Raw genomic sequence first — 230064 nt, 5'->3', positions numbered from 1 at the left:
AGGACGAGGCTGCCGTCGGGGGCGGCCAGAACCCGATGGGTACCCAGCCCCGGCAGGTCCAGGTCCGCCGGCCCGGTCCGGCCGTGCGCGGCCTTGCGGGCGACCTCGGCGAGCGCGGCGGTCTGGGCCTCGGCCAGGGGTCGGACGTGGTCCAGGGCGGGCCCTTCGGCGCGTGAGGTGAGGGCGGTGACGGCGACCTTGCCGTCGGAGTCGAGGCGGATCCCGGCGGTGCCCGTCGGGTTGCCGGGAGCCAGCACGAAGTCGGCCATGTTCTCGCGGGCCGCCTTCCCGGGGCGGGGCCGGCCGGCCATGTCCACCGAGGTGGTCAGCTGCTCGTCGAGCCGGCCGACCAGGTACGAGCGCAGCGCGAGGGTGGTGACGGCCCCGATGGCCGCGCCCACCACGGCGATCAGCGCCACGGCCGAGACGACCAGCCGGGTCCGCAGGGACCAGGGCCGGCGGGCCGGCAGCCGCCGGACCAGACCCGGCGGCAGCAGCCGGGCCGCACGCGGAGCCGGACGCCGGGCCGGGCGCCGCGGCGCATGCGGGGACGGACGCAGCGCCACTACTCGGCCGGCTTGATCAGGTAGCCCGCCCCGCGCCGGGTGTGGATCATCGGGGCCATACCGGGCCCGCTCTCCAGCTTCCGGCGCAGGTAGGAGATGTAGAGCTCCACGACATTGGCCTGGCCGCCGAAGTCGTACGACCACACCCGGTCCAGGATCTGCGCCTTGCTCAACACCCGCCGCGGGTTGCGCATCAGGTAGCGCAGCAGCTCGAACTCGGTCGCGGTCAGGTGGATCTCCCGGCCGCCCCGGACCACCTCGTGGCTGTCCTCGTCGAGCCGCAGGTCGCCGACGGCCAGCACCGAGCCGCCGCGCGCCGCCTGGGCGGCTCCCGAACGCCGGACCAGGCCGCGCAACCGGGCCACGACCTCCTCCAGGCTGAACGGCTTGGTGACGTAGTCGTCGCCGCCCGCCGTGAGGCCCGCGATACGGTCCTCGACGGAGTCCTTGGCCGTCAGGAACAGCACGGGGAGCTGGGGGATCTCCCGGCGCAGCTGCCCCAGGACGGCGAGCCCGTCCATGTCGGGGAGCATGATGTCGAGGACCACCACGTCCGGGCGGAACTCCCGCGCCGCCCGCACCGCGCCCGCCCCGTCGCCGGCGCTGCGGACCTCGCAGCCCTCGTAGCGCAGGGCCATGGACAGCAGCTCGGAGAGCGAGGCCTCGTCGTCGACGACGAGCACCCGGCAGGGGCCTCCGTCCGGCCGCACCAGGGCGGTGGGGTTGATGGTGGACGTGGACGCGTGGGAGGTGGTCGTCGCAGTCATGCAACCACGCTGACCCGCGCCTCTGAGAGCGTTCTTGCCCCTACCTGTGAATTCCCTGAGAAACGGAGCGGACCGCTCAGGCGGGGACGCGGAAGAGGCGGGCGCCGTTGTCGTGGCAGACGGCCCGCAGCCAGCCGTCCCCGAGGCCGAGCCGCTCCAGGGCGTCGAGCTGGTGCTCGTACGGGTAGGGGATGTTCGGGAAGTCGGTGCCGAGCAGGATCCGGTCGCCGAGGTCCGCGAGCCGGCCCAGGTCGCCCGGCGGGAAGGGGCTGACCTGCTCGGAGAAGTCGGTGAAGGCCATGGTGGTGTCCAGCCGCACCTCGCCGTACCGGTCGGCGAGGTCGAGGAAGTCCGCGTACTCGGGCATGCCCATGTGGGCGATGACCAGCGGCAGCCGCGGATGGCCGGCCAGCAGCCGGGCGATCGGCTCGGGCCCGGTGTGCTTGCCGGGGGCGGGTCCGGAGCCGCAGTGGATCACGATCGGGATCCCGGCCTCGGCCAGCAGCCCCCACACCGCGTCGAGCCGGTCGTCGTTCGGGTCGTAGCCACCGACCTGGAGGTGAGCCTTGAAGATCCGCGCCCCGGATTCGACGGCCTGCCGGACGTACGAGGCCACGCCCTCCTCCGGGAAGAAGGTCGCGGTGTGCAGGCAGTCGGGGGTCCGGGCGGCGAAGTCGGCGGACCAGGCGTTGAGCCAGGCGGCCATGGCCGGCTTGTGCGGGTAGAGCATCGCGGTGAAGGCCCGGACCCCGAACTCCCGCAGGAGCGCGATGCGCTGCTCCTCCTCGTGCCGGTAGGTGATGGGCCACTCGACACCGGTCATCGGGCCGACCGCGTCGAAGTAGTCCCATACCTTGTCCAGGACCCGCTCGGGCATGAAGTGCGTGTGGACGTCCACCAGTCCGGGTAGTCCGAGCCGTTCCCGGAAGGCGCGGACGGCCTCAGCCGTTGCGGACAAAGCCGTGACTCCGCTCGACGGTGGCGACGTGCAGGGTGTAGCTCTCGTACCAGTCGGCGCGGCCCTGCTTCATGGCCGCCCGGTGCTCCAGGTCCTCGCGCCACGCGCCGAGCGACTCGTGGTCGCGGAAGTAGGCGACCGTGATTCCGAGGCCTCCCGGGGTGCGGGCGGACTCGTAGCCGAGGAAGCCGGGATTCTCCGCGACGATCTCGTTCATCCGGGCGAGGGTCTCGGGATATCCGCTGTCGTCGGAGGTGCGGACGCTGCTGAAGACGGCCATGACATAAGGCGGTTCGAAGGCCGGTACCGGCTGAGTGGTCATGCCCACCACCCTCGGCGGCGGCCCCCAGCATGTCCACCGGAATTCGCCCCGGAAGCCCAAAGGGATCCAAGTTTTGACCTTGGTCGCGGTGGGCGGGACCACGAACCCCTCAGAACAACCCGTCCTGCTCGCCGGGAGCGGTGGCGGCGACCGGGACCTGGGCCACCGGGACGGTGGTCACGGCCTCGTCGGGCGGGCCGACGAGCTCCCAGCCCGCCAGCAGCCGGGTGTCCACCACCAGCCCGTCCGCGAGGTGCAGATCGGGACCGGCAGCCCCTGCCAGCAGGCCCACGACCGCCCCGCCGGGAACCATCTCGGTGATCACCCGCCCGGGCGCGGGCAGCCCTGCCAGCCCGAACACCCCGGCGTGGTCGACGACTTCGCAGCCCACCCGTTCGAGCGACTCCGGCCACCCGGGCAGCGCGGCCGCCCGCGCGTGCAGCTCGGCGACCTCCCGGGCCCGCTCGGGCGCGGCCGGCAGGTGCGCCCGTACGGCCCGCTTACGGACGTACGCGATCCGGTCGGGCACCCCGAGGGCCGCCCGCAGCAGCTCCTCGGTGCGCCGTGCGGCCATGAGCGGCCCGCGCCCCAGCCAGGCCCAGGCCACCGCCCCCTGCTCCAGCAGCCGGGCCGGGCCCCGCTCCTCGGCGGTGATGCCGACCTTGACCATCCCGGGCCCGAACCAGGCCAGGTAGACCCGATAGGTGCGCGGATCGGCCGCGTTGGTGTCGGCGGCCACCGAGAACGACCGGTCCAGGCGCGCGCATTCGGGGCACTGGGCATTCCCCGCGCGGCCGGGCACGCCGGCAGCGGTGGGGCAGGGCGTCCGCTTCCCCGCCCGCCGCACTCCGAGGCAGTGCCGCTCCCCGTGTGCGACGAAGGCCAGCCGCTGCCCGTAGGCGAGCACGCTCGCCCGCTCGCCGCGCCCCTGCCCGTACCACCCGATGGCGGGCCGCCCGTCGTTCCACCGGATCCCGGTGCACCACCAGGTCACAGCGGGAGCGGCCGCTCGAAGAAGGTGTCCAGGACGACGGTGGCGTGCGTACCGCTGACCCCGTCGATGGCGTAGAGGCGGCGCAGGACATCCTGCAGCTGCCCGGTCGAGGCCGTGCGCACCTTGACCAGCACCGAGGCGCTCCCCGCGATGATGTGCGCCTCCTGGATCTCGGGGATCGCGGCGAAGGCGGCGCCGGACTCACCCATCCAGGCGTTGGAGTCGACCATCACGTAGGCGAGCACTCCGCTGCCGACCGCGGCCGGGTCGACCTCGACGGTGGTCCGCCGGATCACCCCGCGCTCGCGGAGTTTGCGTACACGCTCGTGGGTGGCCCCGGCCGAGAGCCCGACGGCCGTGCCGAGAGCGGCGTACGACTGGCTGGCGTCCTCCTGCAGGCGCAGGACGAGCGCCCGGTCGATGTCGTCCACGCGATTTTCCTCCCATGGGCCCGTCGGCCCTTGCGAAGACGGTACCGGATCCTGCAATCTCGCCATCACACCGAACATAATTCGGCAATCTGCTCTCAATGGGAATCACGTCTGCCATAGCTGACCTCACCTTGTACGAGATCCTGGACGAGCGCTTCCAGACCGGCCGCTGCGCCAACGGCGACACCCGACTGGAGCGGCTCTACGACGACTGCCGCTGGGCGGAAGGCCCGCTGTACCTGCCGGCCTGGCGGCAACTGGTGTGGAGCGACATCCCCAACGACCGGATGCTGCGCTGGGACGAGGCGACCGGCGCCGTCTCCGTCTTCCGCTCCCCGGCCTGCCACTCCAACGGCAACACCCTCGACCGCGAAGGCCGCCTGATCACCTGTGAGCAGGGCAACCGCCGCGTCACCCGCACCGAACCCGACGGCACCCTCACCGTGATCGCCGACCGCTTCGACGGCAAGCGGCTCAACAGCCCGAACGACGTGGTCGTCCGCTCGGACGGATCGATCTGGTTCTCCGACCCCGACTTCGGCATCACGAGCGACTACGAGGGCCGACGCGCTCCCAGCGAGATCGGCGCCTGCAACCTCTACCGGGCCGACCCCGCCACCGGCGAGGTCCGGATGGTGGCCGACGGCTTCCTCGGCCCCAACGGAGTGGTCTTCTCCCCCGACGAGTGCGAGCTGTACGCCTCAAACACCCGGGCCGGACACATCCGCGCCTTCAAGGTGACCGACGACGGCACCCTGCTCGGCCGCCTCCGCGTCCTCTGAGGGCAGCCCCGCACCCTCCTACCGGGCGACGAACTGCGTCAGGATCGCCTGCACCTCGTAGATGTCGACCCCCTTGGTGAAGGTCTTCTCGATCGGCTCCGAGCTCCCGGATATCCAGATCTTGAGCTCGGCGTCGAGATCGAAGTGGCCGGCGGTCTCCACGGAGAAGTGCGTGATGCTCCGGTACGGGATGGAGTGGTACTCGACCTGCTTGCCCGTGAGTCCCTGCTTGTCCACGAGCACCAGCCGCCGGTCGGTGAACAGGATCGTGTCCCGGATCAGCAGATAGGCGGCGTGCACCTGCTCGCCCTGCCCCAGCAGTCGCGCGTAGTCCCGCTGCGCCGACGCGTGGTCGATGCTGTGCGCGTTTCCGAACAGTCCCATGAGAGCCCCCGCCCTTCAGGTTCGAACGATCATGCTCGAACGATCTGAAAAGACCGTACCGACGCCCGTCCGTAACCCGCGTCCCCCGTCAGAGCCATCCCACCCCTGACAACCTCCGGGGTACTCCCTCCCCATCAAGGAGGAGCAGAGGAGTACATACGACAGGACATACGCCAGAGGCCCCCAGGATTTCTCCCGGGGGCCTCTGGCCTGCTGTGCACTCGGCAGGATTCGAACCTGCAACCTTCTGATCCGTAGTCAGATGCTCTATCCGTTAAGCTACGAGTGCTTGGCTTCCTGGGGTTTTGCGCCCCGTTGGCCTTGCGAGAACAACAATACATGGACCTCGCCGGGACGCGAAATCCATTAGCCAAACCAGCTCTGACCTGCGGAAACGCCCTGGAAGAAGATCATCCGGTTGGAGCGGGGGGCTGTCCCGGAGGTTCACTCGCGAGCCGGAGCACCCTGCGGCGGGCGGCGGCTCCCGAGTTCGCACCCCGAACGCACCGAAGCCCCGGTCCGTACGGACCGGGGCTTCGTGAAGTGCGGAGGCGGAGGGATTTGAACCCTCGATGGGGTGTAAGCCCCAAACCGCATTAGCAGTGCGGCGCCATAGACCGGACTAGGCGACGCCTCCAGCACACCCCCGCGTACGAGGGTGCGTGCAGATGATGACACAGGCGCAGGGCCCCTCACCAATCCGCTCCCACGGTACTAGCAGGGACGGGCGGAGGGCAAAGCCTTAAAGCCCCGGCGGCACGCAACGTCGGCGCGCCCGTGTCGTTGGTCAGGCGTACGACGTACGGACGACCTGGAGTGCCCCATGCTGCGTCTCGCCGCCTTCGCCGTCACCTCCGCCCTGGCCGCCGCGGCCGCCGGGCCGCTGCCCCCGCTGCCCCTGGGGCGGCTGCTGGCCTCCCCCGACCGACTCGCCATCTCCATGACCGCCACGGGCAACCCCCAGTTGAAGCGGGAGTACCAGCTCGAGTGCGACCCTGTCGGCGGCGACCACCCCCAGAGGGAGCGGGCCTGCGCGCGGCTGGACCAGCTCGCCCGTGAGGGCAAGGACCCCTTTGCGGCCGTCGCCCCGGACCAGATCTGCACCACGCAGGACGGCGGCCCGGCCACCGCCCGGATCAGCGGGAGCTGGCGCGGGCGCACGGTGGACGCGACCTTCCGCCGGACGAACGGCTGCGAAATCAGCCGCTGGGACAAGTTGGAACCTCTCCTTCCGAGTGGGCGATCCTGACCTGGGAGGATGCGCGGAACGGGCGGTATCCACCCCACATCGGCCACCCCGCCGGGAGGCTGTGGCCTTAGACTCCTCCCGTGACATGCCGGTAGTTGTGGTCAGGGAGGAAGCTCGTCGTGAGCAGCAGGCCATCCCGAGGCGCTGCTCGCCTCGCAGCAATACTCGACGCTCTTCCCGACGCGCTGTTGCTCGTCAACGCCAACGGCACTGTCGTCAACGCCAATTCGATCGCTCTCGAGGTCATGGAAAGCCCGGGCACCGGCCTCGTCGGCCGGGGTGTGCTCGACCTTCTGCCCGAGTTCGACTCCAAGCTGATCCCCGGCTCCATGCGCCGGCCCGGCGAGGACGAAGGCGGCCGGTCCAAGCCCAAAAGGATGATCGCGCGCCGCACCGACGGCAGCGAGTTCCCCGTCGAGGTCACCAGCGCCCACCTCGACGGGCGCGACGCCTACCGCGAGCCGCAACCCGCCTACACCGGTGACGAGCTGCTGATGCTCGTCGTACGGGACCTCTCGCAAACCGTGGACACCGAGGCCGAGCTGGCCCGCTCCCAGCGGCAGACCGAGATGATCCTGCGGGCCGCGGCCGAGGGCGTCGTCGGCACCGACACCGAGGGACGGGTGGTGCTGGTCAATCCGGCCGCCGCGCAGATCCTCGGCTACCGCGCCACCGACCTCGGCAACCGCGAACTGCACGGGCTGGTCCTGCACTCGCGCGCCGACGGCTCCTCCTTCCCCTTCGACGAGTCCCCGCTCGCCGACACCCTGCGCAGCGGACGCAAGCACCGCGTGCGCGGGCAGGTGCTGTGGAACAAGGCCGGGCAGCCGGTCTCCGTCGACCTGACCACCTCTCCCGTACGGGACGGGGAGCAGCTCGTCGGCGCCGTCATGACCTTCACCGACCGGCGGCCCTACGACGCCCTCGCCGCGCGCCACGCACAGCTGCTGGCCGTCCTGGGCGAGTCGCTGCGCGGGCCGCTGGACGAGCTGCGCGGGGAGCTTGCGACGCTGGCCGCCGATGACGCGGGGCAGCTGTGGCCCGAGGCCAACCAGCTGCTGCACCACCTGGCCGCCGGGTACTCCCGGATGACCACGCTGGTGGACAACGTACTCGGCTTCCAGCGCCTGGATTCCGGCACCGAACGGCTCGGCAAGAAGAAGGTCCTGATCAACGGCGTCGTCGCGGCCGGGGTCGACGGAGCGGTCGAGCTGATCGGACCGGGCCGCGCGCAGTTCGCCGTCCACGCGCCCACGATCGAGGCCGAAGTGGACGCGGAGCGGATCTCGACCGCGCTCGCGCACCTGGTCGCGGACGTCGCCGGAGTGGACGCCACCGGCAAGACCCGCCAGGGCAGCGGGTACAGCGACTCGACGATCGTGGTGGCGGCCGCACAGCGCGGTGACGTCGTACGGATCGAGGTGCGCGGGCCGTACGAGGGTGGCAACCCGGTGCACGAGCCCATCGTGCGGGGGATCGTGGCCGCGCACGGGGGTGTGCTCCAGACCGTGGAGGTGCCGGGCGCGCCCGGCGGGGCGTACGTGCTGGAGCTGCCGCTGGGCGCGGGAGCCGGGACGGTGACCCTGCCGGAGCCGGCGGAGGAGCCCCCTACCGGTCCGGCCGGGGATGCCACAGGGACGTCCGGCGGCGCGGCCCCGGGCAAGGTCTCCGGCGGGCGCCGGGGCCGACGCGGTGTGGACGCCTTCCTGGACGACGAGGACTCGGGACGCGACGCCGCCCAGGGCGGGGGCGCGTTGGCGCTGCCGTCCGGGCGGCGGCGGGCGGGTGAGGCCGGTGCCCCCGACGCGGGCCTGGAGCTCGCGCAGTCCCCGGTGAATCCGGCAGGACTGGGCACCGGGCGCAGGCGCGGCCGGGCCGGCGACGGCAGCGGTGAGTCCGACGCGACCGGTGGGCCCGGCGGCAGCGGCGCGAGCGGGGGCCAGGACGGTCCCGGCCGGCCGGTACCCCCGCAGGGCACCGCCATGCCCGCGCTGCCGCCCGTGCCCGCGGTGCCCTCGGTTCCGGTGACGGAGCATCCCGCCGGGCGGCGGCGGGCCCTGGGTCCGGCCGGTCCTTCAGGCCCCACCGGTCCCGCTCAGTCCGGTGGTCCCGTCCCGGCGACCGGACTCGGGCCGACGCCAGTGCCCATCCCGGCTGCCCCGCGGCCCATCGCGCCCGAGGGCGGCTTCGCGCTGCCCGCCGGGCCGATCCCGGCTCCGGCTGCTCCGCAGACCCCCGCGATGGCAGGCTCGGCCCCCACTCCCGCCGAGGCCGATGCCGACGCCCAGGCCGGGCGGCGCGGGCGCCGGGTGCTGGGCGCGCCCGCAACCGGGGGCGAGGCGCCCGCCCTGCCGTCGGCCGGGGGCGCGGAGGAGCCCGCAGAGCCCGTGCAGCCCACCGGTCGGCGGCGTGCCCTGCCGGCGACCCCGGCTTGGCCCGTGCCCGCGGCCCGTACCGCTCCCGAGGACGACCGGGCTTCCGGCCAGGTCGCCCTTCCCGGGGCCAGGCAGCCGCAGGACACCCCGGCCGAGGGCCAGGCCGCGCAGCCGATCAGCGTGCGCGCCCTCGGCACCCTCGGTCAGGGCATCTCCGTGGACCCCGCCGGCTCGGGCTCCGGCCGCCGTCGGCGGCTCTCCGAGCCCGCGCCCCAGGGGCGGGCCTTCGCCATAGGAGCCCCCGAGGCGGGCGCCGACGAGGGTCCCGAGCCGCTGGACGGTCCGGGCGGCGCCGTGGAGGTCGTCAACCGTCCCGTGCCGCGGCCCGTCGACGACGAGCTGCCTCCGGAGCCCTTGGACAACCCGCGCCGGCTGCTGGTGTGGCCCGCGCCCGACGTACAGACGCAGCAGGCGCTCAGCGACCGCGGCTACCGCCCGGTGATCGTGCACTCCCGCGAGGAGGTGGACGCGCAGATCGCCGCGTTCCCCGCCGCACTGTTCGTGGACCCGCTGACCGGTCCGATCACCCGGACCGCCCTGCAGTCCCTGCGCCAGGCCGCGGTGGCCGCCGAGGTGCCCGTACTGGTCACGGCCGGGCTGGGGCACGCCACGCGCGAGGCCGGGTACGGCGCCGATCCGGCCGTCCTGCTGAAGGCGCTCGCGCCGCGCGACAGCGAGCAGCACCCCTCCCGGGTGCTGCTGATCGAGGAGCACGACGAGATCGCGACCGCGCTGACCGCCGCCCTGGAGCGGCGCGGGATGCAGGTCGCCCGCGCGGGCGCCGACACCGACGCCGTGGAACTGGCGACGCGGGTGCGGCCCAACCTGGTCGTCATGGACCTGATGCAGGTCCGGCGCCGACGGGCCGGGATCGTGGACTGGCTGCGCGCCAACGGGCAGCTGAACCGCACCCCGCTGGTCGTCTACACAACCAGCGGCATCGCCCCGGCCGACCTCCCCCGGCTGGCCTCCGGTGAGAGCGTGCTCTTCCTCGCGGAGCGGGCCACGACCGCCGACGTCCAGGGCCGCATCGTGGACCTGCTGGCCAAGATCGGCACCAACTAGTAATCCTGGCCCGATGGCCATCATCGACACGAGCGAGCACACCGTCCCCGCCGACAACGGGGAGGTGAACCTGCTCATCGCACGGCAGGTCGAACCGGGGCACGAGGAAACCTTCGAGGCCTGGGCCCACGGGATCCTGGAGACGGCCGCGAGTTTTCCCGACCACCTCGGCTACGGGCTCTTCCGCCCGGCGGCCGAAGGAGGGCCGTGGTTCCTGGTCCACCGTTTCCGCAACCAGGCGGCCTTCCAGCGCTGGCAGGACTCCGCGGAGCGGGCGCAGTGGTTCTCCAACTGCCTCGGCCACCACCACACGGAGATAGCCCGCCGGGAACTGCACGGCATGGAGACGTGGTTCGCCAAGCCGGGTACGACCCGGCCCGCGCCGCCGAGGTGGAAGATGGCGATCAGCTCGGGCCTGGCCATCTTCCCGATCTCGCTCGCCGGCAACGCGGTGCTCGGGCCGTACCTGGTGGACCTTCCCTTCGTGCTGCGGACGGCCGCCTTCGCCGTCGTCTTCAGCACCCTGATGACCTATGTGGCCATGCCCGCCGTCAGCAAGCTGCTGCGGCCATGGCTCACCAAGGGCTGAGAGCAGGTCAGTCCAGCTTCGTGACGTCCAGCGCGCCGTCCGCGTACTGCTTGCGGATCACCTTCTTGTCGAACTTGCCGACGCTGGTCTTCGGGACGGCTTCGATGATCGTCCAGCGCTCCGGCAGCTGCCATTTGGCGATGGACTGGCCGAGGAAGGCGCGCAGTCCCGTGTAGTCGACGCTCGCGCCCTCCTTGAGGACGACGGTGGCCAGCGGGCGCTCGCCCCACTTCTCGTCGGGGACGGCGACGACCGCGGCCTCGGCGACCTCGGGGTGCGCCATCAGCGCGTTCTCCAGCTCCACACTGGAGATCCACTCACCGCCCGACTTGATGACGTCCTTGGCGCGGTCGGTGAGCGTGAGGAAGCCCTCGGAGGTGATGACGCCGACATCGCCGGTCTTGAGCCAGCCGTCGGCGCTGAACTTGTCCTCGGGCCGGAAGGGTTCGCCGGACGCGCCGCCGTAGTAGGAATCCGCGATCCAGTTGCCGCGTACCTCCAGCTCGCCCGCCGACTCCCCGTCCCAGGGCAGGACGTCGCCACCCGGGCCGATCAGGCGGGCCTCGACGCCCGCCGGGAAACGGCCCTGGGTGATCCGGTAGGGCCACTCCTCCTCGGCGCTCAGGCCGGCCGGCGGGTGCGCCATGGTGCCCAGCGGGGAGGTCTCGGTCATGCCCCAGGCGTGGCAGAGGCGGACGCCGAGCTTGTCGTAGGCCTCCATCAGGGACGGCGGGCAGGCCGCTCCGCCGATGGTGACCTGCTTCATCGACGTGAGGTCGCGCGGATTGGCCGTGACCTCGGCCAGCAGCCCCTGCCAGATGGTGGGAACGGCAGCGGCGTGCGTGGGCTTCTCCCGCTCGATCATCTCGGCGAGCGGGGCGGGCTGCAGGAAGCGGTCCGGCATCAGCATGTTGATGCCGGTCATGAAGGTGGCGTGCGGAAGGCCCCAGGCGTTCACGTGGAACTGGGGCACCACGACGAGGCTGGTGTCCTTGTCGGTCAGCCCCATCGACTCCGTCATGTTGACCTGCATCGAGTGCAGGTAGATCGAGCGGTGCGAGTAGACGACGCCCTTGGGGTCCCCGGTGGTGCCGGAGGTGTAGCACATGGCCGCGGCCTGGCGCTCGTCCAGCTCGGGCCAGTCGTAGCTGTCGGGACGGCCCGCGAGGAGTTCCTCGTACTCGTGCACACGCACGTCGAGGCCTTCGAGTGCGGAGCGGTCGCCGATGCCGGAGACCACGACGTGCTCGATGGTCGGCAGGTGCGGCAGCAGCGGCGCGAGCAGCGGCAGCAGGGTGCCGTTGACCAGGACGACGCGGTCGGCGGCGTGGTTAACGATGAAGACCAGCTGCTCGGGAGGGAGCCGCAGGTTGAGGGTGTGCAGGACCGCGCCCATGGAGGGGATCGCGAAGTACGCCTCGACGTGCTCGGAGTTGTTCCACATGAGGGTGGCGACACGGTCGTCCTGCTGCACCCCGAGCTCATCGCGCAGGGCGTTCGCGAGGCGGGTGGCGCGGGTACCGATCTCGGCGAAGCTGCGGCGATGCGGCTCAGCCTCCCCGGTCCAGGTCGTGACCTGGGACTTCCCGTGGATCGTCATCCCGTGCTGGAGTATGCGGGTGACGAGGAGTGGTACGTCCTGCATGGTGCTCAGCAAAGCGTCCTCCCGGTGAGCGCTGCGGCGCTGCGGCGGCTACGGATGCTGCGATTCTGCGCACGTACCGCTCGGCATGTCACTACCCGAGGGTAGAAACCGGGCCGTGTTTCACGTGAAACATCCCTCGCGGTGAAGTGCGGAGCGGTGTTTCACGTGAAACATCCACCGGCTCAGGCTCACCTGACCGGAGTGAGCTCCGGGTCCTCACGGAGTTTGACCAGTGCGCGGGAGACGGCGCTCTTGACCGTGCCGACCGAGACCCCCAGCAGTTCGGCGGTCTGCACCTCGCTGAGGTCCTCGTAGTAGCGCAGGACGACCATGGCCCGCTGCCGGTCGGGCAGCCGGGTGACCGCGCGCCACATCGCGTCCCGCAGGGCCTGCGCCTCGGCCGGGTCCGCTGCGGGGGCCTCTTCAGGCTCCGGGAGCTCGTCGCAGGCGAACTCGTCGACCTTGCGCTTGCGCCACTGGGAGGTGCGGGTGTTGACCAGGGCCCGCCGCACGTAGCCGTCCAGGGCGCGATGGTCCTCGATGCGGTCCCAGGCCACGTACGTCTTGGCCAGGGCCGTCTGGAGGAGGTCCTCGGCATCGCAGGGGTTGGCGGTGAGGGAGCGCGCGGTGCGCATCAGGACCGTGCCCCGGGTCCGGACGTACGCCGAGAACGACGGGTACGGCGTCGGATTCGAGGCGAGTGTGCACACAGGCGTGGTCATGGCTCCACGCTAGGAGCGCGCGAACGCCCTGGGATCGGCCGCAAGTGCCGAAGGGGGGTCCACCTCAGGTTGTAGGGCCGGCAGGTGCTCCACCTCCTGAAGGTGGAGGAGAGGGAGCACCGGCGGCAGATGGATCTCATGTGGATCTCAGTGGTCGGCTCCGAGGATCAGCCCGGACGTCGGCACCCCGGTGCCTGCGGTGACCAGTACGTGCTCTGCCCCTGCGGCTTGGTTGACGGAAGTGCCGCGCAGCTGGCGGACGGCCTCGGCGATGCCGTTCATCCCGTGCAGGTACGCCTCCCCGAGCTGGCCGCCGTGGGTGTTGAGCGGCAGCGCGTCGGCGGCCACGAAATCGGCGGCCTCGCCCGGCTCGCAGAATCCGAACTCCTCCAGCTGCATGAGGACGAAGGGGGTGAAGTGGTCGTAGAGGATGCCGACGTCGATGTCGGAGGGCCGCAGCCCGCTGGTCCGCCACAGCTGGCGGGCGACCACGTCCATCTCCGGCAGCCCGGTGAGGTCGTCACGGTAGAAGGAGGTCATGCCTTCCTGGCGGCGGCCGGCGCCCTGGGCGGCCGCGGTGATCACGGCGGGCGAGTGCCGCAGGTCGCGCGCCCGCTCGGTCGTGGTGACGACGAGGGCCTGGCCTCCGTCGGTCTCCTGGCAGCAGTCGAGCAGCCGCAGAGGCTCCACGATCCAGCGCGAGGCGGCGTGGTCGGCGAGGGTGACGGGCTTGCCGTGGAAGTACGCGGCGGGGTTGTTCGCGGCGTGTCGGCGGTCCGTGACCGCGACGTGCCCGAAGGCCTCGGGGGTGAGGTTGTAGGTGTGCAGGTAGCGCTGGGCGGCCATGGCCACCCAGGAGGCGGGTGTCAGCAGCCCCCAGGGCAGCGACCAGCCGAGCGCCGCCCCCTCCGCCGAGGGCTCTCGCTGCTGCACGCCGGAGCCGAAGCGGCGCCCGGAGCGCTCGTTGAAGGCGCGGTAGCAGACCACGACCTCGGCGACCCCGGTGGCGACGGCGAGGGCGGCCTGCTGGACGGTGGCGCAGGCCGCGCCGCCGCCGTAGTGGATCCGGGAGAAGAAGGACAGGTCCCCGATGCCGGCGGCCTGGGCGACGGTGATCTCGGGGCTGGTGTCCATCGTGAAGGTGACCATGCCGTCGACGTCGGCGGGGGTGAGCCCGGCGTCGTCGAGGGCCGCGTGGACGGCCTCCACGGCGAGCTTGAGCTCGCTGCGGCCCGAGTCCTTGGAGAACTCGGTCGCGCCGATACCGACGATGGCGGCGCGACCGCCGAGTTCGTCCCGGTGGTGGACGCTCATGCCGCGCCTCCCTGGGCCAGGGTCACCGTGACCGTGCCGGTGACGTGGTGGCCGATGCCGTTGGCGCCGACGACGCGGATCTCGGCGGTGTCCCCGTCCAGGGCGGTGACGGTACCGGTGAGGGTCATGGTGTCGCCCGGATAGTTGGGGGCACCGAGACGGATGGCCACCTTGCGCAGAACGGCGTCGGGCCCGAGGTGGTCGGTGATGTAGCGGCCGACCAGACCGTTCGTGGTCAGGATGTTCATGAAGATGTCCGGGGAGCCCTTCTCGCTCGCGAGCGAGGCATCGTGGTGCACGTCCTGGTAGTCGCGGGAGGCGATCGCGCCCGCGACGATCAGGGTGCGGGTGACCGGGATCTCCAGCGGCGGCAGTTCCCCGCCGACTCTCAGCGCGCCGACCATGCCTCAGCCCTCCTGCGCCAGTACGGCGCCCAGTTCGGCCAACAGCTCGCTGCCGCAGCCCAGGTACGCGTCCAGCTGGCGCCCCCACAGGAAGTGCCGGTGGACGGGGTGATCGAGATCGGCGCCCATACCTCCGTGCAGGTGCTGGCCCGCGTGTACGACCCGTTTGCCCGCCTCCGAGGCCCACCAGGCGGCCGTCAGCGCGTGCTCGCGCGCCGGGAGCCCCTCGTCGATGCGCCAGGCCGCCTCGTAGGTCGTGACCCGGATCGCCTCGGTGTCCATGTACGCGTCCGCCGCGCGGAGCATGACGCCCTGGTTGGTCGAGAGGGGGCGGCCGAACTGCTCACGGGTGGAGGTGTACTCCACAGCCCGCGCGAGCGAGCCGGCGCAGACGCCCGCCTGCAGCCCGGCGAAGGCCGTGCGGGCGGCGGCGAGCGTGTCCTCGTACGCCTCCGGGCCCGCTCCGACGCGCTCCGCCTCGGCGCCGGCCAGGGTCAGCCGACCTGCCGACCAGGGTGCGGTGGTCTCCACCGGGGAGGTCAGTACGCCGGGTGCGTCGGTCCGTACGAGCCACAGGGCCCGGTCCGCGTCCGGGACCAGTACATGGGTGGCCTCGCGCAGCCAGGGCACGGCGGGGGCGGTGCCGGTGAGCCGGCCGTCCGGTGAGGCGGTGATCCGGCGGCCGCGGGCCGGGAAGGCTCCGGTGGCGACGGCCTCGCCCGTACCCAGGGCGGGCAGCAGGCGGGCGCGCTGGTCGGATGTGCCGTGCGCGGCAATCGGCAGCATCCCGTACGCGCAGGTGGCGGCGTAGGGGACCTGGGCTGTGGCACGGCCCTGTTCCTCCAGCAGCAGGACCAGGCCGAGCAGGCCGATGTCCGGGACGGCGGCGATCAGCCCGGAGGCGGCGAGGGCCTTCCAGAGCTCGGCGTCACTGCCGGTGCCCGCGGCGCCGAGGCGTTCGTGGGTGGCGAGGTCGCGGAAGATCTGGGCGGCGAGACCGGCCGCGGCGGCCTGTTCCTCGGTGGGGTGGAAGTCCATCAGGCCGCACTCCCGCGGAAGACGGGGAGTTCGAGTTCGTCGTCGACACACAGGAACTCCAGCTGGACGGGCAGGCCGATGCGCACCTTGTCGAACGGGACGCCGGTGATGTTGCTGATCATGCGGACGCCTTCGGCGAGCTCGACGAGCGCGACGGCGTAGGGAGGGTCGAAGGCCGGGAAGGGTGGGTGGTGCATGACGACGTAGCTGAAAACCGTGCCCGCTCCGGACGCCTCTACGGTGTCCCAGTCGGGGGAGCCGCAGGCGTTGCAGCCGGGGAGCCACGGGAAGCGGAGGGTGGCGCAGGCGGTGCAGCGCTGGATCAGCAGCTTGTGGTCGCGCACACCGTCCCAGAAGCCGTGGTTGTCGCGGTTGACCACCGGGCGGGGGCGCCGGGCCGCGGGCTTCTTCTCCCCCTTGGCTGCGGGGGTGAACTTGAGGATCCGGAAGCGGTGGGTCCCGGCGATCTCACCGTCGACCCGGACGTCCATGCGCGTGGTCACGAAGTGGCCGGTGCCCAGCTTGGTCGTCTTGCGGGGCGACACGGACTCGATGACGGCGTCGAAGGTGACCGCGTCGCCGGGGCGCAGCGGGCGCAGGTACTCCTGCTCGCAGTCGGTGGCGACGACGGAGGTGAAGCCCGCGCCGTCGAGGAGCGCGAAGAGCTCGTCGTAGGCGGAGGAGCGGTCCGTGTGGCCGGAGAGTCCGCCCATCGTCCAGGCCTGGAGCATGGTGGGCGGGGCGATGGCGTCCGGCCCGGTGTAGGCGGGGTTGGCATCGCCCATCGCCTCGCACCAGTGGCGGATCATCGGCTCGTTGACTGCGTCCTTTCCCCGGCCGGCGGTCGCGGCCGGCCGGCCCTCGAAGGCCGTCAGGAGTGCGTGGAACCCGGCCGCATCGTCGGGCCCGGTTGCCTCGGGCGCCTCGGCCGCCTGCCGGGTGGCCCCGGCCGCGTCTGCCGTCATCGCTTCCTTCCCTTCATGCCGAGCCGCATCATGGCGACGATCTCCCTCTGGACCTCGCTGACCCCGCCACCGAAGGTGTTGATCTGCGCGGCCCGGTTCATCCGCTCCAGTTCGCCGCCCTCGAAGGCTTCGGCCCCCGTCCCTCGGATCAGGGCCTGCTCGCCGACCACCTCCTGGCACATCCGGTACACCTCGACGGTGGATTCGGTGCCGAGGAACTTCACGCCGCTGGCGTCGCCGGGCGCCAGGGTGCCGCCGCCCACGTCCTGGACGAGGCGCCAGTTGAGGAGGCGTACGGCGGCCAGCCGTGCATGCGCCTCGGCGAGCCGGGACTGCACCCAGGGCAGGTCGGCGGGGCGCTCGCCGGTGTCCGGGTCGGGGGTGCGGGCGTGGGCGAGGGCGGCTTCGTAGAAGTCCTCGGCCTGCATTCCGATGGCGGCGAGGGCCACGCGCTCGTGGTTGAGCTGGTTGGTGATCAGCCCCCAGCCGCCGTGCTCGGGGCCGACGAGGTTGCCGGCGGGCACGCGGATGGAGTCGTAATACGTCGCTGTCGTGGTGAGGCCGCCGACGGTGTCGATCGGGGTCCAGGAGAAGCCCGGGGCGTCGGTGGGGACCAGGATGATCGATATGCCCTTGTGCTTGGGGGCCTCCGGGTCGGTGCGGCAGGCGAGCCAGATCCAGTCCGCGTTCTGGGCGTTGGAGGTGAAGATCTTCTGCCCGTCGATCACCCAGTCGCCGGTGCTCCCGCCCTCGCGGACGGCGCGGGTGCGCAGCGAGGCGAGGTCGGTGCCGGCCTCGGGTTCCGAGTAACCGATGGCGAAAACGATCTCACCCTTGAGGATCCGGGGCAGGAAGTAGTCCTTCTGCTCCTGGGTCCCGTACTTCATCAGGGTCGGGCCCACCGTGTTGAGCGTGACCATCGAGACGGGGGCGCCGGCCCGGTAGGCCTCGTCGAAGAAGACGAACTGCTCGTCGGGACCGCGGCCCTGGCCGCCGTACTCAACGGGCCAGCCGAGGCCGAGGAGTCCGTCGGCGCCTATGCGGCGCATTAGTTCGCGCTGGCGGACCGGGTCCTCGGGGACGCCGTCCGGCAGCAGTTCCTGGAAGTACTCCCGCAGTTCGGCGCGGAGCCGCAACTGGCCTTCGGTCGGGGCGAGGTGCACGGCGCTGGCCTCCCGGCATCACATCATCGAGTAAACCTGACTGTCCGTCAGATTCACCGGCGGTGTCAAGGTCGGGAAGGGCTCGGCCGGGCACAGGGTGGTGCCGGCATGCGCGAGGGCGCCTGCGCTACCGGACCCCAGCCGGTCCGGTCGCACAGGCGCCCTCAACAGTTCGGGCGGCTCAGGCCGCGCTTACCACCAGGGGTAGAAGTTGACCGCGACGCTCGAGTTGTCCTGGTCGATCGCGGTGAAGGCCGAGCCGTTCACCTGAGCGGTGTTGTTCTGGTTGGACGCGCCGGAGCCGGTGGCCACCTGCTGCGAGGTGGACGAGTTGCCGTGATTGTTCCCGCCCACACCACTGCCGATGATGCTGGCGACGCTCGCATTCGATCCGTCGTTCGCGAAGGAGCCGTTGTCTGCCGAGGCAACTCCGCCGAAGAGCGCGACGGCCAGGGGGAGTGCGGCGACGGCGGCGATGACGCGGGCGGTACGGATGCTTGCCATGTCTTTATCCTCCAGAAAACCGAAGTGGGACTTGCTCCAAGGCAGTTGGCCGACCGCCTCGGTCGTTCCGTGTGGTGACGACGTCGCGAGACCAGAGTTGCCCACCGAATCCCCGGCGAACCACCCCGGAGTCCCCGATTCCCCCGCAAGTATGACCAACATCGGATAAACCTCATTCGCGCCCCCGAAGCCCCAGCTCAGCACCCCCGAACCAGCTGAAACCCGCGCCCCACAAGGGATGAAGCGTTCCGCCAGATCGGCACCTCCGGACATGCCGAAAAGGGCCGCGCCGTCCGGGAACCCCACCGTCTCCCGGGCCTGCGGCCCTGCAGTACCAAGCTTCACGCCCCCTGCACGCCCCCGGCGTCCGCCGGGGCAATCCACCCGTGGCCCACTCCGGGGCTCCTCACGCGGCGAGCGCGAGCCCGTTCCGCGCGGCGCCGGCGGCGACTGCGGCGGTGGCTCCGACCGGGGCCGGCTCCCGTACGGCGGTTCGCGGTCCGGCACCCATGGCCGCGGCGGTGGTCGACCGGCGGACGGACGGGCTCTTGCCGTGCGCCTCGGCGCGGATCCGCTGCTTGATGGTCGGCGGGAGCGAACCGCCCCGCATCATCGCCCGCCAGGTCCGCCGGGGCGCGAAGGCCGGCCGGCGCACGGAGGCCGCAGGGGCCGGGACGGCGGAGGCACCGACGGAGGCGGCGGCAGGAGCGGCCTTCCCACCGAGACCGAGAGCGGCGAGCAGAGCCATGACTGCCGCGAGGACAGAGGTCCAGATCGAGGTGAGCGTGGTGCGCTGAGCCATGACGAATGCCTCGTTTCGCGATGTTCCGACGGGCGGATCTGAATACATTCGTCATGATGTATCCGCAACTGCACCGCTCCCACGACGCACGCCGATCTTCCGACAAACACCACTCGGATGAACCAACCACCCCGGACCGGATACGCGAGCGGCCCCTGACCGGAATACCGGTCAGGGGCCGTTCAACTGCGGTGGGTGTGGGATTTGAACCCACGGTGACTCGCGCCACGACGGTTTTCAAGACCGTTCCCTTAGGCCGCTCGGGCAACCCACCTGGCCGGTACAGAGTACCGGGCAGGCGGGGTCGGTGGGGCGGGTGTGGGGTCAGGCGGTCTGGGCCTTGTCGTAGGCCGCCTTCGCCTCGTTGCCGAAGTACGGGCCGTACATGCGGTTCGGCAGGAAGGTGTAGCCGAAGCTGTTCACCGAGACCTGGGTGCCGAGGCCGGTGGCCTCGTTGAAGTCCTGGAACCAGGGGCCGCCGCTGGAGCCGCCGGTCATGTTGCAGGCCAGGCTGTGGTCCTTGGTGAGCAGGAAGTCCTTGCCGCTGTTGCCGCTGCAGTAGACCAGCTTGGTCCCGTCGTACGGGGCCGCCGCGGGGAAGCCGAAGGAGTACATCTTCTTGTTGTAGCCGCCGTTGAAGAGGATGCCCTGGGCTCCGACGGCCTGGCTCAGCGTCTGGCCGTTCAGCGGGGCGACGACCGCGAGGCCGACGTCCATGTTCATGTCCTCGCTCGCGGCCCACTGGTCGGTGGCGAAGGTCTTGGTGGCCGACCACTGGCCGTAGGGCGCGTTGCCGTTGTTGTAGGCGGGGACGAAGACCCAGTTCGTGTGCCAGGCGCCCTGGTACTTCACGCAGTGGCCGGCCGTGATGACGGTGCTGCCGTTGGCGCTCGTGATCGAGTCGCCGGAGCAGGAGGCGGTCCGGTCTCCCATGGTGAAGAAGACCCGGCCGGAGGTCTTCACGACGGCTCCGCCGCCCGTCCAGGCGCCGCCTGCCTGCGGGAACGCCGTGGGGGAGGCGGCCGTGGAGGCCGTCGGGGGGATGCTGGTCGGCGCGGCCGGGGCGGCGGCCGGGGTCCGGGCCGTGCCGGGGGCCGCCGTGATGTCGAGCGGCGTGGCTTCCCGCATCCGCTCGGCGGTCCAGAAGCCCTGGGTGTGCTGCTGCCGGAAGGACGCGGGGGTGTCCGCCGCGCTCGAGGGGGTGGCCGCCGTCAGGACGCCCGTGATCAGGGCGCCTGCGGATAAGAGGGCCGACAAGGCTGTGCGATGACGATTCACGCATGACTCCTTCTGCCGTGCCCGGACCAGGGCAAGGTGGGGGGTGAAGAACGGTCGGTGCGGATCGGCTGTGCGGCTTGCCGGGGGCAGAGTGGCACGGCCGCGCGTCGATGTCAGCGGCCAGTCAGAACGTTCGGTCGGTTCCGGCCATGATTTGGCCAACTCCCTTCCGTGTGCGGCTCATACGGTGAGCAGTACGCCCGCGTACGAGACCCCCGCCACGACCACCCAGGCCCCGAGCCCGAGCGCCGAGGCCCGCCCGCCGGTGCGGGCCAGTGTCGGCAGGTGCACCGCGCTCCCGAGGCCGAAGAGGGCCGCCGCGAGCAGCGCCTCCTGTGCGGTGTGCGCCCATTCCAGCGCCACCTCGGGCAGTACGCCCGTGGCACGCAGCGCGGCCGCGGCCAGGAACCCGGCCACGAACAGCGGCACCGGTGCCGGGCGGCGTCCCGAGGGCGTGCGCACCCCGCGCCGCCGGGCCCGTACGGAGAAGGCGACCGCCGCGACCAGGGGTGCGAGCAGGGCCACCCGCATCAGCTTGACCAGAACCGCTTCGCCGAGCGCGTCCGGGCCCGCGGTCTGCGCGGTCGCCACCACCTGGCCGACATCGTGCACGCCGGCGCCGACCCACCGCCCGAAGGCCGGATCGGACAGCCCCAAAGGCCCCTGGAAGAGCGGGAGTACCGCGATGGCGAGCGTCCCGCACAGGGTGACCAGCGCCACCGAGGCGGCCACGTCCTCCTCGTCGCTGCCGGACACCTCGCTCACCGCGCCGATCGCCGAGGCCCCGCAGATCGAGTACCCGGTGGCGATCAACAGCGGCTGGTCGCCCGGCAGTCCGAGGCGGCGGCCCATCCACAGGGTGCCGAAGAAGGTGGCCACGACCACCCCGACCACCATGGCCACGGTCGCCCAGCCCAGTCGCAGGACCTGATCCAGCCCCAGTCCGAGCCCCAGCAGGACGATGCCGATCCGCATCAGCCGTCGGCCGGCCAGGGAAAGGCCCGGTCGCGCGGTTCCCCGTACGAAGGTCCGCAGGCCGGGGAGGTGTGCCACGGCGATGCCCAGCACCACCGACGCGGTCAGCATGGGAACGGCGGGCGCGACGCGGTGGATGCACCAGGCCGCCAGCGCGCCGCCCGCTGCCGCCGCCAACCCGGGCCAGGGAGTGGATGTTTCACGTGAAACATGCCGGCCCGCCGCACTGCGAGGGCGGTGGAGGAGGGCCATCAGTCGACAGGTTGGGTGTAGACGCGCCGGATGCTGGTGCCCAGCCGGGACACGTCCGCCCCGTACACGTGCACGGATATCGCCTTCGTACGACAGGAGTTGCGCACCTTGTGGATGTCACCGGGCGGCGCGAACCCGCAGACCTCGCCCTGGCCGTTGACCACGTCCTCGGTGGGCACCAGCCGGGCGGGGCCCGCGCCGGGCGCGAGCCGGTAGCGGCGCTCGCTCTCCTCCCCCTGGTGCACCCCCGCCACGCACCACGACACGTGGTCGTGGATACAGGTCTCCTGCCCGGGCAGCCATACCAGCGCCACCACCGAGAAGCTGCCGTCGGACTCGGCGTGCAGGATGTGCTGCCGGTACCGCTCCGGGTCACCCTCCTGCTGCGCGGCTGTCAGGAGGTCCGGTGCGCCCAGATGCGGGCCCAGCAGTTCACCCACCAGGTAGGCGGTCAGATCGGGGGCCAGCCCCCGATCCACAACCGTGCGGATCTCCCTGACGAGGGCGGCCATCCTCGTGGTCGTACGGGCCGGTGTCGTGGTGGTCATAACGGCAGCGTCCTGCCGTCATTCCATCACGTCCAACGACAGTTATGACCCGAAATCCCAAGCACCGCTTATGGATTGGCCACGGGGCGGTCAGCAGCCCACCCGGTTCGCCGCCACCCGCTTCAGCGCATCGAGCACCACGGCCGTCGCCGGGATCCGTAGGTGATCGCGGTAGACGTAGGCGGCGATGTGGCGGCGGGCGGCGGGTTGCAGAGCCCGCCCGCAGACCCGGGTCAGCGAGAGGGAGGGCAGCACCAGTGCGGGCATCATCGCCACGCCCAGGCCCTGGGCGACCAGGCTCTGCACCACCAGATTGTCGTCGGTGGCGAAGCGGATGTCGGGGACGAAGCCCAGCTCAGCGCACTCGTGCAGCAGGTTGGCCCGGCAGCGCGGACAGCCCGCGATCCAGCGCTCCTCGGCGAGGTCCGCCAGGTGCACGGCGCGGCGCCGGGCCAGTGGGTGCCCGGTCGGGAGCAGGACCGTCAGCTGGTCCTCCAGCAGCCTGACCTCGGCGACTTCCTCGGGAATCTCCTCGTGGAGCCCGGGATAGGTGAAGGCCAGGGTGATGTCGCACTCCCCTCGCTCCAGCCGGCGCAGGGAATCCGGGGGCTCTCCCTCCAGCAGCTCGACCTGGATGCCCGGATGGTCCTTGGCCAGGCCGCTCAGGGCCTCGGGGACGAGGGTGACATTGGCGCTGGGGAAGCCGCACAGCCGGACCCGGCCGGTGCGCAGCCGTGCGTAGGCCTTCAGCTGGGCCTCGGCGGCGGAGAGACTGCCGAGGATGGTTTCGGAGTGCCGGAAGAGGGACTCCCCGGCCTCGGTGGGCTGCATCTTTCTGCCCACACGGGTGAACAGCGGGGTTCCGACGGCGCGTTCGAGCGCCTTCATCTGCTGGGTGATCGCGGGCTGGGTGTACCCGAGCATGCGGGCGGCCGCCGAGTAGGACCCGGAGGCGACCACCGCGTGGAAGGTCCGTATGTGCCGGGAATCGAACACCCGTGAAGCATAAGCGGACGTTGGGAGGGGCCGTAGGCGGAATCCCGCCCACGGCCCCTCACCATCAAGACACCGGCTGCTACTTGTCGCCGATCCGCGAGCCGAGGGTGATGTCGACCGTGGTCGGCTTGCCGCCGCGCAGGTAGGTCAGCGGGACGGTGTCGCCCGGCTTGTAGGTCCAGATCAGGCTGATCAGGGTCGGGCCGCTGTCGACCGGCTTGCCGCCGAACTCGGTGATGACGTCGCCGGGCTTGAGGCCCGCCTTGCCGGCCGGGCCGTTCGGGTCGACCAGGTCGTTGGCGGGCGCGCCCTGCTCGGAGATCTTGGCGCCCTCGGCCTTGGCCTGGAGGTCCACGGAGACCGAGATGACCGGGTACACCGGCTTGCCCGTCTTGATCAGCTGCTCGGCGACGTTCTTCGCCTGGTTGATCGGGATGGCGAAGCCGAGGCCGATCGAACCGGCCTGGCCGCCGCCGAAGCCGCCGTTGCCGGCCGACTGGATCGCCGAGTTGATGCCGATGACGGCCCCGCGCCCGTCGAGCAGCGGGCCGCCGGAGTTGCCCGGATTGATCGAGGCGTCCGTCTGGAGCGCGCTCATGTACGAGTTCTTGCCGCCGGAGCCGTCGCCGGAGGCGACCGGGCGGTTCTTCGCGCTGACGATGCCGGTGGTGACCGTGTTGGACAGGCCGAAGGGAGCGCCGATCGCGATGGTCGGGTCGCCGACCGCGACCTTCTCGGAGTCGCCGAGCGGCAGCGGCTTGAGGCCGGCCGGCGGGTTCTTCAGCTTCAGTACGGCGACGTCGTAGCCCTGGGCGCGGCCCACCACCTCGGCCTCGTACTTCTTGCCGTCGGAGAAGGTGGCGGTGAGCTTGCCGCCGTTGGCGGCGGAGGCCACGACGTGGTTGTTGGTGAGGATGTGGCCCTGCTGGTCGTAGACGAACCCGGTGCCGGTGCCGCCCTCGCCGTCGCCGGCCGAGGCCTCGATGGTGACCACGCTGGGCAGTGCGCCCGCGGCCAGGCCGGCGATGGAGCCGGCCTCGCGCTTGAGCTCCTTGGGGGTGTTGCCCGCGCTGATCGTGGTCGAGCCGGTGCCGTTGTTGCTGCGGTCGGCGGCCCAGTAGCCGACGCCGCCGCCGATGCCGCCCGCGATGAGGGCCGCCACGAGCACGCCCGCGATGAGGCCGCCCTTGCCCTTCGGCTTGGGCTGCGGGACGCCGGTCGCGGTCAGGGGAGTACCCCAGGCACCACCACCGTGGCCGCCGCCGGCGCCGTACGCGGGCACCGTGGGCGGCGGGGGCGGCCAGCCCTCGGCTCCGTGGGCGGCCGGGGCGGGAGCGGCCGGAGCCGGAGCCGCGGCCGGGGGCTCCGGGGTGGGCGGGATCTGCTGGGTCGGTTCGGTGCCGGGGGCGGGCGTCGGCGGGAGCTGCTGGGTCACCGGCTCGGCGGCTCCGTCCGCGGGCGCGGGCTCCGGCGCCGGCGCGGCCGGGGCCTGAGCGGCGGCGGGCGCCGGGGCCTGGGGTGCGTCGGCCGGCTGCGGAGCAGGGGGTGCGGACGGGGCCGCGGGGGTTGCGGGGGCCGCGGTGCCCTCGTTCTCGGTGCTCACAGCGCTCTCTCCTCGTCACACACGGCTTCGGAAATCTCTGGCGATCGGTCCGGCTGAACGTTCGACGTGCCGCACAAGTTCCTGGGCAAAGCCTTTCCCATCACCCGTCAGAGCACTGTAAGCCGGACCTGTGCATCTCCCGTCATTCTTTATATCCGACATTTCGGACACATCCGCAGGAGGCGGCCTCGACGCCGAGGGGCCTCTCGGTGGCACCATGACCCGGTGACCCACGCAACGCCGCGCCCCATCCAGGTCGTCGCCCACCGCGGCGCCTCGGAGGATGCCCCCGAGCACACCCTGGCCGCCTACCGGAAGGCCATCGAGGACGGCGCCGACGCCCTCGAGTGCGACGTCCGGCTCACCGCCGACGGCCATCTGGTCCTGGTCCACGACCGCCGGGTGAACCGCACCTCCAACGGCCGCGGCGCCGTCTCCGCCCTGGAGCTCGCCGATCTCGCCGCCCTCGACTTCGGCTCCTGGAAGGACCGCGAGGAGTCCCCCGACTGGGACGCGGACCCCGAGCGGACCTCCGTCCTCACCCTGGAGCGCCTGCTGGAGCTGGTCTCCGACGCCGGGCGGCCGGTGCAGCTCGCCATCGAGACGAAGCACCCGACCCGCTGGGCCGGACAGGTGGAGGAACGCCTCCTCTTCCTCCTCAAGCGCTTCGGCCTCGACGCCCCGCCCGCCGAGGGCCCGCACCCCGTGCGGGTGATGAGCTTCTCCGCACGCTCCCTGCACCGGGTACGGGCGGCAGCCCCGACGATCCCGACCGTGTACCTCATGCAGTTCATCTCGCCCCGGATGCGCGACGGCCGGCTGCCCGCGGGGGTCCGGATCGCCGGTCCCGGGATGCGGATCGTGCGCAACCACCCCGGCTTCATCCGCAAGCTCCAGGCCGCGGGCCACTCCGTACACGTATGGACAGTGGACGATCCGGAAGACGTTCAGCTGTGCGCTGATCTCGGCGTGGAAGCAATCATCACGAACAGACCCCGTCAGGTTCTGTCCCAACTGGGGCGCTGACGCCCCCTTTTGCGCACCCCTCACCCACACCCCACCCGTCACAGGGTGTGCCCCGGCGCATCCGCTCCGCATTCGGCCGTCGCCAATGCGTCCAAGGGCTCCGCTTCGGCGGTTTCCGGTCCAGGCCATTGGGGCATCCAGACCATGCGTGGGGCTAAGGAGGTTCCGGGGGTGGCGTTGGTGGTGGCACAGGAAGTGCCCACGTCGTCGTGCATGGACGTACGCCATGGTCCTGCGGGCGTGGGCGAGGCGAGACACCGGATGCGCGAGCAATTGCGGATCAGCGGGGTTTCCGAATCGGTCGTGGACGATGCCGTACTGATCCTTTCCGAACTGCTCAGCAACGCCTGCCGACACGGCAGGCCACTGGGCACCAGGGAAGTCGGGGACGGGGAGATACGCGCCGCTTGGCGCGTCGACAATGCCGGGCGGCTGACGGTCGAGGTCACGGACGGGGGCGGGCCCACTCGCCCTGTTCCCGCGACGCCCTCGGTCACCGCACGCGGCGGCCGGGGGCTGAACATCATCAGCGCCCTGGCTCAGGACTGGGGTGTCCGGGATGGTGCGTCAGGCGAGGTCACCGTCTGGGTGATCGTCGCAGGTGGGGCCCGGCACGAGGATTTCGCTACGCGCGTTGCGCCCCCGGCGATCGACTTCGGTACGGCCTTCGACGATCTGGATCCGTGAATCCGGGATCCCCGACAACAGCACACAGCATGACCGGTCATCCGTACGAGCGGCCGTCCGGGAGCGCACGCCGACCGTGCTCCCGGCCGCACCCCACCGGTTCAGGCGGTACGAACGGCTAGGCTCGCGCCCAGACACGACGCCGTACCGCCGCAACCGGGAGACACGCACGATGGCCAAGAAGCGCCCCGCAGCCAAGACTGCAAAGCCGCAGCTCAAGAACGGTGAGATCCCGGTGGTGGGCGCCCGCGAGCCCTGCCCCTGCGGATCCGGGCGCCGTTACAAGGCCTGCCACGGCGCGGCCGCGGCGCACGCCGCCACCGAGCACGTGCAGCGCCCCTTCGAGGGCCTGCCCGGCGAGTGCGACTGGGTCGCGCTGCGCGAGCTCGTGCCCGCGGCCACGGTCCCCCTGACCCTCAAGGGCGGCCTGCCGGAGGGCGTCCCCTCCGTCACGCTGGTCACCGTGCTCCCCATGGCCTGGCCGGCGCTGCGCCGCGAGGACGGATCCGTCCTGCTCGGTCTGCAGAACGAGTCCTCCACCGGGGACCTCGGCCGCGACATGGCCGACACCCTGGAGCGTGCCCTCGTAGCGGAGCCTGGCACTCCTCTTCCGGCCCGCCGAGTTCCGGTCGAGGGGCCGCGACTTCAGGATCTCCTGGATGCCGACGGCGGTTTCGAGCCTGTTGTGCACAGCGGCTTCGAATTCTGGATTCCGGAAGCGGAGAGCGCCCAGAGCGCCTCCCCGGAGATCGCCGCCTCCCTCGAGCGCGCCAACGCGGCAGCCATCCCGACCGTCAAGCTGGCCGGCGTGGACGCGGCCTACTGGTGCGAGACGCCGGAGAAGAACCACCTGCGCTGGGTCATGCCGCACCCCGAGGAGAAGCTGCTCGACGCCCTCGCTCGGCTGCACGCGGCGGGCACGTCCTCGCTCGGCGAGGGCACGAAGCTCGTCGGTTCCTTCCGCGCGCACGGCCTCATGGTCCCGGTCTGGGACCTGCCCACCGGGGTCACGGCCGACGATGTCGAGAAGCCCGCCGCGGAGTTCGCGGAGCGGCTGGCCGGGGCTCTGGCCTCGGACGCACCGCTGACCACGGAGGAGCGCCGGGCGCGCGGCGGACTCACCAACCGCCAGGTGACCCTCAGCTGACCTGCGCCTCGCGCAGAGCCGGTGACAGGAGTCACAACTCCCGCTAATCGTCTGCAAATCGGTGTCTGAATATCAGAGATCGAATTTGCGAACAGGCGATCTCTTGTTACCGTTCTTGTAGCCCGGTCGCTGGTGCATCCCCCGTCGCCAGCGACCGGGCCCTTCCATTTCGGCGGTGCTCAACCGTCGCCCGGTGCCGGTGAGTTGCTCCCGGACCGCAGCAGCAGCTGCCCTTCGTCATCCGGAACTGCAAACTCCGCAACTGCCGAGTAGCTGTCCGGAGCCCCGGTCGACTCCTCGCGCGGCGTCTCGCACAGCCCCGGCTCGTCGCCCGGACCGACCGCGCAGCGGATCTGCACCGTCCGCCCGGCCGGCCCCATCACCGTCAGCACGGCGTCCAGCGCGCGCCCACTGGTGTTCCGGTAGTAACTCCGGCCCCACGTCCGGCCTTCGGCCACCAGGACGCAGGTCTGCGCCTCCACTCCGTGCGGCGAGGACACCTCGGGTCCGCAGGTGGAATCCGTACGCGGCTGCTCGGGCGGACCGGGCTGCTGGGGCCCGGCCGCCGCGGCCGGCGAGCGCGCGGGCTTCTCCGGGCCGGTGGGCGAAGAGTCCGAAAGCCCGAGCGCCGAGAACAGGCCGCCGCCTTTTCCGTCATCCTGACCGGCGAAATCCGGCCCGGCGATCGCTCCGGCCAGGGGGAGCGACAAGATGATCAGCACACCGGCGCCGATACCGATCAGGCGGAGATTCATTCGCCGAAGATAGCGATGCGGGAATGGGGCGCGGAGATCCCCGCGCCCAATTCCCTTGGAAACCCGTCCCGCTGGCACCCGTACGAGTGATCTGCCGGTGGCGGGTGGGTCAGTACGGGAGCTCGGGTGGATCAGTAAGCGAGCTCGGGTGGATCAGTACGCGAGCCTGCTGCCGCCGCCGGGCGCGCCGCTGCTCGCCTCGACCAGCGCGTCCACGACCGCCTCGACCTCGGGCAGCCACAGCCGTGCCGCGCCGGACCGCCCCGGCCCCGGCCGCGGTTCCCGCTCCCAGCGCACCTGGCCGCCGCTGGACGCGGCGGAGGGCGGCAGCAACAGATAGCCGCCCTCACCGTGGAAGCGCAGCGACGAGGGCACCTGGTCCTTGGCGTAGAGGAGTTCGCCGAGCCGCTCCAGCGAATACGGCGCCACCAGCAGTGACCAGCGGGTGGGCGAGGCCACGACCGGCCCGAGCCGCATGCCCTGCGCGTCCAGTCGTACGAGGGCCCGCGCGGCGGCACCGGCCGGGAGGCTCACCGCGCACGGGGCGGTCCCGCCGGTGGCCATCAGGACGGGGGCGGTGGGCCGGTTGGTCCACCACCAGGTCACCATCCGGGGGTCGGTGGTGGCCGCGAGCAGTCCGGGGTCGAAGGGGTGGGCGCCGGGGACGACGCAGTCGGGGTCGGGGCAGGCGCACCGCGAGCCGTCCGCGGCGGACCGGCCGACGCCGGGCAACACGGGCCACTGCCAGACGGTGGCGCAGGTGAGCGCCGCGTCGAGGAGAGCCGGCGTGGCGCCGCTCTGTCCCGGGGCGGGGCGCAGGGATTGAAAGCGATCGCGGAGCCGCTGGAGACGCCTTCCGAGGATCTCGCGCATGAGCGCTCGTTCCTTTCCGTTGAACGCCGAGGGCCACATCACACCACGTAAGCGGTGTCTCACCACACGTACACGTTTCGCGTCACTGTCCGCTATAAGCAGGTTCACACGGTTCGTGCAGTTTTCTTACGGGTCCATCAAACGTCCGGCGGGGGCGAAGCGCGACCCGCACCGGTGCCCAGACCGGCTGCCGCCGCTAAGGACGACGGCCCGCGCCGGACGGTTCCCGGGGCGGGGCAGGGGCCGGGCAAGGGTGGGGCCAACTGGCCCCGGGCACTACCGATTACGTACCCGAACCCCTTGTGGAGCCCGTCCAGTCGACCTCAAAAACCGTCGGCTTCCAGCTTTTTCCGGCCAAGTTCTAGCCTTGGCCGGACCGTGAGTTGCCGCCCCACGGACACCAGGATTCCCACCTGGGCAATGCTGGACATGCATCCATGTGTGCGTGTAGATGTGGATTCCTTGATGGCGGCGCAGCACGATCTGGGGGTTTGCGATGCTATATGGCGAATCGCACCAGGTGGAAAGGCGGACGCCATGAGCGCTCCGCATCTGCCGAAAGTGGCTGGAATCGATCCAACAGTTCCGGCGTCACCGCACACTGTGGCGCCCACGCCCGCACGGACTGCTCCCGCCCCGGCCCCCGCACCCGGCCCGGGCAGTCTCATCCAGGACCGGCTCGCGGGCATGGTCTCGGACCTCACCACCCTCCACGAACTCACCGAGCGGCTGGCCCGCACCGGCGACCTCGACTCCTCCCTCCACGAATTCCTCCGTGCCGGCGCGGCCCTCGTCGGAGCCCGCCGCGGCCTGATCGTCCTCGAGCCCTCGGACGGGCTCGGCCCCACCAGCACCATCGGCCTCGGCCTCGGCCACGCCGACCTCGGGCACATCGAGACCGTGCCGCGCAGCGCGACCTCGTACGGCCGCATCCTCGACGGGCTGCCCGATGCCCAAGGCGGCTCCGAGGTACTGCCCGAACCGGACGCCCCCGTCGGCACAGGCGGGTTCGCCGCCCCCGTCGATCCCCGCCACCGCGAGGTCGCCGCCCGTCTCGGCTACGCCGCCAGCTACGCGCTGCCGCTGACCGCGGAGGCCACCGGCCGACTCGGCGCCGCCGTCTGGCTCTACGACGAGCAGGCCGAGCCGAACGACCGCCAGCGCGACCTCGTCGGCCTGTACGTACGGCACGGCGCCGAGCACCTGGCCCGGATGCTGGAGGTGGAGCGCTCCCGCTCGCGCCTGGCCACCGTCGCCGAGGAACTGCTGCCCAGCCGGCTCCCCCGGGTCCCCGGGGTGCAGCTGGCCGCCCGCCACCACACGGGACCGCTGGGCGGGGGCGACTGGTACGACGCCCTGCCGCTGCCCGAGGGCGCCCTGGGACTGGCCGTCGGCTCCGTCACCGGCTCCGGGCCCAGTGCCGTCGCCGCCATGGGCCGCCTGCGCGCCTCCCTGCGCGCCTATGCCGTCATGGAGGGCGAGGACCCCGTCGCCGTCCTGTCCGACCTGGAGCTGCTGCTGCGCCTCACCGAGCCGGCGCGCTCGGCCACCGCGCTCTTCGCCTACTGCGAGCCCGCCCAGCGCAAGATCATCCTGGCCGGGGCGGGTCACACCCCGCCGCTGCTGATCGGCGAGCGGCGCACCGAGTACGTGGAGACCTCGCTCTCCGCGCCGCTGGGGATGCTGTCCTGCTGGGAGGCACCGAGCGTGGAGCTCGAGCCCGCATCCGGAGAAACGGTGCTGCTGTACACCGACGGGCTGCTGCGCCGTACCGGCGACCCGATGGACCGGGCCTACGCCCGGCTGCACGCGGCGGCCGCGGGGGTGCCCCGTACCGCCCGGGAGGACCCGGCCGCCCTCTGCGACCACATCCTGCGGACCGTGCTGCCCGAGGGGGAGCCGGCCGACCTCCCCGAGGACATCGTGCTGCTCGCCGCCCGGTTCGACTGATCTGTCATTGCTTGTGGTGTTTGTCGCTGTTTGTGTGATAGGGCACACGGCCCGCCGGGGGCTGTCCGGTCGCACATACGATGGATGAGGTCCACACCCAGGTCCGTGTCTGTCGTAGCTGAGGAGAAGACGTGGCTGACGAGCTCACCCCGGAGACCCCGGAAGAAGAGCAGCCCAAGAAGACGCACAAGCAGCGCAAGAACGGGCTGTACCCGGGCGTCAGCGACGAGCTCGCCGAGAACATGCGCTCCGGCTGGGCGGACACCGAACTGCACGGACTGGAGCCCATCGCCCAGGCCTCGCACACCGCCGCCCGCCGCGCCGCGCTGTCCGCGCGCTTCCCCGGCGAGCGCCTCGTCGTCCCCGCGGGCCGCCTGAAGACCCGCTCGAACGACACCGAGTACCCCTTCCGCGCCTCCACCGAGTACGCGTACCTCACCGGTGACCAGACCGAGAACGGCGTCCTGGTCCTGGAGCCCACCGGGGAGACCGGCCACAGCGCCACCATCTACCTGCTGCCGCGCTCCAACCGCGAGAACGGCGAGTTCTGGCTGTCCGGCCAGGGCGAGCTGTGGGTCGGCCGCCGCCACTCCCTCGCCGAGGCCGAGCAGCTGCTGGGCATCCCCGCCAAGGACGTCCGCGAGCTCGCCGAGTCCCTGACCGAGGCCGAGGGTCCGGTGCGGAACGTCCGCGGCCACGACCCGGTCATCGAGGCCGCCCTCACCGACAAGGTGACCAAGGAGCGCGACGAGGAACTGCGCGTCTACCTCTCCGAGGCCCGCGCCGTGAAGGACGACTTCGAGATCGGTGAGCTGCAGAAGGCCGTCGACTCCACCGTCCGCGGCTTCGAGGACGTCGTGAAGGTCCTCGACAAGGCCGAGGCCACCTCCGAGCGCTACATCGAGGGCACCTTCTTCCTGCGCGCCCGCGTCGAGGGCAACGACGTCGGCTACGGCTCGATCTGCGCCGCCGGCCCGCACGCCTGCACCCTGCACTGGGTCCGCAACGACGGCGACGTCCGCTCCGGCGACCTGCTGCTGCTCGACGCCGGCGTGGAGACCCATGCCCTCTACACCGCCGACGTCACGCGCACGCTGCCGATCAACGGCACGTACACCGACATCCAGCGCAAGATCTACGACGCGGTCTACGAGTCCCAGGAAGCCGGCATCGCAGCCGTCAAGCCGGGGGCGAAGTTCCGCGACTTCCACGACGCCTCCCAGCACGTGCTGGCCGAGAAGCTCGTCGAGTGGGGCCTGCTGGAGGGCCCGGTCGAGCGCGTCCTGGAGCTCGGCCTGCAGCGCCGCTGGACCCTGCACGGCACGGGCCACATGCTCGGCATGGACGTCCACGACTGCGCCGCCGCGCGCACCGAGGCGTACGTCGACGGCACGCTGGAGCCGGGCATGTGCCTCACCGTCGAGCCGGGTCTGTACTTCCAGGCCGACGACCTGACCGTGCCCGAGGAGTACCGCGGCATCGGCGTCCGTATCGAGGACGACATCCTGGTCACCGAGGACGGCAACCGGAACCTGTCGGCCGGGCTGCCCCGCACCTCGGTCGAGGTCGAGGCCTGGATGGCGCGCCTCAAGGGCTGACACAGGGCCGACCGCACGGATCATGCGTGACGAGGGCGGGCTTCCCGGTACGGGGGCCCGCCCTCGGCGTTCCTACGACACCTTCAGCAGCGCGTCGTCACGCCACTTCAGCACCTTGTCGAAGCTCACCACGGCGCCGCGGCCCGGCCTGTTGCGGAAGCGGACGTGATCGGCGAGTTCCGCGATCAGGTGCAGGCCCCGGCCGTGCTCCGCAAGCGAGGGTCTGAGGCGGGCCACCGTCGCGGGCGGGAACCCCGGACCCGAATCGGTCACCTCGATGCGGCAGCAGTCCCCGTCCAGATAGGCCGTGACGTGGTACGCCTCGGCCTCGTCCGGGATGCCGTCGCCCCCGCCGTGCTCCACCGCGTTCGCGCACGCCTCGCTCAGGGCCACCGAGAGGTCGAAGGAGATGTCCGGGTCCACCCCCGCGGTCTCCATCGTCCCCAGCAGCAGTCGCCTGGCGAGCGGCACGCTCGCGGCTTCGCGCCTCAAGTGGAGAGACCACCAGATGCTCATACGGTTACCTATTGCCGCCCGCGGGGGGCCGTAAGCGCCCCGGCGGCCGTGGGAGCCCTCATTGCCCTCGTTCGGCCGATGCGACTCTCCCGGGCACCGGTGTATGCGGGCCGGCAGATCGCTGCGGGTGCGTGCGGCCGTGCCGGAGGAGGCGCCCGGGGGCCTTGCGAGGGGGCGTTCGAGGGGTGTTCCAGGGGGACTCAAGGGACCTTCCGGACCTGCCGTATGAAAGGCCTAAGCGCAGTGCGATGATGGCCCGGCCATGACTGCCCCCCACGCGACGCACGCCGGAGCCGGCCTCCGACTGATCCGGGCCGCGGTGTTCACCGCGGTCTGCGTCGTGCTGTCCGCGGCCGGGCACGCCCTGGCGTCCTGCGCCACCGTGCCCTGGTGGTCACTGTGCCTCGGCTTCCTCGCCGTCTTCGCGGTCGCGGCCCCGCTCGCGGGGCGCCGGCGCACGCTGCCCGGCATCGCCGCCGGGCTCGCGGCCGGACAGCTCACCCTGCACGTGCTGTTCGGCCTCGGCCAGCACGACGCGGTGACGGCCCAGGCCCAGGACCCGGCCGGGACCGCCGACGGCTCGCTCGCGGCGCTCGCGGCGCGGCTGGTGTGCGGGGGCAACTCCGTACCGCTCAGCCCGGCCGACGCGCGGCAGATCCTGGAGACCGCCGGCCTGGACCCGGCCGCCCTGGCCGCACAGGCCGGAGAGCTCGGCCAGGCGGGACACATCGCGGCACAGGGCCACGGCGCACACGCCCACCTGGCCCAGGCCGCCACCGCGGCCATGCCCGCGACCGGCCTCTTCAGCCCGGCCATGCTGCTCGGCCACCTGCTGGCCGCGCTCGCCGCCGGCTGGCTGCTCGGCCGCGGCGACGCCGCGCTCTTCCGCCTCGTCGAACTGTCCCGGCTCTCCGCCGAAGCCGATCCCGTACGACCGCTGCGCGCCGCGCTGGCCTTCGTACGGGCCCTCGGCGCAGGTCTCCCGGGGGCGCCCGCCCGTACGCCGAGGGGCCCGCGCACCGAAGCGGCATCCCCGGCCGCGACCGGCCGGGAGTCGCTCCAGCACACCGTGATCAGGCGCGGGCCGCCCGCGGCACTCGCCCTCGCAGCCTGACGCGGCACCCTCCTCCCCGGGACACACGGTGGGAGCACCGGTGCCGCGAACTCCGCGCGCGCCCGTGCGCGGAGCCACCGTCACCCCTGCTTCCGTGGAGTGTTTCGCCATGAAGACCTCTCGCATCCCCTTCGCCGCCGCGCTCGCCGCCGGTGCCGTCCTCGCCTTGTCCGGCACCGCCTTCGCGCACGTGAGCGTGCAGCCCGGCGAGGCCACCAAGGGCGGCTACGCGACGATCAACTTCAAGGTCCCCAACGAGCGTGACAACGCCTCGACCACGCAGCTCGAGGTCAACTTCCCGATCGACCAGCCGCTCACGTCCGTCATGCCGCAGGACATCCCCGGCTGGACCGTGACGGTCGAGAAGAGCAAGCTCGACAAGCCGCTCACCGTCCACGGCAAGCAGGTCAACGAGGCCGTCACCAAGGTGACCTGGAGCGGCGGCAAGATCGAGCCCGGCAGGTTCCAGCAGTTCCCGGTCTCCGTCGGCAAGCTCCCCGACAACGCCGACCAGATGGTCTTCAAGGCGATCCAGACGTACGACAACAACGAGGTCGTCCGCTGGATCGAGGAGGCCAAGGAAGGCGCGCCGGAGCCGCAGACCCCCGCTCCCGTCCTCAAGCTGACCGCAGCCAAGGGCGCCGACGACCACCACGACGCCGGTGGCAAGCAGGCCGACGGCAAGAACTCCGGCAAGGACGAGAACGACGGGCACGGCCACGACGAGGCCGCCGACAAGCACGGCTCGGACACGACCGCGCGCGCCCTCGGCATCGCCGGCATCGTCATCGGGCTCGGCGGGGTCGCCTTCGGCGTCGCCTCGCGCCGCCGCTCCGCCTGATCCACCGGAACACCATCCGTTCAACATCCGTTCAACATCCCCGATCCCAGGGACATCTCCATGCGCACCACACGTGCGACGGTCGCCGCTCTCCTCGCGGCGGCCGCGCTCACCCTCACCGCCTGCGGCGGTGAACCCGTCAAGACCGACTCGGTGACCCAGATCAGCGGTGGCCAGAACAAGGCCAAGCCCGCGACCGTCCTGGACCGCCCCTTCACCAAGCCGGAGCTGGTCCTGATGGACACCACCGGCAAGCCGTGGAACCTGCGCGAGCAGACCAAGGGCAAGCCGACGCTCATCTACTTCGGCTACACCAACTGCCCCGACGTGTGCCCGCTGACGATGAGCAACATCGCCGTCGCCAAGAAGGCACTCCCCAAGGCGGACCAGGACAACCTCCAGGTCGTCTTCGTCACCACCGACCCCGAACGGGACACCCCCGCCTCCCTCGGCGCGTGGCTCAAGGCCCAGGACCCGTCCTTCATCGGACTGACCGGGGACTTCGCCACCATCCAGGCCGCCGCGCGCTCGCTCGGCATCGGTATCGAGGCCGCCAAGAAGGAGGCCGACGGCAGCGTCGTCTCCATGCACGGCGCCCAGGTCATCGCGTTCTCGCCCAAGACCGACGAGGGCTACGTCCTCTACGGCGAGGGCACCACCGTCGACGACTACACCAAGGACCTGCCGAAGATCATCAAGGGAGAGAACCCGTGAACACCCGCACCACCCGCACCCTGGCCGCCGCCCTCTCCCTGACGGCAGCCCTCGGCATATCCGGCTGCTCCGCCTCCTCGGACGACGCGGCCAAGCCCTCGATGAGGGTCAGCGGCGCCTTCATGCCCCAGCCGGTCAACGACAAGATGGCCGGCGCGTTCATGGTCATCAAGAACGAGTCCAAGACCGCCGACAAGCTCACCGGCGTCACCTCCACGCTCTCGGACGATCTCCAGATCCACGAGACCAAGGACCAGAAGATGCAGCAGGTCCCGTCCCTGGACGTGCCTGCCAACGGTGAGCTCAAGCTGGAGCGCGGCGGCAACCACGTCATGTTCATGGGGCTCAAGAGCACCCCGAAGGTCGGCGACAAGGTGACCGTCGAGCTGCGCTTCGAGAAGGCCGACCCCGTGAAGGTCGAGCTCGACGTGAAGGAACGGACGTACAACGCCCAAAGCTCCACCGCCCACTGACGGACCGAGGTACCGACACGCCATGACGGCCACCGCCCCCGCCTCCTCCCTGGCCCGCGCCCGCACCACGGCACTCCTGCCGCGGCTCGCGCTGGTCCTCGCAGCCCTGCTGGCAACCCTGTTCACCGCGGCCTCCCCGGCCGCGGCGCACGCCGCACTCACCGCGAGCGACCCCAAGGACGGGGCGGTGGTCGCCACGGCGCCCGCCCAGGTCACGCTCTCCTTCTCGGAGCAGGTCGCCATGGGCGACGACTCCATCCGCGTCCTGGACCCCAAGGGCAAGCGCGTGGACACCGGTGAACTGCGCGACATGTGCAGCGGGAACACCATCCGCTACGGCACCGCCCTCCATGCCGGCCTGCCCAACGGCACCTACACCGTCGCCTGGCAGGCCGTCTCCGCGGACAGCCACCCGATCTCCGGTGCCTTCACCTTCTCCGTCGGCGCGCCCTCGGCCACCGAGGTCGCCCTCCCCACCCGGCAGGCGGGCGGTGGTCCGGTCGGCGTCGCCTACGGGATCGCCCGCTACGCCGCCTACGCCGGCTTCACCGTGCTCGTCGGCGGCGCCGCCTTCATCCTGCTGTGCTGGCGCCGGGGGGCCGCCGAGCGGCCGCTCCAGAAGCTGGTCGTGCGCGCCTGGGTCACCCTGACCGCCGCCACCCTGGCGATGCTGGTGCTCCGCGGGCCGTACACCGGGTCGGGGAAGTTCAGCGACGCCTTCGACCTCGACGCCCTGAAGGCCGTCCTGGAGACCAAGGCCGGTGCCTCACTGGTCTCCAGGCTGCTCCTGCTCGGCGCCGCGGCCCTCTTCATCGCGGTCCTCTTCGGGGTCTACGCCCGCCGCGTGCAGGGCACCGAGGAGGAAGGCGAGGGGGGCGAGGAGTCCAAGGACACCAGCGACCTCACCTTCGGCCTGGCCATCGGCGGCGCCGTCGTGTCCGGCGGTATCGCCGCCACCTGGGCCCTGTCCGAGCACGCCTCGACCGGTATCCAGCCCGGCATCGCCATGCCCGCCGACATCCTGCACCTGCTGGCCGTCGCCACCTGGCTGGGCGGGCTCGCCGCGCTGCTCGTCGCCCTGTACAAGGTCCCCGGTATCGAGCGGGCGGCAGTCCGGCGCTTCTCCCGGGTCGCCTTCGTCAGCGTCCTGGTGCTCGCCGTCACCGGCGTCTACCAGTCCTGGCGTCAGATCGGCAGCTGGTCCGCCCTCACCGGCACCGACTACGGACGGCTGCTGCTCCTGAAGGTCGGCCTGGTCGCCGTCCTCGTCGGGATCGCCTCCGTGTCCCGGCGGTGGACCGCACGGCTCGCCGACGCCCGAGAGGCCGACACAGCAAAGGCAGCGAACGCGGTCGACGAGGCCGGCGCAGGACGGGCGGCGAAGGTCGTCGCGCAGCGCGATGTTTCACGTGAAACACAGCCCGTCACCGTGCCGGCCGACCCCAAGCGCGCCGCGCAGCTCGCCCGGCAGCAGGCCGCCCGCGAGAACGCCCGCGAGAAGCAGGTCCGGGACGCCGACCCGGACCGCGCCGGCCTGCGCCGCTCCGTCCTGGCCGAGGCGGCCGTCGCCGTGGTCCTGCTCGCCGTCACCACGGTCCTCACCAGCACCGAGCCCGGGCGCACCGTGGAGCGGGAGACCGGCCGCAGCGGGGCTGCCACCGCCGTTCCCGACCGGGCCGTCAAGATCACCCTGCCCTTCGACACGGGTGGCCAGAACGGCAAGGGGAACATCCGGCTGGAGCTCGACCCGGGTCGGGTCGGAGCCAACACCCTGCACCTGTGGGCCGAGTCCGGCGAGGGCAAGCCCTTCGACCTCCCCGAGGTCAAGGTGGCCTTCACCCTCCCCGCGAAGGACATCGGTCCCCTGCCTCTCGTCCCCGAGCAGGCCGCCCCCGGACACTGGACCGCGTCCGGGGTACAGCTGCCGCTCGCCGGCGAATGGCGCATCGACGTGACCCTCCGTACCTCCGACATCGACCAGACGACCGTCCAGAAGACAGTGAAGATCGGCTGAACAGCGTGACCGAGAGCAACCCCGACATCGAGATCTCCCGGCGCCGTCTGCTGGGCACCGTCGGCGCCGCGGGCGCCGCCGGGCTCGCGCTCGGCGCCACGGGCGGCGCCCTGGCGCACTCCGCGCTCGCCGACTCCGGGAGCGGCTCGGCCCCGGGCGCCGCCGGGAGCCTGAGCTCCCTCGGCGCCACCCAGGTCGCCTTCCACGGCGACCACCAGGCCGGCATCACCACGCCGCTCCAGGCCAAGGGTCATGTGGTCGCCTTCGACCTCGCGGCCGGCGCGGGCCGCACGGAGGCCGCCGCGCTGATGCGGCGCTGGTCGGAGACGGCCCGCCGGCTCATGGCGGGCGAGACCTCCGGGTCCGCGGACACCGGTATCGCCCTCGACGCCGGCCCGTCCTCCCTCACGGTCACCTTCGGCTTCGGCCACTCCTTCTTCGAACGCACCGGCCTCACCAGCCGCCGCCCCGTCGCCTTGGACCCGTTGCCGGACTTCTCCTCCGACCGGCTCGACGCCCAGCGCAGCAACGGCGACCTGTGGGTCCAGATCGGCGCGAACGACGGGCTCGTCGCCTTCCACGCGCTGCGCGCTCTCCAGAAGGACGCCGGGGACGCCGCACGCGTCCGCTGGCAGATGAACGGCTTCAACCGGTCCCCCGGCGCCACCGGAACCCCGATGACCGCCCGCAACCTCATGGGCCAGATCGACGGCACCGGCAATCCGAAGCCCTCGGATCCCGACTTCGACAAGCGGATCTTCGTCCCCGGCGCGGGCCCCGGTCCGGCCGAGCACTCCTGGATGGCCGGGGGCTCGTACGCGGTGGTCCGACGGATCCGCATGCTCCTCGACGACTGGGACAGGCAGTCGCTCGCGCAGCAGGAGCAGGTCATCGGCCGTACCAAGGCCACGGGCGCGCCGCTGACCGGCGGCAGCGAGACCACGAAGATGGCACTCGACAAGATCGGCCCCGACGGCAAGCCGGTCATCCCGTCCAACGCGCACGCCCGGATCTCCGCCCCCGAGCAGAACGGCGGGGCCGCGATGCTGCGGCGCCCCTTCTCCTTCCACGACGGGATCGGGGCGGACGGGACCCCCGACGCCGGGCTCCTCTTCATCTGCTGGCAGGCCGACCCGCTGCGGGGATTCGTCCCCGTCCAGCGCAAGCTCGACCGCGGGGACGCGCTGTCGCAGTTCATCCGGCACGAGTCCAGCGGCCTGTACGCGGTTCCGCCCGGCCCCCGCACCGGCGAGTACGTGGGGCAACGCCTGCTCGAAGGGTGAACAAGCGCCCCGACGGGCACCGCCCCGGCATTACGCTGATCGCATGTCGGCCACCCGCTTCACGTATCTCGGTCCCGAGGGCACTTTCACCGAAGCCGCCCTGCGCACGCTGCCGGAAGCCGCCACCCGGGAACTCATCCCGATGGTGTCGGTGCCGGCCGCCCTGGACGCCGTGCGCAACGGCGAGGCCGCGGCCGCCCTGGTGCCGATCGAGAACTCGGTGGAGGGCGGGGTCACCGCCACTCTCGACGAGCTGGCCTCCGGCGAACCGTTGATGATCTACCGCGAGGTGCTGCTGCCCATCGCCTTCGCGCTGCTCGTCCGGCCCGGTACCGCCCTGTCCGACGTCAAGACCGTCACCGGGCACCCGGTGGCCCAGCCCCAGGTGCGCAACTGGCTGCGGGCCCATCTGCCCGACGCGGTGTGGGAGTCGGCCGCCTCGAACGCCGACGGTGCCCGGCTGGTCCAGGAGGGCCGCTTCGACGCCGCCTTCGCGGGCGAGTTCGCCGCCGCCACCTACGGGCTGGTCCCGCTGGTCACCGAGATCCACGACGCGGAGAACGCCGAGACCCGGTTCGTGCTCGTCGGGCGGCCGGCCCGGCCCGCGGCACCGACCGGCGCCGACAAGACCTCGGTCGTGCTGTGGCTCGGCGACGACCACCCCGGTGCGCTGCTGGAGCTCCTCCAGGAGTTCGCCGTGCGCGGGGTCAACCTGATGCTGATCCAGTCCCGCCCGACGGGTCAGGGCATCGGCAACTACTGCTTCGCGGTCGACGCCGAGGGCCATGTCTCCGACCGTCGGGTCAGCGAGGCCCTGATGGGCCTCAAGCGCACGTGCCCGCAGGTCCGCTTCCTCGGCTCCTACCCGCGGGCAGGCGTCGCTCAGAGTGACGTGCGCTCTCCGCGGCCCGGAACCTCCGACGGCGATTTCACGGCCGCCTCGGACTGGCTGACACGCTGCCTCGACGGTCGGCCGTAGGACTTCGTCCACTGTCCACACAGTTATCCACAGGCCGAGATGGGGACCTGGGGACAAGTCGACAGAGCGGCATGACAAGGTCGACAAATCGGTCGGGTGGCCCAGGTTTCGCGTTGGGGAGCGGAAGGTGAACGGCGTCACCCCCGTATCACCGATCAACTCTTTGGAGCGAGTCATTCCCACCCGAATGAGTGTGTGAGGGTGGTTTGAACCCTGATTCGCCTCGGCGGGCCGCCGATCACGAATGATCTATTTCCGTGTCCACAGATGCGGCGCACAGCCTGTGGATAAGGTGGAGGCGGCGGGAATTCCTGTGGACGAGGAACGCCTTCCGGCCCTGCTCAGGGCCTCCCCGCCCGCGGAGTTGTGCCCCTTTTCGGGGAATGGGCCGCTTTTATTGACGACCCGAGAAGGATCACTTCCGGCCAGCCGTCAAGACTTATACATCCGCGGCAATTGGGACATAGCGACACGCAGCGTGATATCGGTGTGATCCCAGGAACCCCGGCCCGGTAGCCTGGAGGGGTGATTGACCTCCGGCTGCTCCGTGAAGACCCTGACCGTGTCCGCGCCTCGCAGCGCGCCCGTGGAGAGGACGTCGACCTCGTCGACGCACTGCTCTCCGCCGACGAGCGCCGCAGGTCCTCAGGCATGCGCTTCGACGAACTGCGCAATGAGCAGAAGTCGCTCGGCAAGCTCGTCTCCAAGGCCTCTCCGGAGGAGCGGGCGGAGCTGCTGAAGCGGGCGGAGCAGCTCAAGCAGGACGTCAAGGCGGCCGAGGCCGAGCAGAACGAGGCCGACGAGGCCGCCAAGCAGCTCCTGCTCCAGCTGGGCAACATCGTCCACGAGGACGTCCCGGTCGGCGGCGAGGAGGACTTCACCGTCCTGGAGACGCACGGCGCCATCCGCGACTTCGCCGCCGAGGGCTTCGAGCCCAAGGACCACCTGGAGCTCGGCGAGTCGCTGGGCGCCATCGACGTCGAGCGCGGCGCCAAGGTGTCGGGCTCGCGCTTCTACTACCTGACCGGTGTGGGCGCACTGCTGGAGCTGGCCCTGGTCAACGCGGCCATCGCGCAGGCCACCGAGGCCGGCTTCATCCCGATGCTCACCCCCGCGCTGGTCCGCCCGCGCGCCATGGAGGGCACCGGCTTCCTCGGCCAGGCCGCGGAGAACGTGTACCACCTGGAGAAGGACGACTACTACCTCGTCGGCACCTCCGAGGTCCCGCTCGCCGCGTACCACATGGACGAGATCATCGACGCCGACAAGCTGCCGCTGCGGTACGCCGGCTTCTCGCCGTGCTTCCGCCGCGAGGCCGGTACGTACGGCAAGGACACCCGCGGCATCTTCCGTGTCCACCAGTTCGACAAGGTCGAGATGTTCTCGTACGTCGCGCCGGAGGAGGCCGAGGCCGAGCACAAGCGCCTCCTGGAGTGGGAGAAGCAGTGGCTTACCAGCCTGGAGCTGCCGTTCCAGGTGATCGACGTCGCCACCGGTGACCTGGGCGCCTCCGCCTCGCGCAAGTTCGACTGCGAGGCCTGGATCCCGACCCAGGGCAAGTACCGCGAGCTGACCTCCGCCTCGAACTGCGACAGCTTCCAGGCCCGCCGCCTGTCGATCCGCTACCGCGACGGCAAGAAGACCCAGCCGCTGTCCACGCTGAACGGCACCCTGTGCGCCGTACCGCGCACGATCGTCGCGATCCTGGAGAACCACCAGCAGGCCGACGGTTCGGTACGGGTGCCCCAGGTGCTCCGTCCGTACCTCGGTGGCCGCGAGGTCCTGGAGCCGATCACCAAGTGAGCACGGCCCCCTTCCCGTACAAACTCGTCGCCACCGATCTCGACGGCACGCTGCTGCGTGGCGACGACACGGTCTCGGAACGCACCCGTGAGGCGCTCGTCGCGGCCACTGCGGCGGGCGCGGCGCACATCATCGTCACCGGCCGCGCCGTGCCGTGGACCCGGAGTGTGCTGGACGATCTCGGCTACCAGGGGATCGCCGTGTGCGGGCAGGGCGCGCAGGTCTACGACGCGGGCGCGCACCGGCTGCTGACCTCGGTGACGCTGGACCGGCAGCTCGCCGGCCTGGCGCTGTCGAAGATCGAGGCCGAGGTCGGGCCGCTGGCCCTGGCGGCCAGCCGGGACGGGGTGGACGGCGAGGTCCTCTTCGGGCCCGGCTACCAGGTGCAGGAGGGCCTCCCTGCCGTCTACCTGGAGGACACCGCCGCGGTGTGGACGGCTCCGCTGAACAAGCTGTACATCCAGCACCCCGAGCTGGACGACGACACGCTGGTCAAGGTGGCCCGGGAGACCGTGGGCAGCCTCGTCGACATCGTGATGGCCGGTCCCGGGATAGTGGAGATCCTCCCGCTGGGGCTGACCAAGGCCACGGGCCTGTCCCTGGCCGCGCGTCGGCTCGGTGTGAAGGCCGCGGAGACCATCGCCTTCGGGGACATGCCCAATGACATCCCGATGTTCGGCTGGGCCGCGCACGGGGTGGCGATGGCCAACGCCCACGCGGAGCTGAAGGCAGTGGCCGACGAGGTGACGACCTCCAACGAGGAGGACGGCATCGCGGTGGTGCTGGAGCGCCTGCTGGGCGCCGCCTAGCCAAACGAGACGCGTCGCACGACGTACGAGAGGTCCGGGACAGCCCGCGCCGCGAGGCGCGCTCGAAGTGGCTGTCCCGGACCTTTTGTTGCTCCCCGCACGACTCACTCTGCCCCCGGCGCACTCCCCGTACCAGCGATTTTCCGTGCGTCAGCCGTGGAGTCGGCGCCGGCGCCAGTACGCCACGGTCACGATGGCCAGGAGCGGGCCCCACAGGAGCAGCGGAGCGTAGGAGAGGGTGAAGAACCAGTAGCCGAAGCCTTCTTCGGGGGAGTCCGGGCTGGCCGCGACCGCTGGTCGCCTGCGCGTTCGGGGACCGTCGCGGGTGTCCTGGGCGTGGTGGCCGTGGCGCTGTGGCCGGTCCCGCTGGTGGTGGACCAGGGGTCGTGGCTGGAGGCCGGCGGGGCGGCGGCGTTCTGGGCACTGCCCGCCGCCCTCGGCGCGGTGGCCCTCGGCGGCCACCTGCGCCGTCAGGTGGGCCTGATGCGGCGGGCCGTACGGGATGCGCGGCGCGACCAGCAGCTGGAACTGGCGCGGGATCTGCACGACTTCGTCTCGCCCGACGTGAGCGCGATCGTGGTGCAGGCGCAGGCGGCCCGGTTCGTGGCCGAGCAGGATCCCGGGCAGGCGGTCCGCGCGCGAGGTGACCACTTCGATCTGGACGAGTACGTGCACACCGCCCTGCGCAACGGTGCCTGCGGCTTCCTGCTGAAGCGGTCGGGCCGGCACTGCTGATCGAGGGCGTGCGGGCGGCGATGGCCGGGGACACGCTGATCAGTCCGCAGATCACGGTGCGGCTGCTGAGCCGGCTGACGCAGGCGGGTCCGGTGGCCCGGCCCGCGGCGCATCCGCTGACGGAGCGGGAGCTGGACATCGTGCGCCTGGTCGCACGGGGGCTGACCAACGCCGAGATCGGCGCGGAGCTGTTCATCAGCGCGGGGACGGCGAAGACCCACATCGCGAACGTCCAGGCGAAGCTCGAGGGGCGGAACCGGGTGGGGATCGCCGCGTGGGCGTGGGAGCACGGCGTGGCGAAAGCGGAGGACGGCTAACGAGGTTTCACGTGAAACAGGGACGGTGTTTCACGTGAAACAACGTGGCGGGTGAGCGGCCAGGCCAGCAGGCCGACCGCCAGCGAGATGGCGTGGCCGAGGTCGGTGAAGGTGCCGCCGGTGGCCAGGGGGATACCGAAGAAGGCGACCGCCCCGGCCAGGTAGAGCCATCTCCAGGGGCTGGGGAGCCGGTAGGTGAGGACGCCCACGGCGGCCGCGAGACCGTAGCTGACGCCGATGTCGACGACGTGGGTCATGCTGCGCGGGGCGCGGTGGTCCTGGATGGCAGTCAGCAGGACCTTCTGGCTGACCAGGGTGGCCACGATGTGGGCGGTCGCGACGATCACGAGCCAGCGCAGGGTGCCGAGCCAGCGTTCGACGGGGGCGTGGAAGACCTCGAAGAGGACGGCGTACAGGGCGAGCGAGGCCGGGTTCTCGATCCAGAACGCGCTGCTGAGGAGCGCACGGACGGGGTATTTGACGAGCTGGTGGATGTTGCTGCTGTTGCGGTGGAGCAGTACGCGCTCGAGCTGGTCGGGCGCGATCGCGACGATGATGCTCGTGACGGCGATGATCAGCAGCCATATGTGCGTTCCGGGCGTGGAGCGTATCCAGGACCGCAGGGGCCTGGACGGCTCGGGCTCGGGGTGCTCGATCATGCCCCGATGATGCCCCGTAAAGCTGTGCCCCGCCTGGCCGAATGGGCCGGGCGGGGCACGGTGCACGAAGCGGTCCCGCAGGCCTACTCCTCACCCGCCAGGGTGAGGCGGCGCAGCTTCTGGCCCGCGTAAACGGTGGCGCCGACGGTGACCGCGGAGAGCAGGACCACGGCGGTGGGCAGGCCGACGCTGGCGTCGACGTATCCGTCGCCCGCGATCTTCTCGGCGAGGGAGAGGGCCCACTGCTGGACGCTGAGGGTCTTGGCACCGGAGACCAGGCTGCCGAAGAGCGATTCCCAGATCAGGGCGTAGACCAGGCCGAAGACGACCGCGTGCCGGCTGACGGTGCCCAGCAGCAGGAACAGCGCGCTGTAGGCGATCGAGGCGACGAGGGCGGCGACGGTGTAGGCGATGGCGATCTGCTGGCCGTTGCCGTTGAGGATGAAGCCGGCGATCAGGGTGGGGATCGCGGAGAAGGCCATGGTGACGGCGATCGCGACGATCAGCTTGGTCATGATGATCGTCGGTCGCTTCACCGGCTTGGAGAGCAGGTAGACGATGGATCCGTCGTCGATCTCGGGGCCGATGGCGCCCGTGCCGGCGATGACACCGATCAGCGGGACCATCGTCGCGAGGGCGAAACCGCCGAGCAGGTCGGCTGCGACCTTGTCGTCCACACCCGTGAGCGCGCGGACGGCGGCGGAGATGAGGATCAGCAGGGCGGGCAGCAGGAAGAGGATCAGCGCCCGGCGGCGGCCGAGCAGGGCCCGGTAGGTGAGCCGGGCGACGGTGGGGTTGTACATGGGTGCCAGCTCCTTCAGGCCGCGACGAGGTAGGAGAAGACCGACTCGAGGGACTCGTCGGAGGGCGAGACCGTCAGCAGCCGGATGCCGTGCGCGCGGGCGACCCGCGGCAGCAGCTCGGTGAAGCGCCCGAAGTCGACGGCCTGGATGCGCAGGGCGCCTTCCTTGAGGTCGACCTCGATACCGGCCGTGGACGGGTCGGCGATCAGGGCCGCGGCGAGGGCCCGGTCGTCGGAGGAGCGGATGAGGTAGCGGTGCGGGCGGTCCGTCATCAGGCGGCGGATCTTGCGGAAGTCGCCGGAGGCGGCGTGCCGGCCGGCGACGACCACCTCGATGTGGGAGGCGAGCTGCTCGACCTCCTCCAGGATGTGCGAGGAGAACAGGACGGTGCGGCCCTCATCACCCATGCGGCGCAGCAAGTCCATCAGCTGCATGCGCTGGCGCGGGTCCATGCCGTTGAAGGGCTCGTCGAGGAGCAGCACGGACGGTTCGTGGACCAGCGCGGAGGCCATCTTCACGCGCTGGCGCATGCCCTTGGAGTAGGTGGAGATCTTGCGGTCCTGGGCGTACTCCATCTCGACGGTGGCGAGCGCCCGCTGGGCCGCCGCGTCGTCGAGCCCGTGCAGCTCGGCGTTGGCGACGACGAACTCCCGGCCGGTGAGGAAGTCGTACATGGCCTCGCGCTCGGGCACGACGCCGATCTGCTTGTAGACCTCCTCGTTGCGCCAGATCGGCGCGCCGTCGAGGGTGACGGTGCCCGTGGAGGGGGCCAGGAAGCCGCCCATCATGTTGATGAGCGTGGACTTGCCCGCGCCGTTGGGGCCGAGGAGTCCGGTGACGCCGGGGCCGATGCGCATGGTCACGTCGTTGACGGCAACGACGTTCCCGAACCAGCGGGAGGTGTGGTCGATGTCGATGATGCTCACAGCCCGGCCTTCCGGTAGCGGGCCATCAGGGCGGCGTAGGAGCCGGCGATGAGGCCGAGGACGACGAGCAGGTAGACGAAGCCGGTGCCGGCCGAGGGACCCTCGCCGCCGGGGAAGGCGGAGGTCGCGCCGAGGAAGGCCGTCTGGAAGCCGTCGATCAGGGTGATCGGGGAGAACAGGCCCAGCCAGTCGATGGCCCCGGCGTTCCCGGTGTTGTAGGCGATGCCCTGGACCGCGGTCACGGCGCCGTACGGGATGAGCAGCACGGCGATGATCGCGGCGACGCCGAACCCGCGGCGCGGGGTGAGGGCGGCCATGACCAGGCCCAGGCCCGCGAAGAGCAGCGACAGCAGCAGTACCGACACGAGTCCCTGCCCGAATCCCTTGGTCTGGTCACCGAAGTCGAACTTCGCCAGCAGCGAGCCGATCCACATGATCAGCAGCGGCGTGGCGGTGAGGATGAACAGGGCCGAGGCCATGGCCGCGTACTTGGCCACGACGTAGTCGACCCGCTCGATGGGCCGCGAGAAGTAGAGCGGCACCGTCTTGAAGCGCAGGTCGCGGGAGACCGACTGGGGCGCCTGGGAGGCGAGGTAGAGGCCGATGACCACCTGGGTGGTCAGGGCGTACGTCGTGTACTTGATCGGCAGATCGGTGGAGCCGGGGACCGCGATGGCCACCGCGACGATGATCAGCGCGGGAACGCACATCACCGCGAAGAGGATCATCGGCAGGACCTTGGACTTGGCGGAGCGGCCGAGGCCGTAGGCGCCGCGCAGGGACTGCGAGAACAGCGACTTGCGGGCGTAGGCGCGGCCGAGCCGGGGGCCGTCGTAGGACCGGTAGCCGATGTTGTGGATCTGGGTCGAGGTGTCAGGCGCCATCGGAACCGGCTCCCTTCTGCTGGATGGGCCACGAGGGCTGGTCGTTGTCGCGGAAGACCTCCGCGATGTGGTGGCGGCGCTGCTCCATGCGGACCAGGCCGATGCCCAGGTCGGCGACGGTGTCGCGGACCGTGTCGTACGTGTCCTCGCCCGTGGCCTCGACGAGGAGGATGTGCCCGGCGCCCGGCAGGCCCTGCTCCTCGGCCGTGTGGAGGGCGATGCCCGCCGCGGTGAGCGCCTTGCGCAGGGCGGCGGTGCCGTCCGGGTGGGCGTCGGAGTCGGTGACCTCGACGGCGAGGGTCGTGGTGATCTGGGTGAAGTCGCTGGTGGAGCTGGAGCGCAGCAGCTTGCCGCCGTCGACGACCACCACGTGGTCGCAGGTCCGCTCCAGCTCGCCGAGGAGGTGGGAGGTGACCAGGACGGAGATGCCGAAGTCCGTGTGGATACGGCGGATCAGGTCGAGCATCTCGTCGCGGCCGACGGGGTCCAGACCGTTGGTCGGCTCGTCGAGGAGGACCAGCTGGGGGTCGTGGACGAGGGCCTGGGCGAGCTTGACGCGCTGCTTCATGCCCGTGGAGTAGCCGCCGATGGGGCGGTAGCGCTCCTCGTACAGCCCCACGTGGCGCAGGGTGTCGGCGGTGCGCTCACGGGCCGCGGTCGGCGGGAGGCCGGACATGCGCGCCATGTGGACGACGAACTCGGTGGCCGAGACGTCGGGCGGCAGGCAGTCGTGCTCGGGCATGTACCCGACGCGTTCACGGATGGCGCTGCCATGCGTGGCGACGTCGAGGCCGAGCACGGCGGCACTGCCCTCGGTGGCGGGGGACAGTCCCAGCAGAATCTTGATCAGCGTGGACTTGCCGGCTCCGTTGGCACCCACGAGGCCGGTCACACCAGGCCCGATGTCCAGGGAGAGCCGGTCGAGGGCGGTCACTCGGGGGTACCGCTTGCTCAGGCTTTCGGTCGCGATGACAGTCACGGGTTCGACGGTAGTGGTGAAGGGCTCGAGGATCGTCAGACCTGGAGCGGGATCCCGTCTCCGCCTTCAGGACTACAGACCCTGACGTGAGGCTGATGCGGACCGGACAAGTTTGTCCACAGGTCTGTGCACGGGCCTTGACGTGATCTCCAGTCATTGTCACATTCATCAATGTCAAGTTACGGGCGCGTACGGCTACAGGGACGGGACGGCTGGCATGGCTGGGGACACCAAGCAACGCACCGCGCAACTCACGGCCGACCTGCGCGGGTTCAGGGAAGTACAACGGCTCGCCTACGAGTGCGCGGAGACCGTCGCCGCGCAGCTGCGCCCCGGCGTGACCGAGCGTGAGGCGGCCCGGATGCAGCGGGAGTGGCTGCGGGAGCGCGGGGTGCGCGACTGGTTCCACCTGCCCTTCGCCTGGTTCGGGGACCGGACCGCCTTCGTGAACTTCAAGATCCCGCTGCAGTTCTTCCCGACCAACCGGAAGCTGGAGCCGGGGATGCCGTTCATCCTCGACATGGCTCCGGTCTACAAGGGGTTCGCGGCCGACATCGGATACTCGGGCAGCCTCGGGCTCAATCCGGTGCAGGACCGTCTCATGTCCGATCTGCAGGCCCACCGCGCGCTGATCCTGGACCAGGTGCGCGAGCGGCGTTCGCTGCGCGAGATCTACGAGAACGTCGAGCGGCTGATGAACCGGCAGGGGTATGCCAACCGGCACCGCGCCTACCCCTTCGGCGTGATCGCGCACAAGATCGACCGCGTCAAGGAGCGGCGCTGGTCCCCGACCGCGTTCGGCTTCGGCACCCAGTCCCTGAAGGGGCTGGCCTCCGACGCCCTGCACGGTCACCGCGAGGGCTGGTCGCCGCTGTGGAGCCCGTACCACTTCTCCGACCACCCGCCGCAGCCCGGCCTGTGGGCGGTGGAGCCACATCTGGGCTTCCGCGGTACCGGCGCCAAGTTCGAGGAGATCCTGGTGGTCACCGACTCCCGGGATCCTCGGGAGAGCGCATTCTGGCTGGACGACGATCTGCCGCACGTGCGGCGCTGGGCTGAGGAGAAGGCGGCATGACCGGCATGAGCGGGGCGGGGACGACGGGCACGGCGCGACCGGCGGGCGCGCGCGAGCGCTGGGTGAGCACCGGCGGGGTCGAGCTGTGCGTCGTCGAACTGGGCGAGGCGGACCGGCCGACGGTGCTGCTGGTGCACGGCTACCCGGACAGCAAGGAGGTCTGGTCGGAGGTCGCCGAGCGGCTGGCGGAGCGCTTCCACGTGGTGTTCTACGACGTACGCGGACACGGGCGGTCGACCGCTCCGCAGCCGCTGCGCGGCGGCTTCACCCTGGAGAAGCTGACCGACGACTTCCTGGCCGTGGCGGACGCGGTCAGCCCGGACCGCCCGGTGCACCTGGTCGGGCACGACTGGGGCTCCGTACAGGGCTGGGAGTTCGCCACCGTCGCCCGCACCGAGGGCCGGATCGCCTCCTTCACCTCGATGTCGGGGCCCTCCCTGGACCACTTCGGGCACTGGATCAAGAAGCGGATGTCGCGGCCCACCCCGCGCCGGGCCGCGCAGCTGCTGAGCCAGGGGGCCAAGTCCTGGTACGTCTACATGCTGCACACGCCCGTGCTGCCCGAGCTCGCCTGGCGCGGCCCGCTCGGCAAGCGGTGGCCCAAGATCCTCCAGCGCTTCGAGAAGGTTCCGGCCGGCTCCTACCCGACGGCCTCCCTGCCGTCGGACGCGGCGCACGGTGCCTGGCTCTACCGGGACAACGTGCGGCCCCGCCTGCGCCGGCCGCGCGCCGACGCGTACGCCCATGTGCCCGTGCAGCTGATCACCCCGACCGGGGACGCCTTCCTGTCCGAGCGGCTCTACGACGAGCTGGAACTGTGGGCCCCCGATCTCGTACGCCGCACCCTGCCCGCCAAGCACTGGGTGCCCAGGACCCGGCCCGACCAGCTGGCCGCCTGGATCGGCGAGTTCGTCACCGCCCGGGAGGAGCCGGCCACGCGGGCACCGGAGCAGAAGGCTCCGGGCCGGTACGCCGACCGCTTCGGAGGCCAGCTGGTGCTGGTCACCGGCGCGGCCAGCGGCATCGGCCGGGCCACCGCCTTCGCGTTCGCCGAGGCCGGGGCCCGGGTGGTGGTCGTGGACCGGGACGCCGAGGGCGCGGCGCGCACGGCCGAGATGGCGCGCCTGGTCGGCGCCCCCGAGGCCTGGGGCGAGTGCGTGGACGTCAGCGACGAGCAGGCGATGGAGAAGCTCGCCGCGAAGGTCGCCTCCGAGTACGGGATCGTGGACGTCCTGGTCAACAACGCCGGCATCGGCCTGTCCGGGGCCTTCCTCGACACCAGCGCCGAGGACTGGAAGAAGGTCCTCGACGTCAACCTGTGGGGCGTCATCCACGGCTGCCGGATCTTCGGGAAGCAGATGGCCGAGCGCGGACAGGGCGGGCACATCGTCAACACCGCCTCCGCCGCCGCCTACCTGCCCTCCAGGACCCTGCCCGCCTACAGCACCTCGAAGGCCGCGGTGCTGATGCTGTCGGAGTGCCTGCGCGCGGAACTGGCGTCGAAGTCGATCGGCGTCTCGGCGATCTGCCCCGGCATCGTGAACACCAACATCACCGCCACCTCGCGCTTCGCCGGAGTGGACGAGGCCGAGGAGAAGCGCCGCCAGGAGCGCTCCTCGCGGCTGTACGGGCTGCGCAACTTCCCGCCGGAGAAGGTCGCCGACGCGATCCTGCGGGCCGTGGTGCGCAACGAGGCCGTGGTGCCGGTGACTCCCGAGTCCAAGGGCGCCCTGTGGATGTCCCGCTTCGCGCCGCGCACCCTGCGGCGCTTCGCGAAGCTGGAGCCCAAGCTGTGACCGGGACCGGGACCGGGACCGGGACCAGTGCCGGCACGGGGAGCCCCTATGTGATCAGCCCGCGCCGGGTGGCTTTCGACTGGAAGACCACCCCGCTGCACTGGATACCCGACGAGCCGACCGCCACCCACGTCATCAACGTGCTGCACCTGCTGCTGCCCGCCGGGGAGCGGTGGTTCGTGAAGGTCTTCAAGGAGGGCCTGCCCCTGGTCACCGACCCCGAGCTGCGGGCGGACGTCAAGGGGTTCATGGGCCAGGAGGCCACCCACAGCGTGCAGCACTCCTACGTACTGGACCACCTGGCCGAACAGCGGCTGCCGACGGAGGCGTACACGAAGTACGTGGACTTCCTCTTCGAGAAGCTGCTCGGGGAGACCCCGCCCTTCGGGGCGCCCGTCACCGCCCAGGAGTGGCTGCGCTTCCGGCTCGCGCTGGTCGCCGCCATCGAGCAGTTCACGGCGGTCCTCGGGGACTGGGTGCTGCGCGCCGAGGGGCTCGACCGGGCCGGCTCGGACGAGGTCATGCTGGACCTGCTGCGCTGGCACGGCGCGGAGGAGGTGGAGCACCGCTCCGTCGCCTTCGACATGTACCAGCACTGCGGGGGAGCGGGCCTGCCCCGGTACGCGCGGCGCATCGAGGGGATGGTCGTGGTCGCGCCCGTGCTGGCCTGGCTGTGGGTGTGGGGGGCCTCGTACCTCATACGCAACGATCCGCAACTGGGCGGCCGGCTGCGCTATACGCTCCGCGGGCACAACCGGGCGGTGGCCAAGGGCCTACTGCCCACGTGGAGAGAGCTCGGCATGGCCATACCCCGCTACTTCCGGCGGTCGTACCATCCCTCGCAGGAGGGCTCGCTGCGCAGGGCGGTCGAGTACCTTGCGGCTTCACCTGCCGCCCGGGCCGCGGCGGGCGCGGTCGGCCGAGCCGCGATGTCGTAGGGAGCCGGGATTGTCCGATCAGGCGGTAGCCGAGTACCGGATCGAGGATCTGGCGCACCACAGCGGGGCGACGGTGCGCACGATCCGTGCGTACCAGGACCGCGGGCTGCTGCCGAAGCCGGAGCGGCGCGGCCGCTCCAACGTCTACCGGGACACGCATCTGGCGCGGCTGCGCCAGATCGCCGACCTGCTGGACCGCGGCTACACCCTGGCCTCCATCAAGGAGCTGCTGGAGGCCTGGGACGCGGGGCGTGGGCTGGGCGGCGTACTCGGGCTGGTCGCCGAGGTGCACGGGCCGTGGACCGACGAGGAGGCGGCCCGGATCACGCGGGAGGAGCTGAACGACCGGTTCGGCGGCCTTCCCGACGACGAAGCGGTGAGTGAGGCGTGCGAGCTGGGGGTGCTGGAGCGGATCCCGGACCGTCCGGACCAGTTCCTCGTGCCCTCGCCGCAGGAGCTGGCCGTGGCCGCCGAGCTGTACGCGGCCGGGGTGCCGCTGTCGGCGATCACCGGCCATCTGCGCGAGCTGCGCGCGCAGGTGGAGCACATCGCCTCGCGCTTCCTGGAGTTCACCACCGAGCACGTCTTCGCGCGCTACCTCGGGCACGTGCCGCCGACCGACGCGGACGCGGCGGAGGCGGCGACGATGGTGCGCAGGCTCCGGCCGCTGGCCCAGCAGACCGTGGACGCGGAGCTGGCGCGGGCGATGCGGCTGTTCGCGACCCGGCATCTGCAGCGGCACCTGGGGGCCGCCGGGGCGCCCCAGCCGTCAGGGCCCTCCCCGGTGGCGCTGCCGGCCGGGACGGTACGGGCGGTGCAGGACCTCGTCGGCGCCGATCATGTGGCGGAGTTCGTCCGGGCCGCGACGGAACGGGAGCTCCAGGCCCGGACCATGAACGATCTGGCGCGCCGAGGCGAGCGGTAGTCCGGAGCGGTAGTCCGGAGCAGCAGTCCGAGCCGTAGTCCACAGGGCGGATCACGCGTTTGCCGTCAAAACCCGCCCAAACGGCTGTGGACAAGTCCCGTCTGCCTGTGGGCAACCCTGTGGGCAACGGGCTCGGCGTCTCAGCCTATGGTCTCGTACGCCTCCTTGTCGGGCCCGGCCAGCGCCTCCGAGGAAGACTCCGGCAGGGCCGTCGGCAGCACGTCCGCGGGCACCGCCTTCGAGGAGCGGGCGGTCCCGTACAGCACGCCGGCGAGGACCAGGCCGAGGATTCCGCCGATCAGCTGGGCGGCGACGAAGCCGGGCAGGGACTCGGGGGCGATGCCGGTGAACGAGTCGCTGAAGCTGCGCCCGATGGTCCCGGCCGGGTTGGCGAAGGAGCCGGACGAGGTGAACCAGATCGCTGCGGCGATGTAGGCGGCGACCGCGGCCGGGATCAGCCGCGGGCGCCCGATCCGGTCGAGGCCCTGGATGACGAGGACGAGTCCGGCGGTGGCCACGACCTCGCCGATGAGCAGGTGGCCACCGTCGCGGACCTGCGTGGCGAAGGTGCCCGGGGCCCGGCCGAACATGGCCTCCGCGAGCACGGCGCCGCCGATGGCCCCGGCCGTCTGTGCCGCCGTGTAGACCAGCGCCTCCCGGCCGCCCAGCCCGTCGCCGCCGGTGCGCCGGGACCACCAGGCGGTCAGGGTGACGACCGGGTTGAGGTGGGCGCCGGACAGCGGCCCGAAGAGGGTGATGATCAGCCCGAGACCGATGGCCGAGGCGAGCGAGTTGGCGATCAGGGCGACGCCGGTGTCGGGAGTGAGTTCGGCGGCCTGGATTCCGGAGCCGATCACGACCACGAGGAGGCCGGCGGTCCCGATCAGTTCGGCAGCCGCACGGCGTGGCAGAGAGGTATGGGCTGTCATGGTTTCTCCCCCTGGGCAGAAGCGTCAGCGGAAAATCTATTCCGTATCTTGGAATAGTGACATTGGATGTCCACCCGATGTCCAGCCCGGCCCACAGGCGGAAAATCCCTGCCGGAGATCCCTCCGACGCGGCACGCTGGGGCCATGAACGACAGGCGCACCGTGAAGGTGTCCAAATACGTCTCGAAACACCTCCGGCATCAGCCGGAAAGGATCGGACTGGTGCTCGACTCCCACGGCTGGGTGGAGATCGACGATCTCCTCCGGGCGGCCGCCGCCCACGGCTTCCCCTTCACCCGCGCCGAGCTCGACCACGTCGTGGCCACCAACGACAAGCAGCGCTTCGCCGTCGACGGCACCCGCATCCGGGCCAGCCAGGGGCACACCGTCGCTGTGGACCTGGATCTCCCGGAGGCCGAACCGCCCGCGTACCTCTACCACGGCACCGTCGCCACCGCCCTGGACGCGATCCGCGCCGAGGGGCTGCGCCCGATGGCCCGCCACCACGTGCACCTGTCCCCCGACCGGGAGACCGCGACCCGGGTCGGCGCGCGGCGCGGCCGGCCCGTGGTGCTCGCCGTGGACGCCGGGGCGATGCGGACCGCCGGGCACGTCTTCCGGATCAGCGCCAACGGGGTGTGGCTGGTGGATGCCGTACCGCCGGAGTTCCTCCGCTTCCAGTAGCCGCTCGGGCGCGGGAATTCACTCAGGAATTGTCGGACCATCCCCCTAATCTGTTCCCACTCCGGGATCTGTGAGGGGGGGACCTCGCGATCGCCGAACCATCCCCGTACGTACGCGAGGTGACGCCCCATGACGTCCACACCCCACAGTTTTCAGGTCGATCTGCGCGGTCTGGTCGACCTGCTCTCCCACCACCTCTATTCCAGCCCGCGCGTCTACGTCCGCGAGCTGCTCCAGAACGCGGTGGACGCCGTCACCGCCCGCCAGAGCCTCGACCCCGACGCGGAGATCCGCATCCGGTTGTCCGCCACCGCCGGCCGGGTGACCATCGAGGACAGCGGCATCGGCCTGACCGCCGCCGAGGCCCACTCCCTCCTCGCCACCATCGGCCGCAGCTCCAAGCGCGGTGACGAGCACGGCCTGGAGGCCACCCGCCGCGAATTCCTCGGCCAGTTCGGCATCGGACTGCTCGCGTGCTTCGTCGTGGCCCGCCAGATCCGCGTCGTCACCCGCTCCGCCCGCGACCCGCAGGCCGCGCCCGTCGAATGGCTGGCCACGGACGACGGTTCGTACACCGTGCGCGAACTGCCCCACGAGGCACGCCCGGAGCCCGGCACCACCGTCGTCCTCGAAGCCCGCCCGGGCGCCGCCGAATGGACCCTCCCGGCCAAGGTCGAGGAACTGGCCCGCGATTACGGCTCCCTGCTGCCCTACGACATCACCTTCGACGACGGCGAAGGCGGCGTGCCGCGCCCCGTCACCGACCGGCCCGCCGTATGGGACCGGCCCTTCCCCACGCCCACCGCCCGCCGCGTCGCCCTCGCCGCACACTGCTCCGGACTCTTCGGTTTCACCCCGCTCGACAGCATCGACCTCGACCTGCCGGTCGCCGGGGTGCGCGGGGTCGCGTACGTCCTCCCCGAGCCGACCAGCCCCGCCCACCGGGCCGGACACCGCGTCCACCTCAAGGGCATGCTGCTGACCGACCGGGCCGACAACCTGCTGCCCGACTGGGCGTTCTTCGTCCGCGCCGTCCTCGACACGGACACCCTGCGGCCCACCGCCTCCCGCGAGAACCTCTACGACGACGAGACCCTGTCCGCCGTACGCGAGGCCCTCGGCGCCCGTGTCCGGAGCTGGCTCGCCGAGCTCGCGGCGAGCGACCCGGAGCGGCTGGCCGCCTTCCTGCGCGTCCACCACCTCGGCGTGAAGTCCATGGCCCGGCACGACTCCGAGCTGCTCGGACTGATGCTGCCGTGGCTGCCGTTCGAGACCAGCGACGGCCCGATGAGCCTGGAGGAGTTCACGGCCGCCCACACGGACGTCCACTTCACGCGCACGGTGGAGGAGTTCCGCCAGATCGCGCCGATCGCCGCCGCCCACGGTCTCGGCGTCATCAACGCCGGCTACACCTACGACGCCGACCTGCTGGCCCTGCTGCCCTCCGTACGGCCCGACCTGAAGGTCACCGAACTCGATGCCGGAGCCGTCACCGAGCGGCTCGACCCGGTGCCCACCGCCGCGGAACTGGAACTCGCGCCCTTCCTCTCCACCGCACGCACCCGCCTGGAACCCCAGGGGTGCGACGTGGTGCTGCGCGCCTTCCAGCCCGTCACCGTGCCCGCGCTCTACCTCGACGACCGCCAGGCCCGGCAGGAGCGGGACCGGACCGCCGCGCTGGAGAGCGCCGACTCCCTGTGGAGCGGCATCCTCGGCGCGCTGCGCGGCTCCGCGCCGCGCGCCCGCCTGGTCCTCAACCACAACAACCCGCTGATCCGCCGGATCGCCGCGCTCCCGGACGCTGCCCTGACCGGCACCGCCGTCGAATCGCTGTACGGGCAGGCCCTGCTGATGTCCCAGCGGCCGCTGCGCCCCGCCGACTCCACCCTGCTCAACCGGGCCTTCCTCGGACTCCTGGAATGGGCGACCCACCCCACCGAGGCCCAGGAGGACCGCACGTGACGATGTTGACGCGCCAGGAGATCGAGCTCGGACTGGCGGAGAACCGCGAGTCGCCGAACGGAGCGGCGCGCAACGCGCATGCCGAGGCTCTGGTCGGCGCCGCCGAGGCGAGCGGCGACCGTGCCCTGTTCCGCGCGGCACTGGACAACCTCGTCGGCGCCTACCTGTTCAGCTCGGAGTCGTCGAAGCTGCTCGTGCCCTTCGCCCGGCTGCTCCAGGAGTACGACAAGGACCCCGGCGCCTTCTCCGCAGGGGACGCGCACTCTCTGTTCTGGCAGTTCAAGTGGGTCACCACGGCCATATCCGACTCCCCCGGCATTCCGCTGGAGTCGGCCACCGGCTGGCTGGACGAAATGGAGCGCCGCTACCGGCTCGCGGGCTACAGCGAACGCCCCGTACGCGAGGCCGAGCTGTGGCTCGCCGACGCGATGGGCGACGACGAGCGGGCCGACCGGGCCTTCAAGCGCTGGCTGGCGGCCGAGCGCGACGACATGAGCGACTGCCGTGCCTGTGAGCTCAACAGCCAGGGCCAGTACGCCGTCCTGCGCGGAGACGACGCCCGCGCCCTGAACATCTGGACCTCGGTACTGGCGGGCGAGAAGACCTGCGCCGAGGAGCCGCACCGGGTGCTGGCCACCTCCCTGCTGCCGCTGCTGCGGCTCGGCCGGGCCGACGAGGCCCGTTCGCACCACCTGCGCGGCTACCGCCTGGCCCGCGGCAACGACAGCCTGCTGCCGTCGATCGGCAAGCACATCGAGTTCTGCGCGCTCACCGGAAACGAGTCGCGGGGGCTGGAGATCCTGGCCGAGCACGCCGCCCACGTCGGCCCGCTCGCCAATGTCGACGACCAACTCGCCTTCCACGGCGGCATCCTCGTCCTCCTGCGCCGGTTGACGGAGCTGGGGCACGGCGGGAGCCCGGCCGTCTCCTACGAGGGCACGCCGCGCACCGTCTCCGAGCTGCACGAGGTGCTGTACGCGGGGGCGCTCGAGATCGCCCGGCAGTTCGACGCGCGCAACGGAACCACCCGGGTCTCGGAGCGGTTCCTGGAGCGGATCGGGCGCGAGCCGCTGATCGGCCGACTGCCGCTCGGGGTGCGCAGTGCGGCGCTCGCCCCGGCGACGCCCGCCGTCTCCGCGCCGGTGGTGGAGCCGGCCGGGTCGACCGGTTTCGCCGAGCTGGTGGAGCGGGCCCGTCGGGCGCGCGACCTCGGCCATCCGGGTGCGGACGCGCTGTGGGCCGAGGTGGCCGTACGGACGGACGCGCAGCCGGAGCCCGATCCGCTGGTCGCGGCCGATGTGGCGGACCACCGGGCCCTGGCGGCCGCGCGCCGCGGGGCCGGGGAGGCTTCCGAGCTGCTGACGGCGGTGCGGGACGGCTACCGGGCGCTCGGGCAGGAACAGCGCGCGGCGCTCGCCGAGCTGCGGCTGGCGACCCTGGCCGCGCAGTCCGGGGCCTCGCCCGCCGAGGTCAGGCGGCTGCTGGGGGTGGCCGTGCGGGCCGCCGAGGGACTCGACGCCGCCGAACCGCTGCGGACCCGGCGGATCGCGCTCGCGGAACTGTCGGCGATCCGGATGGAGTCGTACCTGCGCTCGGTCGAGGCGGCCGCCGACACCGATCGGCACCACGACCACGCCCAGGGGCACGGTCACGATGAGCTGGCCGCCGAGTTGGTCGCGTTCGTCACCGCCTACGCGCAGGCGCTGCCGGATCTCGCGGCGGAAGCCGAGGAGATGCTGGGTCGGGTCTCCCTGTCGCAGGGCGACCAGGAGCGGGCCGTGACGCTGCTGGCCGGAGCCGCCGTACGGGCGGTCGCGGCGGGCCGGCCCTGGCAGGCGGTGGACCCGCTGGTGCTGCGGGCGGGGGTGCTGATGTCCCTGGACCGGCCCGAAGAGGCGGAGCGGGACGCGCGTTCCGCGCTGGAGCACGCCGCCGAGGTGACCGACTCCGAGACGCAGGGCATCGTACGGCTGACCCTCGCGGACATCCTGCTGAGGCGGGGCGACGCGGCCGCGGAGGCGGCCGGGCACGCGCTGGAGGGAGCCCACTGGTTCGACCTGGCCGGTCTGACGGCGGACGGCGGGGCGCAGGCCCGGCTGGTACTCGCCCGGGCCCACGTCCAGGACGACCGTGCGGCCGAGGCGGCGGAAGTGCTCCAGTCGGCGCTGCCCGACCTGCTGGAGCACGGTGACGGGCAGGCCGTGTTCGTACGGGAGTTCCTGGGCGATCTGCTGCGCCGGTTGAACGAGCCCCGCCAGGCGGCCGAGCAGTACCTGCTGGCGGCGGAGACGGCCAAGGGCTGGGAGGATCCGCGGCCGCAGGCGAACCTCGCGCAGTCGGCGGCGGACACCCTCTCCGACGCCGGGCTGGCCGTGGAGGCGGTCGCCGCCTACGAGAGAGCTCTGGAGCTGCGCCGCCTGACGGGTGAGGCGCCGGTCGCCGAGGTGCGCATCCTGCGCTCCCTGGCCTGGCTGGGGCTGCGCGAGCGGGTCGACGACGATGCGGTGACCCGGGCCCGGGCCCTGATGGGTGAGGCCGCCGGGGTCCTGGAGACCGCCCTGGCAGCGGAGCCCGGCTCCGTCGAACTGCGCTCCGAGCTCGCCCAGACCTGGCACCAGCTGGCGCAGGTGCTCGACCGGCGCGTCAGCGCGCAGGAGCAGCACGACGAGGAAGAGGAGGACGGCTCGGCCCCGACGGACGGGTGGCTGGGCGAGGCGGAGATCGAGGCGCTGCGGCTGGAGGAGATCGAACTCTGGGACCGGGCTGCCGCGATCTACGCGGAACTCGGCGCCGGCCATCTCCAGGACCGGTTCCAGTGCCTGAACAACGCCGCCTGGACCGAGCAGGAGCGGGGCCGCGCGGAAGCGGGTGCCGCACGGATCTCCGCACTGGTCGACGAGCTTCGGGAACTGCCCGAGGACGCCGTGCCCGAATGGATGCTGCCGAACGCCGAGCGTCTGATCAAGCAGCTCACGGCCTGATCCCTCGGCCGCCCGCCGTCGCCGCCCTCCCACCGGGAGGGCGGCGACGGCGGGAGCGGATCAGTCGTCCAGCTGGGCGAGGGCCTCGGTGGCGATCTTCTCGAAGACCGATTCGTCCGCGGCGAAGTCGGAGTCCGGGATCGGCGCGTGGATCACCAGCTCGGTGAACCCGAGCTCGCGGTGACGACCCGCGAAGTCGACGAAGGCGTCCACGGACTCCAGCAGGGTGCTGCGCTCGGGGGTGAAGCCGGTGAGCAGGACCTTCTCCAGCTCGCCGGAGTCCCGCCCGATCTCCGCGCAGGCCGCCTCCAGCCGGCCGAGCTGCCCGCGCATGGCCTCGAGCGACTGCTCGGGCGTGCCCTCCTCGAACAGCTTCGGGTCACCCGTCGTCACCCAGGCCTGGCCGTGCCGCGCGGCGAGCTTCAGGCCGCGCGGCCCGGTCGCGGCCACCGCGAACGGCAGTCGCGGACGCTGCACGCAGCCGGGGATGTTGCGGGCCTCCTCGGCGGAGTAGAAGGTGCCGCGGTGACTCACCGCGCCCTCGGTGAGCAGCTCGTCCAGCAGCGGCACGAACTCGGCGAAGCGGTCCGCCCGCTCGCGCGGGGTCCAGGGCTCCTGGCCCAGTGCGGTCGCGTCGAAGCCGTTGCCGCCCGCGCCGATGCCGAGGGTGAGGCGCCCGCCGGAGATGTCGTCCAGGGTGATGAGCTCCTTGGCGAGCGTCACCGGGTGGCGGAAGTTCGGCGAGGTGACGAGCGTCCCCAGGCGCAGCCGCTCGGTGGCCGCGGCCGCCGCGGTCAGGGTGGGCAGCGCACCGAACCAGGGCCCGTCGCGGAAGCTCCGCCAGGACAGGTGGTCGTAGGTGTAGGCCGTGTGGAAGCCGAGCAGCTCGGCCCGCAGCCACTGATCGCGACCTCCCTCACTCCATCGACGTACCGGAAGTATCACCGTGCTCAGACGCAGACTCATGTCTTCGAGCGTACGGGGGTCCGTCGATGTTTCACGTGAAACATCGCCAGCGCCCGTGGTCCGGCCACCTGGGGGCCATGGGCGAAGATGGAGCCGTGACCTCGGCTCCCCAGTGCCCGGACGGGCCAACCCCCATGCCCCGGCTCATCGCCACCGACCTCGACGGCACCCTGCTGCGCGACGACAAGTCCGTCTCGCTGCGCACCGTCGCCGCACTCGCCGCCGCCGAGGAGGCCGGCATCGAGGTCTTCTTCGTCACGGGCCGCCCGGCCCGCTGGATGGACGTGGTCAGCGACCACGTCCACGGCCACGGCCTGGCGATCTGCGCGAATGGCGCGGCGGTCGTCGACCTGCATGCCGGAAGGGAATTCGTGCAGGTCAGAGCCCTTCCGCGGACGGCCGCCCTGGCCGTCGTCGATGCCCTGCGGGCCGCGGCACCCGGCACGTCCTTCGCGGTCGAGCTGACGACCGGCATCAACTACGAGCCCACGTACCCGCCGTTCTTCCAGGACCCGGGCGCCAACGTCGCCACCGCCGAGAAGCTGCTGGCGGAGCACACGGACGAGGGCGCCGCGCCTGTGCTCAAGCTCCTCGCGCACCACGCCGAGCTGGCCCCGGACGAGTTCCTGGCCCTCGCCCGGTCCGCTGCCGGTGCTCACGCCTCGATCACGCGCTCCAGCCCGACGGCCCTGCTGGAGATCAGCGGGCATGGTGTCTCCAAGGCGAGCACCCTGGCGGTGTGCTGCGCCGAGCGGGGCATCTCCCCCGCCGAGGTGGTCGCCTTCGGGGACATGCCGAACGACGTGGAGATGCTCCGCTGGGCGGGCACCTCCTACGCGATGGGCAACGCCCACCCGGATGTGATCGCGGCCGCGTCCGGCCGTACGACCGCCAACAACGAGGACGGGGTCGCCGTCGTCATCGAGCGCATCGTGGCCGAACGCCTTGCCCGCCGGCAGGCCGACCGGTCCTAGAGGGCGATCAGCGCCGGCTCGGAGCGGGGGCTCGGAGCGACCTCAGAGCGGGGCCTCCCACACCAGGGTGGTCCCGCCGCCGTCCTCGCCGAGGCCCGGGCCGTAGAAGCTGGAGCCGCCCAGGGACTCGGCTCGCCGGCGCAGGTTCCGCAGCCCGCTTCGCCGTCCGTTCTCGGGGATGCCCACCCCGTCGTCGGCGACCTCCAGCCGGACCCCGGGGCGCCCGTCCGCCAGCGTGACGGTGGAGTCCAGGACCACCTCGATCCGCGACGCGTCGGCGTGCCGGAACGCGTTGGACAGGGCCTCGCGCAGCGCGGCGATCAGGTTCTTTCCCACCAGTTCGCCGACGACCGCGTCGATCGGGCCGAGGAAGCGGTGTGCGGGCTTGAATCCCAACGGCACGGCGGCCATGTTGATCTCCCGCAGCACCCGGGTGCGCAGCCCCGACGGGGCCTCCGCCGGACCCTGCTGGAGGGCGAAGATCGCGGTGCGGATCTCCTGGATCGTCACGTCCAGCTCGTCCACGGCCTTGCCGACCCCGTCGCGGACCTCGGGCACGACGGACCGGCGCTGCGCGCCCTCCAGCATCATCCCGGTGGCGAACAGCCGTTGGATGACCAGGTCGTGCAGGTCCCGGGCGATCCGGTCGCGGTCCTCGAACACGGCGAGCCGCTCCCGGTCGCGCTGTGCCTCGGCCATCATCAGGGCGAGCGCCGCCTGGGAGGCGAACTGCGTGGCCAGGGTCCGCTCGGACTCGCTGAACGGGCGCTCGCCGCGGGCCCGGGGAGTGACCAGCGCGCCCAGCACCCGCCCGCCGCTGTGCAGCGGGAGCATCATGCAGGGCCCGTACTGGCTGGTGAGCTTGCTGATCATGCGGGGGTCCGTGGCGGCGTCGTCGACGAAGACCGCCTCGCCCTGGAGCAGCTTGTCCACGACCGGGCTCTCTGCGGGGATCACCACACCGAGAGAGGCCGCCGCGCTCTCGGCGGAGACGGCGACGACCTCCATCCCGCCCTCCTCGGCGGGGAGCATCACGATCCCGGCGGCCGAGTCGGCCAGGTGGCGGGCCTGTTCGGCCACCACCGTCAGGGCGTCGTCCGCGTCCCCGCCGGAGAGCAGGGCGGTGGTGACGGCCACCGAGCCGTCGATCCAGCGCTCGCGCTGGGTGGCCGCCTCGTACAGGCGGGCGTTGCCGATGGCGATGCCCGCCTCGGTGGCCAGCACGCGGACCATGTGGACGTCGTAGTCGTTGAACTCGCCGCCGCCGTGTTTCTCGGCGAGGTACAGATTGCCGAAGATCTCCCCCTGCACCCGGATCGGGACTCCGAGGAAGGTCTTCATGGGCGGGTGGTGCGGCGGGAATCCGGCCGAGCGCGGATCCTTCGTCAGATCGGCGAGCCGCACGGTGTCGGGGTGCGAGATCAGCGCGCCGAGCAGGCCCCGCTTGCCGTCCGGACGGTGCCCGATCCAGCGGGCCAGCTCGGCGCTGATCCCGTAGGTGACGAAGTCCGAGAGCCCGCGCCCCTCCGTGTCGACGACGCCGATCGCCGCGTACCGGGCGTCCGCGAGTTCGGCGGCGGTCTCGCAGATGCGGTCCAGTGTGGAGTGCAGTTCAAGGCCGGTCCCGACCGACCTCATGGCCTCCAGCAGTTGCGGTACCCGGGCCGTGAGCTCGGTGGACAGGCCTTGCAGACTCCTGGTGGCCTGGGTGGCGGCCTCCAGTGCGTCCGGCGTTCCCGATGACGGATCCGGCGATTCCCGCGATTCCTGCGACTCCTGCGCTGACATGCCCTTGAGACTAGTTAGTCCGCTTTAGTGGGGAAAGTTACGGCAGGGAGAGTCGCGGCTCGGGGAAGCCGGCCGAAGCCGTCCGCTTCCCTCTCCCGCTCCAGCAGTCGGCGCAGAGGTCCTTCGGCCGCCGCCAGCTCCGCGTAGGCACCGCGCTGTACGAGCTCTCCGCGGTCCAGCACCAGTACCTCGTCGACCGCCTCCAGCCCGGCCAGCCGGTGCGTGATCAGCACGGTGGTCCGGCCCTCGGTCGCGGCCAGCAGGTCCGCCGTCAGCGCGTCCGCCGTGGCGAGGTCGAGATGCTCGGCCGGCTCGTCCAGGACCAGGACGGGGAAGTCGGCCAGCAGGGCGCGGGCCAGGGCCAGGCGCTGTCGCTGACCGCCGGAGATCCGCTCGCCGTGCTCGCCGACCAGCGTGTCCAGCCCGTCCGGAAGCCCGTCGGCCCACTCCAGCAGCCGGGCCGCGGCCAGCGCCGCCCGCAGTTCCTCCTCGCTCGCCCCGGTCCGGGCCAGCCGCAGGTTCTCCCGTACCGAGCTGTCGAAGAGGTGCGCGTCCTGGGCGCACAGGCCCACGAACGCCCGGACGTAGTCGCCGTCGAGGGTGCGGGCGTCGGTTCCGCCCAAGGCGTACGTGCCTTCGCGCGGGTCCAGGAATCGGAGCAGGACCTGGGCGAGGGTGGTCTTGCCGGAGCCCGAGGGGCCTACGACCGCGATGCGCCGGCCGGCTTCGAGGGTGAGGTCGAGGCCGCGCAGTGCGTCGCGCTCCTGACCGGGGTGGCGGGCGGTGAGCCCCGTCAGCCGCAGCGGGAAGGGCGAGGCGGGGGCCGCGGCGGGCCGCTCCGGCTCGACCACGGGAACCGGTGCGTCGATGACCTCGTAGACCCGCTCGGCGCTGCGACGCACCCGCTGGCGGTACTGGACGGCGAGCGGAAGGCCGGTGACCGCCTCGAAGGCGGCGAGGGGGGTCAGCACGGCGACCGCCATGGCCACCCCGGACAGCCGTCCGTCGTGGACGGCGTTCGCGGCGGCGGCCGCGGCCGCCACGACCGTCAGCCCGCACACCAGGGCGGACAGTCCGCTGCCCAGGCCGTTCGCGGCCGCGCCCCGGGCGGCGATGCCCGTCAGCAGGCCGTCGCTCTCCCGCGTACGGCGCTTGCGGTCCTCCAGGGCGCCGGCGACGGTCAGCTCCGCGGTACCGGTGAGCAGATCGGCCACCCGGGTGGCGAGCTCGCCCCGGGCGGGGGCGAGCCGTCGCTCGGCACGCCGTGCGCACGCACCGCTGACCAGCGGGACGCCGACGCCGGCGGCGAGCAGGCCGACGGCCAGCACGGCTCCGGCCTCGGGCAACAGCCAGGCGGTGAAGGCGACCGAACCGGTGCCGACCAGGACCGCGGTGCCGACCGGCAGCAGCCAGCGCAGCCAGTAGTCCTGGAGCGCGTCGGCATCGGCCACGAGGCGGGCCAGCAGGTCCCCGCGCCGGTGCTCGCGCAGGCCGGCCGGGGCGATGCGCTCCAACCTCCGGTACACGGAAACCCGCAGGTCGGCGAGCATCCGCAGGACGGCGTCGTGGGAGACGAGCCGCTCGGCGTAGCGGAAGACGGCCCGCCCCATGCCGAAGGCCCGGGTGGCGGTGACGGCCACCATCAGATAGAGCACGGGCGGCTGTTCGGAGGCCCGCGAGATCAGCCAGCCGGACACCGCCATCAGCCCGACGCTGGACCCGACGGCGAGGGCCCCGAGGAACAGCCCGAGCCTGAACCGCCCTTGCCAGGCCCGGGCGGCGGCCCGTACCCGCGCGAGGGGGTGCTGCCCCGCGGCGCCCCTCCACGAGGCCGGGGGCCGCGCCGCTCCCGGCTCTCCTTCCGGCGCACGCTCCGCGCCCGCCGCGGCGTCGGCGTCCGGCCGGGGATCACCCGGGCGAAGCGCGACGGCTTCGGGAAGCGGCGCGCTCGGGGACGGCTCCGCGGGGCGTACCTCCACCACCCGGTCGGCGATGGCCAGGAGCGCCGGGCGGTGCACCACCAGCAGCACGGTGCGGCCCGCCGCCAGCCGTCGTACGGCCTCGACCACGGCCGCCTCGGTCTCGCCGTCCAGCGCCGCCGTCGGCTCGTCCAGCAGCAGGACGGGCCGGTCGGCCAGGAAGGCCCGCGCCAGGGCCAGCCGCTGCCGCTGCCCGGCGGACAGTCCCACGCCGCCCTCGCCCAGCGGGGTCTCCACCCCGCGCGGCAGGGCGGACACGAACTCCCAGGCCCCCGCGTCCCGGAGTGCGGCGGCCACCTCCGCCTCGGAGGCACCCGGCCGGGCCAGCCGTACGTTCTCGGCGATCGTCCCGGCGAACAGGTGCGGCCGCTGCGGCACCCACGCGATCCGTTCCCGCCACTGCGCCGCCGACAGCCCGGCCAGATCGACACCCGCGATCCGTACCCGGCCCGCGGTCGGTGTGACGAACGCCAGCAGCACCTGGAGCAGGGTGGACTTGCCCGCTCCGCTCGGGCCGGTGAGGGCCACGCACTCCCCCGGGTCGACGGTCAGCGAGACGGGCGCGGGCGAGTCCTCGCCCCGGCCCTCGTACCGCACGGCGACCCCGTCGATCTCGATCCGCAGGGGAGTACCGGCGGGCAGAGCGGCCCCGGCCGCCGGGTCCCCGGCAGGGGTCTCCAGTACGTCGAAGATCTCCTCCGCGGCCGCCAGCCCCTCGGCGGCCGCGTGGTACTGCGCGCCTACCTGCCGCAGCGGCAGGTAGGCCTCGGGCGCCAGGATCAGGATGACCAGCCCCGTGTAGAGGTCGAGGCCTCCGTGGACCAGCCGCATGCCGATGGTCACCGCCACCAGCGCCACCGACAGGGTGGCCAGCAGTTCCAGCGCGAAGGAGGAGAGGAAGGCGATGCGCAGGGTCCGCATCGTCGCGCGCCGGTAGTCATCGGTGATCTTGCGGATGGACTCGGCCTGCGCCTTGGCCCGCCCGAAGACCTTCAGTGTGGGAAGTCCGGCCACCACGTCGAGGAAGTGCCCCGACAACCGGGACAGCAGCCGCCACTGGCGTTCCATCCGGGACTGGGTGGCCATGCCGATCAGGACCATGAACAGCGGGATCAAGGGCAGGGTGACCACGATGATGGACGCCGAGACCCAGTCCTCGGTGACGATCCGGGCGAGCACCGCCACGGGTACGACCACCGCGAGGCCGAGCTGGGGCAGGTAGCGGGAGAAGTAGTCGTCGAGCGCGTCCACGCCCCGGGTGGCCAGCGCCACCAGGGATCCCGTCCGCTGCCCGGTGAGCCAGCCGGGCCCCAGGTCCGCGGCCCGTTCCAGCAGCCGGCCGCGCAGTTCCGACTTGACCGCCGCGCCGGCCCGGTGTGCGGCCAGCTCGGTCAGCCAGGCCAGCAGGCCGCGCCCGAGCGCCACTGCCGCGAGCAGCAGCAGTGGCGTCCGGAGCGCTTCGCCGTCCAGCCCCTCCTCGAAGGCGCCGACCACGATCTCGGCGATGAGCATCGCCTGACCGACGACCAGCCCCGCCCCGGCAAGGCCGAGGGCCACCACCGCCCCGAGGAAGAGGCGGGTGGAGCGGGCGTACCGAAGCAGGCGCGGGTCGATCGGTTTCACGTGAAACATCCCCCAGGGCAGGGTCCGGGCGAACGGTCGGGCGTCAGTGCGCGTCGACGATGTGCTGCGTGCCGATGCGCTTGCGGAACACCCAGTACGTCCAGCCCTGGTAGAGCAGGACGAGCGGGGTGGCCACGGCCGCACACCAGGTCATGATCTTCAAGGTGTACGGGCTGGACGAGGCATTGGTGACGGTGAGGCTCCACGCGTCGTCCAGCGAGGACGGCATGACGTTCGGGAAGAGCGTCAGGAAGAGCATCGCGACGGCCGCCGCGATGGTGACCCCGGACAGGGCGAAGGACCAGCCCTCGCGGCCCGCCCGGATGCATCCGAGGGCCCCGACCAGAGCGATCACCGCGATGGCCATCGCGACCAGGCTCTTGGCGTCGCCGCGCGTGAACTGGGTCCAGGTCAGGAAGACCAGGGCCAGTACGGCGGTGGCCACGCCCAGCTGGGTCGCCAGCGTGCGCGAGCGGTCCCGGATGTCACCGACCGTCTTGAGCGAGGTGAAGACCGCGCCGTGGAAGGTGAACAGGGTGAGGGTGACCAGGCCGCCGAGGATCGAATAGGCGTTGAGCAGGTCGAAGAAGGTGCCGACGTACTCCTTGTTCTGGTCGATCTTCACACCGCGCACGATGTTGGCGAAGGCCACGCCCCAGAGGAACGCCGGGATCAGCGAGGTCCAGAAGATCGCGTGTTCCCAGTTGGTCTGCCACGCCTCCTCGTCCCGCTTGTGCCGGTACTCGAAGGCGACACCCCGGATGATCAGGCAGACCAGGATGAGCAGCAGAGGCAGGTAGAAGCCGGAGAAGAGGGTGGCGTACCAGTCGGGGAAGGCGGCGAAGGTCGCCCCGCCCGCGGTGAGCAGCCAGACCTCGTTGCCGTCCCACACGGGCCCGATCGTGTTGATCAGGACCCGCTTCTCCGTGCGGTCGCGGGCGAGCAGCTTGGTCAGTACGCCGACTCCGAAGTCGAAGCCCTCCAGGAAGAAGTAGCCGATCCACAGGACGGCGATGAGTACGAACCAGACGTCGTGAAGTTGCATGGTGTGGTCTCCCCAGCCTCAGTACGAGAAGGCCATCGGCCGGTCGGGGTTCTTGTCGTCCCCGCCGATCTTGGTGGGCGGGTTGAGGTCGGCCTCGGTGAGCTCGGGCGGACCGGCCTTGACGTACTTGACGAGGAGCTTGACCTCGATCACGGCGAGCACGGCGTAGAGCAGCGTGAAGCCGATCATCGAGGTGAGGACCTCGCCCTGGGAGACGTTCGGGGAGACAGCGTCCCGGGTGCGCAGGACTCCGTAGACCACCCAGGGCTGGCGGCCCATCTCGGTGAAGATCCAGCCCCAGGAGTTGGCGATGAGCGGGAAGCCCATCGTCCACAGGGCGACGATCCAGTACAGCTGTCCGAACTTCGGGCTCAGGGCCTTCTTGAAGAGGACCAGGTTCGGCACCTCGTCCTCCGAGGTCCGCAGCCCCGGCGGCAGCATGAACTTCTTGCGGGTCAGCCAGAGCCCCAGCACGCCGACGCCCAGCGAGGCCATGCCGAAGCCGATCATCCAGCGGAAGCCCCAGTAGGCGACCGGGATGTTGGGCCGGTAGTCGCCGGGCCCGAACTTCTCCTGCTCGGACTTGTTGACGTCGTTGATACCCGGGACGAAGGAGGTGAAGTCGTCGTTGGCCAGGAAGGACAGCAGGCCCGGAATCTCTATGGCGACCTTGTTGTGGCCCTTCTCGACGTCGCCGTAGGCGAAGACGGAGAACGGAGCCGGCGCCTCGCCGTCCCAGAGCGCCTCGGCGGCGGCCATCTTCATCGGCTGCTGCTTGAACATGACCTTGCCGAGCAGGTCACCGCTGATGGCGGTGCCCAGCCCCGCGATGATCATGACGACCAGGCCCAGCCGCAGCGAGCTGCGCATCACGGGGATGTGCTTCTTGCGCGCCAGGTGGAAGGCGGCGATGCCGACCATGAAGGCGCCGCCGACCAGGAAGGCGGCCGTGATCGTGTGGAAGAACTGGGTCAGCGCGGTGTTCTGGGTGAGCACGTGCCAGAAGTCGGTGAGCTCGGCCCGGCCCCGCTCCTCGTTGATCCGGTAGCCGACCGGGTGCTGCATCCAGGAATTGGCCGCCAGGATGAAGTAGGCGGACAGGACGGTACCGAGGGAGACCATCCAGATGCAGGCGAGGTGGATCTTCTTCGGGAGCTTGTCCCAGCCGAAGATCCACAGACCGATGAAGGTCGACTCGAAGAAGAAGGCGATCAGCGCTTCGAAGGCCAGCGGGGCCCCGAAGATGTCACCGACGAATCGCGAGTAGTCGGACCAGTTCATGCCGAACTGGAACTCCTGGACGATGCCGGTGACGACACCCATCGCGATATTGATCAAGAAAAGCTTTCCCCAGAACTTTGTGGCCCTGAGGTACTTCTCCTTCTCCGTCCGCACCCACGCGGTCTGCAGGCCGGCGGTGAGCGCAGCCAGCGAGATCGTCAGGGGGACGAAGAGGAAGTGGTAGACGGTGGTAATGCCGAACTGCCAGCGCGCCAATGTCTCAGGCGCCAAAGCTAGGTCCACGTCGTCTTCTCCTTGTCGTCGCCGTGGTCACAGCGGGCAGTCTGCCTGGCGGGTTCCCTCCATAACGGGAGGAAGCAGGACACGCTTGTGAACGCGTTCACATTCACAAGCATTATGGCGCACTCGTTTTCGATCCCTGCAGGCGGGGTCCCCTCTAGCCAAGAAATTCAACAGATTGTTGAATATGGCTCATGAAGATTCGAATCTCCTGGCCCGCGGGCCTGCTCACCGCAACCCTCGACGAGACCCCGACCAGCAAGGCGCTGGCCGCGGCCCTTCCGATCTCCGCATCCGCCAACACCTGGGGTGAGGAGGTCTACTTCGACACCGGCGTTTCCGTGGCCCTGGAGCACGACGCCCAGCAGGTCGTCGAACCCGGCACGGTCGCGTTCTGGACCGAGGGCGACGCGCTCGCGCTGCCCTACGGCCCCACGCCCATCTCGCGCGGAGGCGAGAGCCGCCTGGCGAGCCCCTGCAACGTGCTCGGCTCGTTCGACGGCGACCCCCGCCTGCTGGCCACCGTCCGTGACGGCGACCCCATCCGCGTAGAACTGGTCTGACGACCTACAGCTCCTTGAAGAAGGCCTCCGCCGTGTGCAGGAAGAGGTCGTTCGCCTCGGGCTCACCGATCGTGACCCGCAGGCCCTCACCCGCGAAGGGCCGGACCACCACACCGGCCTTCTCGCAGGCCGCCGCGAACTCGGCGGTCCGCTCCCCCAGCCGCATCCACACGAAGTTCGCCTGGGTGTCCGGAACCGTCCAGCCCTGTGCCAGCAGCGTGTCGTGGACCCGCGCACGCTCGCCTACCAGCGCCCCGACGCGCCCCATCAGCTCGTCCTCGGCCCGCAGCGAGGCCACCGCCGCGTCCTGGGCGAGCTGGCTGACGCCGAAGGGCACCGCCGTCTTGCGCAGCGCCGCGGCCACCGGCTCGTGCGCCACCGCGAAGCCCACGCGCAGACCGGCGAGCCCGTACGCCTTGGAAAACGTACGCAGCACCGCGACGTTCGGGCGCTTGCGGTAGAGCTCGATGCCGTCCGGTACGTCCGTGTCGCGCACGAACTCGCGGTACGCCTCGTCCAGTACCACCAGGACGTCCGAGGGCACCCGGTCCAGGAACCGCTCCAGCTCGGCGCGGCGCACGGCGGTGCCGGTGGGGTTGTTGGGGTTGCAGACGAAGATCAGCCGGGTCCGGTCGGTGATCGCCGCGGCCATGGCGTCCAGGTCGTGCACGTCGCCCTCGGTGAGCGGGACCTGCACGGAGGTCGCACCCGAGATCTGGGTGATGATCGGGTACGCCTCGAAGGAGCGCCAGGCGTAGATCACCTCGTCGCCCGGGCCGGCCGTCGACTGGATCAGCGACTGGGCCACGCCCACCGAGCCGGTGCCGGTGGCGATGTGCTCGACCGGCACTCCGAACCGCTCCGCGAGCTCGTTCACCAGGCCGGTGCAGGCCATGTCCGGGTACCGGTTGAAGGACCCGGCCGCCGAGACTGCGGTCTCCAGCACCCCCGGGAGCGGCGGGTACGGGTTCTCGTTCGAGGACAGCTTGTACGCGACGGGCCCGCCCGCGGCCGCCGGCTTGCCGGGCTTGTATGTGGGAATGCCGTCCAGCTCGGCGCGCAGCTTCGGGCTCTTCTCGGTCACCGCAGGTCCTCCTCGACCATCCCGTCCGACGTCGCCGTCGACTCAATACTGCTCACCTTATGAGGATTCCGCCTTCCCGAGAATGGGGGCGCCTGGAATGCGGGGGAGCGCGCGCATATATGCGCGCGCCGGTGGCCTGCGCCGTGGCGCGCATCCCTCGTGCAGGTGAGTTGAGATCGGTCCGAGACCAGACCGCTTTGGCATGCTTGTACCCGCCGACAAGCGTCCAGACAGCCCCAAGAGCTGAAATTCCTTTGGTTCCAAGGTCATTGGGGGTGGCGAACCATGCAGAATCGTGCCTGTCAACGCGTGCATATGCACACGGACCACCCACCCCGCCGAGCCCTACTATCGGCTCGCCATGACAGCAGCAGGGAAGCATCAGGTGAGCCGGACCGAGACCACCCGGCGGGCCGCCGGCCGACAGGGCCGGGCCGGCATCAGGGACGTGGCCGCCGCGGCGGGCGTCTCCATCACAACCGTCTCCGACGCGCTCAATGGCAAGGGACGGCTGCCCGACGCCACCCGCCGCCACGTTCGCGAGGTCGCCGACCGGCTGGGCTACCGCCCGTCCGCCGCCGCCCGCACCCTCCGTACCGGCAAGTCGGGCCTCATCGGCCTGACCGTGACGACGTACGGGGATGAACCTTTCACCTTCACCGAATTCGCCTACTTCGCCGAGATGGCCAGAGCCGCCACCTCCGCCGCGCTCGCCCGCGGCTACGCCCTCGTCATCCTCCCCGCCACCTCCCGACACGACGTGTGGTCCAACGTCGCCCTCGACGGCACCGTCGTCATCGACCCCTCCGACCACGATCCCGTCGTCACCGAACTGGTCCGCCAGGGCCTGCCCGTGGTCTCCGACGGCCGCCCCGCGGGCTCCCTCCCCGTCACCGCCTGGGTCGACAACGACCACGAGGCCGCCGTACTGGGCCTCCTCGACCACCTCGCGGCCGCCGGCGCCCGCCGCATCGGGCTGCTGACCGGCACCACCACCGACACCTACACCCGGCTCTCCACCACCGCCTACCTCAGCTGGTGCGAGCGCGTCGGCCAGGACCCCGTCTACGAGTCCTACCCCGCCCACGACCCCTGCGCGGGCGCCGTCGCCGCAGACCGGCTCCTCGCCCGCCCCGACCGGCCCGACGCCGTCTACGGACTCTTCGACCCCAACGGCACCGACCTGCTCGCCGCCGCCCGGCGCTACGGCCTGCGCGTCCCCGAGGACCTGCTGCTCGTGTGCTGCAGCGAGTCCACCGTCTACGCCAACACCGAACCGCCCATCACCACGCTCTCCCTCAAACCGCGCCGCATCGGGACCGCCGTGGTCCAGCTGCTCATCGACGCGATCGAGGGCGTGGACACCGGCCGCCCCGTCGAACAGGTGGTCCCGACCGAGCTCATCATCCGCACCTCGTCCCAGCGCAGGCAGCCCCGTACGACCGTCAGTCCGCCCCGGTCCCCGGCACAGGACTGACGCGCCACACCGCCCCACCGGCGGGGCCGTCGGCCCCACCGAGGATTTCAGCAACGCCGATATCGGGAGAAAGCGGCAGGAACGATCGGCTCCGCACAGGATTCACCACCCCTGGTGCGTCACAGAGCGCGAGCCGCATTCCTATGATGGGCGCACGACATCACGGACCCTCCTCCCCGGAGGTCAGGAGGGTCCGCAGGTGTACGGCAGCGCGACGGTGGTGGAGGGGTCGATGACTCAGGGGGCCGGTCAGGGACCCGCGATGCGGACGGACACGCTGCGGGACTTCCGGGTTCCGGTCACCGAACCCGCCCCGCACTCCGTATCCGCCGGGCTTCCCGGTGACGCCCCCGTCTACGGCGAGTACCCCGCGTACTACGAGGAGGGGGCGCCGGCCGTGCCCCCGCAGCCGGGCTACGCGCCGCCCCTGGCGAGTACGGCGCCGCCGACCGAGCCCGGCCTCGGCGAGCCCGAGGACGACCTCGACGGCTACACCCCGACCCAGCGCGACCTGCCCGTCATCGTGCGCGGCGCCCTGGGCGGCCCCGGCGACACCGTCCAGGTCCAGTACGTCCCCCAGGACCCCGCGCCCGGCGGCCCCGGCCCGCTCTACGTGGTCGGCGACGTGCACGGCTACCTCGACGAGCTCGTCACCGAACTCCACGCCCAGGGCCTGATCGACGCGGAGCGCCGCTGGTCCGCCGGGAACGCCCGGCTCTGGTTCCTCGGCGACTTCACCGACCGCGGCCCCGACGGCATCGGCGTCATCGACCTCGTCATGCGGCTCTCCGCCGAGGCCGCCGCCGCCGGCGGCTACTGCAAGGCGCTCATGGGCAACCACGAGCTGCTGCTCATCGGCGCCAAGCGGTTCGGCGACACCCCCGTCTCCTCCGGCGCCGGCACCGCCACCTTCCAGGCCGCCTGGCTCCTCAACGGCGGTCAGCGCACCGACATGGAGCGGCTCCAGGACGTCCACCTCCAGTGGATGTCGCGCCTGGACGCGGCCGTCCTGGAGGAGGGCCACCTGCTGCTCCACTCCGACACCACGGCGTACCTCGACTACGGCGACTCCATCGAGGACGTCAACGACACCATCCACGAGCTGCTCAACCGCAACGACGCCGACATCACCTGGGACCTCTTCCGCAAGTTCACCAAGCGGTTCGCCTTCCGCGACGAGGAGACCGGCCCGCAGGCCGTACGCGAACTGCTCGGCACCTACGGCGGCAGCCGCGTCGTGCACGGACACAGCCCCATCCCGTACCTGCTCGGCGAAGTGGGCACCGAGGACGGCGACGAGGCCCGCGGCCCGGAGGCCGTGGACGGCCCCCACGTCTACGCGGACGGGCTCGCCATCGCGATGGACGGCGGGGTCACGATGGCGGGCAAGCTGCTCGTCGTGCAACTTCCGTTGAACGACTGAGGATTGTCACCAGGGGGGTATTTCCGCAAAGCCCCTGTCAACCTGTGGTGTGGTCGCTCTACCATCGCTCTATCCGTAGCAGGCTCTCCTCCGTTTGTGCCGGCGCCCGGGTCTACGCGGGCAAACCGGCTTCTACGGAGCATCGGGGGATGCACATGACCAGCGCTCCGCACCTGCTGACCGAAGACCGACCCGAGTTCGACCGGCTCCTCGACGAGGCGCTGCGCACCGCACACGAACGGCCGGAACTCGCCGCCCTCGGCGAACGACTGAACTCCGAACAACTGCGCACCATGGCCCTGGGCGCCAGCGCCCTGCTGACGGCCGCGGCCGCCACCGAGTACGACCGCTACGTGAAGCTCCGCGAGGAGCGGCGCGACGAGGCCCTGTCCACACCCGGGACCGCGGCGGTGGAGGGCTACGGCGGTCAGGGCAGCGCCGCCGGCGCCGGAGTCAGCGCCGTGGTCGCGGTCCTCGCGCCCGTCCTGGCGGGCACCGCCATGCTGATCTTCCTGCTGGTGGGCTACATCCTGAAGATGATCGAGCCCGAACCGGCCTTCGCCGAGACCATGCTGACGGCGGGCTGGCTCTTCGGCGGGCTCACCGCGGCCGCCCTGCTCTGCGCGGTGGTGGGGCTGCTGGTGACGGCCGTACGCAACAGCGCGACCGAGGTGGTGGCCGCGGACGAGGACGGGGCGATACCCGACGACGTCGCACAGGCCCGGGAGGCCTGGCGGCACGCCCTGCTGGAGCGCGGGATCATGCCGTTCCTGCGGGACGCCCTCGCCGATCCGAACGCGGGTCCGGCCCTGCCGCCCCCGCGCGGACGCGGGGGCCGGATGCCCCACCTGGGGTACACCCCACCGGATTTCACCAGCCCGGGATCCCCCTCCGGACCCCGGCCCGGCTACACGCCGCCGGACTTCACGAGCCCGGACTTCGGCGGCCCGGAACACCGGCCGGACTGACGGACCGGGAACGGCGGTCCGCCGGGTCCGACCGGCTGTCGTACTCCGTGCGTCAGTCGGCCAGCGGCAGGTAGACGCGGTTGCCGGAGGCGGCGAACTCGGCGGACTTCTCCGCCATGCCCGCCTGGATCTCCTCGGCCTTCAGGTCACCGCCGTGCTCACGGCGGATGTCCTGCGAGATCTTCATCGAGCAGAACTTCGGACCGCACATGGAGCAGAAGTGCGCGGTCTTGGCCGGCTCGGCGGGCAGGGTCTCGTCGTGGAACTCACGGGCCGTGTCCGGGTCGAGGGCCAGGTTGAACTGGTCCTCCCAGCGGAACTCGAACCGCGCGTCCGACAGCGCGTCGTCCCACTCCTGGGCGCCGGGGTGCCCCTTGGCCAGGTCCGCGGCGTGCGCCGAGATCTTGTACGTGATGACGCCGGTCTTGACGTCGTCCTTGTTCGGCAGGCCCAGGTGCTCCTTGGGCGTGACGTAGCAGAGCATCGCGGTGCCCCACCAGGCGATCATCGCGGCGCCGATGCCCGAGGTGATGTGGTCGTACGCGGGAGCGACGTCCGTGGTGAGCGGTCCGAGCGTGTAGAACGGCGCCTCCTCGCAGATCTCCTGCTGGAGGTCGATGTTCTCCTTGATCTTGTGCATCGGGACGTGGCCCGGGCCCTCGATCATGGTCTGGACGTTGTGGCGCTTGGCGATCGTGTTCAGCTCGCCCAGCGTCTTGAGCTCGGCGAACTGAGCCGCGTCGTTGGCGTCCGCGATGGAGCCGGGGCGCAGGCCGTCACCCAGCGAGTACGTGACGTCGTACGTCGCCAGGATCTCGCAGAGCTCCTCGAAGTTCGTGTAGAGGAAGTTCTCCTTGTGGTGCGCGAGGCACCACGCGGCCATGATCGACCCGCCGCGCGAGACGATGCCGGTCTTGCGGCGGGCGGTGAGCGGGACGTACGGCAGCAGCACGCCGGCGTGGACCGTCATGTAGTCGACGCCCTGCTCGGCCTGCTCGATGACCGTGTCCTTGTAGATCTCCCAGGTCAGGTCCTCGGCCTTGCCGTCGACCTTCTCCAGCGCCTGGTAGAGCGGGACGGTGCCGATCGGGACGGGGGAGTTGCGCAGCACCCACTCACGGGTGGTGTGGATGTTGCGGCCGGTGGAGAGGTCCATGACCGTGTCCGCGCCCCAGCGGGTCGCCCAGGTCATCTTCTCCACCTCCTCCTCGATGGAGGAGGTGACGGCGGAGTTGCCGATGTTGGCGTTGACCTTCACCAGGAACTTCTTGCCGATGATCATCGGCTCGATCTCCGGGTGGTTCACGTTCGCCGGGAGCACCGCGCGGCCCGCGGCGATCTCCTCGCGGACGACCTCGGGGGAGACGTTCTCGCGGATCGCGACGTACTCCATCTCCGGGGTGATCTCGCCCCGGCGGGCGTACGCGAGCTGCGTGACGGCGGCGCCGCCACGGCCCCGGCGGGGCTGGCGGGGACGGCCCGGGAAGACCGCGTCGAGGTTCTTGAGCCCACCGCGCGGCGAGGTGTGCTTGATCCCGTCGTCCTCGGGGCGCACGGGACGGCCCGCGTACTCCTCGGTGTCGCCGCGACCGATGATCCAGTTCTCGCGCAGCGGCGCGAGGCCACGGCGGACGTCGGTCTCGATCTGGGGGTCGGTGTACGGCCCGGACGTGTCGTAGAGCGTGACGTCCTTGCCGTTGGTGAGGTGGACCTGGCGGACCGGCACCCGGATGTCGGGGCGGGAGCCCGCCACGTACCCCTTGTGCCAGCCCGGCTGGCGCTCGGTCTGGCCGTCGGCGTTCTGGCTGACGGCAGGCGTGCGTGCGTCCTGAATGGTCATGAGACCTGATCTCCCTACGCCGGCATTACCCGGTAACAGGTTCGGCGGTCGACGCAGCCTCTTCCCGTACGCATTACTTGCGCGTACGGTGATCAGCGCCCTCTCAGCCCGGTGCTCCGAGCTCCCGCGTTGTGCAAAGGTGCCCCCACGCTAGCGTCATCTATGGCGTGCTGAACAGTGGGCCCCCTCAACTCTTGCGATGATCTGCCGGTGACGCCCTCGCCGCAGCCCCCCACCGAGCCCGATGACCACACCGGCCACACAGGCCACGAGCACCCAGGTCACGGGCACAGCCACGCGCACGGACACGGACACGGCCATGGCCCGGCGGCCCCCGTCTCGAAGCACCTGCGCAAGGTCATCGCGGCCGTACTGATCCCCTTCGCCGCCGCCGTCTTCATCGGCATGGCGGTGCTCTGGCCGGGCGGCGCCCCCGCCCACGAGCGCACGGGGGTCGGCTTCGACCGGCAGACACAGCAGGGGACGGTCGTCTCGCTGGAACGTGTCGATTGCAAATCTGTGAACGTCTCGCAGGTACCGCCCACCGGCGACACGTCCACTCCCGAGGGGCGCGAGGCCCTGGCCGCGCAGACCGGCGAGTGCAAGAAGGCCACCGTCAAGGTCGGCACCGGACCGGACAAGGGCCGCACCTTCGTGGAGATCGTCCAACCCGGCGCGCCACGGCAGTTGGCGAAGGACCAGGAGGTGGTGGTCGCGTACGCGCCGGACGCCCCCCGGGACCTCCAGTACTCGGTGATCGACGTGAACCGCAAGTTCCCGATGGCGCTCCTGGCCGGCATCTTCGCCGTCGCGGTCGTCGTCGTCGGCCGGATGCGGGGGCTGTTCGCACTGATCGCACTGGTCGTCAGCTTCGGCGTACTGACGCTCTTCATCCTCCCGGCCATCCTGCAGGGTTCGAACCCGCTGGTCGTGGCGGTCATCGGCGCGAGCGCCATCATGCTCATCGCCCTGTACATGTGCCACGGCCTGACCGCCCGCACCTCGGTCGCCGTCCTCGGCACGCTCGTCTCGCTGCTGCTGATCGGGCTGCTGGGCTCGCTGTTCATCGGCTGGGCTTTCCTCAGCGGCAACACTGACGACAACACCGGGCTGATCCACGGGCTGTACCCGGACATCGACATGAGCGGTTTGCTGCTCGCGGGTGTGATCATCGGTTCGCTGGGCGTGCTCGACGATGTGACGGTCACCCAGACGTCGGCGGTCTGGGAACTCCACCAGGCCGACCCCTCGATGGGGCCGCGCGGGCTCTACAGGGCGGCCATCCGGATCGGCCGCGACCACATCGCGTCGGTGGTCAACACGCTGGTACTGGCCTACGCGGGTGCGGCACTGCCCCTGCTTCTGCTGTTCTCGATCGCGAACAGCAGCATGGGTTCCGTGGCCAACAGCGAGCTGGTGGCGGAGGAGATCGTACGGACGCTCGTGGGCTCGATCGGGCTGGTCGCCTCGGTTCCGGTGACGACGGCGCTGGCCGCGCTGGTCGTGTCCGCCGACCGGCCGGGATCCCCGGCCGCAGCTCCGGCCTCGGGACCGGTCCGCGGCGGCCGGGGCCGGCGGCGCAAGCGCTGAAGGACGTTCCGAAGGGTGGGGACGGCGGGGCGCTGCTGGTCAGATCGTGCGCGGTGCCGGCCCGTGAGGGGGCGGGACGTGGCGCTCAGCGCGTCGGCACGCTGAGCCGGTCGTCCGTGGTGCGGTGGTGCTGCGGTGCTGTGGTGCTGTGGTGCTGTGGTGCTGTGGTGTCGCGGTACTTCAGCCCGCGTTCTGCTCGTTCTGCCGGGATTCGGCCAGGATCTTGCCGAGCGCCTCGTCGAGGTTCTCCTCGAAGTCGCCGAGGTTGCGCTCCTGGCCGAGCGGAACGAGCCGGTCGGTCCGGTCGAGGAACGCGACGAGCGGAGCCGCACTGGCGCGGAACAGGGCCCGGTCGCCACCGACCTGGAGACGGATGTGGACATCGGACAGTTCCTCGGGATCGGTGGGGGCGATGTGCACATCGCCGTCACCGCACGGCTTGTTGATGCCGTCGAGGAGGAGTTCCCGGCCGAACGCCCAGGTCACGGGCGCGTCTCCGGGAAGGTGGAAGGTCAGGCGGACTGCGTAGGGGTCACGAGCGTCGTACCGGAGTTCCACCGGAATCCGGAACGAGAGCTCCTCGGAAACGAGGAAGCTCATCATGACCTCTGCCTGTACCGACTCGCGCATTGCCTACCCCGCTGTAGTGGAAGTGGCCAGGAATGATCCCCCAAGGCCCTCTTGACAAGAGTGGTGGAAGCGCTAGCAGATCACAAGGAGTGAGTTTTCAGATACTGATAGAGAACGAGAGGGTGCTCAACAGCGCGCCTACTTCACTCCGTAGCCGATCGACCGCATACAGCAATCGGTCTTCCTGGTGCGCGGGAAGAGAAATCGCCATGGTTGCGGCGGTATCACCTGCGGTGATGGGGATGGCGGCGCAGACTGTGCCAAGGGCATATTCCTGGCGTTCGGTTACTGGCTGCATCCGCTCGAGGGATCCGATCCGCTGCTCCAGGGCCCGCATGTCCCGCACGGTATAAGGGGTGATGGCCTCGACCGGATGACGGTCGTAGTATTCCCTGCGCGCCTTCTCGTCGAGCTGGCCCAGCAGGCACTGCCCGATGGCGTGCGCGTGACCGGTCTCGCGGAAGTCGGCCCACTCCTCGCAGGCCGGGTTGGCCGGGGTGTCCGAGACGCCCACGACCTCGATCTCACCCTCGCGGTAGACCGCGAAGTAGACGGGGGCCCCGACCGCGTCGCGGAAGTGCGCGAGAGAGTCGAGAATCATGCTGCGACGTTTCTGCTGGAGTCCTCCGCCGGCGAGCCGACCGGCTGCGTCACCCAGCACGAACACTCCGCTCTCCCGACGCAGATAGCCCTCGTGCGTCAGAGTGCGCAGCAGGTGGTACGCGGTGGGGAGCGGGAGCCCGGCCTCTCGTGCCAGCTGTTTCGCCGGGGCTCCCTCGCTATGGGACCCCACGGCTTCGAGCAGCCTCAGCGCCCGCTGCACCGATCCGATCAGAGTCGGCACACCGGCGTTGTGAACCGATGACAAAGCTCACCCCCAGGCGTGGCGGCAGACCTTGCGGGGCCCGCCCTGCGGGGGCCGCCCCCGCGTGTGCCGTCGCTCCTGGGGGTCGTGTTCGGCGGCTGGTGTGCGTGACCGCGGGTCAGAGCGGTCCGAAACCGACTTTCGGTGCCCAGGGAACGGCACAGATTGCCACTCTATCCGCCGATTCCCGGGCTGTGAGCGGTTTCGGGCGTCACGTTCCCCCGCCTGGCCCAATCACGGAACCACCCGGTCCGAATCCTCTACCACTCACCGGAGGAGGACTTCGAAGCCCCGCCGGCCACCTTCTTCACGACGAAGATCAGGCCGCCGACGAGTCCGACGAAGAGCAGCACCTTGAAGACGAACCCGATCAGGGCGCCCAGGATGCTGGTGATCACACCGCCGAAGACGAACAGTGCCAGCAGCGGAACGGCCACCCACTTCACCCACCAGGGCATGCCCGCGAATATCTCTCGGATGCCGTCCATGTCCTCGACCTCTTCCTGGTCATCGTCGTCGTCAGCTCTGTGACTTCCTGCTCTCGATGCTAGGAGTCCGCGGTCTCGGACGGGGACCCGCGAGCCCCCGGAGTCCCCTGATCCACCCCCTAGGGGGATCAGGGGACCGACCCTCAGCCGGCCGGGCCGCTCAGCCCTCCGGCGGGGAGAACACCACCAGCACCCGCAGGTCCTCGCTGATGTGGTGGAACCTGTGCGGCACCCCCGCCGGTACGTAGACCACGCTGCCCCGCGCCACCGTGGTCGTCTCCTCCCCGACCGTGATCGAGGCCCGGCCGCTCACGACGAAGTACACCTCGTCCTGGCGGTGCGGCTGCTGGGGATCGCTCTGGCCGGCGTCGAGCGCGTACAGCCCCACCGACATGTTCCGCTCTCGCAGGAACTGCAGATAGGCGCCCTCATTGGCGGCCCGCTCCGCTTCGAGCTCGTCAAGCCGGAAGGCTTTCATCGTCCTTGTGCCCCTTGTACTCGATCGTGCCCTCGCATCCGCTGATCTGCGGATGTCCCACCGGGATCTTCTCTGCCACGATCAGACACATGACGAATTTCGTAGTCAAGACGCTCGCCAACGCGGCAGCCCTCGCCGTCGCCATCTGGTTGCTCGCCGGCATCACCCTGGACGACGGCAGCAGCATGGGCCGCCGGACGCTGACCCTGATCCTGGTCGCCCTGGTGTTCGGCCTGGTCAACTTCATCGTCAAGCCCGTGGTGAAGCTGCTCTCGCTGCCGCTGTTCATCCTCACCCTCGGCCTGTTCACGCTCGTCGTGAACGCCCTGATGCTGCTGCTGACCTCGTGGCTGGCCAAGCAGCTCGACCTCAGCTTCCACGTCGACGGCTTCTGGACCGCGGTCGTCGGCGGCCTGATCATCTCCATCGTCTCCTGGGCCGTGAACATGGTCCTGCCCGACAAGAACTGAACGGCCCGCCCATGTACCGCGTGTGCTTCGTCTGCACGGGCAACATATGCCGCTCCCCCATGGCCGAGTCCGTCTTCCGCGCCCACGTCACCGAGGCCGGGCTCGACGGCCTGGTCGAGGTGGACAGCGCGGGAACCGGAGGCTGGCACGAGGGCGACGGCGCCGACCCGCGCACCGTCTCCGTCCTGGAGGCCGCGGGATACGAGCAGGACCACCGGGCCCGGCAGTTCAAGGCCTCCTGGTTCGCCGGCCTCGACCTCGTCATCGCGCTCGACGCCGGGCACCAGCGCGACCTCAAGGCACTCGCGCCCACCCCGCAGGACGCCGGCAAGGTCCGGCTGCTGCGGTCCTACGATCCGGCGGCCACGACCGCGGAGAGCGACGTACCGGATCCCTACTACGGCTCCCTCGACGGGTTCGAGGAATGCCTCGAACTGGTCGAGGCGGCAAGTCCCGGCCTGCTGGCCGCCGTACGCGACGCCATCAAGGAGCACACCGCGTGAACCACGACGACGAAGCCCCCGGCGACGGCGGGGGAGACGCACAGCGGCTCGGCGACGGCACCCGGGCCGTCCGCGCCGGGCTGCCCGAGCCCGTCAAGAACGAGCCGCCGCTGCCCGGACCGGTGTTCGCCGCCCACTTCCACCTCCCCGGCGAGGTCGAGGGCCCGTACACCTACGGCCGCGACACCAACCCCACCTGGACCCTGCTCGAACAGGCCATCGGCGAACTGGAAGCGCCCGGCCAGGACGTGCACACCGTCGTCTTCGCCTCCGGCATGGCGGCGATCTCCGCCGTCCTGCTCTCCCTGGCGGGCACCGGCGACACCGTCGTCCTGCCCGATGACGGCTACCAGGCGCTGCCGCTGCTGCGGGAGCAGCTCCAGGCGTACGGGATCCACGTACGCACCGCCCCGACCGGGAACGACGCCCAGCTCACGGTGCTCGGGGGAGCCCGGCTGCTGTGGATCGAGACCCCCTCCAACCCCGGGCTGGACGTGTGCGACGTACGGCGCCTCGTGGACGCCGCGCACGCCGACGGGACCCTGGTCGCCGTCGACAACACCCTCGCCACCCCGCTCGGCCAGCGCCCCCTCGAGCTCGGCGCGGACTTCTCCGTCGCCAGCGGCACCAAGGGCCTCACCGGCCACGGCGACCTGCTGCTCGGGTACGTCGTCTGCCGCGACGCCGAACTCGCCGCCCGCGTCAGGCAGTGGCGCAAGATCGTCGGAGCCATCCCCGGCCCGATGGAGGCCTGGCTCGCCCACCGCTCGCTGGCCACCATCCAGCTGCGCGCACAGCGTCAGTGGGCCAACGCGCTGGCCGTCGCCGAGGCGCTGGCCGATCGCGCCGAGGTGACCGGGCTGCGCTATCCGGGCCTGGCCTCGGATCCGTCGCACAAGACGGCCGCCCGCCAGATGCGGGGCTTCGGGTCGGTGGTCTCCTTCACGCTGCCCGACCGCGCGTACGCCGAGCGCTTCATGACGGCCCTGCGGCTGGTCGAGGACGCCACGAGCTTCGGTGGAGTACGGTCCACGGCCGAGCGGCGCGGGCGCTGGGGCGGCGACGCCGTGCCGGAGGGGTTCATCCGCTTCTCCGCGGGGGCCGAGGACACCGAGGACCTCGTGGCAGACGTCCTGCGGGCGCTCGACCACGCTGGTGTCGGCCGCTGAGAACACTGTGGAAAGCGGTCCGAGCCTCCCCCCTCGTGGCTCGGACCGCCCCGGGTTCCGCGCGCGAAGAACCACGCGACAAGGCTAGTTGACTCTGCGTCAGAGTCCAATCACGGTAACGACAGGGGGGTATCGGCATATTTATAGTTGAAGGCCCCCACCGAGAGGTGCCTCCATGGACCTGGCCCTGCTGCGCACCTTCGTCGCCGTTCACCGGGCGGGCTCCTTCACCCGGGCCGCCGCGCTCCTGGGGCTCTCCCAGCCAGCCGTGACCTCGCAGATCCGCACCCTCGAACGCCAGTTGGGCAGGCCGCTCTTCCTCCGCCGGGCCCGGGGGGTCACCCCCACCGCCGTGGGCGACGAACTCGCCCACCAGGCCGCCCCGCACCTCGACGCCCTGCTGCGGATCACCGAGGCCGGGCGGGAGGCCGCCGGTGCCGTCCGCACGCTCCACCTCGCCGGGCCCCCCGAATTTCTGTGCCTGCGCGTGCTCCCCGCCCTCGCGCCCCTCGTCGGACAGGGCCACACCCTGCGCGTGGCCCTCCAGGCCGACGCCGAGGAAACCCTCGACGGGCTCGCCGCCGGCCACCACGACCTCGTCGTCACCACCGCACGCCCGCGGGGCGGCCTGTTCAGCGCCGCCGTGCTGTGCGACGAGGAGCACGTCCTGGTCGCCGCGCCCTACTGGGCCGCCCTCGTCGACCAGGAGCACCTGCGCGAGGAGGGGCCCGCCGCGCTGGACGGCATCCCCCTCGTCGAGGTCCACGAAACCCTCCCGCTCGTCACCCGCTACTGGGCCACCGTCTTCGACACCCGGCCCGATGCCGGGCGCGCCACCGCCAGCGTCGTCGCCCCCGACCTGCGGGCGGTCCTGGAATCCGTCCAGGCCGGTGCCGGCCTCGCCGTCCTGCCCCGCTACCTCTGCCAGGAGGCCCTCGCCGAAGGCCGCGTCGTGGCCCTCGCCGATCCCCCCGTACCGCCGCTGCGCACCTGGTTCGCGGTCGTGCGGACCGGCAGCCTCGCCCTCGCCCACCTCGCCCGGGCCCATGACCGGCTGCTGCACGCCGCCACGCTCTGGTGAACCACCGTTTCCGGCCCGTCTTTCCGGCCCGTGGCGCGTTTCAGAAGCGGAGCGGCGGGCCACTCTTCTCCCATGACCGAACGTCCCGTGGTCAAACGCACCGCCCGCGCGATCCTGCTCGACGGTGACGACCTGATCCTCATCAAGCGCACCAAGCCCGGCGTCGATCCCTACTGGCTCACCCCCGGAGGGGGAGTGGAGGCCTCGGACGCCACCGTCGTCGATGCCCTCCACCGGGAGATCCACGAAGAACTCGGCGCGAAGATCACCGATGTGGTCCCCTGTTTCGTCGACACCGTCGAACACATCGCGGACGGGGGAGTGACCGGCGTGAAGGTGCAGCACTTCTTCGTCTGCCACCTCGAATCGATGGACCCCAGCCAACGTCACGGCCCCGAGGTCGACCAGCCCGAAGGGGAGTACGAGATCGTCCGCGTGCCCTTCAGCCGCGTCGGCATCGCCGCCGTCCACCTCGTCCCACTGTCCCTGCGGCACTACCTCGACGGGAACATCGAGGGCGTCCGCGCCATGCACGCCCCCGACCTGGGCTGAGGATCCCGGCCGAGATCCCGGCTGGAACCGGTGGCACGCCCGCCGGTCTCAGCCGGCCACGCCCGCCAGCTCCTCCACCGCGTCGTGGCGGATCCGCTCGCCGGGGATCCCGATCCTCTTGAGCTCGTCGATCCCGCTGCGGATCATCGCGGGCGGCCCGGAGATGAACGCGTCGTACGAACTCCACGGCCCGTGCTCGCCGATCGCCTGCGGCAGCTGCCCGGCCAGCCCGTCGCCGACCACCGGGCGCACCGACAGCCACGGGTGGGAGCGCTGGAGACCGAGCAGGGTGTCCTTGTCGTAGAGGTCGTTGTCGCTGCGCGCCCCGAAGAACACCTCCACCGGCCGCCGCTCACCGTGCTCGGCCACGTCCTCGATCAGCGCCTTGATCGGGGCGATTCCCGTCCCCCCGCCCAGGCACAGCATCCCGTTGTCCGTCGTGTGGTCCACCACCATCGAGCCGGCCGGCGGGCCGAGGCGCAGCACGTCTCCCGGGCGGGCGTGGCGCACCAGCGCGTTGGAGACCCAACCGGCGGGGACGGCCTTGACGTGGAAGGACAGCAGCCCGTCGGCGCGCGGGGCCGAGGCGAAGGAATAGTGGCGCCACACACGCGGCCACCACGGGGTCTCCAGGCTGGCGTACTGGCCGGCCAGGAAGGGGTATGGCTGGTCGGGGCGGACCGTCAGCACCGCGATGTCCGAGGTGCGCAGATCGTGGGAGACCACCTCCGCCTGCCACCAGGCCGGGGCCTTCACCCCGTCCTCGGCCGCCGCGTCGATCATGATCTGGGAGATCGCGGTGTAGGCCCGTACCCATGCGGCCTCGGTCTCCGGCCCCCAGGTCTGCTCCGCGTAGCGGGCCAGCGCGCCGATGAGGGCCTCGCCCACCACCGGATAGTGCCCGGCCAGCGTGCCGTACTTGCGGTGCCCGGTGCCCAGCCGGCGCAGGTACGGGGTGAGCACCTCGGGATTGTCGATGTGCTCGGCGGCGGTCAGCAGCGCCTTCAGCAGCCGGTCGCGCTGCGCGTCCATGGCGGCGGGGAACATGCCCCGGACATCCGGGTGCCCGGTGAACACCAGGGCGTAGAAGTACGAGGTCACCTTGTCGGCGATCGGTGCGATCTCCCCCAGGGTCCGGCGGATGAGCACGGCATCCAGCGAAGGCTCGGTCGTGCCGCCCTCGGCGGGTATCCGGGTCGTATCCCGTCTGGCCGATCTGATGGGCGGAGCGTCCATGCGGTGCCTCGCTTCGAGCAACTCGGTCGGTCTGCACACGCCACGGCCTGTGAATCCGTGGTTCCGGGTTCCATAGCGTGCCAGCCCGCCCAGAGGCCTGTGGGGAAATGCGGAAAAACCGCGTTTCGAACCCACTTTCCTCTTAAGATGCCTCAACTCCCGGGCGTGCCACCCCTACGAGCTGGTATGCCTCCCGCAGGTCCCGGCCCTCGTAGACGTGGGTCGCACGCTCGGCCAGGTGCGGCCGCGCGTTGACCGCCACCGAGACCGGCACCGCCTCGAAGAGCACCGCGTCAGTGCTCGAATCCCCGTACGCGACACAGTCGGCCCGGGTCACCCCGAACCGCGCGCAGAGCCGGTCCGCCACCGTGACCTTGCCCTCGGGCGTCAGGATCCCTGACACGTCCACGGGCCGCGTGAAGGGGACCTCCGGGAAGACCGACCCGTGCGCGGCGTGCGCGCCCCACTCCAGCAGCAGTTCCACGAAGAAGGACGGCGACAGGGAGATCACCGCGCAGTAGTCGCCGCGCTCGCGGATCTCCCGCCACACCTCCTGGATGCCCGCGAGCCACGGTGATCCGTCGAACGCCGCCCGTACGTGCGCGGGCGTCAGATCCGCCCACAGGGCGTGCGCGGCCACCGAGAACTCCTGCGGGCCGATCTCCCGCGCACCGAAGGACCGCTCCAGCTCGGCGATCTCGGCGCTCAGCCCGAGCTGTCGGGAGATTTCGACCGGCGCCGCCGAGCCGTACATCAGTGTCCCGTCGAGGTCGAAGAGGTGCAGGAGAGTCATAACCGTCGAGGCTAGCTCCTATGTTTCACGTGAAACACCGTGTTTCACGTGAAACACCGCTTGCTTCGCGTGGAGCGTCGCCTCGATGTTTCACGTGAAACATCGACTCCACCCAAATCCTCTGGACGGTCCTGATCTGATGATCCAGTCTGGGCCGGTGACACCACCACGCCTCCATGATCTGCCGATCCGGGCGCTGACCGCGGACGATCTCCGCCACTGCGCCGACCTGTCCGAGGACCGCGGCTGGCCCCGCGAGGACCACAAGTGGGGTCTGCTCCTGGCCGCCGGAAAGGGGTACGGGATCGATGCTCCGGACGGAGCGGGACTCGCCGCCTCCTGCGTCGTCACCCGCTACGGCTATGCCCCGGCCGAGCCGGACCTCGCGGCCATCGGAATGGTCCTCGTCGCCGGCCGCTACGCCCGCCAGGGCCTGGGGCGCCGTCTGATGACGTACATCTGCGACGAGGTGCTCAAGAACATCCCCCTCACCCTGCACGCCACCCCCTACGGCCGCCCCCTCTACGAGGAGCTCGGCTTCGAGACCACGGGCCGGGCGGAGATGGTCAAGGGCACTTTCCTCCCGGACCCTTCCGAAGCCACCGGCGAGACCCCTGCCGGCACGGGCCGCGTCCGACCGGCCACCGCCGAGGACCTCCCGCGGATCGTCCGCCTGGACAACGAGGTCTTCGGCGTCGACCGGACACACATGATCACCAGGCTCCCCGCCTTCACCGACCGGCTGCTCGTCGCCGAGGACCGCGCGGGCGACCTCACCGGCTACGCCGCTCTCTGGCCCAACATGGACACCCATGTCATCGGCCCGCTGATCGCCCGCGACACGGCCGACGCCCAGGCCCTCGTCACCGCACTCGCCGCCACCACCGACCGGCCGCTGCGCACCGACGTCGACGTACGCCACGAGGCGCTCCTGGCCTGGCTCAAGGACCGCGGTCTGGCCTCCGTGGCCTTCAACGCCGTGATGACCCGGAACACCCCCGGTCTACCCGGCGACTGGACCCGCCGCTGGGCACCGCTCACCCTGGCCGCGGGCTGAAGAGGAGAACCGAACCGTGACCGACACCCCCGCCCTGGCCATCCGCCCGGCCACCGAGGCGGATCTGCCCGCCATCGTCGCGATGCTGGCCGACGACCCCCTCGGGGCCACCCGGGAATCCCCCGACGACCTCACCCCGTACCTCGCGGCTCTCAAGCGCCTGACCGAAGACCCGAACCAGCACCTGGTCGTGGCCGTCCGCGCGGACCGCGTCGTGGGCACCCTCCAGCTCACGATCGTCCCGGGCCTCTCCCGCAAGGGATCCACCCGCTCCATCATCGAAGGGGTCCGCGTCCACGCCGACGAACGCGGCAGCGGCCTGGGCACCCGATTCGTCGAATGGGCCATCGAGAAGTCCCGCGAAGAGAACTGCGACCTGGTCCAGCTGACCTCGGACGCGACCCGGACCGACGCCCACCGCTTCTACGAGCGCCTCGGCTTCGCCCCGTCCCACGTCGGGTTCAAGCTGCAACTCTGAGCGGCCGCGCCACGGGCCGGGTCGCCGTGTCGGCGGCCCGGCCTACGATCGGGAAGATGAGCACCGGCCTTCCCCTCATCAGCACCGCCGAGCGCCGCCACCGGCTCGGCCGTCGCCACCGCCTGGCTCCCTCGACCCGCGCCGCCACCGTCCCCCAGGCGGCGGACGCCGTCGTCGCCCTGCACGCCACGGACGCCGCGACCGTCTTCCTCTCCACCCGCGCCCGGCTCACCGAAGGCGGCCCCGGAGCGATCGAGCAGGCGCTGTACGAGGACGTCAGCCTCGTCCGGCTGCTCAGCATGCGCAACACGCTCTTCGCGGTCTCGACCGACCTCGCCCCGTACGTCGACTCCTCCACCGCGCGGGGCATCGCGCTCAAGGAGCGGCGCACCCTCCTCAAGCACCTCGATGAGGACGGACAGGGTCTGGACGCGGACTGGCTGGGCCGGGCCGAGAGCGCGGCGCTCGAGGCCCTCGACCACCGCGGCCCCTGCACCGGCAGCCAACTGTCCGCCGCCGTACCGGCCTTGCGCCAGAAGATCACCATCGGCCGGGGCAAGAAGTACGAGACGGAGACCGGTGTCGCGACCCGCGTCATCCGACTGCTGGCCGCCGACGGCCGGATCCGGCGGGACCGGCCGCGCGGGTCGTGGACCTCCAGCCAGTACCGCTGGGTCCACACCGAGCCCTGGCCGGCCGTACCCGCGGCCGAGGCCCGCGTCGAGATCGCCCGTCGCTGGCTGCACGCATACGGCCCGGCCACCGAGGCCGACCTCAAGTGGTGGACCGGCTGGACCCTCACCGACGCCCGCAAGGCCCTCGCGGCCGTGGGCCCCGACCAGGTGCGCCTCGACGACGGGACCACGGCCCTCGTGAGCCCCGGCGACACCGAGCCCGAACCGGCCCCGGAGCCCTGGGCCGCCCTGCTGCCCGGGCTCGACCCCAGCGGCATGGGCTGGGCCGATCGCACCTTCCACCTCGATCCCGCCCACCGGCCCGCCCTGTTCGACTACGCCGGCAACATCGGCCCCACCGTGTGGTGGAACGGAGAGATCGTCGGCGGCTGGGCCCAGCGCGGCGACGGCGAGATCGTCTGGCGGCTGCTGGGCAGCCCCGGCCGCGCCGCCGAGGAGGCGATCACCGCCGAGGCCGGCCGCCTCGCCGCATGGGTGGGCGACGCCCGCATCACCCCGCGCTTCCGCACCCCGCTCGAGCGCGAACTCGTCGCCTGAGCGAGGGAGTCAGCCGATGCCCCGCCAGCCCTGCGGGTCCACCCCGCCGGGTACCGGGGCCTGGGCGTCGTACGGCTCCCGCGTGAACACGAACGACGCCAGGTCGAGGTGGCTCAGCGAGCCGTCGGCCTTGCGCACCAACCTCAGCGTCTCTCCCGCGTAGTAGCCGGTCAGGCCCGTCCACGTGCCGTCGGGCTCCCCCCGGAAGCGGGCGGAGCGCCCGGTCGCGCCGACCGGACCCAGCTCCAGCGAGCCGTCCGCCTTCAGTCGCACCACGTAAGGCGTCGTGCCCCAGTACCAGGGACCGCACATCTCCAGCGGGACCTGCTCGGTTTCCCGGAAGGGCCGCCACGGCTGGGGGAACCGCGGCTCGGCGTCGGCCACGATCGCCACCAGGTCCGTGGCCACCGAGGAGGCCGGCAGTCCCGAGGTGCAGTTCGCGAGCACCACCGCCGCCACGTCGTCCGCCTCGCTCAGCCACAGCCCCGCGAGGAACCCCGGAAGCGATCCGCTGTGCCCGGCGAGCCGACGCTCGCCCTGGGCCATCAGCTGCATCCCCAGCCCGTAGCCGAGCTCGGCGAGGCCCGGCTCCGGCGGCGCCGCCGAGGTGCGCATCTCCCGTACGGACTCGGCGCTCAGCACCCGCTCGTCCCCGCGCAGCAGGAAGTCCGCGAACCGCGCCAAGTCCCTGGTCGTGGACCACAGCTGACCGGCCGCCGCCATCAGCCCCAGGTCCTCCAGCGGCTCGGGCAGCAGTACGTCCGCCCAGGGGTGCACCGCCCAGCCGTCCGCGTACGGGGCCTGCGGCAGCCCGCTCGTACGGTCCAGGCCCAGCGGCTCCAGCACCTCGGCCCGCAGCACCTCTTCCCACGGCTTGCCGCGCAGCGCCTCGACGAGCGAACCCAGCAGCGTGTAACCCGGGTTGGAGTAGTGGTGCCGGCTTCCCGGCGTGTGCCGGAACGGCTCGTCACCCAGGACGTCGGCGAGCTCGGGCCGCAGTGCGCCGGGCGTGCGCTCCCACCACTCGCCCGGCGTCTCCGCCGCCAGACCGCCGGTGTGGGCCAGCAACTGAGCGATGGTCACCTCGCCGGCGCCGGTGCCCGGCAGGTGCTTCTCCAGCGGATCCGCGAGCCCCAGCAGCCCTTCGTCCCGCAGCCGCATCACGAGAACGGCGGTGAAGGTCTTGCTGATCGAGCCGATCCGGTACTGGACGTTGCCGTCCGGAGCGTGCCCCTCCAGGGAGGTCCGGGCGCCCTCCCAGACCACGTCCCCGCCGCGCACGACGGCCGCCACCACGGACGGCGCCCGCCCTTCACTCTGCGCGACGGCGATCCGGTGCCTCAGCGCACGGCGGGTCGAGGCAAGAAGTTCCAGGTCCTCAGCAAGGTCGTCCATGGGGCGGATGCTACGTGTTGGCCATGTCCACGAACCGCGAATAGTGGCCCTGGAAGGCCACGGTGATCGTCGCCGTCGGGCCGTTACGGTGCTTCGCCACGATCAGGTCGGCCTCACCCGCGCGGGGCGACTCCTTCTCGTAGGCGTCCTCACGGTGCAGCAGGATCACCATGTCGGCGTCCTGCTCGATCGAGCCCGACTCACGCAGGTCGGAGACCATCGGCTTCTTGTCGGTGCGCTGTTCCGGGCCACGGTTCAGCTGGGAGAGCGCGATCACCGGGACCTCTAGCTCCTTCGCCAGCAGCTTGAGGTTTCGGGACATGTCCGAGACCTCCTGCTGGCGGCTCTCGGGACGGCGGGAACCGCCCGACTGCATCAGCTGGAGGTAGTCGATGACCACGAGCGAGAGGTCGTTGCGCTGTTTGAGCCGACGGCACTTGGCCCGGATCTCCATCATCGACAGGTTGGGGGAGTCGTCGATGTACAGGGGGGCCGCGGAGACGTCCGGCATCCGGCGGGCCAGCCGGGTCCAGTCGTCGTCCGTCATCGTCCCGGAGCGCATGTGGTGCAGCGCCACCCGGGCCTCCGCCGACAGCAGGCGCATCGCGATCTCGTTGCGCCCCATTTCGAGGGAGAAGATCACGCTCGGCAGGTTGCTCTTGATGGAGCATGCCCGGGCGAAGTCCAGCGCCAGCGTGGACTTGCCCATCGCGGGACGGGCGGCGATGACGATCATCTGGCCGGGGTGCAGGCCGTTGGTCAGCGAGTCGAGGTCAGTGAAGCCGGTCGGAACACCCGACATCTGGCCGCTGCGCGATCCGATCGCCTCGATCTCGTCGAGAGCGCCCTCCATGATGTCGCCCAGCGGCAGGTAGTCCTCGGAGGTCCGCTGCTCGGTGACGGCGTAGATCTCGGCCTGGGCGCTGTTGACGATCTCGTCGACGTCACCGTCGGCGGCGTAGCCCATCTGCGTGATCTTCGTACCAGCGGCGACGAGGCGGCGCAGCACGGCCCGCTCGTGGACGATCTCCGCGTAGTACTCGGCGTTCGCCGCGGTCGGGACGGACTGCACCAGCGTGTGCAGGTAGGAGGCCCCGCCGACCTTGCCGATCTCCCCGCGCCGGGTCAGTTCGGCACCGATGGTGATCGGGTCAGCCGGCTCGCCCTTGGCGTACAGGTCGAGGATGGCCTGGTAGATCGTCTCGTGCGAGGGCCGGTAGAAGTCGTGCCCCTTGAGGACCTCGACCACGTCGGCGATGGCGTCCTTGGACAGCAGCATGCCGCCGAGGACCGACTGCTCGGCGTCGAGGTCCTGCGGGGGGACCCGCTCGAAGCCGCCGCCACCACCGTCCCAGGAGCCGCCCTCGCGCCCCCGGTCGTGCTGTTCGTCCCCGCGGCCACGGCCCTCGCTGTTGCGGCGGGTACGGGCGGGCAGACGGTCGCCCGGACCACTGTCGGCCCAGGGGTCGTCCATGGGCTCGGGCATGCTCACCGGGCCGCCTCCTCCCGTCCGCAACGCGGACCTCGCCGTGTCACTCTTTCTACGACACGGCTCTGACATTTGGGGCACCCGAATCCGCCGTCGGCGAGTCGGGCAACGCACCACGGTAGGGCCGCGAGCGGCGTCAGCCAATCTTGTTATCCACAGGCTGTGTGGATGAGATGTGGATGACGGCGCCAATGCTGTGGGTAAGTCGCCGGAAGCTGTGCACGGACCGGGGGACGACGCTGTGGACAAAATCACCCGACCCACCTCAGCACCCCACCTGACCTGGCATTTTCCCGTCCGGAGCCAGAGTGGCGGAAAAATCTTGGGACCCATCTCAAGATCACCTCCAAAGGGTCGGGAGGAACGCGCAAGTCAGGGCATCAGTAAGGACCCAAAGGCCCTTGCATCTATTACCTGTGGAAGATTAGATTGAGCACATGACACAGGCCCCCGCAGCACCGAAGGCTGCGCCGAGACGGCACGACCGCGAGATATTCGCACTCGCCGTCCCCGCCTTCGGCGCACTCGTCGCCGAACCCCTCTTCGTGATGGCCGACAGCGCCATCGTGGGACACCTCGGCACCCCTCAGCTGGCGGGCCTCGGCATCGCGGCCGCTCTGCTCACCACCGCCGTCAGCGTCTTCGTCTTCCTCGCCTACGCCACCACCGCGGCCGTTTCCCGCCGGGTAGGAGCGGGCGACCTCCAGGCCGCGATCCGGCAGGGCATGGACGGCATCTGGCTCGCCCTGCTGCTCGGTGCGGCCGTGATCGCCGTGGTCCTGCCCGCCGCCCCGTGGCTGATCTCCCTCTTCGGAGCCTCCGACACCGTCGCCCCGTACGCGATCACCTATCTGCGGATCTCCGCACTCGGCATCCCGGCCATGCTCATGGTCCTGGCCGCCACCGGTGTCATCCGCGGCCTCCAGGACACCCGCACCCCGCTGTACGTCGCCGTCGGGGGCTTCGGCCTCAACGCGGGCCTGAACGCCCTCCTCGTCTACGGCGCCGGTCTCGGGATCGCCGGCTCCGCCTGGGGCACGGTCATCGCCCAGTGCGCCATGGCCGCCGCCTACCTGGTCGTCGTCGTACGCGGGGCCCGGCGACACGGTGCTTCGCTACGGCCCGACCTCGCGGGGATCCGGGCCTGCGCACAGGCCGGCGCACCTCTGCTGGTCCGCACCCTGTCCCTGCGCGCCATCCTGATGATCGCGACCGCCGTGGCGGCCCGGCTCGGCGACGCCGACATCGCGGCCCACCAGATCCTGCTCTCGCTGTGGAGCCTGCTCGCCTTCGCCCTGGACGCCATCGCGATCGCCGGGCAGGCCATCATCGGCCGCTATCTGGGTGCGGGCGACACCAACGGCGCCAAGGCGGTCTGCCGCCGCATGGTGCAGTGGGGGATCGCCACGGGCATCGTCCTCGGCCTGCTGGTCGTCCTGACCCGCCCCGTGTTCATTCCGCTGTTCACCAGCGATCCGGTGGTGAAGGACGCCCTGCTGCCCGCCCTGCTCGTGGTGGCCCTCTCCCAGCCCGTCTCCGGCATCGTCTTCGTACTGGACGGGGTCCTGATGGGCGCGGGAGACGGCGGCTACCTGGCCTGGGCGATGCTGGTGACGCTGGCCGTGTTCACCCCGGCGGCGTTCCTCGTCCCGACCGTGGGAGGCGGCCTGACGACGCTCTGGTGGGCGATGACCCTGATGATGCTGGTCCGTATGGTCACCCTCCAGCTGCGGGCCCGCTCGGGCCGCTGGCTGGTCGCGGGAGCCACCCGTTGAACCGGGGGATGTTTCACGTGAAACATCCCCTCCATCGCCGACGCAGCCGTGTTTCACGTGAAACACAGCTGCGTCCGACAACGACGAAGGGCCGCACCCCAGAGGGGTGCGGCCCTTCACGTGCAGCCCTTAGGCGGCGACGACCTCGATGCCCACGTTCGCGGCCACGTCGGCGTGCAGACGCACGGAGACCTGGTACGAACCGAGGGTCTTGATCGGGGAGCCCAGCTCAACGCGGCGCTTGTCGACCTTCGGGCCACCGGAAGCCTCGATCGCCGTGGCGATGTCGGCCGGGGTCACGGAGCCGAAGAGACGACCGGCGTCACCCGCGCGGGTGGCCAGACGGACCTTCACACCCTCGAGCTTGGCCTTGACCTCGTTGGCCTGCTCGATGGTCGCGATCTCGTGGATCTTGCGGGCGCGGCGGATCTGCGCCACGTCCTTCTCGCCACCCTTGGTCCAGCGGATCGCGAAACCACGCGGGACCAGGTAGTTGCGAGCGTAACCGTCCTTGACGTCGACGACATCGCCGGCGGCACCGAGGCCAGAGACCTCGTGGGTCAGGATGATCTTCATTAGTCGGTCACCCTTTCCTTATCGCGCGGTGGACGTGTAGGGCAGCAGCGCCATCTCACGGCTGTTCTTGACGGCCGTGGCGACGTCACGCTGGTGCTGCGTGCAGTTGCCGGTAACGCGGCGGGCACGGATCTTGCCGCGGTCGGAAATGAACTTCCGCAGCATGTTCGTGTCCTTGTAGTCCACGTACGCGGTCTTGTCCTTGCAGAACGCGCAGACCTTCTTCTTAGGCTTGCGCACAGGCGGCTTCGCCATTGTGTCTCTCCTGTGTGATCAAGAAGTTTGGATGCGAGCTGCCCTAGAAGGGCGGCTCGTCCGAGTAGCCACCACCGGAGCCGCCGGAGCTTCCGCCCCAACCGCCCCCGTTGCCGCCCTGCTGCTGGCCGCCGGCCGGCGCGCTGGACGCCCACGGGTCGTCGGAGGGAGCTCCGCCGCCCTGAGGTGCGCCGCCGCTGGGGGCTCCGCCCCAGCCACCGCCGCCGCCCTGCTGCTGACCGCCGCCGTATCCACCCTGGCCACCGCGACCGGTGGTCTTGGCGACCTTGGCCGTGGCGTTCTTCAGGCTGGGGCCGACTTCCTCGACGTCCAGCTCGTAGACCGTGCGCTTGACACCCTCACGGTCCTCGTACGACCGCTGCCTCAGCCGGCCCTGCACGATGACGCGCATGCCTCGCTGAAGGGACTCGGCGACGTTCTCCGCCGCCTGCCGCCACACCGAGCAGGTCAGGAACAGGCTCTCGCCGTCCTTCCACTCATTGGTCTGACGGTCGAAGGTGCGGGGGGTGGACGCGACACGGAACTTCGCGACCGCCGCACCCGAGGGGGTGAAGCGCAGCTCGGGGTCGTCGACGAGATTGCCGACGACCGTGATGACGGTCTCGCCTGCCATGGATGAACCTCTCGGCGGGGATTGCTTCTGGGCTGCTGTGCTACTCGATCCCGATTACCGCTGAACCGAAGTTCAGTGGGTCTCGGGGCGAAGGACCTTGGTCCGGAGAACCGACTCGTTCAGGTTCATCTGTCGGTCAAGCTCCTTGACGACCGCAGGCTCGGCCTGGAGGTCGATGACCGAGTAGATGCCCTCGGGCTTCTTCTTGATCTCGTAAGCGAGACGACGACGGCCCCAGGTGTCGACCTTCTCGACCTTTCCGTTGCCCTCACGGACGACGGAGAGGAAGTTCTCGATCAGCGGGGAGACAGCGCGCTCCTCGAGATCGGGGTCGAGGATGACCATCACTTCGTAGTGACGCATGTGGAACCCACCTCCTTTGGACTCAGCGGCCACGGTCGTTCCGTGGCAGGAGGGTCGTGATGCGTGCGCACGGCGTCCACAGAGCAGACACCGCGCAGCTGTACAGACTACCTGCTCGGCTCCTTCCGGTTGAAATCCGACGGCAGGGGGACACAATCTGTATCCATCGGGTGTGCTCGGTGCTATGCCCCCCGGCCCCTCGGGAGGCGGCCCCCGCAGCACCGCTCTAGCCAGGAGGTGCCTCCGATGGCACAGGCAATGCGACCGCAGTCCCAGATCTCGCTGCTCGCGACCGACGGCAAGCCCCATCCGCTGCAGGACACCCTGATGGCGGTCACGCTGGTCCTCGGTGCCGTGGCGTTCATCACGGCGTTCTTCCACAACCTGCACCTGCTCAGCTCGTGGACAGGGCTCATCGGAATCCTGACCGGTGCGTACGGACAGTTCATCTCCGTCACGACACGCGAGCGCTTCGCGCTGATCATCGGCCTTGGCGCAGCTGCCATCGGCTTCTTCCTCGGAATGGCACACGGCGGCCTCTTCGGCGGCTGGCTCGGCTGACCGGGGGAACCTCCGCGACGGGGCGCCGGCCGGCCACGGCTCAGGCACCGGCCTGTCCCCCAGATGGGTGGCGCCCCCGTCGCAGTAGGCTTCGCGCCATAGCCAGCGAAGCCGCCGGAGGAGACACCCCGCATGAGCCTGTCCCTGAGCACCATCAGCCGAGAGCAGCATCTGGCGTACCTCCAGAGCCTGCCGTCGGCTAGCCACTGCCAGGTCCCGGCATGGGCCGACGTCAAGAACGAGTGGCGCTCGGAGAACCTCGGTTGGTTCGACAAGTCCGGTGAACTCGTCGGTGTCGCGCTCGTGTTGTACCGCCAGCTGCCCAAGGTGAAGCGATACCTCGCGTACCTGCCCGAGGGCCCGGTCATCAACTGGTACGCCCCGAACCTGGAGGAGTGGATCCAGCCGATGCTGGCCCACCTCAAGAACCAGGGCGCCTTCACCGTGAAGATGGGCCCGCCGGTCGTCATCCGCCGGTGGAACTCGGCCGCCATCAAGGCCGGCATCCAGGACCCGGAGGTCAAGCGCCTGCGCGACGTGGAGGCCTCGGTCATCGAGCCCCGCGCCTTCGAGGTGTCCGACAAGCTGCGCCGCATGGGCTGGCAGCAGGCGGAGGACGGCGGTGCCGGGTTCGGCGACGTCCAGCCCCGCTACGTCTTCCAGGTACCGCTGGCGAACCGCTCGCTGGACGACGTCCTCAAGGGCTTCAACCAGCTGTGGCGCCGCAACATCAAGAAGGCCGAGAAGGCCGGCGTCGAGGTCGTCCAGGGCGGCTACGACGACCTGCCGACCTGGCAGCACCTGTACGAGATCACGGCCGAGCGCGACAAGTTCCGCCCGCGCCCGCTCAGCTACTTCCAGCGCCAGTGGACGGCCCTCAACTCCGAGGACCCCAACCGGATGCGCCTCTACATCGCCAAGCACGAGGGGGAGCCGCTGGCCGCCGCCACGATGCTCACCGTCGGCCAGCACGTCTGGTACTCGTACGGCGCCTCCGCCAACCACAAGCGCGAGGTGCGCCCCTCGAACGCCATGCAGTGGCGCATGCTGCGCGATTCCTACGCGCTGGGCGCCAGCGTCTACGACCTGCGCGGCATCTCTGACACGCTGGACGAGAACGACCACCTGTTCGGTCTGATCCAGTTCAAGGTCGGCACGGGCGGCGAGGCCGTCGAGTACGTCGGCGAGTGGGACTTCCCGCTCAACAAGGTGCTGCACAAGGCGCTCGACATCTACATGTCGCGTCGCTGACTCCACCCCCACCCCACACGAAAGGCTCCGGACGGGCATGGCGCTCACGCTCTACGTCGACACCGCGCGCTGGCGTGCGCACCAGAAGCAGGTCCAGGACCAGTTCCCCGGACTGATCCCGGTCTGCAAGGGCAACGGCTACGGCTTCGGCCACGAGCGGCTGTGCGAGGAAGCGACCCGGATGGGCTCCGACATCCTCGCCGTCGGCACCACGTACGAGGCCGCGAGCATCAAGGACCTGTTCGGCGGCGACCTGCTGGTCCTGACCCCCTTCCGGAGGGGCGAGGAGCCGGTGCCGCTGCCCGACCGGGTCATCCGCTCGGTGGCCTCGCTGGACGGGGTCCGCGGCCTGGTGGGCGCCCGGGTGGTCATCGAGTGCATGAGCTCGATGCGCCGCCACGGCATCTCCGAGCAGGACCTGGGGCAGCTCCACGCGGCGATCGAGGACGTCCGGCTGGAGGGCTTCGCCCTGCACCTGCCGCTGGACCGCCCCGACGGCTCGGACGCCGTCGAGGAGGTCATCGGCTGGATGGACCGGCTGCGTGCGGCCCGGCTGCCCCTGCACACCATGTTCGTCAGCCACCTGCGGGCCGAGGAACTGGCCAGGCTCCAGCAGCAGTTCCCGCAGACCCGCTTCCGTGCCCGCATCGGCACGCGACTGTGGCTGGGCGACCACGAGGCCACCGAGTACCGCGGCGCGGTCCTCGACGTCACGCGCGTGGCCAAGGGCGACCGCTTCGGCTACCGCCAGCAGAAGGCCGCGTCCGACGGCTGGCTGGTCGTCGTGGCCGGCGGTACCTCCCACGGCGTGGGGCTGGAGGCGCCCAAGGCCCTCCACGGCGTGATGCCGCGGGCCAAGGGCGTCGCCCGGGCGGGCCTGGCCACGGTCAACCGGAACCTGTCGCCGTTCGTGTGGGCGGGCAAGCAGCGCTGGTTCGCGGAGCCGCCGCACATGCAGGTGTCGATCCTGTTCGTGCCGTCGGACTCGCCCGAGCCGAAGGTCGGCGACGAGCTCGTGGCGCACCTGCGCCACACCACGACGCAGTTCGACCGGGTGCTCGACGCCTGACCGTCAGTCCTTGACGGGCACGCCCCAGTCGACCCGCTGTCCCTCCGAGGGCGCCGCGTACCGCGGCGCCCTCGCCGCGTCCGACAGCACGAACACGTCCTCGGCCCCGTCCAGGACACCGCCGGACGGGTCGTCCGAGCCGTCCCGGCGTACGACGTCCCGCTCGGGCATCAGGATGTCGCGGACGACGACCGCGCACAGGTAGACGGTGGCCAGCAGGTGGGCGGCGATCGCCAGCTGGTAGCCCTCCACGGGCAGTCCCTGGTGCTTGTCCCCGCTGGTCGTGTAGGCCAGGTAGAACCAGATCCCGAGGAAATACAGGACCTCGCCGGCCTGCCAGATCAGGAAGTCCCGCCAGCGCGGCCGGGCCAGCGCGGCGAGCGGGATGAGCCACAGCACGTACTGCGGCGAGTAGACCTTGTTCGCCAGGATGAAGACGGCGACGACCAGGAAGGCCAGCTGCGCGAAGCGGGGCCGCCGGGGGGCCGTCAGGGCGAGCAGCCCGATCGCCCCGCACAGCAGGAGCGTCAGCCCCGTCGCGTACGTGTTGGCGTCTTCCAGGGGGTTGCCCGAGCGCTGGGAGATCAGCAGCCACACGGAGCCGAAGTCGATGGGACGTTCCTGGCTGAAGGTGTAGAACTTCGACCAGCCCTCCCAGGCGAAGATCATGACGGGCAGGTCCACCACCAGCCAGGCCCCGGCCGCGCCGAGGACGGCGCCTCCGAAGGCCCGCCACTTGCCGGCCCGCCAGCAGAGCACGAACAGCGCCCCGAGCAGCAGGACGGGGTAGAGCTTCGCCGCGGTGGCCAGGCCGATGAAGACGCCGAAGAGGACCGTGCGGCCGCGCGACCACATGAGCATCCCCACGGCGGTCAGCGCGATGGCCAGCAGGTCCCAGTTGATCGTCGCGGTGAGCGCGAAGGCCGGAGCGAGGGCGAAGAGCAGGGCGTCCCAGGGGCGCCGGCGGTGGGTGCGGGCCACGCACACGGCGATGACCGCCGTGCAGGCCATCAGCATGCCCGCGTTGACCATCCAGTACATCTGTTCGCGGTGCTGCATGGAGCCGCTGCTCGGGGTCAGCCAGGAGGCGATCTCCATGAAGAGACCGGTGAGCACCGGGTACTCCAGGTACTCCATGTCGCCGGGCAGCCGGTCGAAGTAGGGCGTGAGGTTGTCGGCGAAGCCGCGGACCGCGTACAGGTGCGGGATGTCGGAGTAGCAGGCGTGGGTGTACTGCGAGCCCGCTCCGCGGAACCACGCCCAGTCGTAGCAGGGCAGCTTCTGCACCATGCCCAGGGCGAACATGCCGATGGCGAGGAGGGCCACGACGCGGACGGGCCCCAGCCAGTGGCCGCCCAGCCGGGCGTAGCGGCCGAGCGGGCCGCCGATGAACTCACTGCCGGCCGCCGCGACCTCGTCCTGCCGGGTGGGCAGTACGGGGCGGTCCTCGTGCACCTTGGTCATGGGCTCATCCTGCCGTACCGGGCCGGACATGGGGGAAGGCCGTCGCACCTCGTGCGACGGCCTTCCCCCAGCGGTTGACGATCCGGCTACGGGCTCGATCCGAACGTGGGCCAGCCGGTCGGGCGGCCCGGTTTCCCGCTGGGCGTCGGAGACGGCGATCCGCTGGGTCCGCCGTTGCTGCCTCCCTGGCTGGTCCCGGACGTGGGGGTGGGGTCGCAGTACAGCTCCCACGGCTTGCACGGCTTGCCGCCGCCCTTGGACGGGCTCGGGGACACCGGCGGGGCGGAGCTGGTCGGGGGCATCGAGGGCGTGACGGACTGCGACGGGACGGCCGAGGGGGTGGGGGAGGGAGCCCCGGCGGAGTCGGCGGTGACGCCGTAGGTCTCGGCCTCCGGGAACTGCTTGACCGGAGAGTCCTTGAGCGCCTCGCGCATGTACTCGGTCCAGATCACGGCCGGGATGTCACCACCGTGGATGGAGTCGGTGCCGCCCACGCCGTTCATGGAGATCAGCTTCTTGTCCGCCGAGTTGGGGTCGTTGCGGAAGAGGGTGACGGACGTGGCGAGCTCGGGGGTGTAGCCGACGAACCAGGCCGACTTGTTCTGGTCGGTGGTACCGGTCTTGCCCGCGGCGGGCCGGCCCAGCTTCTTGACCTTGGTACCGGTTCCGTTCTGGACCACGTTCTGCAGGACCTTGGTGACGTTGTCGGCGACGGCGCTGTCCATGGCGCGCTGGTCCTTGGGCGCCTCGAAGCCGCTCAGCGCCTCGCCGTCCTTCTCGACCTTGGTCACGGAGAAGGGCTCGCGGTGCGTACCGGAGGCCGCGAAGGTGGCGTACGAGTCGGCCATGCGGATGGCACTCGGGGTCGAGGTGCCCAGTGCGAACGAGGCGGTGTTGTCCTTGTCCATCGAGTCCTCGAGGATCCCGGTGGACTTGGCCACGTCACGCACCTTGGCGTGACCGACGTCGAAGACGAGCTGGGCGAACGGGACGTTGATGGACTTCTCCATCGCCTCGTTGAGGGTCACGAAGCCGTAGGCCGTGGGGCTCTCGTTCTTCTGCCGGAACGGCTTGCCGTCGGGGCCCATCAGGGGATTGCCCTGACGGTTCTTGATCACGGTCAGGTCGTCGGCCATGTACTTGCTGTCGATCGAGATGCCCTGGCCTTTGGAGTTCTGGGTGCCGTACTGCATCGCCGCCGCCAGGACGTACGGCTTCCAGGTCGAGCCGACCGGGACGCCGATGGTGTTGGCGTTGTTGCTGAAGTGCTTCTGGTCCCAGCCGGGCCCGCCGTACAGGGCCACGATCGCGCCGGTCTTCACATCGACGGAGGCGGCGCCGAACTGTACGAAGGTGTCGTACTCGGGGCGCTTCTTCTCGTCGAGGAAGTCGTTGCGGGTGTCCTCGACGGCCTTGGCCAGCGCGTCCACCCTCGGCTTCTGGAAGGTGGTGTGGATCTGGTAGCCGCCCAGGGCCATCTGCTCGGCGGTGATGTTCCTGGTCTTCATCACGTACTGCTTGGCCGTCTCGACCAGGTAGCCGATCTGGCCGGACATGCCGCGGGCCTGCTCGGACTCCACCCGGGCGGGGAAGTCGGTGGGCTTGTACTTGGCCCGGTCCTCCTTGGACATGCGGCCGACCTCGACCTCGCGGTCCAGCACCCAGGCCCAGCGCTTCCTGGCCCGGTCCTCGTTGAGGGTGGGGGTGGCCGCGGCGCCGATGCCGCCGTCCGGGTTGTACAGGTTGGGGCCCTTGAGCACGGAGGCCAGGAAGGCGCACTCGGAGGGGTTCAGGTCCTGGGAGTCCTTGCCGAAGTAGGCGCGGGCCGCGGCTTGGATGCCGTAGGCGTCCCGGCCGTAGTAGGCGGTGTTCAGGTAGCCCGCGAGGACCGTGTCCTTCTCTTCCGAGACGCCCAGCTTTATCGCGATGAAGAGCTCGGTGACCTTGCGCTTGAGCGTCTGGTCCGAGTCCAGGAAGTTGTTCTTCACATACTGCTGGGTGATCGTCGAGCCGCCCTGGGTGGAACCACCCGTGGCCATGTTCCACACGGCGCGGGCGATGCCCATCGGATCGACGCCCTTGTCCGTCTCGAAGGACTCGTTCTCCGCGGAGATCACGGCGTCCCGCATGGACCGGGGGATCTTGTCGATGGTCACGATCTGCCGGTTCATCGAACCGCCGGTCGCGACCATCTGGCTGCCGTCCTGCCAGAAGAAGACGTTGTTCTGCGCCTGGGCCGCCTTGTTCGGGTCGGGCGTGCCCACCATGGCGATGCCGACGCCGGCACCGGCGACGATGATCGCGAAGAAGCCCAGGGCGGTACCGCCGACGAACTTCCAGGACGGCACGAAACGCTTCCAGCCGTCCCTGTCGGACCGCGGGTAGTTGATCAGCCGCCTGTCCTGGCGGCCCGCGCCGCGCGCGGCCTTCGCGGATCCGCGTCCGCGGCCCGTGGAACCTCTCTGGGCAGCCCGGCGGGCCCCGGCTCTGCTGCCCCGTGCGGAGGGTTCCGCATGCGGTCCGCTGGACGACGCGGTGGGGACGTCACGTCCGGCCCCGGCACCCCGGCCGGGGCGCTGCTGGGCGGCCCGGCGGGCCGAGGCTCGCCCGCCACCTTGGGGCTGCGGCGGTTTACGGCGGTGCTCGCTCATCGAACGACTACTCCTCGGGCAGGCGAGTGGCCTGGAAGCGGCAGATGAATTCCGGTTCCCCCGGTGTCATGGCGCACAGACTACGCACGGTCAAAACCCGAACAGTGCCGAAGTTCACCCCAAATCAGGCAACCTGCCTCGTACGAATTGGTGATGTGACGCCGGTCACCAGATCACCACTTGTCGCCGGACCCGGCCCGTTCTATCGTCTGGATGTATCGAGTCGATACATCAGCTCGGTATAAAGACACAGAGTCGGAGGAGAGGCAGGCGGATGAGCAGACGCTCAGGCATCCTCGAATTCGCCGTCCTCGGCCTGCTCCGCGAATCCCCCATGCACGGCTACGAGCTGCGCAAGCGGCTCAACACGTCACTGGGGGTGTTCAGGGCCTTCAGCTACGGGACGCTCTATCCCTGCCTCAAGACGCTGGTCGCCAACGGCTGGTTGATCGAAGAGCCGGGCAATGCCCCGGAGGACGCGCTCGCCGCTTCACTCGCAGGGCGCCGCGCCAAGATCGTCTACCGGTTGACGGCCGCGGGCAAGGAGCACTTCGAGGAGCTCCTCTCCCACACGGGCCCCGAAACCTGGGAGGACGAGTCCTTCGCCGCCCGCTTCGCCTTCTTCGGCCAGACCGAGCGAGAAGTGCGCATGCGGGTACTGGAGGGCCGCCGCAGCCGGCTGGAGGAGCGCCTCGAGAAGATGCGCGCCTCACTGGCCCGCACACGGGAGCGCCTCGACGACTACACGCTCGAGCTGCAGCGACACGGCATGGAGTCCGTGGAGCGCGAGGTGCGCTGGCTGAACGAGCTCATCGAGAGCGAGCGGGCGGGACGGGATCAGAGACGACCCGGTCCGTCCGACGAAACCGCAAGATGAGGCCTGCATCTCGCAGACCTCGTACGAGAACAAACAGGGAGCAACCGGAATGGGTTCGGTTCGCGTAGCCATCGTCGGCGTGGGCAACTGCGCCGCCTCGCTGGTGCAGGGCGTCGAGTACTACAAGGACGCCGACCCGGCGGCCAAGGTCCCCGGTCTGATGCACGTCCAGTTCGGCGACTACCACGTGCGTGACATCGAGTTCGTCGCCGCGTTCGACGTCGACGCGAAGAAGGTCGGCCTCGACCTTTCGGACGCCATCGGCGCCAGCGAGAACAACACCATCAAGATCTGCGACGTCCCGAACGCCGGCGTGACCGTCCAGCGCGGCCACACTCTGGACGGCCTGGGCAAGTACTACCGCCAGACCATCGAGGAGTCCGCCGAGGCCCCGGTCGACGTGGTGCAGGTCCTCAAGGACCGCCAGGTCGACGTCCTGATCTGCTACCTGCCCGTCGGCTCCGAGGACGCGGCGAAGTTCTACGCCCAGTGCGCCATCGACGCCAAGGTCGCCTTCGTCAACGCCCTCCCGGTCTTCATCGCGGGCACCAAGGAGTGGGCGGACAAGTTCACCGAGGCCGGTGTCCCGATCGTCGGCGACGACATCAAGTCGCAGGTCGGCGCGACCATCACGCACCGCGTGATGGCGAAGCTGTTCGAGGACCGCGGTGTCCGTCTTGAGCGCACCATGCAGCTCAACGTCGGCGGCAACATGGACTTCAAGAACATGCTCGAGCGCGACCGCCTCGAGTCGAAGAAGATCTCCAAGACGCAGGCCGTCACCTCGCAGATCCCCGACCGTGAGCTCGGCGAGAAGAACGTCCACATCGGCCCGTCCGACTACGTCGCGTGGCTCGACGACCGCAAGTGGGCCTACGTCCGCCTCGAAGGCCGCGCCTTCGGCGACGTCCCGCTGAACCTCGAGTACAAGCTCGAGGTGTGGGACTCCCCGAACTCCGCCGGTGTCATCATCGACGCCCTGCGCGCTGCGAAGATCGCCAAGGACCGCGGTATCGGCGGCCCGATCCTGTCGGCGTCCAGCTACTTCATGAAGTCCCCGCCGGTGCAGTACTTCGACGACGAGGCCCTCGACAACGTCGAGAAGTTCATCAAGGGCGAGGTCGAGCGCTAGTCGGACTCCGGGAGTCCTGTCGACACCTGGACTTCGGCTGTTCTTCCGCGGAGGGTCCCCGGGCAATGTGCCCGGGGACCCTCCGCGTATGTGACCCTTGCCCACATGCCTGTCGTACGTGATCTGCGCGTACTCCTGCGCCTGCGGGACTTTCGCAACCTGCTCGCCGTACGGCTGCTCTCGCAGGCGGCGGACGGCGTCTACCAGGTCGCGCTCGCCACCTACGTCGTCTTCTCCCCGGAAAAGCAGACCTCGCCCGCGGCCGTCGCCTCGGCCATGGCGGTCCTGCTCCTTCCGTACTCGGCCATCGGCCCGTTCGCCGGTGTGCTGCTCGACCGGTGGCGCCGCCGCCAGGTCTTCCTCTACGGCAACCTGCTGCGGGCCTTCCTCGCCTGCGTCACCGGCATGCTGATCGTCGCGCAGGTCCCCGACTGGCTCTTCTACGCCTCGGCGCTGTCAGTGACCGCCGTCAACCGCTTCGTCCTGGCCGGACTCGCCGCGTCCCTGCCCCGCGTCGTCGACCCCGGGCAGTTGGTCACCGCGAACGCGCTGTCCCCCACCGCCGGCACCCTCGCGGCGACGGCCGGCGGGGGGCTGGCCTTCCTCGTCCGACTGCTGGCCTCCGACTCCGACGCCCTCGTCGTCCTGCTCGGAGCCGGGCTCTACCTGTGCGCGGCCCTGGTGTCGCTGCGCCTGGCTCTCGGCCTCCTCGGGCCCGACCATCCACCCGGCGTACTCCACCCCTCGGTCGGCGAGGGGATCGCCCTCACCGTCCGCGGCATGGCCGAAGGGCTGCGGCACCTGGCCGCCCGCCGGGAGGCCGCGCAGGCGCTGAGCGCCATGACCGCCATGCGCTTCTGCTACGGGGCCCTCTTCGTCACCCTGCTCATGCTCTGCCGCTATGCCTGGTCGAACAACGAGTCCGACGGGCTGGCTCTCCTGGGCGTCGCAGTCGGCGTCTCCGGGGCCGGGTTCTTCACGGCCGCCGTCATCACGCCCTGGATGGTGGGACGACTGGGCAGGCTGGGCTGGATCACCGCCTGCTCCGCGGGCGCCGCGGTCCTGGTCCCGGCCCTCGGCCTGTCCTTCGCCCCCGGACCGATGCTGGTCGCCGCCTTCGTCCTCGGCCTCGCCACCCAGGGCGCCAAGATCGCCACCGACACCGTCGTGCAGTCCCGCGTGGACGACGACTACCGCGGCCGCGTCTTCTCCGTCTACGACGTGCTGTTCAACGTCGCGTTCGTCAGTGCGGCGGCGGTGGCCTCTCTCATGCTCCCCGCAGACGGGCGGTCCGTGATCCTGATCCTCTGTGTCGCGGCCCTCTACGCCGCGACCGCGGCGCTACTGGGGCGGCAAGGGCGTCGTTTCACGTGAAACGACGTTTCACGTGAAACATTGCGTCCGACCGATCCGCCCGTGGCGATGTTTCACGTGAAACATCGCCACCTGGGTCCGTGCGTCAGGCCTGTGCGGCCCACCACTCCTTGAGGGCCGCGACGGCCGCATCGTGGCCCATCGGACCGTTCTCCAGCCGCAGCTCCAGCAGGAAGGCATACGCCTTCCCGATCACCGGACCGGGACCGACGTCCAGGACCCGCATGATCTCGTTGCCGTCCAGGTCGGGCCGGATCGCGTCCAGCTCCTCCTGCTGCTGAAGCTGGCCGATGCGCTCCTCCAGACCGTCATAGGTGCGGGAGAGGGCATTGGCCTTGCGCTTGTTGCGCGTGGTGCAGTCGGACCGGGTCAGCTTGTGCAGGCGCTCCAGCAGCGGACCGGCGTCGCGGACATAGCGCCGCACCGCGGAGTCGGTCCATTCCCCGTCGCCGTACCCGTGGAAGCGCAGGTGCAGCTCCACCAGCCGGGACACGTCCTTGATCATGTCGTTGGAGTACTTCAGGGCCGTCAGCCGCTTCTTGGTCATCTTCGCGCCCACCACCTCGTGGTGGTGGAAGGAGACGCGGCCGTCGGTCTCGAAGCGGCGGGTGCGCGGCTTGCCGATGTCGTGCAGCAGGGCCGCGAGGCGGAGCACCAGGTCGGGGCCGTCCTCCTCCAGGGCAATGGCCTGCTCCAGCACGATCAGCGAGTGGTCGTAGACGTCCTTGTGGCGGTGGTGCTCGTCACTCTCCAGCCGGAGCGCGGGGAGCTCGGGCAGCACCCGGTCGGCCAGCCCGGTGTCCACGAGCAGGCCCAGGCCCTTGCGCGGGTTGATCGAGAGGATCAGCTTGTTCAGCTCACCCTGGATCCGCTCCGCCGAGACGATCTCGATCCGGTCGGACATGGCCTTCATGGCCGCCACGACCTCCGGGGCGACCTCGAAGTCCAGCTGCGCGGCGAACCGCGCAGCCCGCAGCATGCGCAGGGGATCGTCGGAGAACGAGTCCTCCGGGGTGCCGGGAGTGCGCAGGACGCCGGCGTCCAGGTCCTCCAGACCGCCGTGCGGGTCGATGAACTCCTGCTCCGGCAGGGCCAGCGCCATGGCGTTGACCGTGAAGTCACGCCGAACCAGGTCCTCCTCGATCGAGTCGCCGTAGGAGACCTCGGGCTTGCGCGACGTACGGTCGTAGGCCTCAGATCGGTACGTCGTCACCTCGATCTGGAAGTTTCGATCAGCGTCTCCGACACGGGCGTCTTTCTGCGCCCCGACCGTGCCGAAGGCGATCCCCACGTCCCACACCGAGTCCGCCCAGGGCCGGAGGATCTTCAGGACCTCCTCGGGCCGGGCGTCGGTGGTGAAGTCGAGGTCGTTGCCGAGACGCCCGAGCAGCGCGTCGCGGACGGACCCACCGACCAGGGCGAGGCGGAAGCCCGCCTCCTGGAACCGGCGGCCGAGCTCGTCGGCGACAGGGGCGACCCGCAGCAGTTCACTGACCGCGCGGAGCTGCACCTGACTCAGGGCACTGGGGTTGTCTTCATTGGCGTTCGGCACAACAGAAAAGGGTACGTGCCCCGCCCGGCCGGAGCTTCCCCGTTTCACGGCGACCCCGGTACACCGGAGCCCCGGGGCTGAGCCGATCATGTGGAGCAAGGCGCGGCACTCGCGCACAGCGGGCCTCGTTACCATGCCAGGACGCACAGACGACGAGCACTGACACTTCGAGGGACGGGCTAGCGCGTGGCCGAGGCGGCAGACATCCTGGGGGCGTCGCCCGCCCCTGTCCGACGCCGATGGCTGCGGAGGGCGGTGGTCCTGCTGGCCGGGACGCCCGTACTCGCCGCTCTGGTCTACTCTCCCGCCCCCAAGGCCCAGGCCGCGCAGGCGACCGCCGTGGACGTCCAGCTGACCTCCCTGGCCCCCGCCGCCCCGGTCAAGGGCGACACCCTGACCATCTCCGGGACCGTGGTGAACACCGGCTCCGAGACGATCAACGACGCACACGTGGGACTGCGGGTCGGTCCCGCGCTCGCGGACCGGTCCTCCATCGACGAGGTGGCGGAGCGCAGCGGCTTCCGGGCCGGCGCCGACCCCGGCGAGATCGATCCGGCCTACGCCGTGAAGATCGCCTCGCTGCCGTCGAAGGTCCGCCAGGAGTTCACCCTCACCGTCCCCGTGAACAAGCTGGAGCTGGACAAGGACGGCGTCTACCAGCTCGGCGTCTCCCTGTCCGGGGTGACCGAGAGCCGCCCCTCGGAACAGGTGCTCGGCATCGAGCGGACCTTCCTGCCCTGGCAACCGGAAGCCGCCTCCAAGCGTGCCCAGCTCACCTACGTGTGGCCGCTGGTCTCCACCACCCACGTGACCGCGGAGACGGGCTCGGACGAGACCCAGACCCCGGTCTTCCTCGACGACGCCCTCGCCGAGGAGCTCAAGCCGCAGGGCCGCCTGGGACAGATGGTCTCGCTCGGCAAGGAACTGCCGGTCACCTGGGTCATCGACCCCGATCTGCTCTACACGGTCGACGCCATGACCAAGGGCTACCGGGTCCGCACTCCCGACGGGAAGTCCACCCAGGGCAGGAACAAGGCAGTCGCGGAGCAGTGGCTGAGCTCCCTCGAAACGGCCGTCCAGGCCAAGAAGGTCGTCGCGCTGCCCTTCGCCGACCCCGATCTCGCCTCCCTCGCCCACCACGGCAAGGACGTCTCGGGCACCCTCGGCCAGCTGCGGCCCGCCACCGACAAGGCGAAGCAAGCTGTCGAGACGGTCTTGCACGTCCCCGCGTCCACCGATTTCTCCTGGCCCGTGGACGGCGCCATCGACCCCTCGATCGTCAACGTCGCCACCTCGGCCGGTGCGCACAACGTCCTCACCCGGAGCGACAGCCTGGGCGAGACCGGAAGCCTCGGCTACACCCCCTCGGCCGCCCGGCCCATCGGCGCGGGCACCACGGCCGTGGTCGCGGACGCGGAGCTCTCCACCGCCTTCGAAGGCGACATGCTGAGCGCCGGGAACTCCACCCTCGCCGTCCAGCAGTTCCTCGCGCACAGCCTCGCCCTGAACCTGCAGAAGACAGACGAGCAGCGCAGCTTCGTCGTGACCCCGCAGCGGATGCCCTCCCTCAGCCAGGTCAACAGCATGGCCGTCGCCCTGCGCGCCCTCCAGGCCGGTCGCTGGACCCAGCCCGGTGACCTCGAAGCCGCGGCCGCGGCCAAGCCCGACCCGCGCGCCGCCACCCAGGTCCCCGGAGCCGGGCAGTACCCGGAGGCCCTGCGCAAGCACGAGCTGCCGGTGTCCGCCTTCGAGAAGATCCGCACCACGCAGAACACCCTCGACCACTTCAAGGTGATCCTCGCCGCACCCGACCGCGTCGAGATCCCCTTTGGGAACACCACCAACCGGGAGATGTCCACCTCCTGGCGCGGCCGCCCGGAAGAGGCCCGGGTCTACCGGGACCAGGTCCAGAACTACCTGATCGACCTCACCGAGAAGGTCAAGATCATCCCCAAGTCGGACGCCACACTGTCGGGACACAGCGCCACCATCCCGGTCAGCGTCCAGAACAGCCTCGTCCAGGACGTCCACGACCTGGTCCTGCGGGTGCAGTCGGCCAACCCGACCCGCCTGATGTTCGGCGACAGCGGGCAGGCCGAGCAGCAGGTGACCGTCCAGGGCGACCACACGCAGACGGTGAAGTTCCCCGCGAACGCCACCGCGAGCGGCCCCGTCGAGGTCACCGCGCAGCTCTTCACCAAGGACGGCGTCGCCTACGGCAAGCCCCGTAAGTTCACCGTCGAGGCCACCGAGATCACCCCCACCGTCATGCTCGTCATCGCCGGCGGTGTGCTCCTCCTGGTCCTGGCCGGCATCAAGATGTACGCCAGCCGCAAGCGCGTCGCGGCTCGCGCGGCAGCCGAGGACGGCACGCAGCAGAGTGACGAGACCCCGGACACCGGACCGCAAAGCACCGGCGGGTCCGGCACGGGTGAGACAGTGGACCGTTGAGCGATGCCGTGGCCGGTCGGCCTGGGGACGATGAGGTGGGGTTTCGATGAACGCGCCGTACGACGGTGACCGCGCGCAGGGCACTGGTGGGCCCGCGCCCTCCCAGGGCACTGCCCCGGGCACTCCGGTGCCCGGGCAGGTCCCCGCGCCTGCGCCCGCGGACCGCGACCCGTATGTCCAGGACGCCTACGACCACGACCCCTACCGGTCGCAGGACCTGTCCGCCCAGGATCCCGTCGCCGAGGTCCTCTACGACCGGGCCTCACACCCCCCGCCGCCGCCCGGGACCTACCAGGAGCCCGGCCCGCTCTACGCCGCGCCGACCTCGCCCTCCTACGCGCCCGACCCCCGCGTATGGGCGCAGACCCCGCCGCCGGAGCCGGACGGCCCTTCCCGCCACCTCCCGTACGGCGACCACGCCACCACCACCGAGTTCGTCGGCGTGGACTCCCTCGTCACCAAGGCCGCGGACGAGCAGCCGGAACCCGACGCCTTCGCCCACCTCTACCGGGACCAGGAGGCGGCACCCCGCACCCCCGCCGAGGACGTCCCCGTCGCCGCCCCGGCGCCGGCCAAGCCCGCCGGACGCGCCGCCAGCCTCCTGAAGTCCAGCGCGCTCATGGCCGCCGGCACGATCGTCTCCCGCATCACCGGCTTCCTGCGGACCCTCGTCATCGCCGGTGCCATCGGCGTCGGCACCTTCAACGACACGTACCAGATCGCCAACACTCTCCCCACGATGATCTACGTGCTGGTCGGAGGCGGCGCCCTCAACGCCGTCTTCATCCCGCAGCTGGTCCGGGCGATGAAGAACGACAGCGACGGGGGAGAGGCCTACGCCAACCGGCTGCTGACCCTCGTCGTGGTGCTGCTGGCCGCCATCACCACCATCTGCGTGCTCGCCGCACCGGTGTTCATCACGATGATGTCGCCGAAGATCGCCTCCGACCCGCACCAGATGGACGTCGCGGTCGCCTTCGCCCGCTACTGCCTGCCCACGATGTTCTTCATGGGCGTCCATGTGGTCCTCGGTCAGATCCTCAACGCCCGCGGCCGGTTCGGCGCGATGATGTGGACCCCCGTCCTCAACAACATCGTCGTCATCGCCACCTTCGGCGCCTTCATCTGGGCCTTCGGGGGCTTCACCACCTCCGGTGTCAACGCCACCACGGTCACCGCCGACGGCATCCGCCTGCTGGGCGTCGGCACCCTGCTGGGCCTGACCGTCCAGGCCCTCGCGATGCTGCCCTACCTGCGCGACGCCGGCTTCACTCCCCGCCTGCGCTTCGACTGGAAGGGCCACGGCCTCGGCAAGGCCGCCCGCCTGGCCAAGTGGACGTTCTTCTTCGTCCTGGCCAACCAGATCGGGCTCGTCGTCGTCACCCAGTTCGCCACCTGGGCGGGCTCCATCGCCGAGAAGCAGGGCCACCCCGGCACCGGCATCACCGCCTACAACTACGCGCTGCTGCTCTGGCAGATGCCGCAGGCGATCATCACCGTCTCGGTCATGACGGCCGTCCTGCCGCGCATCTCCCGCTCCGCCCACGACGGGGACGCGGCCGCCGTCCGCGACGACATCTCCTACGGCCTGCGCACCTCGGCCGTGGCGATCGTGCCCTGCGCCTTCGCGTTCCTCGCCCTCGGCGTCCCCATGGCGACCCTGCTCTACGCGGGCTCCGGCGCCGGCGCCCAGAACATCGGCTACGTCCTGATGGCCTTCGGCCTCGGACTCATCCCGTACTCGGTGCAGTACGTCGTCCTGCGCGGCTTCTACGCCTACGAGGACACCCGCACGCCGTTCTACAACACCGTCATCGTCGCCGCCGTCAACGCGGCGGTCTCCGCGGCCTCCTTCTTCGTGCTCCCCGCCCGCTGGGCCGTCGTCGGCATGGCCGCCGCCTACGGACTCGGCTACACCGTGGGCGTCGGCGTCGCCTGGCGTCGCCTCAAGACCCGCCTCGGCGGCGACCTCGACGGCGCGCACGTGATGCGCACCTACGCCCGCCTCACCGGCGCCTGCGTCCCCGCGGCCGCCGTGGGCGGCGGCGCCGCCTACGGGGTCACCCAGTGGCTGGGCAGCGGAGTCGTCGGCTCCGCCGCCGCCCTCGTGGCCGGCGGCATCGCTCTGGCCGCCGTGTTCCTCATCGCCGCCAAGCGCATGCGGATCGAGGAGCTCAACTCGATGGTCGGAATGGTTCGCGGACGACTGGGGCGCTGATGCGCACAACCGTCACCCCCCTCCGTGTGTCGTGCATAGCGACGGACTGTGGGCACAATTGGCATGGCTTCGCAGACTGGCCGACAGCGCGCAACGGATGGGGAGGCGGGAACGACGGTGGCGGAACGTAGCACGGCTGCCGTCGACGTGGCCGACAACAGCGGCGACGAGCCGCTGGCCGCAGCAGCGGACAAGGTCACGGCCGACGGGGTGGACACCCAGAACGGACGAGCCGCGGACGGACCCATGCCCGACAAGGACGGCGAGCGCACGACCGCGGCCTCCGCGGCCGCACCCGAGCTCCACAGCGGCCACAAACTCGCCAGACGCTACCGGCTCGAAGAGTGCGTCACCCGTGTGGACGGATTCAGCAGCTGGCGCGCGATGGACGAGAAACTGCGCCGGGCCGTGGGCGTTCACCTGCTGCCCGCCGACCACCCGCGGGCCCGTTCCGTCCTGGCCGCGGCCCGCTCCTCCGCCCTGCTCGGCGACCCCCGGTTCGTCCAGGTCCTCGACGCCGTGGAGGAGAACGACCTCGTCTACGTCGTCCACGAGTGGCTGCCCGACGCCACCGAGCTCACCGCGCTGCTCGCGGCGGGCCCGCTGGAGGCCCACGAGGCCTACCAGCTCGTCAGCCAGGTCTCCCAGGCCATGACCGCCGCACACCGCGAAGGCCTCGCCCACCTGCGGCTGACGCCCAGCGCGATACTGCGCACCTCCACGGGCCAGTACCGGATCCGCGGGCTCGCCGTGAACGCCGCGCTGCGGGGGATCACCAGCGAGACTCCCCAGCGGGCCGACACCGAGGCCATCGGCGCGCTCCTGTACGCCGCCCTCACGCAACGCTGGCCGTACGAGACCGACGCGTACGGCCTCACCGGCCTGCCCAAGGGCGTGGGCCTGATCGCCCCCGACCAGGTCCGCGCCGGGGTCCACCGGGGCCTGGGCGAGCTCGCCATGCGCGCACTCGCCAACGACGGGGCCACCGCCTCCCGTCAGGAGCCCGCCTGCACGACCCCCGAGGAGCTGGCCAAGGCCGTCGCCGCGATGCCGCGCATCCGGCCGCCGGAGCCCGCCTTCACGGCCCCGCCGGAGTACCAGCACACCACCTACCAGCAGGGCAACTACGGCCGCCCCACGCCCCCCGGCATGCCCGCCACCCAGACCGCCCCGGCGGTGCCGCCGCCCCCGCTCCAGAGCCGGACCGGCCGGGCCCTGAAGTGGGGCGTCGCAGCCCTGCTCATCGCCGCCCTCGGCCTCGGCAGCTGGCAGCTGGCCGACGCCCTCCTGGACCACGGCACCAAGGGTGACAGCGGCCCCAACCACTCCCAGCCGACGGACTCGGAAGACGACCCGAAGAAGGACGATCCGGGCAAGCCGCTGCATATCAAGGGCGCTTCCGAATTCACCCCCCGCGGGGAGCCGACGAAGGCGAAGGACGTCCCCAAGGCCGTGGACGGCAATCCGTCGACTGCCTGGATCACGCCCCAGTACCTGGGCTACGCCAACTTCGGCAACCTGGACGAGCGCGCGGACGGCAGCGGCATCATCGTCGACCTGGGCAAGGTCCAGAACGTGTCCGGGATCGACCTGGACCTCAACGTGCCCGGGCAGACGATCGAGGTGCGCGCGGCGGTCCCCGAGGCTTCCTCGCCCCACGCCCTGTCCGACTTCTCCCAGCCCATCACCAAGCTGGAGCGCACCGACAAGAAGCTCCAGGGCACCGTTGAGACCCCGGTTCGCACCCGTTACGTACTGATTCACATCACCGAGCTGCCCGCCGACGGCGCGGGCGGCTACCGGGGCGGAATCAACGAGATCAAGGTGCTCGGCCCGGACTCTTGAACGCCCCCGCACACCCGGGAAGCCGCACCGTGGCGGCCTTCCCCACACGGCTGCCGGAGCCCTAGTCTCCATCCCGGGAGGAAGCGGGCGTGATGCAAGAAGCAACCGGCGAGAACAGCAGTGACCAGGAGCTGCTGGCCCTGCATGTCGCCGGAGACCCCGAGGCATTCGGGGAGCTCGTGCGGCGGCATCGGGATCGGTTGTGGGCCGTGGCGCTGCGGACCCTCGGCGATCGCGAGGAAGCCGCCGATGCCGTGCAGGACGCCCTGGTTTCCGCCTACCGGGCCGCCCACACCTTCCGCGGGGACTCCGCCGTCACCACCTGGCTCCACCGCATCACCGTCAACGCCTGCCTCGACCGGGCCCGGAAGGCCGCCTCCCGCAAAACCGCGCCCCTCGACGACACGGACCGCCTGGAGCGCCTCCTGGAGCCCCACGAGTCCGCCGAGGCCCCCGCGGAGCGCCAGGACCTCCACCGCCAGCTCCTGGCCGCCCTCGGCACGCTCCCGGCCGAACAGCGGGCCGCCCTCGTCCTCGTCGACATGCAGGGTTACCCCGTCGCCGAAGCAGCCCGCATCCTCGACGTCCCCACCGGCACCGTGAAGAGCCGGTGCGCGCGCGGCCGGGCGAAGCTCCTCCCGATGCTCACTCATCTGCGCACGAATGCCGGGGATAACACCAGCTCCGAGCGGGGAAGGAACCGGACGCCGGGGACAGCCGTCCCACCAGCGGCAGAACCGAGTCATCCAGACCCAGACGCAGTGAAGGGCGGAGGTGGACGACCATGACCCCGGCGACTGGCATGCCCGGCACGACCGGCACGATCCGGCACCCGGACGTCTCGGAGATCTCCGACCTGACCGAAGGGCTGCTCTCCCCGTCCCGTACCGCCGAAATCCGCCGCCACCTCGGCGACTGTCCGCTGTGCGCCGACGTCCGCGCCTCCCTGGAGGAGATCCGCTCCCTGCTGGGCACCCTCCCCGGACCGGCCCGGATGCCCGCCGACATCGCGGGCCGCATCGACGCCGCCCTCGCCGCGGAAGCGCTCCTCGACGCCACCACGCCCCGGGCCCGCCCGGCCGACGGCGATGTTTCACGTGAAACGTCGTCCCCGATCGCCGCGGGAGGATCCTCCCGGCCCTCCGTTGCCGGCGGATCCGGCATCCCTCGGCCCTCCGGTCACCCGACCGGCCCAAGCGGACCCGGCCGTCGCCGTGCCCGTCGGCGGATCGCCGTTCTCGCGGGCCTGGCCGGGGCCGCCGCCTGCGCACTCGGCATCTTCCTGTTCAGCGACCTGTCGGGCACGCCCACCCGCACCACGGCCCGCAGCGAGACCCCGAGCTCCGCGGCCCAGCCCTCCGCAGAAGCCGGCGCCTACACCGCACAGGGCCTCCAGAAGAACGTGCGGCAGCTCCTGGCCTCCGCGGAGATCACCGGGACCGGCTCCGGGGAGCAGAACAACACCTACGGGTTGGAGAACACCCCTCCCGCCCAGGGAGTCGCCCCCGGCGACCGTCGGGCAGCCACCGTTCCGACCTGCGTCCAGGCCGCCACCGGACGCCCCGAAGCGCCGTTCGCCACCGAGCGCGGCCGCTACCAGGGCGCGGACGTGTACCTCCTCGTCCTGCCCCATCCGGGCGACTCCTCCCGCGTGGACGCCTATCTGGTCGGCACCGACTGCGAGAACGACCCCTCGGGAGCCCCGGGGAAGCCCCTGCTGATGAGCACCTATCCCAGAAGCTGACGCGTTGGGACCCGCACGGGGACAGGTGGGGAATGCATGCGCCGTAGGATCCGTTGGGTGGGGTGAGAGTCCGCACCGGCCCCCGGTAGGCAGCACGCAGTCCGCAGAGACGAGGAAGAAACCCGTGAGCGACGTCCGAAACGTGATCATCATCGGCTCCGGGCCGGCCGGTTACACCGCCGCCCTGTACACCGCACGCGCTTCGCTCAAGCCGCTGGTCTTCGAAGGTGCCGTCACCGCCGGTGGCGCCCTGATGAACACCACCGATGTGGAGAACTTCCCCGGGTTCCAGGACGGCATCATGGGCCCGGACCTCATGGACAACATGCGCGGCCAGGCCGAGCGCTTCGGCGCCGAGCTCGTCCCCGACGACGTCGTCGCCGTCGACCTCACCGGTGAGATCAAGACCGTCACCGACACCGCCGGCACGGTCCACCGTGCCAAGGCCGTCATCGTCACGACCGGCTCCCAGCACCGCAAGCTCGGCCTGCCCAACGAGGACGCCCTGTCCGGCCGTGGTGTCTCCTGGTGCGCCACCTGCGACGGGTTCTTCTTCAAGGACCACGACATCGCCGTCGTCGGCGGCGGCGACACCGCGATCGAGGAGGCCACCTTCCTCTCCCGGTTCGCCAAGTCCGTCACGATCGTCCACCGCCGTGACAGCCTGCGTGCCTCGAAGGCCATGCAGGACCGCGCGTTCGCCGACCCGAAGATCAAGTTCGCCTGGGACAGCGAGGTCGCCTCGATCCACGGCGACCAGAAGCTCTCCGGCCTCACCCTGCGCAACACCAAGACCGGTGAGACCTCCGAGCTGCCCGTGACCGGCCTCTTCATCGCCGTCGGCCACGACCCGCGCACCGAGCTGTTCAAGGACCAGTTGGACCTCGACGCCGAGGGCTACCTCAAGGTCGACGCCCCCTCCACCCGGACCAGCGTGACCGGCGTGTTCGGCGCCGGCGACGTCGTGGACCACACCTACCGTCAGGCCATCACCGCCGCGGGCACCGGCTGCTCGGCCGCCCTCGACGCCGAGCGCTTCCTCGCCGCCCTCGCGGACGCCGAGAAGGCCGCCGCCGCGGCCACGGTCTGACCCACCCAACCACCCCCACCCCACACCCCGCAGGAAGAAGAAGGAGGCCGCTGTGGCCGGCACCCTCAAGAACGTGACCGACGCTGACTTCGACGCCGAGGTCCTCAAGAGCGACAAGCCCGTACTGGTGGACTTCTGGGCCGCCTGGTGCGGACCGTGCCGCCAGATCGCGCCGTCCCTCGAGGCCATCGCCGCCGAGTACGGCGACCAGATCGAGATCGTCAAGCTGAACATCGACGAGAACCCGGCCACGGCCGCCAAGTACGGCGTCATGTCCATCCCGACCCTGAACGTCTACAAGGACGGCGAGGTCGCCAAGACCATCGTGGGCGCCAAGCCGAAGGCCGCCATCCTGCGCGACCTCGAGGGCTTCGTCGAGGTCAAGACCGCCTGACCGGTTCGATGTTTCACGTGAAACGGGCCGCCCCTTCGAGGGGGCGGCCCGTTTCGCGTTGTCAGACGCATCGGGGTTCCGGCTCACAGGGGCCGCAGTGCGGGCTCCTTGCGCGCCGCGCCCAGCAGCCGGTCCAGTGCCAGCTCCACGTCTTCCTTCCACGACAGCGTCGACCTCAGCTCCAGCCGCAGCCGCGGGTGCACCGGGTGCGGACGCACCGTCTTGAAGCCCACCGCCAGCAGATGGTCCGCCGGCAACAGGCACGCCGGACCCTCCCACCGCGCGTCCCCGAACGCCTCGATGGCACGGAAGCCGCGCCGCAGCAGATCCTTCGCCACCGTCTGGACCATCACCCGCCCCAGACCCTGCCCCTGATACCCCGGCATGATCCACGCGGTGATGAGCTGTACGGCGTCCGGTGAGACGGGGCTGGTCGGAAACGCGGTGGACCGCGGCACGTACGCCGGCGGTGCGTACAGGACGAACCCCACCGGAACCTCGTCCACATAGACCACGCGGCCGCACGATCCCCACTCCAGGAGGACCGCGGAGATCCAGGCTTCCTTCTCCAGCGCGGGCGTACCCGCCTTCACCGCGGCCTCACCGCTGACCGGATCCAGTTCCCAGAAGACACAGGACCGGCAACGACGGGGCAGGTCCTGGAGGTTGTCCAGCGTGAGCGGTACCAGCCGACGACCCATGAACGAATCGTATCCACTGACCCTCACTCTTTCGACAGCAAAAGGGCGGACCGTACCGGTTCACACCGGCACGATCCGCCCTTTGGCGGCCGGGGGTCACTCCCCGGAAAGACCCTGCTCCAGCACTCGGCCCTCGCCCGGCGCCAGCGTCCCCAGAATCCGCTCCAGGTCCTCCATCGACGCGAACTCGACGGTGATCTTGCCCTTCTTCTGGCCCAGATCCACCTTCACCCGCGTCTCGAAGCGGTCCGACAGCCGCGTCGCCAGCTCACTGAGCGCCGGAGACACCCGGGCACCCGCGCGCGGACCCTTCGGACGCACCGCGCTCGTGGGCTCCGAGGCCATCAGCGTCACGATCTCCTCGACCGCGCGCACGGACAGCCCCTCGGCCACGATCCGGTGCGCCAGCCGGTCCTGCTCCTCGGAGTCCTCGACCGCCAGCAGCGCCCGCGCATGGCCCGCCGACAGCACCCCCGCGGCCACGCGGCGCTGAACCGAAGGCGACAGCTTGAGCAGCCGCAGCGTGTTCGACACCTGGGGACGCGACCGGCCGATGCGGTCCGCCAGCTGGTCGTGCGTGCAGTTGAAGTCCTGCAGCAGCTGGTCGTACGCCGCGGCCTCTTCCAGCGGATTCAGCTGGGCCCGGTGCAGGTTCTCCAGCAGCGCGTCCAGCAGAAGCTTCTCGTCGTCCGTGGCCCGGATGATCGCCGGAATGGTCTCCAGACCGGCTTCCCGGCAGGCCCGCCAGCGCCGCTCGCCCATGATGAGCTCGTAGCGGCCGGGGGTCGACTGGCGCACCACGACCGGCTGGAGCAGACCCACCTCCTGAATGGACGTCACCAGCTCGGCGAGCGCGTCCTCGTCGAACACATCGCGCGGCTGCCGCGGGTTCGGCGTGATCGCGTCCATCGGAAGCTCCGCGAAGGTCGCTCCCGCCACCACGTTGGCCTCCGGCGCCGCCGGCACCGGCTCTTCCACCGGCGCGACGAACGATGTTTCACGTGAAACATCCGCCTGCGCCAGCGAAGCGAGCTTCGCAGCGGCGATCCCACGCTCCGACGTCAACACCGGCACCGCCGACGGAGACGTCGACCCGGCACCGATCACCGGCGGCGTCTGCTCTTGCGGAGCCGCGGGAATCAGCGCACCGAGCCCTCGCCCCAAACCTCTACGTCGCTCGCTCACTGGATCCCCTCCGCCACATTCTGCGTGCTGTTCATACCCGCGCCCAGATGGGCGTGCTGGGCGTCGTACTGCATTCCGACCCCTCGATACGCGATCTCCCGCGCAGCCTCCAGATAGGAGAGGGAACCACTGGAACCCGGGTCGTACGTGAGCACCGTCTGCCCGTAGCTCGGCGCCTCCGAGATGCGCACCGACCGCGGGATGCTCGTCCGCAGCACCTCCTTGCCGAAGTGGCTGCGCACCTCCTCCGCCACCTGCGAGGCGAGGCGGGTCCTGCCGTCGTACATCGTCAGCAGGATCGTCGACACGTGCAGGCTCGGGTTCAGGTGGGCCCGCACCAGGTCGACGTTGCGCAGCAGCTGACCCAGACCCTCCAGCGCGTAGTACTCGCACTGGATCGGGATCAGCACCTCCGCGCCGGCCACCAGGGCGTTCACGGTCAGGAGCCCGAGCGAGGGCGGACAGTCGATCAGGATGTAGTCGAGCGGCTGCTCGTACGCCTGGATCGCCCGCTGGAGGCGGCTCTCGCGGGCCACCAGCGACACCAGCTCGATCTCCGCGCCGGCCAGGTCGATCGTGGCCGGGGCACAGAAGAGTCCCTCCACGTCCACCACCGGCTGGACGACCTCCAGCAGGGGCCGGCTGTCCACGAGGACGTCGTAGATCGAGGGCACATCCGCGTGGTGATCGATACCCAGAGCCGTGGAGGCATTGCCCTGCGGGTCGAGGTCGACCACCAGGACCCGTGCCCCGTGCAGTGCCAGCGAGGCCGCCAGGTTCACGGTCGTCGTGGTCTTGCCCACGCCGCCCTTCTGGTTGGCGACCACGATGACCCGGGTCTGCTCCGGTCGGGGCAGCCCCTCGCCGGCGCGCCCCAGCGCCTCGACCGCCAGCTGGGCGGCTCGGCCGATGGGGGTGTCGTTGTCTACAAGGGGCGCCGATGTTTCACGTGAAACATCCTCGCCCGCCGATTCAGAGCGGGGACCGGGGACCGGATCGGCCATCGGCCCCGCGAGGTTGGCGTCGGACCGCACGGTGTCACTCTCCTCGACATCAGGCTCGCGATGAACAGAGCCTGCCATGTCATCGGGGTCGCGAACCAGCGGGGCCCGTACTCCTGTGGATGAATCCACCGATGTGGACAACTCCGTCCCCCTCGCGTCCTTGCGGTGGCGGGGGGACGCAGCCGCACGACCGCGGCTGATGATTCCGTGCAGCAGAGAGCGACGTTTCACGTGAAACACGATGCCCGGAGGGAGTCTCCGGGCCGCTACGACACTCCGAAATCCATACCTATAGGGCCCAACCCAGGCCAAATCTCCCCGGGAGCCCCGAGAATTCGGAGACTCAGCGCCGGCGGCGCGTGCGTCCCACCCGAGCTGCCTTAGCCCGCTTGGCCGCGAATCTCACTCCACCGGGGCTCTCTCCGACCTCGACCCGCACCACCGTCGACATGGGATCCACCACACCCTCGCCCACGTGGAGCACCGAGGTCTTCACCACACCGAGCTTGGCCAGCGCCGTCTTGGCCGACACCAGCTCTTCCTCCGCGGTGTCACCCTTCAGCGCCAGCATCTCGCCATAGGGACGCAGCAGGGGCACACCCCAGCCGGCCAGCCGGTCCAGCGGAGCCACCGCGCGCGCCGTCACCACGTGCACCGGCTGGAGCTTGCCGAGGACCTCCTCGGCCCGGCCCCGCACCACGGTGACGTGGTCCAGGCCCAGCAGCTCCACGGCCTCCTGGAGGAAGTTCGTCCTCCGCAGCAGCGGCTCCAGCAGCGTGATCTTGAGATCGCGGCGCACCAGCGCCAGCGGGATACCGGGCAGTCCCGCGCCCGAACCCACGTCGCACACGGTGACGCCCTGGGGCACCACCTCCGAGAGCACGGCGCAGTTCAGCAGGTGCCGCTCCCACAGCCGCGGCACCTCACGCGGCCCGATCAGGCCCCGCTTGACTCCCGCGTCCGCCAGCAGCTCCGCGTACCGCACAGCTTCCGGGAAAAACTCACCGAACACCGCGCGCGCCTCTTCAGGCGCCGGGGGAAGCTCAGCTGCTTCCGTCACGGGGACCGTCCTTCCGTACCGCATGGTTGTTCACATGCCAGGCTGACAAACATCGGCCCCGTCTGCGACACAGACGGGGCCGAACACTCGCGCTACCGATCAGGCCGGAAGCACAACGACGAAGCGCTGCGGCTCCTCGCCCTCGGACTCGCTCCGCAGGCCGGCGGCCGCCACGGCGTCGTGGACGACCTTCCGCTCGAACGGCGTCATCGGGGCCAGCTTCAGCGGCTCGCCGGACGCCTTCACGTCCGCCGCCGCCTTGGCGCCCAGCGCCGCCAGCTCCTCGCGCTTCTTCGCACGGAACCCGGCGATGTCCAGCATCAGCCGGCTGCGGTCGCCGGTCTCCCGGTGCACGGCGAGGCGGGTCAGCTCCTGCAGAGCCTCCAGAACCTCACCGTCGCGGCCCACGAGCTTCTGCAGGTCGCGGCTGGCCGAGTCGCTGACGATCGACACCGCGGCCCGGTCGGCCTCGACGTCCATGTCGATGTCGCCGTCCAGGTCGGCGATGTCCAGCAGACCCTCGAGGTAGTCGGCCGCGATCTCACCCTCCTGCTCGAGGCGGGTCAGGGTGTCGCCGCCCTCAGCGGCGGCGGTGGTGGTGCCTTCCGTCACGGGAGGGACTCCTTCTTACTTCTTGGGAGAGGGCTTGCTGGGCGTCTGGCGCTTCGACTTCGTCTGCCGCTTCGGCTGCTGCCGCTTCGCGGCACCGCCGCTCGCCGCGTCCGCGTCGGCCGTGGCCTCAGAAGTCTTGATCACGGTGCCGTCCGCCTGGGCTGCCATGCCCTGCTTGGTCAGGGCCGTGATGAACTTGCGCTCGTTGTCGTTGCGGTCCGGGCCCTTGGCCACGATCGCGGCAACGATCTTCTTCTTGCTGCGGCCCCGGACCTCGCCGTGCGAGGTCACGTGCTTCAGCAGGCGGGTCAGGTACTGGTCCTGCGCCTTGCTGCCCGGCGTCGGGTTCTGGTTGATCACGTACATCTGCTGGCCCATGGTCCACACGTTCGTGGTCAGCCAGTAGACGAGAACACCCACGGGGAAGTTGATGCCCATGAAGGCGAAGATCAGCGGGAAGATGTACATCAGCATCTTCTGCTGCTGCATGAACGGCGTCTTGACCGAGAGGTCCACGTTCTTCTGCATCAGCTGACGCTGGGTGTAGAACTGCGACAGCGACATCAGGACGATCATGACGGCGGTCACGATGCGCACATCGGTGAGCGAGGCGTTGAGGCTCGCGACCTTCTCGCTGCTGTCCATGAACTTGGCAGCCAGCGGGGCGCCGAAGATGTGCGCCTGACGCGCGCTCTCCAGCAGCGACTTGTCGATGACGCCGATCGTCTTGCCGTTGGCGATGCTCGCGAGCACGTGGTAGAGCGCGAAGAAGAACGGGGACTGCGCCAGGATGGGAAGGCACGAGGAGAGCGGGTTGGTACCCGTGTCCTTGTACAGCTTCATCATCTCTTCGGACTGACGCTGCTTGTCGTTCTTGTAGCGCTCCTGGATCACCTTCATCTTCGGCTGGAGCGCCTGCATGCCACGCGTCGCCTTGATCTGCTTCACGAAGAGCGGGATCAGGCAGATACGGATCAAGATCACCAGGGACACGATGGACAGGCCCCAGGCCCACCCACTGTCCGCACCGAAGATCGCTCCGTACAGCGTGTGGAACTGGACGATGATCCACGAGACGGGTGTGGTGATAAAGCTGAACAGACTGGCAATCGTGTCCACTAATCAGGCTCCTTGAGCATTGCGAGATCTACGCAACGCACTGCGCAGCTGCTCGTGCCAACGCGGGCGTTTACGAGGTGGGACATGGTCCACACCACCCGGGGACCACGGATTGCACCGCAGGATCCGCCAGGCGGTCAGATACGTCCCCTTCACCGCACCATGCCGGTCGATGGCCGTGTACCCGTAGCGCGAACACGACGGGTAGTAGCGGCACACCGGCCCGAGCAGCGGACTGATCGTCCACTGGTACAGCTTGATCAAAGCGAGCAGCGGGTACTTCATCGAGCCACGCCTCCCAGGAGCCGCACCAGAGCGGCATCCAGGTCCCGGGCCAGTTCGTCGTGGCCGGCGTCACCCGCTCCGGGCAACGCACGTACCACCACCAGGCTACCGGCGGGCAGCTGGGACAGCCGCTCTCGGACAAGATGGCGCAGACGGCGCTTCACCCGGTTACGGACGACGGCACCGCCGACAGCCTTGCTGACGACGAAACCCGCACGCGTCGAGGGATCGATCTCCCCCGACTCGTGCGGGTCCGTTGCACCGCTTGTACGTAGGTGGACGACGAGGAGCGGGCGACCAGCCCGACGCCCCCGGCGTACCGCGCTCGCGAAGTCCTCGCGCCGCCTCAGCCGATTTTCGGGAGACAGCACGACGTCACGACCTGCGTGTTGTTACGCGGAAAGGGCGGCGCGGCCCTTGCTACGACGGTTCGCGAGGATCGCGCGACCGGCACGGGTACGCATCCGCAGGCGGAAGCCGTGGGTCTTGGCACGACGGCGGTTGTTCGGCTGGAAGGTGCGCTTGCTCACTCGGGGGCTCCAGAGAATAAATCGTTGTGGCGGGACATCGCCTGGCTGTCACCGTGCGCCCACGAGGAGAAACTCGCGTGTTCGCCCGAGTGGCACCGCTAAACGATCACAACCAGTGATCTTCGCCCATCGGTAGGCAGGCGGCAGCAGCCATCGACAACTCGACCTCGTTACGGTACGCGCGGCTACGCCATCCGGTCAAACCGAGCCGAGGCCGCCCCCCACTGTGCACAGCCTGTGGACAACGACTTGAACCGCACCCGCTGGCCTGACTACCGTTGCCTGATCCCGGATTTTTTTGTCCCGACCGTCCCAAAGAACCACACATTCGTGGGACCCCTGTGAGAGAGCGTGCCCTGTGGCTGACGTACCTGCCGATCTTGCCGCAGTGTGGCCAAGGGTGCTCGAAAAGCTCCTCGGGGAGGGACAGCCCGGGATCGAGCCCAAGGACAAGCAGTGGGTGGAGCGGTGCCAGCCCCTGGCACTCGTCGCCGACACCGCGCTCCTGGCCGTCCCCAATGAATGGGGCAAGCGCGTCCTCGAAGGCCGCCTCGCCCCCCTCATCAGCGACGCGCTGAGCCGGGAGTGCGGCCGGCCCATCCGGATCGCCATCACCGTCGACGACTCCGCCGGCGAGCCCGCACCCCCCGCCCCGCCCGTCCAGCAGCGCGAGGCCTACGAGCCCTACGCCGGCCAGCGCCCCGGCGGCGGACCCGGCGGACCGTCCGACGACCAGCTCCCCACGGCCCGCCCCGCCTACCCGGACTACCAGCAGCAGCGCCCCGAGCCCGGCGCCTGGCCCCGCGGCGGCCAGCAGGAGGACTACGGCTGGCAGCAGCCCCGCCTCGGCGGCTTCCCCGAGCGCGACCCGTACGCCTCCCCGCAGCCGGGCTACCTCCAGCAGCCCGAGCCCGCCGGCTACGAGCAGGGCTCCTTCGAGCAGCAGCAGTACGAGCAGTCCCCCTTCGACCAGTCCCCCTTCGACCAGTCCCCGTACGAGCCGCAGCCGTCGCACCCGCAGCACCAGTACGAGCAGCAGCAGTACGAGCAGCCCGCTCCGCGCCAGGCCCCCGGGCGGCCCGCGGCGCCCCCGGCCCCGTCGGGCGGTTCCACCTCGGGCCCGCTCGAGCCGACCGCCCGGCTGAACCCCAAGTACCTCTTCGACACCTTCGTGATCGGCGCCTCCAACCGCTTCGCGCACGCCGCCGCGGTGGCCGTCGCCGAGGCGCCCGCGAAGGCGTACAACCCCCTCTTCATCTACGGGGAGTCGGGCCTCGGCAAGACGCACCTGCTGCACGCCATCGGGCACTACGCACGGAGCCTCTACCCCGGCACCCGCGTGCGGTACGTGAGCTCAGAGGAGTTCACCAACGAGTTCATCAACTCCATCCGCGACGGCAAGGGCGACGCCTTCCGCAAGCGCTACCGCGAGATGGACATCCTGCTCGTCGACGACATCCAGTTCCTCGCGAGCAAGGAGTCGACGCAGGAGGAGTTCTTCCACACCTTCAATACGCTCCACAACGCCAACAAGCAGATCGTCCTCTCCTCCGACCGGCCGCCCAAGCAGCTCGTCACCCTGGAGGACCGGCTCCGCAACCGCTTCGAGTGGGGCCTGATCACGGACGTCCAGCCTCCCGAGCTGGAGACCCGTATCGCGATCCTGCGCAAGAAGGCCGTCCAGGAGCAGCTCAACGCCCCGCCGGAGGTACTGGAGTTCATCGCCTCCCGCATCTCGCGCAACATCCGCGAGCTGGAGGGGGCGCTGATCCGGGTCACGGCCTTCGCGAGCCTGAACCGGCAGCCGGTCGACCTGGGCCTCACCGAGGACGTCCTCAAGAACCTCATCCCGGGCGGCGAGGACAGCGCGCCCGAGATCACGGCCGGCGACATCATGGCGGCCACCGCCGACTACTTCGGCCTCACGGTGGACGACCTGTGCGGCTCCTCGCGCAGCCGCGTGCTGGTGACCGCACGGCAGATCGCCATGTACCTGTGCCGGGAGCTCACCGACCTCTCGCTGCCCAAGATCGGGGCGCAGTTCGGCGGCCGCGACCACACCACCGTCATGCACGCGGACCGCAAGATCCGGGCGCTGATGGCCGAGCGGCGCTCCATCTACAACCAGGTCACCGAGCTCACCAACCGCATCAAGAACGGCTGAGCCGGAGGCTCGGCGGCTGCGGCAGACCACCGATAAACGCGTACAGAGGGCGCTCCCGGGTCACTACGGGGGCGCCCTTCGTCGTCCGCGCGCCCCTGACCTGTTCGAATACGCCCCCTGCGGAGCAACTCATCCACAGATTCGCGGACTTTCTTCCGTCCACACCCTGGGGACGGGTTCCGTCACCCACAATCTGTCCACAGGGGTGCGGGATGATGGCCCATCAGGGCAGGTCAGAACCCTGTGGAATTGTGCGCAAGCATCATCCACAGCCTGTGGACAGAGAATTCGTCCACAGCGCTGTCCACCACGTTGTCCACCGGTCACCCACAGGTTCCCCGATCCTGTGCACAGGATCTGATCTCTTCTCCACACCGTTGTCCACTGTTCGGCAACCAGCCACCCCTTCTCACCGCCCCGAGTGAAAGCCGTCACACCGAGGTGGACGTTTGGGTTGTGGAGTACCGGGGGAAAGCTGGGGACACACCTGTGGAGTAGTCGGGGTCCCCTGGGGACGGCCTGTGCAGAAGTTTTTGTTCTCCACAGAGACACCGTGTTGTCCACCGGTGCCACCCACAGGGTGTGGGGATAAAAAACGCGGGCTGACCTGCGAGGACCGGGTTATCCACCGTTTCCACAGGCCCTACTACTACCCCCATGGAGAGTTAGGCCGGTTTCGGTTTTCAAGCAGGTCCTGTGCACAACTCGGTGGGCAGGCCTCCCCGACACCTCGCTCCCGACTTGACCGCCGGCGGGGACGACTGTCGGCGCCGTACGTCAGACTGGTCCCCGGCATCGGTCGAGGCATCGACGAGCCGACGACGAAGGCCGGCAGACGAGCGAGCAACAGCAGGAGGCGGTTCCGGTGAAGATCCGGGTGGAGCGCGACGTACTCGCGGAGGCAGTGGCGTGGGCCGCCCGTAGCCTCCCGGCCCGGCCGCCGGTGCCCGTTCTCGCGGGCCTGCTGCTGAAGGCCGAGGAGGGCACCCTGTCCCTCTCCGGCTTCGACTACGAGGTCTCGGCCCGCGTCTCCGTTGAGGCGGACGTCGAGGAGGACGGCACCGTCCTGGTCTCCGGCCGGCTGCTCGCCGACATCTGCCGCGCCCTCCCCAACCGCCCGGTGGAGATTTCCACAGACGGTGTACGGGCGACCGTGGTCTGTGGATCCTCGCGATTCACACTCCACACCCTGCCTGTGGAGGAATACCCGGCACTGCCGCAGATGCCGACCGCGACCGGCACCGTGCCCGGTGAGGTCTTCGCCTCCGCCGCCGCCCAGGTGGCCATCGCCGCCGGCCGTGACGACACGCTGCCCGTCCTGACCGGTGTCCGCATCGAGATCGAGGGCGACCGCGTCACCCTGGCCTCCACCGACCGCTACCGCTTCGCGGTCCGCGAGTTCCTGTGGAAGCCGGAGAACCCGGATGCCTCCGCCGTGGCCCTGGTGCCCGCGAAGACGCTCCTGGACACCGCCAAGTCCCTGACCAGCGGTGACACCGTCACCCTGGCGCTGTCGGGCTCCGGCGCCGGTGAGGGTCTCATCGGCTTCGAGGGCGCCGGCCGCCGCACCACCACCCGCCTCCTCGAGGGCGACCTGCCGAAGTACCGCACGCTCTTCCCGACGGAGTTCAACTCCATCGCCGTGATCGAGACGGCCCCGTTCGTCGAGGCCGTCAAGCGCGTGGCCCTCGTCGCCGAGCGCAACACCCCGGTCCGCCTGAGCTTCGAGCAGGGCGTGCTGATCCTGGAAGCCGGTTCCAGCGACGACGCACAGGCTGTGGAGCGTGTGGACGCCAAGCTGGAGGGCGACGACATCTCGATCGCCTTCAACCCGACCTTCCTGCTCGACGGCCTCAGCGCGATCGACTCGCCCGCCGCGCAGCTCAGCTTCACCACGTCCACCAAGCCGGCGCTGCTCAGCGGCCGCCCGGCCGTCGACGCCGAAGCCGACGAGGCGTACAAGTACCTGATCATGCCGGTGCGCCTGTCCGGCTGACGCTCTTGTGCGTCGGGCCCGGTCTCGCAGGCTGCGGACCGGGCCCGACGGCTTTTCCCCAGGGTGTGGAGGGGATTCCGTACGCCCGTCCCGGGAGCGCCCGTGGGGCCGGCCGGTGCCGCCCGGCGTAGGCTCGGAGCCTGGGTGCCCCCGGAGCGGGGGAATCCGGTTCAGACGGTCACAACGCTTAAGGAACCACCTGATGGAGCTTGGTCTCGTCGGTCTCGGCAAGATGGGCGGCAACATGCGCGAGCGCATCCGCCGCGCAGGCCACACCGTCATCGGATACGACCGCAACCCGGACCTCGCCGATGTCCACAGCCTGCAGGAACTTGTGGACAGCCTGCAGGCCCCCCGCGTGGTGTGGGTGATGGTCCCGGCGGGCGCGGCGACGCAGTCCACCGTCGACGAGCTGGCGGAGCTGCTCTCGCCCGGCGACATCGTCGTCGACGGCGGCAACTCCCGCTGGACCGACGACGAGAAGCACGCCGAGGAGCTGAAGGCCAAGGGCATCGGCTTCGTCGACTGCGGTGTCTCCGGCGGCGTGTGGGGCCTGGAGAACGGCTACGCCCTCATGTACGGCGGGGACAAGGAGCACGTCGCCGCGGTCCAGCCCGTCTTCGACGCCCTCAAGCCCGAGGGTGAGTTCGGCGCCGTACACGCCGGCAAGGTCGGCGCGGGCCACTTCGCGAAGATGGTCCACAACGGCATCGAGTACGCCATGATGCAGGCCTACGCCGAGGGCTGGGAGCTCCTGGAGAAGGTGGACTCGGTCACCGACGTCCGCGAGGTCTTCCGCTCCTGGCAGGAGGGCACGGTCATCCGTTCCTGGCTGCTGGACCTGGCCGTGAACGCCCTCGACGAGGACGAGCACCTGGAGCAGCTCAAGGGCTTCGCGCAGGACTCGGGCGAGGGCCGCTGGACGGTGGAGGCGGCGATCGACAACGCCGTGCCGCTGCCCGCGATCACGGCCTCGCTCTTCGCGCGGTTCGCGTCCCGCCAGGACGACTCGCCGCAGATGAAGATGATCGCCGCGCTGCGCAACCAGTTCGGCGGCCACGCGGTCGAGAAGAAGTAGCTCCACCACAGCACCACAGAGCAGAGCAGCAGGAAGCCGGGGGAGGTCGGCGCCGTATGCATGTTTCGCATCTCTCGTTGGCCGACTTCCGCTCGTACGCCCGGGCCGAGGTTCCCCTCGACCCGGGCGTCACGGCTTTCGTGGGCCCCAACGGCCAGGGCAAGACGAACCTCGTCGAGGCGATCGGCTACCTGGCGACGCTGGGCAGCCACCGGGTCTCCTCGGACGCCCCCCTGGTACGGATGGGCGCGGACCGGGCGATCATCCGCGCGGCCGTCACCCAGGGCGAGCGGCAGCAGCTGGTCGAGCTGGAGCTGAACCCGGGGCGGGCGAACCGGGCCCGGATCAACCGGTCCTCGCAGGTCAGGCCGCGTGACGTGCTGGGGATCATACGGACGGTGCTGTTCGCGCCGGAGGACCTCGCCCTGGTGAAGGGCGACCCGGGGGAGCGGCGGCGGTTCCTGGACGAGCTCGTGACGGCGCGCTCCCCGCGGATGGCGGGTGTCCGGTCGGATTACGAGCGGGTGCTCAAGCAGCGGAACACGCTGCTGAAGTCGGCGGCGATGGCGCGCCGGCACGGGGGGAGGTCGATGGACCTGTCCACGCTCGACGTGTGGGACCAGCACCTCGCGCGCGCGGGCGCGGAGCTGCTGGCGCAGCGGCTGGACCTGATCACGACGCTGCTGCCGCTGGCGGACAAGGCGTACGAGCAGCTCGCGCCCGGGGGCGGCCCGCTGGGGCTCTCGTACAAGTCCTCGGCGGGCGAGCCGGTGGACAGCGGTGCGGCGCGGAGCCGCGAGGCGATCTACGAGGTGCTGCTGGCGGCCCTGTCGGAGGTGCGCAAGCAGGAGATCGAGCGGGGCGTGACCCTGGTCGGTCCGCACCGTGACGACGTGCTGCTGCGGCTGGGGGAGCTGCCGGCGAAGGGGTACGCGAGCCACGGGGAGTCGTGGTCGTACGCGCTGGCCCTGCGGCTGGCCTCGTACGAGCTGCTGCGCTCGGAGGGCAGCGAGCCGGTGCTGATCCTGGACGACGTGTTCGCGGAGCTGGACGCGCGGCGCCGGGAGCGGCTGGCCGAGCTGGTGGCGCCGGGCGAGCAGGTGCTGGTGACGGCGGCGGTGGACGATGACGTTCCGGGAGTGCTGGTGGGGGCGCGGTTCGGGGTGTCCGGCGGTGAGGTGACCCGGCTGTGAGCGACCAGGAGAAGCAGCCTCCGCGGAAGACCCCCGAGGCCTCCGGGGTGGATCTGGCGCGCCAGGCGCTGGCGGCCGCGCGGGAGCAGGCGCGGGCGCGGGGGAACGCGGCGGGCGGCCGGAAGCGGCAGCAGCAGCCAGGACTGCGGTCGGGGGCGCGGGCGGACGGCCGGGACCCGATGCCGTTGATGGCGGCGCTGGACCGGCTGCGCACGGAGCGCGGCTGGGAGATGCCGATGGCGGTGGCGGGCGTGATGGAGCGCTGGCCGGAGATCGTCGGGCCGGAGATCGCGGCGCACTGTGAACCGGAGCGGTACGAGGACCGTGAACTGGTCGTGCGGTGCGATTCCTCGGCGTGGGCGGCGCAGCTGAAGCTGCTGGCTCCGCAGCTGGTGGCGCGGCTGAACGCGGATCTGGGGCAGGGCACGGTGCGGATGATCGTCGTGCGGGGCCCCGGCGGGCGGCCCAAGCCGTACGGGCCGTGGCGGGCGCCGGGGAGCTCCGGTCCGGGGGACACGTACGGGTAGCCCCGGCGGGGCTCGATGCGGGTGGTGTCCCTCACGGTAGTCGGAGGTTGACAGGCCGAAGGGCTGGGTGCCCGTGTGAGCCTCTTTGAGCCCCTTCCCGGATATGGGGAGTCGGAGAGTGGCGGTTCAGGGCGGCACATGCGGACTCAGGTACCGGCAAACCCCCATTCATGTCCGTGGTACCGGTAGACTGGAGGAAATCCCGCCCGTTCGCGGGATCACGCAGACAACGCAGATCGACGCGGCCGCTCCTCCGGCGCACACGCTGGTCCGGAGTACGGGCTGCGCTGTGCCAGAAAGGGCGCTTCGTGGCCGATTCCGGCGACTCCAACGAGAAGAATTACGACGCCAGTGCGATCCAGGTCCTCGAGGGCCTGGACGCGGTCCGCAAGCGGCCCGGCATGTACATCGGCTCGACCGGTGAGCGAGGTCTGCACCACCTCGTCCAGGAAGTCGTCGACAACTCCGTCGACGAGGCCATGGCCGGGCACGCGGACACGATCGACGTCACGATCCTCGCCGACGGCGGCGTCAGGGTGGTCGACAACGGTCGAGGCATCCCGGTCGGCATCGTGCCGTCCGAGGGCAAGCCGGCCGTCGAGGTCGTCCTGACCGTCCTGCACGCGGGCGGCAAGTTCGGCGGCGGCGGCTACGCCGTCTCCGGCGGTCTGCACGGCGTCGGCGTGTCCGTCGTGAACGCCCTGTCGACCAAGGTCGCGGTCGAGGTCAAGACGGACGGCCACCGCTGGACCCAGGACTACAAGCTGGGCGTGCCGACGGCCCCGCTGGCCAAGAACGAGGAGACCGACGAGCACGGCACGTCGGTGACGTTCTGGGCCGACGGCGACGTCTTCGAGACCACCGAGTACTCCTTCGAGACGCTCTCGCGGCGCTTCCAGGAGATGGCCTTCCTCAACAAGGGCCTGACGATCTCGCTGACCGACGAGCGCGAGTCGGCGAAGGCCACCGTGGGTGCGGACTCCGCCGAGGAGGCCGAAGAGGCCCAGGCGCGCACGGTCAAGTACTACTACGAGGGCGGCATCGTCGACTTCGTGAAGTACCTCAACTCGCGCAAGGGCGAGATGATCCACCCGACCGTCATCGACGTCGAGGCCGAGGACAAGGAGCGCATGCTCTCGGTCGAGATCGCGATGCAGTGGAACTCGCAGTACACGGAGGGTGTCTACTCCTTCGCGAACACGATCCACACGCACGAGGGCGGTACCCACGAGGAGGGCTTCCGCGCGGCGCTGACCGGTCTGGTCAACCGCTACGCGCGCGACAAGAAGCTGCTCCGCGAGAAGGACGACAACCTCGCGGGCGAGGACATCCGCGAGGGTCTGACGGCGATCATCTCGATCAAGCTGGGCGAGCCGCAGTTCGAGGGCCAGACGAAGACCAAGCTGGGCAACACGGAGGCGAAGACCTTCGTGCAGAAGGTCGTCCACGAGCACCTCAGCGACTGGTTCGACCGGAACCCGGTCGAGGCCGCGGACATCGTCCGCAAGGCGATCCAGGCGGCCACGGCGCGCGTCGCGGCCCGCAAGGCCCGCGACCTGACGCGTCGCAAGGGTCTGCTGGAGAGCGCCTCGCTGCCGGGCAAGCTGTCCGACTGCCAGTCGAACGACCCGACCAAGTGCGAGATCTTCATCGTCGAGGGTGACTCCGCCGGCGGCTCCGCGAAGTCCGGCCGCAACCCGATGTACCAGGCCATCCTGCCAATCCGCGGCAAGATCCTGAACGTCGAGAAGGCCCGTATCGACAAGATCCTCCAGAACACCGAGGTCCAGGCGCTGATCAGCGCCTTCGGCACCGGCGTCCACGAGGACTTCGACATCGAGAAGCTCCGCTATCACAAGATCATCCTGATGGCGGACGCCGACGTCGACGGCCAGCACATCAACACCCTGCTGCTGACCTTCCTCTTCCGCTTCATGCGGCCGCTGGTCGAGGCCGGTCACGTGTACCTCTCGCGTCCGCCGCTCTACAAGATCAAGTGGGGTCGGGACGACTTCGAGTACGCGTACTCGGACCGCGAGCGCGACGCCCTGGTCGAGCTCGGCAAGCAGAACGGCAAGCGGATCAAGGAAGACTCGATCCAGCGCTTCAAGGGTCTGGGCGAGATGAACGCCGAGGAGCTGCGCGTCACCACCATGGACGTGGACCACCGTGTCCTCGGCCAGGTCACGCTGGACGACGCGGCGCAGGCCGACGACCTGTTCTCGGTGCTGATGGGCGAGGACGTCGAGGCACGGCGCTCCTTCATCCAGCGCAACGCCAAGGACGTTCGGTTCCTCGACATCTGAGTCGGTCTCCGCTGACCGCCTGAAAGGACTTCTGACCAGCAATGGCCGACGAAACCACCCCCACCGCAGAGAATCCCGCGGAGGAGCAGCCCGTGCTGCGCATCGAGCCCGTCGGGCTCGAGACGGAGATGCAGCGCTCCTACCTCGACTACGCGATGTCCGTCATCGTCTCGCGTGCGCTGCCCGACGTGCGGGACGGCCTCAAGCCGGTGCACCGCCGCGTGCTGTACGCGATGTACGACGGCGGCTACCGGCCCGAGAAGGGCTTCTACAAGTGCGCCCGCGTCGTCGGCGACGTCATGGGCACCTACCACCCGCACGGTGACACCTCGATCTACGACGCGCTGGTCCGCCTGGCCCAGCCGTGGTCGATGCGGATGCCGCTGGTGGACTCGAACGGCAACTTCGGCTCCCCGGGCAACGACCCGGCGGCCGCGATGCGCTACACCGAGTGCAAGCTGATGCCGCTGGCCATGGAGATGCTCCGGGACATCGACGAGGAGACCGTCGACTTCCAGGACAACTACGACGGCCGCAACCAGGAGCCGACGGTCCTGCCGGCGCGCTTCCCGAACCTGCTGATCAACGGTTCCGCCGGTATCGCCGTCGGTATGGCCACCAACATCCCGCCGCACAACCTGCGCGAGGTCGCGGCCGGCGCCCAGTGGGCGCTGGAGCACCCGGAGGCCACGCACGAGGAGCTGCTCGACGCGCTCATCGAGCGGATCAAGGGCCCGGACTTCCCGACCGGCGCGCTGGTCGTGGGCCGCAAGGGCATCGAGGAGGCGTACCGGACCGGGCGCGGCTCCATCACGATGCGCGCGGTGGTCGAGGTCGAGGAGATCCAGAACCGCCAGTGCCTGGTGGTCACGGAACTCCCGTACCAGACCAACCCGGACAACCTCGCGCAGAAGATCGCCGACCTGGTGAAGGACGGCAAGATCGGCGGCATCGCCGACGTCCGCGACGAGACCTCGTCCCGGACCGGCCAGCGCCTGGTGATCGTCCTCAAGCGCGACGCCGTCGCCAAGGTCGTGCTGAACAACCTGTACAAGCACACCGATCTGCAGACCAACTTCGGTGCCAACATGCTGGCGCTGGTCGACGGCGTGCCGCGCACCCTGTCGATCGACGCCTTCATCCGCCACTGGGTGCAGCACCAGATCGAGGTCATCGTCCGGCGCACGCGCTTCCGCCTGCGCAAGGCGGAGGAGCGCGCCCACATCCTGCGCGGTCTGCTCAAGGCCCTGGACGCGATCGACGAGGTCATCGCCCTCATCCGGCGCAGCAACACCGTCGAGATCGCGCGCGAGGGCCTGATGGGCCTGCTGGAGATCGACGAGATCCAGGCGAACGCGATCCTCGAGATGCAGCTCCGCCGCCTGGCGGCCCTGGAGCGGCAGAAGATCGTCGCCGAGCACGACGAGCTCCAGGCCAAGATCAACGAGTACAACGCGATCCTGGCCTCGGAGGACCGTCAGCGCTCCATCGTCAGCGAGGAACTGACCGCGATCGTCGAGAAGTACGGCGACGACCGGCGCTCCAAGCTGGTGCCCTTCGACGGCGACATGTCCATGGAGGACCTGATCGCCGAAGAGGACATCGTCGTCACCATCACGCACGGCGGCTACGTCAAGCGCACCAAGACCGAGGACTACCGCTCGCAGAAGCGCGGCGGCAAGGGCGTGCGCGGCACGAAGCTGAAGCAGGACGACCTGGTCGACCACTTCTTCGTCTCCACCACGCACCACTGGCTGCTGTTCTTCACGAACAAGGGCCGCGTCTACCGGTCCAAGGCGTACGAGCTCCCGGACGCCGGCCGTGACGCGCGCGGTCAGCACGTGGCGAACCTGATGGCCTTCCAGCCGGACGAGAAGATCGCCCAGATCCTCGCGATCCGCGACTACGAGGCGGCGCCCTACCTGATCCTGGCCACCAAGGGCGGCCTGGTGAAGAAGACGGCGCTCAAGGACTACGACTCGCCCCGTTCGGGTGGCGTCATCGCGATCAACCTCCGGGAGACCGAGGACGGCAGCGACGACGAGCTGATCGGCGCGGAGCTCGTGTCCGCCGAGGACGACCTGCTGCTGATCAGCAAGAAGGCGCAGTCGATCCGCTTCACGGCGACCGACGACGCGCTGCGTCCGATGGGCCGCGCCACCTCGGGCGTGAAGGGCATGAGTTTCCGCGAGGGTGACGAACTGCTCTCCATGAGCGTTGTCCGGCCGGGTACGTTCGTCTTCACCGCGACCGACGGCGGCTACGCCAAGCGGACGCCGGTCGACGAGTACCGCGTCCAGGGTCGCGGCGGTCTGGGCATCAAGGCCGCGAAGATCGTGGAGGACCGCGGTTCTCTCGTCGGAGCGCTCGTGGTGGACGAATCGGACGAGATTCTCGCCATCACGCTCGGCGGTGGTGTGATTCGTACGCGCGTCAACGAAGTCAGGGAGACCGGCCGTGACACCATGGGCGTCCAGCTGATCAACCTGGGCAAGCGCGATGCCGTGGTGGGCATCGCCCGCAACGCCGAGGCCGGTCAGGAAGCTGACGAGGTCGACGGGACCGAGGCAGCCGAAGGACAGGCCGCCGAGGCCGCCGAGGGCACCGAGCCCTCGGCTGGGGAGCACGAGGAGTAAGTCGTGAGTGGAGCCACGGGCGCCGGACCGGCCATGACTGGAGACAACGGTGCCCGTGGCCCCGCCGCGGACTCCCAAGGTGGGGGCACCCCCGCCGAAGGCAGGGGGAGGATCGTGACGGACACCCGGGGACAGCAGCCGGAGGCACAGCCGGCGCAGCCCTACCACCCGCCGCAGGCCTACTCGGCGCCCTCGGGCCCCGGTGCGCCGCGGGGCGGCGGGGCGGGCGCCGGGCAGCGCAAGCCGCGTACGGGGGCCCGCATGGCGCCCAGGACGCGCAAGGCGCGGCTGCGGGTGGCCAAGGCCGACCCGTGGTCGGTGATGAAGGTCAGCTTCCTGCTGTCGATCGCGCTGGGCATCTGCACGATCGTCGCGGCCGTGGTGCTGTGGATGGTCATGGACGCGATGGGCGTCTTCTCCACCGTCGGCGGCACGATCAGCGAGGCGACCGGCTCGAACGAGAGCAACGGCTTCGACCTCCAGTCGTTCCTGTCGCTGCCGCGGGTTCTGATCTTCACGTCGGTCATCGCGGTCATCGACGTGGTGCTGGCGACGGCTCTGGCCACGCTCGGCGCGTTCATCTACAACCTGTCGGCGGGCTTCGTCGGCGGTGTGGAGCTCACGCTCGCCGAGGACGAGTGACCTGCGCAGACGCTGCGTCGGAACCGATTTTGGAGCTACCGCCTCCGTGCGCTAATCTTCAGGAGTCAGCGCGGGAGCGCGGAGGGGCTATAGCTCAGTTGGTTAGAGCGCATCCCTGATAAGGATGAGGCCACAGGTTCAAATCCTGTTAGCCCCACAGTGTCGAAGACCCCCAGGCCCAAGGCCTGGGGGTCTTCGACGTTGGGCCATTTGGTGGGCCGACAGGTCACCGAACGGTATCGGTCCGTGTGTATTGTTGGGCGTCAGAAGTCCCCTACGTCAACGAAAGACGAGGTCGCGCGGTGAAGAAGCTGCTCCTGGTCGCACTGGCCGCCATCGGCGGGCTCCTCGTGTACCGCCAGATCCAGGCGGACCGCGCCGAGCAGGACCTGTGGACGGAGGCAACCGACTCCGTGCCCTCTGGTTCCGGCGTGTGAGACCCGAAGGCTGATCCCATGAAGCCCCGGCTGCCGCTGCGGTCGGGGCTTTGTGCTGTTCTGTGACAAAAACTTACGTTATGCAAAGATTTGGCTTGCGCTAGCAAACTCGGGGTGGGCGTGATGGGTCGGGTACGGAGAACTGCGCTCGCGGGGGCGGCCCTCGGGCTGGTGGCCGCCTCGCTGCCCGCGGCGGCGCACGCCGAGGGGCAGGCGCCGCAGCCGCTGCCGACGTACCGCGCGGCGGACGGCGCGAAGAAGGTCGAGGGCAAGCCCTCCACGGCGGACGCCCCGCTGATCGAGGCCGGGAACGTCTACGAGGACACGCTCGGCCCCGGGGAGCGTGTGTACCGGCTCGTCCTGAAGAAGGACCAGTCGAACGTCTACGTCTCCGCCGTGGCCCGCCCCGGGCCCGACGCCAAGGTCTCGTACAGCGACGGCATCGAGGTGGAGATCATGACCACCGCCGGCCGGTCCTGCCCGGGCAGCACCGGCCGCGCGAGCCTCAACTACGACCCGGCGCCCCTCAGCGCCGCCGGCGTCCGCTCGGGGGCGGAGGACGACGACTGCGCCCCGGCCGGCGTCTACTACGCCAAGGTGACCCGTACGTCGGCCAAGGGCTCCGACCAGAGCCCCTGGCCGCTCGAACTCCGCGTCCAGCGCGAGCCCGGCCGCGGCTCCGGCGGCCCGACCGCCGCGCCCAGCGCCTGGCCCTCGGGGACCCCGGCCGCGCTGCCCGGCACCGAGGCGGTGCCCCGGACCGGCGGGACCGGCTTCAACGACGCACGGGCGCTGGGCTCCGGAGTGTGGCGGGACGAGCTGCGCCCCGGACAGACCCGGTACTACCGCGTGCCGCTGGACTGGGGACAGCAGCTGGGGTTCAGCGCGGAGCTGGCCAAGGCCAGGATGACCAAGACGTACGGTTCCGCCTCGGGCGGGCTCGTCGTCTCCCTCTACAGCCCCTACCGGGGCCTGGTCGCGGCCAAGGACACCTCCTACGACGGGCAGCAGGCCGGGGTCACCCTGGAGAAGACCCCGCCGGTGGCCTACGAGAACCGCTACGCGAGCGACCGCGAGGTGCAGCCCGTGAGGATCGCCGGCTGGTACTACATCGCCGTGACCATGGGCGGGAAGGTCGCCGAGTTCACCGAGGACGCGACCCCCGTGCCGCTGACCCTGCGCATGGACGTCACCGGCACCCCGGCCAAGGCGCCCGCGTACACGGAGGGCCTGGCCGCCGGCGGCTTCGGGGTCGGGGACGGGGAGCGGACCGCCGCCAAGGAGGGGCTCACCGCCCCGGAGGCCGCGGAGGCCGCCGGGAAGCACTCCGTGATGCGGGTGGTGGCGGGCGCCGGCTTCGGCACCGGGGCGCTGCTGCTGCTCGTGCTGGGCGGGTGGATCCTGCTGGCCCGCCGGGGCCGCGGGGCTACAGCTGGGTGAGGGCCCAGACCCCGACCGCGAAGCAGAGCAGTGCGGCGGCGAGGATTCCGGCCGTGACCTTCGGGCTCGGCGGGGCCAGGCCGTCGCCCCGGTTCGCCGGGGGAGCCGCGGTGTGCGCGACGGGCGGGGGCAGGTGGAAACTCCCCGTCTCCGAGGGGCCGTACGAGGGCACCCGGTCCGGGACGGCCGGGTACGGGACGGTCGCGCCGGACCCGGTCGGCACACCGGCGGAGGCGGTCGGGGCGCCGTAGCCCGGGGCCGCCGTCGTGGCGGTGGCGCGGGGATCGGTACGGGTGGGTTCCGCCGCCACCGTCACGGACGCGGAACCGCCCGGCGGGGTCGCGGAGGCCGCGGGCGCCGGGGCGCCGCCGGGCAGGGTCGCGGAGGCCGTCAGGGGTCCCTCCGGGCCGAAGCCGGGCGGGAGCGGGCCGAGTTGGTCGAACACCTCCACCGGATCCGCGTCCGGCGCGGGCGGCGGCAGCAGCTCCACGGCTTCGGCAAGGGCCTTGCGCGCCCCTGTGGCCGTCTTGAACCGGCTCTGGGGATCCGGCTGCAGGAGACCGGCGATGACGTCCCAGAGGGGCGTGGGGACGCCTTCCGGGGCTCCCGGAGTGCCGTGGGCGAGGAAGTGCTCGACGAGGCCCTGGGAGTCGGGCTTGCGGCCCTTGAGGAGGTACAGGGCGACCAGCCCGACGGCGAAGAGGTCGGCGGGGAAGTCGGGCTCGGCGCCCAGCAGTTGCTCGGGGGCGAAGTAACCGGGCGTACCGACCACGTAGTTGGTCTCGGTCAGCCGGGGCTCGCCCTTGCGCATGGAGATCCCGAAGTCGGACAGGCGCAGGTGCGGCCGCCCGGTTCCGGTGGCCTCCATCAGGATGTTGGCCGGTTTGATGTCGCGGTGGACGACGCCTTCCGCGTGCACCGCCGCCAGCCCCGACAGGAGCTGGTCGAGCAGCGTGCAGACGAAGCGGGGCGGGAGGGGACCGTAGTCCCCGATCACGTGGCCGAGGGAGCCGCCGCCGACCAGGTCCATGGTGAACAGGACCTTGTCGTCGTCGGCCGCCCAGCTGGCGGGGGCCAGTACGTGCGGGTGGTCGATCCGCAGCGCCTGCTCCCGTACGAACCGCAGGAGCGTGTGGGCGTCGCTCTGCAAGAGGACCTTCGCTGCCACGTAACGGCGGCGCCGGTGGTCCCAGGCACGCCATACGGCGCCGGCGCCACCGCGCCCGATCGGATCGATCAACTCGTACCGACCGGCGAAAACCTCACCCATCGCTGTGCCCGTCCCCCGTCACCCGTACCCGTGATCCGTCGTCCGCCGTCGTGCGTGTCAGTTCTGGTGGGCCTCGTAATGGGCGACCGCCTCGGCGGTGCGGCCCGCGCCGTACACCCGGAGGAACTCTGCCAGTTCGGGGTGGGTGGGGGCGAGGGTGTCCGCCGCGTCGATGATGTCGCCGGCCGCGGCGACCGAGCGCAGCAGCGACTGGATCTCGCGGACGACCCGCTTGACGGTGGGAGCGCCCGAGCCCGAGGCGGTCTGGCCGCTGTTGCTGAGGACGGAGCCCCCCTGGGTCTTCTTGATCTCGTCCATCCGGTCGGTGGCCTCCGCCGCGCTGACGCTCCCGTCGGCCACCTGGCCGGCGAGGTCCTGGAGGGCCTGGACCCGCTGCACCACGGCCGGGTTCCCGATCTTGGCGCGCTGGCCGCTCATCAGCTGGGACAGCATGGGCGCCGACAGTCCGAGGACGGCAGCGAGGCGGGCCTGGTTCAAACCGAGGTCATCTATGAGCCGGCGGAAGAGCGCGCCCAGCGGCTCCCCGTACCAGCTGCGCTGAAGCTCTCTCGCTCTGGCCGTGGCCTCTTGTTGTACTGCGTCCACTCTTCCTACTCCCCTTCGCTGGTGCGAACCTCGCGAGCATCTTACGGAGAGTGGTCGCGGGGCGGGAGTCCCTATCATTTTGCGAGATGAGGGGGTACACCCGGTACTCTGTTCTGCGGAACGGCCGCTCCTCGCAAGGGGGACAGGCGTGCCCGGATCCACGGGGCCTTAGCTCAGTTGGTAGAGCGCTGCCTTTGCAAGGCAGATGTCAGGAGTTCGAATCTCCTAGGCTCCACAGACGAACCCCTCTGAACTGCGGAAACGCAGGGCGGAGGGGTTCTTTGCGTGCGGCGGGCGGGTGGCCCGACGGGTCTCAGAGGTCGATCCAGTAGCGACGCTTGGGGCCGATCAGGGTGTCGCGGACGTCTTCGAGGACGCCGCCGTTGCGCTCGATCGTGCGTACCGAGGCGGCGTTGTCCGGGTCGCAGGTCAGCAGGACCCGGTCCATCCCCATGACGCGTGCCTCGTGGAGCACCGCGCCCAGCGCCCAGGTGGCGAGGCCCCGTCCACGGGCCGAGGGGCGCACGCTGTAGCCGATGTGGCCGCCGGCGTCGAGGAGGAAGGCGTTCAGGTGGTGGCGCAGGTCGATGGCGCCGAGGTAGGTGTCGCCCTCCGCGATCCACCAGTACGTGGCGTGCACCCGGCCCGGCTCGACCGGCACCGTGCGGTCGGCGTACCGGTGCAGGCGCTCCACCCAGGCCGCGAATCCCTCCGGGCTCTCCACGTCGTCGTCGGAGCCGAGGCCGGCGCCGTCCATGTGCGCGTCGTCGCCCCATTCGGCACGGGCGGCGAGCCAGGAGGTGTGCAGGCGTGGGGTGGGCGTGATGAGCTCGGGCATGGTCCGGACGATAACCCGGCCGGCGATCGGCGCCCGCGCCTACATGGCGGCCAGCAGCTCCCGAAGCAGCTCGTTGAGCTGCTCGATCCGCTCCGGCTCCATCCCGGCGAAGACCTTGGCCTGCTCCTCAAGGCCGGTGCCGACCGCCTGGTCGATCACCGACAGTCCCTCGGGCGTGAGCGTGACGCGCAGGCCGCGCCGGTCCGCCGGGTCCGGTGAGCGCTGGACCAGGCCGGCCCGCTCCAGCTTGTCCAGCCGCCCGGTCATCCCGCCGGTGGTCAGCATCAGCGTGGCCGTCAGCTCGCGCGGGGAAACCGTGTACGGCTCGCCCGCCCGGCGCAGCACGGCCAGCACGTCGAACTCTCCACGGCCGATGCCGAACCGTTGGTACGTCTTCTCCATCCGGTCGCCCATTTCCCGGGACAGCCGATAGATCCGGCCGAAGACCTCCATCGGGGCAGTCTGCAGGTCGGGCCTGGCCCGCTGCCACTGGCTGATGATCGCGTCCACGGCGTCCTGCTTCGCATGCGGCTCGCCCTGGCGTGCGACTCTGTGCGTCTCCATGGGACCAGCCTTTCACAACTGCTTGCTCCGAAGTAGCTTAGCGGCAAGGTACTTGTGTGGGGAAGCCCGGGTGGCGGCCGCCACCCCTGCCTGCCCGAGACCGCGGAGCGGGCGTGGATAAACGATCCGGCAAACGCCGCGAATCCACCCCGTAAACCCCATAGCGCCGTGATCGTTTTTATTGGACTTGAAATGTCTCGGGGAGCCGCGCAGGCTGTGAACAGTTGCTAACCTGACGCCATGCGGATAGGCGTGAACGTCCCGAACTTCGGGCCCGGAACCACCCCGGAAAACCTTGCGCGTTGGGCTGAAGTCGTGGAGGGTCTCGGCTTCGATTTGTTGATGGTCTCCGACCATGTCGCAGTGACGCCCGACGTCGCCAGACAGTATCCGGCGCCGTTCTTCGAGCCCTTTACCACACTCTCCTGGCTTGCTGCCAAAACCACCAGGATTACGCTGGGGACAACGGTTCTCATCGTTCCCTACCGTCATCCTCTGGTGACGGCAAGAATGGCGGCCAACCTTCATCAACTCAGCGGCGGGCGGCTGGTTCTCGGCCTCGGCGTCGGTTGGGCCCAGCAGGAATTCGAGGCGCTGGACGTACCCTTCCGCCGGCGTGGCGCACTGACCGATGAACACATTCAAGTCATGCGCGCCGCATGGGACGACGAAGCCGACTATGGCTGCGGACAGATTCCGCTTTGGATCGGCGGCAACAGCGATGCCGCATTGCGCCGCGCGGTGCGCCTTGGTTCGCCATGGCATCCGCTGCGGTTCACGATGTCCTGGTTCCGGGAATCCCTTGGCCGGCTCAAGGAAATTGCCGACGAACTTCAGCAGCCGGTCCCGGATCTGGCACCGCGAATCGTTCTCCGCCTGACGGAAAAGCCGATCGACGATCCGGAGCGCCGTGCCGGCGAAGGCACGATCGACCAGGTACTCGACGACATCGAGCAGCTGCGCCTCCTCGGCGCCGGCACTGTGCTGCTCGACCCGTACCTCGGTGACCCGAACGAGACCCTCCGGCCCGAGGTGGCGTGGCAGGCACTCGCCACCGTCGCCGCGCACCGGGCATAGCCAACCCCACACAGAGACGGAACAGCCGTGACCCTCGACCATCACGACCTTCCTGAGAGCGGCGCCGACCGCGCCCCCTCCTTCAGCGAGGCCGACCTGCGGCATCTGCGCCGCTGCATCGAACTGGCGGCTGAGGCGGTGGACGCCGGCGACTGGCCGTTCGGGTCGGTCCTCGTCGACGCGGACAACAAGGTCCGGGCCGAAGAGCGCAACCGTGAGTCCACCACCGGGGACCCGACCGCGCACCCGGAATTCGAACTGGCCCGCTGGGCCGCGACGCATCTGACCGCCGAGGAGCGGGCCGCGGCGACCGTGTACACGTCGGGCGAACACTGCCCGATGTGCGCGGCCGCGCACGGGTGGGTCGGACTGGGCCGCATCGTGTACGTGAGCTCGTCCCAGCAGGCCCGGGACTGGAAGGCCGAGTGGGGCGTGCCCGTGACCTCGCCCTTGTCCCCGCTGACCATCCAGGACGTCGTCCCCGGCCTTGAGGTGGCCGGGCCGGTGCCCGAACTCGTCGACCAGGTCCGCGAGTTGCAGCTCCGTTTCCGCGCGAAGCTGGGCGCGGCGGGCTGATCGCACAACGCGACCGGGCCTGGCAGCGGAATCTGCTGCCAGGCCCGGTCGCGTTTCGGCAGGTGGCGGATCAGACCATGACCTGGTCGTACTTCGCCATGTGCTCCTGCAGCTCTTCCATGCTGGGGTTGCGGCCGTTGGCCGTAAGGCGCTCCAGACCGCGGAAGTACTCCTCGCGGTGGAAGACCGGCATGAACATGATCAGCAGGATCGCGTTCTCCTTGCCGCGGTTGGTGAAGCCGTGCGGTGCGCCCTTGGGCACGTAGGCGAAGGCGCCCGGCTCACCCACCACCTTCTCATCACCGATGGTGAATTCGATCTCGCCCTTGACCACGTAGAACATCTCCGTGGACTTGTCGTGCACGTGCGGGCTGGCACCGTTCGCCTCGGGGGCCATGTGGTGTTCGTAGAAGCCGAACTCACCGTCGGACTGCTCGTGGGTGAGCTTGATGAACGTCTTCTTCGTATCCCGGATCCTGACGAACTCGCCCTCGCCCGCCGGCACGTACAGAGGCAGAGACATGTGCTTCTCCTTATGTGTTGACAACGACCGACCCGCCAACCGGGCCGAAATGTAAGGGTGTTACCTGGCCTCGACGAGGCTCGGGTCATCGGCCCTGCGGTCCATCTGGGCCTGTGCCCAGCGGCCGATGGCCGGCGCCGCGAGGCCGCTGGCGGCGAACAGCGCGGCCAGCGCGATCCAGCCGGTGGCGCCGACCGTGACGACCAGGCTGATCAGGAGCGGCGCCGCGATCTGCTGGATGGCCACGCCGAGCCAGAAGACCGAGAGGTAGACGCCCTCCTGCCCGGGCACCGCGAGCAGATAGGACCCGCCCCAGCCTCCGGCGGACTGCCACAGCTCGCCGCCGGTCAGCGCGATGATCGCCAGCAGCAGCACGCCGACGGCCAGGACGACCGGCAGCTTCGGAGCCGCGGTGAGGAGCAGGCTGCAGACCGCGAGCGAGGCGCCGGCCCAGAGCAGTGCCCGTGCCGCGCCGGCGATGGTGTCGGTTCCCCGGCTGGCCCGCATCTGCAGGACGACCGCGAGCACGGTGTTGACCGCCACCAGGGGGGAGATCACCGCGGGTGAGACCTTCGTGTGTCCGACGATCCACAGCGGGATGCCGATGCTGAGCAGGGTCATGTGCATGGTGAGCACCGCGTTGATCCCGGTGAACGCCAGGAACGATCCGTCCTTCAGCACCTTGGCCGAGAAGCGCTTGCGCAGGCTCTTCCCGACCTCGTTGAGCAGTGGCAGCCGGGAGGCCAGCGTCGCGGAGACGGCGAACGCGGCGGCGTTGACCAGCAGGATCGCCGCGTACCCCGGCCTGGTGTCGATCATCAGCCCCAAGCCGCCCACCAGGGCGCCGACGGTGAAGCCGACGTTGCGTATCGACCGGAGGAGCGCGATGACCCTGACCCGCTCCTCGGTCGCCACCGCTTGCCCGACCAGGGCCTGTTCCATCGGAGAGGCCGCCTTGTCGGCGACGCCGAGCACGCAGAGCAGCGTAAGGAACTGCCACAGGTTCTGGACGAACGGATAGACCAGGAAGCACGCGCAGCGCCACAGGTTCACCCCGACCAGGACCTTCTTCGGGCCGATCCGGTCGGCCAGGTGCCCGATCGGAATCGCCGTTCCCAGGGAGATGACGGCGGACAGGGTGAGGCCGAGACCGAGGTTGCCCGCCGTCAGGCCGACGGACCGGGTGACGAAGGGAACGGAGACGGCCAGGAAGGCACCGGTGCCCACCGCGTTGGTGATCGCCATCACGGCCAGCCGGGCTCCGACCGAGCCTCCCGGCATGGAACCGCGCAGACCGCGGACGCGCTGCAACAGAGCAGACATGTGTTTCCTCAGCCCGTCGTGATGCGGATGGCAGCGTCCGCGTCCAGGACGCGCCGGCTCGTGGCGGCCGCGTCCGGTCCGGTCGCGATGACGTGTCCGGCGCGGTCCCAGGACGATGCCCACGGCCGGACTTGCGCGCCGACCTCGACGTCCACCTCCGCGTCCCGGACGCCGGGCAGTGCCTTCGCCGTGTCCACACCGCTCACCTCGGTCACGGTGCCCGGTTCGGCGGCCAGGAACCGGATCGCCGAGGTCCGCTCCGACGAGCGCGGCAGCGTGACCGGACGGCCGGCCAGCAGATCGATCAGGGTCACCCGGATCCGCGTGTCGTAGGCCAGGTCGATCAGGTCGATCAGGTAGTCACCGGGGCAGCGGCCGGCACATTCGACCAGCGTCGGACCGTTCTCGGTCAGGATCCACTCGGCGTGCAGGATGCCGGTCTGGAAACCGACCGCGGCGACCAGTGCCCGGGATGCCTCCTCGAACGCGGTCTGCGTGCCGGCATCGAGCGGAGCGGGCAGCAGGTGGCCGAGTTCCACCGGGTACGGACCCTCGATCACCGTCTTCGCGGTGATGTTGTGGAAGATGATCTCGCCCTGCCGTACCAGCGCCTCGACACTGAACTCGGGGCCCTGCAGGCGTTCCTCGGCCAGGAAGCGCCAGTCCAGCGGCCGGTCGGGCACCTGCTCGTACTCGGCGGCCGTCGAGGTCCGCTCCCACGCCTGTGCTGCGGTGGCGGCGTCGACCGAGTCCAGCAGTTGCACGCCGACGCTCGCCTGCCGGTTCGCCGGCTTGACCACCACCGGACCGTCGCCGGCGAACTCGAGGATGTCCTCGGGCCCGAACACCTCCCGCCAGCGCGGATTGCGGACGCCGCCGGCGCCGGTGACCTCGCGCAGCCGGACCTTGTCCCGGAGCGCCTGCGCGGCCGCTTCGGTCGCGCCCGGCAGCCCGAGCTTCTCGGCCAGTGCGGCCGTTGCCGGTACCGCGTACTCCAGGCCGGGCACGACGGCGGCGATCGGCCGCACGGCCGACAGTTCGACCACCAGGTCGAGGACCTCCGTCGACTGCTGGTAGCTCGCCGGGACGATCCGGTCGAGGCAGTCGAAGCGCGATGCCGCGTCCTGCAGCTTCCGCTTGCGGATGATGTCGGGTTCCTCGATCACCACGACGGATCCGGCGGGGACCCGCCTGTCGATCGCGCGGAGGTAGGCCGCGTTGTAGCCGACGAACAACACCTGTGCGTCCGTGTCGTGGGCGGTCACGACGACCTCCTGGTTGATGGTGCGGACCACTGCTTGGTCACTGCCTTTCCGTGATGGGGGACCTCGCGGCCGACGGCGCTCATGCGGGGGCTCCGAGCGCCTCGGTCCGGCCGTCCGCCCGCACGGGCACTCCGTCGATGACGACCTCGATGGCGGCGAGCACTTCCTCGTAGCGGGCCTGCGCCTCCTCGGGGGTGGCCCCGGAGACGATGACGTGCCCGTGCCGGCTCTTGGAGTCACGGACGTCCGACGCGGTGTCGCCGGGCCGCAGCCGGACGTTCAGCTCGTCGACGAAGTCGAGTCGGCGGGCTGCTTCCAGGCCGCGGATCTCGTCGACGCGGCCGGGCGGGAAGGTGAAGAACCGCACCGTCGCCGACGCCGTCGGCGCGGACAGCTCGGCCGGAGGGCCGGCGATGCCGGCGAAGATCGCCCGTTCGATGTCCAGCCCGTTGGCCAACTGCACGAGTCTCGGTATCCGGTCGCCGCCGAGCCGTGCCTGCGACTCGACGATGCGCGGGCCGCGCTGCGTCCAGATCACCTCGGTGTGCGCGGGACCGAACCGGTAGCCGCACGCCGTGAGGAACTCCGTGGTCAGGTCCTCGATGGCCTGCGCGCGGTCACGGGGCAGCGGCGCCGGATGAACGTGCCCGACCTCCACGAACAGAGGCGGCGCCCCCAGCAGCTTCTCGGTGATGCCGACGACCTGGTGCCGGCCGTCCTTGCTCAGTGTCTCCACGCTGTACTCGGGGCCGACCAGGTACTCCTCGACCAGGAACGGGCCGTCGTAGCCGTACTGGTCGACCAGCGCGGTCCAGGCCGCCAGGTCCTCCGGCTCCTGCCACAGGAACACGCCCCTGCTGCCCGCGAGCGCGGTCGGCTTGACCACGGCCGGGCAGCCGACGCGCCGGACCGCGTCCGGTACCTCGTCGCGGGTCGCCGCCGCCTCGAAGGACACGGGAGACAGTCCCCGCTCCGCCAGCAGTCCCCGCATCGCGTGCTTGTCGGCGAGGAAGCGGATCGCCGCAGCCGGATTGAGCTCCGCGTGCAGTTCCTCGGCGGCCTCGTAGGCGGCGACCATGCTCTCTTCGCGGCCTATGTGGTAGATCACCGAGGCGCTGTGCTCCCGTGCCACCTCGAGGATGGTGCGCCGCAGCAGCTCCTGGTCCCGGAAGTCGGTCAGGACGAACACGTCCGCCAGATCGCGCACCTCGTCGAGGTACTCCGGCGACTCGAGCCGGGTGTCCCAGATCGCAGCGACCCAGAACCCTTCCGCCTGTGCCTTCTGGACGAACTGCCGGTACGGCATCACCATCAGCAGGCGGGGCCGGCCGTCGGGGGGAACGGTGGTGCTCAACGGGCACCGCCGCTGTCGGTCACGCGGCTCAGCAGGCTCAGGTACCGCTCACCGGTGTCGGGCAGCAGGGTCACGATGCGCTTGCCCCGGTACTCCGGACGGGCGGCCAGGACACCGGCCGCGTGCACGACCGCGCCCGCCGAGACACCGACCGTGAGGCCGATGCGCCGCGCCAGCCGCCGCGTGGTGTCGAGCGCGTCGGCGTCCGAGACGGGGACCACCAGGTCGATGAGGTCCTGGTCGGTCGTGGGTGCGATGAAGCCGCCGTTGAACCCGGGGATGCAGTGCGTGCCGGGCTCACCGCCGGAGAGCAGCGGGGACCCGGCCGGCTCCACCGCCACGAGACGGACCGAGGGGTTCCGCTCGCGGAGGAAGCGGCCGACACCGCTGAGCGTGCCACCCGTACCGACCCCGCCGACGAACACGTCGATCCGGCCGTCGCAGTCGGACCAGATCTCCGGGCCGGTCGACTCGTAGTGGGCCCGTACGTTGTCCGCGTTGTCGTGCTGGCAGCAGAACCACGAACCGGGGGTCGCCCGGTGGAGTTCCTCGGCCTTGTCGACGGCGGCCTGGTAGCCACCCGTGTGCGGTGTCCGCACCACCTCGGCGCCGAGGTGCTCCAGGATGGCCACCCGCTCCGGGGTCGCGTTGTCGGGCAGCACGATGACGCAGCGGTAGCCGCGGTCCGCCGCCAGCGCGGCGAGCGAGATCCCGGTGTTGCCCGAGGTCGCCTCGATCACGGTGCCGTTGCCCGGGGTGAGTTGCCCGCGCTCCTCGGCGGCGCGCAGCATCCAGAGCGCCGCCCGGTCCTTGCTGCTGGACCACGGGTTGAACAGCTCCAGCTTCGCCAGCACGTCGGCGTCGGCCGGCACGCCGTCCTGGATCCGGTCCATCGGCAGCCGGAGCAGCGGCGTACCGCCGATCAGGTCGGCGAGGGAGTCCGCGACCGGACGCCGGTTCACCGGCTCGGTCCGGATGTTGATCTCGTTCGCGGCGGCCTCCGCGGTCCGCGCCGCGAGCTGGGCGGTCTCGGCCACCACGAGCACGTGCCCGGACCGGTCGCCGTTGCGGCGCGGCTCCCGCAGTACGTCGCCCGGCTTCGGCTTGAGGGTGACCTCCAGCACGCCCGGCAGCGCGGCGGCGCGGTCCTCACCGGTGATCGACACGACACGGCCGGGCGGCGCGATCAGGTAGCGGATGGCGGCGCCGGCGACCGGCTCCTTCGGCACCACCTCGGCCGGCAGCGGCTGACCGAGGTACTGCCGGGTCACCAGCTCCAGGGAGCGGATGCCGAGGGCGCGGTCGACCAGGTAGGTGATCTTGCCCCCGGCGGGCCGCGGGTTGATCTCGATGAGCTTGGGCCCCGACGCGGTCACCTTGATCTCGACATGGGCCATGCCCATGTCGAATCCGACCGCGCGCAGCGCTTCCACGGCCAGGTCGCCGCAGGCGCGGACCGTCGACTCGGGCAGGGCGGACGGGAAGCTGTGGCCCAGCTCGACGAAGTAGCCCTGGCCGCCGACCGACTTGTCGGTCACCCCGAGCACCTCGTACCGGTCGCCCTCGGCCAGCACCTCCACGCTGACCTCGGGACCGCTCAGGTACTCCTCGACCATCAGCTCGTGGTAGCGGCTCTGGCCGCGGGTGTTCTCCACCCGGGACCGGATCAGCGCGACGTGCTCGCCGGCCTGCCCCGGAGTGTCGACCAGCCGGACGTCGGCGCTGCTGGTCTCGTCGGCCGGCTTCACCACGACGGGCAGGCCGATCTCCGCAGCGGCCGCCTCCGCCTCGGCCGCGGTCTGCACCGTGCGGAACGCCGGCATCGCCACCCCGAGCTCGGCGCAGCGCCGGCGCATCAGCGCCTTGTTGCGTGCCACGGCGACCCCGTCGACGCTGACCGTGGGAAGCCCGAGCAGGACCGCCACCTCCGCGGCCACGACCACGTCGTACTCGGCCAGGGTCAGGAACGCGTCGAAGGGGTGCTCGGCCCCGGCCGCGTGCACGTGCGGAAGGAGCTCTTCGAGGATGTTCGTCTCACAGTGCACGATCTCGTCGACGTACTTGTCGAAGTAGGCCGGGCCGCCCGGCACTTCCAGGTATCGGTCCAGATCGCGGGTGAAGAAGGTGACCCGGCAGTCGAGTTCCTTGATGATCTGCAGGCCTTCGAACCCGGAACCGGAGAGGTTGCTCTCCAGGACACCGACGTGAATCATTTATGCCTCCGATGGCATGCCGACTCGTGGTCGGCTGGGATGCGGGGAACAGGGGCGGGAGGGGTGTCACCAGCACCCGGATGTGGCCAGGGCGCGCAGCAATTGCGCTGACTGCTCGCGGTCCGCGGCGGACAGCCGTGTCGCGATCTCGGCGGCGGGGGCCATCACCCGGGCGCCGGCCGGCACGTCGGCCAGCACGAGGGAGCCGGCACCGATCAGCGCCTCGTCGCCGATGGTGACCGGACCGAGCACGATCGCGTTGGTGCCGATCACCACCCGGTTGCCGACGACCGGGTGCCGGCGGGCACCGGGCTCGCGCCGGTCGTCCCGCCACCAGCCGACCGCACCGAGCGTGACCTGGTGGAAGATCGTGACGTCGTCGCCGATCTCGGCGGTCTCCCCGATCACCACCGCGGCCCCGTGATCGATGAACACACGCCGGCCGAGCCGCGCACCGGGATGGATCTCGATGCCGCCGGTCGCGGCGCGCGCCAGGTAGGCCAGGATCCGCGAGGCGTGACGGTGCCCGCGGGAGTACAGGACATGTGCCACCCGGTGGGTCCACAGCGCCGGCAGGGCGGGATGCAGCAGCGCCTCCGCACGGGTGCGTATCGACGGGTCTCGCGAGACGATCATGGAAAGGTCTTCCTTCGCCCGGGCGATCGTCCTACGCATGCGGTCCTCCGTATCTCATGGCCTGGTCTCTCGGCGGCGCCGTCGGGTTCGGCGGCCGGACTCAGTAGTTCGGGACCTTGACCAGGTTTCCGGTCCCTTCGACGATCTCCGGGATGTACACCCGCTCGTTCCAGACGTCCTGGGCCACCGGTTCGAGGGCTATCGACACGGCACCTTCCTCGACGGAGAACGCGGCCTGGACAGCGCTGGTGATCGCGTCGACCAGGGCCGTGATCCGGTGCGTGTCGAGGCTGTTCGGGAAGTGTTTGATGTTGACGTGCGGCACTCCGATGACCTTCCTGGTGAGCAGTGCGGACTGGATGGCGGTGACGAGTTCGTCTATGCCGGCGGCGCGGAGCAGGCCGTAGTGGTCGGCCCTCAGCTGGATGACCTTGGGGGGCGTGCTCGAAGGCACCTGGCCGGAGTCGATGAACGAGTCCTGGTCCCCCGTGGCCTTGAACACGGTGATCGGCGCCGAGATGCTGCGTTCGGCCAGTTCGTGGGGGGCGTACTCGAAGAGGAACGTCCGCCACACCACGCCGACGATCCGGCGTACCAGCTCGCGGTCCAGGTGCTCGAACCGGCCGCAGACGAAGTCGATGAACGAGTCCTCGTCATGCGCGGCCGCCAGGCAGTCCTCGAGCGCCGACCGCTCGAGGTTTCCCGCGAACACCGAGTACAGGATCGAGACGAACGTGGTGTCGGCGAAGCTGACCGCCGCACGGGAGTTCCCCTCTCCGCCCGCTTCCACCGGAGGCTTGCCCGGCGCGATGAGGATCAGGTCCTCGACCTGCTCGCCGGCGCACTCCAGTTGGTACGACACCTCGAACGCGACCCGGGCGCCGAAGGAGTACCCCCACAGCACGTACGGGCCGACCGGCTGGACCTGTCTGATGAGTTCGATGTCCCGGGCGACCATCTCGTCGAACGTGGCGTACGCGGTCTCGCCCGCGTTGATGCCGTAGGCCTGGACACCGAAGAACGGGTGGTCCGGCTCCACCCGGCTGGCCAGCAGGCGCAGGCTCATCGGGTAGCCGCCCAGCCCCGGCCAGCAGAAGATCGGCCGGCGGTCGTCCTTGCCGCCGCGCAGGCGTACCAGCCTGGACAGCGAGGTCGCGGGCTCGCGGTCGACGCGTCGGGCCAGCCCGGCGATGGTCGGCGACTCGAACAGCACCTGGAAGGGCAGGGAACTGCCCAGCTCCCGGTTGATCCGGCTGATCAGGTTGACCGCGGTCAGCGAGTGGCCCCCGGCTGCGAAGAAGTCGTCCCGGATCGAGACGCGCGAGCGCCGCAGCACCTTGCGCCAGATCGCGGCGATCGCTTCCTCGGTGGGCGTGCGCGGCGCGACGATCGGTGCTTCCGTGTCGTCCACGGTGGCCTCGTCCATGGCGCGCAGCGCCTGGTGGTCGACCTTGCCGTTGGGGGTGAGCGGGAAGGAGTCCAGCACGGTGACCCGGTTGGGCACCATGTAGGGGGGCAGGGATTCGGCCAGGTCGTCCTTGATGATCTCGGCCGGCCCCCGCATGTGGACGGAGTCCTCCTTCATGCCTTCGCTCAGCCGCTGCTCCGCACTGATGCGGCCGCCGACGGCGAAGTAGGAGGCCACGTCCGGGCCGAGATCGACGATGTCCGCGATGCGCCGGGCCGAAGGCAGGTCGTTGCCGGTCTCCGAGCTGTAGCCGGAGGACATCAGGCCCAGACCGTCGTCGTTCATCTGGAGGCGCTGCAGCTCCCGGCCGAGGTCGACGTAGCGCTGCCAGGGCTCGGACGAACCGCCGATCAGGCTGACCCCGAAGCTCGCGCGCTGGTAGACCTCCTGGTTGATGGCGATGACGTGCTGCTTGCGCACCAGTTCGTCGGACACCCGCACCAGATCGCCGTCGGCGTACCGGTACTGGCCGCCGTCCAGATCGGCGATCCGGCCGGGGTGGGCCTGCACGTACACGTCGACCGGGCCGGGGACGGCGGGGGCGGCGGAAGTCTCCACCTCGAAGGTGGCCAGGTAGTAGTCCTCGTCCGGGCACCCCAGGACGTCCTTGACCGCCGGCTCCTGCTCGCGGGCGTTGATCCGCAGGCCGTACTCGGGCAGCACCATGTCGAACAGGCCGACCATGTGCCCGGCTTCGAACTGGAGCACTTCCTGGATGTTGTTGCGGTAGACGGGCTCGATGGCCGACCGGCGCCCGATGAAGTGGACCCGCAACCTCGGCGCACCGGCCGGGGCGGGAGCGATCAGTGAGAGCCGGTGGCCGATCGGGTGGTAGTAGTAGTAGCCGGGTTCGAGGCCCGCGACGCCCGACAGCTCCAGGTACAGCTGCGTGGCGTACAGCGAACCGGGCGAGGCGTACCCGTACTTGGGCAGCAGGCGTTCGGGGCTGGGGAACTGGCCGAAATAGCGCAGCAGACCGCCGAGTTCGGACAGCGTCAGCCCCTCCGGGGACCGGGGCGTGGCCGGGTTCTGCGCCTGGGGGGCGAGCAGGCCCAGGATGTCGTCCCTGGTGACCTCGCCGCCTTCGAAGAAGCGATACGTCTTGCGGGCGAACACCGTGCGACGCTGCTGTTCCGTCGGCGAATGTCCGGGCAGTTCGACGGCCGGGAACTCGGCGTCCTCGCGCACTCCCAGGTCGGCGAGCTGCGCACGGAGCTGCAGTTTGCTCTGCTTCGACTGGTGGTGGGCGCCGTGGTTGCCCTGGTCCATCAGCGCGGCCTGGTTCGGGTCGAGCTCGATGAACGCGATGAGATTGGCGCCGAACCGCGGGTCGTCCCGGACCACGGCGGCGGCGCGCTTCACCCAGTCCTGTGCCTCGATGGCCACCTTGATCTCGTCCAGCTCGACCCGGAAGCCACGCAACTTGACCTGGCTGTCCGTGCGGCCGAGGAACTGCACGGTGCCGTCGTCGTTCCAGCGCGCCAGGTCACCGGTGCGGTAGAGGCGGTCGAACCGTGGATCTGTGGAGAACGGGTTGGCGAGGAACCGTTCGGCGGTCAGCTCGGGGCGGTTCAGGTACCCGCGGGCGAGCTGGGGCCCCGCGACATAGAGCTCACCCGATTCACCCTCCGCGACGGGCTGCCGGGCGGCGTCGAGGATGTGGAAGGTGACGTCCCGCACCGGTCGGCCGATGGAGATGTGCTCCGGGCCGTGCTGGACGGTCTTGCGGTCGACGGTGTGGGACGACGCGTTGATCGTGCACTCGCTCGGCCCGTACAGGTTGACCAGGTCGCAGTCCGGCAGCGCGTCGAGCAGCTCGATCGCCAGGCTCTTGGTGAGCGCCTCACCGCCACTGAAGATCTGGGTGAGTGACTTGCAGTGGGGCAGCTGTCCGGAGTCGACGAGCGCCTGCAGGAGGGTCGGCACGCCCTGGAACGTGGTCACCTGGTTCGTCGTGATCAGGTCCAGGAGCCGGTTGGGGTCGCGGTAGGCCCCCGGTTCGCCCATCACGACGGTGCTGCCGACGGCCGGCGCCAGGATCTCCCACTGGGCCGCGTCGAAGCTCAGGGGTGTCTTCTGCAGCACGATCCTGTGCTGGTCCAGACCCTGCTCGTCGGCCAGCCAGCGCATCTGGCTGACGATGCTGTGGTGCTCGATGCCGATGCCCTTGGGGTTGCCCGTGCTCCCAGAGGTGTAGATGACGTACGCGAGGCTGTCCCCGTGCGCGTGCGCCGACGGGCCGGCGGCGGCCTGGGCGTCCGGCGCGGCTCCCCGGTGCGATCGCGCCCGGGCGAAGGTGACGATCTCGGTTTCCGGCGGCGCCAGCGCGGCCAGCCGGGACACGAGCGACTCGTCGGCCAGAATGACCTTCGCCTGTGAGTCCACCACCATGTAGCGGACGCGTTCATCCGGGTACTCCGGCGACAGCGGCAGGTAGGCGGCGCCCGCGTGCAGGACGCCCCAGACGCTCACCATGAGGTCGACGGACGGCTCCATGAAGATGCCGACCGGTTCATCCGCTGCCACACCGAGTTGCCGCAGGTAGGCGGCCATGTTCTCGCTGCGCTCGCTGAGCTCCTGAAAGGTCAGTCGTTCTGTCCCATAGGAGACGGCGGTCCGGTCGGGGTGGACCAGCGTGGTCGCGCGCAGCATGTCCGAAAGGCTGTAGCCATCGGACACCGTCGATTTCGCCATCATTCCTCGAATTCATCCATTTCGAGTGCATCGCCGATAAAAGGGCAGCACGGAACTAGCCGACGTCAAAGACGGCGAGCGTGATTGGCCACCTGTTGTCGTGCCGTGAGCCCCGAGCGGTAGGCATGGGCGAATGGGGCAACAGGACTATATTCAGGCTTTCATGTGGAACGGTGGGTTCCGTGCGACGTTTACATGAACGGCCGCGGCGCATATGGAGTCGACATGCCCGAAAATTGCCCTACCAGCCCTTATGCCGCCCCCGTGGCTTGACAGGGAGCCTCTGTCGGCATCCCCTGCGGGCAATCCTGCGGTTACACGCCCCCACTTCATCCAGCCGGTTCCGTTGCGTCCGGAAATGGCCTAGCAGTCCCTCCTTGAGCGCGACTATATCCCCGGGGTCATTGCAAGATCAAGATCTTTTCTGGCGAGATATCGACGCGGCGGAGAATACGTACCTCGTGAGCCGTATGTGCGGGATTTTTCCGGCCGGTCGGCCTACGGCGGGTGGGGTGTCGACTGGAATGGAAATGGAATTCCACATACCGTTATGGCGGATTCTTTTTCCTTTGCGGCTTGAAATCTACCCTCCCCCCGGTGGGGCGGCACCCACCGCCGCGCCCCGTCACGGGCCGCCGGGTCACCGGTGGCCGACAGTGCCCCGGTGGCCGACAGTGGGGACAGGCACCGAGCCGAGGGGGGCCACATCACGCCGGAGGCGTACACACATGGGACTCTTCGACTTCCTGAAGTCCGACAAGAAGAAGGCGCACGACGCCGCCGCGAAGGCGAAGGAGCAGGTCGAGCAGCAGGCGTCCGCCGCGAGCCCGGCCGCCGACGCCGCCTCGGCCACCCGCATGGCAGCCGAGCGCATGGCGGCGGCCGCCCCGCCCAGGCCCGCGACGCCGACCCCGACCTCGGCCGCCCACAAGGCCGTTCCGGCGCCGCCCAACCCCGCGGCGATGCCGAAGCCGGGTGCGGCCGCCTCCGCGGCGCCCGGCGCGCACCACACCCCGACCCCCACCTCGGCCGCGCACAAGGCCGTACCCGCCGCCCCCAAGCCGGCGCCCACCGCCAAGCGGCGTACGTACACGGTCAAGCCCGGCGACTCGCTGTCCGCCATCGCGCGCCGCGAGCTCGGCAACGAGGCCCGCTGGCGCGAGCTCTACGCCATGAACAAGGGCGTCGTCGGCTCCAACCCCGACCTCATCCGCCCGGGCATGGTCCTCACCCTCCCCTGAACACCGGAGTGCGGGGAGCATGCCGAAGGGCCCGGATCCCGAGGGATCCGGGCCCTTCGGCCATCCGGCATCGGGGAATCAGAACTGCTTGTCGTCCGCGGCCGATCCCGCCTCGCGCTCCTTCGCCGCCAGCTCGTCGTCGAAGCTCGCCGGCGCGGCGTCCTGCGCCGAGAGCTCGGTGGCCGCCGGCGGCTCGACGAGCCAGTCCGGGTTCGACTGCTGGTCCCACCACTTCCACGCGGCGAACGCGCCACCGGCCAGTACGCCGACCACGGCGAGGCCCTTGAACAGCCGGCCCGTGCGCGCCCGCCGCTCGTGGCGCCGCACCAGCCGCTGGATCTCCTTGGGCGTCACCTGCCCGCGCAGCGCGGCGAGCGCCGCCGTCGAGCGCGACGCGGCCTCGTTGGCCACCGGTGTGGCCGCCGCGATCGCGCTCTCGATGCGCGGTTGCGTGTAGTCGGCCGCCTGGCGCGCCGCCCGGCGGGTCTGCTTCACCGCGTTGCTCGCCGCCCGGTCCACGTTCGGCGGCACGTGGGCGCGCGCCGCCCTCATCCGGGGATGCAGATGGGTGTCGTAGGCAGTACGGGCTTGTCGCGTGGCCTCGTTGGCCGCGTGCGACACCTTCGGCGCGAGTACCAGGTTCGCCTCATGCGCGTAGTGCGCCATGGCGTCCTTGGCGGTCCCTGCGTACGGTGCCACCACTTCCGACGCGTGCCGCACGGCTTCCTTGGCGCTTTCCGCTGCCGCGAGCACGCTGTCCTTGCGGGTCACAGGATTCCTCCTTCTCGGTGGCGGACACAGTTCACCTTTCCACCCTTTGTCGGATCATGCCTGCCATACCGCCGACCGGCATGCGTGACAGGGCATACGGGTGGAGGATTTCTGTGCCGCGGAGCGCTCCGTGCGACTATCTGGACCGACAGTGATGACTATGGAAGGCAGATCCGTGGCCGAGAAGCTCTACGCCACCCTGAAGACCAACAAAGGCGACATCGAGATCGAGCTGCTGCCGAACTTCGCCCCGAAGACCGTCCGGAACTTCGTGGAGCTCGCCACGGGTGACCGTGAGTGGACCCGCCCCACCGACGGCCAGAAGACCACGGACCCGCTCTACGACGGCACCGTCTTCCACCGCGTCATCAGCGGTTTCATGATCCAGGGCGGCGACCCGCTGGGCAACGGCACCGGCGGCCCCGGCTACCAGTTCGCCGACGAGTTCCACCCCGACCTGGCCTTCACCAAGCCCTACCTGCTCGCCATGGCCAACGCGGGCCCGGGCACCAACGGCTCGCAGTTCTTCATCACCGTCGCGCCCACCGCCTGGCTGACCCGCAAGCACACCATCTTCGGCGAGGTCACCGACCCGGGCAGCCAGAAGATCGTGGACTCCATCGCCGGCCTGGCAACCAACCCGCGCACCGAGCGCCCGCTGGACGACGTGATCATCGAGTCGGTCGTCATCGAGAAGCGCTGACGCGCCCCGGGCGCCCGGAACCGCGCCCGGGAACCTTTCCGCCCCGCCCGTCCGTCCTGCATGCATACCGGACCGGCGGGGCGCTCCCCTGCCTCGCCGCTGATCGAGGGAACCGATGGACACCGACCGTCTGCCGGGCTGCTACCGCCACCCGGACCGTGACACGGGGATCCGCTGCACCCGCTGCGAGCGCCCCATCTGCCCCGAGTGCATGATCAGCGCCTCGGTCGGCTTCCAGTGCCCCGAATGCGTCCGCGAGGGCTCCGGCACCGGACACCGCCCGGGCGCGAACGCCCCGCGCACCCTCGCGGGCGGGATGGTCGCCGCCGATCCCCAGCTGGTCACCAAGACCCTGATCGGCATCAACGTCGCCGTGTTCCTGGCGGGCCTCGCCGCTCCGGCGCTCGTGATCCAGCTGGAGCTGCTCGGGCGGTACGTGGAATTCTTCGGCGCCCCCGTCGAAGGAGTCTCCACCGGTCAGTACCACCGCCTGCTGACCTCGGTGTTCCTGCACGTCGAGTGGTGGCACATCATCGGCAACATGATCGGCCTGTGGGTGATCGGCGGCCCGCTGGAAGCGGCGCTGGGCCGCGCCCGCTATCTCGCCGTCTACCTGCTCTCGGGGCTGGGCGCCAGCGCCCTCGTCTATCTGCTGACCCCGCCGAACACCCCGACGCTCGGCGCGTCGGGCGCCGTCTTCGGCCTGCTCGGCGCCACCGTCGTCCTGGTGCGCCGGCTGCGCTACGAGATGCGGCCGGTGATCGTCATGGTCGTGCTGATGCTGGTGCTGACCTTCGTACCGTTCGGCGGCAGCCTGAACGTCTCCTGGCAGGCGCACGTGGGCGGCCTGGTCACCGGGGCCCTGGTGGGGCTGGGGCTCTTCCGGCCCACCTCAGGCCGCCATCGCGCACTCATCCAATGGAGTACCTGTGTGGCGGTATTCCTGCTGGTGACAGCCGTGATCCTGCTCCGGACCGCAGAACTCACCTGATCACACCGGCGTCAACTCTCCACAGAGTTATCCACAGATCTTCTGTCTTTTCCTCAGGTGTGGATGACGCTGTGGATAACTCATGGGGAGAGCTTCCGTCAGAGGGCGATCGGTGCTACTTCCACTGCGTGGATACGCCGAATCCCGCCGCAATGAAGCCGAAACCGACCACAATGTTCCAATTGCCCAGCGCCTCGATCGGCAGCTGGGTCTCGGTCACGTAGAAGACGACGATCCACGCGAGCCCGATCAGGAAGAACGCCAGCATGACCGGGGCGACCCAGCTGCGGTTCGTCAGCCTGATGTTCTGGGGCTGCCGGGTCGGCGGCGGCGTGTAGTCGTCCTTCTTGCGGATACGTGACTTCGGCACGAGGGGCTCTCCTGTCGATGCGGCTGGGGACCTTGCCTGCCCCGGGCGTCCGTTAGCGTAGTGGACCTGTGGCGTTGAAGGAGAAGGGTACGTTGAGCGATTCCGACGACTCCTCCGCGGGTCCCCGTCGCCGGGCCAGGCCGGTCCGGCTGTTGACCGCCGCCGTTTTCGCCCTCGCCGGGCTGCTCTTCGTCACCAGTTTCAACACCTCCAAGGGTACGAACATCCGGACCGACGCCTCGCTCCTCAAGCTGTCGGACCTCATCGAGGAGCGCAGCCAGAACAACGCGGAGCTGGAGGCGAGCACCGCCGCGGTCCGCCATCGGGTGGACGCCCTCGCCGAGCGTGACGACGGCAGCACCAAGGCGGAGGACGCCAAGCTGGCCGCCCTGCGCGCGGCGTCCGGCACCGAGGAGCTGACCGGCAAGGGCCTGACCGTCACCCTCAATGACGCACCGCCCAACGCCACCGCCCGCATCCCCAACGTGCCCGAGCCCCAGCCCAACGACCTGGTGATCCACCAGCAGGACCTCCAGGCCGTCGTGAACGCCCTCTGGCAGGGCGGCGCCCAGGGCATCCAGGTCATGGACCAGCGGCTCATCTCCACCAGCGCGGTGCGCTGCGTGGGCAACACCCTGATCCTCCAGGGCCGGGTCTACTCGCCGCCGTACAAGGTCTCGGCGGTCGGCGACCCGGGCGCGCTGCGCAAGGCCATGGCGGCTTCCCCGGCCCTGCAGAACTACCAGCTGTACGTCAACGCGTACGGGCTCGGCTGGAAAGTGGACGAGCACAAGACGCTGACACTTCCCGGCTACTCCGGCACAGTGGACCTCCACTATGCGAAGCCGGTGGAATCCCCGTCCTCCTCGTCGTGACGTCGTACTGCGCCTGGTCGTACGGACGTTCAGCGAGGTGTGCCTGACGGCGGGCACCCTGATCGTGCTCTTCGTCGCGTACGTACTGCTGTGGACCGGCGTCAAGGCCGACCGGGCCATGGACGCCGAGATGGCCCGGATGCGCGACACCTGGGTGGCCGCCCCGGCGGCCCCGGCGGCCGCCCCCGAAGCGCCCCAGGCCCCGAAGGCACCGCAGGACCGGGAGACCCCGCCCCCCTACCCGGCCGGCCAGGCCTTCGCCGAGATGTACATCCCGCGCTTCGGCCCGGAGTGGAACAAGCCCGTCCTGGAGGGCACGGACCCCGAGCTGCTGAAGAAGGGCCTGGGCCACTACGCGGGCACCGCCCGACTCGGCGCCACCGGGAACTTCTCGGTGGCGGGCCACCGCCGTACGTACGGAGACCCCTTCAAGGACTTCCCGGAGCTGCGCCCGGGGGACGCCGTGATCCTCAAGGACGCGACCACCTGGTACACGTACACGGTCCGCGGCGGGCCGCTGCGCACCCTGCCCACCGACGTCCGGGTGGTCGACCCGGTCCCGGCGAGGTCGCCGTTCACGACGCCCGGCCGGTACCTGACGCTGACGACCTGCGACCCGGAATGGGGCCACAGCCACCGGCTGGTCGTCTGGGCGGAGCTGACGGAGACCCGCGCCGTGGGGCAGGGCAGACCGGAGGGATTGCCGAGGTGACCCACCCGGTCGGGCCACTGCCTTTAGTCTGTTCGCGTACCGCCCCCGCGGTGCGTTGAACGAATGAGGACGAAAAGGAAACAGAAGCCATGTACGGCTGGATCTGGCGGCATCTGCCGGGCAATGCGTGGGTGCGCGCGCTGATCTCGCTCGTACTGGTCCTCGCGGTGGTGTTCGTGCTGTTCCAGTACGTCTTCCCGTGGGCCGAGCCGCTCCTGCCGTTCAACGATGTGACAGTGGACGAGGGATCGGGAGCCACTCCGTGAGCGCGCGCATTCTGGTTGTCGACAACTACGACAGCTTTGTCTTCAACCTGGTCCAGTACCTCTACCAGCTCGGCGCCGAATGCGAGGTGCTGCGCAACGACGAGGTCGAGCTCTCCCACGCGCAGGACGGCTTCGACGGCGTGCTGCTCTCCCCGGGGCCGGGGACGCCGGAGGAGGCCGGTGTCTGCGTCGACATGGTCCGCCACTGTGCGGACACGGGTGTTCCGGTCTTCGGCGTCTGCCTCGGCATGCAGTCGATGGCGGTGGCCTACGGCGGGGTCGTGGACCGGGCTCCGGAGCTGCTGCACGGCAAGACCTCGCCGGTGGTGCACGAGGGCCTCGGAGTCTTCGCCGGCCTGCCGTCGCCGTTCACCGCGACCCGCTACCACTCGCTCGCCGCCGAGCCCCTGACCCTGCCGGACACGCTGGAGGTCACGGCGCGCACCGAGGACGGGATCATCATGGGCCTGCGCCACCGGGAGCACGACGTCGAGGGCGTGCAGTTCCACCCCGAGTCGGTGCTGACCGAGTGGGGGCACCGGATGCTCGCCAACTGGCTGGTGCGGTGCGGTGACGCGGGTGCCGTGGAGCGCTCGGTGGGGCTGGCCCCGGTGGTGGGCAAGGCCGTCGCGTGACGGCGGTCGCGCCGTCCGCGCCCACGGAGGGCCGGGCCGCGCGACGCAGGGCAGCTCAGGAGGCCGCGAAGCGGGCCGCCCGGCAGTCCCGAAGGCGGGGCGGCCGGCGGCGCAAGCGGCCGGCCTCGGGCGGCCCGGTGGTCATCGCGAGCCGGCTGGGCGGGGAGCTGTTCATCACACTGGGCCTGGTGATGCTGCTGTTCGTCGCCTACCAGCTCTGGTACACGAACCTGCTGGCCGAGCGGACGGCGAACGGGGCCGCGGGCTCGCTCCAGCAGACCTGGCGCAAGGACCCCGGCCCCCGCGGGACCGCCGCGCCGCCGGTGACCGCCTTCGAGCCCGGCCAGGGCTTCGCGATCCTCCACATCCCGAAGCTGGACGTGAAGGTCCCGGTGGCGGAGGGCATCAGCAAGCCGAAGGTGCTCGACAAGGGGATGGTCGGGCACTACGGCGAGGGCGCGCTGAAGACGGCCATGCCCGCGGACCCGCAGGGGAACTTCGCGCTGGCGGGCCACCGCAACACCCACGGGGAGCCGTTCCGCTACATCAACCGGCTGGTGCCGGGGGATCCGGTGGTGGTCGAGACCCGGGACGCGTACTACACGTACGAGACGACCTCGTCGCTGCCGCAGACGCCGCCGACGAACGTCTCCGTGATCAAGCCGGTGCCGGAGGGATCGGGGTTCACCGCCCCGGGCCGGTACATCACGCTGACGACCTGCACGCCGGAGTTCACCAGCACCTACCGGATGATCGTATGGGGCAGGATGATCGACGAACGCCCCCGCAGCCACGGCCCTCCGCCCGCGCTGACCAGCTCGTAGCCAGCCCCTCTAAGGACGAATCAGCAGTGTCTCGCGCCCACCGTCGCCGCCCTGCCGCAGCCGCGCCGCCCCCGCACCGCAGCGTGCTCGCCGGGTTCCTGAGCCTGCTGGGCGAGCTCCTGATCACGGTCGGCCTGGTGCTGGGCCTGTTCGTGGCGTACTCCCTGTGGTGGACGAACGTGCTCGCGGACAAGCAGGCCTCCGCGCGCGGCGACGAGGTCCGCCGGCAGTGGCAGGCGCAGGCCCCGGACCGGTCGGCGGCCCCCGGCGCGCTGGACACCCAGGACGGCATCGGGTTCCTGCACGTACCGGCGATGAAGAACGGCGAGGTGCTGGTCAAGCCGGGCACGGACCCGGACGTCCTCGACGACGGCGTCGCGGGCTACTACACGGAGCCGGTGAAGTCGGCCCTGCCGTGGGACGAGAAGGGGAACTTCTCGCTCGCCGCGCACCGGGACGGCCACGGGGCGAAGTTCCACAACATCGACAAGGTGAAGAACGGCGACGCGATCGTCTTCGAGACCAAGGACACCTGGTACGTCTACAAGGTCTTCGCGGAGCTGCGCCAGACGTCGAAGTACAACACGGACGTGATCAACCCGGTCCCGAAGGAGTCGGGCAGGACCGCCCCGGGCCGCTACATCACCCTGACGACCTGCACGCCGGTGTACACCTCGAAGTACCGCTACATCGTCTGGGGCGAGCTGGTCCGCACCGAGAAGGTCGACGCGCAGCGGACCCCTCCGGCGGAACTGCGCTAGGCACGCGTCCACCGGCCCCTGGAGACGGCTGAGCCTCCCTGGGCGCCGCGAAGGGCCCAGGGAGGCTCAGGAGGTCGGTCCGGTGGCCGCTAGCGGCGGTTGCCGCCCGTCAGGCCTCCGAAGAAGCCGCCACCGTTGGTGCCGCCGTCCTGCTGGCCGCCGGCCTGCGTGTACACGTTGACGGCCTGGCCCGTGTTGGCGGGGCTACCGGCGATCGGGTCGGAGAGCATCACGATCGCGTTGTCGTCCGTCGGGCCGGAGATGACCCGGCCGAAGGTCAGGCCTTTGGCGGCCAGTTCCAGCTTCGCCTGGGCCACCGTCTTGTTGGCCAGGTTCGGGACCTGCGTCTGCTGGGAGGCCTTGGCGATGGTGATGCCGACCGCCTTGCCGACCTCCAGCTGCTCGCCCGGCTGGAACTGCTGGGCGATCACCGTCTTCGGCGCGGCGCCCGGGGACTCGGTCTCCGTCACGCTGCCCAGCTTGAGGTTGACGGCCTTGAGGGCCTTCTCCGCCTCGTCCTTCGTCTTGCCCTTGAGCTCCGGGACGACCGCCTTGGACTGCTCCTTGGCCACCGACAGGGTGATGACGTCGCCCTTCTTGGCCTCCGCGCCGCCCTTCGGGTCCTGTTCGAAGACGACGCCGGGGGTCCGGTCGGACTCCACGAGCTTGCGCTCGACCTGGAAGCCCTTGTCCTTGAGGGTCTTCTCCGCCTGGTCGAACTGGCTGCCCAGCACGTCGGGGACGGACACGGCGGGCGCGCCGGAGGAGACGGTCACCTTGACCGTGGTGCCCTTGTCGACCTTGGTATCGGCGGCCGGGTCCTGCTTGCAGATCTTGCCCTTGGGCTGCTCCTCGCAGGCGGCGTCGGCCTCCTTCGCCACCTTGAGGCCCACGTTGTCGGCGCTCTTCTGCGCCTCCTCCAGGGTCGCGCCGATGAACTTCGGCACGGCGGGCCGGTTGTCGGCCTGCCCGTTGAAGAGGGAGCGGCCGATGAGGATGGCGCCGACGAGGACGAGGACGCCCGCCGCGACGAGCAGGATCGTGGACGCCTTGCTCTTCTTCTGCTGGCGGCGGCCGTGGCCCTGGTCGTAGCCGCCCTGGCCCTGGTCGCCGTACCCGTAGCCGCCCTCGCCCGGGGGCATGGGCGGCATCATCGAGGTCTGGCCGCCGGGGTCGGTGGTGCGCAGGGCGGTGGTGGGCTGGTCGTAGCCCTGGTGTCCGTAGCCGTGGCCCTGGTCGGGGTAGCCGTAGCCGGCCGCGCCCATGGCGGCGGTGGCGGCGACGGGCTGGCCGTCGAGGCACGCCTCGATGTCCGCGCGCATCTCGTCGGCGGACTGGTAGCGGTAGTCGGGGTCCTTGACCAGCGCCTTCAACACGATCGCGTCCATCTCGGGCGTGATCTCGGGGTCGAAGTTCGACGGAGGCTGGGGCTCTTCCCGTACGTGCTGGTAGGCGACAGCCACGGGGGAGTCGCCGACGAACGGGGGCCGTACGCTGAGCAGCTCGTAGAGCAGGCAGCCCGCGGAGTAGAGGTCGGAGCGCGCGTCGACCTGCTCGCCCTTGGCCTGCTCGGGGGAGAGGTACTGTGCGGTGCCGATGACGGCGGCCGTCTGCGTCATGGTCATGCCGGAGTCGCCCATGGCCCGGGCGATGCCGAAGTCCATGACCTTGACCTGGCCGGTGCGGGTCAGCATCACGTTGGCGGGCTTGATGTCGCGGTGCACGATGCCGGCCCGGTGCGAGTACTCCAGGGCCTGGAGGATGCCGATGCACATCTCCAGCGTGCGCTCGGGCAGCAGCTTGCGGCCGGAGTGCAGCAGCTCGCGCAGGGTGGACCCGTCGACGTACTCCATCACGATGTACGGGATGGAGATGTTGTCGACGTAGTCCTCGCCGGTGTCGTAGACGGCGACGATCGCCGGGTGGTTCAGCGACGCGGCCGACTGGGCCTCGCGCCGGAACCGGGCCTGGAAGGACGGGTCGCGGGCGAGATCGGCGCGCAGGGTCTTGACGGCGACGGTACGGCCGAGCCGGGTGTCGTGGGCGAGGTAGACCTCGGCCATGCCACCGCGGCCGAGCACGTGGCTCAGCTCGTACCGGCCGCCGAGGCGACGCGGCTCTTCCATAACGTTGCAGCCCTCTCCGTCAGTCCCGACCGCACCTGTGTGTGGTCCGGCGGTGTGCTGTTCGCGCAAAGGCTACCGGCCGATCGTCCGTGATCGGTTCGTGGCCACAGGCTGATACTGGACCGGTACCGTACGCTCGGATCCGGCCGGGATCAGTGACGTGGATCACTTCGCTCCGGTCCGTCATCCGCGACTCACGTCACTTCTCGCCCTTCAGTACGGCCTGCATGACCGCCTGGGCGACGGGGGCGGCGAGGCCACCGCCGCTGATGTCCTCGCGGTCCGCGGAGCTGTCCTCGATCACGACGGCGACGGCGACGGGCGAGCTGCCGTCCGGGTTCTCGGCGTAGGAGATGAACCAGGCGTACGGGCGCTTCTTGTTGCCCTCGCCGTGCTGGGCGGTGCCGGTCTTGCCGCCGACCTTGACACCCTTGATCTTGGCGTTGGCGCCGGTGCCGTTCTCGACGACGTTGACCATCATCTCCTGGACCTTCTGGGCGTTGGCCGCGGACAGCGGCCGGCTCATCTCCTCCGGAGAGTGCTTCTCGATGACGTCGAGGTTGGGCGCGGTCAGCTGGTCGACCATGTACGGCTTCATCAGCTTGCCGTCGTTGGCGATGGCCGCGGTGACCATCGCCATCTGGAGCGGGGTGGCGGCGGTGTTGAACTGACCGATCGAGCTCTGGGCGTTGCCGTCCTTGCCCATCTTCTTGTCGTAGACGCTGGCGAAGGCGCGGACCGGGATGTCGATCTTGTCGTTGTTGAAGCCGAACTTCTCAGCCGTCTTCACCATGTTGTCGCGCCCCACCTTGTCGCCGAGGTTGGCGAAGACGGAGTTGCAGGAGACGCGCAGGGCCTCGTTGAGGCTGGCCTTCTCGCAGCCCGAGGCGTGGTTGACCATCGGGGTCTTGGTGCCCGGGAGGATGTACGGCTCCGGCGTGTCCGTCGGGTCGTTGATCTCCTTGACGACGCCGTTCTCCAGGGCCGCGGCCGCGGTGACCACCTTGAAGGTGGAGCCCGGCGGGTAGGTCTCGCGCAGGGCGCGGTTGACCAGGTTCTTGTCCTCGCTGTCCTTCAGCTCGACCCAGGCCTTCTCGTCCGCCTTGGAGTTGCCGGCGAAGCGCGAGGGGTCGTACGAGGGGGTGGAGACGAGCGCGAGGATGGCCCCGGTGCGCGGGTCGATCGCGGCGACCGCGCCCTTCTTGCCGTTGAGCTTGTCGTAAGCGGCCTTCTGGGCCGCCGGGTTGAGCGTGGTGACGACGTTGCCACCCTGCTTCTTCTCCCCGGTGAACATCCCGATGGTGCGGTCGAAGAACAGCCGGTCGTCGTTGCCGGTGAGGATGCCGTCTTCGAGGGATTCCAGCTGCGTGGAGCCGAACGCCTGCGAGGCGTACCCGGTGACGGGGGCCCACAGCTCGCCCGCCGTGTAGGTCCGCTTGAACTTGTAGTCGCTGCCGTCGGTGACCGCGGAGCCGGTGATCGGCTCGCCCGCGACGATGATGTTGCCGCGTTCGGTGGCGTACTGGGCGATCTGGACCCGGCGGTTCTCCTTGCGCGTGCTGAGCTCCTCGGCCTGGACGTACTGCAGCCAGTTGGTCCGGATCAGCAGGGCGAGGACGAGCAGCCCGCAGAACAGCGAGATGCGGCGCAGGGGCTTGTTCATGACGGGCGGACCACCTGGGTCATCTCGGAGTCGGGGGACGGGGCGGGGGCCGGGGCAGGTCGGCGTGCGGTGTCGCTGATCCGGATGAGGACGGCGATGAGGATCCAGTTCGCGAGGACGGAGGAGCCGCCGGACGCGAGGAAGGGCATCGTCATGCCGGTGAGGGGGATGAGGCCCATGACTCCGCCGGCGACGACGAAGATCTGGAGCGCGAAGGCGCCGGAGAGGCCGATGGCGAAGAGCTTGCCGAAGGGGTCGCGGGCGGCGAGGGCGGTGCGGACGCCCCGCTCGATGATGAGCCCGTAGAGCAGGAGGAAGGCCATGACGCCGGTCAGGCCGAGCTCCTCGCCGACGGTGGCGAAGATGAAGTCGGAGTTGGCGGCGAAGCCGATGAGGTCGGAGTTGCCCTGGCCCCATCCTGTGCCGAGGACTCCGCCGGAGCCGAAGCTCATGATCGACTGGGCGATCTGCTCGCAGGCGCCGGCGTCGGCACCGCGGCGCCCCCAGCAGCCGAAGGGGTCCAGCCAGGCGCTCACGCGGGCGCCGACGTGGCTGGAGAAGGAGGCGACCACCACGGCGCCGCCGACCGACATCAGCAGACCGATCACGATCCAGCTGGTCCGCTCGGTGGCGACGTACAGCATGATCACGAACATGCCGAAGAAGAGCAGCGAGGTGCCGAGGTCGTTCTCAAAGATCAGGATGAGCAGGCTCATCGCCCAGATCACCAGGATGGGGCCGAGGTCACGGCCGCGCGGCAGGTAGAGGCCCATGAACCGGCGGGAGGCCAGGGCCAGGGCGTCGCGCTTGACCATCAGGTAGCCGGCGAAGAACACCGCGAGGACGATCTTCGCGAACTCGCCGGGCTGGATGGAGAAGCCGGCGATGCGAATCCAGATCTTGGCGCCGAAGACGTCCGCGCCGAGGCCGGGGACGAGCGGCAGAAGGAGCAGCACCAGGGCCGCGACCATCGAGATGTAGGTGAACCGCTGGAGCACCCGGTGGTCCTTGAGGATCAGCAGGACGCCGGAGAACAGGGCGATAGCCAGCGCCGTGTACATCATCTGGCGGGGTGTGGACTCGGAGAAGGCGCCGTAGGAGCGCTTGGCGAGGTTCTGCAGCCGCTCGGACTGGTCGAGGCGCCAGATCAGGACGACGCCGAGCCCGTTGAGCAGGGTGGCGATCGGCAGCAGCAGCGGGTCGGCGTACTTGGCGTAGCGGCGTACGACGAGGTGGGCGATGCCCGCGAGCACGGCGAAGCCGAGCCCGTAGAGGAACATGCCCGGGGGCAGCTCGCCGTGGATCGACAGGCCCACGTTGGCGTAGGCGAAGATCGGGATGACCACGGCGAAGGCGAGCAACAGGAGCTCGGTGTTCCGCCGGCTCGGCGCCTCGATGGCGCCGATGGTGGTCGTGTTGGTGACAACGCTCATGGTGTGGCAGGCCCCCTGCGCCCGCGTGTGTCTACTGCTTGCCGCAAAGGCCGACCACTTGCTGCTCCGCGGCAGTCAGAGTGGAGGCGGGTGTCTGGTTCTGCGCCTCGGCGTTGCGGCGCTCTTCGTCCTTCTTGCAGGCGGAGACCTGGACGCCGAGCTCGTCGATCTTCTGGCGGGCTCCGTCGAGGCTGCTTTCGCTGATGGTGGCCTCGACCAGCTTCTTCTTGAAGGGCGGCAGGTACTTCAGTTCGATGTCGGGGCGGTCGGTCTCCACCTTGGAGAGCTCCAGCGGGCCGAGCTTCTGGCTGATGCCGCGGAAGAGCGCGATGTGCTCGCCCTTGACGCCGACGTAGTACTGGGTCTGGGTCCAGCGCCAGCCGGCGTAGAGGCCGCCGCCGATGATGCCGGCGACGATGAGCAGGATCAGCGTACGGGTGATCCACCTGCGCCCTTTGCCGCGGCGCCTGCGGGGGTGGTCGTACGTGTCCTCGTACCCGGAGTCCTTGTCGTAGCCGTCGGCCTCGCCGAAGCTGCCGTAGCCGCCGCCCTGGCCCGGATCCCCGTAGCCGTAGCCGGCGGGCTCGCCGCTGCCGGGGGGGCCGAAGGCGCCGGCGGGCGGGGGGGCCTGGCGGCCGAGGCCGGAGGCGCGGCCGGCCGGGGTCTGCATGGCGTTGCCGCCGTCGAAGAGCTGGTGCTGGTTCTCGGCGACCGCACCCACGGCGACCGGGGTGTCGTTGATCTGGGCGGCGAGGGTGTCCCCGCTGTCGGTGTCGAGGACGTCGGCGACGATGCAGGTGATGTTGTCGGGTCCGCCGCCGCGCAGGGCGAGCTGGATGAGCGACTGCACGGTCTCGCGGGGGCCGTGGTAGTCGGCGAGGGTCTCCTCCAGGGTCTGGTGGGAGACCACGCCGGAGAGCCCGTCGGAGCAGATGAGGTAGCGGTCGCCGGCGCGGACCTCGCGGATGGAGAGGTCGGGCTCGACGATGTCGCCGCTGCCGAGCGCTCTCATCAGCAGGGAGCGCTGCGGGTGGGTGGTGGCTTCCTCTTCGGTGATGCGGCCCTCGTCGACGAGGCGCTGCACCCAGGTGTGGTCCTGGGTGATCTGGGTGAGGACGCCGTCGCGCAGCAGGTAGGCGCGGGAGTCGCCGACGTGGACGAGACCGAGGCGCTGACCGGTCCACAGCAGCGCGGTCAGGGTGGTGCCCATGCCCTCGAGCTGGGGGTCCTCCTCGACCATGACGCGCAGCTGGTCGTTGGCGCGCTGCACGGCCGTGGCGAGGGAGGTGAGGATGTCGGAGCCGGGGACGTCGTCGTCGAGCTGCACCAGGGTGGAGATCACCTCGGAGCTCGCGACCTCGCCGGCGGCCTGGCCTCCCATGCCGTCGGCGATCGCGAGGAGGCGAGGGCCGGCGTAGCCGGAATCCTCGTTCCCCTCACGGATCATGCCCTTGTGCGAATCGGCGGCGAACCGCAGGGACAGACTCATGCGCACCTGCCCAGTCGACGCTTCCTCCGGGTACAACCGGTCTCGAGCCACACTGCCCACCCTCCGGTCGGGAGCGCGCTCGGGTCCGTGTCCTCGGTGGGACGGATCGCCGCCGCGCGCTCGCTCCGCTCGCTCATTCTCGTACTACTTCCGCAGCTCGATGACGGTCTTGCCGATGCGGATCGGGGCGCCCGGCGGAATGGGCGTCGGGGTGGTCAGCCGGGTCCGGTCGAGATACGTGCCGTTGGTGGACCCGAGATCCTCGACGATCCACTGGCCGTCCCGGTCGGGGTAGATCCTGGCATGGCGGCTGGACGCGTAGTCGTCGTCCAGCACGATCGTGGAGTCGTGGGCGCGGCCGAGCGTGATCGTCTGGCCGGCGAGGGCCACCGTGGTCCCCGTGAGGGTGCCCTCGGAGACGACGAGCTTGGTGGGCGCACCGCGGCGCTGGCGCTGCTGCGGCGGGGCCGCGGCCTGGCGGCCGGCCTGCTGCGGGGCACTGGTGGCGCCGCCGCGGCGGGAGCCGCGCTGGGTCACTCTCGTGCCGAAGAGGTCGCTGCGGATGACCTGGACGGCCACGATGACGAACAGCCACAGAACGGCCAGGAAACCCAACCGCATGACCGTCAGGGTCAGCTCTGACATTGCCCCCGCTTCACCCTTCGGCTTGCCGGTAAATGATGGTGGTGCTGCCCACGACGATCCGCGAGCCGTCGCGGAGCGTAGCGCGGGTGGTGTGCTGCCCGTCCACCACGATGCCGTTGGTGGACCCGAGATCCTGGATCGTCGAGGGCGTTCCGGTCCGGATCTCACAGTGCCGGCGGGATACGCCGGGGTCGTCGATCCGCACGTCGGCTTCGGTGCTTCGGCCGAGTACGAGCGTGGGGCGCGAGATCTGGTGGCGGGTGCCGTTGATCTCGATCCAGTGGCGCCGCTGGGCGCCCGAGGCCGCCGCGGGTGCGGGCCGGCGTCCGCCGGGTGCGCCCGGGGGCGGGCCGGCGGGCATGGGCGGGGCGGCGACCGGGGGGTACCCGTATCCGCCCTGCTGGTGCTGGGGTGCCTGACCCGGTCCCGGCTGAGGCTGGGAGGTGCTGGAGGCGAGGGTGCGGCTGCGGACCCGGTAGAGCCCGGTGTCGAGGTCGTCGGCCTTCTCCAGGTGGACCTTGATGGGGCCCATGAAGCTGTAGCGCTGCTGCTTGGCGTAGTCGCGGACGAGGCCCGCGAGCTCGTCGCCGAGCTGCCCGGAGTAGGGGCTCAGGCGGTCGTAGTCGCCGGCGCTGAGCTCGACGATGAAGTCGTTGGGGACGACGGTCCGCTCGCGGTTCCAGATGGTGGCGTTGTTGTCGCACTCCCGCTGGAGGGCTCCGGCGATCTCCACCGGCTGGACCTCGGACTTGAACACCTTGGCGAAGGTGCCGTTCACCAGACCTTCGAGTCGCTGCTCGAACCGCTTCAGAACTCCCATGGGGCACCTCCTCCGTCGTTGTCGCCCTGTACTGCTTACTGATCGTATCCACGCGTGGCGGATTCGGGTGGTTCCCCATCGGTCCTGCGTGGACGAGTGTTGGTCCTCACAAGGGATCGTAGGGGCGCTCCAGGGACAGTGTCCCGCACCGGGAGGGCAAGACGGGAGGGGCCGGTGCTCGCAGGGGTGCGGGGGTGACGGGAAAGGGATGTGAATCCACCCCGTACGACGTGCTAATGTTTCGACGTCGCCAGGGGAACGGCCCGAAAGGGAAGAACCACTGGGACGCTGCTCGGGCGAGTGGCGGAACGGCAGACGCGCTGGCTTCAGGTGCCAGTGTCCTTCGGGACGTGGGGGTTCAAATCCCCCCTCGCCCACATCGACGAATCGGTCGTCACCGCGCAAGCGGTGGCGGCCGATTCGTGTTTTCCGGGGTCATCTTCCTTTGCGGGATGGGTGATCCAGGACACGTGGCCGGCGGCCGGCCGTCCGACTTTCGTCGTGGCACGCGCGACGAAAGAGGGCCGTCGCGGGCGGGGTCGGGTGTCTAGGGTCGGTCGGGTGGATGCGAAGGCGATGGCGCGGAACGGCTGGGACTGGCTGAGGGGCCCGGAGCCCTGGACCCGGCGGATGCTCGCGGGGGATCTGGCGGTCGCCGGGATCCTGGCCGTGCTCGGGCTGGGCGTGGAGGAGCTCAGCAACGGGTCCGGGCGGCGCATGGTGCTGGGCGCCGTGGTGGTGTTCGCGCTGACGCTGCTGCGGCGGCGGTTGCCGGCGGCCACGCTGGTGCTCGGCTCGGCCGCGGGGGCGGTGATGCCCGGGGTGTTCCTCGTCACGGGGCTGCTGGGCTGGTCGGCGGGGCGCCGGATCGTGGGGGTGGGCCGGGCGCTGGGCGCCTTCACGCTGGCCTTCGTCGCGTCGGTCGGCTTCAGCGTGGTCGACCAGTGGTCGCTCCAGCGGACCCTGCTGGTCGTCGTGTTCTCCACGCTCATGTTCCTGGCCGTGACCCTGATGCCGGGTCTGGCCAGCCGGTACTGGTCCCAGCGCCGTACGCTGCTGCGCGCCCTCCAGGAGCGCAACGGGCAGCTGCTGCGCGAGCGGGCCATGGTCGCCGGGCAGGCGAGGCTGCGCGAGCGGCAGCGGATCGCCCAGGACATGCACGACAGCCTGGGACACCAGCTGGCGCTGATCGCCGTGCACACCGGTGCGCTGGAGGTGGACCCGGAGCTCACGGACCGCCAGCGCGAGGGGGTGGGCGTGCTGCGGCAGGCCTCGGTGGCCGCGATGCACGAACTGCGCGAGGTCGTCGGCATCCTGCGCGACGGCGTGGAGGCGACGGCCCCGGTGGAGGAGGCACAGCCCGCGGCGCGCGGGGTGGCCGGGATCGCGGGGGTCGTGGAGGCGGCGCGGGGCTCGGGGACCGACGTACGGATGACCACCGCGGGGCAGCCGAGGCCGCTGGTCGCGGCCTGCGACCACGCGGCGTACAGGATCGTGCAGGAGGCGCTGACCAACGCCTACAAGCATGCTCCGGGTGCGCCGATCACGGTGGAGCTGCGGTACGAGGACGACTCGCTCGTGGTGGAGATCGCCAACGGGCCGGCGGCCGGTCCGGCCTCGGGCGAGGTGGTGTCGGGCGGGCAGGGGCTGACGGGGCTGCGCGAGCGCGCCCGGCTGGTCGGCGGGATGGTCCACGCGGGCGCGACGGAGGGCGGCGGCTTCCGGGTGGCCGGGGTGCTCCCGTACGGGGCGGAGCCCGCCGGGGTGGTGGAGGACGTGGCCGACGACTTCGGGCAGCAGGCGCACCACCGGGCACCGGCGCTCGTCGGCGGGCCGCCCATGGACTGGGCGGCGGTGGACCGGGAGCTGGCCGTACGGGTGCGCAGCCGCACCGGCGGGGTCGCGCTGGGCTGCGGGATCGCCTTCGCGGCGGTCGTGCTCCTGGTGATCGTGATCGGCGCGGGGGTGGCGCTGGTGGTGGGCTCGGTGGGCAACGCGATGATCGACCGGGCCCAGTTCGACGCCGTGGAGGTGGGCGAGTCCGAGGCGGCGGTGCGCGACCGGCTGCCGGACGGGGACAGCATCCTCACGGCGGGGATGGAGCACAAGGGCCCCGAGCGGCCGGCGGGCACCACGTGCCTGGCGCTGCTGTCCTCGGAGGACTCGCCGGATCTGAGCACGGATACGGTTTTCCGGTTCTGCTTCAAGGACGGCAAGCTCGTGGACAAGCAGGCGTACGAGGTCAAGCAGTAGGAGCGCGGGTGACAGCCAAGGTGATCCGAGTGGTGATCGCTGATGACGAGCCGCTGATCCGGGCCGGGATCAGGATGATCCTGACCTCGGCGCCGGACATCGAGGTCGTCGCGGAGGCGACGAACGGCAGGGAGGCCGTGGACCTGGCCCGGGCGCACGCGCCCGACGTGGTGCTGCTGGACATCCAGATGCCGGTGATGGACGGGCTGACCGCGCTGGGGGAGCTGGGGCGGGCCGTGCCGGAGGTGCGGTCGCTGATCCTGACCACCTTCGGTGAGAAGGAGAACGTCCTGCGGGCGCTGGGCCAGGGCGGTGCGGGGTTCCTGCTCAAGGATTCGGCGCCCGGCGAGCTGATCGGCGCCGTCCGGGCGGCCGCGGCCGGGGACGCGTACCTCTCGCCGGCGGCGACCCGGCACGTCGTGGACCAGCTGGCCTCGGGGAAGGCCGCCGTGCGGGGCGAGGAGGCCCGGCGCCAGGTGGCGGAGCTCAGCGAGCGCGAGCGCGGGGTGCTGGCGCTGCTGGGGGAGGGGCTGTCCAACGCGGACGCGGGCCGGCGGCTCCACATGAGCGAGGCGACCGTGAAGACGTATGTGAGCCGGATCCTGGCGAAGTTGGGGTGCGAGAACCGGGTACAGGCGGCGCTGCTGGCCAGGGACGCCGGCCTGTAGATACGGTCAGCCCGTTCCGAAGGCGATCACGTACGGGCAGGGGCGGGGACGGATGACGGCGGTAGCGGTGGCGGGGCAGCGGATACCGGTGGTGGCGGGGTTCGCGCGCCGGGCGGCGGCGGGCGGCGGGGCGGTCCCCGCGCAGGGTTCCGCACGGAGGGCGCCGCAGGGCTCCCCGAAGGAGGCCGGGAAGGCGCTGCGCGGCCGGGTGCCGCGGTCGGCGCACGCCGCCTTCGAGGCGCCGGCCGGACGCCCGGACGCCGTGCGGGCGGTGGAGGAGTCCAATGCGGGACGGGTTCCCGAGCTGGCGCCGATACGGGTGGGCCGGATGGCCGCGAACCCCTTCGCCTTCCTGCGCGGGGCGGCCGGGCTGATGGCGCACGACCTGTCCGCGGGCCCGGTCACCGGGGTCGGCGCGCAGATATGCGGGGACGCGCACGCCGCGAACTTCGGACTGTACGGGGATGCGCGGGGCCGCCTCGTCATCGACCTGAACGACTTCGACGAGACCGTGTTCGGTCCGTGGGAGTGGGACGTGAAGCGGCTGGCGACCTCGCTGGTGCTGGCCGGGCGGGTGGCCGGCGCGGACGAGGACACCTGCCGGGCGGCCGCGCTGGACGCCGTGGGCGCGTACCGGCGGACCATGCGGCTGCTGGCCAAACTGCCCGCGCTCGACGCGTGGAACGCCATCGCGGACGAGGAGCTGGTCTCGCACACCGATGCCCGCGATCTGCTGGGCACCCTGGAGCGGGTCTCGGAGAAGGCCCGCAACAACACCTCCGCCCGGTTCGCGGCCAAGTCCACCGAGGCCGGGGCGGACGGGGGACGCCGGTTCGTCGACGCGCTGCCCGTGCTGCGACGGGTCGGGGACGGGGAGGCGGCGGCCGTCGCGGCCGCGCTGGGCCCGTACCTGGAGACCCTCCCGGGCGACCGGCTGCCGCTGCTGGCCCGGTACGCGATCCACGACGTGGCCTTCCGCGTGGTGGGCACCGGGAGCGTCGGAACCCGTTCGTACGTGGTGCTGCTGCTGGACCACCGGGGCGAGCCGCTGGTGCTCCAGGTGAAGGAGGCCCGGCCCTCGGTGCTGCTGCCGTACCTGCCCGCGCTGGGCTTCAGCTCGCCCGCGGAGGAGCACGAGGGCCGACGGGTGGTGGCCGGGCAGAAGCGGATGCAGGTGGTCTCGGACATTCTGCTCGGCTGGACCACGGTGGAGGGTCGGCCCTTCCAGGTGCGGCAGTTCCGCAACCGCAAGGGCAGCGTGGACCCGGCGGCGCTGGCCGTCGACCAGATCGACGACTACGGCCGGATGACCGGGGCCCTGCTGGCCCGGGCGCACGCGCACAGCGCCGATCCGCGGCTGCTGGCCGGGTACTGCGGAAAGAACGAGGAGCTGGACGAGGCGATGGCCGCCTTCGCGGTGGCCTATGCCGATCGGACCGAGGCCGACCACGCCGACCTGGTGGCGGCGGTACGGAGCGGCAGGATCGCCGCGGAGTCCGGGGTCTGACCGGGCGCCTGCGGCGGGCTCGGCGGTGTGGGCGGGTGTTTCACGTGAAACATCCGCCCGGGCGAGGGGCCGTAGGCTGGCCGGGTGAGCGAGCAGAGCGAGCAGTCCGTGTCCGAGCAGCCTGAGCAGACGGTTCCCGGGGATTCCGGCGGGGAGCGTCCCGAAGCGCGTCTGGAGCGGGCCGTGCGGGCCGCCGAGCAGGCGCTGATCGAGTTCGAGATCGCGGTGGAGACCTTCCGGGTCGAGGTGGAGAACTTCTCCCGCCTGCACCACCAGAAGCTCGGGCCGATGTACTCGCGCCTCGACGAGCTGGACGCGTTGATCGCCGAGGCGAGGGCGGCGCGCACCGGGGACCCCGAGGACCTGCTGCGGGCGCGGGACGCGCGCTCGCTGGTCATGCCGATGCCGGGGGTCGAGGAGCTGTTCCACGACTGGATGGACTCCGACGGGATCTCCGACGACGCTTCCGCGATGCTCACCGAGCGGTCCGTGCGGCCGCCGGAGCGGGTGCGGCCCACGGAGGAGGTACGCCGCCTGTACCGCGAGCTGGTCCGCCAGGCGCATCCGGACCTGGCCCAGGACGAGGCGGAGCGGGGGCGGCGGGACGCCTTCATCGCGCGGGTCAACGCGGCGTACGGGCGGGGCGACGAGCAGTTGCTGCGCGAGCTGGCCGAGGAGTGGGCGGCCGGGCCGGCTGCCGAGGAGGCGGGGCCCGGCGCGGGCGAGGAGCTGTACGCCCGGCTGGAGTGGCTGGCGCAGCGCAAGGAGTTGCTGGCTCTGGTGGCCAAGGAGCTGGAGGACAGCGCGATCGGGTCGATGCTGAGGATGGCGCCGGAGGATCCGGACCGGCTGCTGGAGGAGATCGCGGAGCAGTTGCTGGCGCGGGTCGCGGAGCGGGAGGCCGAGCTGGCCGATGAGCTCGCCGCTCGGTGACGCCGGGTCCGGTCGTCTGTGGCGCCGCTGCGCAAGCGGCCCCGGGCTGCGCCCGGGCTTCTGGGGCTCCGCCCCAGGCCCCGCGCCTCAAACTCCCCCAGCTACCGCTGGGAGGTACCCCCAGGCGGAGCTGGATTTGCCCGCCTGGATTCGCGGGTGCGGCTACCGGAGCGGGGCTCTGCTGCGGAGCGGATAGGTTGGCAAAAGAGATCTGTGACGAGAGAAGGCGACGTTATGAACTTTGGGCCGCTTCCCTCGGTGGACGCCGCCGTGGTGCCCGCCGAAGGGTTTGTGCTCGACGTCCGGGAGGACGACGAATGGGCTGCCGGGCATGTCGAGGGGGCTCTGCACATCCCGATGAGCGACTTCGTGGCCCGCTTCGGTGAGCTGACCGAGGCCGTCGAGGACGGTCGGCGGGTGCACGTGATGTGCCGGGTGGGCGGGCGTTCCGCGCAGGTCACCCAGTACCTGGTGCGCCAGGGCATCGACGCCGTGAACATTGACGGCGGGATGCAGGCGTGGGACGGTGCCGGGCGCCCGATGGTGACGGAGAGCGGGAACCCGGCCTTCGTGCTGTAGGTCCCGTCAGGCGAGGGGGTGGGCGGCCAGCAGGTCGCCCAGGGCCTCCTCGTGGGCGGCGGCCGGGCCGAGCTGGAGTTCCAGCTGCTTGGCCCACGCGTGATAGCGGTGCAGCGGGTAGTCGGTGTCGGCGCCGAAGCCGCCGTGCAGGTGCTGGGCGGTCTGCACGACCCGCCGTACGCCTTCCGAGGCCCAGATCTTGGCGACCGCCACGTCACCCGCGGTCGGCAGCGGGCCGCCCGCGCCGCCGGTGGCCGCGTCGAGCCGCCAGGCGGCCTGCCAGAGGGTGACCTCCATGGCGCGCAGGTCGATGTACCGGTCGGCGGCCTGGACGGCGACCGCCTGGAAGGTGGCCACCGGGAAGCCGAACTGCTCGCGCTTTCCCGTGTATTGGCTGGTCATGGTGAGGACGCCCTCGCCGAGGCCGAGCGCGAGGGCGCAGGTCCCGGTGGCCAGGAGCTGGCGCAGGTGCTCCCAGGCGCCCCGGTCCTCGATCAGGTGCGCTTCGGGGACCCGTACGCCGGTCAGGGTCAGTTCGGCGAGGCGTTCCCCACTGGTGGAGTACTGGTCGGCGAGGGCCAGGCCCTCGGCGGTGCGCGGCAGGAGGGCCAGGACGGCCTCGCCTTCGCCGGTGTGGGCCGGGACGGCGATCCAGTCGGCGTTGTGCGCCCAGGGGACCGCGGTCTGCACCCCGTCGAGGGTCCATTCGTCTCCGTCGCGGCGGGCGGTGACGGCGAGTTCGGCCGGGTCGTGGCCGGTGCGGCCGTGGGCGGCGGCGGTCAGGACCAGGCTGCCGCGTCCGGCGCCCGGCAGCAGGGCGGCGGCCAGTTCGGGGCCGCCGTGGGCCTGGACGGCCATGGCGGTGGCGCAGTGCTCCAGCAGCGGCACCCGGGCGAGCACCTTGGCGGACTCGCGCAGCACCAGGCACAGGGCGATGGCGTCCAGTCCAGCGCCGCCGTGCTCCTCGGCGAGGACCAGGCCCAGCAGGTCGGAGGCGGCGAGCCTGGCCCACAGCGGGCGGTCGAACTCGTCGGCGACGGCCCCGGGAGTGAGCGCGGGGCTGGGCACGCTGTCGGGCGCGACATCCGCGAACACGGCCCGGGCCGCCTCGACGGCCGCCTGCTGCTCCTCGGTGAAGGTGAAGTCCACTGCCTGTCCTCCCGCGCGCGTTCAGGTCTGACGGTGCGTCAAGATAGAACACGTTCCTGAAATTGGACAGAGGGGAGGGAGGCCGCACCGCTAGCGGTCGAAGTCGATCTCCACTTCCTCCGTCATCGGGTGCGACTGGCAGGCCAGCACGAATCCGGCCTCCGTCTCCTCCGACTCCAGCGCGAAGTTCCGGTCCATCCGGACCTCGCCGCTCACCAGGAACGCCCGGCAGGTGCCGCACACCCCGCCCTTGCAGGCGTACGGGGCGTCCGCGCGGTTGCGGAGCACCGCGTCCAGCAGCGATTCCCCGTCCCGGACCGGCCAGGTGCCGGAGCGACCGTCGAGGCGGGCGGTGACCCGTCCGTGCGAGGCGGCCGTGGCGGCCGCCTCGGGAGTCTTCGCCGTGGTGTCCTCGACGTGGAAGATCTCCTCGTGCACCCGGGTCCGGACGACGCCGAGCGCGCCCAGCGCCTGCTCCGCGCCCTGCACCAGGCCGTACGGTCCGCACAGGAACCAGCCCGTCACCTCGGCGACCGGCAGCAGCGCCGGCAGCAGGGCGGCCAGCCGCTCCTGGTCCAGGCGCCCGGACGGCAGGCCCGCCTCCTGCTCCTCCCGGGAGAGGACGGTCACCAGCTGGAACCGGGACGGATACCGGTCCTTGAGGTCGGCGACCTCCTCCAGGAACATCGTCGAGGCCGCGGTACGGTCGCTGCGGACGAGGCAGAACCGGGCGTCGGGCCGCGCCGCCAGCAGCGTGGCCGCGATCGACAGCACGGGGGTGATCCCGCTGCCGCCGACGATCGCCGCGTAGTGCCCGCCGGCCGGGGCGGCGGTGGGCTCCAGCACGAAGCGCCCGGCCGGGACCATGACCTCCAGCACGTCGCCGGCGGCGATCTCCTTGTGCGCGAAGGTGGAGAACTCGCCGCCCTCCACCAGCCGCACCCCGACCCTCAGCTCCGCCGGGCCGGGGCCGTCCGGCGTCGGGGCGGGGGAGCAGATCGAGTAGGTGCGCCGGACTTCCCCGCCCTCGGCGGCGGTGCGGCGCAGGGTCAGGTGCTGGCCGGGGGCGTGCCGGTAGTCCTCGCGCAGTTCCTCGGGGACCCGGAGCGTCAGGGCGACCGAGTCGTCGGTGAGCCGGTCGACTGCCGCCACCGTCAGCGGGTGGAACGCGCCGTGGCGGGGTGCGGCCATCTACAGCTCCTTGAAGTGGTCGAACGGTTCGCGGCAGGCGGCGCAGCGGCGCAGCGCCTTGCACGCGGTGGAGGAGAACCGGCTGAGCAGCTCGGTCTCGGTCGATCCGCAGTGGGGACAGCGGACCGACAGGGCGAGGGGGACCGGCCCGCCGGCCGCGTGCGGGCGCGGCGGGGCGATGCCGAACTCGGCGAGCTTGCGTCGGCCTTCCGCGCTGATGTCGTCGGTCGACCAGGCGGGGGACAGCACGGTGGTCACCCGCACGTCCGGTATGCCGTGGCCGGTCAGGACCCGCTCGATGTCCGCCGACATGGCCTCGATCGCGGGACAGCCGGTGTAGGTGGGGGTGAGGGTGACCTCGGCGTGGCCGTCCTCGTGCATCCGCACCCCGCGCAGTACGCCGAGCTCGGCCAGGCTGAGCACGGGCAGCTCGGGATCCGGGACGGATCCGGCCAGCTCGGCCAGCTCCTCCTCCAGGCGGGTCAGCGCGGGGCCGGTGGTCACCATGACGCCCCCGGGTGGCTGCGGTGCAGGTGCTGCATCTCGGCGAGCAGCCGGCCGAACGGCTCGGTGTGCAGGCCCTGGCGGCCGGCCCCGGCCGCCCAGGCGCCGGTGCGCGGCCCCTCGGGCAGCGCGAGCCCGGCCCGCTCCAGTACGTCGGTCAGCGCGGCCAGCCAACGCCCTTCCAGCGCGGCCCAGTCCACGCCGTCGAGGCCCTCCACCGGCTGGAACATCTCGCCGGTGTACTTCCACAGCGCGTCCAGGGCGGCCCGGATGCGGCGCGCGCTCTCCTCGGTGCCGTCGCCGAAGCGCAGGGTCCACTGCTCGGCGTGGTCGCGGTGGTACGCGGTCTCCTTGACGGCCTTGGCCGCCAGTGGCGCGAACGGGCCGTCCCCGGCCGCCAGTTCCGCGTACAGCTCGTGCTGGTAGAAGGAGAAGAAGAGCTGGCGGGCGATGGTGTGGGCGAAGTCGCCGTTCGGCTGCTCGACCAGCTGGAGGTTGCGGAAGGAGCGCTCCTCGCGGAGGAAGGCCAGCTCGTCCTCGTCGCCGACCATGGACAGCAGGAGGCGGGCCTGGCCGAGCAGGTCGAGGGCGATGTTGGCGAGGGCGACCTCCTCCTCCAGGACGGGGGCGTGACCCGCCCACTCGCCGAGGCGGTGGGAGAGGATCAGCGCGTCGTCGCCGAGGGCCAGCGCCGCCGACTGGGCGACATCGGTGCTGGTCACAGGTGGCTCACCCCCTCCGGGATGTCGTAGAAGGTGGGGTGCCGGTACGGCTTGTCGGCGGACGGGGCGAAGAAGGGGTCCCGCTCGTCGGGCGAGGAGGCGGTGATCTCGGTGGAGGGCACCACCCAGATCGAGATGCCTTCGCCGCGCCGGGTGTAGAGATCGCGGGCGTTGCGCAGGGCCATCTCCGCGTCGGGGGCGTGCAGGCTTCCCGCGTGCGTGTGCGAGAGGCCGCGCCGCGAGCGCACGAACACCTCCCACAGCGGCCAGTTCTGCGTCATGCCCGTGCCTCCTCGTTCTGTCCGGCGGTGTCGCCGGTCTGCTTCGCCGCTTGCTTCTCCGCATACGCCGCGGCCGCGTCGCGCACCCAGGCGCCTTCCTCGTGGGCCCGGCGGCGCTGGCCGATCCGCTGCTCGTTGCAGGGACCGTTGCCCTTGAGGACGTTGCGGAACTCCGTCCAGTCGATGGCGCCGAAGTCGTGGTGCCCGCGCTCCTCGTTCCACTTCAGGTCCGGGTCGGGCAGGGTCAGGCCCAGCGCCTCCGCCTGGGGGACGGCGATGTCCACGAACCGCTGGCGCAGCTCGTCGTTCGAGTGCCGCTTGATCCGCCAGGCCATCGACTGCGCCGAGTGCGCCGACTGGTCGTCGGGCGGGCCGAACATCATCAGCGAGGGCCACCACCAGCGGTTCACCGCGTCCTGGGCCATCGCGTGCTGTTCCGGGGTGCCCTGCGAGAGGGCGAGGAGCAGCTCGTACCCCTGGCGCTGGTGGAAGGACTCCTCCTTGCAGATCCGGACCATGGCGCGCGCGTAGGGCCCGTAGGAGCAGCGGCACAGCGGGACCTGGTTGGTGATCGCCGCGCCGTCCACGAGCCAGCCGATGGCGCCGACGTCCGCCCAGGTCAGGGTCGGGTAGTTGAAGATCGAGGAGTACTTCTGCTTGCCCGCGTGGAGCTTGTCGAGCAGCTCGTCGCGGCTGGTGCCCAGGGTCTCGGCGGCGCTGTACAGATACAGGCCGTGCCCGGCCTCGTCCTGCACCTTGGCCATCAGGATCGCCTTGCGGCGCAGCGAGGGCGCGCGGGTGATCCAGTTGGCCTCGGGCTGCATGCCGATGATCTCGGAGTGGGCGTGCTGGGCCATCTGGCGGACCAGGGAGGCGCGGTATTCGTCCGGCATCCAGTCGCGCGGCTCCACGCGCTCCTCCGCCGCCACGGCGGCGTCGAAGGCCGCCGCGAGCTGCGCGCCCAGGTCAGCCGTCATGCCTGTCCCATCCGTCCCATCGGTACCGTCCGTCCCGAGGGCCATGTCCGGCCCCGTTTCCGGGGTCACTGCCACCATCCCGGCCCCCTGTGAGAGTCCGCCGTCCGCCCGACCGACCGATCGTTCGGTTCATCCTCTTCAATGGTGAGACGGCGGCCCGTAGGGTGTCAACCTCTGTGGTCAACCCTGTGGACGCCGGAGGATCGGGGCGGGATGGATTCGAACGCGCGCGAGCACGCCGAAGGGGCCGCGCCGGCACCCCCGCGGGCGCCCGGAATCGCCGGTCTGTCCACCCCGTACCGGGTGGTCGCCGCGCTGGCCCTCGGAGCCGTCGCCGTGGCGGCCTGCGGGCACCTCGCCCTGGTGTTCCTGCACGTCGCCCCGTCCAACACGGTGAGCAAGCGGCACGCGCAGACGGTCGACGGGTGGATCTACCCCGAGTTCGAACAGAACTGGAAGCTCTTCGCCCCCAACCCGCTCCAGCAGAACATCGCGGTGGAGGTGCGCGCCGAGGTGCGCACCGAGGCCGGCGGGCGCACCACCACCGACTGGCGGGACCTCAGCGCCGAGGACGGCGCGGCCATCCGGCACAGCCTGCTGCCGAGCCACACCCGGCAGAACGAGCTCCGCCGGGCCTGGGACTTCTTCACCGGCTCCCACGACGAGGACGACAACCCGAACGGGGAACGCGGCGAGCTGTCCGAGCAGTACCTGCGGCGGATCGCGCTGGACCGGCTGCGGCCGGCCTACCGGGACGGGCACATCCTGCGGATCCAGCTGCGCTCGGCGACGACCGCGGTGGCCGCGCCGAAGTGGAGCGACGAGACCACCGACACGAAGACGTACTACCGGGAGCTGCCGTGGTGGACGGTCTGAGGGCCTCGGCGGCGCGTGCGCTGGCGAAGGTCACCGGGCAGGCGCTCGGCCCGTACCAGAGCGCCGTCGTACGGATCGGCTTCGCCGGGACCTGGCTGTTCTTCCTGCTCAGGGAGTTCCCCCACCGGGCCGAGCTGTACGGGCCGGACGGGCCGTGGAGCTGGGCGCTGGCGGAGCGGCTGGTCGCCTCGAACGGGGCCTTCACGGTACTGATGTGGTCGGACTCGACGGTGTGGTTCGAGATCGTCTACGGGCTCTCCGTGCTGGCGGGCGCGGGGCTGCTGCTGGGGTGGCGGACTCGGGCCACGTCGGTCGTGTTCATGATCGGAGTGCTGTCGCTGCAGAACCGCAGCGTCTTCATGGGGGACGGCGGGGACAACGTCATCCACCTGATGGCGATCTACCTGGTGCTGACGCGGTGCGCGCAGGTGTGGTCCCTGGACGCGCGGCGGGCCCGGCTGCGGGGCTCGGCGTCGGCCGGGGCGGCCGGGCCGGTGCTGTGGGCGGTGCTGGGCGCGGTCCTCGCGTACGGGGCGGCCACGGGGCGGTTCGGCGTCGGGTGGCTGGCGGCCTTCGCGGGGGTGTGGGTGGTCTGCGGGCTGTGGTGGCTGGTGGACCGCCACGATCCGGAGGGGGAGGGGCGGGCGGTCCTGGACGTGCTGGCGAACCTGCTGCACAACGCGGGGATGCTGGTGATCATGGCGGAGGTGTGCCTGATCTACGCGACGGCGGGCTGGTACAAGGTCCAGGGATCGCGGTGGCAGGACGGGACGGCGCTGTACTACCCGCTCGGGCTGGACTACTTCACTCCGTGGCCGGGCCTTTCGGGGCTGGTGGCGAGCAGCGGGACGGTGGTGATGCTGCTGTCGTACGGGACGGTGGCGGTGCAGGTCGCGTTTCCGTTCACGCTGTTCAACCGGCGGATCAAGAACGTGCTGCTGGCGGTGATGATGCTGGAGCACGCGGGGATCGCGGTGCTGCTGGGGCTGCCGTTCTTCTCGCTCGCGATGATCGCCGCTGACGCGGTGTTCCTGCCGACGGGGTTCCTGGTCTGGCTCGGCGCCAAGGCCGCTGCGCGGGTGCCCCGCCCCCGGATCCCCGCGCCTCAAGCGCCGGCGGGGCTTGATGTGCCTCCGGCGGCGCCCCAAACGCCGGCGGGCCTGGATGTGGCCGGGCCGAGTGGGCTGGTGCGGCTTCACGATCGGGGCTCCGCCCCGCGCAGCGGCACGCTCGACGGACCGTAGGGTCGGGGGTATGAGTGACCACGGGAGTGCGGACGAGACGGTGCGGCGGTGGCGGGAGGCCGCCAGGCGGGAGGATCTCGTGCTCCTGGACGGGTTCCACGCCCTGAAGCACGCCCTGCGCTTCGGGGCCCGGATCCACATCGCAGTCGCCGATGACCCCGAGGCCGTACGGGCGCTCGCGGCCGGGCTGGCCCCGGACGTCGAAGGGGACGTGGCCCGGGTGGTGGAGGCGGCGCCGATGAAGGCGCTCGTGGCCCGCGTGCACCCCACCGGGGTCGCCGCGCTCGCGGTGCGGCCCGATCCGGACGCGGGGCGCGCCGCGCTGGTGAAGACGCCCCGGGTCGCGCCGATCGTCGTACTCGACAACCCCCGCAACCTCGGCAACGTCGGAGCCGTCGTCCGCCTCGCCGCCGGCTTCGGGGCCACCGGCGTGGTGACCCGCGGCGACCTCGACCCCTGGCACCCGAACGTGGTCCGGGCCGGGGCCGGGCTGCACTACGCCACCGTCGTGGACAAGGTCACCCTGGATACGCTGCCGCCCGGGCCGCTCTACGCGCTCGACCCGGAGGGCGAGGACATCCGCACCCTCACCCTCCCGGACGACGCCCTGCTCGCCTTCGGCTCGGAGAGACACGGGATCTCCCCCGAGCTGCGCGCCCGGGCCGACCACCTGGTGTCCCTGCCGATGCGGCCGCAGGTCTCCAGCTACAACCTGGCCACCAGCGTGGCCATGGCCCTGTTCCACTGGGGTGGACCAGGGCCGGAGGACCGGGCCTGGGCCGTCTAGGCCTGGCGGCGGACCTCCACCACGCGGAAGCGGTTCGACACGAAGGCGCCGTCGCACAGGGCCGCGTTGGCCGCCGGGTTGCCGCCCGAGCCGTGGAAGTCCGAGAACGCCGCGGTCTGGTTGACGTACACCCCGCCCGTGAGGTTCAGCGAGAGCTGCGCCGACTCCTCCAGGCAGACCTCCTCGATGGCCCGCTCGGTGTCCGCGGACGTGGTGTACGCGCCCACCGTCATCGCGCCCTTCTCGCGGACCGTACGGCGCAGCAGGTCCAGCGCGTCCGCCGTGGAGTCCACCGCGACCGCGAACGAGACCGGGCCGAAGCACTCGGAGAGGTAGGGCGCCTCCGGGTCGGGCTTGGCGGCGTCCAGCTTCACCATCACCGGGGTGCGGACCACCGCCTCCGGGAACTCGGGGTTGACCACCTCGCGGGAGGGCAGTGCCACCTCGCCCAGAGCGGCCGCCGCCTCCAGGCGCGCCTTGACGCCCGGGTTGACCAGCGCGCCGAGCAGGGCGTTGGCCCTGGCGTCGTCGCCCAGCAGGCCGCCGACCGAGGCCGCGAGGTCGGCGACGACCTCGTCGTACGACTTGTGGCCGGCGTCCGTCTCGATGCCGTCCCGGGGGATCAGCAGGTTCTGCGGGGTCGTGCACATCTGGCCGCTGTACAGGGACAGGGAGAAGGCCAGGTTGGACAGCATGCCCTTGTAGTTGTCGGTGGAGTCGACGACGACCGTGTTGACGCCGGCCTTCTCCGTGTAGACCTGCGCCTGGCGGGCGTGGGTCTCCAGCCAGTCGCCGAACTCCGTGGAGCCGGTGTAGTCGATCAGCTTGATCTCGGGGCGGACCGCGAGGGTCTTGGCGATGCCCTCGCCCGGGCGCTCGACGGCCAGCGCCACCAGGTTCGGGTCGAAGCCGGCCTCGGCGAGGACCTCGCGGGCCACCTGGACGGTGAGCGCGAGGGGGAGGACGGCCCGCGGGTGCGGCTTGACCAGGACCGGGTTACCGGTGGCGAGGGACGCGAACAGGCCGGGGTAGCCGTTCCAGGTCGGGAAGGTGTTGCAGCCGATCACGAGGGAGATTCCGCGCGGGACCGCCGTGAAGGTCTTGCCGAGCTCCAGCGGGTCCTTCTTGCCCTGCGGCTTCGACCAGTCGGCCTGCCCCGGGACCCGGGTCTGCTCCTCGTACGCGTAGGCCACCGCCTCCAGGCCGCGGTCCTGCGCGTGCGGTCCGCCGGCCTGGAACGCCATCATGAAGGCCTGGCCGCTGGTGTGCATGACCGCGTGCGCGAACTCGTGCGTGCGGGAGGAGATCCGGGCCAGGATCTCGATACAGACCAGGGCGCGCGCCTCGGGGCCCGCGTCGCGCCAGGCGCCCATGCCGGCCTTCATCGCGGGCAGCAGCACGTCCGGGTCCACATGCGGGTACTCGACGCCCAGCTCCGGGCCGTACGGGGACACCTCGCCGCCCGTCCAGCCGTCGGTGCCGGGCTGCCCCAGGTCCAGCCGCGTGCCGTGGCGGGCCTGGAAGGCGGCGAGGCCGTCGGCCGGGGCGGTCTCCCCGTAGGCCTTGGGGTGCTCGGGATGCGGGGACCAGTAGGCGCGGCTGCGGATCGCGTCCAGGGCCTGGTCCAGGGTGGGCCGGTGCTTGGCGGACAACTGGGGGACGGTGAGCTCGGCGGCCATCACAGACCAACTCCTCGTTGAGCCGGGCGAAGAAGAGCAGACTGGAGTTAGAGTAACCGAACGATCGGTCGGGACAAGAGGGCCCGGCAGACCTGTGGACAAGTCGGTGCGGGAGGATCAGGACATGACAGCAATCGAGCGGTCCCGCACTGTGGCGGTCGTCGGCGCCGGCACCATGGGACAGGGCATCGCCCAGGTCGCCCTTCTCGCAGGTCACCGCGTGCTGATCCACGACATCGACGCCGCCCTCGCCGCCGACGGGGTTGCTGCCGTGCGCGACCGGGTCGAGCGGATGGCCGCCAAGGGCCGACTGGATCGAGCCGAGGCCGAGGACGCGATCGACCGAATCGGTTCCGCGCCGACGCTGACCGGGCTGGCCGGAGCCGCGCTCGTGATCGAGGCGGTCGTCGAGGACGCCGGGATCAAGCGCCGGCTCTTCGAAGCACTCGAAGGAGTGGTGGCGCCGGACTGCCTGCTGGCCACCAACACCTCCTCCCTCTCCGTCACCGAGCTGGCCGCCGGCCTGAAGCACCCCGGCCGCTTCCTCGGCCTGCACTTCTTCAACCCGGCCCCGCTGCTCCCGCTCGTCGAGGTGGTCAGCGGCTTCGCGACCGACCCGGCCGCCGCCGAGCGCGCGTACCGCACCGTGCTGGGCTGGGGGAAGACCCCGGTCCGCTGCGCCGACACCCCCGGCTTCATCGTCAACCGGATCGCCCGTCCCTTCTACGCCGAGGCCTTCGCGGTGTACGAGGAGCAGGGCGCCGACCCGGCCACCATCGACGCCGTGCTCCGCGAGAGCGGCGGCTTCAAGATGGGCCCCTTCCAGCTGACGGACCTGATCGGCCAGGACGTCAACGAAGCGGTGACCCGCTCCGTGTGGGAGTCCTTCTTCCGCAGCCCCAAGTTCACCCCCTCCCTCGCGCAGCGCCGGCTGGTCCAGTCGGGCCGCCTCGGCCGCAAGTCGGGGCACGGCTGGTTCCCCTACGGCCAGGACGCGCAGGATCAGGTCCCGCACACCGCGGCCCCCGAGGAGGCCCCGGCCGAGGTCACCGTGGTAGGCGACCTCGGGCCCGCCGCGGAGCTGGCCGAGCTGATGGAGGAGGCGGGGATCGCGGTCACCGCCACCGAGCACGGGGGCCCGTACATCCAGCTGCCCGGCGAGGGCCAGCTGGTGCTCGCGGACGGGAAGACCTCCGTCGAGTTCGCGGACGTCGTCTACTTCGACCTCGCCCTCGACTACCGCGAGGCCACCCGCATCGCGCTCTCGGTCAGCGAGGACACGAGCGAGCGGACCCTCGCCGAGGCGGTGGGCCTCTTCCAGCGGCTCGGCAAGCGGGTCTCCGTCATCGGCGACGTCCCCGGCATGATCGTCGCCCGGACCGTCGCGATGCTGATCGACCTCACGGCCGACGCGGTCGCGCGCGGCGTGGCCTCCGCCGAGGACATCGACACCGCCATGCGGCTCGGGGTCAACTACCCGCTCGGACCGGCCGAATGGCACGACCGGCTCGGCCGGGACTGGGCCTACGACCTGCTGCACCACCTCGACGAGCGCTGTCCCGGAGGCCGGTACGCGCCCTCGCTCGCGCTGTTCAAGCTGGGCTACGCGGCGGGTGAGGAAGACGAGGCGGCGGACGCGGCCGCCGACGATGCGGAGGGGACCGAATGACCACGGCCAAGCGGGACACCTACACGCCCGAGACCCTGCTCTCCGTCGCCGTCCAGGTCTTCAACGAGCGCGGCTACGACGGCACCTCGATGGAGCACCTCTCCAAGGCCGCGGGCATCTCGAAGTCCTCGATCTACCACCACGTCACCGGCAAGGAGGAGCTGCTGCGCCGGGCCGTGAGCCGTGCCCTCGACGAGCTCTTCGCCGTCCTGGAGGAGCCGGGCGCCGTACGGGGCCGGGCGGTCGACCGCGTCGAGTACGTCACCCGCCGCACGGTGGAGGTGCTCGTCTCCGAGCTGCCGTACGTGACGCTGCTGCTGCGCGTACGGGGCAACACCCGGACCGAGCGCTGGGCCCTGGAGCGCCGCCGTGAGTTCGACCACCAGGTCGCCGATCTCCTCAAGGCGGCCGCCGCCGAGGGCGACCTCCGGGCCGACGTGGACATCCGGCTCGCCACCCGGCTGCTCTTCGGCATGGTGAACTCCCTGGTCGAGTGGTACCGCCCGCACCCGGGCACGGGCCACGACCAGCTCGCGGACGCGGTGGTCCACATGGCCTTCGACGGCCTGCGGACGGTCCGCGACTGATCGTTGGCGGGTATTGCCCTGAGCATCGCGCCCAGAGCTATGTACTCTTAGCGGGATTCCGATCCTGAGCGCGTTCAAAACGGCGCTCACACATGCCTTCACAACCACACATGGGGGGCCGGTGCGCAATCGCCGACTCGTAGTTTCCGCCGCCGTGATCGTCGCGGCGAGCGTTGGTTTCATACCGGGCATCGCCCAGGCGGCCGGTCCGGCCGGGCCCGCGGCGCAGGGCAAGGGGACGCACGGGGCGTCCATCCCCGACGTCGACCTGAGCAAGGCCGGAAGCACCAACTTCAAGACCTTCACCAGCCCGGCCGACCGTACGGTCCGCCGCGCGCTGCCGCAGGCCAAGGGCACGGCGGCCGCCGCCCCGCAGGCCGCCGGCGACAACCCGGACCTGTCGTTCACGCTGAAGGCCGAGAGCAAGACGGCGCACGGGCTCGACCTGACGACCACCATCACGAGCGTGCCCGCCTCGCTGAACGTCACGATCGAGTGGGGCGACGGGACGAAGGACGTGGTCGCCGCTTCCGGTTCCGTCGTGCTGAACAAGAAGCACACGTACGCGGAGCTCGGCGAGTACACCGTCAAGGTCACCGTGACGGACGCCGCGAACCAGGCCGAGTACGTCAACGACTTCTCGATCATGACGGCGGGTTCGGACTTCACCCCGCACACGCCCACCCGCCTGCTGGACACCCGTGAGGGCATCGGCGGGACGAAGGCCAAGGTCCCGGGCTTCGGCACGACCAAGGTCAAGATCGCCGGCAACGCCCAGATCCCGGCCGGGGTCACCGCCGTGGCCCTGAACGTCACCGTCACCAACCCGGCCACGGCCGGGCACATCCGGGTCTACGCCTCGGGCGGAGACCGGCCGACCACGTCGAACGTCAACTTCGCCGCCGGCCAGACGGTCCCGAACATGGTGATCGTGCCGGTCGGCAAGGACGGCCTCGTGGAGCTGTACAACAGCGGCGGCGGCGCGGTCGACCTGATCGCCGACGTCACCGGCTACTTCACCCGCACCGCCTCCAGCGGCTACACCCCGCTGGACCCGGCCCGCCTCGTCGACACCCGCGAGGGCAACGGCACCGCCAAGGGCCTGGTGCCCGGATTCGGGACGTTCACCGCGCAGATGAGCGGCCGCGGCGGGGTTCCGGCCGGCGTGACGGCGGTGGCGCTCAACGTGACCACCACCGAGCCGCAGGCCGCGGGCCACCTGACCGTCTACCCGGCGGGCCAGGCTGCCTCGTCCACGTCGAACCTGAACTTCAGCGCCGGCCAGACCATCGCCAACGCGGTGATCGTGCCGGTGAGCGCCGACGGCAAGATCAACGTCCGCAACGGCTCCGGTTCCGGGACCCACGTCATCGTCGACGTCGTGGGCTACTACAGCCCCGCGAGCACCAGCTCCTACATGCCGGTGGCGCCGGAGCGGCTGATCGACACCCGCGGTGACGCGAACTGGAACTCCGGGCCGCTGCAGGCCTTCGAGTACCTGATCATGCCGCTGTCCACGAGGAATCCCAACACCACCGGATTCGTCCTGAACACCACGGTCACCAACACGACCGAGCACGGCCACCTCTCGGTCGCCCCCGACCCGAACTCGGCGGAGCAGTACGAGAACCACACGGACGTCGAGGTGCCCGTGCCCAACTCGTCAAACCTGAACTGGACGGCCGGCAAGACCGTCCCGAACCTGGTCCAGGCGAGCAGCGGCAAGAACGGCATCGTGGACTTCTTCAACTGGAGCCCGGGCAACACCGACGTCATCGTCGACATCTTCGGCTACTACGACAAGGGCTGATCCTGCCGCGCGGACCCCGCGCACAGGCCCACAGCGCCCCGGGAACGGCCCTCCAGGCCGCCCCCGGGGCGTTTCCCGTACGGGGGGGGCTATTCCTCCGAGATCGTCGGGCCGCCGACCGGGCCCGGGCCCGGGGCCAGCAGATCCGTTTCCTCGAAGACCAGCAGCGTGCGCGTGGAGAGCACCTCCGGGATGGCCTGGAGGCGGGTCAGGACCAGCTCGCGCAGGGTGCGGTTGTCAGGCGTGTGGACCAGCAGCAGGACATCGAAATCCCCGCTCACCAGCGCGATGTGCGCGGCGCCCGGGAGCTCGCGCAACTGCTCGCGGACCGTGCGCCAGGAGTTCTGGACGATCTTCAGGGTGATATAGGCGGAAGCGCCCTGGCCCGCGCGTTCGTGGTTGACCCGGGCGGTGAACCCGCGGATCACCCCGTCGTCGATGAGCCGGTTGATCCGGGCGTAGGCGTTCGCCCGCGAGACGTGCACCTGTTCGGCCACCGAGCGTATCGACGCACGGCCGTCCGCCTGGAGCAGCCGCACGATGGACCGGTCGATCGGATCCAGGGGGCGTGGCGGAACGGGAGGTACCGGTGGGGTACCCGGGGTAGCCCCCGGCGGGACCGGTGCGGAACCACCTCCGGCCATTTGTTCATCCGGCATTGGCCGATGCCTCCCTCTCCTGGACGTCCTGCACCCATCCCAGGGCCCCGGCGCCAGTTTGTCCACAGCCTGGAGCCGCATGTAGCCAAATTGCGCGGACAACCGAACAATCGGTAGGTGAGGCGCCTCACACCCGTGCGCCACCCTGCCCGCTTCCCACGAGGAGGTGTACGCCGCCATGACGGTCCAAGAGCTGCCCGGTGCCGGTGCGTCCCACCGACCCACCCCGCCGCCCGCCTGGAGGCCCCGTACGGATGCCGCCCCGCTGCTCCCGGACCCCGAGCCCTACCGGGTGCTGGGCACTCCGGGAGCAGACCGGCTCGACCCGGCGCTGATGCGCCGCTGCTACGCCGAGCTGGTGCGCGGACGCCGCTACAACGCCCAGGCCACCGCGCTGACGCGGCAGGGCAGGCTCGCCGTCTACCCCTCCACCGTGGGCCAGGAGGCCTGCGAGATCGCGGCCGCGCTGGTCCTGGAGGACCAGGACTGGCTGTTCCCGAGCTACCGCGACACCCTGGCGGCCGTGGCCCGCGGGCTCGACCCCGTACAGGCGCTGACCCTGCTGCGCGGCGACTGGCACACCGGCTACGACCCGCACGAGCACCGGATAGCCCCGCTGTGCACCCCGCTCGCCACCCAGCTGCCGCACGCGGTGGGCCTGGCGCACGCGGCCCGGCTGCGCGGCGACGACGTCGTCGCCCTGGCCATGGTCGGCGACGGCGGCACCAGCGAGGGCGACTTCCACGAGGCGCTGAACTTCGCCGCCGTCTGGCAGGCGCCGGTGGTCTTCCTCGTCCAGAACAACGGCTTCGCGATATCCGTCCCGCTCGCCAAGCAGACCGCCGCCCCGACGCTGGCCCACAAGGCCGTGGGCTACGGAATGCCCGGCCGGCTGGTCGACGGCAACGACATCGCCGCGATGCACGAGGTGCTGACAGAGGCGGTCCGGCGGGCCCGGGCCGGCGGCGGGCCGACCCTGATCGAGGCCGTCACGTACCGGATGGAGGCCCACACGAACGCCGACGACGCCACCCGCTACCGCGGCGACGCCGAGGTCGAGGCCTGGAAGGCGCACGACCCGGTGGAGCTGCTGGAGCGCGAGCTGACCGCGCGCGGGATCCTCGACGAGGCGGGCATCCAGGAGGCGCGCGACGCCGCCGAGACGATGGCCGCGTCGCTCCGCGAGGGCATGAACGCGGATCCGGTGCTGGACCCGATGGACCTCTTCGCGCACGTCTACGCGGAGCAGACCGGCCGACTGCGCGAGCAGGCCGCGATGCTGCGCGCCGAGCTGGAAGCCGAGGGCCAGGAGTGACGACGGTGGCGGCGAAGTCCGCGAACCCGGGGGTCAAGCCGGCGACGATGGCGCAGGCCCTGACCCGGGCGATGCGCGACGCGATGGCGGAGGACCCGACGGTCCACGTGATGGGCGAGGACGTCGGGACGCTCGGCGGGGTCTTCCGGATCACGGACGGGCTCGCGAAGGAGTTCGGCGAGGACCGGTGCACGGACACCCCGCTCGCGGAGGCCGGGATCCTCGGCGCGGCGGTCGGCATGGCCATGTACGGGCTGCGGCCGGTGGTCGAGATGCAGTTCGACGCGTTCGCCTACCCGGCCTTCGAGCAGCTGATCTCGCACGTGGCGAAGATGCGCAACCGCACGCGCGGCGCGATGCCGCTGCCGATCACCATCCGGGTGCCGTACGGCGGCGGGATCGGCGGCGTGGAGCACCACTGCGACTCCTCCGAGGCGTACTACGTGGCCACGCCCGGCCTGCACGTGGTGACCCCGGCGACGGTCGAGGACGCGTACGGGCTGCTGCGCGCGTCGATCGCGAGCGACGACCCGGTGGTCTTCCTGGAGCCGAAGCGGCTCTACTGGTCGAAGGCGGAGTGGAATCCGGAGGCCCCCGCCGCCGTACCGGGCATCGGCAAGGCCCTGGTCCGGCGGGCGGGCACGAGCGCGACGCTGATCACCTACGGGCCTTCGCTGCCGCTGTGCCTGGAGGCGGCCGAGGCGGCGCGCGAGGAGGGCTGGGAGCTGGAGGTCGTGGACCTGCGCTCCCTGGTCCCGTTCGACGAGGACACGGTCGTGGAGTCCGTACGCAGGACCGGCCGTGCGGTGGTGGTCCACGAGGCCGGCGGCTTCGGCGGACCGGGCGCGGAGATCGCCGCTCGCGTCACGGAGCGGTGCTTCCACCACCTGGAGGCGCCGGTGCTGCGGGTGACGGGCTTCGACATCCCGTATCCGCCGCCGATGCTGGAGAAGCACCACCTGCCGGGAGTGGACCGGATCCTGGACGCCGTGGCCCGCCTGCAGTGGGAGAACTGATGCCGCAGGTAATGGAGTTCAAGCTCCCCGACCTCGGGGAGGGCCTGACCGAGGCCGAGATCGTGCGCTGGCTGGTGGCGGTGGGCGATGTCGTCGCCGTCGACCAGCCGGTCGTCGAGGTCGAGACGGCCAAGGCGATGGTGGAGGTGCCCTGCCCTTACGGCGGCGTCGTCACCGCCCGCTTCGGCGAGGAGGGCCAGGAGCTGCCGGTCGGGGCTCCGCTGATCACCGTGGCGGTGGGGGCGGTGGCGCTCCCGGAGGCGCCGGCGGCCGAAGCCGAAGGCTCCGGCAGCCTGCCCCGGCCCCTGATCGGTTACGGCACGGACCACTCGCGCCCGGCGCGTCGGCGACGGGTGCGACCCGTCACCGCCGAGGTCGCGGCGCCGGTGGTTCCTGCCGCGCCCGCCGTGGCGCCGGCCGGCCCGGTGGCGGTGATCTCGCCGCTCGTGCGGAAGCTGGCCAAGGACAACGGGGTCGACCTGCGCGCGCTGCGCGGGTCGGGGCCCGAGGGGCTGATCCTGCGGGCGGACGTGGAGGCGGCGCTGCGGACGCCGGAGCCGGTGGCGGCTGCCCCGATCGCCCAGGGGGAGCGGATTCCGCTCAAGGGCGTGCGGGGCGCGGTCGCCGAGAAGCTGTCGCGCAGCCGCCGGGAGATCCCGGACGCCACCTGCTGGGTCGACGCGGACGCCACCGAGCTGATGGCGGCACGGGCCGCGATGAACGCGGTGGGCGGCCCCAAGATCTCGGTGCTCGCGCTGCTGGCCCGGATCTGCACGGCGGCGCTCGCCCGCTACCCGGAGCTCAACTCCACGGTGGACCTGGCGGCGGGCGAGATCGTCCGGCTCCCGGCCGTCCACCTCGGCTTCGCCGCGCAGACCGATCGGGGCCTGATGGTGCCGGTGGTCCGCGATGCCCAGAGCCGCAATCCCGAGTCCCTGTCGGCGGAGTTCGCCCGGCTGACGGAGCTGGCCCGGGCCGGGAAGCTGTCCCCGGCCGACCTCACGGGCGGGACGTTCACGCTGAACAACTACGGGGTGTTCGGGGTCGACGGCTCGACGCCGATCATCAACCACCCGGAGGCGGCGATGCTCGGCGTCGGCCGGATCATCGCGAAGCCGTGGGTGCACAACGGCGAGCTGGCCGTCCGGCAGGTCGTGCAGCTGTCGCTGACGTTCGACCACCGGGTCTGCGACGGCGGCACGGCGGGCGGCTTCCTCCGCTACGTAGCCGACTGCGTCGAATCCCCGGCGGTCCTGCTGCGCAGCCTGTAGGTCCAGGGCCGCTGCGCGGAGCCGGTCCGCGCAGCGGCAACCCCCCCGTCAGGGAAGCGGCGGCGGGGTCCACGTCGCGTGGGTGAGGATGGCGCGGAGGGTGGCTCCCGAAGGGGCCAGGCGCAGGGCCGTGTTGCGGGCCCGCACCGCCACGGGGTGGGACAACTGGTGGCCCAGGCGGCCGGCACGGCGGGCCGCCCGCGCCACCCCCGACGCCCGCGGCCGGCGCACGGCGTCGTAGCGGGCCAGCGCCGCCTCCACCGAAGGCCCGGCGGCCAGTTCCGCGGCCAGGACCACCGCGTCCTCCAGCGCCTGGCAGGCCCCCTGCCCCAGATTGGGCGTCATGGCGTGCGCCGCGTCCCCCAGCAGCGCCACCCGCCCCACCGCGTACGAGGGCAGCGGCGCCACCAGTTCGGACACGTCGTGGTGCAGGACGTCCTCGGGCCGGGTCGCGGCCAGCAGGGCGGGGACGGGGTGGCGCCACCCCCCGAAGCGGGCCCGGAGCACGGACAGCGGGTCCGCGTGGCGGACCCCCGGCGGGGAGGCCAGCACCGCGTGCCACTCCGCCCGCCCGTCGGCGAAGCCGATGTGGCCGAACTCCGCCCCCGGCCCCCACGTCAGCTCGAAGTCCGTGTCCAGGGCCACCGGTTCTGCGGTGATCGCACGCAGCACGGTCGACCCGCTGTGCACCGGCCCGGGGTGCTCGGGGAAGAGTTCCGCCCGGATCCCGCTGCGCACCCCGTCGGCGGCCACCAGCAGATCGGCGCCGTCCCCGGCGGACAGCGCACCGACCCCGGTCCGCAGGCAGGACGCCGGGAGCGCCTCCCGCAGCAGCCGGTGCAGCTCCGCCCGCGGGATGCCGGTCATCGGGATGCCGAGGGCGCGTTCGAGGGCCGCGCCGTCCATCCGGGAGAGCCAGGCCCCGTCGGGCGTCCGGGTCCCGCCCGTGTACTGCCGGCGCGCGGCCTCCCGTACGGCCCCGCCCACGCCCAGCGCGTCCAGTGCGCGGATCCCGTTGGCGGCGAGCGAGATCCCGGCGCCCGCGTCGTCCAGGACGGCGGCCCGCTCCAGTACGGTCACCTCCCACCCCGTGCGGTGCAGTCCGATGGCGGCTGCGAGCCCGCCGATGCCCCCGCCGACCACCACGGCCCTTTTGCCCGTGCCCATGCCCATCACCCAGCCCCCTTCTTTCTACAGATGTAGAAGTCCTGGGGCGCAGCGTACTCCGCGCCTTCTACAGGTGTAGAAATGGGGGGTGAGCGAACAACGCCGAACCGTCCTGGCCGACGCGGCCATCGAAGTCCTGGCCGACGCCGGCATGCGCGGGCTGACCCACCGCGCCGTGGACCGGGCCGCCGCGCTGCCGCCCGGAACCACCTCGGCCTACTTCCGCACCCGGGCCGCCCTGCTGACCGCGCTCGTACGCCGCCTCGTGGCCCGGGACCAGGCCGAACTGCAGGCCGCCGGAGCGGCCGCCCCGCCCCTGCGCACCGCGGCCGAGCTCGTCGACGGCTTCGCCGCCCTGGCCCGGCTCCGGCTGACGGGGGAGGGCCGGCGCCGCTCCCTCGCCCGCTACACCTGCGCCGCCGAGAGCGTCCGCGATCCGGAGCTCCGCGAGATCCTGGTCCCGCGCGACAACGCCGGCCGGGAGGCCGTACGGGCCTTCCTGGCCGCGCACGGCTCCGGCGGCGACCCGGACGCCCGCACCCACACCCTGCTGTCCTGCGTGGACGGGCTGATCCTCGACCGGCTGCTGACCGGCGCCGAGACCGTCGACCGCGACGACCTGGAGGGGCTCGTCGCCGCCGCCCTCAGGCCGTGAGCAGCAGCTTGCCCACGTGGCTGCTCGACTCCATGACCCGGTGCGCCTCGGGCGCCTGGGCCATCGGGAACGTCGCGTGCACCACCGGCCGCACCCGCCCCGCCGCCACCAGCGGCCACACGTGCTCCCGTACGGCCGCGACGATGGCCGCCTTCTCCTCCAGCGGGCGGGCCCGCAGCGTGGTGGCGGTGATCGCCGCACGCTTGGCGAGCAGCGCGCCGAGGTTCAGCTCCGCCTTCACCCCGCCCTGGAGCCCGATGATCGCCAGCCGGCCGTTCACGGCGAGGGCGTCCACGTTCCGGGACAGGTACTTGGCGCCCATGATGTCCAGGATCACGTCCGCCCCGGCCCCGCCCGTGGCCGCCTTCAGCTCCGCCACGAAGTCCTGCTCGCGGTAGTCGATCAGGATGTCGGCGCCCAGCTCCTTGCAGCGCGCGAGCTTCTCCGGGCCGCCCGCCGTCACCGCGACGGTCGCGCCCACCGCCTTGGCCAGCTGGATCGCCATCGTCCCGATGCCGCTGGACCCGCCGTGCACCAGCAAGGTCTCGCCGGGCCGCAGCCCGGCCACCATGAACACGTTCGACCACACCGTCGTGACGACCTCGGGCAGCGCGGCCGCCGTCACCAGGTCCACGCCCGCCGGCACCGGCAGCAGCTGGCCCACCGGGACGGCCACCTTCTGCGCGTACCCGCCGCCGCTCAGCAGGGCGCACACCTCGTCGCCCACCGCCCAGCCGGACACCCCCGCCCCGATCGCGGCGATCCGCCCCGAGCACTCCAGGCCCGGGTGGCGGGAGGCGCCGGGCGGGGGGTCGTAGAACCCCTGCCGCTGGAGGATGTCGGCGCGGTTCACGGCGCTCGCCGCGACCTCGACGAGGACCTCGCCGTCGCCCGCCACCGGATCGGGTACGTCGGTCCAGACGAGGGCCTCGGGCCCGCCGGGCTGCTCGATGGTGATCGCATGCATGGCCCGGAGGCTACCGCCAACCGGCCGGGGCGGAACAGCAACTACTCGGTGGGCCCCAGCGTCACCGGCGGCGAGGACTGCGGCGCCGCCCGCACGATGGTGATGAGACGGTCCGTCAGCTGGAGCGGGCTCGCGTGCGGGTCGTGGTACGGCAGCAGCCGGTGCCCGCGCAGCACGCTCACCACCAGATCGTCCGTGTCCCGGACGGACTTGCCCACCTCGGCGCGGTTGACGGGGCGTTCGATGAGATCGAGGCCGCTGCCCGACTGGATCAGGTCCTCCATCACGGTGCCCGCGCTCGGGCTGATCACCGACAGGCCCAGCAGCCGGCCGGCCGCGCTCGCGCTCGTGATGACCGCGTCCGCGCCCGACTGGCGCAGCAGCGGAGCGTTCTCCTCCTCGCGCACCGCCGCGACGATCTTCGCGCCGCGGTTGAGCTGCCGGGCCGTCAGCGTGACCAGTACCGCCGTGTCGTCCCGCTGGGTGGCGATGACGATCTGACGGGCCTTCTGGAGCTCGGCGCGCAGCAGTACGTCGGAGCGGGTGGCATCGCCGACCACACCCGTGAAGCCCTCCGCGTTGGCCATGTCGATCACCTTGGCGCTGGGGTCGACGACGACGACCTGTTCCTTGGAGAGGCCGGTGGCCAGCAGCGTCTGCAGGGCCGAGCGGCCCTTGGTGCCGAAGCCCACGACGACCGTGTGCTCACGCAAGTTCTTCCTCCAGCGGTTCAGCCGCCACTCTTCCCTGGTCCGTTCGGTCAGGACCTCCAGGGTGGTGCCGACCAGGATGATCAGGAACAGCACGCGCAGCGGGGTGATCAGCAGGATGTTGACCAGCCGCGCGCTGTCGCTGTACGGGACGATGTCGCCGTAGCCCGTGGTCGAGAGGGTCACGGTGGCGTAGTAGACGCAGTCGAGGAAGTCGACCTTGTCATTGGCATTGTCGTGGTAGCCGCCGCGGTCCAGCCACACGATCACGACCGTCAGCGCCATCACGAACAGGGCCATCAGCAGGCGCCGGGTGACCTGCCGCAGCGGCTTCTCCACGATCCGCTTGGGCAGCTTGATGCGCCGGGAGACGAGTTTCTCGTCGGCGCCGCGGGCCATGGCGTCCGAGCCGTGAAGTTTCACGTGAAACATCCTCCGGAGGCCCACGGCAGATCGAGGATCTCCAGGTCCTGCCCGGCCCGTGCCCCGTGCGGCGGTACGACGGCCAGCGCGTCGGCGGCCGCCACGCCGCGCAGCATCGCGGGACCGTTGTAGCGCAGGGGCACCGCGTGCTCGCCGCTCAGCATTACCGGGACCAGCCGGGTGTCGTGCGGGTGGCCGGGCACGTCGTCCTGGACCGTGGCGGTGTAGCGGGGGCGCCGGCGGCGGCCGGCGAGGGCGCGCAGCAGCGGTTCGGCGAGGGTCAGCAGCCCCGAGACTGCGGCGAGCGGGTTCCCGGGCAGCCCGACCAGGTGCCGTCCCTCGGCCCGGTCGCCGATCCGGGCCAGCAGCATCGGATGCCCGGGCCGTACGGCCACCCCGTCGACGAGGAGTTCGGCTCCGGCCCGCGCCAGTACGGGGTGGACGTGGTCGACGGGCCCGGAGGCGGTGCCGCCGGTGGTGACGACGACATCGGCGGCGGAGGTGGTGACGGCCTGGAAGAGGGCCTCGGCCCCGGCCGGGTCGTCGCCGAGCCGCCGCGTGCCGATGACCTCGGCGCCGAGGCGGGTGAGCCAGGGGCCGAGCATGGGGCTCAGCGCGTCGCGGATCAGGCCGTCGTGCGGGCGGCCCGCGGTGAGCAGCTCGTCGCCGAGGACCAGGATCTCCACGCGGGGCCGGGGCCGGGTCGCCAGCTCGTCGTACCCGGCGGCCGCGGCGAGGCCGAGGACGGCCGGGGTGACCAGGGAGCCGGCGGGCAGCAGCAGGTCGCCGGAGCGGCACTCCTGGCCGCGCGGGCGGATGTCCTGGCCGGTGAGGACGGGCCGGTCGGCGAAGAGCTGGGTCCCGCTCTCGCGGCAGTGCTCGCTGCGGATCACGGCGGTGGTGTCCGCGGGGATCCGGGCACCGGTGGCGATCCGTACGGCCTCGCCGTCCGCGAGGGGCTCGGGCCGGTCGGAGCCGGCCAGCACCCCGCCGCCCGCCCGGACGCTCCACGGACCGGGACCGGCGACGGCCCAGCCGTCCATGGCGGAGGTGTCGAAGGACGGCAGATCGGTCAGGGCGTCCAGGTTCGCGGCCAGCACCTCGCCCAGGGCTTCGGCGAGGGGCACCCGATGGGTGCGGGGCCGCACCCCGGCCCCGGCGTGGACGGCCGCTTCCCGGGCCTGGGGCCAGGCGCTCGCGCGGTGGCCCCCGGCGCCGCCCTCGGGGGAGCGGCTGACCAGGGCCAGGGCCTCCTCCAGGGCCTGCTCGGCCGTGGCCCGCGCCGGCGGGGTGGCGGAGCCCGGGGAGGAGCCGGTGGTGGATGCGGAGCCGGCGGCCCCGGCCAGGGACTGGTCCAGGGCGCCTTCGGCATCGGTGGGGGTCATCCGGAGCCGTTCTGTTGGGGGTCGGCGGCATCGGCCTCCGCCTCGGCGGCCCAGCGCAGCGCCAGGTCGGCGGCCTTGCGGGAGGCCTCGGCCACGGCCCGGGCGGGATCGGCCCCGGCGGCCTCGGCCTGGGCGGCCGCGTAGCCGACCAGGAACGTGGTCAGGGGGGCGGCGGGCCGGTCGACGCCGTGGGCGGCGTCACGGGCGAGGTCGAGCAGGGCCTTGACGTCGACGGTGACGTCGATGCCCAGCTCGTTCTTGACGGCGGTGATCCATTGGTCCAGCACGGTTCCATGCTCCCTGATCCGGGCGCGGGCGGCGGCGAGATCGTCCCAGGTGTCGCAGTCGAAGGAGGCGAACGGCTGCGCCACGACGCGGGTGAGGTCCAGTTCGGCGGTGAGGCCGCGCAGCGGGAGCCCGGTCAGCCGCCCGTGCTCGGTGGCGAGCAGGGCGATCTCCCGGCGCAGCGGCTCGGCCCGATAGGCGGCGACCAGCGGCTGGTCCTTGCCGTCCGGGTCCCGCAGCAGGGCCCCCTCGGCGGCCCCGACACCGTCCAGGAGAGCCCGTACGGTCTCCCGGTCCAGGAACGGCAGATCGGCGGAGAGTACGAGGACCAGCTCGGCCGTGGTCTGCCGCAGCCCGGCGTCCAGCGCGGCCACCGGGCCCCCGCCGGGCGGCTCCTCGCGGGCCCAGCGCACCGGGCGCGCGGTGGCCCGGCGGCCGCCGACCACGACGGTGGTCCCGGCGTCCGCGCAGGCGTCGAGGACCCGGTCGAGGAGGGCGCGCCCGCCGACGCTCAGCGCGGGCTTGTCGGCCCCGCCGAGCCGCCGCGCGGCGCCGCCGGCCAGCACGATCGCGTCGTAGCTCATGCCCCCGAGTATGCGGCGGCCATGTCCCCTCCGGGGAGCCCCACTTACCTGCCGTTTATCCGCCGGACCGGGAGTCCGCCGGCCGGGTGGAGGGTTCCGGGGGTTCCTCTGGCACCGGAATGCGGGCGATGAAGGGGCCCGCCGCCAGGGCGGCCGCGGCCGCGACGAGGGAGACCAGGCCGCCCGCGTAGAGCACCCAGCGGACGCCCCAGTGCTCGGCGAGCCGTCCGGCGAGGAGCGCGCTCAGCGGGGTCGTGCCCTGGAAGACCAGGGTGTAGAGGGCCATGACCCGGCCCCGGTAGCGGGGGTCCGAGCCGAGCTGGACGCGGTGGTTCGAGGCCTGCGCGAAGTACATCATCGCGAAGCCGGTCAGCCCGAGGAGCAGACAGGCCGCGGGCAGGTTCGGGGCGAGGCCCGTGACGGCCTCCAGGGCGCCGAAGGCCAGCGCCGAGCCCGCCACGACCGGGGCCGTCGGCCGCCCCCGCCGGGCCGTGGTCACGAAGGCCGCCAGCAGCGAGCCGGCCGCGAGCGCGCTGCTCAGCAGTCCGAAGGCGGTGGAATCCGTGTGGAACTCCGTCTTGGCCAGCAGGGGCAGGGTGAGCTGGAAGGTGTAGCCGACCAGGCCGAGCACGCCCACCAGGGCCATCGGCAGCATGATGTCGGGACGCCGGCGGATATAGCGCAGCCCGTCCACGACCCGGGCCCGGCCCGGCCGCGCGGCCGCCCGGTGGAGCTCCGACGGCCGCATCATCACCACGCTGACCACGGTCGCCAGATAACTGACGGCGTTGATCAGCACCACCGCGCCGACGTCGAGGCGGGCGATGAGCAGGCCCGCGACGGCCGGCCCCACCACCCGCGCGACGTTGAAGTACGCGGCGCTCATCGCCGACGCGTTCGGCAGCAGCTCGCCGCCCACCATCTCGCTCACGAAGGAGATGCGGGTCGGCGCCTCGACGGAGTTCACGGTGCCGAGGGCGAGCGCGAACAGCCAGATGTGCCACAGCCGCACCTCCCCGATCAGCACCCACAGCCCCAGCGCCAGCGCGAGGACCGCCGCCGCCAGGTTCGCGAGGATCAGCAGGTGCCGCTTGTCGTACCGGTCCGCCAGCCGTCCCCCGTACAGCGTCAGCAGCAGGACGGGCGTGAACTGCATCGCCGTCACCACGCCCAGCGCGGTGCCCGAGTCCCCCGACAGGTCCAGCACCAGCCAGTCCTGGGCGACGACCATCATCCAGGTGCAGGTGGCGGACAACACCTGCCCGAGGACGAACAGCCTGAAGTTGCGCACCGCCAGCGACTGGAAGGTGCGCTTCAAGGTCTTCACGTTCGGTCGGTTCCCCTTCAAGAGCACGGCCGCGCCCGCACGACGAAGGCGGGCCCGGACCACGCTGGGCGTGATCCGGGCCCGCCTTCATCCTGCCGAAACGGTCGGTCAGAGGTAGGGACCCGAGCGGACTGCGCCGTGTCCGTCGTCGTCGTCGGTCGGGGCGCCGGGCGGGAGGGCGCGGCGCATCTGTTCCAGCTGGGCCCGCGCCGCCATCTGCTGCGCGAACAGGGCCGTCTGGATGCCGTGGAAGAGGCCTTCCAGCCATCCCACCAACTGCGCCTGCGCGATGCGCAGTTCCGCTTCGGAGGGGATGGCCTCCTCCGTGAACGGGAGGGACAGGCGCTCCAGTTCCTCCACGAGCTCCGGGGCCAGGCCGTCCTCGAGCTCCTTCACCGAGGCGGCATGGATGTCCTTGAGCCGGACCCGGCTCGCCTCGTCGAGAGGCGCGGCACGTACCTCTTCCAGGAGTTGCTTGATCATGCTTCCGATGCGCATGACCTTGGCGGGCTGTTCGACCATCTCCGTCACCGGGACCTCGCGCGACTCGTCATCGGCGCCGCCGACCGCCATCCCGTCCTGTCCCACGATCAGGACGTGCGGGGGACTGTCCTGCGACCGTTCACTCCTCGGCATCTCCATGCCGTCATTCTCTCGCACACCTTCGTACTCACACGGTGTGCCCCCGTACAGGCGTGATCCACCCTGTACGGGGGCACCGGGATTGGCCCGGGTGGAGCAGCCGGGCTAGCCGGCGGCCCGCCGCGCGAGCGCCCCGCCGGACCGGGTGACCAGGGCGGCCAGCAGTGCCGCGCCCACCGGGACGAGGACCAGCAGCCCGGCGAGGGTCCCCCAGGGCATCGCGATCGGCACGTAGATCTCGGTGCCCGCGGACTCGTACCCCATGGAGACGGCCCGCTCGAGGAACCGCTGCATCTCGCGCTCCTGGACGAGCCGCAGTCCGACCGCGGGCAGGATGCCGGCCGCCGAGCCCAGGAGGACGCCCATCAGGGCGATCACCCCGCACTGGAAGCCGCTCAGCGTCCGCCGCACCCGCGGGGGAGCGCCGACCGCGGCGAGGGTCTTCAGATCGGCCTCGGCGTCGGCCTGGGCGAGCCCGGTGGCGATGCCCGCCGCGCCGATGGTGACCAGGCCGGCGAAGAGGGTCAGGGCGAGCATCTCGATGCTGTTGGTCCCCTGGTAGCCCTGCTCGATCCTGACCCTGGCGTCCACGCCCATCCGGTCGAGGACCCCGTCCAGTCGCTGGCGCTGCTCGCTGGCGGGCATGCCGTCGAGCGCGAAGTACGAACCGAACGGGGCCGTCGCCAGCCCGGCGGTTTTGGCCGTCGCGGTGGGCAGGATCAGCTTGAAGCCCCAGCCGTTGACGCCCTCGGGCACCTGGTAGACGGGCAGGACCTTGTCCTCGCCCGGCTTCTCCAGGCCCTTGCCGCGCGCGTTGTCGGCCGCGTCCGGGTCGGTGATGAGCCGGATGGTGACCTTGCCGTCCTTCACGTTCTGCTTGTCGAAGGAGACGGGCTTGCCCGAGTTCAGGGCGGCCACGGCGCCGGGGTCGGTCACGGCCAGCGCGGTCAGCAGCTTCTCGTCGGCGACGACCGCTTCGTTCTCCACGTAGTTCCGGTGCCGGGGCTGCGCGCAGCGCGGGTCCTTGCGCAGCTCCTTGGCCTGCGCCGGGGTGAAGTCGGAGGGCCCGTGCGGGGATTCGGAGAGCGGACAGCGCTGCTCCTTGGGCACGATGATCTCGGCACGCCCGCAGCCGGTCTCCCTGGAGTACGTGTCACAGCCGGGCCTGCCGACCACCAGGCGGTCCACATCGGCCCGTACGGACAGCGAGAACTCCTTGGACAGGGCCTCGCGCACGGCCGGGACGTCCTTGTAGGAGCTGTTGTCGGCGACCTCGATCACCCCGGTGTGGTGCGGCAGGGCGGCGACGTACTCGTGCCGGGCCTGGACGTCCTTGCTGTGCTGGTACGTCGCCACCGCGACGGTGCCGGCCACGGCGGCCAGGACCGCGGCCACGGCGGGCGCCGTACGCCCCCGGTTGCGCACGGCGTCGCGCAGCGCGAGCCGCGGGGACAGCGGCATCCAGCGTCCGATCCGCCCGAACAGGCCGACCAGGACCGGGGTGAGGGCGACCACGCCGAGCTCGGCGATGGCGCTGCCGCCCGCGACGACCAGGGAGCCCGTCTCGGACACCGTGCCGTACAGGGCGATGGCGGCGCCGCCCGCGACGGCGATCAGGCCGAGGACGGGCAGCACCCGGTTGGCGCGCCGGACGCCGCGGCGCCCGGTGAGGGAGGCCAGCACGGTCTGCCGCGAGGCGGTGATCGCGGGGACGATGGCGGCGAGCAGGCCCGTCACCACGGCGAGCAGGGCGATGGCGGCCAGCTCCAGCGGGCGGAGCTCGAACCCGCCCCAGCGCAGCCCGAGGTACTCCTCCAGCAGCGGCCGCAGTCCGAGGGTGAGGGCGATGCCGATGGCGGTGCCGGCGACGGCGGCAGCGGCGCCGATGACCAGGCCGCCGGAGAGCACGATGGCCCGGATGTGCTGCCGGTCGCCGCCGTTGGCGCCGACGAGCCCGAGCTGGCGGCGCGAGCGCCGGGCGCCGACCGCGAAGGCGGGTCCGGCGAGCAGGCAGATCTCCAGCATGGCGAGACCGACGACGGTGGCCAGCACGGCCATTTCGACGGCGTTGGCCGAGCCGCCGCCGAACCGGTCCTTGGGCTCCTGCGCGTACAGCGGCACCTCGGAGTCGGCGGGCTTGTGCAGGGCGACGGCCCGCGAGATGACGAGCAGGCCCTTGGCGTTGGCCTCCTTGACCATGTTCCACGTGAAACCATCGGCGCCGCCGACCTTCACGAGGTACTTGTCATCGGCTCGCACTCCGGGCGCCCCGGCGGCCTGCAGGGCCTTGTCGAGCGGGGTGAGCAGGGTGCCCGGCGGGGCGATGAGCTGTACGTCCTTGAGGGCGCTGGGCAGTTCGTACGCGCCCACGATCTTGTACTCGTGGTCCGTGCCCCGCGGGTTGACGCTGGAGCCGACGAAGTAGCCGGACTCCTTCAGGAAGGCGGTGGTGGCGATGACCTCGCCCGCCTCCTCGGGCAGCCGGCCCCGCAGGAGCGTGAACCGCCCCTTCACCAGCGGGCTGTGCGTGTCGATCTCGCGCAGGACGGTGTCGAGGAGCCCGTGCGTGGTGCGCAGTTTGGCGTACCCGGTGCTGTCCTTGACGACCTCGGCACCGGCCGGGAGCGACTGCGGCAGCAGCTGCGGGTCCTCGTCCTTGGACGGCGGCTCGTACGACTCGTAGCCGCCGACCGGCGCGGAGCGGTCCCCGCCGGGGCTCTGGTAGATCGGCACGTTCATGTGGGAGACGCTGAGCTCGGCGTCCGCGGCGCCCAGGCGGCGCTGGAGGTCCTGCTCGACGGAGAGTTCGGCGCTGCGCATCGTCAGGTCGGCGGCGCTCACGCCGACGATCGGCAGGGCGATCATCGCGAGGACGAGGATGCTGCGGCCCTTGGAGCGCCAGGCGTCGCGGCGGGCTATGCGGATGGCCGCGATCCAGGAGTGGTACCAGGAGATCACTGGCCGGCCGCCTGCCCCGAGAGGAGGGAGTCGGCGTCGCTGCGCAGGGTCTCGTCGACGACGCTGCCGTCGCGCAGGAAGACGACGCGGTCCGCCCAGGCGGCGAAGCGCGGCTCGTGCGTGACGAGGACCCCGGCCGCGCCGGCGTCGCAGCGGGAGCGCAGCAGGGCGAGGACGGATTCGCCGGTCTCGGAGTCGAGGGCGCCGGTGGGTTCGTCGGCGAGGACCAGGCGGCGGTCGCCGACGAGGGCGCGCGCGATGGCGACGCGCTGCTGCTGGCCGCCGGACACCTCGTCGGGGAAGCGGTCGGCGAGCTGCCCCAGGCCCATCTCCTCCAGCGCGGCGAGCGCCAGGACGCGGGCCTTGCGGGCGGCGGTGCCGTCGAGTTCCAGGGGCAGGGCCACGTTCTCGGCGGCGGTGAGGGCCGGGATCAGGTTGTAGTCCTGGAAGACGTAGCCGATGCTGCGGCGGCGCAGCGCGGCCAGCTGCTTGCGGCTGGCCGTGGTGATGTCGGTGCCCTCGACGACGACCCGGCCGCCGGTGGGGGTGTCGAGGCCGCCGGCGAGGGTGAGCAGCGTGGACTTGCCGGAGCCGGAGGGGCCCATGACGGCGACGAGTTCGCCGGGGAAGACGGAGAGGTTGATGCCGCGCAGGGCGTGCACCTCGGTGGCACCGCTGCCGTGGGTGCGGACGAGCTGGTCCAACTGCAGTACGGGCTGCCGGTCGTGGCGCTGGTCAGGCATGAAGGGTCCCCCTGAAGGGTTCAGCCCCGCCGCGTGCGGGCGGTACGGGCTCGGGCGTCGGTCGCTGCGGTGTCGTCGGCCGCGGTGTCGGTTTCGGCGGCCTGGGGTGCTGGGGGCGCGGCGGCTCTCCCGTCGGCCGGCAGGGAGAGCCGTACGAGCCGGGCTTCGCAGTGGTCGAGCCAGCGGGCCTCGGCCTCGGTCTGGAAGATCAGCTGTTCCAGTACCAGCAGCCAGGCCACGTCGTCGCGTTCGCGGGACTGCCCGCTCTCGATCGCGGCGAGCGCGGTGGCCTTGAGCCGGGTGTAGTCCTGCATCGCCTTGATGGTGGAGTGCCGCTGCGCCTGGATGATGCCGCGGATGTCCACGCCGGGGGCTCCCACGGCCATGGCGAGCTTGATGGACAGCTCGTCGCGGGGCGGGTTGGCGCGGTCGACGGGGCGCTCGTACCACTCGCGCAGTTCGGTGCGCCCGGTGTCGGTGATGGCGTAGAGGGTGTGGCCGGCGGAGTCCTCGCCGCCGGGGGCGACGAGGCCGTCGCGTTCCAGGCGGGCGAGGGTGGTGTACACCTGCCCGACGTTGAGCGGCCAGGTGGAGCCGGTTCGGGATTCGAACTCGGTGCGCAGCTGGGAGCCGTACCGAGGACCCCGTTCCAGGAGGGCGAGAAGCCCGTGGCGGATCGACATACCGAGTATGTATACCGAGTATGCTCACGCTCGGCAACCATCCACAGGCGTAGTCCGCAAGGGGGAGGCGCCGGGCCGGACCGGGTTAGAGGCCCCGGCGCAGCCGCATGCCCAGGTAGCCCAGACCCAGTCCCATCAGGGCGAATCCGGTGCCCAGCGGCAGCATGTGCGCGGCCAGGTCGGCGGCCCGCTCATTGGGCTCGGTGCCGTACGCGCTGATCACCTCGGGCGGGGTGGGCATGGCCCGGGGCGGGGCCGGGGGCTCGGTGTGCGGTCGTACGGCCAGCGGCCGCGAGGCCACCAGCATCTCCGGGTTCGCGGGCTCGCCGACGGGCCTGCCGGGGCGGGCCCGCCCGGCCCCGGCGGCGCTGCCGGCCAGGTCCAGGTCGAGGTCGGGGTCCGGGTCGTCCCGTACGACGGCACGCGGCGCGGCGGCGGCGGGCGGGGCGGCGCCGGGGGCAGGGGCGAGGGGCACGGCGCACGCGGCGGCGGCGGGGACGAGCGCGGCGGCGGCCAGCGCGGCACAGGCCAGCGCGCGCGGCAGGCGGAAGCCCTGGATCACGGGGTGCCCCTCCCGTCCCTGGGGTTCCCCCGGGTGAAGTCCGAGGGGAAAGCACGATGTTCCGCTCAGATTTACACAAAGGGACAAAAGCGGCATCCCGGGCACCCCATCGGGGTGCCCGGGATGCCGGTCTGGCGCAGTGCGGAGGCTCCCGCTCCTACTCCGGGTTACCGGTCGACACGATCAGCGTGTAGGTCGTGCCTTCCTTCTCGATCTTCTCGCCGGCCCTCGGGGTCTGGTCGATCACCGTGTCCTTGCCCCACACGGCCTCGTCCTTCTCGACGACGTCGTACTTGCCGCCCGAGGCCTGGATGCAGGCCTTCACGGAGATCACGTCCTTGTACTTGAAGTCCGGCGCCTGGTACTTGCCGGCCTCGCTGAAGTGCTTCTGCGGCTCCTTGCACTTGGACACGTCGATCGTGCGCGTGCGGTCCGGGCCCTTGGATCCGCCCTTGGCGGAGCCGGACGCCGTCGACGCACCCGGGCTCGCGCTGTTCGCGCTGCTGTTGCCCTTGTCCTTGTCGTCGTCCATGTTCAGCGCCGCGATCAGACCGCCCACGGCCAGCAGCGCCACCGCGATCGCACCCACGATCACCGGCGTGTTCTTCTTCGCGCCGGCCCCGCCCGAACCGCCCTGGCCCGTCGAGGTCGCCGGGGAGATCGTGTACGGCGGCGGGGTCTGGGCCGCGTACGGCTGCTGCGGCATCGGCGCGGGCGTGTGCGGGTAGGCATAGCCGCCCTGCGCGTGGGGCTGCGGGGCGGGCGTCGGTGGGCCGTAAGGGCCGGACGCCGGGGTCTGCGTGTACGGCTGCTGCGCCGCCTGCTGCTGCGCCGCCTGGCCGATGTCCTGGAAGATCTGGTTCAGCTGCTGCCCCGTCGAGGGCCGGGCGCCGGAGTCCACCGGCGGGAACACCGCCGAGGACACACCGGCCCCGTTGCCGCCGGTCGTGGCGCCCGGGACGATGACCGGGGCCCCGGTCTGCCCGGAGGCCAGCACCCGCGCGATCTCGTCGCCCATGGCCGCGGCCGTGGGGAAGCGCTCGTTCGGGTTCTTCTTCAGGGCCCGGGCCACCAGCGCGTCCATCGCCGGGGTCACCGACCGGTTGATGGAGGAGGGAGCCACCGGCTCCTCCTGCACGTGCGCGTACGCGATGGCCAGCGGCGAGTCGGCGTCGAACGGGATCCGACCCGTCAGCAGCTGGAAGAGCATGATGCCGACCGAGTACAGGTCGGAACGGGCGTCCACCCCGCGGCCCAGCGCCTGCTCGGGCGACAGGTACTGCGGCGTGCCGACGACCATGCCGGTCTGCGTCATCGAGGTGACGCCGGACTGCATGGCGCGGGCGATGCCGAAGTCCATCACCTTGACGACGCCGCGCTTGGTCATCATCACGTTGCCGGGCTTGATGTCGCGGTGGACGAGCCCCATGTCGTGGCTGGTCTCCAGCGCGGCCAGCACATCGGCCGTCACCTTCAGCGCCTTGTCCGCCGGCATCGCCCCGTACTGCGCGATGTCCGCCTGGAGCACGGAGCCGAGCGGCTGGCCCTCCACGTACTCCATGACGATGTACGGCATCACGGCGCCGTCGAACTCGTCCTCGCCGGTGTCGAACACGGAGACGATGTTCGTGTGCGACAGTTTGGCTACAGCCTGGGCCTCGCGCCGGAAGCGCTCGCGGAAGGACTGTTCCCGGCCCAGCTCGGTGTGCAGGGTTTTGATCGCGACCTGGCGGTCGAGCGCGGTGTCGTACGCGAGGTACACCGCGGCCATGCCGCCCTCGCCGAGCAAATCCCTTAGCTGGTAACGGCCGCGGGCCAGGGAACCGCCTGCGTACCGGCCCTGAGTGCCGTCCTGGCTCATGACTGTTGCTTCCCCTCGAGCTGCGTATGTCGCGCCCAGTCTGCCGGAGGGCAAGCACACGTCAAGCCAGGTGCCCGTTCCGTGACCACACGGGCACAGGGCGCCCATGTCCGAACGGCGACCTGTTCCGAGGCTGTAGCGTTCACCGGAGCACCGAGAAGAGACCTACCGCTGAGCGGCGGCCAAGAGAGACGACGGCGAGGACTGATGGCACCCGAACCCGAGGCAGACGGCGCCGGGATGGCCGAGGACCCTTCGCACTGGGGGGCCGGCGGTCTGGTGGGAGACGGCCGTTACCGGCTGACCCACCGGCTGGGCCGCGGCGGCATGGCCGAGGTCTTCGCCGCCGAGGACGTACGGCTGGGCCGCACCGTGGCCGTGAAGCTGCTGCGCGCGGACCTGGCCGAGGACCCGGTGTCCAAGGCCCGCTTCACGCGCGAGGCGCAGTCGGTCGCCGGGCTCAACCACCATGCGGTCGTCGCCGTGTACGACTCCGGCGAGGACAAGGTCGGCCCGAACACGGTCCCGTACATCGTGATGGAGCTCGTCGAGGGCCGCACCATCCGCGATCTGCTGATCAGCGCCGAGGCCCCCGGCCCCGAGCAGGCGCTCATCATCACCTCGGGCGTCCTCGAAGCGCTCGCGTACTCGCACCAGCACGGCATCGTGCACCGTGACATCAAGCCGGCGAACGTCATCATCACCGACACCGGTGCGGTGAAGGTGATGGACTTCGGCATCGCCCGCGCCCTGCACGGTGCGCAGTCGACGATGACTCAGACCGGCATGGTCATGGGCACCCCGCAGTACCTGTCGCCCGAACAGGCCCTCGGCAAGGCCGTGGACCACCGCTCCGACCTCTACGCGACCGGCTGCCTGCTGTACGAACTGCTCGCGCTGCGGCCCCCGTTCACCGGTGAGACCCCGCTGTCGGTGGTCTACCAGCACGTGCAGGACGCCCCGGTGCCGCCCTCGCAGCTGCCGGAGGGCCACCAGATCCCGCAGGAGCTCGACGGCCTGGTCATGCGCTCGCTGGCCAAGGACCCGGACGACCGGTTCCAGAGCGCCGAGGAGATGCGCGGGCTGGTCCAGTACGCGCTCCAGATGCTGCACGACCAGGGTCCGAACACCGGCACCTGGAACACCGGCCCGGTCACCATGGCCCTGCCGCACGGCCGGGGCGGGGCGGCGGCCACCACGGCCATGCCCGTGAGCGGGACCGGCGGGCAGCGGAAGTACCCCTCGAACGCCAACACCTCGCAGTTCCAGCAGCCGATGGTGCCCCCGCTCAACCCGGACGACGGCTCGGCCTTCCCCGGCGGGGGCGGCCACGGCCAGAACGGGCACGGCGGCGGCTACGACGGCTACGAGGACCGGGGCGGCAGCCGCTGGAAGATGTGGCTGTTCGCGGTGCTCGCCATCGTCGCGGTCGCGGCGGGCGTGGCCTACGCGGTCAACAGCGTGGGCGGCAAGGAGAAGCCGAACGGCCCGACGGCCCCGATCTCGAGCTCCAGCGGGCAGCCGAGCACCTCGGCCTCCCCGGATCCCTCGTCGTCCCAGTCGAGCCATGACGAGAGCCCCAGCTTCACCCCGCCCACGTCGAGCCGCAGCAGGTCGCAGAGCTACACCCCGTCGACCTCCGCGTCGGCGTCCGAATCGGCCTCCGCTTCGGCCTCCGCCTCGGCGTCCGCGTCGAAGTCCTCGTCCCCGCCGCCGTCGAAGTCCACCTCTCAGTCGCCGCCGCCCGCCAAGACCGGGGAGCCGGACGTCGGACGCGGCGCCGACGAGGAGTGACGTGTGACCTACGGGAACGGGCCCGGCGGAATGGAATCCGCCGGGCCCGTTCCCGTGGGTCAGAGCGCGTGCTGGTATTGCCGGTCCGGATTCCCCGCCAGCGAATGCACGGTGACGAACTGGGGTTCGATCCGCATGTAGACGGGGTCGAAGACCTCGCCGTCCACGAAATGCGGACCCGGACCGAAGAGTTCCAGTTCTGCGGTGGCCGGTTCGACGATCTGTGCGGTCCCGGTGAACTGGACCGACCACAACCGGGGATCCCGGGAATTGAAGTTGTCGGCCCCGTACGCCACCACACTGCCGTTGCAGGCCTGGTGGTAGCCGAAACCGGAGTGCATTCTCAGCACGACCTTGCCGTCCACCACGATGTGGCGGGCGAGGGCGAGGAAGGGCAGCGCGCGCATGCTGGTGGCCACTCGGCCGTACGGCACCCGGCTCAGCAGTTCGATGGCGTGGAGTTCCTCTGGGGACATGCCGTCCACTGTCGTGTACCGACAGCGTGCCGGGAAAGAGGAGCCCGCCCCGACGATCGGGGACGTTGGTCCCGAATGAAACACCCCGGGGCGGGCCACCCGTCCCGGGTCGCTCAGGTGCGCTTCTCGGCCTGGAGGCGGGCCACGTAGGCGGCGGCCTGGGAGCGCCGCTCCATGCCCAGCTTGGAGAGCAGGCTGGAGACGTAGTTCTTGATCGTCTTCTCGGCCAGGTGCAGCCGCTCGCCGATGACGCGGTTGGTCAGGCCCTCGCCGATCAGGTCGAGGATCTTCCGCTCCTGCTCGGTGAGGTTGGCCAGCCGGTCGTCGCCCTTGCCGCCCTTGCCGTCCCGCAGCCGCTCCAGCACCCGCGCGGTGGCCACCGGGTCCAGCAGCGACTTGCCCGCCGCCACGTCCCGTACGGCGCTGAGCAGCTCATTGCCGCGGATGGCCTTGAGTACGTAGCCCGAGGCGCCGGCCATGATCGCGTCGAACAGCGCCTCGTCGTCGGCGAACGAGGTCAGCATCAGGCACTTGATGTCCTCGTTCTGGGAGCGGACCTCGCGGCAGACCTCCACTCCGCTGCCGTCCGGCAGCCGCACGTCGAGGACGGCCACGTCGGGGCGGGTGGCGGGGATGCGGACCAGGGCGTCGGCCGCCGTACCGGCTTCGCCGACGATCTCGATGTCCTCTTCGACCGACAACAGCTCGTGAACACCCCGACGTACCACTTCGTGGTCGTCCAGGAGGAATACCTTGATTTTTCCGTCTTCGCGCACGAAGTCAGTTTCACACACTCACCCCTTCCCTGCCGGAGTTACCCGGGATAACGTGCCGGTGTTCCCGGCCCCTGCAAGGCTGTGACCAGTGGTTGTTCCCGCTTCCGTGGATTTACTTGGATATCCAAGCAAAATCGCAGGTCAAACGGGGTTTCGCAGTAATGCGGCGCACTGGGTAACGTGCATTGCGCAGGGCACTCGCCGGGGCACCTGTCACGCCTGAATCCGTACACAGCGCGCACCCACCCCGTGCGCGGGTACAGAGTCAGGTGAGCCGCACTGGACCCCGGAGAACCCGGGTGCCGGACCGACGGAGGAGCACACGTGACCGTGGAGAGCACTGCCGCGCGCAAGCCGCGACGCAGCAGCGGCACCAAGCGGGCGGCAGGCGCGGCAAACGCCGCCAAGCCCGCCGCTGCCACCGCGCAGACGCAGGACGCTGAACCTCAGCTCGTACAGCTGCTGACGCCCGAAGGGGACCGGGTAGACAACGCAGACAATGCGGAATTCGCCCCCTTCGTCGCCGACATCACCACCGAGGACCTGCGCGGGCTGTACCGCGACATGGTCCTGACCCGCCGTTTCGACGGCGAGGCGACCGCCCTGCAGCGCCAGGGCGAACTGGGCCTGTGGGCCTCGCTCCTCGGCCAGGAGGCCGCGCAGATCGGCTCAGGCCGTGCGCTGAACGACGAGGACTACGTCTTCCCGACCTACCGCGAGCACGGTGTGGCCTGGTGCCGCGGGGTCGACCCGACCAACCTGCTCGGGATGTTCCGCGGTGTGAACCACGGAGGCTGGGACCCGAACACCAACAACTTCCACCTGTACACGATCGTCATCGGCTCGCAGACGCTGCACGCGACCGGCTACGCGATGGGCGTGGCCAAGGACGGCGCGGACTCCGCGGTCATCGCCTACTTCGGCGACGGCGCGTCCAGCCAGGGCGACGTGGCCGAGGCCTTCACCTTCTCGGCCGTCTACAACTCCCCCGTGGTGTTCTTCTGCCAGAACAACCAGTGGGCGATCTCCGAGCCGACCGAGCGCCAGATGCGCGTGCCGCTCTACCAGCGCGCACAGGGCTTCGGCTTCCCCGGCGTCCGCGTCGACGGCAACGACGTCCTGGCCTGCCTGGCCGTGACCCGCTGGGCCCTGGACCGGGCCCGCCGCGGCGAGGGCCCGACCCTGGTCGAGGCGTTCACGTACCGGATGGGCGCGCACACCACCTCCGACGACCCGACGAAGTACCGGCGGGACGAGGAGACGCAGGCCTGGGAGGCCAAGGACCCGATCCTGCGCCTGAAGGCCCACCTGCTCGCCACCGGCGGCGCCGACGAGGCGTTCTTCGCGGAGCTGGAGACGGAGAGCGAGGCGCTGGGCAAGCGGGTGCGCGAGGCCGTACGCGCCATGCCCGACCCCGACACCATGGCGATCTTCGAGAACGTCTACGCGGACGGGCACGCGCTCGTCGACGAGGAGCGCGCGCAGTTCGCGTCCTACCTCGCGTCCTTCGAGGGTGGGGAGTGACCACCATGGCCATCGAGAAGATGTCTATCGCGAAGGCGCTCAACGAGTCGCTGCGCAAGGCCCTGGAGACGGACCCCAAGGTCCTGATCATGGGCGAGGACGTGGGCAAGCTGGGCGGTGTCTTCCGGATCACCGACGGCCTGCAGAAGGACTTCGGCGAGGAGCGGGTCATCGACACCCCGCTCGCCGAGTCGGGCATCGTCGGCACGGCGATCGGGCTCGCGCTGCGCGGCTACCGGCCGGTGGTGGAGATCCAGTTCGACGGGTTCGTCTTCCCCGCGTACGACCAGATCGTCACGCAGCTCGCGAAGATGCACGCGCGGGCCCTGGGCAAGATCAAGCTGCCGGTCGTCGTACGCATCCCGTACGCGGGCGGCATCGGCGCGGTCGAGCACCACAGCGAGTCCCCGGAGGCGCTGTTCGCGCACGTGGCGGGCCTGAAGGTGGTCTCCCCGTCGAACGCGAGCGACGCGTACTGGATGCTCCAGCAGGCGATCCTCAGCGACGACCCGGTGATCTTCTTCGAGCCGAAGCGGCGCTACTGGGACAAGGGCGAGGTCGATGTCGAGGCCATCCCCTACGAGCTGCACAAGGCACGCGTGGCGCGCGAGGGCTCGGACATCACCCTGGCGGCCTACGGCCCGATGGTGAAGGTCTGCCTGGAGGCGGCGGCCGCGGCGGCCGAGGAGGGCAAGTCGGTGGAGGTCGTCGACCTGCGCTCGATGTCCCCGGTCGACTTCGACGGGATCCAGGCGTCGGTGGAGAAGACCCGCCGGCTCGTGGTCGTCCACGAGGCGCCGGTGTTCCTGGGCGTGGGCTCGGAGATCGCCGCCCGCATCACGGAGCGGTGCTTCTACCACCTGGAGGCGCCGGTGCTGCGCGTGGGCGGTTTCCACGCCCCGTACCCGCCGGCCCGCCTGGAGGACGAGTACCTGCCGGGCCTGGACAGGGTGCTCGACGCCGTCGACCGCTCGCTGGCGTACTGAGGAGCCACGTTCATGACCATCCGCGAATTCAAGATGCCCGACGTGGGCGAGGGCCTCACCGAGGCCGAGATCCTCAAGTGGTACGTCCAGCCGGGTGACACGGTCACCGACGGCCAGGTCGTGTGCGAGGTCGAGACGGCGAAGGCGGCCGTCGAGCTGCCGATCCCCTACGACGGGGTCGTGCACGCGCTCCTCTTCGAGGAGGGCACCACGGTCGACGTCGGCCAGGTGATCATCTCGGTGCGGACCGAGGGCGGCGCCGAGCCGGAGCCGGTGGCCGAGGCCGCTGCGCCGGCCGCTGCCGAGGAGGCCGCTCCGGCGGCCCGCCAGCCCGTCCTGGTGGGCTACGGCGTCTCCGAGTCCTCCACCAAGCGCCGCCCCCGCAAGGCCGCGCCGGCGCCCGCCGTGGCCGCGCAGAACGGCACGGCGGCCCCGGCCGCTCCCGCCGCCCCGGCGCTGCCCGAGGTTCCGGTCCAGCCGGCCGGTGAGCGGCCACTGGCGAAGCCGCCCGTGCGCAAGCTGGCCAAGGACCTCGGCATTGACCTGGCGTCCGTCGTCCCGACCGGGGACGGCGGGGTCGTGACCCGCGAGGACGTCCACGCGGCGGCCGCCGCGGCCGTCGCCCCGCAGGCCGCACCGGCCCCGGTGGCGGCGGAGGTCTCCGTACCGGCGGCCCCCGCGGTCCAGGCCGAGCCGGTGGCCCGGGAGACCCGTATCCCGGTCAAGGGCGTCCGCAAGGTCACCGCCCAGGCCATGGTCGGCTCCGCCTTCACCGCGCCGCACGTCACCGAGTTCATCACCCTCGACGTGACCCGGACGATGAAGCTGGTCCAGGAGCTCAAGGCCGACCCGGACCTCGCGGGCCTGCGCATCAACCCGCTGCTCCTCATCGCCAAGGCCGTCCTGGTGGCGATCCGCCGCAACCCGGACGTCAACGCGTCCTGGGACGAGGCGGCCCAGGAGATCGTGCTCAAGCACTACGTCAACCTGGGCATCGCGGCGGCCACCCCCCGCGGCCTGATCGTCCCGAACATCAAGGACGCCCACGCCAAGACGCTCGGCGAGCTGTCGACGGCCCTGTCCGACCTGGTCGCCACGGCCCGCGACGGCAAGACCTCCCCGGCCGACATGCAGAACGGCACCATCACCATCACCAACGTCGGCGTCTTCGGCGTCGACACCGGTACGCCCATCCTGAACCCCGGCGAGTCCGCGATCCTCGCGGTCGGCGCGATCAAGCTCCAGCCGTGGGTCCACAAGGGCAAGGTGAAGCCGCGTCAGGTCACCACCCTGGCCCTCTCGTTCGACCACCGCCTCATCGACGGCGAGCTCGGCTCCAAGTTCCTCGCCGACATCGCGGCGGTCCTGGAACACCCCCGCCGCCTCGTCACCTGGTCGTAGCGGATACGGACGCACCACCCCGATGGCCGGTCTCCCCGAGGAGGCCGGCCATCGGTCGTAGGGGCCCCCGGTACCAGGCTGTTTCTTACCTGAGTAACGTGTGCGAATCGGGGGCGGCCGATTGCTCCCTGGAACGGGGGCGAAGCTCATGGGACTGACCGAGGAAATCACCGCCATGCGCGGCGGATCGGGGCATTCAGGCCGTTTGCTGGGTGAATTCCGCCGGGCGGTGTTGCTCGTACCGCTGTCCGACGGGCCCGAGGGCGGGCTGATGTCGGGGTGGCAGGGCGGGGTCCGCTGGATCCACGCCTTCACGGACGAGGCGGCCCTGGCCCGCTTCGCGCAGGTGCGCGGTCTCCCGGCCCATCAGGAGCTGGAGTACCTCGCGATCCTCGGCGCCCGGCTCGTCGACGAGGTGATCCCCACGGTCGACGGTCCGACGGGGGTGGCCGTGGACGTCGCGGACGAGGACGGCTCGATGCTCTTCCCGCCGGTCGTGGGCATCGTCCCCGACGCACAGGCCGTGGACGCACGGGAGGTGACCGTCTGATGGCGGGCAACGGAGACCTCGAGGTCTCGCCGACAGCGGTCAAGAACATCCAGGACGGTCTGCGCAAGGCCATCGCCGAGCTGCGCGAGACCGGGGACGCGGGCGGCGCGTCGATGGGATCGGGCTTCGAGGACCTCTCCATGACGGGGATGGAGGCCGGGCACATGGGCCTGGCCACCGACTTCGAGGACTTCTGCGAGCGCTGGGAGTGGGGTGTGCGCAGCCTGATCCAGAACGCCAGCGCGCTCGCCGGGAACCTGGGCATCGCGGCGGGCACGGTGTGGGAGGAGGACCAGTACGTCCAGGGCGCGTTCAAGGTCGCCGCCAACGCCGCGTACGGCAACCCGCACGCGAGCGAGGACGAGATCGAGAAGAAGTCCTGGGGCGACATCTTCAGCGCGGACGTCTACAAGCCGGACTACAGCGCGGAGTCCTTCCAGAAGGGCGCGCAGGACATCAAGCAGACCTGGTCCGACACCGGCGACAAGCTGAAGTCGAGCGGGAAGATCGGCTCGCTGAAGGACCTCCTGGACCAGGCGAACGGGGACGGTAACTGATGGGCTGGCGGGATTTCGTTCCTGATGTCATCGAGGACAAGGTCGAGGAGGGCGTCGAGAAGGTCGGCGACGGGATCGAGTGGCTCGGCGACAAGACGGCCGACCTGGCCGAGGACGTCGGGCTCGACGAGGCGGGCGACTGGATCCGCGACAAGAGCCGGTCGGCCGCGAACCAACTGGGCGCGGACGTCGCCGAGATGGAGCTCGGGCAGACCGAGGACCCGAAGAAGCTGGTCTACGGCAGCGTCTCCAAGATCCGCGAGCAGGTCTCGCATCTGAACGACTTCAAGTCGTCGTTCAACCAGGTCGGCCAGGGCCTGAAGGGCCTGGAGGGCGACGGCCTGAAGGGGAAGTCGGCAGACGCCTACCGCGAGTCGATCGCGAAGGAGCCGCCGCGCTGGTTCAAGGCCGCGGAGAACTTCGGCAAGGCCGCCGAGGCCATGGGCCGCTTCGCCGAGACGGTGGAGTGGGCGCAGGGCAAGGCGAAGGAGGCCCTGGAGGACTACAACAAGGCCAAGAAGGCCTCCGAGGACGCGCGCAAGGCCTACAACAAGCAGGTCGACACCTACAACGACGCGGTCAAGGCGAAGAAGGACCAGCTGCCGCCGAAGCCCGGCGACTTCACCGACCCGGGCACGGCCATGGCGAAGGCGGCGCAGGACAAGCTGGACGACGCGCGCCGGCAGCGCAACGAGGTCGCGGAGAGCGTGCGCTCGGCCGTGCGCGCCGCCCGGGACGCGGCCCCGCCGAAGCCGTCGTACGCCCAGCAGCTGGGGGACGGCCTGGACTACCTGGAGATAGCCAAGACGCACCTGGCGGGCGGTGTCGTCAAGGGCACGGCGGGCCTCGTCAACTTCGTCCGCTCCGTCAACCCGATGGACCCGTACAACCTGACGCACCCGGCCGAGTACCTCACGAGCCTCAACTCGACGGTCGCGGGGCTGACGGTGGCGGTCAACGACCCCATGGGCGCGGGCAAGCAGATGCTCGACGAGTTCATGAAGGACCCGTCCGAGGGCATCGGCAAGATGCTCCCCGAACTGATCGGCACCAAGGGCCTGGGCGCCCTGAAGAAGGGCGCCTCGGTCGCGAAACTCGCGGACGACGTCCCGACCGGCCCCGGCCGCAAGGCCCTCGACGGGGACGGCCCCGAAACGCACAACACCCCGGACGGGGACAAGACCAACGGCCACACCGACCCGGTGGACCTGGCGACCGGGCGGATGTACCTGCCGCAGACCGACCTCGTGCTGCCCGGCACCCTCCCCCTGGTCTTCAGCCGCCGCGCGGAGTCCGGCTACGGCGCGGGCCGCTGGTTCGGCCCCTCCTGGGCCTCCACCGTCGACCAGCACCTGGAGATCGACGCCGAGGGTGTCGTCCTGGTCAGCGAAGACGGCCTGATCGTCGGCTACCCGCACCCGGCGCCGGGTGTCCCCGTGCTCCCCGCGACCGGTCCGCGCCACCCGCTGGAGCGCACGCCGGACGGCGACTGGACGCTGACCGACCCGGCCACGGGCCGGATCCGCCGCTTCTCCCCGGCTGCCGACTGGGACGGCGAAGGGGAGGGCATCGCGCCCATCGCCCAGCTGGAAGACCGCAACGGGAACCTCGTCACCTTCGAGTACGACGCCGCCGGCACCCCGCTCGGCATCGCCCACTCCGGCGGCTACCACCTCCGCTTCGAGACCGCCGAGGGCCGCATCACCGCCCTCCACCTGACCGGCGGCCCGCGCGTCCTCGCGTACGGCTACACCGACGGCAACCTCACCGAGGTCACCAACTCCTCCGGCCTGCCCCTGCGCCTGGTCTACGACGAGCGCGGACGCATCACCTCCTGGACCGACACCAACGGCAGCCGCTACGACTACGCCTACGACGACCAGGACCGCTGTGTCGCGGAGGGCGGGACCGAGGGCCACCTCGCGCTCACGCTCGACTACGACACCCGCGATCCGGAGACCGGCCACCGCGTCACCGCGGCCACCACCGCCGACGGGCACACCCGCCGCTACGTGATCGACGAGCGGTGCCGCGTCGTCGCCGAGGTCGACCCGCTCGGCGCGGTCACCCGCTACCAGTACGACAGCGCCGGGCGCGTGACCAGCCGTACCGACGCACTGGGCGCCACCTCCCGCCAGGAATACGACGAGGCGGGGCGGATCACCCGCTCGATCCGTCCCGACGGCCGCACCGCGGGCACCGAGTACGACGCACTGGGCCTGCCGGCCCGGGTGGCCAACGCCGACGGCACGGTCATCCGCCAGACCTTCGACGAGCGCGGCAACCGCACCTCGCTCACCACCTCGGCGGGTGCCGTCACCACCTTCGGCTACGACGAACGCGGCCACGTGGTCACGGTGACCAACCCGCTGGGCGCCGTCACCCGCTTCACCACCGACGCGGCCGGCCTCCCGCTCACCATCACGGACCCCCTCGGGGCCACCTCCCGGTACGAGCGCGATGCCTTCGGGCGCCCGGTGCGCGTGACGGATCCGCTCGGCGGGGTCACGGCCATGGAGTGGACTCCCGAGGGGCGGCCCGCTCGACGGGTGGCCCCGGACGGGGCCGAGTCGGTGTGGACGTACGACGGCGAGGGCAACTGCACCTCCTTCACCGACCCGGCGGGCGGGGTGACCCGCTTCGAGTACACCCACTTCGACCTGCTCGCGGCCCGGACCGGGCCCGACGGCGTACGGCACGAGTACACCTACGACGCGTTGCTGCGGCTGACGGGCGTACGCAACCCCCAGGGTCTGACCTGGGAGTACGTGTACGACGCTGCGGGGCGGCTGATTTCGGAGACGGACTTCGACGGCCTGACGCTGACCTACGCCCACGACCCGACGGGGCGCCTGCGCTCACGTGTGAACGGGCTGGGCGAGGAGATCGAGTACGAGCGGGACGTGCTCGGCCGGATCATCCGCAAGACCTCTCCCACCGGGACGGCGACCTTCGAGTTCGACGTCTTCGACCTGCCCGCGGCGGCGGTCTCCTCCGACGGCACCCGGCTGCTCCGCATCCGCGACCGGCACGGGCGACTGGTCGAGGAGCAGGTGGACGGCCGTACGGTCCGCTACGCGTACGACGAGCTGAGCCGGCCGGTGGGCATGACCACCCCCACCGGGGCGGAGACCCGCTGGACGTACGACGAGGGCGGCCACTGCACCGAGATCACCGCCTCGGGCCGGAAGCTGACCTTCGAGCGGGACGCGGCCGGCCGCGAACTGACGCGGCGCATCGGCGACAGCACGGAGCTCCACCAGACCTTCGACGCGGTCGGCCGGCTCACCACCCGGCACATCACCGGCTCGGACCAGCGGACCCTGGTGCGCCGCGGCTACAGCTACCGTGCCGACGGCAATCTGCTGGCGATCGACGACGAGGCGACGGGGCCGCGGACCTTCACCCTGGACTCGGCCTCCCGGGTCACCGCCGTGGACGCCGCCTCCTGGTCGGAGCGGTACGCCTACGACGAGGCGGGCAACCAGACCTCGGCCGCCTGGCCGGAGCAGCTGGGTGTGGAGGCCGCCGGTGAACGCGCCTACACCGGGACGCGGATCACCCGCGCGGGCCGGGTCCGCTACGAGCACGACGCCCAGGGCCGGGTGATCCTGCGGCAGAAGACCCGGCTCTCCCGGAAGCCTGACACCTGGCACTACACCTGGGACGCGGACGACCGGCTCACGGAGGTGACCACCCCGGACGGGACGCGGTGGCGCTACCGCTACGACGCGATGGGGCGCCGCGCCGCGAAGCAGCGGCTCGCGGCGATCGACGTTTCACGTGAAACATCGTCGGACGAGATCGTGGAGGAGACCGTCTTCACGTGGGACGGCCCGACCCTCGTCGAGCAGACGACGCGCTCGGCGGGCAACCCGCACGAGGTCACGCTCAGCTGGACGCACTCCGGCCGGCACCCGCTCACGCAGGTGGAGACCATCCACCGGACGTCGCAGGCCTCGCACGCGTCGCAGGAGGAGATCGACAGCCGCTTCTTCGCCATCGTCACGGACCTGGTCGGCACGCCGACCGAGCTGATCGACGAGCAGGGAGAGGTCGCCTGGCGCACCCGCTCGACGCTCTGGGGCACGACGGCCTGGAACCGGGACGCTTCCGCCCACACCCCGCTGCGCTTCCCGGGCCAGTACCACGACCCGGAGACCGGCCTCCACCACAACTACTTCCGCACCTACGACCCGGAGACGGCCCGCTACCTGACGGCCGACCCGCTGGGTCTCGCACCGTCCCCGAACCCGGTCGCCTACGTCACGAACCCGCTCGTGTGGGCGGACCCGCTGGGCCTCAGCCCCTGCCCGAAGGAGGGCGAGGAACGCAAGGCCCTGCCCCCGGCGAGGCGTGAACCCCCGCACCTGGAGGGGTCACCGATCGTCGCGCGCTTCGCCCAGCCCGGCGAGGAGTTCAACATGGTGATCTCGCAGGGCCAGACCCGACCGGGTGGGTTCGGTACCTTCGACGACGTCCCCAACCAGCAGTTCGTACGGGACCAGCTGGCCGTCCGTACCGACTGGAAGGACGACGTCTCGCTCCTGCAGCGCTACCGCATCTCGGACGGTGACCCGATCCTCGTCCAGGAGAGCATCATCGGACCCCAGGTGGACCCGAAGCTGGGCCATCTGCCCGGCGGCGGCACTCAAATAGAGATCATGGAATTCGGCGACCGAGCCCGGCTGATCCCAGTCGGCCCACCCACGGAGATCCCCAAGTGACCGAAGAACAGCCCGACGTCGTGGTCGCCTGGACCCAAGGCGACACCACGGTCCGGTGGAGCGGCCCGGCCGGAGAGGTGGAGCAGCGGTACGAGAAGCCTCCACAGGACGTCATGGCGTGGCGGGAGAACGGCGAGACGCTGGTACTGGTGGTGGAAGCCATCGACGGAGCGCCCTTCACCCCGTCGGACAACGCGGTGGTCTACCGGGCGGACGGCACGGAGCGGTTCCGTCTGCACCCGCCGCGCGACCTGGTGGGCAACCCGGATGACGTGCACGGCTTCTACACCGCCTTCCCTCAGGGCGGGCGGCCGCTCCTGGTCATGGTCACGCGCAACGCGGGTGATTTCCAGGGCCGCATCGACCTGGAGACCGGCGAGATCGTGGACACCAACACCTGGCGCTGAGTCGGAAAACACCTGGTCGGCGGGGTGGGGTCATGTGATCATCACCGGATGCTCTTTCGCGCTGCCACCGCAGACCCCGCCGACATGGACCGTGCCCTGGCCTACCCGGCCGACGGCCCCGTCCCCGCCCTGACCCCCGAGAAGATCCGGGAGGAGCTCGCCGGGAACCGGCTGCGCCCCGAGTGGATCTGGTTCGCCGAGGACGAGGACGGGGAGGTCCTGGCCCGCGCCCTGTGGTGGGGGCGCGCCGACAGCGAGCGGCCCATCGCGCTCGACTGCCTCCAGGTGCGGTCCACCGTGGCCGACCCGGGCGCGCTGGCCGCCGGGCTGCTCGCCGCCGGCCACGCCGCCTTCGGCACGCTTCCGCTCTACAACCTCTCGCTGTCCCGCGGTTGGCAGGCCGACGCGGAGCTGGCCGCGGCCGTCGGCTGGCGCCGGCAGGCCGCGTACGAGACCGGGCTGACCCGGGAGATCGAACGCCTGCGCTACGAGTGGACCCCGGCGGCCGGGATCCCGGAGCCCGCCGGGCGCCTCGTCTTCCGGGAGGGCACGGACGAGGAGTTCCTGGACGCCTTCGTCCGGCTCTCCCACGGCAGCCTCGACCTGACCACCATCGGCGAACTGCGCACGATGGACGCCGAGCAGCTGGCCCGCGATGACTTCGAGTTCTACAACGACTGCCCGGGCGAGCGCTCCTGGTGGCGCCTGGCCCATCTCCCCGACGGCACCCTGGCGGGCATGGCCATCCCCTCGGCGACCCCCTACCACCGCAACGTCGGCTACCTGGGCGTCGTACCGGAACAGCGCGGCAAGGGCCTGATCGACGAGATCCTGGGCGAGATCACCCGCTTCCAGGCCTCCGAGGGCGCCGAGCGCATCACCGCGACCACGGACACCGTCAACGTCCCGATGGCGGCCGCCTTCGACCGCGCCGGCTACGAAGTGACCGAGATCCGCCTCGTCCTGGAGCCCGGCGAGAGCTGAGGGACACGCCCCCGGGGCGGTAGCCTCCCGCCCGAGGCCGGGGAGAAGGGGGCGCGGGGTGTCCATCGCCGAATTGCAGGTGTACTCCGTCGAGGAGGCCGACGCCACGGGCGGCGTCTGCGTGGTGCGGTGCATCGGCGGGGTGGCGCGCGCCGGGCAGGTCTACGCGGCCGGGGAGCTGCGGCTCGGGCTGCGCCGCATCGAGCGGTACGGGCGCAGCGTCGGCTTCTTCGACGCCGGGCACATGGCGAAGGTCCACCTCACGGGCGCCGTGGTCGCGCTGCTCACCCGCGGCCAGGTGCTGACCTCCGTACCCGCCGACGCGCACACGCTGGAGGAGCTGGAGGACTGGCTGGCCACCGATCCGCCGCTGGCGGACGAGCCGCTGCCGCGGACCCTGCGCGTGCTGGCCGTCGGACGGATGCAGGACGACGGGCTGCCCGACGGGATCCGGCTGCGCTGGGGCCGGGTGGCGGTGATCGCGGCCCGGCGCTGCGCGGCGGCGGAGGGCACGGCCGAACTGTCCTGGTGGGCCGAGCTGGCCCACGCCCGCAGCTACCTGATCCGGACCTTCGGCCCCGCGCGCGGCGGCGATCCGGCCGCCCTGTGCCTAGAGGTGCTGGACCTGTTCGACCTGACCCCGGCCGAGGCCGCGACGGAGGCCCGCGGCTGGCGCGACCTCCCGCCGCCCCGGATCCTGCACCTGCGCCGCATCAAGGTCCTGATCGGCAGCATCGCCCCCGTACGTCCCCACCTCCGGGACACCGACCCACTGGCGGCGGCGGTCGACGCCTGGTCGGCTGTGCGGCCGCGGCTGCCGTAGGGGCGGGCGCCAAAGGGGGTGACATCGGGTTTTGGACACTGGATGATGGCCAGCGTACGCGGGGGGTCGCGTGCGCCCGACTGTCGCTGGGGGAACAGGACGTCCAACGGACGTCTGCCAGTCGCGCGGCGCCGCAGCATCCCTCGTGACTCCACGTCTCTCCTCACGAAGGAAACCCTTCTGGTGCGTTCCACTCGCACGACGGTCCTGCTGACCGCAGGTCTCGTCACCCTTCTCGGCCTTCCGGGCACCGCCTCGGCCGCCGATGGCCCGGCCTCCCTCTACGTCGACAACCGTGACGGAGCGAACTGCTCCGACACCGGATCCGGTACGCAGGCCGCCCCGTTCTGCACGGTCTCGGCGGCCGCCAAGGCCGTGCAGCCGGGTCAGACCGTGCGCATCAAGCCGGGCAGGACGTACGACGAGGCCGTCACCGTCGACCGCTCCGGTGAGCCGGGCAAGCCGATCACCTTCCTCGCCGATTCGGTCAACGGCTATCCCGCGACGGAACTGTCCAAGTCCCTGACCATCAGCGGAGCCTCCCACGTGGTGGTCCGCGGACTCGGCGTCATCGGAGGCCTCCAGGTCAAGCACTCCACCGATGTCGAGCTGGACCGGCTCGACATCCGCAAGGGCAGGCTCGTCTCCGCCGTGGTCGGTGAGGAGAGCGCGGACGTGCGCTTCAGCCGCAGCCGGCTGAGGGGCGTCCGCATCGAGGGCGGTTCCCGGGGCACGGTCCTCAGCCGCAACGAGATCACCGGCAGCGCGCAGGCGGCGGCCGCCGTGGTGGACGCGCCTGGCACCGTCGTCACCAACAACACCTTCTTCGGCGGCTGCGCGACGACCCTCTCGCTCAGCGGCGGCTCGACCGGCGCGTCCCTGTTCAACAACCTGCTCTACACCGATCACTACGCCCCGTGCCAGTCGCCCGATCCGCGCCACGGCATGGCGGTGTCGCAGAGCGCGGCGTCCGACACCCGGGCCGACTACAACCTGATCGCCGGCCATCCCGAGGTCGCGCTGGTGCCCTACAGCTGGTCCGGCACCGCCTATGGCACCCCGGCGGCGTTCCGGGCCGCGACCGGTCAGGGCGCGCACGACATCCTGACCCCCTCGTACGAGGGCGTCGGCCCGAAGGACGGCTCTCCCACCATCGACTCCGCCGACCCGACGGCACCGGGCGCGCTGTCCACCGACTTCGACGGTCTGCCGAACGCGGACGACCCGCGCGTCGCCAACACCGGCAAGGACGGCGGGTACCTCGACCGCGGGGCGCACGAGACCCAGGACACCCTGAGCTACGTCCTGCTGAACGTCGAGCAGGCCTGGGCGCCGATCGGCACCACCGTGACGGCGCAGGCCGCCACGGACAGCATCTGGGCCGCCGGGGTGACCTTCCGCTACGACTTCGGCGACGGGACGGCCCCGGTCGTCACCAAGGCGGGTACCGCCCAGCACGTGTACAAGACGCCGTGCGACTGTGTCGTCAAGGTGACGGCCATCAACGGCATCGGGGTCGAGGTCGCCGCCGAGAAGCCCGTCAAGGCGGCTCCGGCCGGCCCACTGGCGGCAGGATTCACCGCCGATCCGGTCGTGCCGACCTCGGACAACCCGATGAGCCACATCCTCCCGCTGACCCTCCGGATCAACCCGCAGGCCGCCTCCGTGACTCCGTGGGAGATCCACGACGTGTCCGTGGACTTCGGTGACGGCACCTTCGACCGTCGCGACCACCTGGACAGTGGCTTCGACCACGCCTACGCCCAGCCCGGCGAGTACAAGGTGACGCTCACCCTCCGGGACGCCAAGGACGCCGTGTCCACGGTCACCCGGACCGTGCGGGCCGACTACACGGCCTCCGGGTACGTCCCCACCACCCCGTTCCGCGTGCTGGACACCCGGACCTCCAGGACTCCCGTCCAGGGCGGCACCCCCGCACCGGTGGTCCTGCCCGTCGGCTACACCGTGCCGGACCACGTCCTGTCGGGGAGCATGGCCGTCGCCGTCCTCAACGTGACCGTCACCGAGGCCACCGAGGACACCCACCTGAGCGTCTGGCCCGCAGGCCAGCCGCGTCCGACGACGTCGAACGTCAACATCAAGGCGGGCGGCACCGCCTCCAACACCGTCACGGTGCCCGTCGGCGCCGACGGCAAGGTGCAGGCCCAGCTCAACGCCGGCCGCGCCTCGCTCATCGTGGACTTCGTCGGCTACTACCAGCCCAACACCGGGCAGCGGTTCAGCCCGATCGCACCGACCCGTGTCGTGGACACCCGCAGCACCGGCGGCGCGCTGGGCGGCGGCCAGACCCGTACGGTCAAGGTCGCCGGAGTGGGCGGCATCCCGGCCGACGCCACGGCGGTCGCGCTGAACCTGACCAGCACCGGCACCACGACGCCCACGCACGTGATCGCGTACCCGGACCCGGCCAAGCGCCCCGCGACCTCGAACCTCAACCCCGAGCCCGGCCAGGACAAGTCCAACCAGGCGATCGTCCCGGTCGGGCCGAACGGCACCATCACCCTCTACAACAACGCCGGATCGACCGACCTGGTCCTGGACGCGGTCGGTTACTACGGCAAGGACGGCAAGGCCCTCTTCACCCCGGCCGTCCCCACCCGCCTCGCCGACACCCGCACCACCGGCAAGCTCGCCCCCGGCGCCACCACCACCGTCGCCGGCATCCCCGCGAACGCCCTCGGCGCCGTCGTGAACGTCACCGCCACCGAGACCACCGCGCCCGGCTTCCTCACCGTCTACGGCTACGGCGGCACCCTCCCCGGGGCCAGCAGCCTCAACACCCGGCCCGGCGCCAACATCCCCAACCACGTCACCACCCCCGCCTCCGGCGGCCGCATCAACATCACCAACAGCTGGGGCGGCAGCAACCACGTGATCACCGACCTGCTCGGCTACTTCACCCAGGGCTAGCCGGAGCCGGCGAGAACCACGGAGCCCCCGTCCCCCGCACACCGCGGGAGACGGGGGCTCCTGGCTCACCGCCTACTTCGCCGCGGCGTTGCCGAGGACCTTGGTCGGGGTGATGCGGACGACCACGCGGATCTGCTCCGGCGGGGCCTTCGAGAACTCCTTGGCGCCCTCCGGGCCCAGGTACTCCTCGGCGATACGGGAGGTGATGGCCCGCCCGGCGTCCTCGGTGACGGTGGCGGTGCCGCGGATCTCGGCGTAGAGGAAGGGGTTGGCCGTGTCGAAGACGGTCAGGCCGACCCGCCCGTCGCGGACGATGTTGCGCTCCTTGCGGCGGCCCTGCTCGGTGGAGATCAGCAGGTCGCCGCCTTCGCGGGTCACCCAGACCACCGAACTCTGGGGACTGCCGTCGGGGTTGAGGGTGGACAGTACGGCGGGGTGCGGGGCGTCGAGGAGCCCCCGTACGGTGTCGTTCAACTCAACAGTCATGAAGATCAGACTAGTTGCAGAAGTCGGATGACTGTCCGGAATGCGGGTATCCCGACACGTCTTCGTCACATCGCCCAGGGGATGTTGAGCCACGGGCTGGCCGGGTCGGTCGTCAGCGTCAGGTGGGTGGCGAGCGAGGTGTCGTACCACTCGCCGAACTCCTCCTCGTCGAAGTGCAGGCACCGCGCGAGCGCGTACCCGGCGGAGAAGTCCTCCCACGAGCGGTACGCGCCGCGCGCGGCCTCGCCCGCGCGCAGGACGGCGCGCTCGGCGTCCGCCAGGGTCCCGTACCGGGTGCCGAGCCCCCACCGGGCCATTTGCGAGGCCCGCCCGAGGTCCCAGGCGTCGACCGAGCGTACGTAGCCTCCCGGGGCGAGCAGTCCGTCGGCCCGGAAGCGCTGCTCGTAACGGGCGATGCGGCCGATGAGCCGCTGTACGCCCGCGATCTCGCCCTCGACCTCGGCGGTGGGGCGGGGCTCGGCGACCCTGACCCCGTCGGGGGTGAGCTGCGCCTCGGCGGACAGCTCCGCGCGGCGGCGCAGGGTGGCCTCGGCGGCGTGCCGCCAGTGCTCCACGTCCACCGGGCCGGCGAAGTCGGAGGCGAGGACCCGGCGCACGCGCAGGGCGAACTGCCACACCGGGCTGACGATCTCGGTGTTCAGCATGCCCTGGAGGACGTCGAGCCAGCCCGCGCTGTCCGTGATGTCCCACGACTCGCGGAGGCGTTCGCGCTCGCGGGTGTAGCCGCTGCCGTGGTAGGCGAGAGCGTTCCAGAACTCGCCGTTGCTGACGGCGAGGTGCGCCCCGACGGCGAGGCCGTGGGCGACCGGGCCGTGCAGCGGGCCGCCGGTGTGCAGGGCGTGCACGGCGTTCCGGGGCAGGCCCCAGGTGGTGACCGCGTCCCAGTGCGCGCGCCAGCGGGCGCGGTCGGCGGGGGTGGTGGTGAGGTAGGCCTCGGCGGGGCTGCCGGGGTTCACGGCGAGGTAGGCAGGATCCCGGTGGCCCCAGGCGTTCGCGAACCAGGCGAGGCTCTGGCGGTGGAAGACGGTCTCGGGCGTGGGCGCCGACAGCATCCCGGCGGTGTAGACGACGAGGCTCCGGCCGTCGGGGGTCGGGAGGAACCGGGCGTGCTGCGGTTCGGCATCGACCAGGGCGCGGGGCTGGGGCATGAAGAGCTCGGCGCGCGCGAGGGCGTCGAGGTACGCCGCCCAGTCGCCGCGGGCCTTGCTCTCGTACAGCTCCCGCTCGATGGAACTCGGCGCAATCCAGCCATGCATGCCGAGCAGCCTAACGGGGCCTTTGGCGGCCCAGCGTGAGGTGGGCCGCCGGGCGAGGTGCCAGCCTGTGGGGCTGGTCCTTTTCCCAGCGACCTCCTCCCGAACCCGTCGTGCGACGTTAATCGCAACG

201 protein-coding genes, 6 tRNA genes, 5 pseudogenes and 1 riboswitch (1 of these 213 only partly in view) are annotated in these 230064 nt (G+C 71.0%); of the genes and pseudogenes, 104 read left to right on the top strand and 108 right to left on the bottom strand.

Annotation, left to right across the window (positions count from 1 at the left end):
• From ACGFYU_RS14770 to ACGFYU_RS14745, 6 genes are all read right to left on the bottom strand, one after another.
• On the bottom strand, window positions 1–482 hold the beginning of the coding sequence (locus tag ACGFYU_RS14770; protein WP_393827776.1) for an ATP-binding protein. 1054 nt of this gene lie to the left of the window's left edge; 482 of the gene's 1536 nt are visible here — the first part of the coding sequence; it begins with the start codon at window positions 480–482; its stop codon lies off the left edge, out of view.
• Between the two features lie 83 nt (window positions 483–565).
• Window positions 566–1333, bottom strand: coding sequence for a response regulator transcription factor (locus tag ACGFYU_RS14765; protein ID WP_393827665.1), 768 nt, complete (start codon window positions 1331–1333; stop codon window positions 566–568).
• 76 nt (window positions 1334–1409) lie between these two features.
• The gene (locus tag ACGFYU_RS14760; protein ID WP_393827664.1) at window positions 1410–2291 is read right to left on the bottom strand and encodes an amidohydrolase family protein; all 882 of its coding nucleotides are present in this window, start codon (window positions 2289–2291) and stop codon (window positions 1410–1412) included.
• Window positions 2275–2613 carry an antibiotic biosynthesis monooxygenase family protein gene (locus tag ACGFYU_RS14755; RefSeq protein WP_393827663.1) on the bottom strand — a complete coding sequence of 113 codons (339 nt, stop codon included), beginning with the start codon at window positions 2611–2613 and terminating at the stop codon, window positions 2275–2277. The genes ACGFYU_RS14760 and ACGFYU_RS14755 overlap by 17 nt, the downstream gene beginning before the upstream one ends.
• Before the next feature lie 109 nt (window positions 2614–2722).
• Window positions 2723–3607: a DUF2797 domain-containing protein gene (locus ACGFYU_RS14750; RefSeq protein ID WP_393827662.1), complete on the bottom strand. Its 885-nt coding sequence runs from the start codon at window positions 3605–3607 to the stop codon at window positions 2723–2725.
• Window positions 3604–4038 carry an Lrp/AsnC family transcriptional regulator gene (locus tag ACGFYU_RS14745; protein WP_393827661.1) on the bottom strand — a complete coding sequence of 145 codons (435 nt, stop codon included), beginning with the start codon at window positions 4036–4038 and terminating at the stop codon, window positions 3604–3606. Before ACGFYU_RS14745 ends, ACGFYU_RS14750 begins: the two co-directional genes overlap by 4 nt.
• 98 nt (window positions 4039–4136) lie before the next feature.
• On the opposite strand from ACGFYU_RS14745, the pseudogene ACGFYU_RS14740 reads away from it, so the two are divergent.
• Window positions 4137–4802: pseudogene (locus tag ACGFYU_RS14740) on the top strand (SMP-30/gluconolactonase/LRE family protein); the annotation flags it as partial.
• A gap of 36 nt (window positions 4803–4838) precedes the next feature.
• On the opposite strand, the gene ACGFYU_RS14735 reads toward ACGFYU_RS14740, so the two are convergent.
• The 3 genes from ACGFYU_RS14735 to ACGFYU_RS14725 form a co-directional block, all read right to left on the bottom strand.
• Window positions 4839–5204: a PH domain-containing protein gene (locus tag ACGFYU_RS14735; protein WP_393827660.1), complete on the bottom strand. Its 366-nt coding sequence runs from the start codon at window positions 5202–5204 to the stop codon at window positions 4839–4841.
• Between the two features lie 216 nt (window positions 5205–5420).
• A tRNA-Arg gene (locus ACGFYU_RS14730) sits at window positions 5421–5493 on the bottom strand.
• Between the two features lie 257 nt (window positions 5494–5750).
• Window positions 5751–5841 (bottom strand) — tRNA-Ser (locus tag ACGFYU_RS14725).
• Between the two features lie 186 nt (window positions 5842–6027).
• Here ACGFYU_RS14725 and ACGFYU_RS14720 point away from each other — a divergent pair.
• The 3 genes from ACGFYU_RS14720 (at window position 6028) to ACGFYU_RS14710 (ending at window position 10542) form a co-directional block, all read left to right on the top strand.
• Window positions 6028–6453: an SSI family serine proteinase inhibitor gene (locus ACGFYU_RS14720; protein WP_393827659.1), complete on the top strand. Its 426-nt coding sequence runs from the start codon at window positions 6028–6030 to the stop codon at window positions 6451–6453.
• 119 nt (window positions 6454–6572) lie between these two features.
• The gene (locus ACGFYU_RS14715) at window positions 6573–9953 is read left to right on the top strand and encodes a PAS domain-containing protein (protein WP_393827658.1); all 3381 of its coding nucleotides are present in this window, start codon (window positions 6573–6575) and stop codon (window positions 9951–9953) included.
• A 13-nt stretch (window positions 9954–9966) separates the two neighbouring features.
• A complete protein-coding gene (locus ACGFYU_RS14710; RefSeq protein WP_393827657.1) occupies window positions 9967–10542 on the top strand; it encodes an antibiotic biosynthesis monooxygenase in 576 nt (191 codons plus the stop codon).
• 7 nt (window positions 10543–10549) lie between these two features.
• Here the strand turns inward: ACGFYU_RS14710 and ACGFYU_RS14705 are convergent, their stop codons facing one another.
• The 15 genes from ACGFYU_RS14705 to ACGFYU_RS14635 all read right to left on the bottom strand — a co-directional run bounded on the left by ACGFYU_RS14705 (window position 10550) and on the right by ACGFYU_RS14635 (window position 24751).
• The gene (locus tag ACGFYU_RS14705) at window positions 10550–12199 is read right to left on the bottom strand and encodes a long-chain fatty acid--CoA ligase (protein WP_393827656.1); all 1650 of its coding nucleotides are present in this window, start codon (window positions 12197–12199) and stop codon (window positions 10550–10552) included.
• A 176-nt stretch (window positions 12200–12375) separates the two neighbouring features.
• Window positions 12376–12909 carry a SigE family RNA polymerase sigma factor gene (locus ACGFYU_RS14700; RefSeq protein WP_393827655.1) on the bottom strand — a complete coding sequence of 178 codons (534 nt, stop codon included), beginning with the start codon at window positions 12907–12909 and terminating at the stop codon, window positions 12376–12378.
• Between the two features lie 147 nt (window positions 12910–13056).
• Complete coding sequence (locus tag ACGFYU_RS14695; RefSeq protein WP_393827654.1) at window positions 13057–14223, bottom strand: lipid-transfer protein; 1167 nt, start codon at window positions 14221–14223, stop codon at window positions 13057–13059.
• Window positions 14220–14615 carry a MaoC family dehydratase gene (locus ACGFYU_RS14690; protein WP_393827775.1) on the bottom strand — a complete coding sequence of 132 codons (396 nt, stop codon included), beginning with the start codon at window positions 14613–14615 and terminating at the stop codon, window positions 14220–14222. The genes ACGFYU_RS14695 and ACGFYU_RS14690 overlap by 4 nt, the downstream gene beginning before the upstream one ends.
• Window positions 14616–14630: 15 nt before the next feature.
• Window positions 14631–15665 (bottom strand): acyl-CoA dehydrogenase family protein, encoded by a 1035-nt coding sequence (locus tag ACGFYU_RS14685; RefSeq protein ID WP_393827653.1) that lies wholly within the window; start codon window positions 15663–15665, stop codon window positions 14631–14633.
• Window positions 15665–16630, bottom strand: a complete 966-nt coding sequence (locus ACGFYU_RS14680; protein ID WP_393827652.1) for a bifunctional MaoC family dehydratase N-terminal/OB-fold nucleic acid binding domain-containing protein — start codon at window positions 16628–16630, stop codon at window positions 15665–15667. Before ACGFYU_RS14680 ends, ACGFYU_RS14685 begins: the two co-directional genes overlap by 1 nt.
• Entirely contained in the window at window positions 16627–17793 is a 1167-nt protein-coding gene (locus ACGFYU_RS14675) for an acyl-CoA dehydrogenase family protein (RefSeq protein WP_393827651.1), read from the bottom strand. The genes ACGFYU_RS14680 and ACGFYU_RS14675 overlap by 4 nt, the downstream gene beginning before the upstream one ends.
• 192 nt (window positions 17794–17985) lie before the next feature.
• Window positions 17986–18297 carry a hypothetical protein gene (locus ACGFYU_RS14670; protein WP_393827650.1) on the bottom strand — a complete coding sequence of 104 codons (312 nt, stop codon included), beginning with the start codon at window positions 18295–18297 and terminating at the stop codon, window positions 17986–17988.
• Window positions 18298–18703: 406 nt separating this feature from the next.
• Window positions 18704–19099, bottom strand: a complete 396-nt coding sequence (locus tag ACGFYU_RS14665; RefSeq protein WP_393827649.1) for a DUF6344 domain-containing protein — start codon at window positions 19097–19099, stop codon at window positions 18704–18706.
• Window positions 19100–19288: 189 nt separating this feature from the next.
• A tRNA-Ser gene (locus ACGFYU_RS14660) sits at window positions 19289–19373 on the bottom strand.
• Between the two features lie 50 nt (window positions 19374–19423).
• Window positions 19424–20377: a trypsin-like serine peptidase gene (locus tag ACGFYU_RS14655; RefSeq protein WP_393827648.1), complete on the bottom strand. Its 954-nt coding sequence runs from the start codon at window positions 20375–20377 to the stop codon at window positions 19424–19426.
• A 180-nt stretch (window positions 20378–20557) separates the two neighbouring features.
• Window positions 20558–21604 carry a YeiH family protein gene (locus tag ACGFYU_RS14650; protein ID WP_393827647.1) on the bottom strand — a complete coding sequence of 349 codons (1047 nt, stop codon included), beginning with the start codon at window positions 21602–21604 and terminating at the stop codon, window positions 20558–20560.
• Window positions 21604–22152 carry a cysteine dioxygenase gene (locus ACGFYU_RS14645; RefSeq protein WP_393827646.1) on the bottom strand — a complete coding sequence of 183 codons (549 nt, stop codon included), beginning with the start codon at window positions 22150–22152 and terminating at the stop codon, window positions 21604–21606. The genes ACGFYU_RS14650 and ACGFYU_RS14645 overlap by 1 nt, the downstream gene beginning before the upstream one ends.
• Before the next feature lie 90 nt (window positions 22153–22242).
• Window positions 22243–23148 (bottom strand): LysR family transcriptional regulator, encoded by a 906-nt coding sequence (locus ACGFYU_RS14640; RefSeq protein WP_393827645.1) that lies wholly within the window; start codon window positions 23146–23148, stop codon window positions 22243–22245.
• A gap of 79 nt (window positions 23149–23227) precedes the next feature.
• Window positions 23228–24751 (bottom strand): S1C family serine protease, encoded by a 1524-nt coding sequence (locus ACGFYU_RS14635; protein ID WP_393827644.1) that lies wholly within the window; start codon window positions 24749–24751, stop codon window positions 23228–23230.
• A gap of 225 nt (window positions 24752–24976) precedes the next feature.
• Between ACGFYU_RS14635 and ACGFYU_RS14630 the strand changes: the two genes are divergently transcribed.
• The 3 genes and pseudogenes from ACGFYU_RS14630 to ACGFYU_RS14620 all read left to right on the top strand — a co-directional run bounded on the left by ACGFYU_RS14630 (window position 24977) and on the right by ACGFYU_RS14620 (window position 27611).
• Entirely contained in the window at window positions 24977–25777 is an 801-nt protein-coding gene (locus tag ACGFYU_RS14630; protein ID WP_393827643.1) for a glycerophosphodiester phosphodiesterase, read from the top strand.
• Between the two features lie 85 nt (window positions 25778–25862).
• A pseudogene (locus tag ACGFYU_RS14625) lies at window positions 25863–26464 on the top strand (ATP-binding protein).
• 172 nt (window positions 26465–26636) lie between these two features.
• Entirely contained in the window at window positions 26637–27611 is a 975-nt protein-coding gene (locus ACGFYU_RS14620; protein ID WP_393827642.1) for a DUF5926 family protein, read from the top strand.
• Between the two features lie 179 nt (window positions 27612–27790).
• Here ACGFYU_RS14620 and ACGFYU_RS14615 read toward each other — a convergent pair whose 3' ends face one another.
• Both ACGFYU_RS14615 and ACGFYU_RS14610 read right to left on the bottom strand, forming a co-directional pair.
• Complete coding sequence (locus ACGFYU_RS14615) at window positions 27791–28366, bottom strand: hypothetical protein (RefSeq protein WP_393827641.1); 576 nt, start codon at window positions 28364–28366, stop codon at window positions 27791–27793.
• A 153-nt stretch (window positions 28367–28519) separates the two neighbouring features.
• Window positions 28520–29239 (bottom strand): bifunctional DNA primase/polymerase, encoded by a 720-nt coding sequence (locus tag ACGFYU_RS14610; protein WP_393827640.1) that lies wholly within the window; start codon window positions 29237–29239, stop codon window positions 28520–28522.
• A gap of 420 nt (window positions 29240–29659) precedes the next feature.
• On the opposite strand from ACGFYU_RS14610, the gene ACGFYU_RS14605 reads away from it, so the two are divergent.
• Together ACGFYU_RS14605 and ACGFYU_RS14600 are read left to right on the top strand one after the other, a co-directional pair.
• A complete protein-coding gene (locus tag ACGFYU_RS14605) occupies window positions 29660–31189 on the top strand; it encodes a PP2C family protein-serine/threonine phosphatase (protein WP_393827639.1) in 1530 nt (509 codons plus the stop codon).
• 131 nt (window positions 31190–31320) lie between these two features.
• Window positions 31321–32787: an aminopeptidase P family protein gene (locus ACGFYU_RS14600; RefSeq protein ID WP_393827638.1), complete on the top strand. Its 1467-nt coding sequence runs from the start codon at window positions 31321–31323 to the stop codon at window positions 32785–32787.
• Between the two features lie 72 nt (window positions 32788–32859).
• Here the strand turns inward: ACGFYU_RS14600 and ACGFYU_RS14595 are convergent, their stop codons facing one another.
• On the bottom strand, window positions 32860–33303 hold the full coding sequence (locus ACGFYU_RS14595) for an ATP-binding protein (protein WP_393827637.1): 444 nt from the start codon (window positions 33301–33303) through the stop codon (window positions 32860–32862).
• A gap of 262 nt (window positions 33304–33565) precedes the next feature.
• Between ACGFYU_RS14595 and ACGFYU_RS14590 the strand changes: the two genes are divergently transcribed.
• The 10 genes and pseudogenes from ACGFYU_RS14590 to ACGFYU_RS14545 all read left to right on the top strand — a co-directional run bounded on the left by ACGFYU_RS14590 (window position 33566) and on the right by ACGFYU_RS14545 (window position 44385).
• The gene (locus ACGFYU_RS14590; RefSeq protein WP_393827636.1) at window positions 33566–34417 is read left to right on the top strand and encodes a hypothetical protein; all 852 of its coding nucleotides are present in this window, start codon (window positions 33566–33568) and stop codon (window positions 34415–34417) included.
• Between the two features lie 109 nt (window positions 34418–34526).
• Window positions 34527–35258: a YcnI family protein gene (locus ACGFYU_RS14585; RefSeq protein WP_393827635.1), complete on the top strand. Its 732-nt coding sequence runs from the start codon at window positions 34527–34529 to the stop codon at window positions 35256–35258.
• A gap of 60 nt (window positions 35259–35318) precedes the next feature.
• Entirely contained in the window at window positions 35319–35972 is a 654-nt protein-coding gene (locus ACGFYU_RS14580) for an SCO family protein (RefSeq protein ID WP_393827634.1), read from the top strand.
• Window positions 35969–36445, top strand: a complete 477-nt coding sequence (locus ACGFYU_RS14575; RefSeq protein ID WP_393827633.1) for a copper chaperone PCu(A)C — start codon at window positions 35969–35971, stop codon at window positions 36443–36445. The genes ACGFYU_RS14580 and ACGFYU_RS14575 overlap by 4 nt, the downstream gene beginning before the upstream one ends.
• Window positions 36446–36467: 22 nt before the next feature.
• Complete coding sequence (locus tag ACGFYU_RS14570) at window positions 36468–38459, top strand: copper resistance CopC/CopD family protein (protein WP_393827632.1); 1992 nt, start codon at window positions 36468–36470, stop codon at window positions 38457–38459.
• Entirely contained in the window at window positions 38384–39742 is a 1359-nt protein-coding gene (gene efeB / locus ACGFYU_RS14565; RefSeq protein WP_393827631.1) for an iron uptake transporter deferrochelatase/peroxidase subunit, read from the top strand. The genes ACGFYU_RS14570 and efeB overlap by 76 nt, the downstream gene beginning before the upstream one ends.
• Window positions 39743–39785: 43 nt before the next feature.
• On the top strand, window positions 39786–40721 hold the full coding sequence (pheA, locus tag ACGFYU_RS14560; protein ID WP_393827630.1) for a prephenate dehydratase: 936 nt from the start codon (window positions 39786–39788) through the stop codon (window positions 40719–40721).
• 525 nt (window positions 40722–41246) lie between these two features.
• Window positions 41247–42524, top strand: coding sequence for a serine--tRNA ligase (gene serS / locus ACGFYU_RS14555; RefSeq protein WP_393827629.1), 1278 nt, complete (start codon window positions 41247–41249; stop codon window positions 42522–42524).
• Window positions 42521–43333 carry an HAD family hydrolase gene (locus ACGFYU_RS14550; protein ID WP_393827628.1) on the top strand — a complete coding sequence of 271 codons (813 nt, stop codon included), beginning with the start codon at window positions 42521–42523 and terminating at the stop codon, window positions 43331–43333. The genes serS and ACGFYU_RS14550 overlap by 4 nt, the downstream gene beginning before the upstream one ends.
• Before the next feature lie 390 nt (window positions 43334–43723).
• Window positions 43724–44385: pseudogene (locus ACGFYU_RS14545) on the top strand (LuxR C-terminal-related transcriptional regulator).
• Here ACGFYU_RS14545 and ACGFYU_RS14540 read toward each other — a convergent pair.
• From ACGFYU_RS14540 to ACGFYU_RS14520, 5 genes are all read right to left on the bottom strand, one after another.
• Window positions 44382–45044, bottom strand: a complete 663-nt coding sequence (locus ACGFYU_RS14540; protein WP_393827627.1) for a rhomboid-like protein — start codon at window positions 45042–45044, stop codon at window positions 44382–44384. The pseudogene ACGFYU_RS14545 and the gene ACGFYU_RS14540 overlap by 4 nt on opposite strands.
• Before the next feature lie 83 nt (window positions 45045–45127).
• Window positions 45128–45847, bottom strand: coding sequence for an ABC transporter permease subunit (locus ACGFYU_RS14535; protein WP_393827626.1), 720 nt, complete (start codon window positions 45845–45847; stop codon window positions 45128–45130).
• 14 nt (window positions 45848–45861) lie between these two features.
• Window positions 45862–46773 (bottom strand): ABC transporter ATP-binding protein, encoded by a 912-nt coding sequence (locus tag ACGFYU_RS14530; RefSeq protein WP_393827625.1) that lies wholly within the window; start codon window positions 46771–46773, stop codon window positions 45862–45864.
• Entirely contained in the window at window positions 46770–47657 is an 888-nt protein-coding gene (locus ACGFYU_RS14525) for an ABC transporter permease subunit (protein WP_393827624.1), read from the bottom strand. The genes ACGFYU_RS14530 and ACGFYU_RS14525 overlap by 4 nt, the downstream gene beginning before the upstream one ends.
• Window positions 47647–48636 (bottom strand): ABC transporter ATP-binding protein, encoded by a 990-nt coding sequence (locus tag ACGFYU_RS14520; RefSeq protein ID WP_393827623.1) that lies wholly within the window; start codon window positions 48634–48636, stop codon window positions 47647–47649. Before ACGFYU_RS14520 ends, ACGFYU_RS14525 begins: the two co-directional genes overlap by 11 nt.
• A 217-nt stretch (window positions 48637–48853) precedes the next feature.
• Between ACGFYU_RS14520 and ACGFYU_RS14515 the strand changes: the two genes are divergently transcribed.
• From ACGFYU_RS14515 to ACGFYU_RS14500, 4 genes are read left to right on the top strand one after another with little or no spacing between them, the layout of a single operon-like run.
• On the top strand, window positions 48854–49711 hold the full coding sequence (locus tag ACGFYU_RS14515) for a M24 family metallopeptidase (RefSeq protein ID WP_393827622.1): 858 nt from the start codon (window positions 48854–48856) through the stop codon (window positions 49709–49711).
• Window positions 49708–51507 (top strand): SDR family oxidoreductase, encoded by a 1800-nt coding sequence (locus ACGFYU_RS14510; RefSeq protein ID WP_393827621.1) that lies wholly within the window; start codon window positions 49708–49710, stop codon window positions 51505–51507. Before ACGFYU_RS14515 ends, ACGFYU_RS14510 begins: the two co-directional genes overlap by 4 nt.
• Before the next feature lie 50 nt (window positions 51508–51557).
• Window positions 51558–52445, top strand: a complete 888-nt coding sequence (locus ACGFYU_RS14505; RefSeq protein ID WP_393827620.1) for a metal-dependent hydrolase — start codon at window positions 51558–51560, stop codon at window positions 52443–52445.
• Between the two features lie 10 nt (window positions 52446–52455).
• Window positions 52456–53370 (top strand): MerR family transcriptional regulator, encoded by a 915-nt coding sequence (locus ACGFYU_RS14500; protein WP_393827619.1) that lies wholly within the window; start codon window positions 52456–52458, stop codon window positions 53368–53370.
• Between the two features lie 140 nt (window positions 53371–53510).
• Here ACGFYU_RS14500 and ACGFYU_RS14495 read toward each other — a convergent pair whose 3' ends face one another.
• Complete coding sequence (locus ACGFYU_RS14495; protein ID WP_393827618.1) at window positions 53511–54299, bottom strand: aquaporin; 789 nt, start codon at window positions 54297–54299, stop codon at window positions 53511–53513.
• Window positions 54300–54443: 144 nt separating this feature from the next.
• Here ACGFYU_RS14495 and ACGFYU_RS14490 point away from each other — a divergent pair, with 144 nt between their 5' ends.
• From ACGFYU_RS14490 to ACGFYU_RS14480, 3 genes are all read left to right on the top strand, one after another.
• Window positions 54444–54983, top strand: a complete 540-nt coding sequence (locus ACGFYU_RS14490; RefSeq protein ID WP_393827617.1) for an RNA 2'-phosphotransferase — start codon at window positions 54444–54446, stop codon at window positions 54981–54983.
• A gap of 129 nt (window positions 54984–55112) precedes the next feature.
• Window positions 55113–56945, top strand: coding sequence for an HSP90 family protein (locus ACGFYU_RS14485; RefSeq protein WP_393827616.1), 1833 nt, complete (start codon window positions 55113–55115; stop codon window positions 56943–56945).
• Window positions 56942–59926, top strand: a complete 2985-nt coding sequence (locus ACGFYU_RS14480; protein WP_393827615.1) for a tetratricopeptide repeat protein — start codon at window positions 56942–56944, stop codon at window positions 59924–59926. The genes ACGFYU_RS14485 and ACGFYU_RS14480 overlap by 4 nt, the downstream gene beginning before the upstream one ends.
• Window positions 59927–59986: 60 nt before the next feature.
• Here the strand turns inward: ACGFYU_RS14480 and ACGFYU_RS14475 are convergent, their stop codons facing one another.
• On the bottom strand, window positions 59987–60892 hold the full coding sequence (locus ACGFYU_RS14475) for an LLM class flavin-dependent oxidoreductase (RefSeq protein ID WP_393827614.1): 906 nt from the start codon (window positions 60890–60892) through the stop codon (window positions 59987–59989).
• A gap of 77 nt (window positions 60893–60969) precedes the next feature.
• Between ACGFYU_RS14475 and ACGFYU_RS14470 the strand changes: the two genes are divergently transcribed.
• Window positions 60970–61866, top strand: a complete 897-nt coding sequence (locus ACGFYU_RS14470) for a Cof-type HAD-IIB family hydrolase (RefSeq protein ID WP_393827613.1) — start codon at window positions 60970–60972, stop codon at window positions 61864–61866.
• A gap of 42 nt (window positions 61867–61908) precedes the next feature.
• Here ACGFYU_RS14470 and ACGFYU_RS14465 read toward each other — a convergent pair whose 3' ends face one another.
• Genes ACGFYU_RS14465 through ACGFYU_RS14450 form a run of 4 tightly spaced genes read right to left on the bottom strand, consistent with a single transcriptional unit; the run spans window position 61909 to window position 69825 of the window.
• Window positions 61909–63654: a GAF domain-containing sensor histidine kinase gene (locus tag ACGFYU_RS14465; RefSeq protein ID WP_393827612.1), complete on the bottom strand. Its 1746-nt coding sequence runs from the start codon at window positions 63652–63654 to the stop codon at window positions 61909–61911.
• Window positions 63655–63668: 14 nt separating this feature from the next.
• Window positions 63669–67256 carry a thiol reductant ABC exporter subunit CydD gene (cydD, locus tag ACGFYU_RS14460; RefSeq protein WP_393827611.1) on the bottom strand — a complete coding sequence of 1196 codons (3588 nt, stop codon included), beginning with the start codon at window positions 67254–67256 and terminating at the stop codon, window positions 63669–63671.
• A gap of 43 nt (window positions 67257–67299) precedes the next feature.
• The gene (gene cydB / locus ACGFYU_RS14455; RefSeq protein ID WP_393827610.1) at window positions 67300–68301 is read right to left on the bottom strand and encodes a cytochrome d ubiquinol oxidase subunit II; all 1002 of its coding nucleotides are present in this window, start codon (window positions 68299–68301) and stop codon (window positions 67300–67302) included.
• Between the two features lie 18 nt (window positions 68302–68319).
• Window positions 68320–69825, bottom strand: coding sequence for a cytochrome ubiquinol oxidase subunit I (locus ACGFYU_RS14450; RefSeq protein ID WP_393827609.1), 1506 nt, complete (start codon window positions 69823–69825; stop codon window positions 68320–68322).
• Window positions 69826–70016: 191 nt separating this feature from the next.
• Here ACGFYU_RS14450 and ACGFYU_RS14445 point away from each other — a divergent pair, with 191 nt between their 5' ends.
• A complete protein-coding gene (locus ACGFYU_RS14445) occupies window positions 70017–70385 on the top strand; it encodes a cyclophilin-like fold protein (protein ID WP_393827608.1) in 369 nt (122 codons plus the stop codon).
• Between the two features lie 4 nt (window positions 70386–70389).
• Here the strand turns inward: ACGFYU_RS14445 and hisC are convergent, their stop codons facing one another.
• Window positions 70390–71469: a histidinol-phosphate transaminase gene (gene hisC, locus ACGFYU_RS14440; protein WP_393827607.1), complete on the bottom strand. Its 1080-nt coding sequence runs from the start codon at window positions 71467–71469 to the stop codon at window positions 70390–70392.
• 361 nt (window positions 71470–71830) lie between these two features.
• On the opposite strand from hisC, the gene ACGFYU_RS14435 reads away from it, so the two are divergent.
• The 3 genes from ACGFYU_RS14435 to ACGFYU_RS14425 all read left to right on the top strand — a co-directional run bounded on the left by ACGFYU_RS14435 (window position 71831) and on the right by ACGFYU_RS14425 (window position 75337).
• A complete protein-coding gene (locus ACGFYU_RS14435; protein ID WP_215013179.1) occupies window positions 71831–72946 on the top strand; it encodes a LacI family DNA-binding transcriptional regulator in 1116 nt (371 codons plus the stop codon).
• A gap of 232 nt (window positions 72947–73178) precedes the next feature.
• Complete coding sequence (locus tag ACGFYU_RS14430; RefSeq protein ID WP_393827606.1) at window positions 73179–74369, top strand: metallophosphoesterase; 1191 nt, start codon at window positions 73179–73181, stop codon at window positions 74367–74369.
• Between the two features lie 149 nt (window positions 74370–74518).
• A complete protein-coding gene (locus ACGFYU_RS14425; protein ID WP_393827605.1) occupies window positions 74519–75337 on the top strand; it encodes a hypothetical protein in 819 nt (272 codons plus the stop codon).
• A 52-nt stretch (window positions 75338–75389) separates the two neighbouring features.
• On the opposite strand, the gene thiC is transcribed toward ACGFYU_RS14425, so the two are convergent.
• On the bottom strand, window positions 75390–77177 hold the full coding sequence (gene thiC / locus ACGFYU_RS14420; RefSeq protein ID WP_393827604.1) for a phosphomethylpyrimidine synthase ThiC: 1788 nt from the start codon (window positions 77175–77177) through the stop codon (window positions 75390–75392).
• A riboswitch (TPP riboswitch) is annotated at window positions 77172–77315 on the bottom strand. It overlaps the preceding gene by 6 nt.
• A gap of 72 nt (window positions 77316–77387) precedes the next feature.
• Between thiC and ACGFYU_RS14415 the strand changes: the two genes are divergently transcribed.
• Window positions 77388–78767, top strand: a complete 1380-nt coding sequence (locus tag ACGFYU_RS14415) for a YibE/F family protein (RefSeq protein ID WP_393827603.1) — start codon at window positions 77388–77390, stop codon at window positions 78765–78767.
• Window positions 78768–78947: 180 nt separating this feature from the next.
• On the opposite strand, the gene ACGFYU_RS14410 is transcribed toward ACGFYU_RS14415, so the two are convergent.
• From ACGFYU_RS14410 to ACGFYU_RS14395, 4 genes are all read right to left on the bottom strand, one after another.
• Window positions 78948–79397, bottom strand: coding sequence for an SsgA family sporulation/cell division regulator (locus ACGFYU_RS14410; RefSeq protein WP_393827602.1), 450 nt, complete (start codon window positions 79395–79397; stop codon window positions 78948–78950).
• 97 nt (window positions 79398–79494) lie between these two features.
• The gene (locus tag ACGFYU_RS14405) at window positions 79495–80232 is read right to left on the bottom strand and encodes an IclR family transcriptional regulator (protein ID WP_393827774.1); all 738 of its coding nucleotides are present in this window, start codon (window positions 80230–80232) and stop codon (window positions 79495–79497) included.
• A 290-nt stretch (window positions 80233–80522) separates the two neighbouring features.
• A complete protein-coding gene (locus tag ACGFYU_RS14400; RefSeq protein WP_393827601.1) occupies window positions 80523–80750 on the bottom strand; it encodes a DUF5326 family protein in 228 nt (75 codons plus the stop codon).
• Between the two features lie 160 nt (window positions 80751–80910).
• The gene (locus ACGFYU_RS14395) at window positions 80911–81228 is read right to left on the bottom strand and encodes a cupin domain-containing protein (protein ID WP_393827600.1); all 318 of its coding nucleotides are present in this window, start codon (window positions 81226–81228) and stop codon (window positions 80911–80913) included.
• 89 nt (window positions 81229–81317) lie between these two features.
• Here ACGFYU_RS14395 and ACGFYU_RS14390 point away from each other — a divergent pair, with 89 nt between their 5' ends.
• From ACGFYU_RS14390 to ACGFYU_RS14370, 5 genes are all read left to right on the top strand, one after another.
• A complete protein-coding gene (locus ACGFYU_RS14390) occupies window positions 81318–81698 on the top strand; it encodes a phage holin family protein (protein ID WP_393827599.1) in 381 nt (126 codons plus the stop codon).
• An 11-nt stretch (window positions 81699–81709) separates the two neighbouring features.
• Window positions 81710–82201, top strand: a complete 492-nt coding sequence (locus ACGFYU_RS14385; RefSeq protein ID WP_393827598.1) for a low molecular weight protein-tyrosine-phosphatase — start codon at window positions 81710–81712, stop codon at window positions 82199–82201.
• On the top strand, window positions 82198–83370 hold the full coding sequence (locus ACGFYU_RS14380) for a cystathionine gamma-lyase (RefSeq protein ID WP_393827597.1): 1173 nt from the start codon (window positions 82198–82200) through the stop codon (window positions 83368–83370). The genes ACGFYU_RS14385 and ACGFYU_RS14380 overlap by 4 nt, the downstream gene beginning before the upstream one ends.
• Before the next feature lie 175 nt (window positions 83371–83545).
• Window positions 83546–84451 carry a LysR family transcriptional regulator gene (locus ACGFYU_RS14375; protein WP_393827596.1) on the top strand — a complete coding sequence of 302 codons (906 nt, stop codon included), beginning with the start codon at window positions 83546–83548 and terminating at the stop codon, window positions 84449–84451.
• Between the two features lie 72 nt (window positions 84452–84523).
• Window positions 84524–85003, top strand: a complete 480-nt coding sequence (locus tag ACGFYU_RS14370) for an NUDIX domain-containing protein (protein WP_382635528.1) — start codon at window positions 84524–84526, stop codon at window positions 85001–85003.
• Between the two features lie 48 nt (window positions 85004–85051).
• Here ACGFYU_RS14370 and ACGFYU_RS14365 read toward each other — a convergent pair whose 3' ends face one another.
• Together ACGFYU_RS14365 and ACGFYU_RS14360 are read right to left on the bottom strand one after the other, a co-directional pair.
• Window positions 85052–86239, bottom strand: a complete 1188-nt coding sequence (locus tag ACGFYU_RS14365; RefSeq protein WP_393827595.1) for a globin domain-containing protein — start codon at window positions 86237–86239, stop codon at window positions 85052–85054.
• Window positions 86240–86381: 142 nt separating this feature from the next.
• Entirely contained in the window at window positions 86382–87032 is a 651-nt protein-coding gene (locus ACGFYU_RS14360) for an HAD family hydrolase (RefSeq protein ID WP_393827594.1), read from the bottom strand.
• Between the two features lie 157 nt (window positions 87033–87189).
• Between ACGFYU_RS14360 and ACGFYU_RS14355 the strand changes: the two genes are divergently transcribed.
• From ACGFYU_RS14355 to ACGFYU_RS14345, 3 genes are read left to right on the top strand one after another with little or no spacing between them, the layout of a single operon-like run.
• A complete protein-coding gene (locus tag ACGFYU_RS14355; RefSeq protein ID WP_393827593.1) occupies window positions 87190–88089 on the top strand; it encodes a GNAT family N-acetyltransferase in 900 nt (299 codons plus the stop codon).
• 16 nt (window positions 88090–88105) lie between these two features.
• Window positions 88106–88567, top strand: a complete 462-nt coding sequence (locus ACGFYU_RS14350; RefSeq protein ID WP_393827592.1) for a GNAT family N-acetyltransferase — start codon at window positions 88106–88108, stop codon at window positions 88565–88567.
• A gap of 56 nt (window positions 88568–88623) precedes the next feature.
• The gene (locus ACGFYU_RS14345; RefSeq protein ID WP_393827591.1) at window positions 88624–89799 is read left to right on the top strand and encodes a winged helix DNA-binding domain-containing protein; all 1176 of its coding nucleotides are present in this window, start codon (window positions 88624–88626) and stop codon (window positions 89797–89799) included.
• 9 nt (window positions 89800–89808) lie between these two features.
• Here ACGFYU_RS14345 and ACGFYU_RS14340 read toward each other — a convergent pair whose 3' ends face one another.
• Window positions 89809–91194 (bottom strand): serine hydrolase domain-containing protein, encoded by a 1386-nt coding sequence (locus tag ACGFYU_RS14340; RefSeq protein WP_393827590.1) that lies wholly within the window; start codon window positions 91192–91194, stop codon window positions 89809–89811.
• Window positions 91195–91204: 10 nt separating this feature from the next.
• A complete protein-coding gene (gene dnaB / locus ACGFYU_RS14335) occupies window positions 91205–92668 on the bottom strand; it encodes a replicative DNA helicase (protein WP_393827773.1) in 1464 nt (487 codons plus the stop codon).
• Window positions 92669–93120: 452 nt separating this feature from the next.
• Here dnaB and ACGFYU_RS14330 point away from each other — a divergent pair, with 452 nt between their 5' ends.
• On the top strand, window positions 93121–94458 hold the full coding sequence (locus tag ACGFYU_RS14330) for an MATE family efflux transporter (protein WP_393827589.1): 1338 nt from the start codon (window positions 93121–93123) through the stop codon (window positions 94456–94458).
• Between the two features lie 129 nt (window positions 94459–94587).
• Here ACGFYU_RS14330 and rplI read toward each other — a convergent pair whose 3' ends face one another.
• From rplI to rpsF, 4 genes are all read right to left on the bottom strand, one after another.
• Window positions 94588–95034 (bottom strand): 50S ribosomal protein L9, encoded by a 447-nt coding sequence (gene rplI, locus ACGFYU_RS14325; protein ID WP_031156063.1) that lies wholly within the window; start codon window positions 95032–95034, stop codon window positions 94588–94590.
• Between the two features lie 18 nt (window positions 95035–95052).
• On the bottom strand, window positions 95053–95289 hold the full coding sequence (gene rpsR, locus ACGFYU_RS14320; RefSeq protein WP_005315025.1) for a 30S ribosomal protein S18: 237 nt from the start codon (window positions 95287–95289) through the stop codon (window positions 95053–95055).
• Between the two features lie 43 nt (window positions 95290–95332).
• Entirely contained in the window at window positions 95333–95923 is a 591-nt protein-coding gene (locus ACGFYU_RS14315) for a single-stranded DNA-binding protein (RefSeq protein ID WP_393827588.1), read from the bottom strand.
• Between the two features lie 72 nt (window positions 95924–95995).
• Window positions 95996–96286: a 30S ribosomal protein S6 gene (rpsF, locus tag ACGFYU_RS14310; protein WP_004950685.1), complete on the bottom strand. Its 291-nt coding sequence runs from the start codon at window positions 96284–96286 to the stop codon at window positions 95996–95998.
• A 246-nt stretch (window positions 96287–96532) separates the two neighbouring features.
• Between rpsF and ACGFYU_RS14305 the strand changes: the two genes are divergently transcribed.
• The 3 genes from ACGFYU_RS14305 (at window position 96533) to ACGFYU_RS14295 (ending at window position 99167) form a co-directional block, all read left to right on the top strand.
• Complete coding sequence (locus ACGFYU_RS14305; protein WP_393827587.1) at window positions 96533–96847, top strand: hypothetical protein; 315 nt, start codon at window positions 96533–96535, stop codon at window positions 96845–96847.
• A gap of 132 nt (window positions 96848–96979) precedes the next feature.
• Window positions 96980–98098 carry a lipid II:glycine glycyltransferase FemX gene (locus ACGFYU_RS14300; RefSeq protein ID WP_393827586.1) on the top strand — a complete coding sequence of 373 codons (1119 nt, stop codon included), beginning with the start codon at window positions 96980–96982 and terminating at the stop codon, window positions 98096–98098.
• Between the two features lie 37 nt (window positions 98099–98135).
• Window positions 98136–99167: an alanine racemase gene (locus tag ACGFYU_RS14295; protein WP_393827585.1), complete on the top strand. Its 1032-nt coding sequence runs from the start codon at window positions 98136–98138 to the stop codon at window positions 99165–99167.
• Between the two features lie 3 nt (window positions 99168–99170).
• On the opposite strand, the gene ACGFYU_RS14290 is transcribed toward ACGFYU_RS14295, so the two are convergent.
• Together ACGFYU_RS14290 and ACGFYU_RS14285 are read right to left on the bottom strand one after the other, a co-directional pair.
• Window positions 99171–100631 carry a glycosyltransferase family 87 protein gene (locus ACGFYU_RS14290; protein WP_393827584.1) on the bottom strand — a complete coding sequence of 487 codons (1461 nt, stop codon included), beginning with the start codon at window positions 100629–100631 and terminating at the stop codon, window positions 99171–99173.
• Between the two features lie 86 nt (window positions 100632–100717).
• On the bottom strand, window positions 100718–102979 hold the full coding sequence (locus ACGFYU_RS14285) for a transglycosylase domain-containing protein (protein ID WP_393827583.1): 2262 nt from the start codon (window positions 102977–102979) through the stop codon (window positions 100718–100720).
• Between the two features lie 577 nt (window positions 102980–103556).
• Here ACGFYU_RS14285 and ACGFYU_RS14280 point away from each other — a divergent pair.
• The 3 genes from ACGFYU_RS14280 to ACGFYU_RS14270 all read left to right on the top strand — a co-directional run bounded on the left by ACGFYU_RS14280 (window position 103557) and on the right by ACGFYU_RS14270 (window position 106665).
• Window positions 103557–104159: a helix-turn-helix transcriptional regulator gene (locus ACGFYU_RS14280; RefSeq protein WP_393827582.1), complete on the top strand. Its 603-nt coding sequence runs from the start codon at window positions 103557–103559 to the stop codon at window positions 104157–104159.
• Between the two features lie 49 nt (window positions 104160–104208).
• Complete coding sequence (locus tag ACGFYU_RS14275) at window positions 104209–105291, top strand: inositol-3-phosphate synthase (protein ID WP_393827581.1); 1083 nt, start codon at window positions 104209–104211, stop codon at window positions 105289–105291.
• A 105-nt stretch (window positions 105292–105396) separates the two neighbouring features.
• Complete coding sequence (locus ACGFYU_RS14270; protein ID WP_393827580.1) at window positions 105397–106665, top strand: MFS transporter; 1269 nt, start codon at window positions 105397–105399, stop codon at window positions 106663–106665.
• 85 nt (window positions 106666–106750) lie between these two features.
• On the opposite strand, the gene ACGFYU_RS14265 is transcribed toward ACGFYU_RS14270, so the two are convergent.
• Window positions 106751–108217: a CCA tRNA nucleotidyltransferase gene (locus ACGFYU_RS14265; RefSeq protein WP_393827579.1), complete on the bottom strand. Its 1467-nt coding sequence runs from the start codon at window positions 108215–108217 to the stop codon at window positions 106751–106753.
• Window positions 108218–108403: 186 nt separating this feature from the next.
• Here ACGFYU_RS14265 and ACGFYU_RS14260 point away from each other — a divergent pair, with 186 nt between their 5' ends.
• The 7 genes from ACGFYU_RS14260 (at window position 108404) to trxA (ending at window position 117959) form a co-directional block, all read left to right on the top strand.
• Window positions 108404–110668: a DUF6049 family protein gene (locus tag ACGFYU_RS14260; RefSeq protein ID WP_393827578.1), complete on the top strand. Its 2265-nt coding sequence runs from the start codon at window positions 108404–108406 to the stop codon at window positions 110666–110668.
• A gap of 46 nt (window positions 110669–110714) precedes the next feature.
• Entirely contained in the window at window positions 110715–112886 is a 2172-nt protein-coding gene (murJ, locus tag ACGFYU_RS14255; protein WP_393827577.1) for a murein biosynthesis integral membrane protein MurJ, read from the top strand.
• Between the two features lie 117 nt (window positions 112887–113003).
• Complete coding sequence (locus ACGFYU_RS14250; RefSeq protein ID WP_393827576.1) at window positions 113004–114731, top strand: protein kinase family protein; 1728 nt, start codon at window positions 113004–113006, stop codon at window positions 114729–114731.
• Between the two features lie 92 nt (window positions 114732–114823).
• Entirely contained in the window at window positions 114824–115519 is a 696-nt protein-coding gene (sigM, locus tag ACGFYU_RS14245) for an RNA polymerase sigma factor SigM (protein WP_393827772.1), read from the top strand.
• Window positions 115516–116475, top strand: coding sequence for an anti-sigma factor family protein (locus ACGFYU_RS14240; protein WP_393827575.1), 960 nt, complete (start codon window positions 115516–115518; stop codon window positions 116473–116475). Before sigM ends, ACGFYU_RS14240 begins: the two co-directional genes overlap by 4 nt.
• Before the next feature lie 124 nt (window positions 116476–116599).
• Complete coding sequence (gene trxB, locus ACGFYU_RS14235; RefSeq protein ID WP_393827574.1) at window positions 116600–117565, top strand: thioredoxin-disulfide reductase; 966 nt, start codon at window positions 116600–116602, stop codon at window positions 117563–117565.
• A gap of 52 nt (window positions 117566–117617) precedes the next feature.
• Entirely contained in the window at window positions 117618–117959 is a 342-nt protein-coding gene (gene trxA / locus ACGFYU_RS14230; RefSeq protein WP_393827573.1) for a thioredoxin, read from the top strand.
• A gap of 83 nt (window positions 117960–118042) precedes the next feature.
• Here the strand turns inward: trxA and ACGFYU_RS14225 are convergent, their stop codons facing one another.
• The 9 genes from ACGFYU_RS14225 to rpmH form a co-directional block, all read right to left on the bottom strand.
• Entirely contained in the window at window positions 118043–118660 is a 618-nt protein-coding gene (locus ACGFYU_RS14225) for a GNAT family N-acetyltransferase (protein WP_393827572.1), read from the bottom strand.
• Between the two features lie 96 nt (window positions 118661–118756).
• Window positions 118757–119845 carry a ParB/RepB/Spo0J family partition protein gene (locus ACGFYU_RS14220; protein ID WP_393827571.1) on the bottom strand — a complete coding sequence of 363 codons (1089 nt, stop codon included), beginning with the start codon at window positions 119843–119845 and terminating at the stop codon, window positions 118757–118759.
• The gene (locus ACGFYU_RS14215) at window positions 119842–120927 is read right to left on the bottom strand and encodes an AAA family ATPase (protein ID WP_393827570.1); all 1086 of its coding nucleotides are present in this window, start codon (window positions 120925–120927) and stop codon (window positions 119842–119844) included. The genes ACGFYU_RS14220 and ACGFYU_RS14215 overlap by 4 nt, the downstream gene beginning before the upstream one ends.
• 265 nt (window positions 120928–121192) lie before the next feature.
• Complete coding sequence (gene rsmG, locus ACGFYU_RS14210) at window positions 121193–121933, bottom strand: 16S rRNA (guanine(527)-N(7))-methyltransferase RsmG (RefSeq protein ID WP_393827569.1); 741 nt, start codon at window positions 121931–121933, stop codon at window positions 121193–121195.
• 75 nt (window positions 121934–122008) lie between these two features.
• Window positions 122009–122521, bottom strand: coding sequence for a R3H domain-containing nucleic acid-binding protein (locus ACGFYU_RS14205; protein ID WP_365164382.1), 513 nt, complete (start codon window positions 122519–122521; stop codon window positions 122009–122011).
• A gap of 15 nt (window positions 122522–122536) precedes the next feature.
• Entirely contained in the window at window positions 122537–123640 is a 1104-nt protein-coding gene (gene yidC, locus ACGFYU_RS14200) for a membrane protein insertase YidC (protein ID WP_393827568.1), read from the bottom strand.
• A gap of 3 nt (window positions 123641–123643) precedes the next feature.
• Window positions 123644–123925 carry a membrane protein insertion efficiency factor YidD gene (gene yidD / locus ACGFYU_RS14195; protein ID WP_393827567.1) on the bottom strand — a complete coding sequence of 94 codons (282 nt, stop codon included), beginning with the start codon at window positions 123923–123925 and terminating at the stop codon, window positions 123644–123646.
• Window positions 123922–124296, bottom strand: a complete 375-nt coding sequence (rnpA, locus tag ACGFYU_RS14190) for a ribonuclease P protein component (RefSeq protein WP_393827566.1) — start codon at window positions 124294–124296, stop codon at window positions 123922–123924. The genes yidD and rnpA overlap by 4 nt, the downstream gene beginning before the upstream one ends.
• A 21-nt stretch (window positions 124297–124317) precedes the next feature.
• Window positions 124318–124455 carry a 50S ribosomal protein L34 gene (rpmH, locus tag ACGFYU_RS14185; protein ID WP_018547628.1) on the bottom strand — a complete coding sequence of 46 codons (138 nt, stop codon included), beginning with the start codon at window positions 124453–124455 and terminating at the stop codon, window positions 124318–124320.
• Window positions 124456–124813: 358 nt separating this feature from the next.
• On the opposite strand from rpmH, the gene dnaA reads away from it, so the two are divergent.
• From dnaA to ACGFYU_RS14130, 11 genes are all read left to right on the top strand, one after another.
• Window positions 124814–126619: a chromosomal replication initiator protein DnaA gene (gene dnaA / locus ACGFYU_RS14180; protein ID WP_393827565.1), complete on the top strand. Its 1806-nt coding sequence runs from the start codon at window positions 124814–124816 to the stop codon at window positions 126617–126619.
• An 865-nt stretch (window positions 126620–127484) separates the two neighbouring features.
• On the top strand, window positions 127485–128615 hold the full coding sequence (gene dnaN / locus ACGFYU_RS14175; protein ID WP_030153167.1) for a DNA polymerase III subunit beta: 1131 nt from the start codon (window positions 127485–127487) through the stop codon (window positions 128613–128615).
• A gap of 202 nt (window positions 128616–128817) precedes the next feature.
• The gene (gnd, locus tag ACGFYU_RS14170; protein ID WP_393827564.1) at window positions 128818–129693 is read left to right on the top strand and encodes a phosphogluconate dehydrogenase (NAD(+)-dependent, decarboxylating); all 876 of its coding nucleotides are present in this window, start codon (window positions 128818–128820) and stop codon (window positions 129691–129693) included.
• Window positions 129694–129749: 56 nt separating this feature from the next.
• A complete protein-coding gene (recF, locus tag ACGFYU_RS14165) occupies window positions 129750–130886 on the top strand; it encodes a DNA replication/repair protein RecF (RefSeq protein ID WP_393827563.1) in 1137 nt (378 codons plus the stop codon).
• Window positions 130883–131413 carry a DUF721 domain-containing protein gene (locus ACGFYU_RS14160; RefSeq protein ID WP_393827562.1) on the top strand — a complete coding sequence of 177 codons (531 nt, stop codon included), beginning with the start codon at window positions 130883–130885 and terminating at the stop codon, window positions 131411–131413. Before recF ends, ACGFYU_RS14160 begins: the two co-directional genes overlap by 4 nt.
• 287 nt (window positions 131414–131700) lie before the next feature.
• A complete protein-coding gene (gyrB, locus tag ACGFYU_RS14155) occupies window positions 131701–133719 on the top strand; it encodes a DNA topoisomerase (ATP-hydrolyzing) subunit B (RefSeq protein ID WP_393827771.1) in 2019 nt (672 codons plus the stop codon).
• Window positions 133720–133760: 41 nt separating this feature from the next.
• The gene (gene gyrA, locus ACGFYU_RS14150) at window positions 133761–136355 is read left to right on the top strand and encodes a DNA gyrase subunit A (RefSeq protein ID WP_393827561.1); all 2595 of its coding nucleotides are present in this window, start codon (window positions 133761–133763) and stop codon (window positions 136353–136355) included.
• A gap of 3 nt (window positions 136356–136358) precedes the next feature.
• Entirely contained in the window at window positions 136359–136997 is a 639-nt protein-coding gene (locus ACGFYU_RS14145; protein ID WP_393827560.1) for a DUF3566 domain-containing protein, read from the top strand.
• 83 nt (window positions 136998–137080) lie between these two features.
• Window positions 137081–137154: transfer RNA gene (locus ACGFYU_RS14140), tRNA-Ile, on the top strand.
• A 145-nt stretch (window positions 137155–137299) separates the two neighbouring features.
• On the top strand, window positions 137300–137434 hold the full coding sequence (locus ACGFYU_RS14135) for a DLW-39 family protein (protein WP_208809277.1): 135 nt from the start codon (window positions 137300–137302) through the stop codon (window positions 137432–137434).
• A 123-nt stretch (window positions 137435–137557) separates the two neighbouring features.
• On the top strand, window positions 137558–138874 hold the full coding sequence (locus ACGFYU_RS14130; RefSeq protein ID WP_393827559.1) for a hypothetical protein: 1317 nt from the start codon (window positions 137558–137560) through the stop codon (window positions 138872–138874).
• Here the strand turns inward: ACGFYU_RS14130 and ACGFYU_RS14125 are convergent.
• Entirely contained in the window at window positions 138861–140144 is a 1284-nt protein-coding gene (locus ACGFYU_RS14125) for a serine/threonine-protein kinase (RefSeq protein WP_393827558.1), read from the bottom strand. The two genes, ACGFYU_RS14130 and ACGFYU_RS14125, sit on opposite strands and share 14 nt — an antisense overlap.
• A 57-nt stretch (window positions 140145–140201) precedes the next feature.
• Window positions 140202–140750, bottom strand: a complete 549-nt coding sequence (locus tag ACGFYU_RS14120) for a helix-turn-helix domain-containing protein (RefSeq protein ID WP_393827557.1) — start codon at window positions 140748–140750, stop codon at window positions 140202–140204.
• Between the two features lie 162 nt (window positions 140751–140912).
• On the opposite strand from ACGFYU_RS14120, the gene ACGFYU_RS14115 reads away from it, so the two are divergent.
• Window positions 140913–140985, top strand: a tRNA-Ala gene (locus ACGFYU_RS14115).
• A gap of 78 nt (window positions 140986–141063) precedes the next feature.
• On the opposite strand, the gene ACGFYU_RS14110 is transcribed toward ACGFYU_RS14115, so the two are convergent.
• Together ACGFYU_RS14110 and ACGFYU_RS14105 are read right to left on the bottom strand one after the other, a co-directional pair.
• Window positions 141064–141588 carry a GNAT family N-acetyltransferase gene (locus ACGFYU_RS14110; protein WP_393827556.1) on the bottom strand — a complete coding sequence of 175 codons (525 nt, stop codon included), beginning with the start codon at window positions 141586–141588 and terminating at the stop codon, window positions 141064–141066.
• A gap of 39 nt (window positions 141589–141627) precedes the next feature.
• A complete protein-coding gene (locus ACGFYU_RS14105; RefSeq protein ID WP_393827555.1) occupies window positions 141628–142152 on the bottom strand; it encodes a MarR family winged helix-turn-helix transcriptional regulator in 525 nt (174 codons plus the stop codon).
• A 240-nt stretch (window positions 142153–142392) separates the two neighbouring features.
• On the opposite strand from ACGFYU_RS14105, the gene ACGFYU_RS14100 reads away from it, so the two are divergent.
• Together ACGFYU_RS14100 and ACGFYU_RS14095 are read left to right on the top strand one after the other, a co-directional pair.
• Window positions 142393–143229 (top strand): LLM class flavin-dependent oxidoreductase, encoded by an 837-nt coding sequence (locus ACGFYU_RS14100; RefSeq protein ID WP_393827554.1) that lies wholly within the window; start codon window positions 142393–142395, stop codon window positions 143227–143229.
• Between the two features lie 27 nt (window positions 143230–143256).
• Window positions 143257–143805 carry a nucleoside deaminase gene (locus tag ACGFYU_RS14095; protein ID WP_393827553.1) on the top strand — a complete coding sequence of 183 codons (549 nt, stop codon included), beginning with the start codon at window positions 143257–143259 and terminating at the stop codon, window positions 143803–143805.
• A 70-nt stretch (window positions 143806–143875) separates the two neighbouring features.
• On the opposite strand, the gene ACGFYU_RS14090 is transcribed toward ACGFYU_RS14095, so the two are convergent.
• The 8 genes and pseudogenes from ACGFYU_RS14090 to ACGFYU_RS14055 form a co-directional block, all read right to left on the bottom strand.
• Entirely contained in the window at window positions 143876–144328 is a 453-nt protein-coding gene (locus ACGFYU_RS14090) for a cupin domain-containing protein (protein WP_393827552.1), read from the bottom strand.
• Window positions 144329–144388: 60 nt separating this feature from the next.
• Entirely contained in the window at window positions 144389–145651 is a 1263-nt protein-coding gene (locus tag ACGFYU_RS14085; protein ID WP_393827551.1) for an MFS transporter, read from the bottom strand.
• An 8-nt stretch (window positions 145652–145659) separates the two neighbouring features.
• On the bottom strand, window positions 145660–146946 hold the full coding sequence (locus tag ACGFYU_RS14080) for an ATP-grasp domain-containing protein (protein WP_393827550.1): 1287 nt from the start codon (window positions 146944–146946) through the stop codon (window positions 145660–145662).
• 49 nt (window positions 146947–146995) lie between these two features.
• Window positions 146996–148270, bottom strand: a complete 1275-nt coding sequence (locus ACGFYU_RS14075; RefSeq protein WP_393827549.1) for an ATP-grasp domain-containing protein — start codon at window positions 148268–148270, stop codon at window positions 146996–146998.
• Entirely contained in the window at window positions 148267–149499 is a 1233-nt protein-coding gene (locus ACGFYU_RS14070; RefSeq protein WP_393827770.1) for a pyridoxal-phosphate dependent enzyme, read from the bottom strand. The genes ACGFYU_RS14075 and ACGFYU_RS14070 overlap by 4 nt, the downstream gene beginning before the upstream one ends.
• A 30-nt stretch (window positions 149500–149529) precedes the next feature.
• Window positions 149530–150483, bottom strand: a pseudogene (locus ACGFYU_RS14065) (acetyl-CoA carboxylase biotin carboxylase subunit family protein); the annotation flags it as partial.
• A gap of 66 nt (window positions 150484–150549) precedes the next feature.
• Entirely contained in the window at window positions 150550–151119 is a 570-nt protein-coding gene (gene epsC, locus ACGFYU_RS14060) for a serine O-acetyltransferase EpsC (protein WP_393827548.1), read from the bottom strand.
• Between the two features lie 100 nt (window positions 151120–151219).
• Window positions 151220–155239 carry an amino acid adenylation domain-containing protein gene (locus ACGFYU_RS14055; protein WP_393827547.1) on the bottom strand — a complete coding sequence of 1340 codons (4020 nt, stop codon included), beginning with the start codon at window positions 155237–155239 and terminating at the stop codon, window positions 151220–151222.
• Between the two features lie 770 nt (window positions 155240–156009).
• Here ACGFYU_RS14055 and ACGFYU_RS14050 point away from each other — a divergent pair.
• On the top strand, window positions 156010–156522 hold the full coding sequence (locus ACGFYU_RS14050; protein ID WP_393827546.1) for a LysM peptidoglycan-binding domain-containing protein: 513 nt from the start codon (window positions 156010–156012) through the stop codon (window positions 156520–156522).
• 78 nt (window positions 156523–156600) lie between these two features.
• Here the strand turns inward: ACGFYU_RS14050 and ACGFYU_RS14045 are convergent, their stop codons facing one another.
• A complete protein-coding gene (locus ACGFYU_RS14045; RefSeq protein ID WP_393827545.1) occupies window positions 156601–157293 on the bottom strand; it encodes a DUF5324 family protein in 693 nt (230 codons plus the stop codon).
• Between the two features lie 175 nt (window positions 157294–157468).
• On the opposite strand from ACGFYU_RS14045, the gene ACGFYU_RS14040 reads away from it, so the two are divergent.
• Window positions 157469–157996, top strand: a complete 528-nt coding sequence (locus ACGFYU_RS14040) for a peptidylprolyl isomerase (RefSeq protein WP_393827769.1) — start codon at window positions 157469–157471, stop codon at window positions 157994–157996.
• A 115-nt stretch (window positions 157997–158111) separates the two neighbouring features.
• Entirely contained in the window at window positions 158112–158987 is an 876-nt protein-coding gene (locus ACGFYU_RS14035; RefSeq protein ID WP_393827544.1) for a rhomboid family intramembrane serine protease, read from the top strand.
• Window positions 158988–159102: 115 nt separating this feature from the next.
• On the opposite strand, the gene crgA is transcribed toward ACGFYU_RS14035, so the two are convergent.
• Window positions 159103–159357, bottom strand: coding sequence for a cell division protein CrgA (crgA, locus tag ACGFYU_RS14030; protein WP_030031168.1), 255 nt, complete (start codon window positions 159355–159357; stop codon window positions 159103–159105).
• Window positions 159358–159449: 92 nt separating this feature from the next.
• Here crgA and ACGFYU_RS14025 point away from each other — a divergent pair, with 92 nt between their 5' ends.
• From ACGFYU_RS14025 to ACGFYU_RS14000, 6 genes and pseudogenes are all read left to right on the top strand, one after another.
• Window positions 159450–160232, top strand: coding sequence for a DUF881 domain-containing protein (locus tag ACGFYU_RS14025; RefSeq protein ID WP_393827543.1), 783 nt, complete (start codon window positions 159450–159452; stop codon window positions 160230–160232).
• Entirely contained in the window at window positions 160195–160944 is a 750-nt protein-coding gene (locus tag ACGFYU_RS14020) for a class E sortase (RefSeq protein ID WP_393827542.1), read from the top strand. The genes ACGFYU_RS14025 and ACGFYU_RS14020 overlap by 38 nt, the downstream gene beginning before the upstream one ends.
• 89 nt (window positions 160945–161033) lie before the next feature.
• A complete protein-coding gene (locus tag ACGFYU_RS14015) occupies window positions 161034–161210 on the top strand; it encodes a hypothetical protein (RefSeq protein WP_030011120.1) in 177 nt (58 codons plus the stop codon).
• On the top strand, window positions 161207–161845 hold the full coding sequence (locus tag ACGFYU_RS14010; protein ID WP_393827541.1) for an aminodeoxychorismate/anthranilate synthase component II: 639 nt from the start codon (window positions 161207–161209) through the stop codon (window positions 161843–161845). Before ACGFYU_RS14015 ends, ACGFYU_RS14010 begins: the two co-directional genes overlap by 4 nt.
• A 149-nt stretch (window positions 161846–161994) precedes the next feature.
• Window positions 161995–162669: pseudogene (locus tag ACGFYU_RS14005) on the top strand (class E sortase); the annotation flags it as partial.
• A gap of 26 nt (window positions 162670–162695) precedes the next feature.
• Complete coding sequence (locus ACGFYU_RS14000; protein WP_393827540.1) at window positions 162696–163430, top strand: class E sortase; 735 nt, start codon at window positions 162696–162698, stop codon at window positions 163428–163430.
• 89 nt (window positions 163431–163519) lie between these two features.
• On the opposite strand, the gene pknB is transcribed toward ACGFYU_RS14000, so the two are convergent.
• From pknB to ACGFYU_RS13970, 6 genes are all read right to left on the bottom strand, one after another.
• Window positions 163520–165556 (bottom strand): Stk1 family PASTA domain-containing Ser/Thr kinase, encoded by a 2037-nt coding sequence (gene pknB / locus ACGFYU_RS13995; RefSeq protein ID WP_393827539.1) that lies wholly within the window; start codon window positions 165554–165556, stop codon window positions 163520–163522.
• A 199-nt stretch (window positions 165557–165755) separates the two neighbouring features.
• Complete coding sequence (locus ACGFYU_RS13990) at window positions 165756–167219, bottom strand: peptidoglycan D,D-transpeptidase FtsI family protein (protein ID WP_393827538.1); 1464 nt, start codon at window positions 167217–167219, stop codon at window positions 165756–165758.
• Window positions 167216–168652, bottom strand: coding sequence for an FtsW/RodA/SpoVE family cell cycle protein (locus ACGFYU_RS13985; protein WP_393827537.1), 1437 nt, complete (start codon window positions 168650–168652; stop codon window positions 167216–167218). The genes ACGFYU_RS13990 and ACGFYU_RS13985 overlap by 4 nt, the downstream gene beginning before the upstream one ends.
• Before the next feature lie 31 nt (window positions 168653–168683).
• A complete protein-coding gene (locus ACGFYU_RS13980; protein ID WP_393827536.1) occupies window positions 168684–170141 on the bottom strand; it encodes a PP2C family protein-serine/threonine phosphatase in 1458 nt (485 codons plus the stop codon).
• Window positions 170142–170285: 144 nt separating this feature from the next.
• Window positions 170286–170786 carry an FHA domain-containing protein gene (locus ACGFYU_RS13975; protein ID WP_393827535.1) on the bottom strand — a complete coding sequence of 167 codons (501 nt, stop codon included), beginning with the start codon at window positions 170784–170786 and terminating at the stop codon, window positions 170286–170288.
• Window positions 170787–170796: 10 nt separating this feature from the next.
• Window positions 170797–171606, bottom strand: coding sequence for an FhaA domain-containing protein (locus tag ACGFYU_RS13970; protein WP_393827534.1), 810 nt, complete (start codon window positions 171604–171606; stop codon window positions 170797–170799).
• 294 nt (window positions 171607–171900) lie between these two features.
• Here ACGFYU_RS13970 and ACGFYU_RS13965 point away from each other — a divergent pair.
• The 6 genes from ACGFYU_RS13965 to ACGFYU_RS13940 all read left to right on the top strand — a co-directional run bounded on the left by ACGFYU_RS13965 (window position 171901) and on the right by ACGFYU_RS13940 (window position 177546).
• Window positions 171901–171983 (top strand) — tRNA-Leu (locus ACGFYU_RS13965).
• A 199-nt stretch (window positions 171984–172182) separates the two neighbouring features.
• Window positions 172183–173859, top strand: a complete 1677-nt coding sequence (locus ACGFYU_RS13960) for a sensor histidine kinase (protein ID WP_393827768.1) — start codon at window positions 172183–172185, stop codon at window positions 173857–173859.
• An 8-nt stretch (window positions 173860–173867) separates the two neighbouring features.
• The gene (locus ACGFYU_RS13955) at window positions 173868–174527 is read left to right on the top strand and encodes a response regulator (RefSeq protein WP_393827533.1); all 660 of its coding nucleotides are present in this window, start codon (window positions 173868–173870) and stop codon (window positions 174525–174527) included.
• Between the two features lie 52 nt (window positions 174528–174579).
• Window positions 174580–176034, top strand: a complete 1455-nt coding sequence (locus ACGFYU_RS13950; RefSeq protein WP_393827532.1) for a DUF2252 domain-containing protein — start codon at window positions 174580–174582, stop codon at window positions 176032–176034.
• 108 nt (window positions 176035–176142) lie between these two features.
• On the top strand, window positions 176143–176967 hold the full coding sequence (locus tag ACGFYU_RS13945) for a hypothetical protein (protein ID WP_393827767.1): 825 nt from the start codon (window positions 176143–176145) through the stop codon (window positions 176965–176967).
• 234 nt (window positions 176968–177201) lie between these two features.
• The gene (locus tag ACGFYU_RS13940) at window positions 177202–177546 is read left to right on the top strand and encodes a rhodanese-like domain-containing protein (RefSeq protein WP_393827531.1); all 345 of its coding nucleotides are present in this window, start codon (window positions 177202–177204) and stop codon (window positions 177544–177546) included.
• A 6-nt stretch (window positions 177547–177552) separates the two neighbouring features.
• Here the strand turns inward: ACGFYU_RS13940 and ACGFYU_RS13935 are convergent, their stop codons facing one another.
• The 6 genes from ACGFYU_RS13935 to paaA form a co-directional block, all read right to left on the bottom strand.
• Complete coding sequence (locus ACGFYU_RS13935; protein WP_393827530.1) at window positions 177553–178695, bottom strand: acyl-CoA dehydrogenase family protein; 1143 nt, start codon at window positions 178693–178695, stop codon at window positions 177553–177555.
• A 90-nt stretch (window positions 178696–178785) separates the two neighbouring features.
• Window positions 178786–179886, bottom strand: a complete 1101-nt coding sequence (gene paaE, locus ACGFYU_RS13930; RefSeq protein WP_393827529.1) for a 1,2-phenylacetyl-CoA epoxidase subunit PaaE — start codon at window positions 179884–179886, stop codon at window positions 178786–178788.
• Window positions 179887–180393 (bottom strand): 1,2-phenylacetyl-CoA epoxidase subunit PaaD, encoded by a 507-nt coding sequence (gene paaD / locus ACGFYU_RS13925; RefSeq protein ID WP_393827528.1) that lies wholly within the window; start codon window positions 180391–180393, stop codon window positions 179887–179889.
• A complete protein-coding gene (paaC, locus tag ACGFYU_RS13920; protein ID WP_393827527.1) occupies window positions 180387–181112 on the bottom strand; it encodes a 1,2-phenylacetyl-CoA epoxidase subunit PaaC in 726 nt (241 codons plus the stop codon). Before paaC ends, paaD begins: the two co-directional genes overlap by 7 nt.
• Window positions 181109–181393: a 1,2-phenylacetyl-CoA epoxidase subunit PaaB gene (gene paaB, locus ACGFYU_RS13915; protein ID WP_030009045.1), complete on the bottom strand. Its 285-nt coding sequence runs from the start codon at window positions 181391–181393 to the stop codon at window positions 181109–181111. The genes paaC and paaB overlap by 4 nt, the downstream gene beginning before the upstream one ends.
• On the bottom strand, window positions 181390–182370 hold the full coding sequence (paaA, locus tag ACGFYU_RS13910; protein WP_393827526.1) for a 1,2-phenylacetyl-CoA epoxidase subunit PaaA: 981 nt from the start codon (window positions 182368–182370) through the stop codon (window positions 181390–181392). The genes paaB and paaA overlap by 4 nt, the downstream gene beginning before the upstream one ends.
• A 213-nt stretch (window positions 182371–182583) precedes the next feature.
• On the opposite strand from paaA, the gene ACGFYU_RS13905 reads away from it, so the two are divergent.
• The 3 genes from ACGFYU_RS13905 to ACGFYU_RS13895 are packed head-to-tail and all read left to right on the top strand — an operon-like array spanning window position 182584 to window position 185277.
• Window positions 182584–183246, top strand: a complete 663-nt coding sequence (locus ACGFYU_RS13905; protein WP_393827525.1) for a DUF5819 family protein — start codon at window positions 182584–182586, stop codon at window positions 183244–183246.
• Window positions 183231–184490: an HTTM domain-containing protein gene (locus tag ACGFYU_RS13900; protein WP_393827524.1), complete on the top strand. Its 1260-nt coding sequence runs from the start codon at window positions 183231–183233 to the stop codon at window positions 184488–184490. The genes ACGFYU_RS13905 and ACGFYU_RS13900 overlap by 16 nt, the downstream gene beginning before the upstream one ends.
• A 10-nt stretch (window positions 184491–184500) precedes the next feature.
• On the top strand, window positions 184501–185277 hold the full coding sequence (locus tag ACGFYU_RS13895; RefSeq protein WP_393827523.1) for a TrmH family RNA methyltransferase: 777 nt from the start codon (window positions 184501–184503) through the stop codon (window positions 185275–185277).
• Here the strand turns inward: ACGFYU_RS13895 and paaN are convergent.
• Window positions 185274–186956, bottom strand: a complete 1683-nt coding sequence (gene paaN / locus ACGFYU_RS13890; RefSeq protein WP_393827522.1) for a phenylacetic acid degradation protein PaaN — start codon at window positions 186954–186956, stop codon at window positions 185274–185276. The two genes, ACGFYU_RS13895 and paaN, sit on opposite strands and share 4 nt — an antisense overlap.
• Before the next feature lie 124 nt (window positions 186957–187080).
• Between paaN and ACGFYU_RS13885 the strand changes: the two genes are divergently transcribed.
• The 3 genes from ACGFYU_RS13885 to ACGFYU_RS13875 all read left to right on the top strand — a co-directional run bounded on the left by ACGFYU_RS13885 (window position 187081) and on the right by ACGFYU_RS13875 (window position 191022).
• Window positions 187081–188625 carry a 3-hydroxyacyl-CoA dehydrogenase gene (locus ACGFYU_RS13885; RefSeq protein WP_393827521.1) on the top strand — a complete coding sequence of 515 codons (1545 nt, stop codon included), beginning with the start codon at window positions 187081–187083 and terminating at the stop codon, window positions 188623–188625.
• Window positions 188622–189212: a TetR/AcrR family transcriptional regulator gene (locus ACGFYU_RS13880; RefSeq protein WP_393827520.1), complete on the top strand. Its 591-nt coding sequence runs from the start codon at window positions 188622–188624 to the stop codon at window positions 189210–189212. The genes ACGFYU_RS13885 and ACGFYU_RS13880 overlap by 4 nt, the downstream gene beginning before the upstream one ends.
• Before the next feature lie 121 nt (window positions 189213–189333).
• Window positions 189334–191022, top strand: a complete 1689-nt coding sequence (locus ACGFYU_RS13875) for a hypothetical protein (protein ID WP_393827519.1) — start codon at window positions 189334–189336, stop codon at window positions 191020–191022.
• Between the two features lie 89 nt (window positions 191023–191111).
• Here the strand turns inward: ACGFYU_RS13875 and ACGFYU_RS13870 are convergent, their stop codons facing one another.
• Window positions 191112–191681 (bottom strand): Lrp/AsnC family transcriptional regulator, encoded by a 570-nt coding sequence (locus tag ACGFYU_RS13870; protein ID WP_393827518.1) that lies wholly within the window; start codon window positions 191679–191681, stop codon window positions 191112–191114.
• A gap of 178 nt (window positions 191682–191859) precedes the next feature.
• On the opposite strand from ACGFYU_RS13870, the gene pdhA (ACGFYU_RS13865) reads away from it, so the two are divergent.
• The 3 genes from pdhA (ACGFYU_RS13865) to ACGFYU_RS13855 are packed head-to-tail and all read left to right on the top strand — an operon-like array spanning window position 191860 to window position 195283.
• Window positions 191860–192996 (top strand): pyruvate dehydrogenase (acetyl-transferring) E1 component subunit alpha, encoded by a 1137-nt coding sequence (gene pdhA / locus ACGFYU_RS13865; RefSeq protein ID WP_393827517.1) that lies wholly within the window; start codon window positions 191860–191862, stop codon window positions 192994–192996.
• A gap of 47 nt (window positions 192997–193043) precedes the next feature.
• A complete protein-coding gene (locus ACGFYU_RS13860; RefSeq protein ID WP_393827766.1) occupies window positions 193044–194012 on the top strand; it encodes an alpha-ketoacid dehydrogenase subunit beta in 969 nt (322 codons plus the stop codon).
• The gene (locus tag ACGFYU_RS13855; RefSeq protein ID WP_393827516.1) at window positions 194012–195283 is read left to right on the top strand and encodes a dihydrolipoamide acetyltransferase family protein; all 1272 of its coding nucleotides are present in this window, start codon (window positions 194012–194014) and stop codon (window positions 195281–195283) included. The genes ACGFYU_RS13860 and ACGFYU_RS13855 overlap by 1 nt, the downstream gene beginning before the upstream one ends.
• A 48-nt stretch (window positions 195284–195331) precedes the next feature.
• On the opposite strand, the gene ACGFYU_RS13850 is transcribed toward ACGFYU_RS13855, so the two are convergent.
• On the bottom strand, window positions 195332–196450 hold the full coding sequence (locus ACGFYU_RS13850; protein WP_393827515.1) for an FAD-dependent monooxygenase: 1119 nt from the start codon (window positions 196448–196450) through the stop codon (window positions 195332–195334).
• Window positions 196451–196538: 88 nt separating this feature from the next.
• Here ACGFYU_RS13850 and ACGFYU_RS13845 point away from each other — a divergent pair, with 88 nt between their 5' ends.
• Window positions 196539–197105, top strand: coding sequence for a TetR/AcrR family transcriptional regulator (locus ACGFYU_RS13845; RefSeq protein ID WP_393827514.1), 567 nt, complete (start codon window positions 196539–196541; stop codon window positions 197103–197105).
• Here the strand turns inward: ACGFYU_RS13845 and ACGFYU_RS13840 are convergent.
• From ACGFYU_RS13840 to ACGFYU_RS13790, 11 genes are all read right to left on the bottom strand, one after another.
• Window positions 197095–198072, bottom strand: coding sequence for an NAD(P)H-quinone oxidoreductase (locus tag ACGFYU_RS13840; protein WP_393827513.1), 978 nt, complete (start codon window positions 198070–198072; stop codon window positions 197095–197097). The genes ACGFYU_RS13845 and ACGFYU_RS13840 overlap by 11 nt on opposite strands.
• A 41-nt stretch (window positions 198073–198113) precedes the next feature.
• Window positions 198114–199214 carry a potassium channel family protein gene (locus tag ACGFYU_RS13835; RefSeq protein WP_393827512.1) on the bottom strand — a complete coding sequence of 367 codons (1101 nt, stop codon included), beginning with the start codon at window positions 199212–199214 and terminating at the stop codon, window positions 198114–198116.
• Window positions 199202–200590 carry a molybdopterin molybdotransferase MoeA gene (locus ACGFYU_RS13830; protein WP_393827511.1) on the bottom strand — a complete coding sequence of 463 codons (1389 nt, stop codon included), beginning with the start codon at window positions 200588–200590 and terminating at the stop codon, window positions 199202–199204. Before ACGFYU_RS13830 ends, ACGFYU_RS13835 begins: the two co-directional genes overlap by 13 nt.
• A complete protein-coding gene (locus tag ACGFYU_RS13825) occupies window positions 200587–201459 on the bottom strand; it encodes an NTP transferase domain-containing protein (RefSeq protein WP_393827510.1) in 873 nt (290 codons plus the stop codon). The genes ACGFYU_RS13830 and ACGFYU_RS13825 overlap by 4 nt, the downstream gene beginning before the upstream one ends.
• Before the next feature lie 55 nt (window positions 201460–201514).
• On the bottom strand, window positions 201515–202786 hold the full coding sequence (locus ACGFYU_RS13820; protein WP_393827509.1) for an MFS transporter: 1272 nt from the start codon (window positions 202784–202786) through the stop codon (window positions 201515–201517).
• A gap of 108 nt (window positions 202787–202894) precedes the next feature.
• Window positions 202895–203428 carry a bacterial proteasome activator family protein gene (locus tag ACGFYU_RS13815; protein WP_393827508.1) on the bottom strand — a complete coding sequence of 178 codons (534 nt, stop codon included), beginning with the start codon at window positions 203426–203428 and terminating at the stop codon, window positions 202895–202897.
• A 105-nt stretch (window positions 203429–203533) separates the two neighbouring features.
• On the bottom strand, window positions 203534–206386 hold the full coding sequence (locus tag ACGFYU_RS13810; protein ID WP_393827507.1) for an ABC transporter permease: 2853 nt from the start codon (window positions 206384–206386) through the stop codon (window positions 203534–203536).
• On the bottom strand, window positions 206383–207129 hold the full coding sequence (locus ACGFYU_RS13805; protein WP_393827506.1) for an ABC transporter ATP-binding protein: 747 nt from the start codon (window positions 207127–207129) through the stop codon (window positions 206383–206385). Before ACGFYU_RS13805 ends, ACGFYU_RS13810 begins: the two co-directional genes overlap by 4 nt.
• Window positions 207130–207149: 20 nt before the next feature.
• A complete protein-coding gene (locus ACGFYU_RS13800) occupies window positions 207150–207812 on the bottom strand; it encodes a PadR family transcriptional regulator (RefSeq protein WP_393827505.1) in 663 nt (220 codons plus the stop codon).
• Window positions 207813–207897: 85 nt separating this feature from the next.
• The gene (locus ACGFYU_RS13795) at window positions 207898–208374 is read right to left on the bottom strand and encodes a hypothetical protein (RefSeq protein ID WP_393827504.1); all 477 of its coding nucleotides are present in this window, start codon (window positions 208372–208374) and stop codon (window positions 207898–207900) included.
• Between the two features lie 157 nt (window positions 208375–208531).
• A complete protein-coding gene (locus tag ACGFYU_RS13790) occupies window positions 208532–210235 on the bottom strand; it encodes a protein kinase (protein ID WP_393827503.1) in 1704 nt (567 codons plus the stop codon).
• A gap of 207 nt (window positions 210236–210442) precedes the next feature.
• Between ACGFYU_RS13790 and ACGFYU_RS13785 the strand changes: the two genes are divergently transcribed.
• Window positions 210443–212029: a protein kinase gene (locus ACGFYU_RS13785; RefSeq protein ID WP_393827502.1), complete on the top strand. Its 1587-nt coding sequence runs from the start codon at window positions 210443–210445 to the stop codon at window positions 212027–212029.
• A gap of 59 nt (window positions 212030–212088) precedes the next feature.
• Here the strand turns inward: ACGFYU_RS13785 and ACGFYU_RS13780 are convergent, their stop codons facing one another.
• Both ACGFYU_RS13780 and ACGFYU_RS13775 read right to left on the bottom strand, forming a co-directional pair.
• Complete coding sequence (locus ACGFYU_RS13780) at window positions 212089–212505, bottom strand: pyridoxamine 5'-phosphate oxidase family protein (protein WP_393827501.1); 417 nt, start codon at window positions 212503–212505, stop codon at window positions 212089–212091.
• Between the two features lie 113 nt (window positions 212506–212618).
• The gene (locus ACGFYU_RS13775; RefSeq protein WP_393827500.1) at window positions 212619–213281 is read right to left on the bottom strand and encodes a response regulator; all 663 of its coding nucleotides are present in this window, start codon (window positions 213279–213281) and stop codon (window positions 212619–212621) included.
• A gap of 324 nt (window positions 213282–213605) precedes the next feature.
• Here ACGFYU_RS13775 and pdhA (ACGFYU_RS13770) point away from each other — a divergent pair, with 324 nt between their 5' ends.
• The 10 genes from pdhA (ACGFYU_RS13770) to ACGFYU_RS13725 all read left to right on the top strand — a co-directional run bounded on the left by pdhA (ACGFYU_RS13770) (window position 213606) and on the right by ACGFYU_RS13725 (window position 228171).
• Window positions 213606–214805 (top strand): pyruvate dehydrogenase (acetyl-transferring) E1 component subunit alpha, encoded by a 1200-nt coding sequence (pdhA, locus tag ACGFYU_RS13770; protein WP_393827499.1) that lies wholly within the window; start codon window positions 213606–213608, stop codon window positions 214803–214805.
• Between the two features lie 5 nt (window positions 214806–214810).
• A complete protein-coding gene (locus ACGFYU_RS13765) occupies window positions 214811–215791 on the top strand; it encodes an alpha-ketoacid dehydrogenase subunit beta (RefSeq protein ID WP_393827498.1) in 981 nt (326 codons plus the stop codon).
• Between the two features lie 12 nt (window positions 215792–215803).
• Window positions 215804–217192: a dihydrolipoamide acetyltransferase family protein gene (locus tag ACGFYU_RS13760; RefSeq protein ID WP_393827497.1), complete on the top strand. Its 1389-nt coding sequence runs from the start codon at window positions 215804–215806 to the stop codon at window positions 217190–217192.
• A gap of 148 nt (window positions 217193–217340) precedes the next feature.
• Window positions 217341–217742, top strand: a complete 402-nt coding sequence (locus ACGFYU_RS13755; protein ID WP_393827496.1) for a hypothetical protein — start codon at window positions 217341–217343, stop codon at window positions 217740–217742.
• The gene (locus tag ACGFYU_RS13750) at window positions 217742–218299 is read left to right on the top strand and encodes a hypothetical protein (protein ID WP_393827495.1); all 558 of its coding nucleotides are present in this window, start codon (window positions 217742–217744) and stop codon (window positions 218297–218299) included. The genes ACGFYU_RS13755 and ACGFYU_RS13750 overlap by 1 nt, the downstream gene beginning before the upstream one ends.
• On the top strand, window positions 218299–223026 hold the full coding sequence (locus ACGFYU_RS13745) for a putative T7SS-secreted protein (RefSeq protein WP_393827494.1): 4728 nt from the start codon (window positions 218299–218301) through the stop codon (window positions 223024–223026). The genes ACGFYU_RS13750 and ACGFYU_RS13745 overlap by 1 nt, the downstream gene beginning before the upstream one ends.
• The gene (locus tag ACGFYU_RS13740; protein WP_393827493.1) at window positions 223023–223433 is read left to right on the top strand and encodes a hypothetical protein; all 411 of its coding nucleotides are present in this window, start codon (window positions 223023–223025) and stop codon (window positions 223431–223433) included. The genes ACGFYU_RS13745 and ACGFYU_RS13740 overlap by 4 nt, the downstream gene beginning before the upstream one ends.
• Before the next feature lie 48 nt (window positions 223434–223481).
• Window positions 223482–224417, top strand: a complete 936-nt coding sequence (locus tag ACGFYU_RS13735; protein ID WP_393827492.1) for a GNAT family N-acetyltransferase — start codon at window positions 223482–223484, stop codon at window positions 224415–224417.
• A 58-nt stretch (window positions 224418–224475) separates the two neighbouring features.
• Window positions 224476–225240 (top strand): hypothetical protein, encoded by a 765-nt coding sequence (locus ACGFYU_RS13730; protein ID WP_393827491.1) that lies wholly within the window; start codon window positions 224476–224478, stop codon window positions 225238–225240.
• Window positions 225241–225423: 183 nt separating this feature from the next.
• Complete coding sequence (locus ACGFYU_RS13725; protein WP_393827490.1) at window positions 225424–228171, top strand: PKD domain-containing protein; 2748 nt, start codon at window positions 225424–225426, stop codon at window positions 228169–228171.
• Window positions 228172–228243: 72 nt separating this feature from the next.
• Here the strand turns inward: ACGFYU_RS13725 and ACGFYU_RS13720 are convergent, their stop codons facing one another.
• Both ACGFYU_RS13720 and ACGFYU_RS13715 read right to left on the bottom strand, forming a co-directional pair.
• Complete coding sequence (locus tag ACGFYU_RS13720; RefSeq protein WP_393827489.1) at window positions 228244–228657, bottom strand: PPOX class F420-dependent oxidoreductase; 414 nt, start codon at window positions 228655–228657, stop codon at window positions 228244–228246.
• A gap of 65 nt (window positions 228658–228722) precedes the next feature.
• Window positions 228723–229934, bottom strand: coding sequence for a DUF1266 domain-containing protein (locus ACGFYU_RS13715; RefSeq protein ID WP_393827488.1), 1212 nt, complete (start codon window positions 229932–229934; stop codon window positions 228723–228725).
• Window positions 229935–230064: the final 130 nt, after the last annotated feature.

It is taken from the genome of Streptomyces sp. NPDC048337, assembly GCF_043201175.1.
GTDB lineage: Bacteria > Actinomycetota > Actinomycetes > Streptomycetales > Streptomycetaceae > Streptomyces.
Note: the sequence above shows the minus strand (reverse complement) of the source record. Positions and strands in the feature narration are given on the sequence as shown.

Coding starts and splice junctions, on each gene's coding strand:
- ACGFYU_RS14035 (WP_393827544.1), top strand. CDS start 158,112: ATGGACACCGACCGTCTGCCGGGCTGCTACCGCCACCCGGACCGTGAC.
- ACGFYU_RS14755 (WP_393827663.1), bottom strand. CDS start 2,613: ATGACCACTCAGCCGGTACCGGCCTTCGAACCGCCTTATGTCATGGCC.
- ACGFYU_RS14595 (WP_393827637.1), bottom strand. CDS start 33,303: ATGAGCATCTGGTGGTCTCTCCACTTGAGGCGCGAAGCCGCGAGCGTG.
- recF (WP_393827563.1), top strand. CDS start 129,750: ATGCATGTTTCGCATCTCTCGTTGGCCGACTTCCGCTCGTACGCCCGG.
- ACGFYU_RS14645 (WP_393827646.1), bottom strand. CDS start 22,152: ATGACCACCACGACACCGGCCCGTACGACCACGAGGATGGCCGCCCTC.
- ACGFYU_RS13990 (WP_393827538.1), bottom strand. CDS start 167,219: ATGAACAAGCCCCTGCGCCGCATCTCGCTGTTCTGCGGGCTGCTCGTC.
- gyrA (WP_393827561.1), top strand. CDS start 133,761: ATGGCCGACGAAACCACCCCCACCGCAGAGAATCCCGCGGAGGAGCAG.
- efeB (WP_393827631.1), top strand. CDS start 38,384: ATGGCGCATCGACGTGACCCTCCGTACCTCCGACATCGACCAGACGAC.
- ACGFYU_RS13800 (WP_393827505.1), bottom strand. CDS start 207,812: ATGTCGATCCGCCACGGGCTTCTCGCCCTCCTGGAACGGGGTCCTCGG.
- ACGFYU_RS14295 (WP_393827585.1), top strand. CDS start 98,136: ATGGCGCTCACGCTCTACGTCGACACCGCGCGCTGGCGTGCGCACCAG.
- ACGFYU_RS13835 (WP_393827512.1), bottom strand. CDS start 199,214: ATGTTTCACGTGAAACTTCACGGCTCGGACGCCATGGCCCGCGGCGCC.
- ACGFYU_RS14085 (WP_393827551.1), bottom strand. CDS start 145,651: ATGTCTGCTCTGTTGCAGCGCGTCCGCGGTCTGCGCGGTTCCATGCCG.
- ACGFYU_RS14695 (WP_393827654.1), bottom strand. CDS start 14,223: ATGAGCGTCCACCACCGGGACGAACTCGGCGGTCGCGCCGCCATCGTC.
- dnaB (WP_393827773.1), bottom strand. CDS start 92,668: ATGGACGACCCCTGGGCCGACAGTGGTCCGGGCGACCGTCTGCCCGCC.
- ACGFYU_RS14390 (WP_393827599.1), top strand. CDS start 81,318: ATGACGAATTTCGTAGTCAAGACGCTCGCCAACGCGGCAGCCCTCGCC.
- ACGFYU_RS14445 (WP_393827608.1), top strand. CDS start 70,017: ATGAAGATTCGAATCTCCTGGCCCGCGGGCCTGCTCACCGCAACCCTC.
- ACGFYU_RS13885 (WP_393827521.1), top strand. CDS start 187,081: ATGACAGCAATCGAGCGGTCCCGCACTGTGGCGGTCGTCGGCGCCGGC.
- ACGFYU_RS14650 (WP_393827647.1), bottom strand. CDS start 21,604: ATGGCCCTCCTCCACCGCCCTCGCAGTGCGGCGGGCCGGCATGTTTCA.
- ACGFYU_RS14105 (WP_393827555.1), bottom strand. CDS start 142,152: ATGGAGACGCACAGAGTCGCACGCCAGGGCGAGCCGCATGCGAAGCAG.
- murJ (WP_393827577.1), top strand. CDS start 110,715: ATGAACGCGCCGTACGACGGTGACCGCGCGCAGGGCACTGGTGGGCCC.
- ACGFYU_RS14495 (WP_393827618.1), bottom strand. CDS start 54,299: ATGACAGCCCATACCTCTCTGCCACGCCGTGCGGCTGCCGAACTGATC.
- ACGFYU_RS14015 (WP_030011120.1), top strand. CDS start 161,034: ATGTACGGCTGGATCTGGCGGCATCTGCCGGGCAATGCGTGGGTGCGC.
- ACGFYU_RS14270 (WP_393827580.1), top strand. CDS start 105,397: ATGCCTGTCGTACGTGATCTGCGCGTACTCCTGCGCCTGCGGGACTTT.
- gnd (WP_393827564.1), top strand. CDS start 128,818: ATGGAGCTTGGTCTCGTCGGTCTCGGCAAGATGGGCGGCAACATGCGC.
- ACGFYU_RS14465 (WP_393827612.1), bottom strand. CDS start 63,654: ATGTCAGCGCAGGAGTCGCAGGAATCGCGGGAATCGCCGGATCCGTCA.
- ACGFYU_RS13975 (WP_393827535.1), bottom strand. CDS start 170,786: ATGTCAGAGCTGACCCTGACGGTCATGCGGTTGGGTTTCCTGGCCGTT.
- rsmG (WP_393827569.1), bottom strand. CDS start 121,933: ATGCGGTACGGAAGGACGGTCCCCGTGACGGAAGCAGCTGAGCTTCCC.
- ACGFYU_RS14685 (WP_393827653.1), bottom strand. CDS start 15,665: ATGGACTTCCACCCCACCGAGGAACAGGCCGCCGCGGCCGGTCTCGCC.
- ACGFYU_RS13950 (WP_393827532.1), top strand. CDS start 174,580: ATGACGGCGGTAGCGGTGGCGGGGCAGCGGATACCGGTGGTGGCGGGG.
- ACGFYU_RS14215 (WP_393827570.1), bottom strand. CDS start 120,927: ATGGCAGGCTCTGTTCATCGCGAGCCTGATGTCGAGGAGAGTGACACC.
- ACGFYU_RS14305 (WP_393827587.1), top strand. CDS start 96,533: ATGGCACAGGCAATGCGACCGCAGTCCCAGATCTCGCTGCTCGCGACC.
- pheA (WP_393827630.1), top strand. CDS start 39,786: ATGTCGGCCACCCGCTTCACGTATCTCGGTCCCGAGGGCACTTTCACC.
- ACGFYU_RS14345 (WP_393827591.1), top strand. CDS start 88,624: ATGAGCACCGGCCTTCCCCTCATCAGCACCGCCGAGCGCCGCCACCGG.
- ACGFYU_RS14395 (WP_393827600.1), bottom strand. CDS start 81,228: ATGAAAGCCTTCCGGCTTGACGAGCTCGAAGCGGAGCGGGCCGCCAAT.
- ACGFYU_RS14670 (WP_393827650.1), bottom strand. CDS start 18,297: ATGGCAAGCATCCGTACCGCCCGCGTCATCGCCGCCGTCGCCGCACTC.
- ACGFYU_RS13980 (WP_393827536.1), bottom strand. CDS start 170,141: ATGAGTCTGTCCCTGCGGTTCGCCGCCGATTCGCACAAGGGCATGATC.
- pknB (WP_393827539.1), bottom strand. CDS start 165,556: ATGGAAGAGCCGCGTCGCCTCGGCGGCCGGTACGAGCTGAGCCACGTG.
- pdhA (WP_393827517.1), top strand. CDS start 191,860: ATGACGGTCCAAGAGCTGCCCGGTGCCGGTGCGTCCCACCGACCCACC.
- ACGFYU_RS13790 (WP_393827503.1), bottom strand. CDS start 210,235: ATGAGCCAGGACGGCACTCAGGGCCGGTACGCAGGCGGTTCCCTGGCC.
- ACGFYU_RS14370 (WP_382635528.1), top strand. CDS start 84,524: ATGACCGAACGTCCCGTGGTCAAACGCACCGCCCGCGCGATCCTGCTC.
- ACGFYU_RS14400 (WP_393827601.1), bottom strand. CDS start 80,750: ATGGACGGCATCCGAGAGATATTCGCGGGCATGCCCTGGTGGGTGAAG.
- ACGFYU_RS14125 (WP_393827558.1), bottom strand. CDS start 140,144: ATGGGTGAGGTTTTCGCCGGTCGGTACGAGTTGATCGATCCGATCGGG.
- ACGFYU_RS14430 (WP_393827606.1), top strand. CDS start 73,179: ATGACTCAGGGGGCCGGTCAGGGACCCGCGATGCGGACGGACACGCTG.
- thiC (WP_393827604.1), bottom strand. CDS start 77,177: ATGACCATTCAGGACGCACGCACGCCTGCCGTCAGCCAGAACGCCGAC.
- paaD (WP_393827528.1), bottom strand. CDS start 180,393: ATGGTGACCACCGGCCCCGCGCTGACCCGCCTGGAGGAGGAGCTGGCC.
- ACGFYU_RS13970 (WP_393827534.1), bottom strand. CDS start 171,606: ATGGGAGTTCTGAAGCGGTTCGAGCAGCGACTCGAAGGTCTGGTGAAC.
- ACGFYU_RS13905 (WP_393827525.1), top strand. CDS start 182,584: ATGGATTCGAACGCGCGCGAGCACGCCGAAGGGGCCGCGCCGGCACCC.
- ACGFYU_RS14615 (WP_393827641.1), bottom strand. CDS start 28,366: ATGAATCTCCGCCTGATCGGTATCGGCGCCGGTGTGCTGATCATCTTG.
- ACGFYU_RS14435 (WP_215013179.1), top strand. CDS start 71,831: ATGACAGCAGCAGGGAAGCATCAGGTGAGCCGGACCGAGACCACCCGG.
- ACGFYU_RS13715 (WP_393827488.1), bottom strand. CDS start 229,934: ATGCATGGCTGGATTGCGCCGAGTTCCATCGAGCGGGAGCTGTACGAG.
- ACGFYU_RS14110 (WP_393827556.1), bottom strand. CDS start 141,588: ATGCCCGAGCTCATCACGCCCACCCCACGCCTGCACACCTCCTGGCTC.
- ACGFYU_RS13960 (WP_393827768.1), top strand. CDS start 172,183: ATGGCGCGGAACGGCTGGGACTGGCTGAGGGGCCCGGAGCCCTGGACC.
- ACGFYU_RS13735 (WP_393827492.1), top strand. CDS start 223,482: ATGCTCTTTCGCGCTGCCACCGCAGACCCCGCCGACATGGACCGTGCC.
- ACGFYU_RS14485 (WP_393827616.1), top strand. CDS start 55,113: ATGACGTCCACACCCCACAGTTTTCAGGTCGATCTGCGCGGTCTGGTC.
- ACGFYU_RS14290 (WP_393827584.1), bottom strand. CDS start 100,631: ATGACCAAGGTGCACGAGGACCGCCCCGTACTGCCCACCCGGCAGGAC.
- ACGFYU_RS14540 (WP_393827627.1), bottom strand. CDS start 45,044: ATGATCGAGCACCCCGAGCCCGAGCCGTCCAGGCCCCTGCGGTCCTGG.
- ACGFYU_RS13880 (WP_393827520.1), top strand. CDS start 188,622: ATGACCACGGCCAAGCGGGACACCTACACGCCCGAGACCCTGCTCTCC.
- paaE (WP_393827529.1), bottom strand. CDS start 179,886: ATGGCCGCACCCCGCCACGGCGCGTTCCACCCGCTGACGGTGGCGGCA.
- paaN (WP_393827522.1), bottom strand. CDS start 186,956: ATGGCCGCCGAGCTCACCGTCCCCCAGTTGTCCGCCAAGCACCGGCCC.
- ACGFYU_RS14470 (WP_393827613.1), top strand. CDS start 60,970: ATGGGCGAAGATGGAGCCGTGACCTCGGCTCCCCAGTGCCCGGACGGG.
- ACGFYU_RS13765 (WP_393827498.1), top strand. CDS start 214,811: ATGGCCATCGAGAAGATGTCTATCGCGAAGGCGCTCAACGAGTCGCTG.
- sigM (WP_393827772.1), top strand. CDS start 114,824: ATGCAAGAAGCAACCGGCGAGAACAGCAGTGACCAGGAGCTGCTGGCC.
- ACGFYU_RS13860 (WP_393827766.1), top strand. CDS start 193,044: ATGGCGCAGGCCCTGACCCGGGCGATGCGCGACGCGATGGCGGAGGAC.
- ACGFYU_RS14340 (WP_393827590.1), bottom strand. CDS start 91,194: ATGGACGACCTTGCTGAGGACCTGGAACTTCTTGCCTCGACCCGCCGT.
- ACGFYU_RS14610 (WP_393827640.1), bottom strand. CDS start 29,239: ATGCGCGAGATCCTCGGAAGGCGTCTCCAGCGGCTCCGCGATCGCTTT.
- ACGFYU_RS14055 (WP_393827547.1), bottom strand. CDS start 155,239: ATGCTGCGCGCGACCACGCTGGTCCACCCCGACCGGACCGCCGTCTCC.
- rplI (WP_031156063.1), bottom strand. CDS start 95,034: ATGAAGATCATCCTGACCCACGAGGTCTCTGGCCTCGGTGCCGCCGGC.
- ACGFYU_RS14620 (WP_393827642.1), top strand. CDS start 26,637: ATGGCCAAGAAGCGCCCCGCAGCCAAGACTGCAAAGCCGCAGCTCAAG.
- ACGFYU_RS14130 (WP_393827559.1), top strand. CDS start 137,558: ATGGGTCGGGTACGGAGAACTGCGCTCGCGGGGGCGGCCCTCGGGCTG.
- ACGFYU_RS14490 (WP_393827617.1), top strand. CDS start 54,444: ATGAACGACAGGCGCACCGTGAAGGTGTCCAAATACGTCTCGAAACAC.
- ACGFYU_RS14710 (WP_393827657.1), top strand. CDS start 9,967: ATGGCCATCATCGACACGAGCGAGCACACCGTCCCCGCCGACAACGGG.
- ACGFYU_RS14605 (WP_393827639.1), top strand. CDS start 29,660: ATGCTGGACATGCATCCATGTGTGCGTGTAGATGTGGATTCCTTGATG.
- cydB (WP_393827610.1), bottom strand. CDS start 68,301: ATGCAACTTCACGACGTCTGGTTCGTACTCATCGCCGTCCTGTGGATC.
- ACGFYU_RS13855 (WP_393827516.1), top strand. CDS start 194,012: ATGCCGCAGGTAATGGAGTTCAAGCTCCCCGACCTCGGGGAGGGCCTG.
- ACGFYU_RS14100 (WP_393827554.1), top strand. CDS start 142,393: ATGCGGATAGGCGTGAACGTCCCGAACTTCGGGCCCGGAACCACCCCG.
- ACGFYU_RS13755 (WP_393827496.1), top strand. CDS start 217,341: ATGGGACTGACCGAGGAAATCACCGCCATGCGCGGCGGATCGGGGCAT.
- ACGFYU_RS13940 (WP_393827531.1), top strand. CDS start 177,202: ATGAACTTTGGGCCGCTTCCCTCGGTGGACGCCGCCGTGGTGCCCGCC.
- ACGFYU_RS13895 (WP_393827523.1), top strand. CDS start 184,501: ATGAGTGACCACGGGAGTGCGGACGAGACGGTGCGGCGGTGGCGGGAG.
- ACGFYU_RS13785 (WP_393827502.1), top strand. CDS start 210,443: ATGGCACCCGAACCCGAGGCAGACGGCGCCGGGATGGCCGAGGACCCT.
- ACGFYU_RS13985 (WP_393827537.1), bottom strand. CDS start 168,652: ATGAGCGTTGTCACCAACACGACCACCATCGGCGCCATCGAGGCGCCG.
- rpsR (WP_005315025.1), bottom strand. CDS start 95,289: ATGGCGAAGCCGCCTGTGCGCAAGCCTAAGAAGAAGGTCTGCGCGTTC.
- ACGFYU_RS14050 (WP_393827546.1), top strand. CDS start 156,010: ATGGGACTCTTCGACTTCCTGAAGTCCGACAAGAAGAAGGCGCACGAC.
- ACGFYU_RS13825 (WP_393827510.1), bottom strand. CDS start 201,459: ATGAGCTACGACGCGATCGTGCTGGCCGGCGGCGCCGCGCGGCGGCTC.
- ACGFYU_RS13815 (WP_393827508.1), bottom strand. CDS start 203,428: ATGGAGATGCCGAGGAGTGAACGGTCGCAGGACAGTCCCCCGCACGTC.
- epsC (WP_393827548.1), bottom strand. CDS start 151,119: ATGATCGTCTCGCGAGACCCGTCGATACGCACCCGTGCGGAGGCGCTG.
- ACGFYU_RS13840 (WP_393827513.1), bottom strand. CDS start 198,072: ATGCATGCGATCACCATCGAGCAGCCCGGCGGGCCCGAGGCCCTCGTC.
- ACGFYU_RS14410 (WP_393827602.1), bottom strand. CDS start 79,397: ATGCGCGAGTCGGTACAGGCAGAGGTCATGATGAGCTTCCTCGTTTCC.
- ACGFYU_RS14225 (WP_393827572.1), bottom strand. CDS start 118,660: ATGGGTCGTCGGCTGGTACCGCTCACGCTGGACAACCTCCAGGACCTG.
- ACGFYU_RS14590 (WP_393827636.1), top strand. CDS start 33,566: ATGACTGCCCCCCACGCGACGCACGCCGGAGCCGGCCTCCGACTGATC.
- ACGFYU_RS14765 (WP_393827665.1), bottom strand. CDS start 1,333: ATGACTGCGACGACCACCTCCCACGCGTCCACGTCCACCATCAACCCC.
- ACGFYU_RS13870 (WP_393827518.1), bottom strand. CDS start 191,681: ATGCCGGATGAACAAATGGCCGGAGGTGGTTCCGCACCGGTCCCGCCG.
- ACGFYU_RS14570 (WP_393827632.1), top strand. CDS start 36,468: ATGACGGCCACCGCCCCCGCCTCCTCCCTGGCCCGCGCCCGCACCACG.
- ACGFYU_RS14585 (WP_393827635.1), top strand. CDS start 34,527: ATGAAGACCTCTCGCATCCCCTTCGCCGCCGCGCTCGCCGCCGGTGCC.
- ACGFYU_RS14735 (WP_393827660.1), bottom strand. CDS start 5,204: ATGGGACTGTTCGGAAACGCGCACAGCATCGACCACGCGTCGGCGCAG.
- ACGFYU_RS14720 (WP_393827659.1), top strand. CDS start 6,028: ATGCTGCGTCTCGCCGCCTTCGCCGTCACCTCCGCCCTGGCCGCCGCG.
- ACGFYU_RS14275 (WP_393827581.1), top strand. CDS start 104,209: ATGGGTTCGGTTCGCGTAGCCATCGTCGGCGTGGGCAACTGCGCCGCC.
- ACGFYU_RS14700 (WP_393827655.1), bottom strand. CDS start 12,909: ATGACCACGCCTGTGTGCACACTCGCCTCGAATCCGACGCCGTACCCG.
- ACGFYU_RS14315 (WP_393827588.1), bottom strand. CDS start 95,923: ATGGCAGGCGAGACCGTCATCACGGTCGTCGGCAATCTCGTCGACGAC.
- ACGFYU_RS14365 (WP_393827595.1), bottom strand. CDS start 86,239: ATGGACGCTCCGCCCATCAGATCGGCCAGACGGGATACGACCCGGATA.
- ACGFYU_RS14385 (WP_393827598.1), top strand. CDS start 81,710: ATGTACCGCGTGTGCTTCGTCTGCACGGGCAACATATGCCGCTCCCCC.
- ACGFYU_RS14330 (WP_393827589.1), top strand. CDS start 93,121: ATGACACAGGCCCCCGCAGCACCGAAGGCTGCGCCGAGACGGCACGAC.
- ACGFYU_RS14525 (WP_393827624.1), bottom strand. CDS start 47,657: ATGGCGCCTGACACCTCGACCCAGATCCACAACATCGGCTACCGGTCC.
- ACGFYU_RS14300 (WP_393827586.1), top strand. CDS start 96,980: ATGAGCCTGTCCCTGAGCACCATCAGCCGAGAGCAGCATCTGGCGTAC.
- ACGFYU_RS14510 (WP_393827621.1), top strand. CDS start 49,708: ATGACCGGCATGAGCGGGGCGGGGACGACGGGCACGGCGCGACCGGCG.
- rpsF (WP_004950685.1), bottom strand. CDS start 96,286: ATGCGTCACTACGAAGTGATGGTCATCCTCGACCCCGATCTCGAGGAG.
- ACGFYU_RS14360 (WP_393827594.1), bottom strand. CDS start 87,032: ATGACTCTCCTGCACCTCTTCGACCTCGACGGGACACTGATGTACGGC.
- ACGFYU_RS14375 (WP_393827596.1), top strand. CDS start 83,546: ATGGACCTGGCCCTGCTGCGCACCTTCGTCGCCGTTCACCGGGCGGGC.
- ACGFYU_RS14425 (WP_393827605.1), top strand. CDS start 74,519: ATGCACATGACCAGCGCTCCGCACCTGCTGACCGAAGACCGACCCGAG.
- ACGFYU_RS13780 (WP_393827501.1), bottom strand. CDS start 212,505: ATGTCCCCAGAGGAACTCCACGCCATCGAACTGCTGAGCCGGGTGCCG.
- ACGFYU_RS14665 (WP_393827649.1), bottom strand. CDS start 19,099: ATGGCTCAGCGCACCACGCTCACCTCGATCTGGACCTCTGTCCTCGCG.
- ACGFYU_RS14535 (WP_393827626.1), bottom strand. CDS start 45,847: ATGTACAACCCCACCGTCGCCCGGCTCACCTACCGGGCCCTGCTCGGC.
- ACGFYU_RS14090 (WP_393827552.1), bottom strand. CDS start 144,328: ATGTCTCTGCCTCTGTACGTGCCGGCGGGCGAGGGCGAGTTCGTCAGG.
- ACGFYU_RS14475 (WP_393827614.1), bottom strand. CDS start 60,892: ATGAGTCTGCGTCTGAGCACGGTGATACTTCCGGTACGTCGATGGAGT.
- ACGFYU_RS14515 (WP_393827622.1), top strand. CDS start 48,854: ATGGCTGGGGACACCAAGCAACGCACCGCGCAACTCACGGCCGACCTG.
- ACGFYU_RS14280 (WP_393827582.1), top strand. CDS start 103,557: ATGAGCAGACGCTCAGGCATCCTCGAATTCGCCGTCCTCGGCCTGCTC.
- ACGFYU_RS14680 (WP_393827652.1), bottom strand. CDS start 16,630: ATGACGGCAGACGCGGCCGGGGCCACCCGGCAGGCGGCCGAGGCGCCC.
- ACGFYU_RS14580 (WP_393827634.1), top strand. CDS start 35,319: ATGCGCACCACACGTGCGACGGTCGCCGCTCTCCTCGCGGCGGCCGCG.
- paaB (WP_030009045.1), bottom strand. CDS start 181,393: ATGACGCAGAACTGGCCGCTGTGGGAGGTGTTCGTGCGCTCGCGGCGC.
- ACGFYU_RS13805 (WP_393827506.1), bottom strand. CDS start 207,129: ATGCCTGACCAGCGCCACGACCGGCAGCCCGTACTGCAGTTGGACCAG.
- paaA (WP_393827526.1), bottom strand. CDS start 182,370: ATGACGGCTGACCTGGGCGCGCAGCTCGCGGCGGCCTTCGACGCCGCC.
- ACGFYU_RS13745 (WP_393827494.1), top strand. CDS start 218,299: ATGGGCTGGCGGGATTTCGTTCCTGATGTCATCGAGGACAAGGTCGAG.
- yidD (WP_393827567.1), bottom strand. CDS start 123,925: ATGAAGTACCCGCTGCTCGCTTTGATCAAGCTGTACCAGTGGACGATC.
- ACGFYU_RS13830 (WP_393827511.1), bottom strand. CDS start 200,590: ATGACCCCCACCGATGCCGAAGGCGCCCTGGACCAGTCCCTGGCCGGG.
- ACGFYU_RS14240 (WP_393827575.1), top strand. CDS start 115,516: ATGACCCCGGCGACTGGCATGCCCGGCACGACCGGCACGATCCGGCAC.
- ACGFYU_RS13720 (WP_393827489.1), bottom strand. CDS start 228,657: ATGACTGTTGAGTTGAACGACACCGTACGGGGGCTCCTCGACGCCCCG.
- ACGFYU_RS13850 (WP_393827515.1), bottom strand. CDS start 196,450: ATGGGCACGGGCAAAAGGGCCGTGGTGGTCGGCGGGGGCATCGGCGGG.
- ACGFYU_RS14020 (WP_393827542.1), top strand. CDS start 160,195: ATGCGAAGCCGGTGGAATCCCCGTCCTCCTCGTCGTGACGTCGTACTG.
- ACGFYU_RS13760 (WP_393827497.1), top strand. CDS start 215,804: ATGACCATCCGCGAATTCAAGATGCCCGACGTGGGCGAGGGCCTCACC.
- ACGFYU_RS13750 (WP_393827495.1), top strand. CDS start 217,742: ATGGCGGGCAACGGAGACCTCGAGGTCTCGCCGACAGCGGTCAAGAAC.